This is a genomic window from Cellulosimicrobium arenosum, from assembly GCF_014837295.1.
In the GTDB taxonomy this organism is placed as follows: Bacteria; Actinomycetota; Actinomycetes; order Actinomycetales; family Cellulomonadaceae; genus Cellulosimicrobium; species Cellulosimicrobium arenosum.
This window is the reverse complement of record NZ_JACYHB010000001.1, coordinates 114,760-345,445: the sequence shown is the minus strand read 5'-3', so window position 1 is coordinate 345,445 and position 230,686 is coordinate 114,760. Positions and strand designations below refer to the sequence as shown.

Annotated in this window: 205 protein-coding genes, 2 tRNA genes and 1 pseudogene (2 of these 208 running past the window's edge); 66 read left to right on the top strand and 142 right to left on the bottom strand. The window is 72.4% G+C overall.

Going from position 1 to position 230,686, the window contains the following annotated elements; genetic code table 11:
- Both IF651_RS01565 and IF651_RS01560 read left to right on the top strand, forming a co-directional pair.
- Window positions 1-322, top strand: the 3' end of a protein-coding gene (locus IF651_RS01565; protein ID WP_191827311.1) for a cohesin domain-containing protein. 446 nt of this gene lie to the left of the window's left edge; the window shows 322 of its 768 coding nt (coding positions 447-768); its start codon lies beyond the left edge, outside the window; its stop codon occupies window positions 320-322.
- Between the two features lie 50 nt (window positions 323-372).
- Window positions 373-2,229: an amidase family protein gene (locus IF651_RS01560; protein WP_338403696.1), complete on the top strand. Its 1,857-nt coding sequence runs from the start codon at window positions 373-375 to the stop codon at window positions 2,227-2,229.
- Window positions 2,230-2,243: 14 nt separating this feature from the next.
- Here the strand turns inward: IF651_RS01560 and IF651_RS01555 are convergent, their stop codons facing one another.
- From IF651_RS01555 to IF651_RS01495, 13 genes are all read right to left on the bottom strand, one after another.
- Window positions 2,244-3,602 carry a phosphodiester glycosidase family protein gene (locus tag IF651_RS01555; RefSeq protein WP_191827309.1) on the bottom strand — a complete coding sequence of 453 codons (1,359 nt, stop codon included), beginning with the start codon at window positions 3,600-3,602 and terminating at the stop codon, window positions 2,244-2,246.
- 197 nt (window positions 3,603-3,799) lie between these two features.
- The gene (locus tag IF651_RS01550) at window positions 3,800-4,873 is read right to left on the bottom strand and encodes a hypothetical protein (RefSeq protein WP_191827308.1); all 1,074 of its coding nucleotides are present in this window, start codon (window positions 4,871-4,873) and stop codon (window positions 3,800-3,802) included.
- On the bottom strand, window positions 4,870-6,390 hold the full coding sequence (der, locus tag IF651_RS01545) for a ribosome biogenesis GTPase Der (RefSeq protein WP_191827307.1): 1,521 nt from the start codon (window positions 6,388-6,390) through the stop codon (window positions 4,870-4,872). The genes IF651_RS01550 and der overlap by 4 nt, the downstream gene beginning before the upstream one ends.
- A 49-nt stretch (window positions 6,391-6,439) precedes the next feature.
- Window positions 6,440-6,823 (bottom strand): iron chaperone, encoded by a 384-nt coding sequence (locus tag IF651_RS01540; RefSeq protein WP_191827306.1) that lies wholly within the window; start codon window positions 6,821-6,823, stop codon window positions 6,440-6,442.
- A gap of 112 nt (window positions 6,824-6,935) precedes the next feature.
- Entirely contained in the window at window positions 6,936-7,634 is a 699-nt protein-coding gene (locus IF651_RS01535; protein ID WP_191827305.1) for a 1-acyl-sn-glycerol-3-phosphate acyltransferase, read from the bottom strand.
- Window positions 7,631-8,383, bottom strand: coding sequence for a (d)CMP kinase (cmk, locus tag IF651_RS01530; RefSeq protein WP_338403695.1), 753 nt, complete (start codon window positions 8,381-8,383; stop codon window positions 7,631-7,633). The genes IF651_RS01535 and cmk overlap by 4 nt, the downstream gene beginning before the upstream one ends.
- Complete coding sequence (gene aroH, locus IF651_RS01525; protein WP_191827304.1) at window positions 8,380-8,742, bottom strand: chorismate mutase; 363 nt, start codon at window positions 8,740-8,742, stop codon at window positions 8,380-8,382. The genes cmk and aroH overlap by 4 nt, the downstream gene beginning before the upstream one ends.
- 74 nt (window positions 8,743-8,816) lie before the next feature.
- Window positions 8,817-9,737, bottom strand: a complete 921-nt coding sequence (locus IF651_RS01520) for a pseudouridine synthase (RefSeq protein ID WP_338403694.1) — start codon at window positions 9,735-9,737, stop codon at window positions 8,817-8,819.
- A gap of 2 nt (window positions 9,738-9,739) precedes the next feature.
- Window positions 9,740-10,402: an SMC-Scp complex subunit ScpB gene (gene scpB, locus IF651_RS01515; RefSeq protein WP_191827302.1), complete on the bottom strand. Its 663-nt coding sequence runs from the start codon at window positions 10,400-10,402 to the stop codon at window positions 9,740-9,742.
- A complete protein-coding gene (locus tag IF651_RS01510) occupies window positions 10,399-11,361 on the bottom strand; it encodes a segregation and condensation protein A (RefSeq protein ID WP_191827301.1) in 963 nt (320 codons plus the stop codon). Before IF651_RS01510 ends, scpB begins: the two co-directional genes overlap by 4 nt.
- Entirely contained in the window at window positions 11,345-12,172 is an 828-nt protein-coding gene (locus tag IF651_RS01505; protein ID WP_338403728.1) for a ParA family protein, read from the bottom strand. The genes IF651_RS01510 and IF651_RS01505 overlap by 17 nt, the downstream gene beginning before the upstream one ends.
- A 178-nt stretch (window positions 12,173-12,350) precedes the next feature.
- Window positions 12,351-13,304 carry a site-specific tyrosine recombinase XerD gene (locus tag IF651_RS01500; protein WP_338403693.1) on the bottom strand — a complete coding sequence of 318 codons (954 nt, stop codon included), beginning with the start codon at window positions 13,302-13,304 and terminating at the stop codon, window positions 12,351-12,353.
- A gap of 14 nt (window positions 13,305-13,318) precedes the next feature.
- Complete coding sequence (locus IF651_RS01495) at window positions 13,319-14,326, bottom strand: heme o synthase (RefSeq protein ID WP_422110424.1); 1,008 nt, start codon at window positions 14,324-14,326, stop codon at window positions 13,319-13,321.
- 329 nt (window positions 14,327-14,655) lie between these two features.
- Between IF651_RS01495 and tkt the strand changes: the two genes are divergently transcribed.
- The 5 genes from tkt (at window position 14,656) to pgl (ending at window position 21,514) form a co-directional block, all read left to right on the top strand.
- Window positions 14,656-16,821 carry a transketolase gene (tkt, locus tag IF651_RS01490; protein WP_191827299.1) on the top strand — a complete coding sequence of 722 codons (2,166 nt, stop codon included), beginning with the start codon at window positions 14,656-14,658 and terminating at the stop codon, window positions 16,819-16,821.
- Between the two features lie 132 nt (window positions 16,822-16,953).
- A complete protein-coding gene (gene tal / locus IF651_RS01485) occupies window positions 16,954-18,096 on the top strand; it encodes a transaldolase (protein WP_191827298.1) in 1,143 nt (380 codons plus the stop codon).
- A 112-nt stretch (window positions 18,097-18,208) separates the two neighbouring features.
- A complete protein-coding gene (gene zwf / locus IF651_RS01480; RefSeq protein WP_191827297.1) occupies window positions 18,209-19,750 on the top strand; it encodes a glucose-6-phosphate dehydrogenase in 1,542 nt (513 codons plus the stop codon).
- Between the two features lie 76 nt (window positions 19,751-19,826).
- Window positions 19,827-20,750 (top strand): glucose-6-phosphate dehydrogenase assembly protein OpcA, encoded by a 924-nt coding sequence (locus tag IF651_RS01475; RefSeq protein ID WP_191827296.1) that lies wholly within the window; start codon window positions 19,827-19,829, stop codon window positions 20,748-20,750.
- The gene (gene pgl / locus IF651_RS01470) at window positions 20,747-21,514 is read left to right on the top strand and encodes a 6-phosphogluconolactonase (protein ID WP_191827295.1); all 768 of its coding nucleotides are present in this window, start codon (window positions 20,747-20,749) and stop codon (window positions 21,512-21,514) included. The genes IF651_RS01475 and pgl overlap by 4 nt, the downstream gene beginning before the upstream one ends.
- A gap of 97 nt (window positions 21,515-21,611) precedes the next feature.
- Here pgl and IF651_RS01465 read toward each other — a convergent pair whose 3' ends face one another.
- The 9 genes from IF651_RS01465 to uvrC form a co-directional block, all read right to left on the bottom strand.
- Entirely contained in the window at window positions 21,612-21,959 is a 348-nt protein-coding gene (locus IF651_RS01465; RefSeq protein ID WP_191827294.1) for an RNA polymerase-binding protein RbpA, read from the bottom strand.
- Window positions 21,960-22,050: 91 nt separating this feature from the next.
- On the bottom strand, window positions 22,051-22,293 hold the full coding sequence (gene secG, locus IF651_RS01460) for a preprotein translocase subunit SecG (protein WP_191827293.1): 243 nt from the start codon (window positions 22,291-22,293) through the stop codon (window positions 22,051-22,053).
- 183 nt (window positions 22,294-22,476) lie between these two features.
- On the bottom strand, window positions 22,477-23,271 hold the full coding sequence (gene tpiA, locus IF651_RS01455) for a triose-phosphate isomerase (protein WP_191827292.1): 795 nt from the start codon (window positions 23,269-23,271) through the stop codon (window positions 22,477-22,479).
- A 78-nt stretch (window positions 23,272-23,349) separates the two neighbouring features.
- Window positions 23,350-24,549, bottom strand: a complete 1,200-nt coding sequence (locus tag IF651_RS01450) for a phosphoglycerate kinase (protein ID WP_191827291.1) — start codon at window positions 24,547-24,549, stop codon at window positions 23,350-23,352.
- Between the two features lie 123 nt (window positions 24,550-24,672).
- Window positions 24,673-25,677 (bottom strand): type I glyceraldehyde-3-phosphate dehydrogenase, encoded by a 1,005-nt coding sequence (gap, locus tag IF651_RS01445; RefSeq protein ID WP_191827290.1) that lies wholly within the window; start codon window positions 25,675-25,677, stop codon window positions 24,673-24,675.
- A 309-nt stretch (window positions 25,678-25,986) separates the two neighbouring features.
- Complete coding sequence (gene whiA, locus IF651_RS01440) at window positions 25,987-26,967, bottom strand: DNA-binding protein WhiA (protein ID WP_191827289.1); 981 nt, start codon at window positions 26,965-26,967, stop codon at window positions 25,987-25,989.
- A gap of 61 nt (window positions 26,968-27,028) precedes the next feature.
- Window positions 27,029-27,991, bottom strand: coding sequence for a gluconeogenesis factor YvcK family protein (locus IF651_RS01435; RefSeq protein WP_191827288.1), 963 nt, complete (start codon window positions 27,989-27,991; stop codon window positions 27,029-27,031).
- A gap of 8 nt (window positions 27,992-27,999) precedes the next feature.
- Window positions 28,000-28,938 (bottom strand): RNase adapter RapZ, encoded by a 939-nt coding sequence (gene rapZ, locus IF651_RS01430; RefSeq protein WP_191827287.1) that lies wholly within the window; start codon window positions 28,936-28,938, stop codon window positions 28,000-28,002.
- Window positions 28,935-31,004 carry an excinuclease ABC subunit UvrC gene (gene uvrC / locus IF651_RS01425; RefSeq protein ID WP_191827286.1) on the bottom strand — a complete coding sequence of 690 codons (2,070 nt, stop codon included), beginning with the start codon at window positions 31,002-31,004 and terminating at the stop codon, window positions 28,935-28,937. The genes rapZ and uvrC overlap by 4 nt, the downstream gene beginning before the upstream one ends.
- Before the next feature lie 151 nt (window positions 31,005-31,155).
- Between uvrC and IF651_RS01420 the strand changes: the two genes are divergently transcribed.
- Window positions 31,156-31,641 (top strand): OsmC family protein, encoded by a 486-nt coding sequence (locus tag IF651_RS01420; RefSeq protein WP_191827285.1) that lies wholly within the window; start codon window positions 31,156-31,158, stop codon window positions 31,639-31,641.
- A gap of 14 nt (window positions 31,642-31,655) precedes the next feature.
- On the opposite strand, the gene uvrA is transcribed toward IF651_RS01420, so the two are convergent.
- A complete protein-coding gene (gene uvrA, locus IF651_RS01415; RefSeq protein WP_191827284.1) occupies window positions 31,656-34,634 on the bottom strand; it encodes an excinuclease ABC subunit UvrA in 2,979 nt (992 codons plus the stop codon).
- A gap of 106 nt (window positions 34,635-34,740) precedes the next feature.
- Here uvrA and IF651_RS01410 point away from each other — a divergent pair, with 106 nt between their 5' ends.
- A complete protein-coding gene (locus IF651_RS01410; protein ID WP_191827283.1) occupies window positions 34,741-35,487 on the top strand; it encodes an MBL fold metallo-hydrolase in 747 nt (248 codons plus the stop codon).
- Between the two features lie 103 nt (window positions 35,488-35,590).
- Window positions 35,591-35,890 (top strand): YciI family protein, encoded by a 300-nt coding sequence (locus IF651_RS01405; protein WP_191827282.1) that lies wholly within the window; start codon window positions 35,591-35,593, stop codon window positions 35,888-35,890.
- Between the two features lie 49 nt (window positions 35,891-35,939).
- Here the strand turns inward: IF651_RS01405 and IF651_RS01400 are convergent, their stop codons facing one another.
- From IF651_RS01400 to IF651_RS01375, 6 genes are all read right to left on the bottom strand, one after another.
- Complete coding sequence (locus tag IF651_RS01400) at window positions 35,940-36,968, bottom strand: TerC family protein (protein WP_191827281.1); 1,029 nt, start codon at window positions 36,966-36,968, stop codon at window positions 35,940-35,942.
- The gene (locus IF651_RS01395) at window positions 36,968-37,981 is read right to left on the bottom strand and encodes a TerC family protein (RefSeq protein ID WP_191827280.1); all 1,014 of its coding nucleotides are present in this window, start codon (window positions 37,979-37,981) and stop codon (window positions 36,968-36,970) included. Before IF651_RS01395 ends, IF651_RS01400 begins: the two co-directional genes overlap by 1 nt.
- Before the next feature lie 233 nt (window positions 37,982-38,214).
- A complete protein-coding gene (gene uvrB, locus IF651_RS01390) occupies window positions 38,215-40,323 on the bottom strand; it encodes an excinuclease ABC subunit UvrB (protein ID WP_191827279.1) in 2,109 nt (702 codons plus the stop codon).
- A 74-nt stretch (window positions 40,324-40,397) separates the two neighbouring features.
- A complete protein-coding gene (locus tag IF651_RS01385) occupies window positions 40,398-41,018 on the bottom strand; it encodes a pyroglutamyl-peptidase I (RefSeq protein ID WP_191827278.1) in 621 nt (206 codons plus the stop codon).
- Complete coding sequence (coaE, locus tag IF651_RS01380) at window positions 41,015-41,656, bottom strand: dephospho-CoA kinase (protein WP_191827277.1); 642 nt, start codon at window positions 41,654-41,656, stop codon at window positions 41,015-41,017. The genes IF651_RS01385 and coaE overlap by 4 nt, the downstream gene beginning before the upstream one ends.
- Window positions 41,657-41,715: 59 nt before the next feature.
- On the bottom strand, window positions 41,716-42,171 hold the full coding sequence (locus tag IF651_RS01375) for a MarR family transcriptional regulator (protein WP_191827276.1): 456 nt from the start codon (window positions 42,169-42,171) through the stop codon (window positions 41,716-41,718).
- 142 nt (window positions 42,172-42,313) lie between these two features.
- On the opposite strand from IF651_RS01375, the gene IF651_RS01370 reads away from it, so the two are divergent.
- Window positions 42,314-44,197, top strand: a complete 1,884-nt coding sequence (locus tag IF651_RS01370) for an ABC transporter ATP-binding protein (protein WP_191827571.1) — start codon at window positions 42,314-42,316, stop codon at window positions 44,195-44,197.
- Between the two features lie 168 nt (window positions 44,198-44,365).
- Here the strand turns inward: IF651_RS01370 and rpsA are convergent, their stop codons facing one another.
- Window positions 44,366-45,880 (bottom strand): 30S ribosomal protein S1, encoded by a 1,515-nt coding sequence (gene rpsA, locus IF651_RS01365; RefSeq protein WP_191827275.1) that lies wholly within the window; start codon window positions 45,878-45,880, stop codon window positions 44,366-44,368.
- A 162-nt stretch (window positions 45,881-46,042) separates the two neighbouring features.
- Entirely contained in the window at window positions 46,043-47,068 is a 1,026-nt protein-coding gene (locus tag IF651_RS01360) for a 6-phosphofructokinase (RefSeq protein ID WP_191827274.1), read from the bottom strand.
- 154 nt (window positions 47,069-47,222) lie between these two features.
- Here IF651_RS01360 and IF651_RS01355 point away from each other — a divergent pair, with 154 nt between their 5' ends.
- Complete coding sequence (locus IF651_RS01355) at window positions 47,223-48,074, top strand: class I SAM-dependent methyltransferase (RefSeq protein ID WP_191827273.1); 852 nt, start codon at window positions 47,223-47,225, stop codon at window positions 48,072-48,074.
- 40 nt (window positions 48,075-48,114) lie between these two features.
- Here IF651_RS01355 and polA read toward each other — a convergent pair whose 3' ends face one another.
- A complete protein-coding gene (gene polA / locus IF651_RS01350; RefSeq protein WP_191827272.1) occupies window positions 48,115-50,820 on the bottom strand; it encodes a DNA polymerase I in 2,706 nt (901 codons plus the stop codon).
- On the opposite strand from polA, the gene IF651_RS01345 reads away from it, so the two are divergent.
- Complete coding sequence (locus IF651_RS01345) at window positions 50,819-51,280, top strand: hotdog fold thioesterase (RefSeq protein ID WP_191827271.1); 462 nt, start codon at window positions 50,819-50,821, stop codon at window positions 51,278-51,280. The genes polA and IF651_RS01345 overlap by 2 nt on opposite strands.
- Before the next feature lie 50 nt (window positions 51,281-51,330).
- On the opposite strand, the gene IF651_RS01340 is transcribed toward IF651_RS01345, so the two are convergent.
- Together IF651_RS01340 and IF651_RS01335 are read right to left on the bottom strand one after the other, a co-directional pair.
- Window positions 51,331-51,996 carry a GNAT family N-acetyltransferase gene (locus tag IF651_RS01340; RefSeq protein WP_191827270.1) on the bottom strand — a complete coding sequence of 222 codons (666 nt, stop codon included), beginning with the start codon at window positions 51,994-51,996 and terminating at the stop codon, window positions 51,331-51,333.
- 199 nt (window positions 51,997-52,195) lie between these two features.
- Complete coding sequence (locus IF651_RS01335) at window positions 52,196-52,888, bottom strand: ANTAR domain-containing response regulator (protein WP_191827269.1); 693 nt, start codon at window positions 52,886-52,888, stop codon at window positions 52,196-52,198.
- Between the two features lie 117 nt (window positions 52,889-53,005).
- On the opposite strand from IF651_RS01335, the gene IF651_RS01330 reads away from it, so the two are divergent.
- Window positions 53,006-53,079 (top strand) — tRNA-Leu (locus IF651_RS01330).
- A 45-nt stretch (window positions 53,080-53,124) separates the two neighbouring features.
- Here IF651_RS01330 and IF651_RS01325 read toward each other — a convergent pair.
- The 22 genes from IF651_RS01325 to IF651_RS01220 form a co-directional block, all read right to left on the bottom strand.
- On the bottom strand, window positions 53,125-53,463 hold the full coding sequence (locus IF651_RS01325; protein WP_191827268.1) for a hypothetical protein: 339 nt from the start codon (window positions 53,461-53,463) through the stop codon (window positions 53,125-53,127).
- Window positions 53,460-53,927 (bottom strand): hypothetical protein, encoded by a 468-nt coding sequence (locus IF651_RS01320; RefSeq protein WP_191827267.1) that lies wholly within the window; start codon window positions 53,925-53,927, stop codon window positions 53,460-53,462. The genes IF651_RS01325 and IF651_RS01320 overlap by 4 nt, the downstream gene beginning before the upstream one ends.
- A gap of 2 nt (window positions 53,928-53,929) precedes the next feature.
- Entirely contained in the window at window positions 53,930-54,838 is a 909-nt protein-coding gene (locus IF651_RS01315) for a tail fiber domain-containing protein (protein ID WP_191827266.1), read from the bottom strand.
- 3 nt (window positions 54,839-54,841) lie between these two features.
- On the bottom strand, window positions 54,842-56,071 hold the full coding sequence (locus IF651_RS01310; protein WP_191827265.1) for a hypothetical protein: 1,230 nt from the start codon (window positions 56,069-56,071) through the stop codon (window positions 54,842-54,844).
- Window positions 56,068-56,424 carry a hypothetical protein gene (locus IF651_RS01305; RefSeq protein ID WP_191827264.1) on the bottom strand — a complete coding sequence of 119 codons (357 nt, stop codon included), beginning with the start codon at window positions 56,422-56,424 and terminating at the stop codon, window positions 56,068-56,070. Before IF651_RS01305 ends, IF651_RS01310 begins: the two co-directional genes overlap by 4 nt.
- Before the next feature lie 9 nt (window positions 56,425-56,433).
- Window positions 56,434-57,870, bottom strand: a complete 1,437-nt coding sequence (locus tag IF651_RS01300) for a hypothetical protein (RefSeq protein ID WP_191827263.1) — start codon at window positions 57,868-57,870, stop codon at window positions 56,434-56,436.
- Window position 57,871: 1 nt separating this feature from the next.
- Window positions 57,872-58,378 (bottom strand): hypothetical protein, encoded by a 507-nt coding sequence (locus IF651_RS01295; RefSeq protein WP_191827262.1) that lies wholly within the window; start codon window positions 58,376-58,378, stop codon window positions 57,872-57,874.
- Between the two features lie 3 nt (window positions 58,379-58,381).
- Window positions 58,382-58,798 (bottom strand): hypothetical protein, encoded by a 417-nt coding sequence (locus IF651_RS01290; RefSeq protein WP_191827261.1) that lies wholly within the window; start codon window positions 58,796-58,798, stop codon window positions 58,382-58,384.
- Between the two features lie 4 nt (window positions 58,799-58,802).
- The gene (locus IF651_RS01285; protein ID WP_191827260.1) at window positions 58,803-59,174 is read right to left on the bottom strand and encodes a hypothetical protein; all 372 of its coding nucleotides are present in this window, start codon (window positions 59,172-59,174) and stop codon (window positions 58,803-58,805) included.
- Window positions 59,171-59,521 (bottom strand): hypothetical protein, encoded by a 351-nt coding sequence (locus tag IF651_RS01280; protein ID WP_191827259.1) that lies wholly within the window; start codon window positions 59,519-59,521, stop codon window positions 59,171-59,173. The genes IF651_RS01285 and IF651_RS01280 overlap by 4 nt, the downstream gene beginning before the upstream one ends.
- A 2-nt stretch (window positions 59,522-59,523) precedes the next feature.
- Window positions 59,524-61,005: a phage major capsid protein gene (locus IF651_RS01275; protein WP_191827258.1), complete on the bottom strand. Its 1,482-nt coding sequence runs from the start codon at window positions 61,003-61,005 to the stop codon at window positions 59,524-59,526.
- The gene (locus tag IF651_RS01270) at window positions 61,002-61,160 is read right to left on the bottom strand and encodes a hypothetical protein (protein ID WP_191827257.1); all 159 of its coding nucleotides are present in this window, start codon (window positions 61,158-61,160) and stop codon (window positions 61,002-61,004) included. Before IF651_RS01270 ends, IF651_RS01275 begins: the two co-directional genes overlap by 4 nt.
- Window position 61,161: 1 nt before the next feature.
- Window positions 61,162-62,214, bottom strand: a complete 1,053-nt coding sequence (locus IF651_RS01265; RefSeq protein WP_191827256.1) for a phage portal protein — start codon at window positions 62,212-62,214, stop codon at window positions 61,162-61,164.
- A gap of 143 nt (window positions 62,215-62,357) precedes the next feature.
- Window positions 62,358-63,800, bottom strand: a complete 1,443-nt coding sequence (locus tag IF651_RS01260) for a hypothetical protein (protein WP_191827255.1) — start codon at window positions 63,798-63,800, stop codon at window positions 62,358-62,360.
- 463 nt (window positions 63,801-64,263) lie between these two features.
- Window positions 64,264-64,605 (bottom strand): hypothetical protein, encoded by a 342-nt coding sequence (locus IF651_RS01255; RefSeq protein ID WP_191827254.1) that lies wholly within the window; start codon window positions 64,603-64,605, stop codon window positions 64,264-64,266.
- On the bottom strand, window positions 64,602-65,060 hold the full coding sequence (locus IF651_RS01250; protein ID WP_191827253.1) for a hypothetical protein: 459 nt from the start codon (window positions 65,058-65,060) through the stop codon (window positions 64,602-64,604). Before IF651_RS01250 ends, IF651_RS01255 begins: the two co-directional genes overlap by 4 nt.
- Before the next feature lie 11 nt (window positions 65,061-65,071).
- Window positions 65,072-65,920: a helix-turn-helix domain-containing protein gene (locus tag IF651_RS01245; RefSeq protein WP_191827252.1), complete on the bottom strand. Its 849-nt coding sequence runs from the start codon at window positions 65,918-65,920 to the stop codon at window positions 65,072-65,074.
- The gene (locus IF651_RS01240; RefSeq protein WP_191827251.1) at window positions 65,917-66,072 is read right to left on the bottom strand and encodes a hypothetical protein; all 156 of its coding nucleotides are present in this window, start codon (window positions 66,070-66,072) and stop codon (window positions 65,917-65,919) included. The genes IF651_RS01245 and IF651_RS01240 overlap by 4 nt, the downstream gene beginning before the upstream one ends.
- Window positions 66,069-66,266: a helix-turn-helix domain-containing protein gene (locus IF651_RS01235; protein ID WP_241744014.1), complete on the bottom strand. Its 198-nt coding sequence runs from the start codon at window positions 66,264-66,266 to the stop codon at window positions 66,069-66,071. Before IF651_RS01235 ends, IF651_RS01240 begins: the two co-directional genes overlap by 4 nt.
- Window positions 66,267-66,579: 313 nt before the next feature.
- Complete coding sequence (locus tag IF651_RS01230; RefSeq protein WP_241743962.1) at window positions 66,580-67,698, bottom strand: tyrosine-type recombinase/integrase; 1,119 nt, start codon at window positions 67,696-67,698, stop codon at window positions 66,580-66,582.
- 217 nt (window positions 67,699-67,915) lie between these two features.
- A complete protein-coding gene (locus tag IF651_RS18110) occupies window positions 67,916-69,277 on the bottom strand; it encodes a M1 family aminopeptidase (protein WP_191827248.1) in 1,362 nt (453 codons plus the stop codon).
- A gap of 59 nt (window positions 69,278-69,336) precedes the next feature.
- Window positions 69,337-73,320 carry a Pls/PosA family non-ribosomal peptide synthetase gene (locus IF651_RS01220; protein ID WP_338403692.1) on the bottom strand — a complete coding sequence of 1,328 codons (3,984 nt, stop codon included), beginning with the start codon at window positions 73,318-73,320 and terminating at the stop codon, window positions 69,337-69,339.
- A 240-nt stretch (window positions 73,321-73,560) separates the two neighbouring features.
- Here IF651_RS01220 and IF651_RS01215 point away from each other — a divergent pair, with 240 nt between their 5' ends.
- Window positions 73,561-75,786 carry a glycoside hydrolase domain-containing protein gene (locus IF651_RS01215; RefSeq protein WP_191827246.1) on the top strand — a complete coding sequence of 742 codons (2,226 nt, stop codon included), beginning with the start codon at window positions 73,561-73,563 and terminating at the stop codon, window positions 75,784-75,786.
- Entirely contained in the window at window positions 75,783-77,105 is a 1,323-nt protein-coding gene (locus IF651_RS01210) for a glycosyltransferase (RefSeq protein WP_191827245.1), read from the top strand. Before IF651_RS01215 ends, IF651_RS01210 begins: the two co-directional genes overlap by 4 nt.
- Before the next feature lie 133 nt (window positions 77,106-77,238).
- On the opposite strand, the gene pyk is transcribed toward IF651_RS01210, so the two are convergent.
- From pyk to IF651_RS01080, 26 genes are all read right to left on the bottom strand, one after another.
- Window positions 77,239-78,666, bottom strand: a complete 1,428-nt coding sequence (pyk, locus tag IF651_RS01205) for a pyruvate kinase (RefSeq protein ID WP_191827244.1) — start codon at window positions 78,664-78,666, stop codon at window positions 77,239-77,241.
- Window positions 78,667-78,776: 110 nt separating this feature from the next.
- Entirely contained in the window at window positions 78,777-80,243 is a 1,467-nt protein-coding gene (locus IF651_RS01200) for a glutamate synthase small subunit (RefSeq protein WP_191827243.1), read from the bottom strand.
- Window positions 80,236-84,819, bottom strand: a complete 4,584-nt coding sequence (gene gltB / locus IF651_RS01195) for a glutamate synthase large subunit (protein WP_191827242.1) — start codon at window positions 84,817-84,819, stop codon at window positions 80,236-80,238. The genes IF651_RS01200 and gltB overlap by 8 nt, the downstream gene beginning before the upstream one ends.
- A 139-nt stretch (window positions 84,820-84,958) precedes the next feature.
- On the bottom strand, window positions 84,959-86,026 hold the full coding sequence (lgt, locus tag IF651_RS01190) for a prolipoprotein diacylglyceryl transferase (protein ID WP_338403691.1): 1,068 nt from the start codon (window positions 86,024-86,026) through the stop codon (window positions 84,959-84,961).
- Window positions 86,023-86,892, bottom strand: a complete 870-nt coding sequence (gene trpA / locus IF651_RS01185) for a tryptophan synthase subunit alpha (protein ID WP_422110423.1) — start codon at window positions 86,890-86,892, stop codon at window positions 86,023-86,025. Before trpA ends, lgt begins: the two co-directional genes overlap by 4 nt.
- The gene (gene trpB, locus IF651_RS01180) at window positions 86,889-88,157 is read right to left on the bottom strand and encodes a tryptophan synthase subunit beta (RefSeq protein ID WP_191827568.1); all 1,269 of its coding nucleotides are present in this window, start codon (window positions 88,155-88,157) and stop codon (window positions 86,889-86,891) included. Before trpB ends, trpA begins: the two co-directional genes overlap by 4 nt.
- A gap of 122 nt (window positions 88,158-88,279) precedes the next feature.
- A complete protein-coding gene (gene trpC / locus IF651_RS01175) occupies window positions 88,280-89,092 on the bottom strand; it encodes an indole-3-glycerol phosphate synthase TrpC (RefSeq protein WP_191827567.1) in 813 nt (270 codons plus the stop codon).
- 169 nt (window positions 89,093-89,261) lie between these two features.
- Complete coding sequence (locus IF651_RS17510; protein WP_191827241.1) at window positions 89,262-89,690, bottom strand: DUF2752 domain-containing protein; 429 nt, start codon at window positions 89,688-89,690, stop codon at window positions 89,262-89,264.
- Window positions 89,687-90,166: a DUF4190 domain-containing protein gene (locus IF651_RS01165; RefSeq protein WP_191827240.1), complete on the bottom strand. Its 480-nt coding sequence runs from the start codon at window positions 90,164-90,166 to the stop codon at window positions 89,687-89,689. Before IF651_RS01165 ends, IF651_RS17510 begins: the two co-directional genes overlap by 4 nt.
- Entirely contained in the window at window positions 90,163-90,444 is a 282-nt protein-coding gene (locus IF651_RS01160; protein ID WP_241743959.1) for an HGxxPAAW family protein, read from the bottom strand. Before IF651_RS01160 ends, IF651_RS01165 begins: the two co-directional genes overlap by 4 nt.
- A gap of 61 nt (window positions 90,445-90,505) precedes the next feature.
- Complete coding sequence (locus tag IF651_RS01155; protein ID WP_191827239.1) at window positions 90,506-91,120, bottom strand: Trp biosynthesis-associated membrane protein; 615 nt, start codon at window positions 91,118-91,120, stop codon at window positions 90,506-90,508.
- The gene (locus IF651_RS01150) at window positions 91,117-92,697 is read right to left on the bottom strand and encodes an anthranilate synthase component I (protein ID WP_194719846.1); all 1,581 of its coding nucleotides are present in this window, start codon (window positions 92,695-92,697) and stop codon (window positions 91,117-91,119) included. Before IF651_RS01150 ends, IF651_RS01155 begins: the two co-directional genes overlap by 4 nt.
- On the bottom strand, window positions 92,694-93,143 hold the full coding sequence (gene hisI, locus IF651_RS01145) for a phosphoribosyl-AMP cyclohydrolase (protein ID WP_338403690.1): 450 nt from the start codon (window positions 93,141-93,143) through the stop codon (window positions 92,694-92,696). Before hisI ends, IF651_RS01150 begins: the two co-directional genes overlap by 4 nt.
- 89 nt (window positions 93,144-93,232) lie before the next feature.
- Complete coding sequence (locus IF651_RS01140) at window positions 93,233-95,047, bottom strand: ABC transporter ATP-binding protein (protein WP_191827238.1); 1,815 nt, start codon at window positions 95,045-95,047, stop codon at window positions 93,233-93,235.
- Complete coding sequence (locus tag IF651_RS01135) at window positions 95,044-96,945, bottom strand: ABC transporter ATP-binding protein (RefSeq protein ID WP_191827563.1); 1,902 nt, start codon at window positions 96,943-96,945, stop codon at window positions 95,044-95,046. Before IF651_RS01135 ends, IF651_RS01140 begins: the two co-directional genes overlap by 4 nt.
- A gap of 308 nt (window positions 96,946-97,253) precedes the next feature.
- Window positions 97,254-98,024, bottom strand: coding sequence for an imidazole glycerol phosphate synthase subunit HisF (hisF, locus tag IF651_RS01130; protein ID WP_191827237.1), 771 nt, complete (start codon window positions 98,022-98,024; stop codon window positions 97,254-97,256).
- Window positions 98,021-99,037, bottom strand: a complete 1,017-nt coding sequence (locus IF651_RS01125; protein ID WP_338403689.1) for an FKBP-type peptidyl-prolyl cis-trans isomerase — start codon at window positions 99,035-99,037, stop codon at window positions 98,021-98,023. Before IF651_RS01125 ends, hisF begins: the two co-directional genes overlap by 4 nt.
- Before the next feature lie 15 nt (window positions 99,038-99,052).
- Complete coding sequence (gene pafA, locus IF651_RS01120; protein WP_191827236.1) at window positions 99,053-100,414, bottom strand: Pup--protein ligase; 1,362 nt, start codon at window positions 100,412-100,414, stop codon at window positions 99,053-99,055.
- 3 nt (window positions 100,415-100,417) lie between these two features.
- Window positions 100,418-101,125, bottom strand: a complete 708-nt coding sequence (prcA, locus tag IF651_RS01115; protein WP_191827235.1) for a proteasome subunit alpha — start codon at window positions 101,123-101,125, stop codon at window positions 100,418-100,420.
- Window positions 101,122-102,000 (bottom strand): proteasome subunit beta, encoded by an 879-nt coding sequence (gene prcB, locus IF651_RS01110; protein WP_191827234.1) that lies wholly within the window; start codon window positions 101,998-102,000, stop codon window positions 101,122-101,124. The genes prcA and prcB overlap by 4 nt, the downstream gene beginning before the upstream one ends.
- Window positions 102,001-102,019: 19 nt before the next feature.
- Entirely contained in the window at window positions 102,020-102,220 is a 201-nt protein-coding gene (locus tag IF651_RS01105) for a ubiquitin-like protein Pup (RefSeq protein ID WP_191827233.1), read from the bottom strand.
- Between the two features lie 186 nt (window positions 102,221-102,406).
- Window positions 102,407-104,104: a depupylase/deamidase Dop gene (gene dop / locus IF651_RS01100; protein ID WP_191827561.1), complete on the bottom strand. Its 1,698-nt coding sequence runs from the start codon at window positions 104,102-104,104 to the stop codon at window positions 102,407-102,409.
- Window positions 104,105-104,201: 97 nt separating this feature from the next.
- Entirely contained in the window at window positions 104,202-105,860 is a 1,659-nt protein-coding gene (gene arc / locus IF651_RS01095) for a proteasome ATPase (RefSeq protein ID WP_191827232.1), read from the bottom strand.
- A 104-nt stretch (window positions 105,861-105,964) separates the two neighbouring features.
- Window positions 105,965-107,077, bottom strand: a complete 1,113-nt coding sequence (locus IF651_RS01090) for a tRNA (adenine-N1)-methyltransferase (RefSeq protein WP_191827560.1) — start codon at window positions 107,075-107,077, stop codon at window positions 105,965-105,967.
- 69 nt (window positions 107,078-107,146) lie between these two features.
- Window positions 107,147-108,337, bottom strand: coding sequence for a site-2 protease family protein (locus IF651_RS01085; RefSeq protein WP_338403688.1), 1,191 nt, complete (start codon window positions 108,335-108,337; stop codon window positions 107,147-107,149).
- Window positions 108,338-108,480: 143 nt separating this feature from the next.
- Window positions 108,481-109,200 (bottom strand): HAD family hydrolase, encoded by a 720-nt coding sequence (locus tag IF651_RS01080; RefSeq protein ID WP_277818418.1) that lies wholly within the window; start codon window positions 109,198-109,200, stop codon window positions 108,481-108,483.
- Between the two features lie 180 nt (window positions 109,201-109,380).
- On the opposite strand from IF651_RS01080, the gene IF651_RS01075 reads away from it, so the two are divergent.
- On the top strand, window positions 109,381-110,259 hold the full coding sequence (locus tag IF651_RS01075) for a PAC2 family protein (RefSeq protein WP_191827231.1): 879 nt from the start codon (window positions 109,381-109,383) through the stop codon (window positions 110,257-110,259).
- 21 nt (window positions 110,260-110,280) lie between these two features.
- Here IF651_RS01075 and mshC read toward each other — a convergent pair whose 3' ends face one another.
- Window positions 110,281-111,558 carry a cysteine--1-D-myo-inosityl 2-amino-2-deoxy-alpha-D-glucopyranoside ligase gene (mshC, locus tag IF651_RS01070; protein WP_191827230.1) on the bottom strand — a complete coding sequence of 426 codons (1,278 nt, stop codon included), beginning with the start codon at window positions 111,556-111,558 and terminating at the stop codon, window positions 110,281-110,283.
- A 125-nt stretch (window positions 111,559-111,683) separates the two neighbouring features.
- A complete protein-coding gene (locus tag IF651_RS01065) occupies window positions 111,684-112,562 on the bottom strand; it encodes an undecaprenyl-diphosphate phosphatase (protein WP_191827229.1) in 879 nt (292 codons plus the stop codon).
- Between the two features lie 123 nt (window positions 112,563-112,685).
- Between IF651_RS01065 and IF651_RS01060 the strand changes: the two genes are divergently transcribed.
- Complete coding sequence (locus IF651_RS01060; protein WP_191827228.1) at window positions 112,686-113,654, top strand: aldo/keto reductase; 969 nt, start codon at window positions 112,686-112,688, stop codon at window positions 113,652-113,654.
- A 24-nt stretch (window positions 113,655-113,678) separates the two neighbouring features.
- Here the strand turns inward: IF651_RS01060 and IF651_RS01055 are convergent, their stop codons facing one another.
- Window positions 113,679-113,972, bottom strand: a complete 294-nt coding sequence (locus IF651_RS01055; RefSeq protein WP_191827227.1) for a primosomal protein — start codon at window positions 113,970-113,972, stop codon at window positions 113,679-113,681.
- A gap of 118 nt (window positions 113,973-114,090) precedes the next feature.
- On the opposite strand from IF651_RS01055, the gene IF651_RS01050 reads away from it, so the two are divergent.
- The gene (locus IF651_RS01050) at window positions 114,091-114,321 is read left to right on the top strand and encodes a DUF5703 family protein (RefSeq protein WP_191827226.1); all 231 of its coding nucleotides are present in this window, start codon (window positions 114,091-114,093) and stop codon (window positions 114,319-114,321) included.
- 10 nt (window positions 114,322-114,331) lie between these two features.
- Window positions 114,332-115,129: a fructosamine kinase family protein gene (locus tag IF651_RS01045; RefSeq protein ID WP_191827225.1), complete on the top strand. Its 798-nt coding sequence runs from the start codon at window positions 114,332-114,334 to the stop codon at window positions 115,127-115,129.
- Between the two features lie 12 nt (window positions 115,130-115,141).
- On the opposite strand, the gene IF651_RS01040 is transcribed toward IF651_RS01045, so the two are convergent.
- From IF651_RS01040 to ald, 4 genes are read right to left on the bottom strand one after another with little or no spacing between them, the layout of a single operon-like run.
- Window positions 115,142-116,482, bottom strand: a complete 1,341-nt coding sequence (locus tag IF651_RS01040; protein ID WP_191827224.1) for a M20/M25/M40 family metallo-hydrolase — start codon at window positions 116,480-116,482, stop codon at window positions 115,142-115,144.
- Window positions 116,483-116,529: 47 nt separating this feature from the next.
- Window positions 116,530-118,641, bottom strand: a complete 2,112-nt coding sequence (locus IF651_RS01035; protein ID WP_191827223.1) for a M3 family metallopeptidase — start codon at window positions 118,639-118,641, stop codon at window positions 116,530-116,532.
- 10 nt (window positions 118,642-118,651) lie between these two features.
- On the bottom strand, window positions 118,652-119,305 hold the full coding sequence (locus IF651_RS01030) for a GNAT family N-acetyltransferase (RefSeq protein ID WP_191827222.1): 654 nt from the start codon (window positions 119,303-119,305) through the stop codon (window positions 118,652-118,654).
- Window positions 119,306-119,337: 32 nt separating this feature from the next.
- Window positions 119,338-120,450 carry an alanine dehydrogenase gene (ald, locus tag IF651_RS01025; protein WP_191827221.1) on the bottom strand — a complete coding sequence of 371 codons (1,113 nt, stop codon included), beginning with the start codon at window positions 120,448-120,450 and terminating at the stop codon, window positions 119,338-119,340.
- Between the two features lie 99 nt (window positions 120,451-120,549).
- Here ald and IF651_RS01020 point away from each other — a divergent pair, with 99 nt between their 5' ends.
- Window positions 120,550-120,864: a DUF1905 domain-containing protein gene (locus IF651_RS01020; protein ID WP_191827220.1), complete on the top strand. Its 315-nt coding sequence runs from the start codon at window positions 120,550-120,552 to the stop codon at window positions 120,862-120,864.
- On the opposite strand, the gene IF651_RS01015 is transcribed toward IF651_RS01020, so the two are convergent.
- Window positions 120,841-122,145 (bottom strand): AI-2E family transporter, encoded by a 1,305-nt coding sequence (locus IF651_RS01015; RefSeq protein WP_338403687.1) that lies wholly within the window; start codon window positions 122,143-122,145, stop codon window positions 120,841-120,843. The genes IF651_RS01020 and IF651_RS01015 overlap by 24 nt on opposite strands.
- Window positions 122,146-122,299: 154 nt before the next feature.
- Between IF651_RS01015 and IF651_RS01010 the strand changes: the two genes are divergently transcribed.
- A tRNA-Leu gene (locus tag IF651_RS01010) sits at window positions 122,300-122,384 on the top strand.
- A gap of 114 nt (window positions 122,385-122,498) precedes the next feature.
- On the opposite strand, the gene IF651_RS01005 is transcribed toward IF651_RS01010, so the two are convergent.
- The 3 genes from IF651_RS01005 to IF651_RS00995 form a co-directional block, all read right to left on the bottom strand.
- A complete protein-coding gene (locus tag IF651_RS01005) occupies window positions 122,499-125,321 on the bottom strand; it encodes an ATP-binding protein (RefSeq protein ID WP_191827219.1) in 2,823 nt (940 codons plus the stop codon).
- 50 nt (window positions 125,322-125,371) lie between these two features.
- A complete protein-coding gene (locus tag IF651_RS01000; RefSeq protein ID WP_191827218.1) occupies window positions 125,372-126,112 on the bottom strand; it encodes a sigma-70 family RNA polymerase sigma factor in 741 nt (246 codons plus the stop codon).
- 243 nt (window positions 126,113-126,355) lie between these two features.
- On the bottom strand, window positions 126,356-127,849 hold the full coding sequence (locus IF651_RS00995; protein WP_191827217.1) for a ThuA domain-containing protein: 1,494 nt from the start codon (window positions 127,847-127,849) through the stop codon (window positions 126,356-126,358).
- A 271-nt stretch (window positions 127,850-128,120) separates the two neighbouring features.
- Between IF651_RS00995 and IF651_RS00990 the strand changes: the two genes are divergently transcribed.
- A complete protein-coding gene (locus IF651_RS00990) occupies window positions 128,121-128,894 on the top strand; it encodes a response regulator transcription factor (RefSeq protein WP_191827216.1) in 774 nt (257 codons plus the stop codon).
- Window positions 128,887-130,443: a sensor histidine kinase gene (locus IF651_RS00985; RefSeq protein ID WP_191827215.1), complete on the top strand. Its 1,557-nt coding sequence runs from the start codon at window positions 128,887-128,889 to the stop codon at window positions 130,441-130,443. Before IF651_RS00990 ends, IF651_RS00985 begins: the two co-directional genes overlap by 8 nt.
- Before the next feature lie 59 nt (window positions 130,444-130,502).
- On the opposite strand, the gene IF651_RS00980 is transcribed toward IF651_RS00985, so the two are convergent.
- Complete coding sequence (locus IF651_RS00980; RefSeq protein ID WP_191827214.1) at window positions 130,503-130,904, bottom strand: DoxX family protein; 402 nt, start codon at window positions 130,902-130,904, stop codon at window positions 130,503-130,505.
- A gap of 149 nt (window positions 130,905-131,053) precedes the next feature.
- On the opposite strand from IF651_RS00980, the gene IF651_RS00975 reads away from it, so the two are divergent.
- From IF651_RS00975 to IF651_RS00960, 4 genes are all read left to right on the top strand, one after another.
- Complete coding sequence (locus IF651_RS00975; protein WP_191827213.1) at window positions 131,054-131,926, top strand: alpha/beta hydrolase; 873 nt, start codon at window positions 131,054-131,056, stop codon at window positions 131,924-131,926.
- Window positions 131,927-132,022: 96 nt separating this feature from the next.
- A complete protein-coding gene (locus tag IF651_RS00970) occupies window positions 132,023-132,874 on the top strand; it encodes a metal-dependent hydrolase (RefSeq protein ID WP_191827212.1) in 852 nt (283 codons plus the stop codon).
- A gap of 222 nt (window positions 132,875-133,096) precedes the next feature.
- Window positions 133,097-134,002 carry a serine protein kinase RIO gene (locus IF651_RS00965; protein ID WP_338403686.1) on the top strand — a complete coding sequence of 302 codons (906 nt, stop codon included), beginning with the start codon at window positions 133,097-133,099 and terminating at the stop codon, window positions 134,000-134,002.
- A gap of 25 nt (window positions 134,003-134,027) precedes the next feature.
- Entirely contained in the window at window positions 134,028-134,423 is a 396-nt protein-coding gene (locus tag IF651_RS00960; protein WP_191827211.1) for a DUF6841 family protein, read from the top strand.
- Between the two features lie 7 nt (window positions 134,424-134,430).
- Here the strand turns inward: IF651_RS00960 and IF651_RS00955 are convergent, their stop codons facing one another.
- The 5 genes from IF651_RS00955 to IF651_RS00935 all read right to left on the bottom strand — a co-directional run bounded on the left by IF651_RS00955 (window position 134,431) and on the right by IF651_RS00935 (window position 142,356).
- The gene (locus IF651_RS00955) at window positions 134,431-135,429 is read right to left on the bottom strand and encodes a hypothetical protein (protein WP_191827210.1); all 999 of its coding nucleotides are present in this window, start codon (window positions 135,427-135,429) and stop codon (window positions 134,431-134,433) included.
- Complete coding sequence (locus tag IF651_RS00950) at window positions 135,426-135,968, bottom strand: hypothetical protein (RefSeq protein WP_191827209.1); 543 nt, start codon at window positions 135,966-135,968, stop codon at window positions 135,426-135,428. The genes IF651_RS00955 and IF651_RS00950 overlap by 4 nt, the downstream gene beginning before the upstream one ends.
- 106 nt (window positions 135,969-136,074) lie before the next feature.
- Window positions 136,075-139,764 (bottom strand): error-prone DNA polymerase, encoded by a 3,690-nt coding sequence (locus tag IF651_RS00945; RefSeq protein WP_191827208.1) that lies wholly within the window; start codon window positions 139,762-139,764, stop codon window positions 136,075-136,077.
- Window positions 139,764-141,458 (bottom strand): Y-family DNA polymerase, encoded by a 1,695-nt coding sequence (locus IF651_RS00940; RefSeq protein WP_191827207.1) that lies wholly within the window; start codon window positions 141,456-141,458, stop codon window positions 139,764-139,766. The genes IF651_RS00945 and IF651_RS00940 overlap by 1 nt, the downstream gene beginning before the upstream one ends.
- A gap of 10 nt (window positions 141,459-141,468) precedes the next feature.
- Window positions 141,469-142,356 (bottom strand): hypothetical protein, encoded by an 888-nt coding sequence (locus tag IF651_RS00935; RefSeq protein ID WP_191827206.1) that lies wholly within the window; start codon window positions 142,354-142,356, stop codon window positions 141,469-141,471.
- Between the two features lie 354 nt (window positions 142,357-142,710).
- Between IF651_RS00935 and IF651_RS00930 the strand changes: the two genes are divergently transcribed.
- Complete coding sequence (locus IF651_RS00930; protein ID WP_194719715.1) at window positions 142,711-143,271, top strand: YbhB/YbcL family Raf kinase inhibitor-like protein; 561 nt, start codon at window positions 142,711-142,713, stop codon at window positions 143,269-143,271.
- Window positions 143,272-143,308: 37 nt separating this feature from the next.
- Entirely contained in the window at window positions 143,309-143,878 is a 570-nt protein-coding gene (locus IF651_RS00925; protein ID WP_191827554.1) for a YbaK/EbsC family protein, read from the top strand.
- A gap of 107 nt (window positions 143,879-143,985) precedes the next feature.
- Here the strand turns inward: IF651_RS00925 and IF651_RS00920 are convergent, their stop codons facing one another.
- The 4 genes from IF651_RS00920 to IF651_RS00905 all read right to left on the bottom strand — a co-directional run bounded on the left by IF651_RS00920 (window position 143,986) and on the right by IF651_RS00905 (window position 149,242).
- Complete coding sequence (locus IF651_RS00920) at window positions 143,986-145,026, bottom strand: siderophore-interacting protein (protein WP_191827205.1); 1,041 nt, start codon at window positions 145,024-145,026, stop codon at window positions 143,986-143,988.
- A gap of 80 nt (window positions 145,027-145,106) precedes the next feature.
- Window positions 145,107-147,278 carry an iron ABC transporter permease gene (locus IF651_RS00915; RefSeq protein WP_191827204.1) on the bottom strand — a complete coding sequence of 724 codons (2,172 nt, stop codon included), beginning with the start codon at window positions 147,276-147,278 and terminating at the stop codon, window positions 145,107-145,109.
- A 19-nt stretch (window positions 147,279-147,297) separates the two neighbouring features.
- Window positions 147,298-148,311, bottom strand: coding sequence for an ABC transporter substrate-binding protein (locus IF651_RS00910; protein WP_191827203.1), 1,014 nt, complete (start codon window positions 148,309-148,311; stop codon window positions 147,298-147,300).
- Window positions 148,312-148,390: 79 nt separating this feature from the next.
- Entirely contained in the window at window positions 148,391-149,242 is an 852-nt protein-coding gene (locus IF651_RS00905) for an ATP-binding cassette domain-containing protein (RefSeq protein WP_191827202.1), read from the bottom strand.
- Window positions 149,243-149,399: 157 nt separating this feature from the next.
- On the opposite strand from IF651_RS00905, the gene IF651_RS00900 reads away from it, so the two are divergent.
- Both IF651_RS00900 and IF651_RS00895 read left to right on the top strand, forming a co-directional pair.
- Entirely contained in the window at window positions 149,400-150,152 is a 753-nt protein-coding gene (locus IF651_RS00900) for an esterase/lipase family protein (RefSeq protein WP_241743958.1), read from the top strand.
- A gap of 31 nt (window positions 150,153-150,183) precedes the next feature.
- A complete protein-coding gene (locus IF651_RS00895) occupies window positions 150,184-150,411 on the top strand; it encodes a GNAT family protein (RefSeq protein WP_191827201.1) in 228 nt (75 codons plus the stop codon).
- Here IF651_RS00895 and IF651_RS17350 read toward each other — a convergent pair.
- From IF651_RS17350 to IF651_RS00870, 5 genes and pseudogenes are all read right to left on the bottom strand, one after another.
- The gene (locus IF651_RS17350; protein WP_206715087.1) at window positions 150,384-151,592 is read right to left on the bottom strand and encodes a helicase domain-containing protein; all 1,209 of its coding nucleotides are present in this window, start codon (window positions 151,590-151,592) and stop codon (window positions 150,384-150,386) included. The two genes, IF651_RS00895 and IF651_RS17350, sit on opposite strands and share 28 nt — an antisense overlap.
- 993 nt (window positions 151,593-152,585) lie before the next feature.
- Window positions 152,586-152,972, bottom strand: a pseudogene (locus IF651_RS00885) (TrmH family RNA methyltransferase); the annotation flags it as partial.
- Window positions 152,973-152,984: 12 nt separating this feature from the next.
- Window positions 152,985-154,448: a P-loop ATPase, Sll1717 family gene (locus IF651_RS00880; protein WP_422110432.1), complete on the bottom strand. Its 1,464-nt coding sequence runs from the start codon at window positions 154,446-154,448 to the stop codon at window positions 152,985-152,987.
- A 55-nt stretch (window positions 154,449-154,503) separates the two neighbouring features.
- Window positions 154,504-155,385 (bottom strand): RNA methyltransferase, encoded by an 882-nt coding sequence (locus tag IF651_RS00875; RefSeq protein ID WP_191827199.1) that lies wholly within the window; start codon window positions 155,383-155,385, stop codon window positions 154,504-154,506.
- A gap of 18 nt (window positions 155,386-155,403) precedes the next feature.
- Window positions 155,404-158,727 (bottom strand): hypothetical protein, encoded by a 3,324-nt coding sequence (locus IF651_RS00870; RefSeq protein ID WP_191827198.1) that lies wholly within the window; start codon window positions 158,725-158,727, stop codon window positions 155,404-155,406.
- A gap of 211 nt (window positions 158,728-158,938) precedes the next feature.
- Between IF651_RS00870 and IF651_RS00865 the strand changes: the two genes are divergently transcribed.
- From IF651_RS00865 to IF651_RS00855, 3 genes are all read left to right on the top strand, one after another.
- Entirely contained in the window at window positions 158,939-160,705 is a 1,767-nt protein-coding gene (locus tag IF651_RS00865) for an FAD-dependent oxidoreductase (protein ID WP_191827197.1), read from the top strand.
- Window positions 160,702-161,061, top strand: coding sequence for a rhodanese-like domain-containing protein (locus IF651_RS00860; RefSeq protein ID WP_191827196.1), 360 nt, complete (start codon window positions 160,702-160,704; stop codon window positions 161,059-161,061). Before IF651_RS00865 ends, IF651_RS00860 begins: the two co-directional genes overlap by 4 nt.
- Window positions 161,062-161,344: 283 nt before the next feature.
- Window positions 161,345-161,617 (top strand): metal-sensing transcriptional repressor, encoded by a 273-nt coding sequence (locus IF651_RS00855; RefSeq protein ID WP_191827195.1) that lies wholly within the window; start codon window positions 161,345-161,347, stop codon window positions 161,615-161,617.
- Between the two features lie 73 nt (window positions 161,618-161,690).
- Here the strand turns inward: IF651_RS00855 and IF651_RS00850 are convergent, their stop codons facing one another.
- The 6 genes from IF651_RS00850 to IF651_RS00825 all read right to left on the bottom strand — a co-directional run bounded on the left by IF651_RS00850 (window position 161,691) and on the right by IF651_RS00825 (window position 169,036).
- Window positions 161,691-163,748: an ABC transporter ATP-binding protein gene (locus IF651_RS00850; RefSeq protein ID WP_422110422.1), complete on the bottom strand. Its 2,058-nt coding sequence runs from the start codon at window positions 163,746-163,748 to the stop codon at window positions 161,691-161,693.
- A complete protein-coding gene (locus IF651_RS00845; RefSeq protein WP_191827194.1) occupies window positions 163,745-165,478 on the bottom strand; it encodes an ABC transporter ATP-binding protein in 1,734 nt (577 codons plus the stop codon). The genes IF651_RS00850 and IF651_RS00845 overlap by 4 nt, the downstream gene beginning before the upstream one ends.
- Before the next feature lie 98 nt (window positions 165,479-165,576).
- Complete coding sequence (locus tag IF651_RS00840; protein WP_191827193.1) at window positions 165,577-166,251, bottom strand: TetR family transcriptional regulator; 675 nt, start codon at window positions 166,249-166,251, stop codon at window positions 165,577-165,579.
- A 49-nt stretch (window positions 166,252-166,300) separates the two neighbouring features.
- Window positions 166,301-167,617, bottom strand: a complete 1,317-nt coding sequence (locus IF651_RS00835) for an SPFH domain-containing protein (RefSeq protein WP_191827192.1) — start codon at window positions 167,615-167,617, stop codon at window positions 166,301-166,303.
- A 77-nt stretch (window positions 167,618-167,694) separates the two neighbouring features.
- Window positions 167,695-168,144 (bottom strand): NfeD family protein, encoded by a 450-nt coding sequence (locus IF651_RS00830; protein WP_191827191.1) that lies wholly within the window; start codon window positions 168,142-168,144, stop codon window positions 167,695-167,697.
- A gap of 100 nt (window positions 168,145-168,244) precedes the next feature.
- Entirely contained in the window at window positions 168,245-169,036 is a 792-nt protein-coding gene (locus IF651_RS00825) for an ABC transporter ATP-binding protein (RefSeq protein WP_191827190.1), read from the bottom strand.
- A 27-nt stretch (window positions 169,037-169,063) separates the two neighbouring features.
- Here IF651_RS00825 and IF651_RS00820 point away from each other — a divergent pair, with 27 nt between their 5' ends.
- Complete coding sequence (locus tag IF651_RS00820) at window positions 169,064-169,894, top strand: hypothetical protein (protein ID WP_191827189.1); 831 nt, start codon at window positions 169,064-169,066, stop codon at window positions 169,892-169,894.
- Here IF651_RS00820 and IF651_RS00815 read toward each other — a convergent pair.
- On the bottom strand, window positions 169,880-170,242 hold the full coding sequence (locus IF651_RS00815) for a hypothetical protein (RefSeq protein ID WP_191827188.1): 363 nt from the start codon (window positions 170,240-170,242) through the stop codon (window positions 169,880-169,882). The two genes, IF651_RS00820 and IF651_RS00815, sit on opposite strands and share 15 nt — an antisense overlap.
- A 142-nt stretch (window positions 170,243-170,384) precedes the next feature.
- A complete protein-coding gene (gene glgA / locus IF651_RS00810) occupies window positions 170,385-171,599 on the bottom strand; it encodes a glycogen synthase (RefSeq protein WP_191827187.1) in 1,215 nt (404 codons plus the stop codon).
- 77 nt (window positions 171,600-171,676) lie between these two features.
- Between glgA and glgC the strand changes: the two genes are divergently transcribed.
- Complete coding sequence (glgC, locus tag IF651_RS00805) at window positions 171,677-172,918, top strand: glucose-1-phosphate adenylyltransferase (protein ID WP_191827186.1); 1,242 nt, start codon at window positions 171,677-171,679, stop codon at window positions 172,916-172,918.
- Between the two features lie 47 nt (window positions 172,919-172,965).
- On the top strand, window positions 172,966-173,637 hold the full coding sequence (gene serB, locus IF651_RS00800) for a phosphoserine phosphatase SerB (RefSeq protein WP_191827551.1): 672 nt from the start codon (window positions 172,966-172,968) through the stop codon (window positions 173,635-173,637).
- A gap of 4 nt (window positions 173,638-173,641) precedes the next feature.
- On the opposite strand, the gene IF651_RS00795 is transcribed toward serB, so the two are convergent.
- The 3 genes from IF651_RS00795 to fabG form a co-directional block, all read right to left on the bottom strand.
- The gene (locus IF651_RS00795) at window positions 173,642-174,181 is read right to left on the bottom strand and encodes a SixA phosphatase family protein (RefSeq protein ID WP_191827185.1); all 540 of its coding nucleotides are present in this window, start codon (window positions 174,179-174,181) and stop codon (window positions 173,642-173,644) included.
- Between the two features lie 4 nt (window positions 174,182-174,185).
- Window positions 174,186-174,953, bottom strand: coding sequence for an enoyl-ACP reductase FabI (gene fabI / locus IF651_RS00790; RefSeq protein WP_191827184.1), 768 nt, complete (start codon window positions 174,951-174,953; stop codon window positions 174,186-174,188).
- A gap of 114 nt (window positions 174,954-175,067) precedes the next feature.
- A complete protein-coding gene (gene fabG, locus IF651_RS00785) occupies window positions 175,068-175,778 on the bottom strand; it encodes a 3-oxoacyl-ACP reductase FabG (protein ID WP_191827550.1) in 711 nt (236 codons plus the stop codon).
- Window positions 175,779-175,930: 152 nt separating this feature from the next.
- Here fabG and IF651_RS00780 point away from each other — a divergent pair, with 152 nt between their 5' ends.
- The 3 genes from IF651_RS00780 to IF651_RS00770 are packed head-to-tail and all read left to right on the top strand — an operon-like array spanning window position 175,931 to window position 177,614.
- Entirely contained in the window at window positions 175,931-176,323 is a 393-nt protein-coding gene (locus tag IF651_RS00780; protein ID WP_191827183.1) for a DUF3099 domain-containing protein, read from the top strand.
- Window positions 176,320-176,568 (top strand): hypothetical protein, encoded by a 249-nt coding sequence (locus tag IF651_RS00775; protein WP_191827182.1) that lies wholly within the window; start codon window positions 176,320-176,322, stop codon window positions 176,566-176,568. The genes IF651_RS00780 and IF651_RS00775 overlap by 4 nt, the downstream gene beginning before the upstream one ends.
- Complete coding sequence (locus tag IF651_RS00770) at window positions 176,565-177,614, top strand: SURF1 family cytochrome oxidase biogenesis protein (RefSeq protein WP_338403685.1); 1,050 nt, start codon at window positions 176,565-176,567, stop codon at window positions 177,612-177,614. Before IF651_RS00775 ends, IF651_RS00770 begins: the two co-directional genes overlap by 4 nt.
- On the opposite strand, the gene IF651_RS00765 is transcribed toward IF651_RS00770, so the two are convergent.
- Complete coding sequence (locus IF651_RS00765; RefSeq protein ID WP_191827181.1) at window positions 177,587-179,185, bottom strand: ABC-F family ATP-binding cassette domain-containing protein; 1,599 nt, start codon at window positions 179,183-179,185, stop codon at window positions 177,587-177,589. The two genes, IF651_RS00770 and IF651_RS00765, sit on opposite strands and share 28 nt — an antisense overlap.
- 172 nt (window positions 179,186-179,357) lie before the next feature.
- On the opposite strand from IF651_RS00765, the gene ypfJ reads away from it, so the two are divergent.
- On the top strand, window positions 179,358-180,263 hold the full coding sequence (gene ypfJ / locus IF651_RS00760; RefSeq protein WP_191827180.1) for a KPN_02809 family neutral zinc metallopeptidase: 906 nt from the start codon (window positions 179,358-179,360) through the stop codon (window positions 180,261-180,263).
- Between the two features lie 9 nt (window positions 180,264-180,272).
- On the opposite strand, the gene IF651_RS00755 is transcribed toward ypfJ, so the two are convergent.
- On the bottom strand, window positions 180,273-181,367 hold the full coding sequence (locus IF651_RS00755; protein ID WP_191827179.1) for a GNAT family N-acetyltransferase: 1,095 nt from the start codon (window positions 181,365-181,367) through the stop codon (window positions 180,273-180,275).
- A 148-nt stretch (window positions 181,368-181,515) separates the two neighbouring features.
- Between IF651_RS00755 and metH the strand changes: the two genes are divergently transcribed.
- Window positions 181,516-185,076 (top strand): methionine synthase, encoded by a 3,561-nt coding sequence (metH, locus tag IF651_RS00750; protein WP_191827178.1) that lies wholly within the window; start codon window positions 181,516-181,518, stop codon window positions 185,074-185,076.
- A gap of 122 nt (window positions 185,077-185,198) precedes the next feature.
- Window positions 185,199-185,858 (top strand): dihydrofolate reductase family protein, encoded by a 660-nt coding sequence (locus IF651_RS00745; protein WP_191827177.1) that lies wholly within the window; start codon window positions 185,199-185,201, stop codon window positions 185,856-185,858.
- 114 nt (window positions 185,859-185,972) lie between these two features.
- Here the strand turns inward: IF651_RS00745 and IF651_RS00740 are convergent, their stop codons facing one another.
- From IF651_RS00740 to IF651_RS00730, 3 genes are all read right to left on the bottom strand, one after another.
- The gene (locus IF651_RS00740; protein WP_191827176.1) at window positions 185,973-186,551 is read right to left on the bottom strand and encodes a DUF6580 family putative transport protein; all 579 of its coding nucleotides are present in this window, start codon (window positions 186,549-186,551) and stop codon (window positions 185,973-185,975) included.
- On the bottom strand, window positions 186,530-187,003 hold the full coding sequence (locus IF651_RS18105) for a DUF4430 domain-containing protein (RefSeq protein ID WP_191827175.1): 474 nt from the start codon (window positions 187,001-187,003) through the stop codon (window positions 186,530-186,532). Before IF651_RS18105 ends, IF651_RS00740 begins: the two co-directional genes overlap by 22 nt.
- 79 nt (window positions 187,004-187,082) lie before the next feature.
- Entirely contained in the window at window positions 187,083-189,212 is a 2,130-nt protein-coding gene (locus IF651_RS00730; protein WP_191827174.1) for a DNA gyrase subunit B, read from the bottom strand.
- Window positions 189,213-189,374: 162 nt separating this feature from the next.
- Here IF651_RS00730 and IF651_RS00725 point away from each other — a divergent pair, with 162 nt between their 5' ends.
- Entirely contained in the window at window positions 189,375-189,602 is a 228-nt protein-coding gene (locus tag IF651_RS00725; RefSeq protein ID WP_191827173.1) for a DUF7455 domain-containing protein, read from the top strand.
- A 200-nt stretch (window positions 189,603-189,802) separates the two neighbouring features.
- On the opposite strand, the gene IF651_RS00720 is transcribed toward IF651_RS00725, so the two are convergent.
- From IF651_RS00720 to IF651_RS00710, 3 genes are all read right to left on the bottom strand, one after another.
- Window positions 189,803-191,350: an RNA polymerase sigma factor gene (locus tag IF651_RS00720; RefSeq protein WP_191827172.1), complete on the bottom strand. Its 1,548-nt coding sequence runs from the start codon at window positions 191,348-191,350 to the stop codon at window positions 189,803-189,805.
- Window positions 191,351-191,693: 343 nt separating this feature from the next.
- On the bottom strand, window positions 191,694-192,074 hold the full coding sequence (locus IF651_RS00715) for a universal stress protein (protein ID WP_191827171.1): 381 nt from the start codon (window positions 192,072-192,074) through the stop codon (window positions 191,694-191,696).
- 99 nt (window positions 192,075-192,173) lie between these two features.
- Window positions 192,174-193,295, bottom strand: coding sequence for a DUF4192 domain-containing protein (locus IF651_RS00710; RefSeq protein WP_191827170.1), 1,122 nt, complete (start codon window positions 193,293-193,295; stop codon window positions 192,174-192,176).
- Between the two features lie 150 nt (window positions 193,296-193,445).
- On the opposite strand from IF651_RS00710, the gene IF651_RS00705 reads away from it, so the two are divergent.
- Window positions 193,446-194,006, top strand: a complete 561-nt coding sequence (locus IF651_RS00705) for a hypothetical protein (RefSeq protein ID WP_191827169.1) — start codon at window positions 193,446-193,448, stop codon at window positions 194,004-194,006.
- A 23-nt stretch (window positions 194,007-194,029) separates the two neighbouring features.
- Window positions 194,030-195,172 (top strand): polyprenyl synthetase family protein, encoded by a 1,143-nt coding sequence (locus tag IF651_RS00700; RefSeq protein WP_191827168.1) that lies wholly within the window; start codon window positions 194,030-194,032, stop codon window positions 195,170-195,172.
- Between the two features lie 52 nt (window positions 195,173-195,224).
- Here the strand turns inward: IF651_RS00700 and IF651_RS00695 are convergent, their stop codons facing one another.
- A complete protein-coding gene (locus IF651_RS00695) occupies window positions 195,225-195,668 on the bottom strand; it encodes an Rv2175c family DNA-binding protein (RefSeq protein WP_338403684.1) in 444 nt (147 codons plus the stop codon).
- Window positions 195,669-195,758: 90 nt separating this feature from the next.
- Here IF651_RS00695 and pknB point away from each other — a divergent pair, with 90 nt between their 5' ends.
- Window positions 195,759-197,774 (top strand): Stk1 family PASTA domain-containing Ser/Thr kinase, encoded by a 2,016-nt coding sequence (gene pknB / locus IF651_RS00690; protein WP_191827167.1) that lies wholly within the window; start codon window positions 195,759-195,761, stop codon window positions 197,772-197,774.
- A 63-nt stretch (window positions 197,775-197,837) separates the two neighbouring features.
- Here pknB and IF651_RS00685 read toward each other — a convergent pair whose 3' ends face one another.
- The 3 genes from IF651_RS00685 to IF651_RS00675 form a co-directional block, all read right to left on the bottom strand.
- A complete protein-coding gene (locus IF651_RS00685; protein ID WP_191827166.1) occupies window positions 197,838-199,187 on the bottom strand; it encodes a class II 3-deoxy-7-phosphoheptulonate synthase in 1,350 nt (449 codons plus the stop codon).
- 16 nt (window positions 199,188-199,203) lie between these two features.
- A complete protein-coding gene (locus IF651_RS00680; protein WP_191827165.1) occupies window positions 199,204-200,430 on the bottom strand; it encodes a pyrophosphate--fructose-6-phosphate 1-phosphotransferase in 1,227 nt (408 codons plus the stop codon).
- A gap of 134 nt (window positions 200,431-200,564) precedes the next feature.
- Complete coding sequence (locus tag IF651_RS00675) at window positions 200,565-201,353, bottom strand: lysophospholipid acyltransferase family protein (RefSeq protein ID WP_241743957.1); 789 nt, start codon at window positions 201,351-201,353, stop codon at window positions 200,565-200,567.
- Between the two features lie 56 nt (window positions 201,354-201,409).
- Between IF651_RS00675 and IF651_RS00670 the strand changes: the two genes are divergently transcribed.
- Complete coding sequence (locus tag IF651_RS00670; RefSeq protein WP_191827164.1) at window positions 201,410-202,024, top strand: hypothetical protein; 615 nt, start codon at window positions 201,410-201,412, stop codon at window positions 202,022-202,024.
- Window positions 202,025-202,092: 68 nt separating this feature from the next.
- On the opposite strand, the gene IF651_RS00665 is transcribed toward IF651_RS00670, so the two are convergent.
- Window positions 202,093-203,046, bottom strand: a complete 954-nt coding sequence (locus tag IF651_RS00665; RefSeq protein ID WP_191827163.1) for an ROK family glucokinase — start codon at window positions 203,044-203,046, stop codon at window positions 202,093-202,095.
- A gap of 264 nt (window positions 203,047-203,310) precedes the next feature.
- Here IF651_RS00665 and IF651_RS00660 point away from each other — a divergent pair, with 264 nt between their 5' ends.
- The 3 genes from IF651_RS00660 (at window position 203,311) to IF651_RS00650 (ending at window position 207,339) form a co-directional block, all read left to right on the top strand.
- Window positions 203,311-205,128, top strand: coding sequence for an AMP-dependent synthetase/ligase (locus tag IF651_RS00660; protein ID WP_191827162.1), 1,818 nt, complete (start codon window positions 203,311-203,313; stop codon window positions 205,126-205,128).
- A 67-nt stretch (window positions 205,129-205,195) separates the two neighbouring features.
- On the top strand, window positions 205,196-207,079 hold the full coding sequence (locus tag IF651_RS00655) for a DEDD exonuclease domain-containing protein (protein ID WP_191827161.1): 1,884 nt from the start codon (window positions 205,196-205,198) through the stop codon (window positions 207,077-207,079).
- Window positions 207,058-207,339 (top strand): Lrp/AsnC family transcriptional regulator, encoded by a 282-nt coding sequence (locus IF651_RS00650; protein ID WP_191827160.1) that lies wholly within the window; start codon window positions 207,058-207,060, stop codon window positions 207,337-207,339. Before IF651_RS00655 ends, IF651_RS00650 begins: the two co-directional genes overlap by 22 nt.
- A 34-nt stretch (window positions 207,340-207,373) precedes the next feature.
- Here the strand turns inward: IF651_RS00650 and trpD are convergent, their stop codons facing one another.
- Window positions 207,374-208,468 carry an anthranilate phosphoribosyltransferase gene (gene trpD / locus IF651_RS00645; RefSeq protein WP_338403683.1) on the bottom strand — a complete coding sequence of 365 codons (1,095 nt, stop codon included), beginning with the start codon at window positions 208,466-208,468 and terminating at the stop codon, window positions 207,374-207,376.
- A 26-nt stretch (window positions 208,469-208,494) separates the two neighbouring features.
- On the bottom strand, window positions 208,495-208,944 hold the full coding sequence (locus IF651_RS00640) for a response regulator (RefSeq protein ID WP_422110431.1): 450 nt from the start codon (window positions 208,942-208,944) through the stop codon (window positions 208,495-208,497).
- 315 nt (window positions 208,945-209,259) lie between these two features.
- On the opposite strand from IF651_RS00640, the gene ctaE reads away from it, so the two are divergent.
- From ctaE to istB, 6 genes are all read left to right on the top strand, one after another.
- A complete protein-coding gene (gene ctaE, locus IF651_RS00635) occupies window positions 209,260-209,913 on the top strand; it encodes an aa3-type cytochrome oxidase subunit III (protein WP_191827158.1) in 654 nt (217 codons plus the stop codon).
- A gap of 69 nt (window positions 209,914-209,982) precedes the next feature.
- Window positions 209,983-210,762, top strand: coding sequence for a cytochrome bc1 complex diheme cytochrome c subunit (gene qcrC / locus IF651_RS00630; protein ID WP_191827157.1), 780 nt, complete (start codon window positions 209,983-209,985; stop codon window positions 210,760-210,762).
- Window positions 210,759-211,820, top strand: a complete 1,062-nt coding sequence (gene qcrA, locus IF651_RS00625; protein WP_422110421.1) for a cytochrome bc1 complex Rieske iron-sulfur subunit — start codon at window positions 210,759-210,761, stop codon at window positions 211,818-211,820. The genes qcrC and qcrA overlap by 4 nt, the downstream gene beginning before the upstream one ends.
- Window positions 211,817-213,544 (top strand): cytochrome bc1 complex cytochrome b subunit, encoded by a 1,728-nt coding sequence (gene qcrB / locus IF651_RS00620; protein ID WP_191827156.1) that lies wholly within the window; start codon window positions 211,817-211,819, stop codon window positions 213,542-213,544. The genes qcrA and qcrB overlap by 4 nt, the downstream gene beginning before the upstream one ends.
- A 367-nt stretch (window positions 213,545-213,911) precedes the next feature.
- Window positions 213,912-215,135: an IS21 family transposase gene (gene istA / locus IF651_RS00615; RefSeq protein WP_191827155.1), complete on the top strand. Its 1,224-nt coding sequence runs from the start codon at window positions 213,912-213,914 to the stop codon at window positions 215,133-215,135.
- Entirely contained in the window at window positions 215,135-215,923 is a 789-nt protein-coding gene (istB, locus tag IF651_RS00610; protein WP_191827154.1) for an IS21-like element helper ATPase IstB, read from the top strand. Before istA ends, istB begins: the two co-directional genes overlap by 1 nt.
- 303 nt (window positions 215,924-216,226) lie before the next feature.
- Here istB and IF651_RS00605 read toward each other — a convergent pair whose 3' ends face one another.
- Genes IF651_RS00605 through ctaC form a run of 3 tightly spaced genes read right to left on the bottom strand, consistent with a single transcriptional unit; the run spans window position 216,227 to window position 219,371 of the window.
- A complete protein-coding gene (locus tag IF651_RS00605; protein ID WP_191827153.1) occupies window positions 216,227-216,625 on the bottom strand; it encodes an aa3-type cytochrome oxidase subunit IV in 399 nt (132 codons plus the stop codon).
- Complete coding sequence (ctaD, locus tag IF651_RS00600; RefSeq protein ID WP_191827152.1) at window positions 216,622-218,451, bottom strand: aa3-type cytochrome oxidase subunit I; 1,830 nt, start codon at window positions 218,449-218,451, stop codon at window positions 216,622-216,624. The genes IF651_RS00605 and ctaD overlap by 4 nt, the downstream gene beginning before the upstream one ends.
- Window positions 218,451-219,371, bottom strand: coding sequence for an aa3-type cytochrome oxidase subunit II (ctaC, locus tag IF651_RS00595; RefSeq protein WP_191827151.1), 921 nt, complete (start codon window positions 219,369-219,371; stop codon window positions 218,451-218,453). The genes ctaD and ctaC overlap by 1 nt, the downstream gene beginning before the upstream one ends.
- A 272-nt stretch (window positions 219,372-219,643) precedes the next feature.
- Here ctaC and IF651_RS00590 point away from each other — a divergent pair, with 272 nt between their 5' ends.
- Window positions 219,644-220,789: an aminotransferase class V-fold PLP-dependent enzyme gene (locus tag IF651_RS00590; RefSeq protein WP_191827150.1), complete on the top strand. Its 1,146-nt coding sequence runs from the start codon at window positions 219,644-219,646 to the stop codon at window positions 220,787-220,789.
- A gap of 102 nt (window positions 220,790-220,891) precedes the next feature.
- Here the strand turns inward: IF651_RS00590 and erpA are convergent, their stop codons facing one another.
- Window positions 220,892-221,242: an iron-sulfur cluster insertion protein ErpA gene (gene erpA, locus IF651_RS00585; RefSeq protein ID WP_191827149.1), complete on the bottom strand. Its 351-nt coding sequence runs from the start codon at window positions 221,240-221,242 to the stop codon at window positions 220,892-220,894.
- Between the two features lie 183 nt (window positions 221,243-221,425).
- Here erpA and IF651_RS00580 point away from each other — a divergent pair, with 183 nt between their 5' ends.
- The gene (locus IF651_RS00580) at window positions 221,426-221,854 is read left to right on the top strand and encodes a VOC family protein (protein WP_191827148.1); all 429 of its coding nucleotides are present in this window, start codon (window positions 221,426-221,428) and stop codon (window positions 221,852-221,854) included.
- Window positions 221,855-221,880: 26 nt separating this feature from the next.
- Here IF651_RS00580 and IF651_RS00575 read toward each other — a convergent pair whose 3' ends face one another.
- Window positions 221,881-223,104, bottom strand: a complete 1,224-nt coding sequence (locus tag IF651_RS00575; RefSeq protein ID WP_191827147.1) for a glycerate kinase — start codon at window positions 223,102-223,104, stop codon at window positions 221,881-221,883.
- 73 nt (window positions 223,105-223,177) lie between these two features.
- Here IF651_RS00575 and nadA point away from each other — a divergent pair, with 73 nt between their 5' ends.
- Window positions 223,178-224,404, top strand: a complete 1,227-nt coding sequence (gene nadA / locus IF651_RS00570) for a quinolinate synthase NadA (RefSeq protein ID WP_338403682.1) — start codon at window positions 223,178-223,180, stop codon at window positions 224,402-224,404.
- Window positions 224,405-224,426: 22 nt separating this feature from the next.
- Entirely contained in the window at window positions 224,427-225,026 is a 600-nt protein-coding gene (locus IF651_RS00565; RefSeq protein WP_191827145.1) for a DJ-1/PfpI family protein, read from the top strand.
- Between the two features lie 25 nt (window positions 225,027-225,051).
- Here IF651_RS00565 and IF651_RS17920 read toward each other — a convergent pair whose 3' ends face one another.
- Complete coding sequence (locus tag IF651_RS17920) at window positions 225,052-225,411, bottom strand: DUF3817 domain-containing protein (RefSeq protein ID WP_338403681.1); 360 nt, start codon at window positions 225,409-225,411, stop codon at window positions 225,052-225,054.
- 112 nt (window positions 225,412-225,523) lie between these two features.
- Between IF651_RS17920 and IF651_RS00555 the strand changes: the two genes are divergently transcribed.
- Entirely contained in the window at window positions 225,524-226,057 is a 534-nt protein-coding gene (locus IF651_RS00555; RefSeq protein WP_191827143.1) for a thioesterase family protein, read from the top strand.
- 70 nt (window positions 226,058-226,127) lie between these two features.
- The gene (locus IF651_RS00550) at window positions 226,128-226,913 is read left to right on the top strand and encodes a VOC family protein (protein ID WP_191827142.1); all 786 of its coding nucleotides are present in this window, start codon (window positions 226,128-226,130) and stop codon (window positions 226,911-226,913) included.
- Window positions 226,914-226,954: 41 nt separating this feature from the next.
- On the opposite strand, the gene IF651_RS00545 is transcribed toward IF651_RS00550, so the two are convergent.
- On the bottom strand, window positions 226,955-228,361 hold the full coding sequence (locus IF651_RS00545; protein ID WP_191827141.1) for a M20/M25/M40 family metallo-hydrolase: 1,407 nt from the start codon (window positions 228,359-228,361) through the stop codon (window positions 226,955-226,957).
- A 96-nt stretch (window positions 228,362-228,457) separates the two neighbouring features.
- Between IF651_RS00545 and IF651_RS00540 the strand changes: the two genes are divergently transcribed.
- Together IF651_RS00540 and IF651_RS00535 are read left to right on the top strand one after the other, a co-directional pair.
- Window positions 228,458-229,072 carry a DUF3043 domain-containing protein gene (locus IF651_RS00540; protein ID WP_191827140.1) on the top strand — a complete coding sequence of 205 codons (615 nt, stop codon included), beginning with the start codon at window positions 228,458-228,460 and terminating at the stop codon, window positions 229,070-229,072.
- A 59-nt stretch (window positions 229,073-229,131) separates the two neighbouring features.
- Complete coding sequence (locus IF651_RS00535) at window positions 229,132-230,145, top strand: aldo/keto reductase family protein (protein ID WP_191827139.1); 1,014 nt, start codon at window positions 229,132-229,134, stop codon at window positions 230,143-230,145.
- A 57-nt stretch (window positions 230,146-230,202) separates the two neighbouring features.
- Here the strand turns inward: IF651_RS00535 and yczE are convergent, their stop codons facing one another.
- Window positions 230,203-230,686, bottom strand: the 3' portion of a protein-coding gene (gene yczE / locus IF651_RS00530; RefSeq protein WP_241743955.1) for a membrane protein YczE. It continues 173 nt past the right edge of the window; only the last 484 of its 657 coding nucleotides appear in the window; the start codon falls outside the window, past its right edge — the gene reads right to left on this strand; the stop codon is at window positions 230,203-230,205.

Here is a 230,686-nt window from a genome sequence, read left to right as displayed (position 1 = left end):
GGCGGACGAGGAGACGGACGAGCTGACCGACGCCGCGAGCGCCGTGACCACGATCGCGGCCGAGGTCGTACCGACGGACGACCCGACCGACGACGCGACCGACGAGCCGACCGACCCTGCCGCGGCGGGCGACGACGGCACGGACGACGGTTCGGCCGACCCGACGACGGACCCGACGTCGACCACGACCGCGGGTGCGGGCGGCGGACCGCTCGCCTCGACCGGCGCGAACGCCGCGATGCTCGTCGGCGGTGCCGTCCTGCTGGTCGCGACCGGTGCAGGCATCCTCGCGGCCCGACGCAAGGCGGTGGCGTCCCGATGAGCGCGCGCCGACACCAGACCGCACCCACCCGCTCCCCGAAGGACGGCCCCGTGACCACCACGCACCGCCGCGCGGCCGGGGGCGTCGCCGCGCTGACCCTCACCGGTCTCGTCGCCGCGCTCGCCGCCGCACCGAGCGCCGTCGCCGCACCGGAGCCCGCAGGGTCCGGCGCGCTGCTCGCCCCGTACTACACCGAGCTCGACCTCACGGGCGACCTGCAGGTCACGGCCGACGACCTCGAGGTCGTCGCCGCGGCCCTCGGCCTGACGAGCGAGGACGAGGGCTGGAAGGAGGTCGCGCCGGCGGACGCCGACGGCGACGGCGCGATCACGGTCGCCGACCTCGCCGCCGTCTCGCAGCGCATGCTGTACGACGACGGCCCGTTCGAGCTCGTCGAGGCGTCCGTCGTCGACCTGCAGGGCGCCATGAACGCCGGCACCACGACGTCGGTCGAGATCACTCAGGAGTACCTGGACCGGATCGCGGCCTACGACAACGCGCTCGTCGATACGTCCGAGGGTGGGCGTCCGCTGCACTCGATCGTCACGACGAGCGACGTGGCGCTCGACGCCGCCGCGCAGGCCGACGCGATCCGCGCCGCCGACGGCATGACGAGCATGCTGCTCGGTGTCCCGGTGGCCGTGAAGGACAACTACGACACGAAGGACATGCCCACGACCGGCGGCTGCGGGTGCTGGGACGACAACCAGACCGCGACCGACGCCACGATGGTGGCGGGCCTGCGCGCCGACGGCGCCGTCCTGCTCGCGAAGGCGAGCCTCGACGAGTTCGCGTACGGGTTCGCGTCGGAGTTCTCCTCCTTCCAGGACGCCGGGGAGAGCCTGCTGGTCGCCAGCCCGTACGTCACGAGCCGCACGGCCGGCGGGTCGAGCGGCGGGACGGGGGCGGCGATCGCCGCCAACCTGGCCGGGCTCGGCTTCGGCACGGACACCGGGGGCTCGATCCGGGTGCCGTCGTCGTACAACCAGCTCGTCGGCGTGCGGCCGACGGTCGGGCTCGCGTCGCGCGACGGGATCATCCCGCTGGCCCTCAGCCAGGACACGGGCGGCCCGATGGCGCGCAGCGTCACCGACGCGGCCGTGGCGCTCGACGCCGTGGTGGGCGTCGACCCCGCCGACCCGGTGACGTCGCGTCAGGAGGGCGAGGTCCCGGCGTCCTACACCCAGTTCCTCGACGCGGACGCGCTGGACGGCGCCCGCATCGGGTACGTGCCGTCGATGCTCGGGAGCAACACGACCACGCTGCGGCTGTGGGCGCAGACCCGGGCCGCGCTCGAGGCCCAGGGGGCGACCGTCGTCGAGGTGACCCCGCCGGCCACCTCCACCGAGGTGCTGCCCGACGGTTTCGGGAGCGTCCTGGGCGAGGGCTCGGGCAGCACGCCCGAGTTCCGCCACGACCTCGCCGACTACGTGGACAGCCACCTCGCTCCCGAGGTCGAGGCGCGCACGCTCGAGGGGATCGTCGCGTCCGGGCGGTTCGTGCCGTCGCGCCAGCGCACGTACGAGTCCCGTGCCGCCGTCACCGAGGAGACGTACCAGGAGTGGGCCGGGCCCGAGGGGACCCACACGAAGGTCCTCGCGGAGGGCAAGACGCTCGTCACCGGGATGCTCGACGACCTGGACCTCGACGCGCTCGTCTACCCGAGCGGCAACCCGTACGGGACGCAGAGCACCAACCTGCGCCTGAGCCCCAACACCGGGATGCCCGCGGTGACCGTGCCGATGGGCGTGGCCACCGAGGCGGACGGCACGATCACCGGCGCCGGGGTGAACCTCGAGCTCCTCGGACGGGACTTCGACGAGGGCCCGCTGCTCGGTCTGGCGTTCGCGCTCGAGCAGGCGACGCACGCGCGCACGAGCCCTGCACTCTACGGTCCGCTCGACTGACCGGAGCCCGTCCACTACTGCCCGACGACGGCCGACCCCTCGGCGGGGCGGTCGTCGTCGGCCGTCACGGGCACGGGCTGCTCCTGCGCCCCCACCGTGGGCAGGCTGGCGATGATGTTGCCCACGGGACGCTCGACCTTCTCGCTGGGACGCTGTCCCTTCGCCACCACGCGCACGCCACCCGGTCCGGTGATCCCCATGTAGACCGAGCCGCCACCGTCGAGGTTCAGGGTGGACAGGGGCGGACGGCCCGCGACGTGCCCACCCGCCCCCATCATCGTCATCGTCTGCCACTGCGCCATGGTCACCCCGTCCCCCGGCCGCATCCTCGGGTCCACGACCGTGTGCATGAGCACGTCTCGACCCTGCGTCGAGACGGCGGCGCGGGCGTTCGGGTCGCCGACGTGCGTGAGCGCCCCCGCCTGCCGGTTGCGCGGGTTGTCCAGCACGTCGTCGCCCAGGCGCAGCCGGTACGCGAAGCGGTCGTCGTCGGGGAAGTGCCGGGGCACGCCCTGATGGGTCAGCACGGGCCCGCTGCTGAGCCCGACGCGACCGCCGACATTCACCTGACCGTAGTGCTCGGCGTACTCCGACGGGATGGGCAGCGGGTCGCTCCGGTGGCTGGTCTCTCCGACCGGACGGCCGGTGCTGCCGACCGGACTGAGCTGGTTGCTCTTCTCGTCGGCCTTGACATAGGCGAGGTACTTGGCGACCTCCGGGTCCTCGGTCGTCGCGTCCTGAGTCTGCTCGTCAACCCGTGGGCCGGACCAGTTCTCCTCGCTCAGGATCTTCTCCGTGTGCGCGAAGTACCCGCCGTTGATCACTGCCGTCCCCTGCGGCAGCCCGGTGGCCAGCGCGCCGGCGAGCTTCCCGCCCTCGCCGGTCCCCGGACCGACGACCGCGCCCTGCGTCGCCCCGCCGAGCACCCTCAGCTGGTTGTACTCCGTGTCGTCCCTGAGGTGCTGGCGCACCGCGGCCAACGGGGTCCCGCTGATGTCCCCCAGGGCCCGCGGGTCGCTGTTGCGGACCCGGACGCCGACGATGCCGGGCGCCTCCTGGCGCACGCGAACCTGCGCACGCACTCGACGTGCCCTGACGAGTGCCTGCAGCCTCGTGATCGCCGCGATCTCCTCCGGGCTGTAGTCACGCTGGACCGTGACCCCGTGGTCCCCGGTCACGAGCCCGGCCGTGGCACCGTTGCCGACGACGCGCTGGAGCTGCAGGACGCCCGCAGGAGAGAGCGGGCGGGGTGCGGACCCGACCTGCTGCGCCGCACCTGGACGAGGGGCTCCGGTCGCCCGTCCGCGCGGCCGGTCGCCCGGTACCCGGCCCGCCAGGGTCCGGCGCTGCAGATCTTCTCGCTCCCAGGGCATGGCGACCTCTCCCGTGTGACCGGCAGTACCGCCGGGCTGCCGCGACCGTATCGAGTGACACCGCAGCACACGAGGTCCTGTCGGACAGCCTTTCGGGCAAGCCTCGGCACCTCGTGACCGGCGCCCCTACCGATACTCGTTCGTGCGGGCGACGGCCGGTGAGAAGCGGTCATTCGACGACATGGACGGCTTCCCCGTCACGACGATGCGCTGACGCGACCCCGGGCGCCGCGCCGACGCTCGTCGTCCCGACCGAGCGCGGCGCCCAGCGCGGCCAGCACGACCAGGTCGACGACGAGGCCGGCGACGCCGACCCACTGCAGCGCCCGGAACACGAGGAGCTGGGTGAGCAGGAGCGAGACCAGGACGCCGCGGCGCACCCACACCGCGGCGCTGCGGCGGTCGTCCGCGCCGCCGCCGCGCCCGAGCAGCACACCCACGACGACGCACGCGGTCGTCGCCGCGACCCCCACGACGATGCCGATCCCCACCCACGGCGGCACGTCGACGTCGTGCACGAGCACCCGCACGCCCGCGGCGAGCGACCCGGCGGCGGTCCCCAGGACGGCGGCGACGACCACGACCGCCGTCCAGCGCCGCTCGAGCGCCGCGGTGAACCACGAGGACACGTGCCGCACGAGCGCGCGGACCGGGTCCGGCACGTCGACGTCGTCCCGCGGCACCGCCTCGACGAGCGCCTCGACCTCCGCGGCGCCCGGCTCGTCCCGGCCGAGCGCGACGAGCGACCTGGCCTCCTCGCGGGCCGTGTCCGTGAACCCGCCCGCGACGCCGGCGACGGCGCGGTCCGTCGCCACCGCGAGGTACTCCGCGGCGTGATGCCGCCGGCGCCCGTGCAGCGCCTCGACCACGAGCACGAGGACCACGACCGTGGCGTAGATCAGCGCCGCCGTCGGCTCGTAGAAGTAGTCGTTGTCCGCCGTGACGAACTTGCCGATCTCGTCGACGAACAGCCCGAACCCGATCCCGCCCAGCACCGCGCCGAGCGAGCGCAGCACGGGTCCGACGAACGACAGCAGCACGACGATCCCGAGCGCCATGCCCAGCCCGCCCCACAGGACGTGCGCGACGTGCAGCCCGCCCCCGCCCACCTGCGGGTACCCGGACGCGGCGAGGAAGAACCGCACGAGGAGCACGGTCGCGACCGCGACGACGAGGAACGTCACGAGGTGACGCACCGCGGCGGTGTCGCGCACGACGCCCAGCCGCAGCACGCGACCGCGCGCCGCGGTGCCCGTGCCGCCCCGGCTCACCGCTTGCGCTTCTCCCGCACGCGCACGCTGATCTCGATGGGGGTGCCCTCGAACCCGAACGTCTCGCGCAGGCGACGCTCGATGAAGCGGCGGTACCCCGCCTCGATGAACCCCGTGGCGAACACAACGAACCGCGGCGGGCGCGTGGACGCCTGCGTCGCGAACAGGATGCGTGCTTGCTTGCCGCCCCGCAGCGGGTGCGGGTGCGCGGCGACGAGCTCACCGAGGAACGCGTTGAGCCGTCCCGTCGGGATCCGCTTGTCCCACGAGCCCAGCGCGCGCTCGATCGAGGGCACGAGGCGGTCGGTGTGCCACCCGGTCTGCGCGGACACGTTCACGCGCGGCGCCCACGTGACCTGCACGAGGTCCTTCTCGATCTCGCGCTCGAGGAACGGGCGGCGGTCGGAGTCCATCAGGTCCCACTTGTTGTACGCGATGACGAGCGCACGCCCTGCGTCGACGACCTGCGAGATGACCCGCGTGTCCTGCTCCGTCATCGGCACGGACGCGTCGACCAGCACGACCGCCACCTCCGCCTTCTCGATCGCGGCCTGCGTGCGCAGCGAGGCGTAGAAGTCGGCGCCGCTGGTCTGGTGCACGCGGCGGCGGATCCCCGCGGTGTCGACGAGCCAGTACGGCACACCCTTGATCTCGACGAGCTCGTCGACCGGGTCGCGGGTCGTGCCCGCGACGTCGTGCACGACGACACGCTCGGCGCCCGCGATCTTGTTCAGCAGCGACGACTTGCCCACGTTCGGGCGCCCGACGAGCGCGACACGGCGCGGACCGGACGGCCGCAGCCCGCCGTGCGCGGACTCGGTCGGCAGCGCGGCCATCGCGGCGTCGAGCAGGTCGCCCGTGCTGCGCCCGTGCAGCGCGGAGACGGCGTACGGCTCGCCGAGGCCGAGGCTCCACAGGGAGGCGGCGTCGGCCTCTCCCGCGCGCCCGTCGACCTTGTTGGCGCACAGCACGACCGGCTTGCCGGACGCGCGCAGCAGGCGCACGACGCGCTCGTCCGTGGCCGTCGCGCCCACGGTCGCGTCGACGACGAACAGCACGGCATCGGCCAGCGAGATCGCGACCTCCGCCTGCTCGGCGACCTTGGACTCGATGCCCGCGACGTCGACCTCCCAGCCGCCCGTGTCCACGAGCGTGAACTCCCGCCCGGCCCACTCCGCGGGGTAGCTCACGCGGTCGCGCGTCACACCGGGCTTGTCCTCGACGACCGCCTCACGGCGGCCGAGGATGCGGTTGACGAGGGTCGACTTGCCGACGTTCGGCCGGCCGATGATCGCGAGCACCGGCCGCGGTGCCTCGACGTCGTCCAGCTCGAGGTCCTCCTCGGCGGCGTCGAGCAGCGCGGCGTCGCCCTCGTCGAGCTCGTAGTCCTCGAGCCCCGCGCGCAGCGCCCGCTCGCGCGCCTCGTCGTCGGCCGGCGTCTCGGTGAGCCCGGCATCGCCCAGGGCGTCGGTCTCGTCGGGTGCGACGGGTGGCTGGGCGTGGTCGGGAGTGGTCATGACACCCATTGTCCCAGGCGAAAGCCCTCGCTCCGAACCGGGCTCACGCTCACGACGTGGGCCCGCCCCGCTCGGCCGCGAGCGCCAGCACCGCGTCCCGCACGACGTCGTCGGGCACCGGCTCCGCGAGGGAGAACCGCAGGGTGCCCTTGCCGTCGCGGTAGCGTGCGAGGCGACCGCCCAGGTCGCCCTGGGGATCGTCCGCGGCGGCGGGCACGGGGTAGAGCGAGACGTGGTGCGCCCACCCGGCCAGGTGGACGAGGTTGCGCCCCTCGCGCGTGAACGTCGGGATCCCGTAGCTGATGCGCTCGGCGAGACCGGGCACCGTGTCGTGGATCACGCCACGCAGGTGCCCGACGACGTCCCGGGCGTGCGGGGCGAGCCGTTCCAGGTACGCGTCGACGGTCGTGGGCTTGTCGCCATCGCTCGCCATGTCTCGCCCGCCTCGTCTCCCGGCCGGTGCCCGTGCGAGGTCGTGGCCCCGCGCTACCGTGCGAACGTACCGCGGGCGGCGCGCTCCCGCGTCCGGAGCGCCGACGCCGGGGTCAGGGCCGGGAAGGCGGCCGTTCCCGGTTCGGGTCGTCGAGCGGCAGCGCGACGCCCGAGTCCGCGACGGTGTCGGCCACCAGGACGGCCAGCGCGTGCCGGATCCGTTCGTTCGCGTCCTCGAGCGCCTGCTTCCCGCTCGCACCGGGCGCGCGCTGCACGTCGAGCGGCGGGCCGAACCGCACGACGAGCCGACGCCGCAGGCCGGGTACGTGGTTCACGCCCTCACCCGTGCGGCGCGTGCCCAGGACCGCGACGGGCACGACCCGGGCGCCGCCGTTCAGCGCGAGCCACGCGACCCCGGCCCGCGCGGACGTCGCGTCCCCGCGGCCGCGGTTGCCCTCGGGGAACACCCCGACCGCGTCCCCGCGGCGCAGCACGGCACGTGCTGCCGCGAGCGCGCGCCGGCCACCGTCGCGGTCGACCGGGATCTGCCCGGCCGCGCGCAGCACCCAGCCGACCGGACCGACGAACATCTCCTCCTTGACGAGGACGTGCAAGGGGCGCGGGGCGACGCCGAGCACGATCGGCCCGTCCACGACGCCCGTGTGGTTCGCGGCGAGGACGACCGGGCCGTCGTCGGGCACGTGCTCGGTGCCCTCCACCCGCGTGGCCCACACGACGCGCGCGAGGAACCGCCCGACCCAGCGCGACCAGCGCGGTCCGGCCGCCGACGGGACGTGGCCCGTGGGGCTCACGGCGCCGGGCGCGGGTCCACCGTCCGACCGGTGACCTGCTCGACGACGACGAGCACCGCGTCGATCGTCTGCTCGAGATCGAGGTCGGACGAGTCGACGGTGACCACGCCGTCGGCCGCGACCTGGAACTGCGAGACGGTGGAGTCGTCACGGTCGCGGCGCAGCACCTGGTCCCGCGTCGCCGCCACGGCCGCGGCGTCGGCCGTGCCGTGCACGTCGAGCGAGCGGCGCGCGAGGCGGGCCTCCTCGCTCGCGGTCAGCAGGACCCGGACCTCGGCGTCGGGCGCGACGACGGTCGTGATGTCGCGCCCCTCGGCCACGACCCCGCGTCCGCCCGAGAAGCCCAGGGGCTCGCGCTCGGCATCGACCACCGCGCGCTGGAGGCGCCGGAGCTCGGCCCGCACGTCGAGGTTCGTCGCGACGGCGCTGACGGCGGTGCTGATCTGCGTCGTCCGGATCTGCTCGCCGACGTCGACCCCCTCGACGTGCACGGTCGGGGCCGCAGGGTCCAGGCCCATGACGAGAGGCATGACCCGCACCGCGTGCGCGACGGCCGCGCCGTCGCTCAGCTCCACCCCGCGGTGCAGGCACCACCACGTCGCCGCACGGTACATGGCACCCGTGTCGAGGTAGGCCAGGCCGACGCGCCGCGCGACACCCTTGGCGACGCTCGACTTGCCGGACCCGGACGGTCCGTCGATGGCGACCGTCAGCGGCGCGTCCGTGGACACCTCGTCCCGCGCGCTCACTGGGCGAGGTCCTTGCGCAGCGCGGTGGCCCCGTGCAGGTACACGTGCTGCACGGCGGAACGCTCGACCTCGAGGTCCGCGTGCGCCATGAGGCGCACCACGCGGGGCAGCGCCCCGGGGACCGCGATCTCGGTCGCGCACATCAGCGGGACGTCGCCCAGACCCATCTCGCGCGCGGCCGCGGCCGGGAAGTCGGACACGAGGTCCGGCGTGCACGTGAAGAAGATCGAGACGAGCGTCGACGTGTCGGCGTCGTTCGCGTCGAGGACGGCCTGCACGAGCTCGCGCGTGCGCTCGAAGAGGTGACCGCGCTCGTCGACGTCGAGCTGGGTCGCGCCCCGGATGGCCCGGACCGGCATAGGTGGTGCTCCTTCGTGGTGTGCGGCCCGGTGGGCCTGGTTCGAGCGGTCGAGGCCCGGCCGGAGACCGGTGCTCAGAGCCCGACGGCGGACATGAGCGTGCCGAGCTCGGTGCGGCCGAGGACGCGCGTGGTGCCGGGACGCAGGTTGCCGAGCGCGACGGGTCCGACGCGGGTGCGCACGAGCTGCGTCACCGGGTGCCCGACCTCGTCGAACATCCGGCGCACGACCCGGTTGCGACCCGAGTGCAGGACGATCTCGATCATCGTCTGGTCGGGCAGCCGGTCGACGACGCGGTACGCGTCCGCCTTGGCGACCCCGTCGTCGAGCTCGATCCCGTGCAGGAACTTGTTCTGCAGGTTGCCGCTCACCGTGCCCTGGACCGTGACCAGGTAGGTCTTGGCGACCTCGTGGGCGGGATGGGTGAGGCGGTTGGCGAGCTCCCCGTCGTTGGTGAGCAGGAGCAGGCCCTCGCTGTCCGCGTCGAGCCGCCCGACGTGGAACAGCCGCTCGGTGCGGTCGGCGACGAAGTCCGTGAGCGACGCACGTCCCTCCGGGTCGTGCATCGTCGACACGACGCCGCGCGGCTTGTTCAGCACGAGCGTGACGAGCGACGTGTCCAGCTGCAGCCGCATCCCGTCCACGTGCACGACGGCGGTGGCCGGGTCGACGCGCACGCCGAGCTCACGCACCTGCACGCCGTCGACCTCGACACGCCCCTCCGAGATGAGCTCCTCGCACGCGCGGCGCGAGCCGAGTCCGGCGGTCGCGAGGACCTTCTGCAGCCGGATGCCGTCGGGGTCGTGGACGTCACGAGGCGGCTCGGCCGGTGCCTGGCGGCCGGTGCTGCCGGACGGGCGGCGTGCGCCGCCCTGCTTGCTCTGCGGCCTGCCCTGAGGCTTGCCCTGCGACCTGCCCTGCGCACCCCGGCCCCCGGAGCCTCCCGTGCGCTGGCGCCCGTCGTTCGCGCCGCGGCGCCGGTCTGGTGTGCTCATTCTCATCCTTCGTCCGTGCCAGCGTCCGCCGGTGCGCGTCGCAGGTCGGCGATCCCGTCGATTCCGTCGAGCTCGTCCATGTCCGGCAGGTGCGGTGCGAGCGCGGGCATCTCGTCGATCGACGTGAAGCCCATGCGCTCGAGAAAGTACCCGGTCGTCCCGAACAGGCTCGCACCCCCGAGCGGGTCCTGCCCGACCTCGGCCACGAGACCTCGTGCGACGAGGGTCCGCACCACGCCGTCGACGTTCACTCCGCGCACCGCGGAGACCTGCCCCCGGCTGACCGGTTGACGGTACGCGATCACGGCCAGAGTCTCCAACGCCGCCTGCGTCAGCCGGGCGGTCTGACCCCCCTGGACGAACCGACCGACGAGCTCGGCGTGCACGGGCGCCGAGTAGATCCGCCACCCGCCCCCGAGCTCCCGCAGCTCGAACCCCCGCGGGGGCCCGCCACGCTCGCCGCGGTACTGGGACGCCAGCTCCGCGAGCGCGGCCGTCACCTGGTCCGTCGGCACGCCGATCGCGGCAGCGAGGTCGACGGCGGGGACGGGCTCGTCCACCACGACCAGCACGGCCTCGAGCGCGGCCGGGAGCCCACCCGGTGCCCGGTGCACGTCGACCACGGGCTCGTCGGTGGCGTCGGTGGCGTCGGTCTGTTCGTTCACGCGGGGTCCCCCTCGTCGCTCGTCGCGTCCTGCGGGACGTCGGTCTCCGCGTCGTCGTCGTACTCGTGCCCGATCCGTCCCGGGACCGCGTCGTCCGTCTCCTCGCCGCCGGTCCAGCGGACGGTGAGCTCGCCGAGAGGACTCACCTGGTCGAACCCGACCAGGCCCTCCCGGAACAGCTCGAGCAGCGCCAGGAACCTGGCGACGACCGTCACGGTCTCCGGGGCATCGGCCACGAGCGCGCGGAACGTCGTCGTCCCCCCGCGCCGGACCCGGTCCACGACGAGGTGCGCCTGCTCGCGCACGCTCACGGCCGGGGCGTGCAGGTGGGCCAGGTCGACCCCCGGCGGCGCGGGCCTCGGCGCGAGAGCGCGGGCCGCCATCGCGGCGAGCTGGTCCGGCCCCACGCTCCACACGAGCTCGGGCAGGAGCGCCGCGAGGTGCGGCTCGAGCTGGACGACGCGCGGGAAGCGGCGCCCCTCGTCCGCCAGCCGGGTCGCGACCACCGCGGAGACGTCCTTGTACGCGCGGTACTGCAGGAGCCGCGCGAACAGCAGGTCGCGGGCCTCGAGGAGAGCGAGATCCTCCGCGTCCTCCACCGTGCCGGACGGGAGCAGCCGCGCAGCCTTGAGGTCGAGCAGCGTCGCAGCGACGACCAGGAACTCGCTCGCGGTGCCGAGGTCCCAGCCGGGGTGCTCCTCCCCCGCCGCACGCGCCCGCCGTGCCGCCTCCTCGGCGGTCCGGATGAACGCGATGAAGTCGTCCGTCACCCGCGCGAGCGCGACCTCGGTGATGTCGAGCCGGTGCTTGGTGATGAGCGACAGGAGCAGGTCGAAGGGACCCGTGAAGTTGTCGAGCCGGACCTCGAACGCCCCGGTACCGGCGCCGTGCTCGGGCAGGGCAGCCGTGACGACGGGCGCACCGGGCGGGTCGGTCTGCGTCTCAGGCGGCGTCGCCACGCGCGATCAGCTCTCGCGCGAGCTGCCGGTAGGCCTGGGCACCAGGGTGCGACGGTGCGTAGACGGTGATCGGCTCGGCCGCGACGGACGCGTCCGGGAACTTGACCGTGCGTCCGATCACGGTGTGGAACAGCGTGTCGCCGAACGCCTCGTGCACCCGGGCGACGACCTCGCGCGAGTGCAGGGTGCGCGAGTCGAACATCGTGGCGAGGATGCCGTCGACCTCGAGCCGCGGGTTGAGACGGTCGCGGACCTTCTCGATGGTCTCCACGAGCAGGGCCACACCACGCAGCGCGAAGAACTCGCACTCGAGCGGGATCAGGACGCCGTGCGCAGCCGTCAGGGCGTTGACGGTGAGCAGGCCGAGCGACGGCTGGCAGTCGACGAGGATCACGTCGTAGTCGTCGACCACCGGGCGCAGCACGCGCGACAGCACCGACTCGCGCGCGACCTCGCCCACGAGCTGGACCTCGGCCGCGGACAGGTCGATGTTGGCCGGCAGCAGGTCGAGACCCTCGATGTCCGTACCCACGAGGACCTCGTGGATGTCGGCACCGCGCTCCATGAGCAGGTTGTAGACGGTGCGGTCGAGCTCGTGCGGGTTGACCCCGAGGCCGACCGACGCGGCGCCCTGAGGGTCGAAGTCGACGAGCAGGACCCGACGGCCGTACTCGGCGAGCGTCGCACCCAGGTTGATCGTCGTCGTCGTCTTGCCGACGCCGCCCTTCTGGTTGCACATCGCGATGATGCGCCCGGGTCCGTGGGTGTCGAGCGGTGCGGGAACCGGGAAGTCGGGCACCGGCCGCCCCACGACGTCGACCCGCCGCTCCGTCGGCGTGCGCGTGCCGTCGGTGACGGGGGCGGAGCCGACGCCGCTCGTCGGGTCCTGGGTCTCGGCCTGGCTGCTCACGTCCGCCACGGTATCGCAGGACCTGCCGCCCCTCGCGCGTTCGCACCCGCGCGCCGCATCTCCGTCCTGCCAGGACCCGTCAGCCCAGCGCGCGCGGGTGCGACGCCGTGTAGACCTCGCGCAAGGTGTCCGGGGTCACGAGCGTGTAGATCTGGGTCGTGGTCACCGAGGCGTGGCCCAGGAGCTCCTGCACGACCCGGACGTCCGCGCCACCCGCGAGCAGGTGCGTGGCGAACGAGTGCCGCAGCGTGTGGGGCGAGATCCGCTCGGGGTGGGAGACTCCCCCGCGCTCGGCCGCCGTGCGCAGCACGGCCCACGCGCTCTGGCGCGAGAGCCGCGCCCCCCGCGTGTTGAGGAACACCGCGGGCGTGCCCCGACCGGCCGCGGCGAACGTCGGACGACCGCGTACGAGGTACGCGTCGAGCGCCCGTCGGGCGAACGAGCCGACGGGGACGACCCGCTCCTTGCCGCCCTTGCCGAGCAGGCGCACCGCGCCGGTCCCCAGGTCCAGGTCGTCGACGTCGAGGCTCACCGCCTCGCTGATGCGCGCACCCGTGGAGTACACGAGCTCGAGGAGCGCCTGGTCGCGCACCGGTGCCGGGCCCTCACCCGCTCCCGCGGCCTCGATGATGCGCGCGACCTCGTCGGTCGAGATCGCCTTCGGCAGGCGTCGACCCTGCGCGGGCGGGCGCACGTCCACGGCCGGATCGGTGCCGGACATGCCCTCCGCGGCGCAGAACCGGTGCCACCCGCGGACCGCCGCCACGGAGCGCGCGGTCGAGGACGCGGAGAGCACCGCGCCCCCGTCGGACCCGGTGCGCACGGCGTCGACGTACGCCGCGACGTCGCGCGGGGACACCTCCCCGACGGCGTGGTTGCCACAGGCCGCCAGGTACGCCAGGTAGCGCGCGAGGTCACGCCGGTAGGCCGCGACCGTGTTGGCGGACAGCCCGCGCTCCACCGCGAGGTGCGCCAGGTACTCGCGCGCGGCGCGCTCGAGCCCGTCGGGCACCGCGACCTCGGGACCGCTCACGTCACCGGCTCACGTCACAGGGGCAGGAAGACGTCCACCGCGACCGCGACGAACAGCAGCGTCAGGTAGGTGATCGACGCGTGGAAGACCTTCATGGCGCCGAGCTTCCCGAGCGAGGGGTCCTTGGCGCGGCGCAGCATCGTCACGCACTCGGTCATGAACCACGCCCCGAGGCCGAGGGCCACCACGCCGTAGACCCACGTCATGCCGGCCAGCGGCCACAGGGCGAGCGACGAGGCGACCATCGCGAGCCCGTACAGGATCATCTCGCGCGCGACCTTGCGGTCGTCCGCGACGACCGGGAGCATCGGGACGCCCGCCTCGGCGTAGTCGCTGCGGAACTTGATCGACAGGGGCCAGTAGTGCGGGGGCGTCCAGAAGAAGATGACGAGGAACAGCGCCACCGCGGACCAGCTGAGCGACCCGGTCACCGCCGACCAGCCGATGAAGACCGGCATGCAGCCCGCGATCCCGCCCCACACGATGTTCTGGGGGGTGCGGCGCTTGAGGATCATCGTGTAGCCGACGACGTAGATCGCGATCGCCCCGAACGTCAGCCAGGCCGAGACCACGTTGACCAGCCACGCGAACCAGACGAGCGCGACCACGCCCAGGACCGTCGCGAAGACGAGCGCCGCGCGGGGGGTGACCTCGCCGGTGGCCAGCGGCCGCCGCTTCGTGCGGTTCATGACCTTGTCGATGTCACGGTCGAGATAGCAGTTGTAGACGTTCGCCGAGGCGGCCGCCAGCGTCCCCCCGACCAGCGTCTTGACGACGAGCCACAGGTCCGGCAGCCCGCCGGCGGCGAGGATCATCGTCGGCAGCGTCGTCACGAGCAACAGCTCGATGATGCGCGGCTTCGTCAGCGCGACGAAGGCCCCCACGCGGTCCCGGGCGCTCACCCGTCGCTCGTGCGCCGGGCCCCCGTCACGACCGGCAGACGCTCCCCCGGTCCCCTCGCGCGTCGTGGTGCGCGTCGGGTCGGCGGTGCCGTCGATCGGTGGCTGGCTCGTGGTGTGCACGCGCGTCGAGGTTCCGTTCCGCTGTGAGGTCCGTCCGGGGCGGGCCGCAGGTCGCCCCGATGAGTCCACGTCATCGTACGTCTCCGAGGCCGTCCGGGGCGCCAGGGACATCGACGTGGCGGTGTGAGATCCGCCCGGCTCCGTCCATGATCCAGCACGTGGTCAGCCCTGCCGGGTCGCAGGTACGCGGGTAGGCTGGTGGTTGCAACCGTGCCGCCTGCCGCGCACGAGCGCCCTGCTGCCGCCACGCGGCGGACGATGTCCGACGGTTGCGTCGAGAGTTGTCGCGACGTTCCGGAGCAACGGGCTCCGGACGGGAATGAGGTTCGGTGAACGCGTTGTCCCCTGCCCACACGCCCCTGGACTGGACGGACCTGGACGACCAGGCCGTCAAGACGATCAAGGCGCTCGCCGCCGACGCGGTCGAGAAGGTCGGCAACGGCCACCCGGGGACGGCGATCTCGCTGGCTCCCGCGGCCTACCTGCTGTTCCAGAAGGTCATGCGCCACGACCCGGCCGACGCGCACTGGGCCGGCCGTGACCGGTTCGTGCTCTCCGCGGGGCACTCGTCGCTGACGCTGTACCTCCAGCTGTTCCTCGCCGGCTACGGCCTGGAGATGGAGGACATCGCGGCGCTGCGCACCTGGGGCTCCAAGACGCCCGGCCACCCGGAGTACAAGCACACCAACGGCGTGGAGATCACGACCGGCCCGCTCGGCCAGGGCCTCGCGTCCGCCGTGGGCATGGCGATCGCCGCCCGCCGCGAGCGCGGGCTGCTCGACCCGAACGCCGCTCCCGGCACGTCGCCGTTCGACCACCACGTGTACGTCATCGCGTCCGACGGCGACCTCCAGGAGGGCGTGACCTCGGAGGCGTCCTCGCTCGCCGGTCACCAGCAGCTCGGCAACCTCGTCGTCATCTGGGACGACAACAAGATCTCGATCGAGGACGACACGGACATCGCGTTCACCGAGGACGTCCTCGCCCGTTACGCGGCGTACGGGTGGCACACCCAGCGCGTCGACTGGACCAACGGCGGCACGGGCTACACCGAGGACGTCGAGGCGCTCGCGGCCGCGGTCCAGGCCGCGAAGGACGAGACCGGCAGGCCCTCGATCATCGACCTGCGCACGATCATCGGCTGGCCCTCTCCCACCAAGCAGAACACCGGCGGGATCCACGGCTCCGCGATGGGCGCCGACGAGGTGCGCGGCCTCAAGATCGAGCTCGGGCTCGACCCGGAGGCGACGTTCGCGATCGCCGACGACGTGCTCGCGCACACGCGCGCCGTCGGGGACCGGCAGCGGGACCCCGAGGGCACGTGGGCCACCGCCTACGAGGCCTGGCAGACGGCCAACCCCGAGGGCGTCGCACTGCTCGAGCGGCTCGTGTCGCAGACGCTCCCCGAGGGCTGGACGGACTCGCTCCCCACGTTCGAGACCGGCAAGGCCGTGGCGACGCGCGCGGCGTCGGGCACGGTCCTGACCGCGCTCAAGGACGTCCTGCCCGAGCTCTGGGGCGGGTCGGCCGACCTCGCCGGGTCGAACAACACGACCATGGACGGCGAGCCGTCGTTCGTGCCCGCCGAGCACGCGACCAAGAAGTTCCCCGGCGACAAGTACGGCCGGACGCTGCACTTCGGGATCCGCGAGCACGCCATGGGGTCGATCCTCAACGGGATCGTCCTGCACGGCGGGACGCGCGTCTACGGTGGCACCTTCCTCACGTTCTCCGACTACATGCGCCCGCCCGTTCGCCTGGCCGCGCTCATGCAGATCCCGACGACGTTCGTGTGGACGCACGACTCGATCGGTCTCGGCGAGGACGGGCCCACCCACCAGCCGATCGAGCAGCTCGCCGCGCTGCGCGCGATCCCCGGCCTCGACGTCGTCCGCCCGGCGGACGCCAACGAGACGGCGTGGGCCTGGCGGACCATCCTCGAGACCACGGAGCGGCCTGCCGGCCTGATCCTCACGCGCCAGGGCGTCCCGACGTTCCCGCGCGGCGAGGACGGCTACGCCGACGCTGCCGGCACGGCCAAGGGCGCCTACGTCCTGCTCGACGCGGAGAACGGCACGCCCGACGTCGTGCTCATCGGCACCGGCTCCGAGGTGCAGCTCGCGGTCGAGGCGCGCGAGACGCTCGCCGCCGACGGCATCGCTGCGCGCGTCGTGTCCATGCCCAGCCGTGAGTGGTTCGACGCCCAGGACGAGGCCTACCGGGAGTCGGTCCTGCCCTCCGCCGTGCGCGCGCGGGTGTCCGTCGAGGCCGGCGTGGCCCAGGGCTGGCGCGAGATCGTCGGCGACGCCGGCCGCATCATCGGCATCGAGCACTACGGCGCCTCCGCCGACTACAAGACGCTCTACCGCGAGTACGGCATCACGGCGCAGGCCGTGGCCGACGCCGCGCGCGAGTCGATCGCCGCGGCGCGGGGGGGCGACACCCCGGGCGGCTCGGCGAAGCCGGTCGAGGGCGGCACTGGCGACGTCGCCTGACCGACCATAGATTCCGAGGTGGGGCTCCGTCCCGGCGCCCCACCTCGGAGCACGGCCGTCGTCGACGGCCGACGAACGCCGGGACGGACGTCGACGCACTCGTGACGTCGAAGCACGACGAGAGGACTTCCGATGACGCAGCAGACCACCGTCCCCGCACCGATCGACGAGCTCGTGGACGCCGGGGTGTCCATCTGGCTCGACGACCTCTCCCGCGAGAGGCTGCGCACCGGCAACCTCGCCGACCTCGTCAGCTCCCGCGGCGTCGTCGGTGTCACGACGAATCCCACCATCTTCGCGTCGGCCCTGGCGAAGGGTGACGCGTACGACGCCCAGCTCGCAGAGATCGCCTCCGAGGTCGGCACGGACGACGCCGCCGTCGAGACGGCCGTCGAACGCATCACGACCGACGACGTCCGGGCCGCGGCCGACGTGCTGCGGCCGGTGTACGACGCCACGGACACGGTCGACGGGCGCGTGTCGATCGAGGTGGACCCGCGCATGGCGCGCGACACCGAGGCGACCGTCGCCACGGCGGAGAACCTGTGGCGCATCGTCGACCGGCCGAACGTGTTCATCAAGATCCCCGCCACGGTCGAGGGCCTGGACGCGATCACGCGCACCCTCGCCCAGGGCATCAGCGTCAACGTGACCCTCATCTTCTCGCTCGAACGCTACCGCGCGGTCATGGACGCGTTCGCGACCGGGTTGGAGCGGGCCCGTGACGCCGGGACCGACCTCGCTCCCGTGGCGTCGGTCGCGTCCTTCTTCGTCTCGCGAGTCGACTCGGCGGTCGACGACGCCCTCACGGAGATCGGCACGCCCGAGGCCCTCGAGCTGCGCGGCCGCACGGCGATCGCCAACGCCAGGCTCGCGTTCGAGGCCTACGAGGAGTTCGTCGGCAGTGACCGCTGGCGTGGGCTCGCTGCGGCGGGCGCCCGCCCGCAGCGACCGTTGTGGGCGTCGACCGGCGTGAAGAACCCCGAGTACCCGGACACCATGTACGTCACCGAGCTCGTCACCGAGGGCGTCGTCAACACGATGCCGGAGAAGACGCTCGACGCGTTCGCCGATCACGGCACGCTCGCCGGCGACACGGTGCGTGGCACGGGCGACGACGCCCGCCGCACGCTCGAGGCGGTCGCCGCTCTGGGCATCTCCGTCGACGACGTGACCACGAGCCTCGAGGCCGAGGGCGTGGACAAGTTCGAGAAGAGCTGGACGGAGCTCCTCGAGACGACCGCGACCGGCTTGCGCAAGGTCGCCGGCTCGTGACGCCGCGCGCCTCTCGTCCGACGGTCGGGCATCCGTGTCCTTCCCGGACGACGGCGCCTATGATCCGAATCGCCCCAGAAGTCCCGCTCCTCGACCGAAACGGTGCCATCAGGTGAGACCGGCCACAATCACGGCAGATCACAATCCCCTGCGCGACCCGAGCGACCTGCGCCTTCCCCGCATCGCCGGGCCGTGCGGTCTCGTCATCTTCGGCGTGACGGGTGACCTCGCACGCAAGAAGCTCATGCCGGCGGTCTACGACCTCGCCAACCGCGGCCTGCTGCCGCCCGGCTTCGCACTGACAGGCTTCGCCCGCCGCGACTGGGAGGACGAGGACTTCGCCCAGGTCGTCCACGACGCGGTCCGCGAGCACGCACGCACCCCGTTCCGGGAGGCGACGTGGCGCCAGCTCGCCGAGGGCATCCGCTTCGTCCAGGGCTCCTTCGACGACGACGACGCCTTCGAACGGCTGCGCCAGACGGTCGAGGACCTCGACGCCGAGCGCGGCACCGGCGGCAACCACGCGTTCTACCTCTCGGTCCCCCCGGGTGCGTTCCCGCTCGTGTGCCGCCAGCTCGCACGCTCAGGTCTCTCCCGGTCCGAGGGCGACGCGTGGCGCCGGGTGGTCATCGAGAAGCCGTTCGGCCACGATCTCGAGAGCGCGCGCGAGCTCGACGCCGTCGTGTCCGAGGTCTTCACGCCGGACTCGGTGTTCCGCATCGACCACTACCTCGGCAAGGAGACGGTCCAGAACCTGCTCGCACTGCGCTTCGCGAACCAGATGTTCGAGCCGATCTGGAACGCGAACTTCGTCGACCACGTCCAGATCACGATGGCCGAGGACATCGGCATCAGCGGCCGGGCCGGGTACTACGACGGGATCGGCGCCGCCCGCGACGTCATCCAGAACCACCTCCTGCAGCTGCTGGCGCTCGTCGCGATGGAGGAGCCCGGCTCGTTCGACGCGCCGGCGCTGCGCGCCGAGAAGATCAAGGCGCTCTCGGCGGTCCGGCTGCCGAAGGAGCTGGGCAAGCACACCGCCCGCGGTCAGTACGCGGCCGGCAACCAGGGCGGTGAGGACGTCCGCGGCTTCCTCGACGAGGACGGCATCGCAGCGGACTCCCACACGGAGACCTACGCGGCGATCCGTGTCGACATCGACAACCGCCGCTGGGCGGGTGTGCCGTTCTACCTCCGCACGGGCAAGCGGCTCGGACGACGCGTGACCGAGGTCGCGGTCGTGTTCAAGAAGGCGCCGCACCTGCCGTTCGAGTCGTCCCAGTCGTCCGAGCTCGGCAACAACGCTCTCGTGATCCGGGTCCAGCCCGACGAGGGCGTCACGATGCGCTTCGGCGCCAAGGTGCCGGGGACCGCGATGGAGGTCCGGGACGTCACGATGGACTTCGGCTACGGCCACTCCTTCACCGAGTCCTCCCCCGAGGCCTACGAGCGGCTCATCCTCGACGTGCTGCTCGGCGACCCCCCGCTGTTCCCGACCCGCGAGGAGGTCGAGCTCTCCTGGAAGATCCTCGACCCGATCACGTCCCACTGGGCGGCGACCGGCGCACCCGACGAGTACCGATCCGGCACCTGGGGCCCGGAGTCGGCGGACGACATGCTCGCCCGCGACGGACGCACGTGGCGGCGCCCGTGACCCGGACGTCCCGCCGCACCGCCCGCACGGGCGCGGTGAGCACCTGCACGAGCACGCGACCGGGGAGGAACCCGCGATGATCATCGACCTGCCCGACACGACGACCAACGCCGTCAACAAGCGTCTCGTCAGCCTGCGTGACGAGGGCGGCGCGATCGCGCTCGGTCGCGTCCTGACGCTCGTCGCGATCTGCGAGGAGACCGATGTCGAGTCGTCGATCGAGGCCGCGAACGACGCGAGCCGCGAGCACCCGTGCCGCGTGATCGTCGTCGCACCGTCCCCGGACCGGCCCGTCGGCCGGCTCGACGCCCAGATCCGCGTGGGCGGTGACGCCGGTGCGTCCGAGGTCGTCGTCCTGCGTGCCGCACCGGCACTGACGGATCTCGCCGACACGCTCGTCATGCCTCTGCTCCTGCCGGACGCGCCGATCGTGGTCTGGTGGCCGGGCGAGCCCCCGGCCGCACCGGCGGAGGAGTCGGTCGGCGCGATGGCGCAGCGCCGGATCACCGACTCGATCCAGTCCGACGACCCGCCCCGCGCGCTCGCGACCCTCGCCTCGAACTACGCGGCGGGCGACTCCGACCTGGCCTGGGCGCGGGTCACGCTGTGGCGCGGGCTGATCGCCGCCGCGCTCGACCAGCCCCCGTACGAACCGGTCACCGCCGTCGCGATCGAGGGACGCGGCCAGCACACCTCGTTGAGCCTCCTCGGGGCGTGGCTGGAACGCCGACTGCGCTGCCCCGCCACCATCGTCGACCGCGAGGGCGCCGAGGCGATCACCAAGGTGACGCTCGAGCGCAAGAGCGGACCGATCGTGCTGGACCGGCCCGACGGACGCACGGTCACGATCAGCGAGCCGAGCAAGCCCGACCGCCGTGTCGCGCTCCCGATCCGCCGGCTCAGCGAGGCCCTGATCGAGGAGCTGCGGCGGCTCGACGAGGACGAGGTCTACGGCGACGTGCTGACCAAGGGCCTCTCGAAGGTCGGCGCCGACGCATGAGCGCCGTCGACGGACCGGACCACGCTCACGCCCGCCTGGTCGTCGTGCACCCCGATGCGACGGTGCTCGCCGCCGGGGTCGCCTCCCGGCTGCTCACGCGGCTGCTCGACCTGCAGTCGCTGCGGCGGCCGGTGCACCTCGTCCTGACCGGCGGCACCGTCGGCATCGCGAGCCTCGCCGCCGTCCGGGAGCACCTCGTCAGGGACGCGGTCGACTGGACCGGTGTGCACCTGTGGTGGGGTGACGAGCGGTTCCTCCCCGGCGGCCACCCGGACCGCAACGAGACCCAGGCGCGGGCGGCGCTGCTCGACCATCTCCCGCAGCTCCCGGCGGCCAACGTGCACGCGATGCCGGCCTCGGACGACGCCTCGACGCCCGAGGAGTCCGCGGGCCGGTACGCGGCCCAGCTCGCCGAGCACGCGCACGCCGACGCGGTCGTCCCGGCCTTCGACGTCCTCCTGCTCGGGATGGGCCCGGACGGGCACGTCGCCTCGCTGTTCCCCGGCCACGCCGTTCTCGACGTCGCAGGGGCGTCGACGGCCGGGGTGCACGGATCTCCCAAGCCGCCACCCGAGCGCGTGACCCTGACGTTCGAGTCCCTGCACGCTGCGCGCCAGGCATGGGTCGTCGCGGCAGGCGCCGAGAAGGCCGAGGCCGTCGCCTCCGCCCTCGCCGGAGCGGACGAGCACCTGACACCCGCCGCGGCGGTGCGCGGGACCGAGCGCACGCTGTGGCTCCTGGACGCGGCGGCCGCCGGCCGCTGAGCCGTCGCGGTCCGCATCAGCCGCGTACGCATCACGAGGGGTGCACGTCGTCATCGACGTGCACCCCTCGTCGTGCGATCTCAGATCGACGGCACCGTCATCCGCCGCGCCGGGCTCGCAAGGCTGCGAGCGCCTCGTCGAGGAGTGCGACGCCGTCCGCGTCGGACCGGCGCTCCTTCACGTAGGCGAGGTGTGTCTTGTAGGGCTCGTTGCGCGGCGGTGCCGGCGGGTCGTCCTGGTCCTGTCCGCCGGGAAAACCGCAGCGCGGGCAGTCCCAGGTCTCGGGAATCTCGACCTGCACCTCGGACGAGAAGCTCGGACGTGTCTCGTGACCGTTCGCGCACCAGTAGGACACGCGCACCCGGGGCGCCGCATCGCCGCGTTCCGTCTCACCGAGCGGCCCTGCCCCGACACGCGACCCGCGAATCGCACTTCCACCTGCCACGTGCACTCCCCCGTCGTCGTGCCCTCGTCGGCACTGGATCCGTCACCGGCCGCGGGTTCGCAGACCGGTCCACGCCGCTCGGTGGCGTCTGTCAGCTGACCTTCTGGATGAGCCCCAGGAGCACCACGACGACGGCCCACATGACCGCGAACGTCACCGTGATGCGGTTGAGGTTGCGTTCTGCGACCCCGGAGCTCCCCACGGAGCTCGAGATGCCGCCACCGAACATGTCGGACAGCCCCCCGCCCTTCCCCTTGTGCATGAGCACGAGCAGGATGAGGAACCCGCTGGAGATGACCAGCAGGACCTGGAGGATGATGCGCAGCGCGTCCACGAGTTCGTCCTTGGCGTCGGGGCCGACCGCACGTTGCCGATCGACCGGTTGTCATGAGCAGGCGTGACCTGCCGCACAGGGGTCAAGAGTAGGTGACGGGGGGCGGTCGGGGCCAACCCCGCGTCCGGAGCCCGTGCGGACCACTGTCCAGGAGGTCCGCACGGGCCCGGGATGGTGCAGGTGTCAGGCCGTGGCGTGCGCCTGGTAGCGCACGATCTTGGCGAACTCCTCGGGGTCGAGGCTCGCGCCGCCGACGAGCGCGCCGTCGACGTCCGGCTGCGACATGATCGCCGCGACGTTCGACGACTTCACGGACCCGCCGTAGAGCACCCGGGTCGCGTCGGCGAGCTCGCCGTCGTACAGGTCGCCGAGGGCGCCACGGATCGCACCGCAGACCTCCTGCGCGTCCTCGGGCGTGGCGACCTCGCCGGTACCGATGGCCCACACGGGCTCGTACGCGACGACGAGGTTCTCGAGCTGGGTGGCAGGGATGCCCGCGAGGGCGCCCTGGAGCTGGGCGATCGTGTGCGGGATCTGCTCGCCCGCCTTGCGGACGTCGAGACCCTCCCCGACGCACAGGACGGGCGCGAGGCCCTGCCCGACGGCCGCGAGGATCTTCTCGTTGAGCAGCGCGTCCGTCTCGGCGTGGTACTCGCGGCGCTCCGAGTGCCCGATCGCGACGTACGTGACGCCGAGCTTGGCCAGCATCGTCGCCGAGATCTCGCCCGTGTACGCGCCCTCGAGGTGTGCCGACACGTCCTGCGCGCCGTACTTCACGTCGAGCTTGTCCGCGTCGACGAGAGTCTGCACGGAACGCAGGTCGGTGAACGGCGGCAGCACGGCGACCTCGACGGTCGAGTAGTCGTGCTTGGCGTCCTTGAGGGTCCAGGCCAGCTTCTGCACGGTGTGGGTGGCCTGGTGGTGGTCCAGGTTCATCTTCCAGTTGCCCGCCATGAGCGGGGTACGGGTGTTCGCCACGTCGTCTTCTCTCTTCGTCGGACGGCCGCCCGTGAGCGGCACGTCGTGATGGTTCTGGGCGGGAGGCTGCCCGGCCGGTCAGCTCTCGAGGACCGAGATCCCCGGCAGGTCCTTGCCCTCGAGGAACTCGAGGCTCGCGCCACCGCCGGTGGAGATGTGGCTGAAGCCGGCCTCGTCGAAGCCGAGCGTGCGCACCGCGGCGGCGGAGTCGCCGCCGCCGACGATCGAGAACGCGCCCTGGGCGGTCGCATCGACGAGCGCCTGCGCCACCGCCCGGGTACCGCCGGCGAACGCGTCGAACTCGAACACGCCCATCGGGCCGTTCCACACGACCGTGCGCGCGTCGACGATCTTGCTGGCGAACAGCTCGGCCGACGCGGGGCCGATGTCGAGACCGATCTTGTCCGCAGGGATGGCGTCGGCGGCGACGACCTCGTGCGGCGAGTCCGCCGCGAAGGAGTCCGCGGCGACGATGTCGGTGGGCAGCACGATCTCGACGCCGTTCTTCTCCGCGTCGTCCAGGTAGCCCTTGACCGTGTCGATCTGGTCGGCCTCGAGCAGCGACTTGCCGACCTGGTGCCCCTGTGCGGCAAGGAAGGTGAAGACCATGCCGCCACCGATCAGCAGGCGGTCGGCCTTGGTCAGCAGGTTCGCGATGACGCCGAGCTTGTCGGACACCTTCGAGCCGCCGAGCACGACGGCGTAGGGACGCGCCGGCTCCTCGGTCGCGCGCTTGAGCGAGTCGACCTCCTTGAGGACGAGCTCGCCGACGGCTGCGGGCAGGACCCGGGCGACGTCGTAGACCGACGCCTGCTTGCGGTGCACGACACCGAACCCGTCGGAGACGAACGCGTCGGCGAGCGACGCGAGGTCGGTCGCGAGCGAGGCCCGCTCGTCGTCGACCTTGGACGTCTCGCGGGCGTCGAAGCGGATGTTCTCGAGCAGCGCGACCTCGCCGTCGGCGAGCGACGCGACGGTCTCGCGGGCGGAGTCGCCGACGACGTCCTTCGCGAGGTGGACCGGGACGCCGAGGAGCTCGCCGAGGCGGCCCGCGACGGGCGCGAGGGAGTACTTCGCGTCCGGCTCGCCCTTCGGGCGGCCGAGGTGGGCCGTGACGACGACCCGCGCACCGGCGCCGGTCAGCTTCTTCAGTGTCGGCAGCGCCGCACGGATCCGGCCGTCGTCGGTGATGGTGGTCCCGTCGAGGGGGACGTTGAAGTCCGAGCGGACCAGCACGCGCTTGCCGCGCAGGTCGCCGAGGTCGTCGATGGTCTTCATGAGCACTCCAGGTGGCAGATGGCGTCCGGTGGGGTCAGCGCACGACGACGCCCGCGCCCGCGCCCGCCGGTCTCGGCGGTGCGGACGCGGACGTCGTCGGGTTCACGCGTCGAGGCGTGATCGTCAGAGACGCGCGCCCACGTACTGGGTCAGCGCGACGAGGCTGTTCGAGTAGCCCCACTCGTTGTCGTACCAGGAGACGACCTTGACCTGGTCACCGGTCACCTTGGTCAGCTTCGAGTCGAAGATGCTCTGGTGCGGGTTGGTCACGATGTCGCTCGAGACGATGTCCTCGTCCACGTACTCGAGGATGCCCTTGAGCGGGCCCTCGGACGCAGCCTTGACGGCCGCGTTGACCTCGTCCACCGTGACCTCCTTGGAGGCGGTGAAGGTCAGGTCGGTCGCCGAGCCCGTGATGACCGGCACGCGCAGCGCGTAGCCGTCGAGCTTGCCCTTGAGCTCCGGGAGCACGAGGGCGACGGCCTTGGCGGCACCCGTCGAGGTCGGCACGATGTTCTGCGCGGCCGCACGGGCGCGGCGCAGGTCCTTGTGCGGACCGTCCTGGAGGTTCTGGTCACCCGTGTAGGCGTGGATCGTGGTCATGAGGCCACGCTCGATGCCGATCGAGTCGTTGAGCGCCTTCGCCAGCGGGGCGAGGCAGTTCGTGGTGCACGACGCGTTGGAGATGATGTGGTGCGCGGCGGCGTCGTACTGCTCGTGGTTCACGCCGACGACGAACGTCGCGTCCTCGTTCTTGGCCGGGGCCGAGATGATGACCTTCTTCGCGCCGGCGTCGACGTGCGCCTTCGCCTTGGTCGCGTCCGTGAAGAAGCCGGTCGACTCGATCACGATGTCCGCACCGAGCTCGGCCCAGGGCAGGTTCGCGGGGTCGCGCTCGGCGAGCGCACGGATCTTCTTGCCGTCGACGACGATGTTGTCGTCGTCGAAGTCCACGCTCAGGGGGAAACGACCCAGGACGGTGTCGTACTTCAGCAGGTGCGCGAGCGTCTTGTTGTCCGTGAGGTCGTTGACCCCGACGATCTCGATGTCTGCGCCCGACGCCACGATGGCGCGGTAGAAGTTCCGTCCGATCCGACCGAAGCCGTTGATACCGACGCGGATGGTCACAATGCCCTCCTCAGGGCGCGCCGGTTACCCGACGCACACGGTTGATGCCGAACGATCACGTACGACGGCGTACGCGGGTGGTGATCACGCTCGTGCCCCGCTGACCGTAGAACGGCTCAGCACCTTCCGTGCTCGCGGGACGTCTCGGCGACAGCCGGGACCACTCGCGCACACGAGGGTGTCAGCGAAGGAGCACGTCGTTGTCACCTGACGCTCCCGAGCCTATACCAACCCGTCGCCTGCGTGTGACCTGGGTCCCACCCTTCAAGACCGTCGCGTCCGACGGACCGTCCTCCCGCGAGCCTGCGCTCACAGGTCGAGCAGCTCCGGGCTCAGTCCCGCCTCGGTGTCCGGGATGCCGATCTCCGCAGCACGCTTGTCCGCGGTCGACAGCAGGCGCCTGATACGACCGGCGACGGCGTCCTTCGTCAGGGGCGGGTCCGCCAGCTGACCCAGCTCCTCCAACGAGGACTGCTTGTGGGCGAGACGCAGCTCGCCGGCCTCGCGCAGATGGTCCGGCAGGTCGGGACCGAGGATCTCGAACGCACGCTCGACCCGCGCTCCGGCCGCGACGGCCGCCCGCGCGGAACGCCGCAGGTTCGCGTCGTCGAAGTTCGCGAGCCGGTTCGCCGTACCGCGGACCTCCCGGCGCGTGCGCCGCTCCTCCCAGACGAGGACCGCGTCGTGCGCGCCCAGCCGCACGAGGAGCGCCGAGATCGCGTCCCCGTCCCGGACGACGACACGATCCACGCCCCGGACCTCACGTGCCTTCGCCGGCACGCCCAGGCGACGAGCGGCCCCGACGAGCGCGAGCGCCGCCTCCGGTCCGGGACACGTCACCTCGAGGGCCGAGGACCGGCCCGGCTCGGTGAGCGAGCCGTGCGCCAGGAAGGCACCTCGCCACGCGGCCTCCGCCTCGTCGACCCCGCCCGAGACCACCTGGGGCGGCAGGCCCCGGACCGGCCGGCCACGCTGGTCCAGCAGGCCCGTCTGGCGGGCGAGCGACTCGCCGTCGCGCACCACCCGCACGACGTAGCGGCTGGACTTGCGCAGCCCGCCCGCGGACACGACGATCAGGTCGCTGGTGTGCCCGTAGACGTCGGAGATCGTCTCGCGCAGCCGGCGGGCCGCGATCGCGGTGTCGAGCTCGGCCTCGATGACGATCCGCCCGGAGATGAGGTGCAGCCCGCCGGAGAACCGCAGCATGGACGACACCTCGGCCCGTCGGCACGACGTCTTGTCCACCCGCACCCGTGCGAGCTCGTCCTTCACCTGTGCCGTGAGCGCCATGGCGCCATCCTGCCATCGATGACCGGGACGAGCCCTGCCGACCGTCTGCTGACCGCCGTGCTCAGCCCGTCCGGTCGTCCACGTCGCCGAGGACGTCGTCGAACACGTCCCGGTACGCGGCCGCGAGGCGCAGCGCGTCGTGACGCGCCGTGCCGTCGCCTCGGCTCACCTGGCGCAGCAGGAGCCGGGCACCCGTGCGACGCGCGGTCCGCGCGAGCTGGTCGGTGTCCTCGACGGCGGACGGGTCGGCGACGACGGCGTCGACCCGCAGCTCGGGCGCGTGCTTGTGCAGGACGTCCAGGTGGTCCGCCGCGGAGAACCCGGCGGTCTCGCCCGTCTCGGCCTCCAGGTTGAGGGTGACGCACAGCCGCGCGCGCGTGGTGTGCAGTGCCCGGGCCAGCTCGGGCACGAGCAGGTGCGGCATGACGGAGGAGAACCACGAGCCGGGGCCGAGCACGACCCAGTCGGCCGCCTCGATCGCCTGGACCGCCTCGGGGCAGGCCGGCGGGTCCGGAGGGACGAGACGTACCTGCTCGATGCCCGGAGTGACCGCGACGTGGCTCTGCCCCACCACCGTCGTCAGCCGGTCACCGACGCGCGCGTCGGCCTCGATACCGAGCGGGACCGACGCCATCGGCAGCACACGTCCCCGCGCCCCGAGCAGCCGACCCACCCAGTCCAGCCCGCTCACCGGGTCGTCGAGGATCTCCCAGAGCGCCACGATCAGCAGGTTGCCCACCGCGTGGTTGTCGAGATCTCCCTCGGACGTGAACCGGTGCTGGAGCAACGCGCTCCAGGTACGCCCCCACTCGGAGTCGTCGCAGAGCGCCGCGAGCGCCATCCGCAGATCTCCCGGCGGCAGGACGCCCAGCTCCGAGCGCAACCGCCCGGACGAGCCGCCGTCGTCCGCGACCGTCACGATCGCCGTCAGCCGGTCGGACATGAGCCGCAGCGCCGACAGCGAGGCGGACAGGCCGTGGCCACCGCCGAGGGCGACGACTGCGGGCGAACGCCCCGTGACCATGGCCGCGTTCACTCCTTGCCGAGGTCGCGCGCGGTCACCGTGACGCGGTGGCCCTGTGCGCGCAGCCGGGCGGCGATGGCCTCGCTGACGGCCACCGACCGGTGCTTGCCCCCGGTGCAGCCGACCGCGATCGTCACGTAGCGCTTCTCCTCGTCGAGATATCCCGCGAGGACCGGCTCGAGGGCGTGCACGTACCGGTCGATGAAGTCGCTGGCACCCGGGCGGCCCAGCACGTAGTCCCGGACCGGCGCGTCGCGTCCCGTGAGGTGGCGCAGCTCGGTGATCCAGTAGGGGTTGGCGAGGAACCGCATGTCCACGACGTGGTCGGCATCGAGCGGGATCCCGTACTTGAAACCGAAGGAGAGCACGTTGATCCGCAACGCGTCCGGCGTCCCGTCGGCGACCGCCGCACGCACCTCGCGCGCGAGGTCGTGGACGGTGAGCTCGGACGTGTCGATGACGACGTCCGCGCGCTCCTGGAGGCTCGCCAGGAGACGGCGCTCCTCCCCCAGACCGTCCAGGATCCGACCCTCACCCTGGAGGGGGTGCGGGCGGCGCACCTGCTCGTAGCGGCGCACGAGCACCTCGTCCGAGGCGTCGAGGAACAGGATGCGGTAGGACGCCCCGCTCTGGCGCAGGTGGTCCAGCACCTCGACGAGGTCGCGGAAGAACTCGCGCCCGCGCACGTCCACGACGGCGGCGATGCGCTCCAGGCTCGAGCCGGCCCGGGTCATGAGGTCGACGAGGGGGATGATCATGCGAGGCGGCAGGTTGTCGACGACGTACCAGTCGAGGTCCTCCAGCACCGCTGCCGCCCGCGAGCGCCCCGCGCCGGACATGCCGGTGATGATGAGCACCTCGGACTCCTGGCGCTCCGGCGAGTGGGTCGCCGCCTCGATCGCCGGGATGCCGCTCGGGACGGTGTTCGGCGCAGGTTCGCTGCTCATGGCTCCAGCATGCCAGCAGGACCCGTCGTCACGGCACTCCCCGGGTCGTGCGGAGTGTCAGCGCCCGACGGTGCGTCACCACCCAGGGCCGCGACCACCGTCGCCGCTGTCCGCGCGCCCATGCCGGGAACCGCGGCGATCTCGTCCGTGCTCGCCGCCCGCAATCGCTTGACCGAGCCGAAGTGCTTGAGCAGCGCCGCCTGGCGCGCCGGACCGAGACCGGGCACGCCGTCGAGCGCCGAGGCCGTCATGCCCTTGCTGCGCTTCTTGCGGTGGAAGGTGATGGCGAACCGGTGCGCCTCGTCGCGCACCCGCTGCAGCAGGTAGAGACCTTGCGAGGCGCGCTGCAGGATCACGGGGTAGTCCTCCCCCGGCACCCAGACCTCCTCGAGCCGCTTCGCGAGACCGCAGAGCGCGACGTCGTCGATCCCCAGGTCGGCGAGCGCCTGAGCGGCCGCGGCGACCTGGGGCGGGCCGCCGTCGACCACGACGAGGTTGGGCGGGTACGCGAACCGTCCCGCACGCTCGACCGGCGCGTCCGGCGGGACCTCGCCGCTGCGTGGGGCGGGGACCGGGCCGGCGTCGACCTCCGGCTCGCCCGACCGGGAGCGGTCGGCGAGGTAGCGCGAGAAGCGACGGGAGATCACCTCGTACATCGCGGCGGTGTCGTCGCGGGCACCCTCGCCGTCCGGCCCGCGCACCGTGAAGTGCCGGTACTCGCTCTTGCGCGCGAGCCCGTCCTCGAGCACGACCATCGACGCGACCTGGAACGTGCCCTGGTTGTGCGAGACGTCGTAGCACTCGATCCGCAGCGGCGCGGTGTCCAGGTCGAGCGCCTCCTGGATCTCGCGCAGCGCCTGGCTGCGCGTCGTCAGGTCGCCCGCGCGGCGCGTGCGGTGCAGGGCGAGCGCGTGCTCGGCGTTCGCCCGCACGGTCGCCGCGAGCTCCTTCTTGTCGCCGCGCTGCGGGACCCGGACGTCCACCTTCGCGCCGCGCAGGCCGGTGAGCCACGTCGCCACCTGGTCGAGGTCGGTGGGCAGCGTCGGCACGAGCACCTCGCGCGGCACGACGTCGCGCGCTCCCCCGCGGGCGCCCGCTCCCGTGCGCGCGTCGACCGCGGCAGCCTCCTCGGCGGCGCCGTAGACCTGCTGCAGCAGGTGCTCGACCAGCTCGGCGTCGGTCACGTCCTCGACCTTCTCGACGATCCAGCCCCGCTGACCGCGGATGCGTCCGCCCCGGACGTGGAACACCTGGACCGCGGCCTCGAGCTCGTCGCCCGCGAGGGCGAACACGTCCGCGTCCGTCCCGTCGCCGAGCACGACGGCGTTCTTCTCCGTGGCGCGCTGGAGCGCGGTGATGTCGTCGCGCAGCCGAGCAGCCGCCTCGTACTCCATCGCGCCCGCCGCCTCGTTCATCTTGCGCTCGAGCCGGCGCACGAACCGCTGGGTGTCGCCCGCCATGAAGTCGCAGAAGTCCTCGGCCAGCGCCCGGTGGTCCTCGCGCGTGATCCGGCCGACGCACGGGGCGGAGCACTTGTCGATGTAGCCGAGCAGGCACGGCCTGCCGGTCTGGTGCGCGCGCTTGAACACTCCCGCCGAGCAGGTGCGGACCGGGAAGACGCGCAGCAGCAGGTCGAGCGTCTCGCGGATCGCCCACGCATGGCCGTACGGGCCGAAGTAGCGCGTCCCCGGCCGCTTCGCCCCGCGCATGACCTGTGCCCGCGGGACCTCCTCCCCCATCGTCACGGCGAGGTAGGGGTACGACTTGTCGTCGCGGTACTTGACGTTGAAGCGCGGGTCGAACTCCTTGATCCACGAGTACTCGAGCGCGAGGGCCTCGACCTCGGTGCCCACCACGGTCCACTCGACCGACGCGGCGGTGGTGACCATCGTCTGCGTGCGGTGGTGCAGGTTCGCGACGTCCTGGAAGTAGCTCGACAGGCGTGCGCGCAGGTTCTTCGCCTTGCCGACGTAGATCACCCGGCCGTGCTCGTCACGGAACCTGTAGACGCCCGGCGAGGTGGGGATCTCCCCCGGCGCAGGTCGGTACGTCGCGGGGTCGGCCATGCGTCCAGCCTAGGTCAGCCCGCCCACACCCCGCCGACCTCCCAGCGCCACGGTGCCCGGGCAGAGGCGCGGGTGTGGTGCACGCCACACCTGGCTAGGGTGTGCCCATGGAGACGACCCCGGGGACCACCCCGCTGACGAGGACGGCCTCGTGAGCGCTCAGCACGGATACTCCGCGACGGTGCGCTGGACCGGTGCCGGGCACACGGGGACGAGGTCGTACACCGCCTACGCACGCGACCACGACGTGCTCCTCGACGGCCGGCCGCCCCTGGCGGGCTCCGCGGATCCCGCCTTCCGGGGCGACCCGCGACGCTACAGCCCCGAGGAGCTGTTCGTCGCGAGCCTGTCCCAGTGCCACATGCTCTGGTTCCTCCACCTCGCGGCGGCTTCCGGCGTCGTCGTGCGCGAGTACGTCGACGACGTGACGGGGAGCATGCGTGTCGAGTCGGGCGGGGAGGGCCAGTTCACGGACGTCACGATGCACCCGCGCGTCGTGGTCGACGACGCCGCAGGGGCCGACGACGCGGCCCTCGCCGCGCTGCACCGTCGCGCGCACGACCACTGCTTCCTCGCACGCTCGGTGAACTTCCGCGTCCTCGTGGAGCCGGCACCGGCCAGGCGCACGACCGAGTAGGTCCCGCTGCAGGCTCAGGCGGCGGACGCCTTGCCGCGCTTGCCCGACCTGGCCGCAGCGGCCGCCCCGCGCGAGCGCGACCCCTTGGCCGACCGCGAGGCGGGCGCGCTCGGCTCGCCCACCGCGACCAGCTCCCCTACCGGGACCGGGGTGTGCTGGTCGAGGAGCTCGCCCAGGAAGTGACCGGTGTGGCTCGCCGCGACGCGCGCGACCTCCTCGGGCGTTCCCTCCGCGACGACCGTCCCACCGCCGGAGCCACCCTCGGGACCCATGTCGACGACCCAGTCGGCGCTCTTGATCACGTCGAGGTTGTGCTCGATGACGAGGACCGTGTTGCCCTTGTCGACCAAGGACTGCAGGACGGCGAGCAGCTTGCGGATGTCCTCGAAGTGCAGCCCCGTCGTGGGCTCGTCCAGCACGTAGACGGTGCGGCCGGTGGACCGCTTCTGGAGCTCGCTGGCGAGCTTGACGCGCTGGGCCTCGCCGCCGGAGAGCGTGGGCGCGGGCTGGCCGAGCCGCACGTAGCCCAGCCCGACCTCGACGAGCGTCCGCAGGTGCCGTGCGATCGCCGGCACGGCGGCGAAGAAGTCCGCCGCCTCCTCGATCGGCATGTCCAGCACGTCCGCGACCGTCTTGCCCTTGAAGTGCACCTCGAGCGTCTCGCGGTTGTAGCGCGCGCCGTGGCACACCTCGCACGGGACGTAGACGTCCGGGAGGAAGTTCATCTCGATCTTCAGCGTCCCGTCACCCGAGCACGCCTCGCACCGCCCACCCTTGACGTTGAACGAGAACCGGCCCGGCGTGTACCCACGGACCTTTGCCTCGGTCGTCTCGGCGAAGAGCTTGCGCACGTGGTCCCACACGCCGGTATAGGTCGCGGGGTTCGACCGCGGGGTGCGACCGATCGGCCCCTGGTCGACGTGGACGACCTTGTCGAGCTGGTCGAGTCCCGTCACCCGGGTGTGCCGCCCGGGGACCTGGCGCGCTCCGTTGAGCTCGTTCGCCAGGACGGTGTAGAGGATGGAGTTGACGAGCGTCGACTTGCCCGACCCGGAGACCCCCGTCACAGCCGTGAGCGTCCCCAGCGGAAAGCTCACGTCGATCCCCGTGAGGTTGTGCTCGCGGGCTCCGACGACCGTGACCTGACGGTTCGGGTCGACCGCGCGCCGCTGAGCGGGCAACGGGATGCTGCGACGACCCGCGAGATAGGCGCCGGTCACGGACTCCGGGGCGGCGAGCAGCCCCGCGTAGTCGCCGGAGTGCACCACGCGCCCGCCGTGCTCGCCGGCACCCGGGCCGATGTCGACGATCCAGTCCGCGGTCCGGATCGTGTCCTCGTCGTGCTCGACGACGATGAGCGTGTTCCCGAGGTCGCGCAGCCGCGTCAGGGTCTCGATGAGCCGACGGTTGTCCCGCTGGTGGAGGCCGATGCTCGGCTCGTCGAGGACGTACAGCACCCCGACGAGCCCGGCCCCGATCTGGGTCGCGAGACGGATCCGCTGCGCCTCGCCTCCGGACAGGGTCGCGGCCGGACGCTCGAGCGAGAGGTAGTCGAGCCCCACGTCGAGGAGGAACCCGAGCCGCGCGTCGATCTCCTTGAGGACCTCCGCGGCGATGGCGCGCTCGCGCTGGCCGAGCTCGAGCGCACCGAAGAACTGCGCCGCCTCACGCAGCGGCAGACGGCACACGTCCCAGATGGACCGGCCCCCGACCTTGACCGCGAGCACCTCCGGCTTGAGCCGCGCGCCCTTGCACACCGGGCACGGGACCTCGCGCATGAACGCCTCGTACCGCTCCTTCGACCAGTCCGAGTCGGTCTCCGAGTGACGGCGCTCGAGGAACGTCATGACCCCCTCGAAGCCGGTCGAGTACTGCCGTTCGCGGCCCCAGCGATTCTTGTACCGGACGTGCACCTGGTGGTTCTGCCCGTGCAGCACCGCCTTCTTCGCCCGCTCGGGCAGCGCGCGCCACGGCGTGTCCATCGAGAACCCGAGGTCGTCCGCGAGCGCCGTGAGCACACGCTCGAAGTACTCCGAGGAGACCTGCGCCCACGGCGCCACCGCGCCGTCGCGGAGCGACCTCTCCTCGTCCGGGATCACGAGGTCCGGGTCCACCTCGAGGCGGAAGCCGATCCCCGTGCACTCGGGGCACGCACCGTAGGGCGCGTTGAAGGAGAACGTCCGTGGCTCGATCTCGTCGAGCGCGAGCTCGTGGTCGTTGGGGCACGCGCGCTTCTCCGAGAACCTGCGCTCACGGCCCGGGTGGTCGGCCTCGGCGTCCACGAGCTCGACGAGGACCAGCCCTCCGGCGAGGCCGAGCGCGGTCTCGACGGAGTCGGTGAGGCGACGCTGCACCCCGTCGCGCGCGACGAGGCGGTCGATCACGACCTCGATGTCGTGCTTGAGCTTCTTCTCCAGGGTCGGGGGGTCCGTGAGCGAGTGCACCTCGCCGTCGACGCGCGCGCGCGCGAAGCCCTTGGCCTGCAGCTCGGCGAACATCTCCGAGTACTCACCCTTGCGCCCGCGCACGACCGGTGCGAGCACCTGGTAGCGCGTGCCCTCAGGGAGCTCGAGGAGGCGGTCGACGATCTGCTGCGGCGTCTGCGCGGTCACGCGCTCGCCGCACACGGGGCAGTGCTGCGTCCCCGCGCGGGAGAACAGCAGGCGCAGGTAGTCGTACACCTCGGTGATGGTGCCCACGGTCGACCGCGGGTTGCGGTTGGTCGACTTCTGGTCGATCGAGACCGCGGGCGAGAGCCCTTCGATGAAGTCGACGTCGGGCTTGTCCATCTGCCCGAGGAACTGGCGGGCGTACGCGGACAACGACTCGACGTAGCGGCGCTGGCCCTCGGCGAAGATCGTGTCGAACGCGAGCGAGGACTTCCCGGAGCCCGACAGGCCGGTGAAGACGATGAGGCTGTCACGAGGAAGGTCGAGCTCGACGTCCCGCAAGTTGTGCTCACGGGCGCCGGAGATCACGAGGCGATTGGTCACCGGAGCATCGTACGTCCCACCACCCACGCTCGCACACGTGTTCGACCCCCCGCGGCTCGTCCTGCCGAGACGGGCACGGGCAGGGGCGGACGCCACAATGAACACCATGACCGACCAGGACGCGAACCGCACGGGGACGGCCGACACCCGCTACACCGGCACGGTCGTCGTGGGCGGGCCCCCGGACGTGCGCCGCCTCGACGAGGTCGAGATCCGCAAGCTCGCCGTCGGGCCCCTGTCCAACAACGCCTACGTCCTGACCTGCCGGCGCAGCGGCGACCGTCTGCTGGTGGACGCCGCGGCCGAACCGGACCGCCTGCTCGACCTCGAGCGGCACGCACCGGGCGACGGGGCGCTCACGGTCGTCGTCACGACCCATGCGCACCGCGACCACGTCGGGGCGCTGGCGGACGTGGTCGCGAGGACGGGTGCGCAGGCGGCTGTCGGTGTGCAGGACGCTCCGGCCGTCGAAGCCGCGACCGGGGTCCGGGCCGACCGGAACCTGCGCCACGGCGACGTCGTGCACGTCGGTGCGGTGGTGCTCGAGGTGATCGCGCTGCGCGGTCACACCCCCGGTTCGGTGGCGCTCGCGTACCGCGAGCCCGGGACGGCGACCGGTCCGTACGCGGTCGCCGACCGGGTGCACCTGTTCACCGGCGACTCGTTGTTCCCCGGCGGCGTGGGCAACACCGACCGGGACCCGGTCCGCTTCGCTCGGCTCCTCGACGACGTGGTCGACAGGGTCTTCCGCCGCTTCGGCGACGACACCTGGGTGTACCCGGGGCACGGTGACGACACGACGCTCGGCGCCGAGCGCCCGCACGTCGACGCGTGGCGCGCACGGGGCTGGTGACCGATTCCGGTCAGCCCGCCGGCGACGACGAGGCGTCCGGCAGCCCGGCGGCCGGCACGTCCGCACGTCGCCACGGGTGCCCCGCCGCTGGTTCAATGGCGCCATGCCGATCCACGCCGTGACCTACCTCTACGTCGACGACCCCGCGGCCCTCGACGCACGCCGCCCCGAGCACCGCGAGTTCCTGCGGACGCTGCACGGGCAGCGGTCCCTCCTCGCGTCGGGCCCCCTGCCCGCCCACGAGGACACCGGTGCGGGGGCCCTCCTCGTCCTCGAGGGGCCGTCGGCCACCGCAGTCGCCGAGATCCTCGACGCCGACCCGTTCGTCCGCGCCGGTCTCGTCGCCGAGCGCCGGGTCCGCCCGTGGTCGCCCGTCATCGGGGACTGGGCGGACCGGGTCTGAAGGGGGCCCGACGCCGGGCCGACAGCCCCGCTGGCGCGCGGCCCGGCGCTCAGCCGCGCTCGTCCGGCGTGCTCGCCCGCTCGCCCGCGGGTGCGTCCTCGCCCGTGCGACTGCCGCGAGTCCGCAGCAGGCTCGCGACGGTCGTCACGGCGAGCGTCCCGATGATGACCGCGAGCGAGAGCCAGATCGGCACGGTGGGAACGGCCTCGACGGCTTCCCCCCCGTTGATGAACGGCACCGTGTTGTCGTGCAGGGCCTCGAGGATCAGCTTGACACCGATGAACCCGAGGATGACGGCCAGACCGATCGGGAGGTAGACGAGCCGCTCGAGGAGCCCGCCGAGCAGGAAGTACAGCTGGCGCAGCCCCATGAGCGCGAAGACGTTCGTCGTGAACACGATGAACGGGTCCTGCGTCAGGCCGAAGATCGCAGGGATCGAGTCGAACGCGAACAGCAGATCGGTGCTGCCGATGGCGAAGAACACCACGACCAGCGGTGTGAGGACGCGACGTCCGTCCTCCTCGGAACGCAGCCGACCGCCGTCGTACCGCGTCCCGATGGGCAGCACCCGCCGGAGCAGCCGCACGGCGCGGTTCTCGTGATACTCCTCGGCCTCGTCGCCCCCGGTGACGAGCTTGACCGCGCTGTACACGAGGAACGCGCCGAAGAAGTAGAACACCCACAGGAACTGCTCGATGATGGCCGCACCAGCGAGGATGAACCCGCCGCGCAGCACGAGCGCGACGATGATCCCGACCATGAGCACCCGCTGCTGCTGGTCCCGCGGCACCGCGAACCGGGACATGATGATGACGAAGACGAAGAGGTTGTCGACGCTGAGGCTGTACTCGGTGAGCCAACCCGCGTAGAACTCGCCCGCCGGAGCGGCCCCGCCCACGACCGCGACCAGTCCCCCGAACGCCAGCGCGAGCGCGACGTAGAACCCGACCCACAGCGCGCTCTCGCGCATCGACGGGACGTGCGGGCGTCGCCCGACGACGAAGAGGTCCACCAGGAGCAGCACGGCGAGCGCCGAGAGCGACGCCCACTCGAACCACAGGGGGAGCTCGTGGACCATCAGTGCGCGTCCTTCCGATCGGTCCCGTCGGTGACGGTCCGGCGGCGGTCGGACCGGTCCTTGAGCAGGCTGGCCACCGTCGTGATCGCGAGGACAACGACGATGAAGCCGAGGGAGACGGGGGTCGAGATCTCCGGGATCGCGGTGATGTGCTCACCTCCGTTGATGAACGACACCTCGTTGGTGTGCATCGCGTGGATCACCAGCTTGACCCCGATGAACCCGAGGATCGCCGCAAGGCCGTACGCGAGGTACACGAGACGGTCGAGCAGCCCGTCGATGAGGAAGTAGAGCTGGCGCAGGCCGAGCAGCGAGAACGCGTTCGCCGCGAAGACGAGGTACGTCTCCTGCGTGAGCCCGAAGATCGCGGGGATGGAGTCGACGGCGAACAGCAGATCCGCGGACCCGATCGCGATCATGACGATGAGCATCGGGGTGATGTAGCGCTTCCCGTCGATGCGGGTCGTCATCCGGTCCTCGACGTAGTCGTCCGTCGTCGGGAACAGGCGGCGCGTGAGCCGCAGCACGGCGTTCTCCGAGAACTCCTCGTCGTGCTGCTGACCGCTGCGCACCTGCGCCCACGCCGTGTAGAGCAGGAACGCGCCGAAGACGTAGAAGATCCAGCTGAGGTTCTCGATGAGCGCGGCGCCGACGAAGATGAAGATCGTCCGCAGCACGAGCGCGATGGTGATCCCGATGAGCAGGACCTTCTGCTGGTAGAGCCGAGGCACGCGGAAGCTCGTCATGATCAGCACGAAGACGAAGAGGTTGTCGACGGACAGGCTCTTCTCGGTGATGTACCCGGCGAAGTACTCGCCGCCGTACGTCCCGCCCCACACGGCCCAGACGAGGAACCCGAAGGCCACCGCGACCGCGACGTAGCCGAGCGACCACCAGGTGGCTTCGCGCAGGCTCGGGGCGTGGGGGGTGCGCACGTGGCCGACGTAGTCGACCGCGAGCATCGCGACGATCACCCCCACGGTGACGAGCCAGACCCAGACGGGAACGTCCATGCGTAGACCTCCGGTACGAGTAGCACTGAGTACCGAAGGTCTCTTCCGCCTCGCAGCACCGGTGAGCATCCACGCGGATGCGGTTCGGATGGCTGCGGGGCCGGTGACACCGGGCCGACGACTGCGCCGACCGTGATGACGACATCACCGCGGAGGAATACTCCCCTTCAACGAACAGCCAGCATAGGCCATCCGGACCGGTACGCCCCGCGACTCGACCGCACGTCCCCGTGTCAGGCGGTCGCCGCCTGCATCTGCCGGAGCTCCTTCTTGAGCCCGCCGATCTCGTCCCGCAGACGGGCGGCGAGCTCGAACTGCAGCTCGCCGGCGGCGGCGTGCATCTGGTCGCTGAGCTCCTGGATGAGCTGGGCCAGGTCGCTGGCCGCCCCGACCGCGAGCCGATTGCCGGAGGTGGCGCCCTCCTTGAGGCCGCCGGCGACCGATCCCTTGCTCTTGGCGCCCTTCCCGGGCTGCCGGTAGCCGCCGGCGAGCAGCTCGGCGGTGTCGACGTCCTCGCGGGCCAGCATGTCGGTGACGTCGGAGATCTTCTTGCGCAGCGGCATCGGGTCGACGCCGTTCTCGAGGTTGTAGGCGACCTGCTTCTCGCGCCGCCGGTCCGTCTCCTCGATCGCCGCGGCCATCGCCACCGTGATCTTGTCGGCGTACATGTGCACCTGCCCCGAGACGTTGCGCGCCGCGCGGCCGATCGTCTGGATCAGCGACGTGGGCGAGCGCAGGAAGCCCTCCTTGTCGGCGTCGAGGATCGCGACGAGCGACACCTCGGGCAGGTCGAGGCCCTCGCGGAGCAGGTTGATGCCCACCAGCACGTCGTACTCGCCGAGCCGGAGCTCGCGCAGCAGCTCGACGCGGCGCAGGGTGTCGACCTCCGAGTGGAGGTAGCGCACGCGCACATCCTTCTCCAGGAGGTAGTCCGTGAGGTCCTCGGCCATCTTCTTGGTCAGGGTCGTCACCAGGACCCGCTCGTTGCGCTCGGCCCGCTCACGGATCTCGTGGAGGAGGTCGTCGATCTGGCCGGTCGTGGGCTTGACCACGACCTCGGGGTCCACGAGCCCCGTGGGGCGGATGATCTGCTCCACCACGCCGTCGGACATCGACAGCTCGTACTTGCCGGGCGTCGCGGAGAGGTAGACCGTCTGCCCGATGCGCTCGACGAACTCCTCCCAGCGCAGCGGGCGGTTGTCCATCGCGCTCGGCAGCCGGAACCCGTGGTCCACGAGCGAGCGCTTGCGAGACATGTCGCCCTCGAACATCGCGCCGATCTGCGGCACGGTCACGTGCGACTCGTCGATGACGAGGAGGAAGTCCTCCGGGAAGTAGTCCAGCAGCGTGTTCGGTGCGGTCCCGGGCTCGCGCCCGTCGATGTGCCGGGAGTAGTTCTCGATGCCCGAGCACGAGCCGATCTGGCGCATCATCTCGATGTCGTAGGTGGTGCGCATGCGCAGCCGCTGCGCCTCGAGCAGCTTGTTCTGGTTCTCTAGCTCCTCCAGTCGCCCGGTGAGCTCCGTCTCGATCGACGAGATCGCGCGCTCCATCCGCTCGGGCCCGGCGACGTAGTGCGTCGCGGGGAACACGTGCATGCTCTGCTCGGACCGGACGACGTCTCCCGTCAGAGGGTGCAGCGTCTGGATCGACTCGATCTCGTCGCCGAAGAACTCGATCCGGATGGCCAGCTCCTCGTAGACCGGGATGATCTCCACGGTGTCCCCGCGGACGCGGAACGTACCCCGGGTGAACGCCAGGTCGTTGCGGGAGTACTGCATGGTGACGAACTGGCGCAGCAGGTCGTCGCGCTCCACCTGCATGCCCACGTCGAGGCGCACCATGCGGTCGACGTACTCCTGGGGGGTGCCGAGCCCGTAGATGCACGACACCGAGGCCACGACGATGACGTCGCGCCGCGTGAGCAGGGACGACGTCGCGGAGTGGCGCAGCCGCTCGACCTCGTCGTTGATGGACGAGTCCTTCTCGATGTAGGTGTCCGTCTGCGCGATGTACGCCTCGGGCTGGTAGTAGTCGTAGTACGAGACGAAGTACTCGACGGCGTTGTGGGGCAGCAGCTCGCGGAACTCCGTCGCGAGCTGGGCGGCGAGCGTCTTGTTGGGCGCCATCACGAGGGTGGGTCGCTGCAGCTGCTCGATCATCCAGGCCGTCGTCGCCGACTTCCCGGTCCCCGTCGCACCCAGCAGCGTCACGTCCTTCTCCCCGGCCCGGATGCGCCGGGAGAGGTCGTCGATCGCCGTGGGCTGGTCGCCCGACGGCGTGTACTCCGAGACCACCTCGAAGGGCGCGACGGTTCGCTGCAGGTCGGTCACTGGGCGCATACCACCACGCTACGCCGCACCACCGACATCATGTCGTGTGCCGGGGCGGCGGGCTGCGGTGGCCGGCGCCGGTCTCAGCTCTCGGCGCCGGCCGCGAGCACGGGTTCGGCTGCGCCCGTGCGCGCGAGCCGCGCGACCTGGGCGACGGCCCGCACCTGGTCCTCGAGCGCGAGGTCCGTCGCGCGCGGCACGTGGACGAACCCGGCGCGCGACGAGAGCCCGGCCGTGGCGACGTGGTGCATGAGCGCGTAGAAGGTCGCGTTGCACACGTAGGTCCCGGCCGTCGCGGACACGGTCGCGGGCACCTCGAGCTCTCGCAGCGCGACGAGAGCGGCCTTGAGCGGAAGGCCCGACCAGTAGGCGACCGGACCGCCGTCGACGACCGGCGCGTCGACGGGGGCGGCGCCGTCGTTGTCCGGTCTGCGCGCATCGGCGACGTTGATCGCCACCCGCTCGAGACGCACCTGCGTGCTCCCGGCCGCGAGGCCGAGAGCGAGGACGACGTCCGGCGCGTGCGCGCGCACCGCCGCGCACAGGATCGGCCAGGCGCCGGCGAAGGTGACGGGCAGGCGCACGGCGACGACGTCGGTGCCGACGAGCTCGGGACCTCGCTCGCCCAGGAGCCGTGCGACGTCCCACGAGGGGTTGGTCGCGTCGTCCCCGAACGGGTCGAACCCGCTCACGAGGACGCTCATCCCTCGTGCTCCTCCGCCTCGGCGACCGCCTCCGCGTCGACCTCGGCGCGCAGCCGTGCCCACAGCTCGTCGACCTGGTCACGGAGGGCGGGCACGGGGCCGCCGCCGTCGAGCACGACGTCTGCGACGGCCGCTCTCGCTGCTGCGTCGGCCTGGGCCGCGATCCGAGCGCGAGCCTCGTCCTCCGTCAGCCCGCGCCCCAGCGTCAGCCGCTCGAGGCGAACCGGCTCCGGCGCCTCCACGACCACCACCAGGTGGAACCGGGCCGGGTCCGCGGTCTCCACGAGCAGGGGGACGTCGTGCACGACGACGGCCCGCGGGTCGGCCACGGCGGCCGCGGCCTCGCGCTCGGCGGCGAGCCGTCGCACCTCGGGATGGACCACCGCGTTGAGAGCAGCGCGTGCCGCGTCGTCGGCGAACACCGTCCGGCCCAGCGATGCGCGGTCCAGCGTCCCGTCGGCGGTCAGGACGTCGGTGCCGAACAGCTGGACCACCTCGTCGAGCCCCACGGTGCCCGGCGCCACCGCCTCACGGGCGAGGACGTCGTAGTCGATCGCCACCGCCCCCAGCTCGCCGAGTCGTTCGAGCGCGACGGACTTGCCGGCCGCGATCCCTCCGGTCAGACCGATGCGGAACATGGTCCCATCCTGCCAGTCCCGCGCGTGGCGTGCCGCGGGCGACGGTCCGCCGTTCCCGGTCAGGAACGGCGGGACGACGCGAGGACCAGACGCAGGAGACGCAGGAGCTCCGCTCGGTCACCGGCCCCGAGGTGGTCCAGGAGCGCGTCTGCCCCCGAGGACCGTGCCGTCGACACCCGCGCGACGAGGTCCCTGCCGGCAGCGGTGAGCTCGACGAGCGTCGCCCTGCGGTCGAGCGGGTCGGGCAGCCGGCGGACCAGTCCGTCGGCCTCCGCGTCGTCGACCTTCGTCGTCACCGAACGGGGGGTGACGTCCAGCGCACCGGCGACGGCACCGAGCCGGCACGGGCCGTCGCAGTGCGCGAGATGGCGCAGCAGGCGAAACTGACCCGGCGTGGTCCCCTCGGGCTCGAGTCGTTCGCCCGCCTCGCGCCGCACCGCGTGCAGCGCGGCGTGGAGCAGGGACAGGAACTCCGTCGCGTCGTCAGGCGCTCCCGACGTCGTGTCGATCGTCACGCCCTGAGCGTACCGGCGATCGAAGAGTGCCGGACGACCACCATAGTGAGCTAGGCTCACTATGCTCTCTCACGCCCCGCGCGCACCCGAAGCGACGACGCCGCACCCCACGGAGGTACTCGTGACGTTCACCTCGCACTCGATGGCGGGAGGCGGCCCCGGGCTGCGCTCCTACCGCCAGGACTCTTCCGTGACACGGCGACGGCTGGCCCGCGGCACGCTGCGCCGCGTCCTGGAGTTCGCACGCCCGTACCGCGCCCAGCTCGCCGTGTTCCTCGGGCTCATCTCGCTCGACGCCGCGGCCGGCGCTCTCACCCCGTTGCTGTTCCAGCGCATCATCGACGACGGGATCTCCGTGGGCAGGTCCGACGTCGTGATCTCCCTCTCGCTCGTGGTCGCGGGCCTCGCCGTCCTGTCGGGTGGCCTCGGGGTGGCACAGCGATGGTTCTCCACCCGGATCGGCGAGGGCCTGATCGTCGACCTGCGGACCGCGGTCTTCGACCACGTCCAGCGCATGCCGCTCGCCTTCTTCGCACGCACACGCACGGGCGCGCTCGTCCAGCGGTTGAACGGCGACGTGCTCGGTGCGCAGCAGGCGTTCACCTCGACGCTCTCGAACCTCTTCTCGAACCTGCTCACGGTCGTGTTCGTCCTCGCGGCGATGCTGTCGATGTCGTGGCAGCTGACGCTCCTGGCGCTGACGCTGCTGCCCGTGTTCGTCCTGCCGGCACGCCACGTGGGCAAGAAGCTCTCCGCGATCACGCGTGAGAGCTACGAGCTCAACGCCGACGCGGCACAGACGATGAACGAGCGGTTCAACGTCGCGGGCGCCCACCTCGTGAAGATCTTCGGCGAGCCGTCGCGCGAGTCGGAGCACTTCGCGGCGCAGGCACGGCGCGTCCGCGACATCGGCGTCCGCCAGGCGATGTACGGCACCGTGTTCCGCGTCGGGCTGACCGTCGTCGCCTCCGTCGCGGTGGCGATCGTCTACGGCCTGGGTGGCGTCATGGCGATCGCGGGGACGCTGACGGTGGGTACGGTCGTCGCCCTCACGGCGTACCTCACGCGCCTGTACGGCCCGCTCGCGGCCATGTCGAACGTCCAGGTGGACGTGATGACGGCCCTCGTGAGCTTTGAGCGCGTGCTCGAGGTGCTCGACCTCGAGCCGTCGGTGTCCGACTCCTCGGACGCAGACGACCTGGGCACGGACATCGCACGCGCGGGCGCCGGGCTCGAGCTGGACCACGTCCACTTCCGCTACCCCACGGCCGCCGAGGTCTCCCTGGCATCGCTCGAGTCGGTCGCCGCCCCGACGTCGGGCAGCACGACGAGCACGTTGCACGACGTGTCGTTCGCAGTCCCCGCCGGCGCGACCGTCGCGCTCGTCGGCGCGTCCGGTGCCGGCAAGACGACGGTCTCCCAGCTCGTCACCCGGATGTACGACCCCACCGGCGGCAGCGTCCGGATCGCCGGCCGCGACCTGCGGGACGTGACCCAGGCGAGCCTGCGCGACGCCGTCGGCGTCGTCTCGCAGGAGGCGCACCTCTTCCACGACACCATCGCCGAGAACTTGCGCTACGCCCGCCCTGACGCGTCCGACGACGACGTCGAGGCCGCGTTGCGACGGGCCCACGTGTGGGACGTCGTCGCCGCGCTGCCCTCCGGCGTGGACACGGTCGTCGGAGACCGCGGCTACCGGCTCTCCGGCGGGGAGCGCCAACGCCTCGCGATCGCACGCGTCTTCCTCAAGGCACCCGCCGTCGTCGTGCTCGACGAGGCGACCGCGCACCTGGACTCGACCTCCGAGACCGCGGTGCAGGCCGCGCTCGACGAGGCGCTGCGCGGCCGGACGTCCCTGGTCATCGCCCACCGTCTGTCGACGGTGCGCGGCGCGGACCTCGTCGTGGTGCTCGACGAAGGGCGCGTGGTCGAGACCGGCACGCACCTCGAGCTGCTGGCCCGCGGAGGCCGCTACGCGGAGCTCTACAACACCCAGTTCACAGAAGCCCCCCTCCCCACCCCCTGACCACACCTCAGCTCACCTCGACCATGCGCCTCACCCCCGCCGAGCATGTCCTTGTCGCCCGACGCGAGCTCCTGACGGGCTGCAGGCGCATGCTCGACAGGGTGTGGGTCTGGGGACGGCGAAGGCCCGCCACCCGGAGGGTGGCGGGCCTTCGTCAGGACCGGTCGGTCAGTTGCCGGTGAGCTTCTCGCGGAGCGCGGCAAGAGCTTCGTCCGACGCGAGCGTGCCGGCGGCCTCGGCCGGCGGGGCCGAGGAGTACGACGTGCCGCTGCTGCTGCTCGACGACGAGGACGACGACGAGCTGGACGACGAGGAGGACGACGAGCCCGAGTCGCCCGACGCCGCGTCCAGGTCCGCCTTCACGGCGTCCGAGACCTGGCGGCGGTGCGCCTCCCAGCGCTCGTGCGCCTTGGCGTACTCGGCCTCCCACGCCTCGCGCTGGGTCTCGAAGCCCTCGAGCCACTCGTTGGTCTCGGGGTCGAAGCCCTCGGGGTACTTGTAGTTCCCCTGCTCGTCGTAGTCCGCCGCCATGCCGTACAGCGCGGGGTCGAAGTCCTCGGACTCCGGGTCCATGCCCTCGTTGGCCTGCTTGAGCGACAGCGAGATGCGGCGACGCTCGAGGTCGATGTCGATGACCTTGACGAAGACCTCGTCACCGACGTTGACGACCTGCTCGGGCAGCTCGACGTGACGGACAGCGAGCTCGGAGATGTGCACGAGGCCCTCGATGCCGTCCTCGACGCGCACGAACGCACCGAACGGGACGAGCTTGGTGACCTTGCCCGGCACGACCTGACCGATCGCGTGGGTCCGAGCGAACGTCTGCCACGGGTCCTCCTGCGTCGCCTTGAGCGACAGCGAGACGCGCTCGCGGTCGAAGTCGACGTCCAGGACCTCGACCGTGACCTCCTGGCCGACCTCGACGACCTCGGAGGGGTGGTCGATGTGCTTCCAGGACAGCTCGGAGACGTGCACGAGACCGTCGACCCCGCCGAGGTCCACGAACGCACCGAAGTTGACGATCGAGGAGACGACGCCCGGGCGCACCTGGCCCTTCTGCAGCGTCTGCAGGAAGGTGGAGCGGACCTCGGACTGCGTCTGCTCGAGCCACGCACGACGCGAGAGCACCACGTTGTTGCGGTTCTTGTCGAGCTCGATGATCTTGGCCTCGATCTCCTTGCCGACGTACGGCTGGAGGTCGCGGACACGACGCATCTCCACGAGCGAGGCGGGCAGGAAGCCGCGCAGGCCGATGTCGAGGATGAGACCGCCCTTGACGACCTCGATGACGGTGCCGGTGACGACGCCGTCCTCTTCCTTGATCTTCTCGATCGTGCCCCAGGCGCGCTCGTACTGCGCGCGCTTCTTGGACAGGATCAGACGGCCTTCCTTGTCCTCCTTCTGGAGGACGAGGGCCTCGACGGCGTCACCGACGTTGACGACCTCACCGGGGTCCACGTCGTGCTTGATGGACAGCTCGCGGGAGGGGATGACGCCCTCGGTCTTGTAGCCGATGTCGAGAAGGACCTCGTCGCGGTCCACCTTGACGATCGTGCCTTCGACGATGTCGCCGTCGTTGAAGTACTTGATCGTCGCGTCGACTGCGGCGAGGAAGTCTTCCTCGGTGCCGATGTCGTTGACGGCGACCTGAGGTGCGGACTTCGCGGGGGTAGAGATGGTCATTGAGTTCGATGCTCCGATGCGGACAGGGAAGTCGGGGGACAAGGGATGTGTGGGCGCAAGGCACCGCCGTCCATCGTACGCGTGCAACCGCGCGACGGCAACGCCGTGCGCGCGCGACCGCGGGCCGGCCGGCGGCACGCCCCGAGAGGCCCGACGGGAAGGTCAGGCGAGCGCCTTCGCGACGCGCAACATCTCGTCCGGGACCCGCTTCGGCCGACCCGCGACGTCGGCGAGGGGCACCAGCTCGATCCGCTCCGCCCTCAGCGCGGTCATCACCCCGGTCGTCCCCGCGCCCACCGCGTCGACGGCCGCCACGCCGAACCTGCTGCCGAGGATCCGGTCGGTCGGCGTCGGCTCGCCGCCACGCTGGACATGACCCAGCACGGTCAGCCGCGTGTCGAAGCCGGTGCGCTCCGCGATCTCCGCGCTCACGCGGTCCCCGACGGAGCCCGCCACGATCTCGCCGAACCTCCCGAGCTGCTGGGTGAAGCTCATCGAGGACCCCGCGCGCGGCACGGCGCCCTCGGCGACGACCACGATGGAGAAGTTCGCGTGCGCCCGGTGCCGGTGCCGCAGGAACTTCACCACCTGCTCGATGTCGAACGGCTCCTCGGGCGCGAGCACCACCTCCGCGCCGCCCGCGATCCCCGCGTTGACCGCGATCCACCCGGCGTGGCGACCCATCACCTCGACGACCATCACGCGGTTGTGGCTCTCCGCCGTGGTGTGGACGCGGTCGATCGCCTCCGTCGCGATGTTGACCGCGGTGTGGAACCCGATCGACAGGTCCGTGCCCTCGACGTCGTTGTCTATCGTCTTGGGGATCGCGACGATCGGAACGCCCGCCTCGCCGACCTGGCTCGCCGCGTGCAGCGTGCCGTCGCCGCCGATGCAGATCAGCGCGTCGAGACGCTCGGCCTCGAACGTCGTCAGGACGGCGTCCATGCTGCCGTCCTCCGTGCTCGGGTGGAAGCGGGCCGTGCCGAGGAGCGTTCCCCCGACGGGCAGCACGTTGCGGATGTCCTGGCGCCCGAGCGGGTGCACGTCCCCGTCGACGACGCCGCGCCACCCGTTGCGGAACCCGATGACGGTGTGCCCGTACTCCCCCGTCGCCTGCTTGACCACGGCGCGGATCGCCGCGTTGAGCCCGGGGCAGTCCCCGCCGCCCGTGAGAAGTCCGATGCGCATCTGGTCCTCCGTGTCGTCGCCCGCGCAGCTCCGGCACGACGGGAGGCGCTGCCCCCGCGGCGCCGCGTTCGGCACCAACCCTAGTCAGACAGGACGCCCCGGTCGCGCACCGTCCTGCCATCCGGTCGTCGACGGCGTGGCACACAATGTCCGGATGACCTCCTCGCTCCCGTCGGACGGCTCCGGACCTCCCCCGAGTGCGCTGGGGCGGACGGCGCACGCGGGCTACCACGACGTGCCCGACGCCGAGGGAGGCCGTGCGGGGCGGTCGTGGTGGGACGCGAACGCCGAGGAGTACACCGGGGAGCACGGCGACTTCCTCGGCGCCGCCGACTTCTGCTGGTGCCCCGAGGGCCTGCGCGAGAAGGACGCGCGCCTGCTCGGAGAGGTCACCGGGCGCAGGGTCCTCGAGGTCGGCGCCGGCGGGGCGCAGTGCTCACGGTGGCTGGTGGGGCAGGGCGCGCACGTCGTGGCGACCGACGTGTCGGCAGGCATGCTCGACGTGGCGGCGGCGCTCGACCGCAAGACGGGTGCGCGCGTCCCGCTCGTCCAGGCCGACGCCCGGAGCCTTCCGTTCGCCGACGGCACGTTCGACGCCGCGTTCACGTCGTTCGGCGCGATCCCCTTCGTGCCGGACGCCGCGCGCATCCATCGCGAGGTCGCGCGCGTGCTGCGCCCCGGCGGGACGTGGACCTTCTCGGTGACGCACCCGGTGCGGTGGTCGTTCCCCGACGACCCGAGCCTGCGCGGCCTCACCGCCGACAGGTCCTACTTCGACCGTCGGCCCTACGTGGAGACCGACGCCGCCGGGCACGTCGTGTACGCGGAGTACCACCGCACGCTCGGGGACCACGTGCGCGACGTCGTGGCCGCGGGACTCGCGCTGACCGGAGTCGTCGAGCCGGCGTGGCCCGCCGACAACGCGCAGGTGTGGGGCGGTTGGGGGCCCGTGCGGGGCGCCTACCTACCGGGCACCGCCATCTTCCGCACCTACCGGCCGGACTGAGTCGCGCCGTCGGCCGAGATCCGCCGCGGTTCCGAGCGGCTCAGTGACCGGCATCGTGCCAGGTCGCGCCCACGCCCACCGACACGTCCAGCGGCACGTCGAGCTGCGCCGCCGCACCCATCTCGGCGCGCAGCAGCTCCTCGACGGTGTCTCGCTCCCCCGGCGCGACCTCGACCACGAGCTCGTCGTGCACCTGGAGCAGGAGCCGGGAGCGCAGTGCACGCTCGTCCAGGACGTGCTGGACGCGGAGCATCGCGACCTTGACGAGGTCCGCCGCGCTCCCCTGGATCGGCGCGTTGAGCGCCATGCGCTCGGCCATCTGGCGCCGCTGGCGGTTGTCGCTCGTGAGGTCGGGCAGGTAACGGCGGCGACCGAGGATGGTCGCGGTGTACCCGGTGGCCCGCGCCTCGTCCACCACGCCGGTCAGGTAGTCGCGCACGCCGCCGAAACGCTCGAAGTAGTCGTCCATGAGCTTCTGCGCCTCGCCGACCTCGATCGTCAGCTGCTGCGACAGCCCGAACGCCGAGAGCCCGTACGCGAGCCCGTAGGACATGGCCTTGATCTTCGAGCGCATCGCCGCGGTGACCTCGGTGGCCGGGACCTCGAACACGCGCGACCCGACGTAGCTGTGCAGGTCCTCGCCGGAGCGGAACGCCTCGATGAGCCCCTCGTCGCCGGACAGGTGCGCCATGATCCGCATCTCGATCTGGCTGTAGTCCGCCGTCAGGAGGGTCTCGTAGCCCTCCCCCACGACGAACGCCCGGCGGATCCGCCGACCCGCCTCGGTGCGGATCGGGATGTTCTGCAGGTTCGGGTCCGTCGAGCTCAGCCGGCCCGTCGCGGCGATCGTCTGCTGGAAGGTGGTGTGGATGCGACCGTCCTCCGCCACCGACTTGAGGAGCCCCTCGACGGTCTGGCGCAGCCGCGACGCGTCGCGGTGCGCGAGGAGGTGCTCGAGGAAGGGGTGCTGCGTCTTGACGAAGAGATCAGCGAGGGACGCGGCGTCCGTCGTGTACCCCGTCTTGATCTTCTTCGTCTTCGGCATGCCGAGCTGGTCGAACAGCACCTCCTGCAGCTGCTTCGGCGACCCGAGGTTCACCTCACGACCGATCACGGAGTACGCCTCGGACGCAGCCGTGGCGACCAGGTCGCCGAAGTGCTGCTCGAGCTCGCGCAGGTACTCGACGTCGGCGGCGATCCCGCGCTGCTCCATCCGCGCGAGAACGCCCGCGAGCGGTAGCTCGAGATCGCCGAGCAGCCCCGTGGCGCCCCGGTCCGCGAGCTCTCCCGCGAGCACGTCGGCCAGCTGCGCCACCGCGAGCGCGCGCACGGCCTCCCGCTCCCGCTCGCCACCACCGTCGAGGGAGAGGTCGAGCGCTCCCTGCGCGTCGCCGCCCGCCTCGGTGTCCGCGCGCAGCTCACGGTGCAGGTGACGCACCACGAGGTCGCCCAGGTCGTAGCCGCGCTGATCGGGATGGCACAGGTAGGCCGCGAGCTCGGTGTCGAACGCGACGCCCGCCAGGGTGTAGCCCCGCGCGGTGAGCTCGTGCCACGCGGCCTTGGCACCGTGCACGATCTTCGGCCGGCTGGCGTCCGACAGCCAGGCGGCGAGCGCCTCGTCGTCGGCCGAGCCGAGGTCGGCGAGCTCGAACGCGACGGCGGAACCCGCGTCGTCGGACACAGCCAGGGCCCAGGCGTCGCCGCCTCCCGGGACGGCCTTGCCTGAGACCTCCACGCCCAGACGCCGCTCGCCGTGCGCCGCGAGCCAGGTCCCCAGCCCGCCGGGCAGGACGTCGGCGAGCTCGACCTCGAAGCCCGCCTCGGTCTCGACCTCGCCCTCGGGGGCGATCGCGAAGAGCCGTTCGCGCAGGGCCCGGAACTCGAGCGCGTCGAACACGCGGTGCACCGCCTCGCGGTCCCACGGCTGGGCGATCAGGTCGTCCGGCCCCAGCGGGAGCTCCAGGTCACGCAGCAACGCGTTGAGCTGCCGGTTGGTACGGACCTGCTCGAGGTGCGCGCGCAGGTTCTCGCCGGCCTTCCCCTTGACCTCGTCCGCGCGCTCGAGCAGCGACTCCAGCCCGTCGTAGGCGGTGATCCACTTGGCCGCCGTCTTGGGACCGACGCCCGGGATGCCGGGAAGGTTGTCGGACGTCTCGCCGACGAGCGCGGCGAGCTCCGGGTACCGCTCGGGCGGGACGCCGTACTTCCCGAGCACCGCGTCCGGGTCCATGCGCGCGAGCTCCGAGACGCCCTTCTTCGGGTAGAGCACGGTGACGTCCGGGCCGACGAGCTGGAAGGAGTCGCGGTCCCCCGAGCAGACGAGGACCTCCATCCCGGCCGCCGCACCCTGCGTCGCGAGGGTCGCGAAGATGTCGTCGGCCTCGTAGCCCTCACGCTCGAGCGTCGGGATCCGCAGGGTCTCGAGGATCTCCTTGATCAGGGGCACCTGGCCGCGGAAGGGCTCGGGCGTCGACTCGCGCGTGCCCTTGTAGCTCGGCAGGATCTCGGTGCGGAACGACCGGCGCCCGACGTCGAACGCGACGGCGACGTGCGTCGGCTCCTCGTCCCGCAGGAGGTTGATGAGCATCGACGTGAACCCGTAGACGGCGTTCGTGTGCTGACCCGTCGTCGTCGAGAAGTTCTCGGCCGGGAGCGCGAAGAACGCGCGGTAGGCCATCGAGTGGCCGTCGATGAGCAGCAGTCGAGGTCGCGCGGAGGTCGTCACGGATGCCAACCTATCGCCCATGACCGACACGCACGGAGCCGACGACGCCCGCACCCCGCCTCCCGCCACCGGCTCCCCGGACCGGGCCGCCGACGCGCTGCCGCTCGACCTCGACGGCACCCTGCTGGAGCGGATGGGCATCGAGCTCGGCGAGCTCACGGCGGCTCGAGCCACCGGGCGCATGCCCGTCGCGGGCAACACCCAGCCTGCCGGTCTGCTCCACGGCGGTGCTTCGGTGGTGCTCGCCGAGACGCTCGGGTCGATCGCCGCGCAGCTGCACGGTGGCCGGACGCGCGCGGCGGTGGGGATCGAGATCAACGCGACGCACCACCGCGCGGTACGTCAGGGCTGGGTCCACGGCGAGGCACGCGCGCTCCACACCGGGCGCACCACGGTGAGCTACGAGATCGTCGTGTCCGACGACGACGGGCGGCGCGTGTGCACCGCTCGCCTGACGTGCATGCTCCTCGACGTGCCCTGAGGCCGCGTGCGCCCTCGGTCGGGGCGCCCGAGTCGAGCGCCCGAGGGGTGTCAGCCCGGCAGGCTCTCCGGTTGGGGGTCGGCGGGTGCGGCGGCGGCGCGACGCCCGAGCTCCGCCTGGAACTCCCGCAGGTCGACCGGGCCGCTGAGCCCCTCGGTGCGTGCGCGGCGACGTCGCGCGATGAGGTCCTCCAGGGAGCGAGCACCCTTGCGCGAGGGCACCAGGTCCGCAGCGAGACGACGTTGCAGGACCGCGGTCGACACGACGCGATGGCCCGCGACCGGGGCGAAACCGAGCCGAGCCAGGAAGCGCTGCACACCGCGCGAGCCCGGGATCGGGACGGAGTAGACCTGCGTGGCACCGGCGTCGGCAGCGACGTCGGCGGTCGCGCTCAGCAGCGCGTGCCCCACGCCTCGGCGGCGCGCGTCCTGCCCGACGTACACGGCCTCGACGTAGAGGCTCGGCTCGTCGGCGAACAGATGGGGCTCGAGGACCCGCGCGAGGACGAACCCGACCGGCCGGCCCTCGACGAGGGCGACGAGGACGTTGCCGCCGGGCAGGGCGAGAAGGACGGAGAGATGACGCACGAGCCGGTCGGACTCCGGCGCGCACAGCTGGGCGCCGGTCGCCGACTCGAGACGAGCCTCCGAGCACAACGACGCGATCGCGACGAGGTCGTCGCCGACCGCGGGCCGGACTTCCACTACGTGGCGCATCGACATCCTCCTCAACAGTTCGCGCTGAACGCGTCGCACCGACGCGGCACACCCACCCGCGCCGTCGTGCGTTGTCCTGCCCGGCGAGCTGATCGCTGCACGGAGCCCACCGGAGAATCTGGACGCTGGTCCAAGACCATAGCGCCCCGCAAATGCTCCTGACAAAGGTCCAGTTCAGCGCACCGGACGAGGACGCCGGTCAGGCTCCGCCGACCTGCTCGATCACGGCGTCCGCGACCTCGCGCATCGTGAGGCGGCGGTCCATCGAGGTCTTCTGGATCCAGCGGAACGACTCGGGCTCGCTCAGACCCATCTTGGTCATGAGCAGGCCCTTTGCCCGGTCGACGCGCTTGCGCGTCTCGAACCGCTCCGCGAGGTCCGCGACCTCGGACTCGAGCGCACTGATCTGCGAGTACCGGGAGATCGCGATCTCGAGGGCGGGGAGCAGGTCGGCCGGCGTGAACGGCTTGACCACGTAGGCCATGGCGCCGGCGTCGCGGGCCCGCTCGACGAGCTCGGCCTGGGAGAAGGCCGTGAGGAGGACGACCGGCGCCGCGTGGGCCTTGCCGATGCGCTCGGCCGCCGAGATGCCGTCGAGCTCGGGCATCTTGACGTCCATGACCACCACGTCGGGCTTGAGCTCGAGCGCGAGCCGGACAGCGGTCTCGCCGTCCCCGGCCTCACCGACGACGTCGAAGCCCGACTCCCGGAGCGTCTCGACGACGTCGAGGCGGATCAGTGCCTCGTCCTCGGCGACCACCGCCGTGCGCCGGGGTCGGCCGCCGGGCGCCACGGGCTCCTTCTTCGCCTCGGGCTCCGGCTCGATCATCGGTGGCAGCTCGAGCGGCTGCTTGTCCTCGGGCTGCGCTGTCTCGTCACTCACGTCACTCATCGTAGTGGGCCCGGGTCGGTGTCGCCCCCGCGTTTCGACACGACGTGGTGTGATTCTCGTTCCACCGTCGCATGTGGTTCGATGGAGCTCGCGCGTCGCGAGCTCGTCGGCGCGCCGGCCCCGGTAGCCCAACCGGCAGAGGCGTTCGGCTCAAACCCGATCCAGTGTGGGTTCGAATCCCACCCGGGGCACCCCTGTGACCTGCGAGAACATCACGGCGTGGAACCTACGTGGAACTAGCGCCTACGGAAGATCCCCCGAGGCTTGGCCTCCAGGGCCTCCAGACGGCGGTCCAACTCCACGTCCCGCTCCTCCGCGTACTTGACGTGCTCCCCGAGCGTCGACTGGATCTCCTGCACCGCTGCCTCCGTCCGGTTCGTCGAGTCCCTCATGGACTTGCCTGAGTTCGGGTTCACCTCGTGCCGCACGTCCTCGATCAACGCCTTCGTGGAACGCGAGTTGATCCACGCCAGGACACCCGGCCAGACGAGGACGCACAGGATGATGACGACGGCCACGAGCGCCTGGGGCCAGGTGAGGACCTGCGTGGGGTCCGGGAGGTCTGCGGGAGTCACGACGTCACCGTGTAGATGATGGAGAACTGAGCGCTGGCCGCCGACGCCCCAGGAGGGTTGACGAGCCCCACGGAGCCCTCAGCGCGCACGAGCGCAGACCCGGTCAGGTTCCCCGCGAGGTAGGCCGTACCCCACCGGGCGGTCCCCGTCGGCCGGAGCGCCTCGGGGACGCCTTCCGTGTCGACGATGTAGGTGTTGGTGTTCGCAGGGAAGGGGCCGCTCACGTAGCCCGTGATCTCCACGACGTCCCCGACGCGCCGCGCGTTCAGTTCACTGACCACCGTGATCCCGTCCGAGGGCGTGAGGTCGAACCTGCCGGTGTCCGGGGTGAGCCCGTCCACGCGCACGTTGACGTCCGATACCGCGTCAGAGGTCGAGGTGGCCAGGAGGTTCAGGAGGTCCGAGGCGGTCGCCTCCGCGTCCGTCTCCTCGTACTGCCAGATGCCGTTGGAGTCGATGGGCATGGTTAGACCTCCTCGGTCTCGGTGGGGTTCTCCAGGGCGTCCAGGCGCGCGCTGAGTGCCTTGATCTGCGCGGCCTGCGCCTTCACGACCGACAGGAGCGCGACTCCGAGTTGGTCGTAGCGGATGCCGTCGATCTTGTCGGCGTACCACGTCACGATCTCCGGGAGGCCCGCGTCGTGGACGTCCTCCGCGATGAGGCCGAACTCCCGCACGCCCTGAGGGTCGTTCTGGTGCTGGTACGTGACGGGCTGGAGCGACAAGACCACCTCGGGGTCGATGTCGTGCGCCTCGATCTCCGACTTGTAGCGACGCGAGGACGTGGCGCGACCGATGAGGCGGTCCCCGTCCATCCACATCGCGTAGCGCGACCCGCCTGCCTGCCGCGAGTAGGCGCCACTGGTCACCCGGTCGGCCTCGTCGAAGTCCACCGAAGAGTCGATCTTGTCGGCGGTCACGGCCCCATCCACGAGTTGCCCCGTGTTCACGGTCTCGTAGGCCAACTTCCCGGGCTCGATGCCGCCGTTGGGGATGAGCCCGCCGTAGATCGCTCCCAGGCCGATCTGGTCGGTGCCGATGGCGCGCCCGTCGATGTGGTTGGTGTCGACAGAGTTGGAGGCGAGTTCGGACGAGCCGACCGCGTTAGCCGCGATGTTCCCCGCCGTGATCGTGTTGGACGCGATCTTGGCACCCGTCACGGCGTCGTTCACGAGTTGCGCGGTGTCCACGCTCCCGGTCGCGGCCGGGTACGTGGCGGGCTTGTCGCTGATCTTGGACCACGGGTGCCCGCCGTTGGTCATGTGGTTGCCGAGTTCGTCGCCCCGGATGTTGTCGTTGTCGTATCCCTGCCGCGCGTCCTGCGTGCTCGCGAAGACCGCGAGACCTGCCGCCGATGCGGCGTCTCCGTTGGCCAAGGCTCAGCCCTCCTCTTCCTCGTTGGTCCACTCAAGTTCGTCCCACGACATGCCCTCAGGGATGTCCTCCCACGCCCAGCCCAGGGGCATGAGCACCCAGGCGGACTCTGGAGTGTCTGTGAGGTCGCGCGACCGGACCCGCATCTCGTCGGCCCCGAAGTTCCACGAGACGTTCGTGGTGATGCCGGTCTGAATCGGGGCGTCGTCGAGGTTCACCGTGAGCGCCTGCCCCGGTGTCGCCTCGGGGTTCGCCACCGACAAGATCGACTCGATACGCCCTCGGCCCCGTGCGCGGTCGAGGATCGACCGTGCACCCCCAGGGCCTGGGTAGCGGCGGTCGTACGTGAGGGACTTGACCCGCGTCGCCTCGCCGTCCTGCGCCGTGTCGTACCGGACCTGCTCATCCCCTGCCGAGTTGGTCCACCGGTACGTGACCACGACCGCGTCGAACCACTGCTCATCACGGGAGATGTCGTCCTGGAGGAACTTGGCGTTGGAGCCGCTGAACGTGAGCGCCTGCCCCGTCGGGTACAGGGGCTTGGTGAGGTGCCAGTCCCGGCCCTCGTCGCAGTACAGGCGCATCCCTGCGGCGTCCACAAGGGGCTTCACGTAGTCCCATGCCACCTGGCCGGGCTCCCACCCTGCCGAGTCCGCCTCCAGGGCGGCGTCCGGCACCTCCAAGGCGGCGGTGGCGCCGATGGCGGACAGGACGAGCGCCACGGCCCCGTAGACGGTCGACGTGACGGGGAAGGCCGTTGTGGTGTCGACGCGGGCGAGGTCGAGGAGGAGCGCCTCGTCAGAGGCGAGGTCGATGTCCACCGTGCCCCGCTCGTAGTTCACGGACCGTGCCCGCACCCCGAGGTCGAGGCGGCGGGTGCGCGACGCACGCGAGCCCGTGGAGTTGAAGGGCGAGGAGTAGCGACCCGTCCACTCCGACAGGGGTGCACCGTTGAGGTCGGCCGTCCACGCGGCGGTCGACGAGCCGGACCCTGCCGTGAGGTCCGCGATGGTGAACGCGGACCCGAAGCGCTGGGACATGGTGATGCGCACCCGAGCCCCGAGGCGGGGGTCCAGGGCGTCGAGGATCGCCGGGTCGCTCGGCAGAGGGATCGTGACCCCCGCCTGCGCGTAGGGGGTCCAGGACTCGTCGAGGGTGACCATGCCCTCCTCGGGCGAGACCCGGTAGTCCGTGCCGACGATCTCGACCGTGTAGACGAGGCGGGAGACGGTCACGGGAGCACCTCCGCGTAGTCGACCGTTACGGTCCAGCGGTTGTGCTCGGGGTCCCAGGACGAGCCGATACGCCCTGTCGCCACGTAGAACATGTCCGCCGTGGGCTCCTCGTCGGAGGTGAGGGTGAGGAGGCCGAACGTGCGGTGGATGTCCTCGACGTCGACCGCGAGCGCGCGCGTGAGGCAGAACATCGTCAGGGTGCCGGTCCTCAGGCCCACAGGGCGGAGCGTGATGTCCGGGTCCGAGCGGTCCAGGACGGTGTGGACGATGGTCCGGGCCTCGCGCTCGTAGGAGTAGTCGAGGACGAGAGTTGGTATGACGACGGTCGTACCGTCCGTGATGGTCGTGGACACGTCCGCCTCCTAGATCGCGTACTGGCCGTAGCGCTTGTACTCGACCGCGATGGTCGTGGAGCGTCGGCGGGTGAGTTCGTTGAGCCGTGCCCAGGCGGAGGCGTCGTCAAGGTAGACCTTGACTGGCACGTCCTTGCCGTCGATGTCCTCAATCTTCTTCTGGGTGTCCTTGGCGCTGCCCTCGTCCGTGACCTCGACCACCTTGCCGTCCGGCATGACCTCGATGTTCTTGGTCACGCCGTCGATGGTCACGGCTAGCTTCTGCGTCTCGCCGGTCTCCAGTGCCCGCGCCTTGGCGATCCGGATGGACTCCTCGGCCGCGAGGTTGTCGGTCTCGATCTTCCCCTGCGCCGCGATGTCGGCGGCGTCGATCGCGTCCGCGTTGTTCTTGTACGAGTCGCTGACGTAGCCCAGGCCGTCGTTCACTTCCCCCAGGGCCACGTTGGTCTCGTCCTGGAGTTCGTTGAAGTGCTCGGTCGTGAGGCTGCCCTTCAACATCGACTCACGGGCCGTCTCCAGGGTGCTGTTCAGCCCCTCGACCTTCCTGGCCCCTGCCTCCTGCACCGCGTTCAGCGCCTCCTGATCCCCGGCCAGCGCGCGCACGACGAGGGCCTGGGATACGCCGATCTCGGTAGCCTTCTCGGCCGAGGCGTTCCGCTTCTCCGTGTCCTTCCAGATCTCATCTGTGTTCGCCTGGATCGTGAGTTCCCGGCCCATCTCCGACCCGGCCTCCACGATGTTGTCGAAGGCGGTAGTGAGCGTCTCCTCGAACTGCTCGGCGGTCTCCTGCGCGTCCTCGATGAACGGCCCCGCGAACGCCTGGACCACGGCGGCCCCCGCGACACCGGCAGCGGCCCCTACAGGCCCCCCCAGCGTGCCCACGCTGACCATCGTGTCCGTGAGGCCGTCCAGGATCGTCTCGGCGTCCTCGGAGTCGAACCCGTCCTTGAAGCCTCGCGCGACCTCCGCGCCCGCCTCGGCCATGTTGGAGACCAACTCGGCCTTGAGGTCGGCCTTGAACACGTCGTCCGCCGTGATGGCGTTGTCCTCGAAGGCGTCCCCAACGCTCTTGGCAGCCTTCTCGCTGGAGGTCTTGACCGTGTCCTCGACCTTGGTGAGGGCGTCGCGGAACTTGCCCTCCAGGTCGCCCGCGCTCTTGCCGGCCTCGTCGGTGCCGTCCGTGAGGTCGCGCTTGATCGCCTCCCCCGCGTCGGTGGCGTCGTCCTCGATCTTGTCGAAGGCGTCCCCGGCAGCCTTGGCCGCGTCGTCGGCAGCGTCCTCGTACGTGCCCCACGCGGCGGCGGTGTCGTCGATGCTCTTGGACCCGTCGCGCTCCATGTCCGCGAGTGCGGAGGACAGGTCGTCGACCGCCTCGGCGGCCTCGTCGGTGCCCTTCTTGAACCCGGAGGTGTCGGCACCGATCTCGAAGTTGAACCCGGAGGCCATGTCAGTCCCCCTTCAGGGCCTTGAACGTGAGGTAGACGGCGGTCTGGGACCACAGGGACGCGACACGAGGCAGCACCTCGTCCACGGCGGGGTACAGGACGCGGCCCTTGGCGTTGCGCGAGGGCACCTGCTTGCGGGTGCGACGGAGCACGATGTGGGAGCCCCCGTTGCGCGAGCGGCGGCGGTAGCGGGTCTTCACGCCCTTGGCCTTGGTACCGAACTCCCACGACTTCCAGTCGTAGGCGGGCACGAGGCCCCCGCTGAACGCCCGCTTGGACGAGGCCGCGACAAGCCGGGGCTTGGCCCCTGTGGCGACGCGGGTGCCCTTGGCGAGGATGCGCGTGTCCTGCCCTGTGCGGGCGTGAGCCTCGACGGCTCCCTTCCACACGGGGTTGACGACGGTGCGGGTCTGCGCGTTGATCTCGCGCCGCAGGTCCCGGTCAACGTTCCGGAGTGCGGTGGCGGCTAGACGCGCCTCCCGCACTCCGGAGACGTTGACTCGACCCATCGGTCAGGCTGCCGGGACGAGGACGGGCTTGTCGGACCCGAGCGTCACGGAGGTGGTCGCGTAGGTGTTGACGGTGCCGCCGATGGCGCCGGGCGTGATGGCCACGTTGGCGGTGAACGAGGGGCCGGAGCCGCTGCGGGGTGCGAACTCCATCTCCACGGTCTCGCCCTCGTGCTCGAACAGGTACCGGGAGAGGCTGTCCGTCGTCTCCCAGTCCTGCACGTAGTTCAGGACGGCGGTCCACGTCGCGATGGCGGCGTCCGTGTGCGTGTTCAGTCCCAGGCCGGTCCACGTGATCGTGGACGAGGACGGGGTGAACGTGACCGCGTCGACGTGCTTGCGGTAGTCGTCGCCCGTCTCCCCACCGATGATGAGGATCACGTCCTTGAGGACGAGGGGCTGGACCTCGATGACTGCCATGTTGCTACTCCTCCGAGTCGTCGCTCTTGGCGAGCGGGTACGTGATGTTCACCTGGTAGGCGTGGTGCTTCTCAGCGATGACCACGCGCTCGGCACCGAGGCCGATGTTGGGGATGCCGTCCAGCACCCCGAGGGTGACGAGGAGGCCGTCCTCCAGGAAGTCCTCCGCTGCCTCGTAGTCCTGGAAGGGGGCCACGAGCGTGATCGTGCACGTGGCGCTCCAGAGGCCCTGGGACGGCCCCTGGTCGACCCGCGACATCTCGACCGAGACGGTGGGCTTGGTGAGGTTCCCGAGGTCGCGGGCGAACGGCAGGACCGTCCACTCGGCGGGGAGGGCCTCGGTCAGGAAGGCGACGATCTGAGTACGTGCACTCACGAGACCACCGGGACCCCTCGCTCGGGCCGCAGGAGGGCCTTCACGGTCCAGTCCATCGGGAACACGGTGACGGTGTAGCCGTCCGGCCCCTGCGTGTCCTGGTCACCCGACGTGAGGGATCGCCACACGGCACGGGCCTGCATGACCTGCGCCTGGACGAGCCGCGCCGGGATGACGGTGCCGACGACGGCCGGAGCGAACTCCACGCACTGCTCGTAGGCCGTCTGGAGGTAGCCCGTGAGTTCGTCGTCCGGCATCGCCTGGGCGTCGGACCACTGTGAGCGGGCGTCCTCCAGGGAGGCCCAGCCGTCGTACGGCTGGACCTCCCAGGCGGTGGGCTCGCTCATGCTCAGCCCTCGTCGGGCGTCACGAGGGCGAGACCCTCGGCGTCGTGGATGTTCGTGGCGTAGTACCCGAAGAGCCCCGCGTCGATGCCGCCGTTGGCGACGTCCACGGCCTCGACCCGGATGGGCGAGCCGGAGAGTTCGTGCACGGTCGCGGCGGACTTGGTGCCGACGAGCACGGCGTCCGTGACGACGGTGGACGGCTGGATGCGGAAGCCTCCCGTGGAGCCCTCCTCGAACCCGAGCGCGGAGTTGAGGTACTCCAGGGTCTTGTCCCGGGGGGTGAGGAGCATCCCCTTCCAGAGGTTGAGCGGCACGAGCGCGAACGTCGGCATGGTGTCCGTCGCGGCGAGGACGGCGAGCGCCCCGTCCACGATGTACGACAGGCCCGTGGGGACGTCCGTGGGCACGGCGTCGGCCGTGACGTCCGTGGCGACCGCGAGGATGTCGGCTGCGACCGAGGTGTCCGAGACGCGGGCGTAGGACTCGGTCATCGCAGCGAAGTACGCGGCGAAGAACTCGGCGTCGTTGAAGTCGCGGAACTTGCGGTCGATGTCGTGCGCCCCGGCGATGCGCTCGGCGGAGATGGAGACCTGCTCGGTCTCGACCGCGTTGGACGGCACGGCGGTCTTGTTGCCCGCGTAAGCCGCGACGGCGGGGCGGGTCACCCAGCGCCAGCCCTGCACGTTGTAGGACGTGAGGTTGGCGTGGTTGAACAGCGGCACGATCTTGCGCTCGTACGCCTTGCCGTCCCAGAGTTCGCCGACGTACTGCGGCTGCTCCTGACCGAGGATGTCGCCCGGCACGATGTCCGACAGCGCGGCGGTCAGGCCCTTGGTGCCACCGGTCTTGTGGGCGTTCGCCATGAGGCGGAACAGGTCGTTGGGGGTCTTCGGCCCGGTGTTCTCGTTGCGGCGCGCGGCCAGGCTCCCAGCGGGGACGGTGGCCGTCGTGTTCTCGGTCTCGGTAGGCACGTCGGCCTCCTCCTCTGTGTTGTTCGCCTCGGGCTCGGTGCCCTCGGTGTCGTGCTGGTCCTCGGTCTCGTCCTCGATCTCGCCCGCGTCGGACGCGACGAGGAGGGCGGACGGGAAGGCGGGCGTGGTGACGAACCCGGCCCCGGTGAGCGCCCCCGAGAGGAGGCGTCCTGCGCGGATGACGGGGTTGTCGATCTCGACGGAGATGCCGGTGCGCAGGCCCTCGGCTGCCTCCACGAGGAGGTCGTTGCCTGCGGTGGTCTCCGCGACATGGAACCCGGCACGGAGGCCGTCGTCCTCCTCGCGGAGGTACGCGGACTTGGCGACGGGCCGGGTGCCGTCGTGCTCCATGTTCGCCACGATCTCGTCCGGCACGTCGAGGGTGCCTGCGGACGCGGTGACGCGGCCTGCGGAGGTGCGCCCCTCTTCCCCGTAGGGCAGGAGGAGGTACTCCAGGACACGGTCTGCGGCGTTCGCCTTGAGGAGGCGACCCTGTGCCTTGATGGTGCTCATGCGGTGGCCTCCTGCTCGGGGGTCGGCTCGGGCTTGGGTGCGCGCGCCTTGCGCGCCTTCTCGACGGTCCGCGTGACGTGGCCGGTCTCGTCCTGCCGGTAGACGGCCTGGACTCCTCCGGGGCGGTCCACGCGGTGGATGATCTTGGAAGCCATGTCAGTCCTCGGTGGGCGTCGGGCCGCTGGGCTGCGGCGTGCGGGTGAAGTACGAGAGATCGAAGGCCACGCGCTGGCCGCGAGGGACGGCGTCGTCCATCGAGAGGCGGGCCTCGATGGCGGAGGCCCAGTACGTGAGCGTGTAGTCCAGGAGTTCGTTCCGTGCGCCCTCCTGTGTCGAGTACGTGAGCGACGCGGTGGCGGTGGAGCCCTCCAGGAGCGATGCCGGGACGGACATGTAGTTCGCGAAGTCCAGGCGGGAGGCGTTGCGCCCCTGGATGTAGAGGTCGGTGGCGACTTCTCCGTGAGTCCGGACGTCGATCTCGGCGGGCGTGATGGCGGTTCCGCCACCGTTCTCCCGCGCGTCGTTCCAGGACGCGAGGAGGTTGTCGGACTCCTCCTGGGAGAGTTGCTTGTTGGCGTCGTTGATGTGGAGTTCCACCATCGGCACGGGGGCCTTCACCCGAGAGGACCACGCCTTGGTCGTGTCGCGCGCTGCGCGGATGTCCTCGGAGGCGATGTCCAGGAGGCCGTCCTGTGGTCCCTCGAAGTACAGGACCTCGTCCCGGTTCACGGGCTTGCCGTACACGAGGATGCGGCCGTCCGGGTCGATCTCCCACCACTCGGGCGGGACACGGAGGGCGTCCGTGATCTGGCCCTGCGCCCCGCGCTCCACGGTCCACAGGGACGTCCCACCGAACAGGAGGTCGTCCAGGGTCCAGAGCATCCGCACGTACGGGGACTCGGCCGTGTTCGTCCGGTACAGCCACGCGGGCTGGGCGGAGAGCCGCTCGGCGTTCTTGTACGCCACGAGGGGCTGACGGGAGAGCGTGCCGCAGATGAGGCCGCGACCCTTGGCGATGGCGGGGACGCGCATGGCCTCGGCGCGGGTGACGCGAGAGTAGGACCCGCCGAAGACGTCGCTCCAGACGATGGACTGGAGGGAGCCGGTGCTCCACGGGGAGGCGATGGCCTCGGGGGTGGACTGAGGACGGCCGTTCGCGCCTCCGTACTCCAGGAGGCTGCTCACGCGCTTGAACGGGTTCCATGCCACGTACTGATTCTGACAGATGAGACCTGATCTGTCAGGTAGATGCTGACGTCGATGCGCTCGTGTGTCAGATACCTAGCCGGCCTCGGGGCACAGGAAGGCCCCCGCACCCTTGGGATGCGGGGGCCACTTCTCCTGGTAGGAGCCTACGACGAGCGTGCGACAGCGATCCGGAGCCGTCCCGACTCGGCAGGCAGGGCGTCGTACTGCGCGAGCGCCAGGGAGGCCGCGACGAGAGGCGAGGCGTCGGCGGTGGACCTGCGGCGACCGAAGAGCCGTCCACCCTCCGAGGAGCGCCACGAGGCCCCCTCCGCCGCACCCGTGAGGCTGCCCTGGGAGTAGTGCCGCAGGCGTCCGTCCGTCAGGTGCGAGACGACGCCCTGAGCGGCTGCCTGGACGTCGTGCATCCCGAGCCGCACGAGGTTCACTCCCCTCTTGCGCTCGATCTCCTGGGCGGGTCCGTGGTTCGCGCCGATGCCGTCGTACGCGACCGGGAGCCGGTACTTGGTCGCGATGGCGTGGACGACGTCCGCGAGCCAGGAGACGCCCGCGCGGTGCTCGATGACCCCGAGGTGCGCCACCCCGTCCTCGTCCCTCCACGCTGCGCACAGGGCAGCGGAGGAGCCGTCTGGCGCGACGTCGAACGCGAGGCCGAACCTCTTGATGTCCTCCAGGCTCGGCAGCGGCGTCAGGGCGGAGGCTGCCCAGGCGTCGAGGTCGATGGCGGAGGTCGAGGCGTCCGGAGGCCACTGGCCCGCGTACTCGGCCGCGAAGTCGAGGACGGACATGCCCTCGAACCGCTCCTCCATGATGTCCAGGTCCGTGAGGCCGGAGCGCAGGCCCGGGTGCACCTCCTGGAGGAGGTCGAGGTCCAGGGAGCCGTCCTCGTGCGTGATGGAGCGCGAGTCCCCGATGGTGAAGTCCACGAGGCCCCACCGCGCCCTGCCTGCGTGACCCTTCACGAGGCCGTCCCACAGGAGACCCGCACGAGTCGGCCCCGGCGTGCCGATGATCCACACCTGTCCCTGCGGTCGGGTGTCCATCGTCGGGAAGGCACCCGCGCGGAGTTCGGCCGCGAGTTCGGGAGCGATGTGACCCGACTCCTCGAAGATGAGGAGGTCAGCGGCCTGCGAACGGTACGACAGCGGGGACGGCGTGACAGGGCGCCAGGTAGAGCCGTTCTCCCACGTCAGCACCTCCGAGCCGTTCGCGATGCGCGCCTTGTACGGGCGGGAGCCCTCGTCCACGGAGGCGTAGTGCGCGTCCAGGAGTTGCACCACCTCACGCCACATCCGACGCGCGATGTCGCCCGTCTGCGCGGTGGACATCACCCGGTAGCCCGGTGTCGCGACCATGCGACCGAGCGCAACGCACGAGGTGCTCGTGGTCTTGGCCGATCGACGCGGCACCTGGATCGGGACGTACCGGTACAGGGGACGATCCTCCTCGTTCCTCGCCTCCACCACGCCCGCGATGACGTAGCCCTGGGGAGTCGTGTCGAACCCGAGGAGTTCAGACCCCACCTCGTACGCCGTCACGTCCGGCATCACCGGGAAGTCCGAGACCGCCAGGCACTCCCACTTGGTCACCCCGTTCAGAGAGGGAAAGAAAGGGGAAAGCGGGTCGGGTTCTGAGGTCTGACTCAAAACGTCGGTGTTGATGGTCTCGGTCACCATGTGAGTCCTTCTCCTTCCTGCATGAGGCTGACTGAGTCGGCGCTGGATGGTGCGCTGGACTTGGTGGTTCCTCGCCTAGCTTGGTTGCGCTGGGCCTTGACCTTCCCGCCACTCGCGTCGCTGCATGAGCGGTGCGAGACCCACTGATTCGAGAGGTCGCGCTCGTTCCCTCCGAGGGCTCGGGGCACGATGTGTTCGACCACCCAGCGCTGGGCTGGCAGGACGGGGCGTCGGCACTGCCAGCACGCCAGGGGCAGGCGGGCCTTCCATCGCGCTCGTGCCTCTGTGACGGTCCATCCTGACCATCCGGGGGTCGATGCCCCGGAACGGGGCCTACGCCTGCGAGAGGCCCCGTTCCGTGCGCCTCGTGGGGTGCTCACGATGGGTCGCCGTAGCACTCGACCGTGTAGGTGGCGTCGAGGATGCCAAGGTCGTCCTGTGTGCGGTCGGAGAACCGGACGACGGCGTAGGCGCTGATGCCGTCATGGAACGCGCACTCCTGGACCTGCGTGTCCCAGCCTCCCCACTCGGGGTGTAGCGCGAGGGGGATCGCGGCGGACGTGGCCGTGGTGGTCGGCTCGGTGCTCGTGGTGGGCTCGGGCTCGGCCAGCGGCTCGGGTGCGGGTCGACCGAGGAGCGCGAAGACGAGCGCGATGGACAGGGCGATGACGAGGACGTAGGCGATGGCCTCGGGCGTGGTGACTCGGCGGGTGCTCATGCGGCCACCTTCTCGCGTCGGTCGAGTTCGATGTGGTGCGCTCGGCAGAGCGGTGCGTACTCCGAGGGGCAGACGCGAGGGCAGCGGGTGCCGATGCCTCCGGGGCCTGCCACCTCCTCGTCGCATCCGAGGTATGCCCAGTCGTGCGCGTCGTTCGGGCACTCGTTGTCGTCGCCTGCGCAGAGGTACGTGGACGCGCTGCCCATCCGCTCACGGAGCGCGGCGTGGGCGACGTAGTACCCGGCGTAGGTCCCGTCCGTGCGGCGGGTGTACGGGTGCGCCTTGTGGTCTCCGCACCCTGCCGTGGTGCCGTCTCGGAGGTACGAGCCGCGCACGATGACGGATGCCCCGCAGGTGCACGTGCAGAGGTAGTACGCCTTGCGGTGACGGTTGTCGGTTCGCGCCTGGACGGTGAGGGTGCCGAACTTCTTACCCGTGATGTCGATGGTCTGCATGGTCTTGATCCTTACTTCTCGTACCAGGGGGTGGGCTTGTACTCGTGGACGTGGTTCTCGACGTAGGAGCGCCAGAACCCGTGGACGCGGCGGTGGTCGCGTGATGTGCGGTCGGTTGCCGCGAGGGCGAAGTCTGGGGGCCTTGGGAGGTCCGCGAGCGTGTCCAGCGCTTCACGGGTGAGCCGCTTCACTCCGGGCTTGTCCACCTTGCCCAGGTCGGGGAAGTCGACCAGGGCGTCCTCGAACTCCCGGGTGGTGGGCCTCCAGTCGTCGGCTGCGAGTCTCGGCCTCTCATACCCCGCGACGGCCTGCGTGGTGTCGAAGAGCGGGGCCGTGACGGATGTGGGCGGCTCGGGCTTCTCATCCGTCACGGCCTCCTCCTCCCTAGACCTAGTACCTACTGGAGGAGATGAGATGGAAGAGGAGATGGAAGAGGTACTGGTTGTGTCCGCCTCCCGGACAGGGTCCTGTCCGCCTCCCGGACCACCCCCTGTCCGCCTCCCGGACCGGTCCGCCTCCCGGACAGGGGGGCTGTCCGCCTCCCGGACAGGGTCGGGGATGACGAGCCGGTATCTGGTCCGCTCGTGCGACTTCATCGCGGCCTCGGTCGATGGGCGGTCGCGCACGACCCAGCCCTTGGCCTCCAGGGTGTTCAGGTGATCCGCCACGGAGGTCTTGCCCAACCCGGCGTCCCTCGCGAGACGCCCCAGGGACGGGCTGAACTCGGCAGGGATCGTGAGGTCCGGGTCAACCCTCGTCGCGAGGACGAGGCCCACGAGCCGGGCGGTGCTCGGGATCGTCGGCTTGTCGGCCGCGAGGAGTGCGCGCTCCCACTCGAAGCGGCGCGTCTCCGCGTTCACTCGCCCGGTCCGTCCTTGCGCAGGATCTGGGCGACGAGGGCGACGGAGACGACGATGCCCAGGACTCCCGCAGGCGCCCAGCCGATGGCGAGGAAGGCACCTCCGAGGCTGGCTGGCAGCACGGTCACCGCGACCACTGCGAGGCGCATCATCGGGTCACCTCGCCACGGCGGAGGAAGTCCTCGACGGAGGCGGTCTCGATGCGGATGATCTGCGTGCCCAACTTGGTCGCGTGGAGGTAGCCACGGCCGATGTAGCGGTCCACGGTCCGGGGCGTGACCCCGAGGAGGTCGGCGGTCTCGCGTCGAGACATCCACTTGGGGGTGGCGGGGGCGGTAGCGTTCATCACAGGGGCCTCCTTGTGGCCTCTAGGCCCGGTCCGTGCTCACCTGCCAGGGAGTCGCACGGGCCGGGCTGTTTCTGCTTATCACCGGCTGTCTACCGGCATGAATGAAACGTAGACCCAAGGAATCCGTACACGGAAATAGCAATATCGAAGTGCGTATCACATTGATCTGCATTTAGGTCCGCGTGCGCGTCAATATCAGAGGGAAGTTTGCCCCGGCATCTTGCGCCTTTCTGGAAGGGCTCGGGAATGACGAAGCCCCAAGGTCACAGTTTGGTAACGGCGACCTTGGGGCTCGGAGGGGATGTCGTGCCTACCCCTGTGCGAGGACCGACAGGGCATCTGCGAGCGCCCGGTCCCGCTCCGAGGCGGCGTGCTGGTAGCGCAGGGCCATGTGAGGCGTCGAGTGCCCAGCCCTCGCCTGCAACTCCGCGACCGTCGCGCCCGTCTGCGCGGCCAGCGTCAGGCCCGTGTGGCGGAGGTGGTGGAACCGGAACGAGGCAGGCAGGCTCGTGCGCTTCACGGCCTCCTTGACGAAGTACCCGAACGTCGAGAGGTGGAGGTGTTGCCGCTCCCCCGGGTGCGCCGGGAAGAGGAGTGCCTCGGCGTCGTCGTTCACCCAGCGGTCCAGGTGCGCCTCGATGGCCTCCGAGACGTGCGGAGGCACCGCGACCGTCCGGACGCCCGCGCCGGTCTTGGGCTCCCCCACAACGGCCCTCCCGTGGACGAACGTGACCCCGCGCTCGATCCGGACCGTCTGGCCCGTCACGTCCTTCCTGCGCAACTCCAGGACCTCACCCGAGCGGGTCTGACACCACGCCCCCAGGAGGATCGACAGAGACAGGTGCTCAGGCATGGCCGCGACGAGTTCGGACACCTGCGCGACGGTCGCGGTCTGGACCTTCACCTTGGCCGTGGTCTGCGATCCCCCACGGATCGTGCACGGCTGGGCGGGCATGAGGTCGTCCTCCACGGCGGACGCGCACACCGACTTCAAGAACGCGTAGGTGCGGGCCTTCACGGTCGGCCGGTCGTTGTCCATCCCGGCGTACCACGCGCGCACCCGGTCACGGGTGACCTCTGGCAGCGCCAGGGACCCCAGGACGGGCTCTATGTGCTTGGTCAGGTAGATGCGGTAGGTCCGAGCGGTAGAGGCCCTCAGGGGGCCGCCTCGTGCGCTCCTGCGGTTCGTGATCCACTCCTCCGCGTAGTCGGCCAGGGTGACCCTCGACGCGACGGTCTGAGGGCGCACCACGCCGTCCTCGATGTCGACGCGCTGCCGTGCGAGCCACGAGTCAGCGGAGCGCTTCGTGGTGAACGTCTGGGGTGCCTTCACCCAGACCTTGGGTGCGCTGCCGGGGACGGCGTACCGGGCTCGGAACCTCCCGCTGGGCAACTTCTCGACCGACCCGAAACCCGACCTGCGCGGCATGTAACCCAGCCCTCTCGTGGAACCTACGTGGAACAACGAGAGTACCCGCGTGTCTGCCTGTGTCTACTCAGTGGGGGCGTTACCCCAGGTCAACCCAGGTTTAAGGGGGGCCACTGTCTACCAGTGACCCCCCTAGATAGTCGGTTCGAATCCCACCCGGGGCACCCTCCTGACCTGCGGCGATACCGACCGCACCCGTAGCGGCCCGGACCTTGGCCTACGCCGGGTCCGCTGGGTCCGGCAGGTCCGGCAGGTCCGGCTCGCACAGCCAGGCGTCGAGCAACCCGTCGAGGTCGTCGCGGCGCGACCGGACGGCCGCACGGAAGTCGTCGGTGGTCACCGACCCGTACCGGTTCGACTCGGTCCAACCGCGCAGCAGGCCGAAGAAGTCGTCATCGCCCAGCGACCGGCGCACGGCGTGCAGGGTGAGGGCGCCGCGCTTGTAGATCCGGTCGTCGAACATGAGCTCCGGGCCGGGGTCGGCGACGACCAGGTCCTGTGCGAGATCGGACAGGCGTGCGTGGGCCGCTCGCGCGTGGACCTCGGCGCCGTCGCCGCCGGCCTCCTCGGACCACAGCCACTCCGCGTAGCAGGCGAAGCCCTCGTTCAGCCAGATGTCCCGCCACCGCCCGACCGACACGCTGTTGCCGAACCACTGGTGCGCGAGCTCGTGGGCGATCAGTCGGTCCCAGGTCCCGTCGCCGTCGAGGTGGTTGGCTCCGAAGATCGACAGCCCCTGCGCCTCGAGCGGTATCTCCAGCTCGTCCTCCGTCACGACGACGCGGTAGCCCTCGGCGAAGGGGTACGGGCCGAACATCCGCTCGAACGCGCGCACGAGCTCGCCGTGACGCCCGAGGTCGTGACGGACGGCCGGCCGCTGCGACGCGTGCGCGAACGCGCTCTGGTCGACCGTGGCCGCGCGGCGACGGAGAGCGGCAACCTGCCGGTGCCCGAGCGCGATCTCGTCGAAGCGCCCGACCACGACCGTCGCGAGGTACGTGCACATGGGCGCCGTCGGCCCGAACGCCCAGGTCCGGGTCGAGGCCCGGCGCGAGACCTCGAGCAGCGGCCCGTTGGCGACGACCGTGTATGCGGCGTCGGTCGTCATCGTGATCTCGAACGTGGCCTTGTCACCGGGATGGTCGTTGCACGGGAACCACGTCGGTCCCCCGTCCGGCTGTCCCGCTACGAGCGAGCCCTCCGTGGTCTCCTCCCAGCCCACGTCGCCCCACGGTCCGATCGACGGGCGAGGACGCCCGCCGTAGGTGATCTGCAGACGCAGCGCGGTGCCGCGTACCGCGGTCCTCCCGAGCTTGACCCGCAGCCTGCCACCACCGTGCGTGAACCCCGCCCGCGCTCCGTCCACCGCGACCCGCGTCGCCTTGAGGTGCACCAGGTCGAGCTCGACGACGTCCACGTCACGGTCCAGCACGACGTCGAGCGTCGCGACACCGTCGAGTCGGTTCGTGCGCACCCGGTAGGCGAGATCGAGCCCGTACCGGTTCACGTGGAGCGCACGCGTCCCACGGTGGGGCGCGTAGGGGTCGGGGGCGTCGGCGGAGCGGTGACGATGGGCCACGGTGGGAACGTTCCTCCAGCTGTCGACGGTTGCCGCATCGTACGTGACACCCGGTCAGCTCACCGCTGCGCGGGACGGATACCTCCGGACGCCCAGGGGACGATCGGGTTGCCGTGCCAGCGGGTGCCGGCCGGCACCCGCTCTCCCCGCATCACGAGCGAGGCCGGGCCCACGCGCGCACCGGTCGCGATCTCCGAGGCGGGCAGGATCACCCCGTGCGGGCCGAGCGAGGCCCCGGCTCCCACCACGACCGTGTCGAGGCTCATCACCCGGTCGTGGAACAGGTGGGTCTGCAGGACACAGCCACGGCCGACGCCGGCACCGTCCCCGAGACGCACCAGGTCCGCCTCGGGCAGCCAGTACGTCTCGCACCACACCCCGCGACCGACCTGCGCGCCGAGGGTGCGCAACCAGGCGTTCAGGAGCGGGGTCCCGTCGACGTGGTCGGCGAACCACGGTGCCGCCACGGTCTCCACGAAGGTGTCCTGCAGCTCGTTGCGCCACACGAACGAGCTCCACAGCGGGTGGTCGCCCGATCGGAACCGACCGACGAGCGCCCACTTCATGCCCGTCGTCACGAGTGCCGCGACCGCACCGGCGACCTGCAGCACCACGCCGGAGAGCAGCGCCGCGACGAGGAGTCCCCAGGCCGTGACCATGCCCTGGAGCGCGACGAGGACGGCGACCGCGAGGTACGCGGAGCAGACCGGCCCGGCCCAGCGCAGGACCTCGAAGGTGCCACGGGCCACGAGCAGGCGGGTCGGCGGGTCGAACGTGCGGGTCTCGTCCGCATCGCCCTGCGAGACCCTCCGCAGGCGCGTCGGCGGGTTGCCGAGCCAGGACGAGCCGGCCTTCGCCTTGGCCGGCGCCGCGGAGAGCACGGCGACCAGACCGTTCTTCGGGACCGACCGGCCCGGTGCGGTGATCCCGGAGTTGCCGAGGAACGCCCGCTTGCCCACGCGCGCCCGCGCGACGCGCACCCACCCGCCGCCGAGCGCGTAGGGCGCGACCATCGTGTCGTCCGCCAGGAAGGCGCCGCGCGCGACGTCCATCATCGACGGCAGACCGACCACGGTCGACGCCTCGACGTCCTTGCCCACGCGCGCCCCGAGCAGGCGCAGCCAGGTGGGCGTGAACACGCTCGAGTAGAGCGGGAAGAGCGGCGTACGTGCCGAGTCCATGAGCCGCTGCGTGACCCAAGCCTGCCAGGCCTGGCGGCTGTGGGCGGCGTGATAGCCCTCCCGCAGCCCCAGCGCGAGGAGGCGCACGCACCCGAGCACGAGGAGGAGGTACGTCGTCGCGGCGGCGAGCGTGGCGACGGGCACCCAGAGCGCGAGCGCGCCGAGCAGCGCCGCAGTGCCGCGGTCCGCGCCGAGCACGTCCGTCCCCGCGACCAGGACGAGCAGACCCACGACGACCGCGGCCACCGGGAACAGGCTGAGGACGAGACCGCTCAGCCCGTAGGCCGCCACCCACCCCGTGCGCTCGGCGGGCCGCTCGTCCGGCCACGGATGCTTGACCTCGGTGCGCACGCGCACCGCCGGTGACCCGGCCCAGTACTCGTTCGCACCGACCCGACCGCTGACGCACGAGCCGGCAGCGACGTCGGCCCCCTTGCCCACGCGCGCACCCGGCAGCAGCGTCGACCGTGCCCCGACAGTGGCCCCCGCACCGACGCGGACGCGTCCCACGTGGAGCGTGTCGCCGTCGAGCCAGTGCCCGGACAGGTCGACCTCCGGCTCGATCGAGCTGCCCTTGCCGAGCCGGAGCATGCCCGTGACGGGCGGGAGCGAGTGCAGCTCGACGCCGCGCCCGACCTGGGCGCCGAGCAGCCGCGCGTACAGGCCCACCAGGGGCGCGCCTGCGACCGTCACACCTCCGCTCGCACCGACGAGCGCCTCGGCCGCCCAGAGCCGCAGGTGGACGCTCCCGCCCCGCGGGTACCGTCCGGGCCGAACCCCCCGCAGCAGCAGGCGTGCGCCGAGCGCCGAGACGAGGAGCCGACCGGGTGGGCTGACCAGGACGAGCCAGCCGAGCAGGACCCACCACCACGAGACGGGGCGCACGAACGGCAGCGTGGTCGTCGCGGCGAGCACGTTGCCGAGCGCGGCGACCGCGGTGAGCCAGCGCAACCCGACGAGGGTGCGCAGCGGGACCAGTGCGAGCAGCTGCACGAGCTGGGCAGGGCGCGGCACCGGCACCGCCGGCGCAGAGCCTGCGCCGGCGGCGTCAGCGGTGCCCGTACCGGGCCGCCCTGCCACCCTGCCTGCCGCCGTGCCCGATCCGCTCGGCGCGCGGTCGACGAACGCTGCGAGCTCCCCGACGGACGGGTTGTCGTACAGGTCGGCGACCGTGATGGTGGGCACGCGCTCCCGCAGCGCCGACACCACCTGTGCCGCCGTCAGGCTTCCTCCACCCAGCTCGAAGAAGTCGTCGTCGGCGACCTGCGGAGTGGCACCGAGGACCCGCTGCCACACCCCGGCCAGCCACTCCTCGGTCGGGGTCAGGGGCGGGCCGTCGTCGGTCGCCCGCGACTCTGCCACGAGGAGCGCGCCGTCGGGCAGCGGCCAGGGCAGGGCGTCCCGGTCCACCTTGCCCGACGTCCGCGTCGGGATCTCGGCGACCACGGCCAGCAACGGCACCATGGCCGCGGGCAGGGTGCTGCGGAGCAGGTCCACGCACGTGCGCGCGTCGAGTGCGTCCGGGCGCCCTGCCTCCGGGACGAGATAGCCGACGAGGACCTGGTTCCCCGCCTCCGAGCGGCGGACGGCGGACGCCGCGGCCGAGACCCCGTCCAGTCCGAGCAGGGCCGCGTCGATCTCACCCAGCTCGATGCGCCGTCCGCCCACCTTCACCTGGTCGTCGGCGCGGCCCACGAACAGCAGGCCCGCGTCGTCGCGCACGACGAGGTCGCCGCTGCGGTAGGCACGGTCCCAGCCGAGACCGGGGTGCGGCGCGTACTTCTCGGCGTCCTTGGCGGGATCGAGATAGCGGGCGAGCCCCACCCCGCCGATCACCAGCTCGCCCGTGGCCCCCGCCGCGACCGGCGACCCGTCGGGCCCGACGACGGCGAGGTCCCACCCGTCGAGCGGCAGCCCGATGCGGACCGGGCCCTCGCCCCCGAGCGGTGCCGCGCACGCCACGACCGTGGCCTCGGTCGGGCCGTACGTGTTCCACACCTCCCGGCCGGGGACGGCGAGCCGGTCCGCGAGCTCCGACGGGCACGCCTCTCCCCCGAAGATCAGCAGGCGCACGGACGCGAGCGTCTCGGGAGGCAGCAGCCCGGCGAGCGTCGGGACCGTGGACACGACCGTGATGCCGTGCTCGGCGATCCACGGGCCGAGGTCCGCACCGGTACGCACGAGCGCGCGCGGTGCGGGGACCAGGCACGCGCCGTACCGCCACGCGAGCCACATCTCCTCGCACGACGCGTCGAACGCCACGGAGAGCCCCGCCAGCACCCGGTCGCCCGGCCCGAGCGGCGCGTCCTGCAGGAAGAGGCGCGCCTCGGCGTCGACGAACGCCGCCGCGCTGCGGTGCGAGACGGCCACGCCCTTGGGCGTGCCGGTCGAGCCGGAGGTGAAGATCACCCATGCGTCGTCCGCCGGCGACGGACGAGCACCCGCGCGCAGGTTCGGCTCGAGGTCCGGCGGTACCGCGAGGTGGGCGTCGTCGCCCACCACCGCGCGTACCCGCGCCTGGGTGAACACGAGCTCGGCGCGCTCGTCCGGGTCGTCCTTGTCCACCGGCACGTAGGCGGCACCGGCTCGCAGGACGGCGAGGATCGACAGGTAGAGGTCCGCACGACCCGACGTCGCCCGGACACCGACCCGGTCGCCCGGGCCGACGCCCAGGGCCACGAGTCCAGCGGCGCGCGCGGTGACCTCCCGCAGCAGCCCGGCGTACGTCAGCGCGGTGCCGTCGTCGATCGCGGGCGCGTCGGGATGCGCGGCCGCCGTGTCGTCGAGGACGTCGAGCAACGACCTCGGTGCCGGCGCGCGGACGGCCGCGAGCAGCGGGTCGGGCGGTGACGGCGGGGGCACTCTGCTCCGGGTTCTCGGGGACGGTCCGACCGGATGGTAACCGGCCGAGGTGGACGGCACGCGAACGTGAGGTGACCGGGCGGGCGCGTGTCCCGGGACGGCCGACGACACCCGCTCCCGGCGCGGACCTCGTCCCGGACTCGACACGCGGCCGAAACCGAGCGGACACAACCGGCTCGTAGCGTCCGGAGCACGGGACGGACCTCCGCCGGCCCGCCGGACGCACGGAGAGGGGCCGTCGTGCTCGACCACGTCGATCCGTTCATCGGCACCGCAGCCACCGCGCTGCCGGCGCCGACCGGCCTCGCCGCGACGTGGTGGGCGCCCAAGCCCCAGGTCGGCAACACCCACCCCGGGGCGTGCCACCCGCTCGGCATGGTCTCGGCCTGCGCGTACTCGGGCGCGTACCCGACGGGCTACGGCCGCTACGACATCAGCACCGAGGGAGTGCCGACGCTGCTGGTGGAGGACCAGGTCGCGTCGGGGATCACCCATTTCCAGCAGTCGGGCACGGGTGCCATCCGCAAGTACTACAACTACGCGCGCGTCACGCCGATGCTCGAGCCCCTCGACGCGCTCGGCCGCACGTGGGAGCTGCTCGACGAGGTCGCCTCGCCCGGGTACTACGCCGCGACCCTGGGCAACGGGATCCGGTGCGAGACGACGGTCGGCCCCAAGAGCGCCGTCCACCGGTTCACCTTTCCCGAGCACCACGACGCGCGCATCGTCGTGGACCTGTCGTTCGGAGGGCTGGCGATCCCCCACGGCGCGACCGTCCCCCTGCGTGCGCACCTCGCGACGAACGGCCCCGGCGCGGCCTACGGAGAGATCGTCGTCGAGGGGGCACCGCTCGCTCTCCACCTCGAGTGCGACGCGGGTCGTTGGCGCCAGATGCTCTGGTACGACCGCCGCCTCATGCCAGGGGGCACGCGCCTCGACCTCGGAGACATCCGCCCGACGACCCTGCGGCCCTTCGGGCTCATGTGGGCCGGTCCGACCACCGAGGGCCAGGTCGTGGAGCTTCACGTCGGCTTCTCGCTGCGGGGTACCGAGCAGGCCCGCGAGAACCTCGCGACCGACCGTGGCACCGGCCCTGCGGCGTTCGAGGAGAGGCGCGCGCTCACCGCGTCGGCATGGCAGGACGACCTCGGCCGCATCGAGGTCGACTGTCCGGACGAGGCACGCCGGACCGTCTTCGCGACCGCCCTGTACCACTCGTTGCTCAAGCCGTGCCTCGCTCCGGACGAGAGCCCCTTCTGGCCGACGGGTGGACCGTTCGCGTTCGACATCTCCACGATGTGGGACATCTACCGCACCCAGCTCCCTCTGCTCACGACCTTCTGGCCCGAGCGGGCCGCAGACCTGGCGACGTCGCTGCTGCGGATCTGCGAGGAGGAGGGCAACTTCCCCATCGGGTACCGCATGGCCCGAGGAGCGGACCGCTTCTCGCGGCAGGCCAGCGCGCTCGCCCAGGTGTTCCTCGCCGACCTGTGCGCGCTCGAGTGCGGGCTCGACTGGGACTGGGCGCTCGTGCACATGCACAACGACCTGCGACGCACGTACGGCGAGGACTACCTGCTCACCGGCGTCGCGCACCCCATCAGCCACACGCTGGACCTCGCCTACGGCTACTGGTGCACCGAGCGGGTCGCACGACGCGTCGGCGACGCCGACCTCGCCGACGAGCTCGCCGTGCTCGCCACCGGCTGGAGGAACGCGTTCGACCCGCAGACAGGGCTGCTGCTCGACTCGACGTACTACGAGGGCGGCCGGTGGAACTACTCTTTCCGCCTCGTGCACGACATGTCGGGCCGGATCGCTCTCGCCGGTGGCGACGACGCGTTCGTCGCGCTCCTGGACCGGTTCTTCGGGTACGGGGCGGACGCGGTGGTGCAGCCCGCGCAACGTCCCGGCGTCGAGGAGATGACCGCCGGGTACGCGCTGGGCCGGTTCGAGGGTCTGAACAACGAGCCCGACATGGAGGCTCCCTGGGCCTACCACTACGCGGGCCGGCCGGATCGCACGGCCGAGGTCGTCCACGCCGCGGTGCACCAGCGCTTCGGCACCGGTCCTGGCGGGCTCCCCGGGAACGACGACTCCGGCGGTCTGAGCTCGTGGTACGTCTGGGCCAGCCTCGGGCTCTTCCCCGTCGCCGGGCAGTCGCTGTTCCTCGTCAACGCACCGTCGTTCGTCGAGTCACGGCTGCACGTGCCCGGCGGCATCCTCACGATCGAGACCACCGGCTTCGTCGAACCGGGCCCGGGATCGCCTCCCCAGCACGTCCAGGCCGCCTGGCTCGACGGTCGTCCGCTCGACCGGACGTGGCTCCCGGCGTCGCGGGTCCGCGAGGGAGGGCGCCTGCTGATCGAGCTGGGACCCGCACCGAGCGGCTGGGGCACCGCACCTGCCGACCGACCGCCGTCCTACCCCCCGCAGCACGACCCGACGACCAGGGAGACGCCATGAACCAGAGCAGCAGCCGGCACGACCGGCGCCTCGTCGTCGTGGTGCGCGCGGACCCCGTGATCTGCGGGCACTCCGGAGAGGCCCGCAACCTCGCCGAGGCCGCGCTCCACCGTGGGTTCACCGACGTACGGATCCTGACCTGGCCCCTGGAGAGGCTGCGCGAGGCCGGCCTCCCCCTCAAGCCGCTCGACACGGTGCTGCCGTACAGCCCCGGGATCTGCGTCGAACGTCCCGAGCCCGTCGGGGACTACAAGGTGCCCGACGGGCGCTACGTCGCCGGCCTCACGGGGCGTCTCGTCGAGCTGTTCACCGACGGGGTGCCGACCGTCTGCCTGTCGCTCTACCTCAGCCCGCACACCGGTGCCGTCACGGAGGCGCTGCGCGTCGCCCGCAGCACCGGGCTGCCGGTCGAGGTCACGACCGTCGCCGAGGCGGTCGGCTCGGACGTGACGAACGTGGTCCGCTCGTGCGTCGAGGAGGAGCGGTTCGGCGCGGCCGCGCACGTCCTGTCGGACTACCTCGCGAGCGACCTGTGCGTCGCCGTCTCGCGGTACACGCGCGACCTCATCGTCGAGTGCGCCCAGGAGATCGACGACCGGCACGGCACGTTCTTCGCCGAGCAGTGCCGAGAGCGGGTCCAGATCTCCTACCCCGCGATCGACACGAGCGCGTACACCGGCCTCGACTCCGCGGAGACCACGTCCGTCCTCGCCGCGCGCGGCCTCGTCCCGGGCGGCTACGTGCTCTACCTCTCGAGGCTCGCCGCAGCGAAGGGCGTCGACGACCTGATCGAAGGCTTCACGCTGTCGGCGGCAAGGTCTCGGTCGCGACTCGTGATCGCCGGCCGAGGACCGGAGGAGGCGGAGCTCCGGGCGCAGGCCGCGGCGTCTCCCGCGGCGCCGCGCATCACCTTCCTCGACGACGTCGACGACGCGGAGAAGCCGCACCTCATGGCGGGAAGCGCCGCCTACGTCTTGCCGAGCAAGCCGCGACCCGAGTTCGTCGAGACGTTCGGCATCGCACTCGTCGAGTCGTTGCTCGCGGGAGGCGGGCCCGTCGTCACGACCGACACCGGCGGGATCGGCGAGGCGGTCGGACCGTACGCGACCGTCGTCCCGGCAGGCTCCCCGGAGGAGATCGCGCGCGCCCTCGACGCCGTGCTCGCCCTGGACCCGCGAGCCCGCGAGACCACGGCCCGCGAAGCCCGGGCGCACGCCCTGCAGTTCGACCGCGCGGTCGTGCTCGACGCACTGCTCGACAAGCTCGCCCGAGCGACGCGACGCGACCCCGTCGGCCCGCGGTCCCCGGCCCGCGTGTGATCACCCGGTAGGACGCATCGCCCGGCGACGTCGGCACGACGACGTCGGCGCACGACGACGCCCGGGTCCCGTGCTGCGAGGCACGTTCACCCGGGCGTCGTCGTCAGGTCCGGCCCGTCACCGGGCGCACCCGTCAGAGCGAGTCGGTCCGGTCACCGATCTTGTGCACGAGGATCGAGTTGGTCGTCCCGGCCTGACCCACGGGCGCTCCGGAGACCACCACGACGAGGTCGCCGACCTCGGCGAGGCCGTTGGCCTGCAGCGTCGTGTCGCACTGACCGACCATCGCGTCGGTGTTGTCCACCCGCGGCACCTGGTAGGACTGCGTGCCCCACGTCAGGGACAGCACGTTGCGGACGTGCTCCTGCGGGGTGAACGCCAGCAGCGGGATGGACGAGCGCAGGCGCGACATGCGCCGAGCCGAGTCGCCGGACTGGGTGAAGGTCACGAGGTACTTCACGCCCAGGATCTCGCCGATCTCCGCAGCAGCGCGCGTGATGGCGCCACCGCGAGTGTGCGGCGTCGACCCGAGGGGCGCGATCCGCTCCCGCCCGGCCTCCTCGGTCGCCGTGATGATCCGCGCCATCGTCTCCACCGTGACGATGGGGTACTCACCGACGCTGGTCTCGCCGGACAGCATGACCGCGTCCGCACCGTCGAGCACCGCGTTGGCGCAGTCGGACGCCTCGGCGCGCGTGGGGCGCGGGTTGTTCGTCATGGACTCGAGGACCTGTGTGGCGACGATGACCGGCTTGGCGTTGCGGCGCGCGAGCTCGACGATCCGCTTCTGGACGAGCGGCACCTGCTCGAGCGGCAGCTCGACCGCCAGGTCGCCGCGGGCCACCATCACACCGTCGAACGCGTCGACGATCTCGGCGAGGTTGTCGACCGCCTGCGGCTTCTCGATCTTGGCGACCACGGGCACGACGCGCCCCTCGTCGTCCATGATCTGCTTGACGTCGTCGAAGTCGGCGGCCGAGCGGACGAACGACAGCGCGATGATGTCGGCGCCGAGCCGCAGGGCCCAGCGCAGGTCGTCGCGGTCCTTCTCCGACAGCGCGGGGACGGAGACGGCGACGCCGGGCAGGTTGATGCCCTTGTTGTTCGACACCGGGCCGGCCACCTCGACCTGCGTGACGACGCGCGGGCCGTCGACCGCGGTGACGCGCACGAGGACCTTGCCGTCGTCGATGAGGAGCGGGTCACCGACCCGGGCGTCGCCCGGCAGTCCCTTGTGGGTCGTGGACACGAGCTCCTTCGTGCCCACCACGTCCTCGGTCGTGATGGTGAACGTGTCGCCCTCGTTCAGCCAGTGCTTCTCGTCGCCGGCGAACCGCCCCAGGCGGATCTTCGGCCCCTGGAGGTCGACGAGCACGGCCACCGAACGTCCCGACGCCTTCGCGGCCTCGCGCACGCCGTGGTAGACGGCCTCGTGCTCCTCGGCGCTGCCGTGGCTGCGGTTGATCCGGGCCACGTCCATGCCTGCGTCGACGAGCGCACGGAGCTGCTCCTTCGACTCGGTCGCAGGTCCGATGGTGCAGACGATCTTTGCTCTGCGCATATCTCCAGCCTCTAGTTCTCGCCCGACCGCCGGCCGGACGTCGCGGGTGCCCCTCCCTAGGATGCCCCGCTCGTCGACCCGGCGCAGGACACCCGGCGCCGGGGTGCACGTCACGCGCGCAAGGACACCGTGCTCGCGCGCACAGGCGCGGGCAGCTCGGTCCCTCCTTGCAGGTAGGTGTCGACCGACGCCGCCGCAGCGCGGCCCTCCGCGATCGCCCACACGATGAGGGACTGCCCACGGCCGGCATCACCGGCGACGTAGACGCCGGGAAGGTTCGACGCGTAGTCGTCGTCCCGTTCGACCAGGCCGCGTGCCGTGAGCGCCACGGCACCCTGCGCGGTGATCGTGTCCGTCTCGGGCCCGGTGAAGCCCATCGCGACCAGCACGAGGTCTGCCGGGATCTCCCGTTCGGTCCCCTCCTTGGGGACGCGGCGGCCGTCGGGAAGGTACTCGGTCTCGGCGACGCGCAGCGTGCGCACCCGGCCGTCCTCGTCCCCCACGAACTCCACGGTCGACGCCAGGTAGGCGCGCTCCCCCCCTTCCTCGTGCGACGAGGAGACCTCGAAGAGGATCGGGTCGGTGGGCCACGGCTGTCCGGCAGCGCGCTCGTGCGGCGGCTGCTTGCCGATGGCCAGCGTCGTGACGCTCGCGGCGTCCTGGCGCAGCGACGTCCCGAGGCAGTCCGAACCGGTGTCCCCGCCGCCGATGATGATCACGTGCTTGCCGGTCGCCGTGATCTGTCCGGGTACCTCGCCGCCGCCCGCGACCGTGTTCGCCTGGTGCAGGAACTCCATGGCGAAGTGGATGCCCGCCAGGTCGCGCCCGGGGACCGTCAGGTCGCGCGGCACCGTGGCGCCGGTCGTGACCACGACGGCGTCGTACCGTGCCCGCAGGTCGTCCCAGGTCACGTCCACGCCGACCTCAACGCCCGGCCGGAACCGCGTGCCCTCGGCCGCCATCTGCGCGATGCGCCGGTCGATGTGGTGCTTCTCGAGCTTGAAGTCGGGGATGCCGTAGCGCAGCAGGCCGCCGATCGCGTCGTCCCGCTCGTACACGGCGACCGTGTGCCCCGCGCGGGTGAGCTGCTGGGCGGCGGCCAGACCGGCAGGACCGGAGCCGACGACGGCGACCGTCGATCCCGTGAGCCGCTGCGGCACCTGCGGGGTGACGAGGCCGCGCGCGAACGCCTCGTCGATGATGGAGACCTCGACGTTCTTGATCGTCACGGCCGGCTGGTTGATCCCGAGCACACAGCTCGACTCGCACGGCGCCGGGCACACCCGCCCGGTGAACTCCGGGAAGTTGTTGGTCTCGTGCAGCCGGTCGATCGCGTCGGCCCACTGCTCGCGGTAGACCAGGTCGTTCCACTCAGGGATGAGGTTCCCGAGCGGGCAGCCCTGGTGGCAGAACGGGATGCCGCAGTCCATGCAGCGTCCTGCCTGCTCCTTGAGGAAGACCTGGCCCTCGTCGAGATGGGCGTGGACGTCCTTCCAGTCCCGCAGGCGCACGGGAACGGGACGGTTCGGCGGGAGCTCGCGCTCGCGCACCTTCAGAAAGCCGCGGGGGTCAGCCACGGGCCACCTCCAAGATCTGGTCCCACACGCCCGGCGCCGCCGGGTCGAGACCGGATGCCTCGGCCTTGTCGAGCGCCGAGCGCATCCGTGCGAAGTCGGTCGGCAGGATGCGCGTGAAGCGCGCAGCGGCCGCCGTGAAGTCGGCGAGGAGCTCGGCGGCCAGGGGCGAGCCGGTCTCCTCGTGGTGCCTGCGGACGATCCCCTCGAGGAGAGTGGTCTCGTCGTCCTCGAGCGGGCTCAGGCCGAGCTCCCCCGTCGCGAGCGCGCTCGTGTTCAGTGCACCCTCGCGCAGGTCGAGAACGTACGCGGTCCCGCCCGACATGCCGGCCCCGAAGTTGCGTCCCGTCGGCCCGAGCACGACGACCGTACCGCCCGTCATGTACTCGCAACCGTGGTCGCCCACGCCTTCCACGACGAGCGTCGCACCCGAGTTGCGGACGCCGAAGCGCTCGCCGACGCGGCCCCGCAGGAAGATCTCTCCCGTGGTCGCGCCGTAGCCGATGACGTTGCCCGCCACGACGTTGCTCGATCCGGTCAGGACGGCGTTGCGGTCGGGCCGGACGATGATCCGGCCGCCCGAGAGGCCCTTGCCGACGTAGTCGTTCGCGTCTCCGAACAGGCGCAGGGTGATGCCACGGGGGACGAAGGCCCCGAACGACTGTCCTGCCGACCCCGTGAGGGTCACGTCGATCGTGTCGTCGGGCAGGCCCTCGCCGCGATAGCGCTTCGTCACCTCGTGACCGAGCATCGTGCCGACCGTGCGGTTCACGTTGCGGACCGGCAGATCGATGCGCACCGGCTCACGCCGTTCCAGGGCGTCGCGGGCGAGCGACACGAGCTGGTTGTCGAGCGCCCTGTCGAGACCGTGGTCCTGCGTCGTCGTGTTGCGCAACGACGACCCCTCGACCGGGCGCGGCTGCTCGAGGACCGGGCGCAGGTCGAGACCCTGCGCCTTCCAGTGGTCCACGGCCTTGCGGGCGTCGATGGTCTCGACACGACCCACGGCCTCCTCGATGCTGCGAAAGCCCAGGCGCGCGAGGTACTCGCGCACCTCCTCGGCGATGAACTCGAAGAAGTTCACGACGAACTCGGGCTTGCCCGTGAACCGCGAGCGGAGCTCGGGGTTCTGCGTCGCGACCCCGACGGGACAGGTGTCGAGGTGGCACACGCGCATCATGACGCAGCCCGACACGACCATCGGTGCGGTCGCGAAGCCGAACTCCTCGGCCCCCAGCAACGCAGCCACGACGACGTCCCGACCGGTCTTCATCTGACCGTCGACCTGGACGACGATCCGGTCGCGGAGGTTGTTCAGCACGAGCGTCTGCTGGGTCTCCGCGAGGCCGATCTCCCAGGGTGTGCCCGCGTGCTTGAGGGACGTGAGCGGGCTGGCGCCCGTCCCGCCGTCGTGCCCGGAGATCAGGACCACGTCCGCGTGCGCCTTGGACACGCCCGTCGCCACCGTGCCGACGCCGAACTCGGAGACGAGCTTGACGTGGATCCGTGCGGACGGGTTCGCGTTCTTGGCGTCGTGGATGAGCTGCGCGAGGTCCTCGATCGAGTAGATGTCGTGGTGCGGAGGGGGCGAGATCAGGCCGACGCCAGGCGTCGAGTGCCGGGTCTTGGCGACCCACGGGTACACCTTGTGCCCCGGGAGCTGCCCGCCCTCGCCGGGCTTGGCACCCTGCGCCAGCTTGATCTGGATGTCGTCGGCGTTCGTGAGGTACTCGCTCGTCACGCCGAACCGGCCCGAGGCGATCTGCTTGACCCGCGAGCGACGCTCGGGGTCGTACAGGCGCTCGGAGTCCTCGCCGCCCTCCCCCGTGTTCGACCGGCCGCCGAGGCGGTTCATCGCGACGGCGAGCGTCTCGTGGGCCTCGGCGGAGATCGAGCCGTACGACATCGCGCCGGTGTTGAACCGCTTGACGATCTCGCTCACCGGCTCGACCTCGTCGAGCGGGACGGCGGGCCGGTCGCCCTCGCGCAGCTCGAGCAGACCGCGCAGGGTCATGAGCCGCGTCGACTGCTCGTCGACGCGCTGCGTGTACTGGCGGAAGATGTCGAAGCGTCGCGTCCGGGTGGAGTGCTGCAGGCGGAAGACCGTGTCCGGGTCGAAGAGGTGGTCCTCCCCGTCCCGGCGCCACTGGTACTCGCCGCCCGTGGTCAGCCGCACGTGGGCCTGGTGGTTGCCCGACGCGGGGTACGCCTCGGCGTGGCGCGCAGCCACCTCGGCGGCGACGACGTCCAGACCGATGCCCCCGAGACGCGACGTCGTGCCGGCGAAGTAGTCGTGCACGAGGTCGTGCGAGAGCCCGACGGCCTCGAAGACCTGCGCGCCGCGGAACGAGGAGATGGTCGAGATGCCCATCTTGCTCATCACCTTGAGCACACCCTTGCCGAGCGCCTTGATGAGGTTGGCCACCGCCTTCTCGGGGTTCGCCGCGAGATACCCGCGGCGGGCGAGGTCCTCGACGGTCTCCATCGCGAGGTAGGGGTTGACCGCAGCGGCTCCGTACCCGATGAGCAGCGCGACGTGGTGCGTCTCACGCACGTCCCCCGCCTCGACGACGAGCGAGACCTGGGTCCGCGTGTGCCGGCGCAGCAGGTGGTGGTGGACCGCGCTCGAGAGCAGGAGCGACGGGATGGGCGCGCGCTCGGAGTCGGAGTCGCGATCCGAGAGGACGATGAAGCTCGCACCGGCGGCGACGTGGGCGTCGACCTCGGCGAAGATCTCCTCGAGCCTCGCGAGGAGCGACTCTCCTCCTCCGGCGACCTTGTAGAGCCCCTTCACGGTGACCGAGCGGAACACGCCGGCCAGCCGTGGGTCCTTGTCGACCCGGATGATCTTGGCGAGCTGGTCGTTGTCGAGCACGGGGAACGGGAGCACGAGCTTGCGTGCGTGCGCGGGCGTGTCGACGAGCAGGTTCGGCTCGGGGCCGATCGCGCCGCCGATGGACGTCACGAGCTCCTCGCGGATCGCGTCGAGCGGCGGGTTGGTCACCTGCGCGAACATCTGGGTGAAGTAGTCGAACAGGAGCCGCGGGCGCTGCGAGAGCACCGCGATCGGGGTGTCCGTCCCCATGGCCCCGAGCGGCTCGGCACCGGTGTCGCCCATCGGCGTGAGGATGACCTTGAGCTCCTCCTCCGTGTAGCCGAACGCGCGCTGACGACGTTGCACGGATGCCGGGCTGTGCGCGATGTGCTCGCGCTCCGGGAGCTGGTCGAGATAGACGGAGTTCTCCGCCACCCACGTGCCGTACGGGTGCTTGGCGGCCAGCTGGGACTTGATCTCCTCGTCCTCGATGATCCGGCCCTGGCCCGTGTCCACGAGGAACATGCGCCCCGGCTCGAGCCGACCCTTGCGGACGATCGTCGCGGGGTCGAGGTCGAGCACGCCGGCCTCGCTCGCGAGGACGACGAGCCCGTCCTCGGTCACCCAGTACCTCCCGGGGCGCAGCCCGTTGCGGTCGAGCACCGCACCGATGAGCGTGCCGTCGGTGAAGTTGAGGCACGCCGGACCGTCCCACGGCTCCATCAGCGTCGCGTGGTACTCGTAGAACGCCCGGAGATCGGGGTCCATGTCGACGTTGTTCTCCCACGCCTCCGGGATCATCATCAGGACGGCGTGCGGGAGCGAGCGACCCGACAGGTGCAGGAGCTCGAGGACCTCGTCGAAGCTCGCCGAGTCGCTGGAACCGTCGGAGCACACCGGCAGCAGCGGGGCGAGGTCGCCGACGGCCTCGCTGCCGAGGGTCCCCTCGCGCGCCGCCATCCAGTTGCGGTTGCCACGGACCGTGTTGATCTCGCCGTTGTGGGCGATCATCCGGAAGGGCTGGGCCAGGGGCCACGACGGGAACGTGTTCGTCGAGAAGCGCGAGTGCACGAGGGCCAGCTCGCTCGCGTAGCGCGGGTCGGACAGGTCGGGGAAGAAGGGCTCGAGCTGGGCCGTCGTGAGCATGCCCTTGTACGTGAGGGTCCGCGCCGAGAGCGAGGCGAAGAACAGGCTCAGCTCGTTCTCCGCGCGCTTGCGCAGCCGGTACGTCCGCCGGTCCAGGTCGAGGCCGGACAGCTCGCGCGCGGGGTCGACGACGACGACCTGGCGGAACGTCGGCATCGAGGCGCGTGCCGACGGGCCGACCAGGTCGGCGGTCACCGGGACGTCGCGCCACGCGATGACCTCGAGCTTCTCCTCCGCGGCGATCGACTCGAAGCTGCGCACGACCGACGCGCACTCGTCGACGTCCTGCGGGAGGAACGCCATCCCGATGGCGTACGACCCTGCGGGCGGGAGCTCGGCGTCCACCACGTCCCGCACGAACGCGTCCGGGATCTGCGTGAGGATCCCCGCGCCGTCGCCGCTGTTCTCCTCCGCACCGACCGCTCCGCGGTGATCGAGGTTGAGCAGCGCCGTCAGGCCGGCATCCACGATGTCGCGACCGGGCGTGCCCCGCAGGGTCGCCACGAAGGCCACGCCGCACGCGTCGTGCTCGGCGGCAGGGTCGTACAGGCCGTGCGCCGTCGGCGGGGTGGCCAGGGCGGGGGTCCGGTACGCCTCTCGATACTGCGGCGTGCTCATCAACACCGTCCTCACAGGCGTCCGGCGCACGGCCGGACTCGTCGTTCTTGCTTGGGGGCGGGACATCATCGGCCCTGCGGACACGGCGGAAGAAGCCTGGCTGTCGCCCGGCTCCCTCGACCCTGGGGGTGACGGGTGCTCAGCGACCGGGGTCTGGTCGCGCGGCACCTGCCTGCTCGGACTCGTCGGGGCCGTTCGGCTCCTCGTCCTCGTCCGGTTCGTCGGGCGACGATCCGGACACGTCGTCCGGCTCGTCGTGGGACGTGCCGGAATCCTTCGCCGAGTCGTCGGCCGACTCCTCGGTCGTGCTGTGGGGGCGCTCCTCGAGGAAGACCGACTCCTCGCGACCGGGGTGGCGGCGCCCGACAACGATGAACGCTATCAAGGCACCCAGACCGACCACGATCGACGTGAAGACGTTCAAGCGGATGTCCACGCCGAGAACCCCGAAGGTCTCGGCCTCGTCGATACGCAACATCTCGATCCACACCCGACCGAGCGTGTAGACGAGAACGTAGAGCCAGAATACCCGACCATGACCGAGTCGGAACCGACGGTCCAGAAAGATCAGGAGCAGGGCAGCACCGATGTTCCAGACCATCTCGTACAGGAACGTCGGGTGGAACAGGGTGCCCGGCGGATATCCCGCTGCGGCCGCGACCGAGTCGTCGACCCGCAGACCCCACGGCAACGTCGTCGGAGAGCCGAACAGCTCCTGGTTGAACCAGTTGCCGAGACGACCGACCGCCTGCGCGAGCAGCAGCCCCGGCGCGAGCGCGTCCGCGAACGCGGCGAAACGGACCTTCTGGCGACGACACCCGATGTAGGCACCGACGGCGCCGAGCGCGACCGCGCCCCAGATGCCGAGCCCGCCCTCCCAGACGTACAGCGCGCGGACAGGGTCGCCGCCGGCGCCCCAGTAGGGCTCGGGGGTGGAGAAGACGTGGTAGATCCGGCCGCCCACGATGCCGAACGGCACGGCCCAGAACGCGATCTCGAGGACGTCGTCCGGATCGCCCCCGCGCTGCGCCCAGCGACGGCGCGTGAGCCACAGCGCGACGCCGATGCCGGCGAGGATCGCGAGCGCGTAGGCACGCACGGGTAGCGGTCCCAGGTACCAGGTGTGCTCCGAGGGGCTCGGGATCGCGGCGGGAAGCACAGCCGCGCCCACCTGCGCGACCTGCCCGACGACGTCCGCGGCGATCACGCGTCGACCTCCTCGGTGCGGGCCGTGCGAACGCCTGCGGCGATCGACGACGCGGTGGCGCGCAGCGACGTGAGCCGTTCCTCCCAGGGAGCGTCTCCGAGGAGGGTGCGCACGAACGCCGACCCGACGATGACGCCGTCGGCGTACCTCGCGACCTGCGCCCCGTGCTCTGCCGTGGAGACGCCGAGCCCGACGCACACGAACGGCGCGCCGGCCGCACGGGTGTCCGCCACGAGCTGCTCGGCCCGTGATCCCACCTCGGTGCGCACCCCGGTCACCCCCATGGTCGACGCGGCGTAGACGAACCCGCGCGACGCACCGGCGGTCCGGCGCAGCCGCTCGGGCGTCGAGCTGGGCGCGACGAGGAACACCTTGTCGAGCCCGTACGAGTCCGCGGCGCGGACCCACTCTCCGGCCTCGTCCGGGATGAGGTCGGGGGTGATGAGGCCTGCGCCTCCCGCGGCGGCCAGGTCACGCGCGAACTCGTCCACGCCGTACCGCAGGACCAGGTTCCAGTAGGTCATGACCAGGACCGGCACGGTGCCGCCGGTGTGCTCGGTCACGGCCCGCACGACGCGGAAGACGTCGGAGACCCTGGTCCCGGCGTCCAGGGCGCCCTGGGCCGCCTCCTGGACCACGGGACCGTCCATCACCGGGTCGGTGTACGGGATACCCAGCTCGAGGACGTCGACGCCCGAGTCGACGAGCGCGAGCACCGCCTCGACCGAGCGTTCGACGGTCGGGAACCCGACGGGCAGGTAGCCCACCAGTGCGGCACGGTTCTCGGCCCGCAGCTCGGCGAGCCGGTCGCCGGTGCGCGAGCGCACCTCGACCGAGGTGCGGTTCTCCTCCTGCACGCCGTTCACAGCTGTCCCTCCGTGCCCGTCGCCGTCTCGGCGATCGCGTCGTCGTCCACGAGGTCGAACCACCGGGCGGCGGTCGCGACGTCCTTGTCCCCGCGGCCGGACAGGTTCACGAGGATCACGTGATCCGTGCGCCCGGCGGCCGCAGCCTCCTGGCCGACCCGCAGCGCGCCCGCGAGAGCGTGCGCGGACTCGATGGCCGGGATGATCCCCTCGGTACGGCACAGGAGCCGGAACGCGTCCATGGCCTCGGCGTCCGTCACGGGCTGGTACGTCGCGCGCCCCAGGTCGTGCAGCCAGGAGTGCGCGGGACCGACGCTCGGGTAGTCCAGCCCGGCGGAGACCGAGTGGCTCGGCAGGGTCTGGCCGTCGTCGTCCTGCAGCAGGTACGAGCGCGCGCCGTGCAGCACGCCGGGAGCGCCGCCGCTGAAGCGGGCCGCGTGCCGCCCTGTCTCGATCCCCTCGCCGCCGGCCTCGAACCCGTAGAGCTCGACGTCGGCGTCGTCGAGGAAGGCGTTGAAGATGCCGAGCGCGTTCGACCCGCCACCCACGCACGCGGCGATCGCGTCCGGGAGCCGGCCGACCCGGTCCAGGATCTGCGTGCGCGCCTCCTCGCCGATGATGCGGTGGAACTCCCGGACCATCTGCGGGAACGGGTGCGGACCGGTCACGGTGCCCAGCAGGTAGTGGGTGTCCTCGACGTGCGCGACCCAGTCACGCAGCGCCTCGTTGATGGCGTCCTTCAGGGTCCGCTGCCCGATGGTCACGGGGACGACCTCGGCTCCGAGCAGTCGCATCCTCGCGACGTTCAGGGCCTGACGACGGGTGTCCTCCTCGCCCATGTAGACGACGCACTCGAGATCGAGGAGCGCCGCGGCGGTCGCTGCGGCGACGCCGTGCTGACCGGCGCCGGTCTCCGCGATGATCCGGGACTTGCCCATGCGCTTGACGAGCAGCGCCTGCCCGAGCACGTTGTTGATCTTGTGGGACCCGGTGTGGTTGAGGTCCTCGCGCTTGAGGAAGACCCTCGACCCGCCGGCGTGCTCGGCGAACCGCGTGACCTCGGTCAGCGGGCTGGGCCTGCCCGTGTACTCCCGGTGCAACCGGGCGAGCTCGCCCGTGAACGCCGGGTCGTCCAACGCCTTGCGGTACTCGGTCTCGAGCTCGTCGAGCGCGGCGATGAGCGCCTCGGGCACGTAGCGCCCGCCGAACTCACCGAAGTAGGGGCCGTCCGCGTCCGCGAGCGACTGCGTGAGCTCGGCGCGCACCGACGGGCTCCGGGGGGCGGGGTGGGTGGGTGTCGAGTCGGGCACGGGGCCGGACCTCCTGCGTGATGGGGTGGGCTGGGACCGGGGCGCGGCGCCCGAGGGGACCCTGGCGGGTCGTGACCTCAGGGCCGCACGGACCACAGCGACGGGTGCGCACCGGCCGCCACGAGGTCGGCGACGGACGCTCGCGGTGCGTCGTCCGTCACCAGCGCCTCGCCCACGAGCACGGCGTGAGCTCCGGAGCGGGCGTAGTCCATGACGTCGTGCGGACCACGCACCCCGGACTCGGCGACGCGGACGACGTCGTCGGGGATGGCGGGAGCGAGGCGTGCGAACGTCGAGCGGTCCACGTCGAGGGTCTTGAGGTCCCGCGAGTTGACGCCCACGACACGCGCGCCGGCGTCGAGCGCCCGGCCGACCTCGTCGAGGGTGTGCACCTCGACGAGCGCCGTCATCCCGAGCGAGTGCACGCGCTCCACGAGCGAGGTGAGCACGGTCTGCTCGAGCGCCGCGACGATGAGGAGCACGATGTCGGCCCCGTGCGCCCTCGCCTCCCAGATCTGGTAGGGCGTGACGATGAAGTCCTTGCGGAGCACCGGGACGTCGACCGTTCCGCGGACGGCGTCCAGGTCGGCCAGGCTGCCGCGGAACCGACGCTGCTCGGTCAGGACCGAGATCGCGGACGCGCCACCCTTCTCGTACTCCCCCGCGAGCTCCGCGGGGTCGGAGATCGTGGCCAGCTCACCCTTGCTCGGGCTGGAGCGCTTGACCTCCGCGATGATCGCGATCGCGTCGTCCGCCTTGAGGCGGCTGACGCACTCCAGCGCGCCGGGCGCGCGGGAGGCACGTTCCTTGAGGTCGTCCAGCGAGGTCGTCGCCTGTCGCGCCGCGAGGTCCTCGCGCACGCCCGCGACGATGTCGTCGAGAACCGTCATCGTCCCATCACTCCCGTGCTCGTCCTGGTCCTGCGTCGTCGTCTTCCCGGCGCGACCCGTCGCTGCCACGCCCGTGCCGACGAGATACCAGCCATCGTAGGGCCGCAGGCGAGGAGGGGCGGACACGGCTCATCTCACGAGACGGTCGCCCGGACGGCGGCCGCGCCGTTCACGCCGCCGGACCGAGCCAGCCGGAGAGCGCGGGGACGTTGCGCAGCACGCCGAAGACCACGAGGACGCCGAGTCCCACCCAGGCCACCGGCACCGGCAGCGGCCGGACGGGACGACCGGTCCAGGCCCGCGCCATCCACCAGCCCCACATCAGGACGAGCGTCGGGGCGAGCACCACCCACAACGGGTTCATGGACCACGCCCCGGCCAGGTCCAGGTGAGCGAGGTCGTGCGTCGCACGCAGCGCACCGCAGCCAGGGCACTCGAGGCCCGTGAGCAGCAGCAACGGGCACGTCAGGTAGTGGCCGGGGCTGTTGGGGTCGACCAGCGCGACGTAGGCGGTGGCCCCCGCGACGATCGCGCCGAGGACGGCGGGCGCCGCCACGTCGCGACGCGTGCGCTCCCGCGTCCGGGCCTCGGCGGTCACGGCTGGTCGGGGATCGTCGAGCCGACGGTGTAGAGGAACGCGGGGACGAACAGGACGAGGAGGACGACGGCCGCGACCGAGAGGCCGATCGCCACCCAGCCGAGGATGATCCCCGCCGTCGCCATGCCGCCGTTGTTCGCCTCGCCGGCCTGCACCGCGCCGCGGGCCTTGTACCCGACGATGACCGCCGGGATACCGGTGAAGAGTCCGCAGCTCAGCACGTACGAGGCGATGCCCAGCACGAGCGACCAGACGGCGAGGTCGTTGCGCGGGTACGGCGTCGGCGCGTACCCGTACCCGGGCGGGGCCGCCGCGTACGGCGGGACACCGGCCGCGTCGGACGCCGGGTACCCCTGCGGGTACGCCTGGCCGTGGGGTGGCTGGTCCTGTGGTGGCTGACCCTGTGGTGGCTGGTCCTCGGCCCGGTGCGGGCCGGGGCGCTCCGGAGAACCGTCAGGTCCCGGAGGCTGGGTCATCTGGTGACCTTCTTCTGCCCGTACCCCATGTTGCGCAGGACGACGCCGACGAGCAGTGCGAGGACGATGATGCCGATGCCCACCCAGAACAGCCACACGGCGGCGACGACGAAGGCGATCGCCCCGACGAGTGCACCGATCATCACACCGGTCATCGCGGTCCACGCCGCGACGGTGTCGCCGTGGTTCGTGGGCGGCGCTGCCGGGGGCAGGTAGGAGACCTCGGTCGGCTGCGTGTTCTCGGCCATGTCATGCATGCGGGTGATGCCTTTCGTCATGAAGTGCGTCCAGGATATCGGACCGCTCCCCGACCGCTCGTCGTCGCGCGCGGGAGGTGGATCAGCGTCCGGCGGGAGCCGCCGTCCCGTCGGTGTCGTTCGGGTCGTCGGTGTCGGTCGGGTCGGCGCCCCGGGTCAGGGCGTCCCAGGTGTCGTGGTCCGTCGTCTCAGGGGCGGGGGCGCGGTTCGTCGGCCGTTCGTGGCGGGTCGACGCTCCTGCCCAGGCACGGGAACCGGCCGCCGCCCACAGCGCGACGAGCACGGTCGCGACGCCGAGGGTGACGGCGACCCAGGGTGCCGCGCTCACGACGACCTCGGACGTCGGCTCGGTGACGTTCGTCGCCTCGGCGACCGCGGACCGCGCGGCCGGGACCGGGTCGAGCACCACGCCGAGCGCGGTCGCGACGACCACCACGCCGCTGACCGCCGCGACGGCGAGCACGACCCAGCGCCCGACCCGGCCCACGAGACCGAGCGCGAGCGCCGCCGCGACGAGGACGAGGGCCGCGGCGCCGACCCCGGGTGCCGCCGTCGTCCCCGAGACGGCGACGTCCACCACCGGCTCGAGCACGGTCGACCCGGTCGTGCTGATCCAGGTCGGTGCAGCCGCCGCGAGGGTCGCCCCGCCGAGCAGCAGCAACGTCCAGATCGCCGTCCGCCGGCTCGGACCGGTCATCCGAGGCTCCGCAGCCGGGCCGCGACCTGGACCGCGCGCACGGCGGCCGCCGCCTTGTTGCGCGACTCCGCGTACTCCAGGGCCGGCACCGAGTCGGCGACGATCCCGCCGCCCGCCTGCACGCTCGCACGACCGTCCCGGACGAGGGCGGTGCGGATCGCGATCGCCATGTCCATGTTCCCCGCGAAGTCGAAGTACCCCGCCGTGCCCCCGTAGATGCCCCGTGACGCCGGTTCGAGCTCGTCGATGAGAGCGATCGCGCGCGGCTTGGGCGCGCCCGACAGCGTGCCCGCGGGGAAGGTCGCGCGGAACGCGTCCAGGGCCGACGCGTCACGGCGCAGCGTGCCCACGACCGTCGAGCACAGGTGCATGATGTGGCTGAACCGCTTGGTCACCATGAACTCGACGACCTCGACGGACGTGGGCTCGCACACCTTGACCAGGTCGTTGCGCGACAGGTCGACGAGCATGATGTGCTCGGCCCGCTCCTTCGGGTCCGCCAGCAACTCCTCGCCGAACGCGACGTCCTCCTCCGGTGTCGCGCCGCGCGGGCGCGAGCCCGCGATCGGGAAGGTCACGACCCGTTCGTCGGTCACCTTGACCAGCGTCTCCGGGCTCGACCCGACCACGGCGAAGTCGTGCCCGTCCGCGTCCACGAGCTGGAAGTAGTACATGTACGGGCTCGGGTTGATCGTGCGCAGCGCCCGGTAGACGTCCAGGGGCGGCGCCGGGCAGTCCAGGTCGAGGCGCTGCGACAGCACCACCTGGAAGACCTCCCCGTCCCGGATCGCTTCCTTGCCCGCGACGACCGACGCCTCGAACTCCTCGCGCGTCGAGCGGAACTCGAGCTCCGGTTCGGGCGCCGCGCCCACGGCCGAGACGACGTGCGTGGGCTCGCGCACCAGCCGAGCCTGCATCGCGTCGAGACGGGCGACGGCGTCCGCGTACGCCTCGTCGACGCGCTCGTCGGTGTCGTCGAAGTTGATCGCGTTCGCGACGAGCCACACGCAGCCCTCGCTGTGGTCGACGACGGCGAGGTCCGTCGCGAGGCACAGCGTGAGCTCCGGCACGCCGAGCTCGTCCGGTGCCCGCGACGGCAGCGTCGGCTCCCAGTGCCGGATCACGTCCCACCCGATCGCTCCCGCGAGCCCGCCGGTGAGCGGCGGGAGCCCGTCGATCGGCGGCGTGCGCAGCGCGGCGAGGGTCGCGTCGAGCACCTCGACGACGTCGCCCTCGGTCGGGATCCCGACCGGTACGTCGCCGGACCACACCGCGCGACCGTCCCGGGCGGTGAGCGTGGCCCGCGACGTCACCCCGACGAACGACCAGCGACCCCAGGTACCGTCGGACTCGGCCGACTCGAGCACGAACGTGCCCGCCCGCCCGTCCGCGAGGGTCCGGTACAGCCCGACGGGCGTGACGTCGTCGGCCAGGAGGCGCCGGACGACCGGCACGACGCGGCGCGACGGCGCGAGCGCACGGAACCCGTCGCGCGCGGGCCACGTCTCGCCCCACGCGGGGCCGCCGGGCGGCACGGTGACGGGTGCGGCGGGCACGGACGGGTCGGTCGGGTTCACTGGTCCTCCTCCGGGGACGGCGTCGCCGACGGTGCGGTGCCGTCGGCCGTCGGCTGCTCCCCCACCACGGCACCGAGGTCGCCGCCGGCCTCGAAGCACGTACGGGTCCCCGTGTGGCACGCGGCACCCACCTGGTGCACGCGCACGAGCAGCGCGTCGCCGTCGCAGTCGAGCTCGACGGACCGCACGTGCTGCGCGTGGCCCGACGTGTCCCCCTTGCGCCAGTACTCCTTGCGCGACCTGCTCCAGAACGTCACCCGGCCGCTGGTGAGCGTGCGGTGCAGCGCCTCGTCGTCCATCCAGCCGAGCATCAGGACCTCGCCGGAGTCGTGCTGCTGGACGATCGCGGCGACCAGGCCGGCGTCGTCCCACTTGAGCCGGGCGGCGACGTCGGGGCGCAGCCCGGCGGTCGGGGCGGGCGGGGTGTCGGGGGTCGAGTCGGGCACCCGAGAATCCTGCCAGACGACGGCCCGTGCCGCCGTCACGTCTCGCGCGTCGGCGGCGGGAACGGTCCGTCGCGGACGACCGGCACCTGTCATCGGGTCTGGGAGACCCACGCCGCGTGCATGTGCGCGTACACGCCGTCCGCCTCGACGAGCTCGGCGTGCGAGCCGACCTCGACGACGTGCCCGGCATCGACCACGACGACGAGGTCGGCCGCCTCGGCCGTCGAGAGCCGGTGGGCGATCGTGAGCGTCGAACGGCCCGCCGTGAGGGTCGCGAGGGCACGGGCGATCCGCACCTCGGCCGCCGGGTCGACCGCGGACGTCGCCTCGTCGAGCACCAAGAGGTCCGCCTCGGCCAGGTAGGCGCGCAGCAGCGCGACCAGCTGGCGCTCCCCCGCCGACAAGGACTCACCGCGCTGCCCGACCTGGGTGCCCGCGCCGTCGGGCAGGTCCGCCACCCAGTCGGTGAGCCCGAGCCGTGCGACGGCCGCCGCCACCCGGGCGCGACGCTCGTCGTCGGACGCGGACCCGTCCCGCAGCCCGTACGCGGCGTTCTCCTCGACCGTGCCCTCGAACAGGAAGCCCTCCTGCGGCACCAGGACCACGCGCTCGCGCAGGCTCGAGCCCCGGACCTCGCGCAGATCGACGCCGTCGAGCAGGACCCGGCCGCCCGTGGGGTCCATGAGCCGCGTGACGAGCTTGGCGATCGTCGTCTTGCCCGACCCGGTCGCCCCCACGACCGCGACCGACGTACGGGCCGGCAGGTCGAGGTCCACGCCGTGCAGGACCTCGGGCCCGTCCGGGTAGGCGAACCGCACCCGCTCCAGGCGCACGTGCGCGGGTCCGCGCGGGCTCACCACCCCGTCGGCCCCGGGATCGACCACGTCGAGCGGGGTCTCGAGCACCGCGAGGACGCGCCTCCACCCCGCGACCGCGTTCTGCAGCTCGTTGAGGATCTCGGTGGCCATCTGCACCGGCCCGGTGAACAGCTGGACGAGGAAGAGGAACGCGAGCAGCTGCCCGACGCTGATGTCGCCCGCCACGCCCAGGTAGGAACCGAGCACCACGACGACGGCGAGCACGAGGTTCGCCACCAGGACGCCGGACGAGAACACGACGGCGACGAGCTTCTGAGCCCGGACCATGGCGCCGCGGGTCGCGTCGACCGCGGCGTCGATGCGCCGCGCCGTGCGGGCCCCGACACCGTAGGCGCGGATGGTCTCGGCGCCGACGACCGACTCCGAGATCGCGCCGAGCATCGCGCCGACCCGCGCGCGCACGTCGGTGTAGGCCTGGTTCACGTGGCGCTGGGCGGGCCGCAGGACCAGGAACAGCGGGACGAAGCACGCCCACACGACGATCGTGAGCTGCCACGAGTAGATCGCCATGAGCACCGTCGCCACCCCGATCTGCAGGACGGAGACGAGCAGCATGATGCCGCCCCACTGGACGAACAACGAGATCGTGTCGACGTCGCTCGTCACGCGCGAGACCAGCGCACCGCGCCGCTCGGTGCCCTGGGTGAGCGTCGACAGGTCGTGGACGTGCCGGAACGCGCGCACCCGCAGCGACGCGAGCCCGGCCTCCGTGGAGCGGAACAGCCGCACGTTGACCAGCGCCGAGCACAGCCCGGCGCCCACGAGCAGCACCGCGGCCACGCTCACGAGGACCGCCACGCGGGTGGCGTCCGGGCCGCTCTCGGCCCCGATCCCGGTGTCGATCGTCTGCTGGACGGCGATCGGCACGACGACACGCCCCAGGGCGGCGGCGACGGCCAGGGCGAGCGTGACCCAGAGCCCGTCGAGGATCTCCGGCGAGACCTGCACGCCGCGGCGCAGCGTCGCGAGGACCCCCAAGGAGCTCGCGGAGGCGATCCGCGCCCCTGCCTGCGTCGTCGTGCTCATTCCTCCAGCGCCCCCGCCTCTGCGCGCCGCGCAGCCTCCGTCGCCTCACGGTCCTCCTGCACGGCGAGGTCCCCGGCCTCGTCGTCGGTCTCGGCCGGCAGCACGCCGGGGTGCACGTCGTCGCCCGGGACCTCGTCCTCCTCGTCCCGCGCGCGGCGCTCCGCCTCGCGCGCGTAGGCGGTCGCGAGCTCGCGGTAGCCGGGGTCGCGGGCGACCAGCTCGGCATGGGTCCCGACGTCCACGACCTGCCCGGACGCGACGTGCACGACGACGTCGGCGAGCGCGACGCTCGACATGCGGTACGCGACCATGACGACCGTCGGCCGGGCGGCACCCTCGCGCCGCAGCCCGGCGAGGATCTCCTGCTCGACGCGAGGGTCGACGGCGGAGGTGGCGTCGTCGAGCACGAGCAGGCGCGGGCGCCGCACGAGAGCGCGCGCGATGGCGAGGCGCTGCCGCTGACCCCCCGACAGGTTCGCGCCGCGCTCCCCCAGCGGGGAGTCGAGCCCGTCGGGAAGGCGCGCCACGACGTCGTCGACGCGGGCGAGCCGCAGCGCCTCCCACACCTGCGCGTCGTCCGGTCCCTGCCCGACGTCCGACAGCGAGACGTTCGCGCGCACCGTGTCCTCGAACACGAACGCGTGCTGCGCGACGAGCGCGACCGCGGAGATCAGGTCCTGCTCGCGCACGTCGCGCACGTCGCGGCCGTCGAGCAGCACGCGTCCGCGCGTCGGGTCCGAGAGCCGGGCCAGGAGCGAGACCACGGTCGTCTTGCCCGCCCCCGTCGGGCCGACGATCGCGACCGTCGCGCCGGAGGGCACGTCGAGCTCGATGTCGTCGAGCAGGGTCACGGACCGCCCGCCCGCGCGCACGTCGACCCCGACGCCGTCGAGGTGCACCGCGAGACCGTGCTGCCCCGCGGGCAACGCGTCCGTGCCCGCCCGCAGGACGCCACCGGCGTCGACCACGCGGCTGATGCGCTCGTACCCGACGAGGGCGCGCGGCAGCTCGCCCAGCACCCAGCCGAACGCGCGCACGGGCACCGCCATGACCGTGAGCAGGTAGGCCGCGGAGACGATGTCGCCCGGTTCCACGGCCCCGCTCGCGAGACGTACCGTGCCGACGCCCAGCACGAGGAGCGTGCCGAGCGCGGGCAGCATCTCGATCACCGGGTCGAAGTACGCGCGGACCTGGCCGACGCGCACGTTCGCGGCCCGCAGCGTGTCCGTCCGCCCGGCGAAGCGCGCCTCCTCGCGGTCCTGCGTGCCGAGGGACGAGACCAGCAGCGCTGCCTCGAAGCTCTCGTGCGCGACGTCGGCGACCTCGGCCCGCAGCTGCTGCGCGCGCGTGATCGCGGGCGACATGTAGCGCTGGAAGACGACGTTGGCCGCGATGGCGAGCGGGATGACCACGAGCGCGGCGCACGCCAGCCAGACGTCCGCGCGGAACAGCATGACCGCCGCGACCCCGATCATGACGACGACGCCCAGCGCGAAGGGCAACGGGTTGAACACCCCGGTCGACGCCTCGACGTCCGCACTGGCGTTCGACAGCAGCTGTCCTGCCGGGTGCGCGCGGTGCCACGACATGGGCAGACGCAGGTACTGGCGCGTGACGACCGTGCGGTGCCGCGCCTGCAGGGCCGCGAAGCCGTTGCCCGCGAAGATCCGGCGCGCGGCCACGCTCAGCGCGAGGGAGACGGCGATCCCGGCGAGCGCGAGCCCGGCGACCCAGATCCGGTCGCGCGCCGCCTCGTCGCCCGCGAGAGCCGGGACGACCACCTCGTCCGTCGCGGTGCCGACGGCGCTGCTCACGGCGACAGTGAGGGCGCCGAACAGCGCCGACGCGCCGACCCCGAGCGCGTAGGTGCGCCACTCGTCGCGCAGGCCGCGCCACATCAGGGTGAGCGAGCGTCGCAGGCGCGAGCCGGTCAGGCCGTGCGGGCGGCGGACGGGGAACGGGTCGGGCAGGGAGTCGGTGGGAGCGGTGCGGGCGGGGCGGGCGTCGGCTCTGGTGGAGCGCGTCGTGCGGGCAGGCACGGACGGACCTCGTCTTTCGTTCGGGGTGCGACGATTCTCGCACGGTCGGGGGCGACGGACTCCTGGACATCGCCCCGGGTGAACCCCCCGTGCCGTTCTCGGTCCGGCCCCGTGCCGACGGAGGCCCGACGGAGGCCCGACGGAGGGCCGAGGACGACGACGAGCGATCAGCGCACCGTGACGCCGTCGGCCCGCATGCGGTCCTTCACGGCACCCACGGTCATGGCCCCGAAGTGGAACACGCTCGCGGCGAGGACCGCGTCCGCCCCGGCACGGGCCGCCGCGGTGAAGTGCTCGACGGCGCCGGCTCCCCCGCTCGCGATCAGCGGGACCCGGACCACGGACCGCACGTCGGCCAGCATCGCGAGGTCGAACCCGTTCGTCGTCCCGTCCGCGTCCATGGAGTTCAGGAGGATCTCGCCCGCGCCGAGCTCCGCGGCCCGCTCGGCCCACGCCACCGCGTCGATGCCCGTTCCACGTCGGCCCCCGTGCGTCGTGACCTCGTAGCCGGAGTCCGTGCGCGTCTCGCCCGTCGTCCGGCGGGCGTCGACGGACAGGACCAGGACCTGGCTCCCGAACCGGTCGGCGATCTCCGCGATCAGCCCGGGACGGGCGATCGCCGCGGTGTTCACCCCGACCTTGTCCGCGCCCGCGCGCAGGAGCCGGTCGACGTCGTCCGTGGAGCGCACGCCACCGCCGACCGTGAGCGGGACGAACACCTGCTCGGCGGTGCGGCGCACCACGTCGTACATGGTCTCGCGCTCGCCCGACGACGCGGAGACGTCGAGGAACGTGATCTCGTCGGCGCCCTCGGTGTCGTAGCGCGCCGCGAGCTCGACCGGGTCGCCGGCGTCGCGCAGGTTCTCGAAGTTCACGCCCTTGACGACTCGCCCGGCGTCGACGTCGAGGCACGGGATCACGCGGGTCGCGACGGTCATGGGTCTGCTCCTTCGTCGGGGGGTCGTTCGTCCGCCCGGGCGGACTCCTCGGTCGTCGGGTAGTGCGCGTCGAGGATGTCCACGACGTACACCAGCGTCTCGTCGGCGAGCGGGCTCGACGTGTCGGCGTACCCCAGACCGGGCGGGACGACGAGCATCACTCGGCTGCCGACCGACTGCTCGAGCAGGCCCTGCTCCCAGCCCTCGACGACCTCACCGATGCCGATCATGACCGACGTCGGCGCACCCCCGTCGGTCCACGTGCTGTCGAACACCGTGCCGTCGGACCAGCGCACACCGGTGTAACGCGCGGTCACCACCTGGCCCGCCTCGACCTGCGCGCCGGTTCCGCGCACGAGGGGGACGACGGCGAGGTCGCCCGGCGGGTCGGTGCCCGGGGGTATCGTCACCACCGGTTCGCCGTCCGGACCGTCCGTCACCGTGGGCGCACCGTCGACCGGGTCCACCGGTTCGCCCGTCGGTCCCGTGGGGAGCACGTCGACGACCATCACGACCGGCACCTGGGTGCCCTCGCTCTCGTCGGACTCGACGAGCAGGAGGCGTGCTCCCACGCGCTGCCCGTCCAGCGCGTCGGCGAGCTCGCTGCCCACCGACCCGTCGCTCATCGTGTACCACTGGGGCGCGTCCGCGAACGTGCTCTGGATCACCGACCCGTCGCGGCCGTCCTGCGCGTAGATGTTCAGCAGCAGCGGGTCGCCGTCGGCGAGCTCAGGTCCCGTCCCCGGCCACACGACCTCGGACCGCGTCTCCGGCACGTCCAGCGGCGCGGTGAACGAGACCTCCGGGGTCACGCCCGCCCGGCCCGAGACCTCCACCGCCGTGTTGAGCGGCGTCGCACGCACGTCCTCCGGCTCCTGGCACGCCGCGAGCACGAGTGCCGTCGCGAGCGCGAGCGCCGCGGCACGGGTCGACGCCCGGTAGCGGCGGGCGCGGCGGCGGTGCGGCCGCGCGGCACCCAGAGGTCCGTCGGCCGTGGGGAGCACGGTCGTCACATCAGTCCCTGCACGTCACATCGACTCGATGAGTCGTTCCACCCGCTCGTCGACGTTGCGGAACGGGTCCTTGCACAGCACGGTGCGCTGCGCCTGGTCGTTGAGCTTGAGGTGCACCCAGTCCACCGTGTAGTCCCGCCGGGCCTCCTGTGCGGCGCGCACGAAGTCGCCGCGCAGCTTGGCGCGCGTCGTGGGCGGCGGGACGGCCGTCGACTCGAACACCTCGAGGTCGGTCGTCACGCGCTCCACCATGCCACGGGCCGCGAGAAGGTTGTAGAGCCCCTCGGTGCGCGAGATGTCGTGGTACGCCAGGTCGAGACGCGCGACGCGCGGGTCGTCGAGCTCGAGCCCGTGCTTGGCGCGGTAGCGCTCGATGAGCCGGTACTTGATGACCCAGTCGAGCTCGCGGTCCACGAGCGACAGGTCGTCGGTCTCGAGGGCGCGCAGCCCGCGTTCCCACAGGTCGAGGACCTGCTTGACGACCGGGGTCTGCGACGCCTCGTGCTCGACGAACTCCTTGACCCGCTGCAGGTACTCGCCCTGCAGGTCGACCGCGGTGACGGTCCGCCCGCTCGCGAGCTGGACCGGGTGCTTGCCCGTCATGTCGTGGCTGATCTCGCGGATGGACCGGATCGGGTTCTCCAGCGCGAGGTCGCGCATGGGCACCCCCGCCTCGATCATCCGCAGCAGCAGGTCGGTCGAGCCGACCTTGAGCATGGTGGTCGTCTCCGCCATGGACGAGTCGCCCACGATGATGTGCAGGCGGCGATAGCTCTCCGCGTCGGCGTGCGGCTCGTCGCGCGTGTTGATGATCGGCCGCGACCGCGTGGTCGCGCTCGAGACGGCCTCCCAGATGTGGTCGGCGCGCTGCGACAGGCAGTACACCGCACCGCGCGGCGTCGAGAGGACCTTCCCGGCCCCGGTCAGCACCTGACGCGTGATGAGGAACGGGACCAGCACGTCGGACAACCGGGCGAAGTCGCCCTGGCGCCGCACGAGGTAGTTCTCGTGGCACCCGTAGGAGTTGCCCGCAGAGTCCGTGTTGTTCTTGAACAGGTGGATGCGGCCCGGCAGGCCCTCGTGCTCCAGGCGTTGCTGGGCGTCGGCGACGAGGCCCTCGAGGATGCGTTCGCCGCCGCGGTCGTACGCGACGAGCTGGCGCACGTCGTCGCACTCGGCCGTGGCGTACTCGGGGTGGGAGCCGACGTCGAGGTACAGCCGCGAGCCGTTGCGCAGGAACACGTTCGAGGAGCGGCCCCACGCCACGACCTTGCGGAACAGGTACCGGGCGACCTCGTCCGCCGACAGCCCGCGGCCGTCGTCGGCGGCGCACGTGACGCCGTACTCGGTCTCGAGCCCGAAGATCCTGCGGTCCATGACCTACTCCCCGTCCGGCTCGAGCACGGACTCCAGGACGCCGCCCGTCAGCCGCCGGAACGCGCGCCGCGGACGCGTCCGGTCCAGGACGGCTACCTCGAGCTGCGACGCGTCGATGTCCTCGGGCTCCGCCTCGGGGTCCTCGCTCGCGCCGAGCGCCCGGACCGCGAGCCGCAGCGCGGCCGGCAGCGACATGCCGGGTTCCCAGGCCTCGGCGACGACCTGCCCGCGTCGCTCGGACTGGCCGCCCATGACGACGAAGCCCTGCTCGTCGGCGACCGAGCCGTCGTAGGAGATCCGGTAGACCTGGTCCCGCGCAGGCGTCGGACCCACCTCGGCGACGACCAGCTCGACCTCGAGGGGCTTGGACTCGGTGGTGAACACCGTTCCCAGGGTCTGGGCGTAGGCGTTCGCGAGACCACGAGCGTTGACGTCCGAGCGGTCGTAGGAGTACCCGCGCAGGTCGGCGTACCGGACACCGGCCACGCGCAGGTTCTCGAACTCGTTGTACTTGCCGACGGCGGCGAACGCGATCCGGTCGTAGATCTCCGAGATCTTGTGCAGCGCACGCGACGGGTTCTGGGTCGCGAACGCGATCCCGTCGTCGTAGGCGAGCACGACGACGGACCGGCCGCGCGCGATCCCCTTGCGGGCGAAGTCCGCCCGGTCCTTCATGAGCTGCTCGGGCGAGACGTAGAACGGCATGTTCATGACCGTGCACCCCCGTCCGCTCCGCCGGCGGCGGCGTGGCGCTCCGCGACGATCTCGTCCACGACGGGCCCGAGCTCCGCGTCCGGCACGCGCACGTAGCCGGCCCCGTCCACGACGCAGACCACGGGCCAGATCCGGCGCACCGTGTCGGGCCCGCCCGTCGCCGAGTCGTCGTCCGCGGCGTCGTACAGCGCCTCGACGGCGACCCGCACGACCTCGTCGCGGCGCAGGCCCGGTCGCCAGAGCTTCTTCAGGGCACCGCGGGCGAACACGGACCCGGACCCCACGCTGTGGTGGTCGCGCTCCTCGTAGCGCCCGCCGGTGACGTCGTAGGAGAAGATCCGGCCCCGGCCCTGGTCGAGGTCGAACCCGCAGAAGAGCGGGACGACCGCGAGACCCTGCAGCGCGAGCCCGAGGTTCTGACGGATCATCGTCGACAACCGGTTGGCCTTGCCGTCGAGGGAGAGCAGGGCGCCCTCGATCTTCTCGTAGTGCTCGAGCTCGAGCTGGAAGAGCCGCACGAGCTCGACGGCGATGCCCGCGGTGCCCGCGATGCCGACCGCCGAGAACTCGTCCGCGGGGAAGACCTTCTCGATCTCCCGGTGCGCGATCATCGAGCCCATCGTCGCGCGCCGGTCCCCGGCCATGACCACGCCACCTGCGGCGTCGGCACCGATCGTGCACGCCACGATCGTCGTCGCGTGCGGCGCGAGCGACGCACCGCGCGGGTCCGTGCCGGCGGCCGAGCCCGTGGCGCCCGTCGCGCGGTGCGAGGGCAGGAGCTCCGGTGCATGACCGTGGAGGAAGTCGAGGAACGACGACGACCCGGGGGTCGTGAACGCGTCGGGCAGCCGCCCGGGGAGGTCCGTGCTCATCAGGACTGGGCCACCCTTCTCACTCGCCGCCCTTCTGGACGAACCCGCGGACGAACGACTCGGCGTTCGTCTCGAGCACCTCGTCGATCTCCTCGAGGAGCGAGTCCACCTCGGCGTCGCGCGCCTGGCTCTGCGGCGCGGCCGGGGCGGCCGGGGCGTCCGGCTCGTCGTCAGGACGCCGGTCCTCGTGCGACGCGTGGGTGCGTTCCGTTCCCGCCATCACTGCCTCCTCGCCCACCGGCCGCGCTGCGTCCCGTGGATCTGCCGACTCTGCCGTCACTGCTGTTGCTGCCGCTACTTGCCGCTACGTGGCCCGCCACCAGGGCGGACACGGTACTGCTCGCACGCGACGCCCGGTCCGCGAGGGAACCCGGCGCCGTCGTACCTCCAGCCTAGTTGCTGCGCGTCAACTCGGGGACGCGAGACCCGCCAGCAGGGTCGCCGCGTCGTCGGACGCGTCGAGGAGCGACCCGATGTGGGCGCGCGTGCCGCGCAGCGGGTCCATCATCGGGACGCGCTGCAGCGACGGGGCTCCCGGGACGTCGAAGATGACCGAGTCCCAGCTCGCGGCCGAGACCTGGTCGCCGTAGCGCGCCATGACCTCGCCGCGGAAGAACGCCCGCGTGTCCTCCGGAGCGTGGTGCACCGCCGCCCCGACCTCACGTTCCGTGACGATCCGGTCGACCGCGCCCGCGGCGAGCAGTCGGTGGTAGATCCCGCGCTCGGGCCGCACGTCGGACCACTGCAGGTCCAGGGTCGCGAGCCGCGCATGACCCCAGTCGAGGCCGTCGCGCTCGCGCAGCCGGTCCAGCAGCCGCAGCTTCGCTACCCACTCGACGTCCCGGGCGCACGCGTCGCGGTCGGAGGCGAGCCGCGTGAGCACCGACTCCCAGCGGTCGAGCACGTCGCGCGTCGGCGCGTCGACGCCCGCCGAGCCGGCCGCGGGACCGCCCGCCGCGTCCGCGGCGACCGCGAGGTACTCGCGCTGGATCTCGAGGGCGGTGAGCGAGCGACCGTCGGCGAGCCGCAGAGGTCGCGTGAGGTCGAGGTCGCGGCTCACCCGCTGGACGTCCGCGACCGGGTCCGCGAGCCGCAGCGACGCCAGGCGTGCCCGGACGCCCGGACCGAGCTCGTCGAGGTGCTCGATGACGAACAGCACGAGCGAGGTCGTGCCCGTCTTGAGATAGGTCGCGGTCTCGAACAGGTTCGCGTCGCCGATGATCAGGTGGAGACGGCGCCACCGCAGACGGTCCGCGTGCGGTTCGTCGCGCGTGTTGACGATCGGACGGCGCAGGGTCGTCTCGAGGCCGACCTCGGCCTCGACGTAGTCGGCGCGCTGGGAGATCTGGTAGCCGTCGGCCTCGCCCGTGGGACCGAGACCGACGCGTCCCGAGCCGGAGAAGACCTGCCGGGTCACGAGGAACGGCGTGAGCATCTCCACCAGCACGCCGAACGGCACATCACGGTCGACGAGGTAGTTCTCGTGGGTGCCGTAGCTCGCGCCCTTGCCGTCGACGTTGTTCTTGTACAGCACCACCGGGGCCGCGCCGGGGGCGTTCGCGAGCTCGCGCGACGCCGCGAGCATCACCCTCTCCCCCGCGACGTCCCAGCACACCGCGTCGTGCGGCACGGTGACCTCGGGGGACGAGTACTCGGGATGGGCATGGTCGACGTAGAGCCGCGCGCCGTTGGTGAGGATGACGTTCGCCGCGCTCGGGTCGTCGTACTCCTCGGCCGTCGGACGCGCGACCTCCTGGAGCGTGCCCGCCGGCCGGCCCGCGGTCCCGGCGCCCTCGGCCCCCGCACCGGCCACGGCACCCCCAGCACCCCCAGCACCGGCCGACGCCGCGACCGGGCCCGACGGCGCCGGCGCCGTCGGGTCGTCCGTGAGCAGCGACGGGTGGGCGGAGGCGCGCTGGAGATGGAACCCGCGCGCGTCCTGGAGCGGGTCCTCGTCGTCGTAGTCCCACCGGGCCCTGCCCCGCGCACCGTCGCTGCGCGCCGCGAGCGCCCGGTAGGTCGTGACGACCTGGCTGGACATGAGCATCGGGTTCGCCATGGGCTGCCCCGGCTGCAGCACGCCGTACTCGGTCTCGATGCCCATGACCCGTCGAACGCTCACACGGCCACCCTATGCCGGACCCGCGAGGGCGCGGCGACACCGTCCACGGACGGTGCGGACGGTGCGGCGGGTGCAGGTCTCAGAGGTACTGGCCGGTGTTCGTGACGGTGTCGATCGTGCGCGGCGAGCCGCCCTCGCCCTTCTTCTGGACGATCGTGCGGATGAAGACGATGCGCTCGCCCTTCTTGCCGCTGATGCGTGCCCAGTCGTCGGGGTTGGTCGTGTTCGGCAGGTCCTCGTTCTCCTTGAACTCGTCGACGCACGCGGACAGCAGGTGCTCGACCCGGATGCCGCGCCGCCCGGTGGCGAGGAGGTCCTTGATCGCGGACTTCTTGGCGCGGTCGACGACGTTCTGGATCATCGCACCGGAGTTGAAGTCCTTGAAGTACAGGATCTCCTTGTCCCCGCTGGCGTAGGTGACCTCGAGGAACTGGTTCTCGTCCTCCTCGGAGTACATCCGCTCCACGACGGACCGGATCATCGCGTCGAGCGCAGCACGCGTGTTGCCCCCGTTCTCGGCGAGGTCGTCCGCGTGGATCGGCAGGTCGTCGGTGAGGTACTTCGCGAAGATCTCCTTGGCCCCCTCGGCGTCGGGCCGCTCGATCTTGATCTTCACGTCGAGGCGGCCGGGCCGCAGGATCGCGGGATCGATCATGTCCTCACGGTTCGACGCCCCGATGACGATGACGTTGTCGAGGCGCTCGACACCGTCGATCTCCGCGAGCAGCTGCGGGACGATCGTCGTCTCGACGTCGGACGACAGTCCCGTGCCGCGCGTGCGGAACAGGGACTCCATCTCGTCGAAGAACACGACGACCGGGGTCCCCTGGGACGCCTTCTCGCGGGCTCGGGCGAAGATGAGCCGGATGTGCCGCTCGGTCTCTCCGACGTACTTGTTGAGCAGCTCGGGGCCCTTGACGTTGAGGAAGAAGCTCTTCGCGGCGGTTCCCGGCGCCAGCTCCTCGCCGCGTGCCCGCGCGACGGTGTGCGCGAGCGAGTTGGCGACGGCCTTCGCGATGAGCGTCTTGCCGCACCCGGGCGGACCGTAGAGCAGCACGCCCTTGGGCGGGCGCAACCCGTGCTCGCGGAACAGGTCCGGGTGCGTGAACGGCAGCTCGACGGCGTCGCGGATCTGCTCGATCTGCGGTCCCAGCCCGCCGATGTCGGCGTAGTCGATGTCCGGGACCTCCTCGAGCACGAGCTCCTCGACCTCGGACTTCGGCACGACCTCGAACACGAAGCCGCTGCGGGTGTCGACCGTGAGCGAGTCCCCCACGCGCAGCGTGTCCGGCGGCACCGAGCCGGCCAGCCGCACGACACGCTCCTCGTCCGCGCGCCCGACGACCAGGACGCGCTCTGCGTCGAGGACCTCCTTGACGGTGACGATCTCCCCCGTGCGCTCGTACGCGCCCGCTCCCACGACGGTCATCGCCTCGTTGAGCTTGACCTCCTGGCCGGGCAGCAGCCGCGCGACGTCGATCGAGGGGCTCGCCCCGACGTGCATCTTGCGGCCCGACGCGGACACGTCGACGCTGCCGTCCTCGTGGGCGCCGAGGAAGACGGCGTACGTGCCCGGGGGCTTGGCCAGGTCGTCGATCTGGCGCTTGAGGTCCACGATCTGGTCGCGTGCGGCGCGCAGCGCCTCGGCGAGGCGCTCGTTCTTCGCGGACAGGAGCGCGACCTCGCGCGACGCACCTCCTGCGCCCAGGTCGTCGCTACGGCCGAATGTCTCGCTCATCGGGTCTCCCCTCTCGCCGGGTGTCGACCTTAGGCACAATTCTTCGCCACGGGCATCGATGACACCCGTGCTGAGACGTGGAGGAGCGGATCGTTACGTGACCGTCACGCGTCGGACACGGGCGCGTCGGGCTCGGGGCCACGGTCGGCGTGCTCGGACGGCTCGGCGTGCTCGGACTGCTCGGCCTGCCCGGAGGTCCGCGCGGGAGCCTGCCCGCCCGGCTGCTCGGGTGCCTGGCCGACGTCGCGCCGGACGCGACGGATCTTCTTCGGCGACACGGGCCGCTCACCAAGCTCCTCGGGCGACCACTGCTCCTCGCCCGTGGGGTAGGAGCCCTTGGCAGGACGGCGCTTGCGCTCGGGCGGTGCGACGCCGTCCGCGAGCCGGCGTGCGCTGATGAGGAACCCCGTGTGCCCGATCATGCGGTGCTGCGGGCGCACCGCGAGGCCCTCGAGGTGCCAGCCGCGGACCATCGTCTCCCACGCGGTGGGCTCGGCGTACCGGCCGTCGGCGCGCAGCCCCTCGGCGACGCGCGAGAGCTGGGTGGTGGTGGCGACGTAGCACACGAGCACGCCGCCGGGCACGAGCGCGCGCGCCACGGCGTCGAGGTTCTCCCACGGCGCGAGCATGTCGAGCACGACGCGGTCCACGGTGCCGTCCGGGGCGACGGTCGGCAGGACGTCCGCGAGGTCGCCGACCGACAGCTCCCACGCCGGGTGCGGCCCGCCGAAGAACTTCTCGACGTTGCCGGTCGCGATCGCGGCGAAGTCCTCGCGCCGCTCGATCGAGTGGAGCGAGCCCGAGTCGCCGACCGCGCGCAGGAGCGACAGCGTCAGCGCGCCCGATCCCACGCCCGCCTCGACGACGCGCGCGCCCGGGTAGATGTCGGCCATCGCGACGATCTGCCCCGCGTCCTTCGGGTAGACGACGGCTGCGCCGCGCGGCATCGACAGCACGTAGTCCGAGAGCAGCGGCCGCAGGGCGAGGTACTCGATCTCGGCGGTGTTGCGCACCACCGTGCCCTCGGGCCGGCCGATCAGGTCGTCGTGGCGCAGGTAGCCCTTGTGCGTGTGGAACGTCGCCCCGGGCGCGAGCGTGATCGTGTGCAGGCGCCCTCGCGGGTCGGTGAGCTGCACCTTGTCGCCCACGCGCAGCGGCCCGCGGCGGAGGTCTGCTCCCGTCGCACCCGGCCGTGCCGCTCCGGGGTCGGTGGGCAGCTGGGGCACGGGTGCAGAGCTCTCGTCGGTCACGGGCGACCATCCTACGGGCCGGGCCCGCACCCGTCCTCAGCCCTGCCGGGCGGTGCGCAACGCCGCGACGACCGTGCTCACCTCGAGCACCCCGACGAGACGTCCGGCGTCGGTCACGGCGACGACGGACGCCTGGCGCCCGACCTGGGCGAGGGCGGCCAGCAGGTCGGGGCCGACGAGACCGGCGTCGACGCTCGCGCCGGCGGGCAGCGGGACGACGACGGCGGCGACGGGCGTCGTCTCCGCCGCGTCCGGCGGGACGGCGGCGGCGGCGCCGGGATCGACGTACCCGAGGGCGCGGCCCGCGGCGTCGACCACGACGGCGACGACGTGCGGGCCGCCCGCGCGGGCGACCTCGCGCCCGACGGCCGCGACCGACGCGTCGGACGCGACGGGGACCGCCGGCCTCGCGAGCCCTCGTACCGACAGCCCCGACACGGCCTCGCGCGACCGCCCGGCGCGGATCGCCTGCCCGGCACCGGACCACAGGAACGCGCCGATCAACGCCGCCCAGGCGACGGTCCACAGGTCGGGCCGCACCCCCACGGTCAGCGGCCACAGCAGCGCCCAGGCGACGACGCCCACCGCGACGACTCGGCCCACCCAGCCCGCGGCGACCGTGCCCCGGGTGCGCGAGCCCGTCACGGCCCACACGGCGGACTCGAGGATCTGACCGCCGTCGAGCGGGAGCCCGGGAAGCAGGTTGAAGAACCCGACGAACGCGTTGGAGAACGCGCCGGCGTAGAGCAGCAGCGCAGGCACGGTGAACGTGGGCTGGGCCTGGAAGCTGAACCAGAAGACCACGGCGAGGGCCAGGTTCGTCAGCGGGCCCACGACCGAGATGAGGAAGCCGTCGAGGGGTCGCGCGGACGACCCCGAGTAGGCGGTGTGCCCGCCCCACAGGGTCACCGCGAGCTCGGTCACGTGCTGACCGCGCGCCCGCGCGACGAGCGCGTGCGCGACCTCGTGCAGGAACACCGACGCGAAGAGCAGCAGCACGAACGCGAAGGAGACGAGGTAGATCTCCCGTCCGAGCCGCGGCGCGAGGTTCTGGACCGTCGGCGCGAACAGGACGGTGAGGATCACGGCCGCGACGAACCACGACGGCGTCAGGATCACCGGCGCACCTGCGACGCGACCGATCACCCAGCCCTTGGTCTGCCCGGGGCGCGCGGGCTGCTGCTGTCGGCCAGAGGCGCGGGGCGCCGAGGGCTGGGATCCGTCCACCCGGCGAGCCTATGCGCTCGCGTGCGCGTGCCGGTGACGTCCGCGCTCACGGCGGTGCTCTCGGTCCACGCTCGGCAGCAGGTGGCGGGCTCGACCCGGCGCCGGACGGGTGCCGCGGGTCGTCCGACGGCGCCGCGGCGCCGCTAGCGCGGGCTGAGCTCGGACGGCGCCAGCAGGTCGACCGGATCGCCGGCGACGATGCGCGCGAGCGTCGCGAGGTCCACGCGCTCCAGCGACGGCGCGCGGCTGAGGCCGGGTGCGGCCTCGACCGGGACGACCGCCTCGACCCCGAGGGTCGCCGCGCCGGAGGCCAGCGCCGAAGCGATGCCCGACGGCGAGTCCTCGATCGCGACGCAACGGGTGACGTCGACCCCGAGCCGCTCGGCGGCCAGGAGGTACGGCTGCGGGTCCGGCTTGCCGCGCTCCACCTCGTCACCGCACACGATCACGTCGAACGCGCCCGTGCGGTCCGCCACCGGCTGCGCGAGCTCGCGGTAGGACATCGTCACGAGCGCGCACGGCACGCCCGCGTCTCCGAGCGCGGCGAGCAGCTCGCGCGCACCCGGCTGCCACGGCACGCGCTCGCGCACCTGCTCGACCACGCGGCCCAGCAGGAACCGCACGATGTCCTCGACGGGCAGCCGCACTCCTCCGCGCTCGCGCAGGATCTGCGCCGAGACGGTGAGCGGGTTGCCGACGAGCATCAGCGCGTCCTCGTGCGACCACGACTCCCCGTGCGCCGCGACGAGCTCGTGCTCCGCCGCCATCCAGTACGGCTCGGTGTCGACGAGCGTGCCGTCCATGTCCCACAGGACGGCCTGGGGCAGCACGGGGGACGAGTTCTCAGGGCGTACGGACGTCAAGAAGTGCTCCAGCGACGGTGGGGTCGGGTGAGGTGAGGGTGCGGGCGACAGCACACCCTCGCACCTCCAGGGTACGGGTGGAGCGCCCCGGGACCGGACGGGCCAGGACCCGGCGGCCCGGGGTACGCCGTCCGCGAACCTGGCCCGCCGCCGTCGGGCACGGCCGCATAGGCTGGGGCGATGAGCGAGAACCCGCAGGACGCAGCCCGTCAGACCGTGATGATCGCGGCGTTCGAGGGCTGGAACGACGCGGGCAGCGCCGCGACCTCGGCGGTGGAGCACCTGCACGAGGTCTGGGGCGCGCAGGACGTCGACGAGCTCGACCCGGAGGAGTTCCACGACTTCCAGGTCAGCCGGCCGATCCTCACGACCGACGACGAGGGCCGGCGCGAGATCGAGTGGCCCACGACGACCGTCGCGACCGCGACCCTGGCGCCGAGCGGCCGCCGGGTCGTGCTCGTGCAGGGCATCGAGCCCTCGATGCGGTGGCGGCGGTTCTGCCGGGAGCTCCTCGACATCGCTCGTGCGCACGACGTGCGCACGGTCGTGACGCTCGGCGCGCTCCTGGCCGACGTCCCGCACACCCGGCCGATCCCCATGACCGCGACGTCGGAGAGCGTCGGGTTGCAGGCGGTGCTCGACGTCGAGCCCACCGCCTACGAGGGGCCGACCGGGATCGTCGGGGTGCTGCAGCACGCCGCGGCCGAGCGTGGGCTGCAGTCCGTCTCGCTGTGGGCCGCGGTGCCGCACTACGTCGCGCACCCGCCGTCGCCGAAGGCGACGCTCGCGATCCTGGCGCGCGTCGAGGAGCTGCTGTCGGAGCCGATCCCCCTGGGCGAGCTCGCGGAGGACGCCGAGGCGTGGCAGCACGGCGTCGACGAGCTCGCGTCCGAGGACCCGGAGATCGCCGAGTACGTCCAGCAGCTCGAGGAGGCCAAGGACACCGCCGAGCTGCCCGAGGCGAGCGGAGAGGCCATCGCGCGCGAGTTCGAGCGCTACCTGCGCCGGCGCGACCCGGGCACGCCCGGAGAGGGCAAGGGTGGCGGTCCCAGGCTCTGACCGCCGCGGGGTGCGTGGTTCCTAGAGCCGCACCCCGAGCAGGGCGTTGACGGATCGCGCCACCACGCCGGGCGCCCCCTCGACGTCACCGGACACGTCCCGACCGGGGCGCAGCGACTCCGCAGCCCACGCGTCCACCGCGGCGAGCGCCGCCGGCGCGTCGAGGTCGTCCGCGAGCGCGGCGCGGACCGCGTCGAGCATCGAGCCGGCGTCCGGTCCCCCGTTGCCGGACACGGCGTCACGCCACGTCTCGAGGCGCCGCACGGCGGTCGGCAGGTCGTCGTCCGTCCACTCCCACTCGCCCCGGTAGTGGTGCGCGAGCAGCGCGAGGCGGATCGCCATCGGGTCGGCCCCGGCGGCTCGCAGGTTCGACACGAGGACGAGGTTGCCGAGCGACTTGCTCATCTTCTCGCCCTGGAACGCCACGAGGCCCGCGTGCACGTGGACGCGCGGCGCTGCGCCGTCGGACAGCATGCGGTCGTGCGAGGAGGACATCTCGTGGTGCGGGAACAGCAGGTCCGCTCCCCCGCCCTGCACGTCGAACGGCAGGCCGATCCCGTCGCGCGCGATGACCGCGCACTCGACGTGCCACCCGGGCCGGCCCGTCCCGAGCACGCCCCCGTCCCACGCGGGCTCGCCGGGGCGCTCGCGCCGCCACAGCAACGGGTCCAGCGCGTCCTTCTTGCCGTCGCGACCGGGGTCGCCTCCGCGCTGGGCGAACAGGTGCTCCATGACGTCGCGCGAGAACCCGGACACCGACCCGAACGCCCGATCGCCCGAGAGGTCGGCGTACACGTCCCCGAGCCCGGGGTCCTCGCCGCCGGCACCAGGCTCGACGGGGACGCGGTAGGCGAGGCCGGCGTCGAGGAGCTGGGTCACCGCGTCCACGACGGCCGGGATCTTCTCGACGGCCCCGTCGTACACGTCGGGCGGCACGACGCCGAGCGCCGTCATGTCCTCGGCGAACAGCGCGGTCTGCTCGACGGCGATCTGGCGCCAGTCCTTGCCCGTCGCGGCAGCCCGCTCGAGCAGCGGGTCGTCGACGTCGGTCACGTTGGACGCGTAGCGCACCTCGTGGCCGGCGTCGCGCCACGCGCGCACGAGCAGGTCGAACGCGACGTACGTCGCGGCGTGGCCGATGTGCGTCGCGTCGTAGGGCGTGATGCCGCACACGTAGAGCGAGGCACGGTCCGTGGCCGACGCCGCGACGACCTGCTCGCCGGTCGTGGAGTCGTGCACCCGGACGGGGTGGCCGCGGCCGGGGAGCTCGGGGATCTGCGGGGCGGGCCAGCTGTGCACCCGTTCACCCTAGCGGCCCGCGGCAGTGCGGCCTCGCGTCCCGCGGTCCGTCCTGCGCCCGGGCGTGGCACCGACCTGCACGTGAGGCCGCGGAGGTGACCAACCCCACACCGTCCGGACGCACGTCACGGGGTCGGGGCCGTCGTACCGCCCGGCTCGAGCACACCCGTCAGCAGGAGCAGCACGACGACCACCGCGAGCGCGAGCCGGTAGACCACGAACGGTGTGTAGGTGAACGTGGAGACGATCTTGAGGAACGCGATGATGACGAAGTACCCGACGACGAAAGCGACGACCGTCGCGATCAGCGTCGCGCCCGCACCGGGCGTCCCCGGGGCGGCGGGCTCGCCCGCCGACTTGAAGAGCTGGTAGAACCCGGACCCGAGCACCGCCGGGATCGCGAGCAGGAACGAGTACCGGGCCGCCGCCTCACGGGTGAAGCCCAGGAGCAGCCCCGCCGTGATCGTCCCGCCCGAGCGGGACACTCCGGGTATCAGCGCGAGCGCCTGGGCGAACCCGAACGCGACCGCCTGGCGTGGGTTCAGCTCGCCCAGCGTGCGGCGCTTGGCGCCGACGCGGTCCGCCCATCCGAGCAGCAGGCCGAAGACCGCGAGCATCAGGGCGGTGAGGTACAGGTTGCGGAACGTGTTCTCGATCGCGTCCTGGAACAGCAGCCCCAGCACGACGATCGGGATCGACCCGAGCGCGATGAACCACGCCATCGCGGCGTCGTGGTCGGCCCGGCCCAGCCGCGAGCGCCAGTCCGTCCCGTGGTCCCCCCGCAGCGAGCGCCACCACGCGACGCAGATGCGCACGATGTCGCGCCGGAAGTACAGCAGCACGGCGGTCTCGGTCCCGATCTGCGTGATCGCGGTGAATGCCGCACCGGGGTCCTGGGACCCGATCAGCTCGCCCACGATGCGCAGGTGCGCGCTCGACGAGATCGGGAGGAACTCGGTCAGTCCCTGGACGAGGCCGAGCAGGACGGCTTCCCACGCATTCACGAGCGGTCACGATACAGCGCGATCCACCCGATCCGGGCACCGTGGGTGAAGTGCCCGCACCCCGCGTCCCAGGCCGTCCCTTCGACCGACGCCACGGCGCGCGCGCCGGTACTCTCGGCTCCCATGGAACTCCGCCAGCTGGGCCGCACCGGTCTGCGCGTCTCCGCGCTCGGCCTGGGCACCATGACGTGGGCCCGGGACACCGACGAGCTCGACGCCGCCGAGCAGCTCACGGACTTCGTCGACGCCGGCGGCACGCTCGTGGACACCGCGGCGTCCTACGCCGGCGGCGACGCCGAGTCGCTGCTCGGCACGCTCCTCGGCTCCAGGGTCGACCGTCGCGACCTGCACCTGTGCACCAAGGCGGGAGTGCGCCACACGTCGTCCGGGCCGATGGTCGACGCATCGCGCGGCGCGCTGCTCGACTCGCTCGACGAGTCGCTGGCCCGGCTCGGCACCGACCATGTCGACCTCTTCCTCGTCCACGCGCCCGACGCCGGTACCCCGTTCACCGAGACCGTGTCCGCGCTGCGGCAGGCGGTCACGTCGGGACGCACGCGCTACGTCGGGCTGTCCAACCACCCGGCGTGGGCGACCGCCCAGGCCGCGACGTTGCTCGCCGGGACCGACGACGTCGGTCTCGCGGCCGTCGAGCTCGAGTACTCGCTGCTGCAGCGGGGCGTCGATCGCGAGGTGGTGCCCGCGGCGCAGGCCCTCGGGCTCGGTCTGCTCGCGTGGTCCCCGCTCGGGCGCGGCGTGCTGACCGGCAAGTACCGCCGGGCGCTGCCCGCCGACTCGCGCGGTGCCTCGCCCCACCTGGCCGGGTTCGTCGAGCCCTACCTCGACCATGCGTCGTCCGGGATCGTGGAGGCGGTCGTCACGGCCGCGGAGGGACTGGGGCGTGCGCCGCTCGACGTCGCGCTCGCGTGGCTCCTGGGGCGTCCCACGGTCGCCAGCGCCATCGTGGGTGCACGGACCCCTGCCCAGCTGCGGGCCTCGCTCGACGCGGCGGAGCTCGTGCTGCCGGAGGCGGTCCGGACCGCGCTGGACGACGTCAGCGACGTCGAGACCGGCTACCCGGAGCGCTGGTGACAGGTCACGGGTGACGAGCCGGGTTCAGCGGGCGGGGTCGCCCGCGAGCTGGTCGTCGTCCACGACGTCGTAACGGTCGTCGTCGTCCAGGCCGTCGTCGTCGTCCTCGTCCTCGTCGTCGTCCGCGAGGTCGAACGGCGTCGCCTCCCCGTAGACCTCGCCGAGCGAGTCGTCGTAGACCTCGAAGGCGTCGGCGAGCACGTCGTAGGCGTCGTCCACCGCAGGGTCGTCGTCCTTGCGCCGTGCGACGACGGCGTTGTAGTGGGCCTCGAGGGCCGCGACGAAGCGGTCGAGCGCGGCGCGCGGATCAGCGGTCATACCCTGACCGTAGCCCCGAGCGGTGCACAATGGGCAGTCGAAACAGGTGGCGACCGACCCTCCCCTCCCCGTGGGGCGATCGGCCGCCACCGACCGGTCGGTGGAAGGGCGGTGGCGCGTGCACAGCAGGTCGACGTCGAGCAGTCGCTCCGGGTGGGCGGACAACGGGCAGTACGAGTACCGGGTCGTGACGATCGGTCGGACGACGAGTCGTTCGGACGCACGACGGCTCCTGACCGACGAGGCGGAGTACGGGCGCTGGGAGCTGGCCCGCACCCTGCTGTACGTGGGCGGCGAGCGCCGCGTGTGGCTGCGGCGCAAGATCATCCGCGTGCGGTCGACCCTCTGAGCGCGCGTCGGTGAGCGGCGACCACACGAAGGCGCGTCCGGACGCACCGGACGGATTCTTCGCGTGCGAGGCGGCCGGTCTCGCGTGGCTGTCGGTCGCGGGCGGTCCGCGCGTGGTCGAGGTGCGCGACGTCGGCGCCGGCCACCTCACGCTCGAGCGCGTCGCGAGCACCCCGCCCACGCCCGCTGCGGCGCGCGAGCTGGGCCGACGGCTCGCCGTCCTGCACGACACCGGCGCGCCCGGCTGGGGGGTGGCCCCGCCGGAGTGGGACGGCGACGCCTTCTTTGGGCCGCTGGAGGACCCGTTGCCGATGGTGACGGGTGCCTGGCCGGACTGGCCGACGTTCTACGCCGAGGCCCGGCTCCTGCCCGTCGCGGAGCAGGGGCTCGCCCGTGGCTCGCTCACGCGTGACGACGCCGACCTCCTACGAGACCTGGGAGACCGCCTCGACGTGCTGGCGCGTCCGATGCTCGACGACGCGCCGGCCCGGCTGCACGGCGACCTGTGGTCGGGCAACGTCATGTGGTCCTCGCTCGACGGCGCGCCGGGAGTGGAGGCCGTGCTGATCGACCCCGCCGCCCACGGCGGCCACCGGGAGTCCGACCTCGCGATGCTCGCGCTGTTCGGCGCGCCGCACCTGGAGCAGACGCTCGCGGGATACGCCGAGGTGCACCCGCTCGCTCGCGGCTGGCGTCACCGGGTGGCGCTGCACCAGGTCTACCCCGTGGCCGTGCACGCGGTGCTGTTCGGCGGCGGCTACGTCCGCCAGCTGCGCTCGTCGGTCGCGGGCCTGCTCACCCACGGGTGACGACCACGGCCGTCAGCAGGCGCGCAGGAGGCGGTCCAGGACGCGGACGCCGAAGCGCAGGGCGTCGACCGGTACGCGCTCGTCGACGCCGTGGAACATGCCCGCGAAGTCGAGGTCTGCCGGCAGCCGCAGGGGCGCGAAGCCGTAGCCCGTGATGCCGAGGCGGTGCAGCGACTTGTTGTCCGTCCCGCCGGACAGCGTGTACGGCAGCACGGCCGCGCCCGGGTCCTCGGCGAGCAGCGAGTCGACCATGACGTCGACGAGGTCGCCGGCGAACGGGACCTCGAGCGCGGTGTCGCGGTGGATCTCCTCGACGCGCACGTGCTCGCCCGCCAGCAGGTGCAGGGCGGCGATCCCCTCGTCCTCGTGGCCGGGCAGCAGCCGCACGTCGACGGTGGCCTCGGCCCGGCCCGGGATGACGTTGGCCTTGTAGCCGGCGTCGAGGCGGGTGGGGTTGGAGCTGTGCCGCACCGTCGCCCCGACGAAGCGCGACGCAGGACCGAGCGCGGCGACGAGCGCGTCGATGCACTCCGGGTCCTGGGCGTCGAACGGCAGGCCGGTGAGGTCCGCGACACCGCGCAAGAGCTTGTCGACCGTCGGGGTCAGCGTGTAGGGCCACGGGTGGCTCCCGATGCGTGCGACGGCCTCCGCCAGCCGCGTCACCGCGTTGTCGTCGTTGACCTGGGACCCGTGCCCCGCACGGCCGTCCGCGACGAGCCGCAGCCACGCGAGCCCCTTCTCCGCGGTCTGCACCAGGTAGGCGCGGCGACCGTCGACGTCGACGGAGAAGCCGCCGACCTCGCTGATCGCCTCGGTCGCACCCTCGAACAGCTCGGGCCGGTGGTCCACCGCCCAGCGGGCACCCTTGACGCCGCCCGCCTCCTCGTCCGCGAAGAACGCGACCACGACGTCGCGCGCAGGCTTGCGCCCCTCGCGCACCAGCTGTCGAACGACCGCCAGGATCATCGCGTCCATGTCCTTCATGTCGACCGCGCCGCGCCCCCACAGGAGGCCGTCGCGCTCCTCGCCCGCGAACGGGTCCACCGACCAGTCCGCCGCCTGCGCGGGCACGACGTCGAGGTGGCCGTGCAGGACGAGCGCAGGGCGCGTGCGGTCCCGGCCCTCGAGGCGCACGACGACGCTCGCCCGGCCCGGCTCGGACTCGAAGATCTCGGGGTCCAGCCCGACGTCGTGCAGCAGGCCCATGACGTACTCGGCGGCGGCACGCTCGCCCGGACCGGACCCGTCACCGTAGTTCGACGTGTCGAGACGCAGGAGGTCCTGGCAGATGCCGACCACCTCGTCCTGCGCGGTGGGTACGGGGGCAGCGGTGTCGGGCCGGGCGGAGGTCATGGCTGAACGCTACTGGCTCGCGGTGCCGGTGCGCTGCCTCGCACGGGTCAGACGTCCAGGCCGCGGCGTGCCAGCAGCGGCGCGATGTCCGCATCGCGGCCGCGCAGGTCGCGGAAGGAGACGAGCGGGTCCTGCGAGCCGCCGCGCGCGAGCAGGGCGCGACGGAATCGCTCGCCGTTCTCGCGCGTCAGGCCGCCGTTCTCGCCGTACCAGTCGACCGTGTCCGCATCGAGGACCTGCGACCAGATGTAGGAGTAGTACCCGGCCGAGTAGCCGCCGCCGAACACGTGGTTGTAGTACGTCGTGCGGTAGCGGGGCGGCACGGGTCCGAAGGCGACACCCGCCCGTCCCAGTGCGGCCTCCTCGAAGGGCACGACCTCGTCGACCGACGCCGGGACGTCGTCCGGGCCCAGCTGGTGCCACGCCTGGTCGAGCAGGGCCGCGGCGAGGTACTCGGTCGTGGCGAATCCCTCGTTGAACCGGCGCGAGGCGAGCATCGTGGCGACCCACTGCGCCGGGACCGGTTCGCCCGTCACGTGGTGGACCGCGTACGAGCGCAGGACCTCGGGCTCCCAGGCCCACATCTCGTTGACCTGCGACGGGTACTCGACGAAGTCGCGCGGGACCTCGGTACCCGACTGCGACGGGAACCGGACGTCGGAGAACAGCCCGTGCAGCGCGTGGCCGAACTCGTGGAACAGCGTGATCACCTCGTCCCACCCGAGCAGCGTCGGCTGCCCGGCCGGCGGCTTGACGATGTTGAGGTTGTTCACCACGACCGGACGCTGCCCGAGCAGGTGGTTCTGGTCGACCATGTTGTTCATCCACGCGCCGCCGCGCTTGGCCTCGCGCGTGTACCAGTCGGCGAGGAACAGGCCCATGCCCTCGTCGCGCTCCCCCGGGGTCGGCGCGTCGAACACCTCGAACACGCGCACGTCGGGGTGGTAGCCGACGAGGTCGGTCCGTTCGGCGAACGAGATCCCGTACAGCAGGTGCGCGGCCCGGAGCACGCCGTCGTGCACCACGCGCTCGAGCTCGAGGTACGGACGCAGCAGCGCGTCGTCGAGCGCGTAGCGGTCCTTGCGGACGCGCTCGGCGTAGAACGACCAGTCCGACGCCCGCAGGGTGGCGCCGGCCTCGTCGGACCGCAGCGCGGCCTCGATGTCCGTGGCCTCACGTCGCGCGTTCGCGACGGCGGCCGGGGCGAGCCGCGAGAGCATCGCGTTCACGGCAGGCGTGGTCTTCGCGGTCGCGTCCTCGGCGACATAGGCGGCATGGTGCTCGTACCCGAGCAGCCGCGCGCGCTCGGCGCGCAGCCGTACGGTCTCGAGCACGATCTCGCGGGTGTCGTGCTCGTCGCCCGTAGCACCCCGCGCCTCGGACGCACGCTGCACGCGTTCGCGCACGTCGCGGCGGGTCAACGACGCGAGCACACCCTGCTGGGTGGGCAGCTGCATCTCGAGCAGCCACGCGCCGTCGTGCCCGCGCGACGCCGCGGCAGCCGCGGCGTTGGCGACCGCGTCGTCGGCGAGCCCCTCGAGATCGGCCGGGTCGGTCACCAGGACGCTGGCCGCGTTCGCACCCGCCAGCAGCCTGCGACCGAACGACGCCTCGAGGCTCGTGAGCCGGCCGTTGATCTCGCGCACCCGCTCCTGCTCGGGGCCGTCGAGCTCGACGCCCGAGCGGCGGAAGTCCGTCAGGAGGGTCTGCAGCAGCCAGGCCGCGTCGGCCTCGAGCACGACCTCGCCCGAGCGGGCGGCCTCGTCCAGCCCGCGCAGGCGCGCGTGCACGCGTGCGTCCATGTAGATCGCGTCGTGGTGCGCCGCGTACTCGGGCGCCAGCTCCTCCTCGATGTCCTCCAGGCCGGGCGTCGCGTCGGCGCCGAGCTGGTTGTAGAACGCGTGCGCGACCCGCGACAGCGCACGCCCCGAGCGCTCGAGCGCCTCGAGCGTGCCGGCGACCGTCGGCGCGTCCGTGCTCGTGGCGATCGCCTCGACCGCCGTGCGCTGTGCCGCCATGGCGGCACGCAGCGCGGGCGCGTAGTGCTCCTCGCGGATCGCGGCGTAGTCCGGGAGCTCGTACGGGAGGCCCGACGGCGCAGCGAACGGGTTGGTGGGATCGAGGTCGAGGTCGGTGTGCGCAGGGTGCGAAGACGTCATGCCCCCATCCTCACCCGGCCGACGCGGTGGTGTCCGCCGGCAGGCCGGCCGGCACGTCGGCCGGCCATGCTTCGACGGGCTCGCGCGGGTCGCCCGCGAGCAGCGTGGCGACCCAGGCGTCACGGCGCACGCCGCGCTGCACCGAGTGGCCGCGCACCGTGCCCTCGACGCGGAAGCCGAGCCGCCACGCCAACCGCCGCGAGGGCCAGTTCCCGACGTAGGCCTCCCACGACAGCCGGGCGAGGTCGCCGCCCTCGGGGTCGAACGCCCAGTCCACGACGAGCCGTCCGGCGGCGGTCGCGAGGCCACGCCCGCGACCGGCGGGTGTCATCCAGTAGCCGAGCTCCGCCGAGCGCTGGCCGGCCGGGGCGTCGTCCGCACCGAGGCCGAACATGCCGAGGAGCGGGCGCGGTCCCTCGGGGCCCGGGATCCCGGAGGGACCCGCCGACTCGCGGACCGCCCACGTGAAGACGCGGCCCTCCTCCCAGCCCGTCGCCACGTACCCCTGGACGAACCCGACGGCGTCCTCGCGCGTGTAGGGAGACGGGACGACGGTCCACGCCGCGACGTCCGGGTCCTGGCACGCGGCGGTGATGGCCTCGACGTCGTCGAGGGTGGGTGTCGCCAGGTGGACGGCACCGTCGTCGAGCGTGAAGGGCTGCATGGGCACACGGTGCCACGCGGCGCCCCGCCCCGTCAGCCCAATACGTCGCCGACCGCGGAGCTCTCGAGCCCGTGCGCCGCGGCGACGGCCCGGTTGAGCAGCACGCCGTGAGACGTCGAGGCGCCGGACCGCAGGACCGGGACGTCGCGCACCGCCGTCGTCCCGCCGTCCGCGAGCGCCGTCAGGTACCCGAGCGTCGCGCTCGTCAGGGCGTGGGTGCTCGTGACGGGCACGGCACCGGGCATGTTCGCGACGCAGTAGAAGGTCGTGCCGTGCACCGCGAACGTGGGGTCGTCGTGCGTCGTCGGCCGGGACGACTCGAAGCACCCGCCCTGGTCGACGGCGACGTCCACGAGCACCGCTCCCCGGCGCATGCGGGCGACCAGGTCGTCGCCCACGAGCCGAGGCGCGCGTGCTCCCGGGACGAGGACCGCGCCGATCACGAGGTCTGCCGACTCCAGCTCCTGCTCGATCGCGTACGCGCTCGACGCCACGGTGCGCACGTGGCCGGAGAACTCCTCGTCCACCTCCCGCAGCGCGGGCAACGACAGGTCGACGACGCTCACCTCGGCCCGCATCCCCACGGCGATCCGTGCCGCGTTGCGCCCGACGGTCCCGCCCCCGAGGACGACGACGCGACCGGCCTGCGTCCCCGGCACGCCGCCGAGCAGGACACCTCGTCCGCCGGCGGGCCGCTCCAGCAGCGCCGCGCCGACCTGCGTCGCCATGCGGCCCGCGACCTCGCTCATCGGCGCCAGCAGCGGCAGGGAGCCGTCGGGCGCCTGGGCGGTCTCGTACGCGACCGCCGTCGTGCCGGCGTCGAGCAGCGCTCGCGTGCCGGCGCGATCCGCGGCGAGATGGAGGTAGGCGAAGAGGACCAGGTCCTCGCGCAGGTGCCGGTACTCGCTCGCGACGGGTTCCTTGACCTTGCAGACCAGGTCGGCGCCGCCCCAGGCCTCGTCCGCCGTGGCCACGACACGGGCACCCGCGCGTTCGTACTGTTCGTCCGCGAGGTGCGACCCGACGCCGGCGCCCGACTGCACGAGCACCTCGTGCCCTGCCCGCGCCAGGTGGTGGGCGCCGGCAGGGGTGAGCGCGACGCGGTCCTCGTGGTTCTTGACCTCGGTGGGTATGCCGATCCTCATGGTCCAGTGTCGCCACGGAGCCCGGCAGCGCGCACGACGGCGGTGTGCCGGCCGCTGGGGCATTCCCCTCGTGGGGCCGGTCCGCTACCGTCGGTTGACATGCCCACGTGGACCGATCCCGGCGCCGTGGAGTTCGACGCCGTGGTGACCGCCGCCGGCACGCGCACGGGGGCCTTCGTCGAGCTGCCGTTCGACGCCGACCTGCTCTTCGGCACGCGAGGGCGGGTCCCCGTCGTGGCACAGCTCGACGACGTCACCTACCGCGCGTCGCTCGTGCCCTACGGCGGACCGCACCTGCTCGCGGTGCTGCGGGCCGTGCGGCGCCGGACCGGCAAGGACGTGGGCGACGTCGTGCACGTACGGCTGCACCTCGATGCGGACGTCGGCGCGTCAGTCGTCCCGCCCCTGACGTGAGGCGAGCGCGATCTCCTTCGCGGTGGGGACGTCGTCGTCCATCGGTGGGTCCTTGTGCCGCAGCCTGGTGAAGATCGACCAGGCGACCGCGACCAGCGGGACGGAGACGACCGCGCCGAGGATCCCCGCGAGCAGCGTGCCCGCCGTGACCGAGATCGCGACGACCACCGGGTGGAGCGAGACCTGGGACCCCATGACCAGCGGCTGCAGCACGTGGCCCTCGAACTGGCCGATGAGGGCGATGCCGACCGTGACGATCAGTGCCGTGACGAAACCGTCGGCGGCGAGCGCCACCACGGCCGCGATGATCATCGCGAGCGGCGCACCGATGATCGGGATGAACGCCCCGATGAAGACCAGGACGGCGAGCGGCGCCGCGAGCGGGACGCCGAGGATCGCGAGGAAGATGCCCGCGAGGATGCCGTCGGTGAGGGCGATGATGACGGTCCCGCGCGCATAGCCCGAGAAGGTGAACCAGCCGGCCCCGCCGGCGACCTTCCAGCTCTCGCGCGAGCGGGCGGGGAGCTGGTTGAGGAACCAGGTCCACATGTCCTTCCCCCGGGCGAGGAAGAAGACCGTGCAGAAGATCGCGAGCGCGATCGCCGCGAAGCCCTCGAACACCGATCCCGCGCTCGCCGCGGCCTGGCTCGCGATGTCGCCACCGTGCTCGGAGAGCCATTCCTGGCCGTTCGCGATCCACCCGTCCACGTCGTCCGCGGTGATCGACACGGGCAGCGGCCCGTTCTCGAGGAAGTCGAGGATCTGGTCGATGCCGTCGGTGAACTCGCCGGCGAGCTTCTCCCACTGCCCTGCGACGGAGGAGATGACATAGGTGAGCAGCCCGGCGAAGAACAGGAGCGCGGTCAGGAGCGCGAGCCCGGTCGCGAGCCCGCGCGGCATGACGCGCGCGTAGAAGTCGGTCACGGGACGCAGCACGGACGAGATGACCAGCGCGAGGAAGACCGCGATGAACACGAGCTGGACCTGCGCGGTGGCGTAGAAGACGAGCGCGACCGCCGCCACGACCATGAGCAGGCGCCACGACCAGCCCGCAGTGGTCCGCAGCCAGGCAGGGACCGTCTCGTCGTACCCCACGACGGACGGGTTGCGCCGGGCCCCGGCCACCTTCCGGGCCGCGGTGGACGCACCCGCGAGGTGGCGCAGCGACGCCGCGGGCCGGTCGGTGCTGCCGCCCGCTCGCGAGGCCCCCGCGGACGCCGGCGCCGCTCGACGCTCTGCGTCCTGGGCGCCGGTCTCGTCGCCCTCCGGCTCGTCGCTCACGCGGGCTCCCGCCTCGTACCTGTCACCATTCGCCCAGTGTGCCCCAGTCGCCGTCGCCCCGCCCCGCACCACGACCGCGATTCCGGATCGAGGGCCCGGGCATGCTATGTTTTTCCCCGCACCGGAACGGCGGGAACGCCGGAACGGTCCACTCGTCCGGGTGGCGGAATGGCAGACGCGCTAGCTTGAGGTGCTAGTGCCCTTTATCGGGCGTGGGGGTTCAAGTCCCCCTCCGGACACTCGTTGAGACAGCGACGACGCAGCGGGTCCAGGGATACCTGGGCCCGCTTCGTCGTTGTCCGGGCCGATCAGAGGGTTCGTCCTCTCCTCGCACCCGGCCCGTTCTCCCGTGCTCAGTCGGCCTCGGGCAGCGCGGTCCTCAGCTCCGTTCGCGACCTGATCCCGAGCTTGACGAACACCTTGCGCAGGTGCCACTCGACGGTGTGCGCGCTGAGGAAGAGCCGCGCGCCGATCTCCCGGTTCGTGAGTCCGTCGCGCGCGAGCCGGGCGACGTTGCCCTCCTGGTCGGTGAGGTCGTCGGACCGGTCCGACGAGCGCGCGTGCACGGTCTCACCCGTCGCCCTGAGCTCCCGGGCGGCGCGGTCGGCGAAGCCTTCCATGCCGCACGACGACAGCACCGCGTACGCCGCGCGCAGCTGCACGCGAGCATCCACCCGTCGGTTCTGGCGGCGCAGCATCTCGCCGTACACCAGCTGGGCGCGGCCCTTGAGCATCGGCACCCGCACGCGGTCGAAGCCGTCGATCGCCTCTCGGTAGAGAGACTCCGCCTCGTCACCGTCGCGCAGCTGGGCCTCGGCGAGAGCGACGAACGCCCGCGCCCACTCGCTGTCGCCGACCGGCTCCGTCACGCTCACCAACCGTTCGAACGCCTCCTCCGCGACGGCGCGCTCGCCGGTCCGGGCAGCCGCCTCGACCACCTCGAGCAGGGTGCGCATGGCGTGACCCAGCTCGTGGGAGTAGGGCAGCTCCTCCCGTGCCGCGACCAGCGCCTCGCGATAGCGCCCCGCACCGTTGTAGACGAGTGCTTCCGCGAGGTTGGCGACGGTCAGGGCGTAGCCCTCGCCTCGCGCGTACGCGTCCGCCCGCAGGCGTGCCGCACCGCGCTCGACCTCCTCGACCTGCCCGCGGTACGCGGCGACGAAGACCCGGCCGTACTGCGGCAGGGGCTGGCCGGTGACGGACAGGATGGTGTCGATGTCGTCGCAGATCGCCTCGGCCTCGTCGAGGTGGCCGTCGAAGGTCCGCGCGACCATCAGCAGGCTGAGGGCCATGGGCAGCACGGTCAGGACGCCTCCCGCCCGGGCGAGCCGCACCTGCCGCTCCGCGAGCGTGCGCAGCGCCTCGGCGTCCCAGATGTCCTGGGCGGCCCTGCCGCCGAACCACATCCAGTGCAGCTCCAGCGCATCCGGCGGGTGCCCCAGGAACGCACGCACCGCTCGTCGGACGATGGGGAGCGCGGACTCCTGCCCCCGGGTGGACAGCAGCGCCTGACCTCGCAGGATGAGGTCCTGCGCGCGCTCGGACCGGTCGTCGGCGGTCGCCGCCAGGATCGCGTCCGCGACCTGCTCGACGGCACCGGGCTCGCCGAGCCGCCCGGCGTACACGGCGGCCGACAGCGCCTCCATGTAGGTGTCGCGGGCGAGCGCACGGTCGTGCGGCTCGAGCGCCTGCGCGGCCCGCAGCAGCTGCAGCGGAGCGCTCCGGTCACGGCGCAGCGCATAGCCCGCGCGTGCGCGCAGCCGGCCCACCAGCGCCTCCTGCAACGGGGTCAGCGGCAGGTCGCGCGCGCTGTCGAGCAGCCGCAGGGCCGTGTCGGGCGCGCCCGCGTCGTGCTTGGCCCCGGCCGCCGCGATCAGCCGGTCCGCGCGCGACCCCGGCTCGGGCGAGAGCTCGGCGGACCGCTCGAGGAAAGCGGCTGCAGCGGCGACGCCCCCGCGTGCCCGCGCGCGACCGGCGGACTGCTCGAGGTCCCGGGCCACGCCCTCCTCCGGCCGCAGGGTCGCCGCGGCGCGGTGCCACGCGCGTCGGTCCGGGTCGCGGTCGGCGTACGTCACGTCGGCCAGCGCCGCATGGACGGATCGCCGGTCCTCGGGCGTCGCCGCCCGGTAGACCGCCGACCGGATGAGCGGGTGCCGGAACGTGACCCGCGCGCCGACGACGAGCGCGTCCGCCTGCTGCGCGGCGTCGAGGTCCTCCGGGTCCAGGCCGAGGACGGCTCCTGCCCGCCAGAGCAGGCCGGTGTCGCCGGTCGGGTCCGCGGCGGCGAGCAGCAGCAGCGTCCGGGTGGACGCGGGCAGCGACTCGAGCCGCGCGAGCAGGCTCAGCTCGATGCGGCTCTCCAGCGGCAGGGAGCTCGCCAGGGCGAACCCGCCCGCCAACTCGGCCGGGCTCAGCGTGCCCGGCAGCTCCCGCAGCGCGAGCGGGTTGCCGCCGGACTCCGTGATGAGCTGGTCGCGCACGCGCCGGTCGAGGACGCCCGGCAGACCGAGGCGCAGGACCTCCCGTGCGTCCGCGTACCCCAGCCCCTGCAGAGCGAGCTGCGGGAGGTCCGCGAACTGCTCGTCGACCGTACGCATCGACACCACGACGGCGATCCCCTCCGAGCCCAGGCGGCGAGCCACGGACGCCACCGCGCGGGCCGAGACGTCGTCCAGCCACTGTGCGTCGTCCACGACGCACAGCAGTGCGCGGTCGGCCGCTGCACGGGTGAGGAGACCTCGCACACCCAGCCCCACGACCAAGGGGTTCAGTGCGCTCGCCCCGCGCAGCCCGAACGCCGTCTCCAGCGCCTCGCGCTGCGGTCCCGGGAGGTGGTCGACCTCGCTCATCAGGTGTCCGCACAGGAGCTGCAGACCGGCGTAGGGCAGCTCCATCTCGCTCTCCGAGGCCACCATCCGCTCGACGCGCACCCCTGACCCTGCCAGGTCGACGACGCGGTCCAGCAGCGCGGTCTTGCCGACCCCGGCACCACCGCTGACGACGAGCGCGCCGCTACCACCCTCGCGGGCCCGGTCCACGAGCGTCAGCAGCCTCGTCAGCTCGCGGTCGCGCCCCAGCAGCGAGCCGGCGCTGCGGCCCGCCGGGGGCCCTGAGACTCGTTGCGCATCCACGTCCGCGTCCAGGTGCTCCCGCGCGTCCTTCCATGGCCGTTCCATGGCACTGGGGCGAGCGTACTCACGCCCCTCGCCCAGGGCCACCGCGCTGATCACGCGGCGCGGGCCGGCACCTGCCGGCCGGGCCGAGGTGACGCCGGACCCGTCGACGCGAGCGTGCGTACCGGGGCGAGCCGGATCCGCGGGACCAGGACCTGCTCCAGCGCTTCGAGGTCACCCGTGGCCGCCGCGGTGGAGAACGCGTGCACGAGGAGCCGGTGGGCCGCGGGATCGACCGCGCTCGGACGGTCGCCCCGGATCTTGACCTGCGCGCGCCGGACCAGCTGCCGCACGTTCGCCGCGCTCGTCCCCAGCAGGACGGCGACGTCGAGGCAGGGGTACTCGAAGCCCTTGCGCAGCAGGTAGGCGGCGAGCTCGCGCGGCGAGAGCCGTGCCATCAGGTGCGCCAGGCCCCGCGACACGGACTCCTCCCGCTCGGCCCGGAGCGTGGGGTCCTGTGCCGGGTCGGCGGGCTCGGAGGACGGCGCCGCGCCCGGCGCCTCGTGCCGGTGACGCGCGGAGCGGACCACGTTGATCGCCATGCGGGTGGTGGTCGTGGTCAGGAAGGCCGCGGGATTCTCGATCGCGCTGCGGTCGGTGCGCTGCCAGCGGAGCCATACCTCCTGCACCACGTCCTCCGCGCCCGTCGCGTCGCCGAGGATGCGGCAGGCGATCCGACCCAGCAGGGCGCGTTGCGACAGGAAGATCTCCAGGCCTGCGTCCGGACCGACCCTCCCGCACCGGACGCCTGTCGTCGCGGCGGGGGACATCATCTCTACCGTGGGAACGGACATCAGGGACTCCTTCTCGCGAGCCACCGTCGGGTCGATGGCGATGGATCCACCGTCCGGCCCCGCTGCGGCCGATCGCGCCCTGGACGTCCGTGGTCGGACCCGTGGTGCGACCACGTCGCAGCCGGCGGTCGCACGCGAACGCCGGCCCTGCCTCATGGCAGGACCGGCGTTCGCGGTGTTGCTCCGAGCTGCTCCCGGCTGCTCCCGGCTGCTCAGAGCTGCTCCGGTGCGATCGTCTCGCTGTCAGTCGGTGCCCTCGTACGGGACGAGCGCCTCCTCGACGACCTCGTCACCGTCACGTTCGGCGCTCACCGTCACGGTGACGTCGCCCGCGGGAACCCCGGCCTGACGTGTCGAGAACGACTGGTAGGCGTTCGCCCCGGGCGCGACGTCCTCGAACGTCCGCTCCCCGTACGGCGTGGTGACGGTCACGTCGACCGGCGTGTCCTCCTCGTTCGCGACGCGCACGGCGAGGTAGTCCCTCCCGGCCAGGTCGCGCACCTGCGCCTGCGCGGTGAACGCGAGGTCCACCTCGCTGCCGCCCTCGTCGAGCGCGCTCTGCCAGTCCGTGAGGTCGGCGAGCTTGGTGACGAGCAGAGCGGTGTCACCGGCCTCGTCCGAGAGATCGGCGACGAGCGCCTGGGCGGCCGCGATCGCCGTGAGCGCGGCGGCGTGGTCGCCGGCGTCCGCGGCGGCCTCCGCGTCGTCGAGGTGACCGGTGATGCCTGCGACGGCCTCGGCGTCACCGTGGGTCGTCGTGTCGAGCTCGGCGACGACACCGTCGACCTCGCCGAACGTTACGCAGTTTCCGCCGCCCTCGACGACCCCCGCGGTCCACTCGACGCCACCGAGCACGTGCTGCCGGAAGGCGGGGTCGGTCCACGACGCGTCGGTGTGACCGGCGCCCTCGTACCAGGAGCGTCCGCCCTCGAAGTTGTGGCACCACGCCAGCGGGTGGTCCGCACCCATCGCGTTGCCTCCCGGGGAGTACGTCGACTCGTCGAGCGTGATGAGGACGTGGACGTCCTCGCGGGGGTTCTGCGTGTAGTTGTACCACTCGTCGAACCGGTCCCAGGCGGCCGGGAGGTGCTCGGTCGAGGGGTGCGCCGGGCTCTCGACGCGCATCGTGGCCTGCTGCTGCGCGGGGTGGCTGGCGAACCGTGCCCCGCCTCCCGTGAGCTCGCTGTACCAGGGGACGGTGTGCATCGTGTCGGTCGCGGCGTGCAGTCCGACGAACCCGCCGCCGCCGCGGATGTACCCCTGGAAGGCGGCGAGCTCCGTGTCGTCCAGCAGACGTGGCTTGTCCGGGTTCATGTCGTTCGTGTTGTCGACGGGTGAGACGAACACGATCGTCGCGTACTGCGCGAGGTCTTCGGCGCTGGTGAACGGCGTGCTGTCCATCGTCAGGTCAGGCTGACCGGGAGAACCGGCGCCCCACCAACCCGACGAGTCGTTCGGCGGGTCCCACACGTCCACCGTGAAGCCGTTCTCAGCGCCCAGCTCGATGAGGGTGTTGGTCGTGTTGTCGATGTGCGAGTGCCGGAAGCCGAGCGTCTTGCCGACCACGAGGATCTTGTAGTCCTCGGCGAGGACGCTGGCCGACGGTACCGACAGCGACGTCGGTGCCGGGGAGGACGCGGCGGGCGCTGCCGCGGCTACGCCGAGGCCGGTTGCCAGGAGAGGGAACGCTGCGAACGCTGCCAACCCTCGATTGATCTTGCGATTGAACTTTTTCATGCCTGCGTCTCCTTCTCGGATCGAGCACGAGAGCCGGGTGTCCTGCAGGTCGCGGCACTGAGGTCCGGGTGCACCGCGGTGTGCAAAGACGTTCGGACGATCGGCACGACCATCGTGCCGATCTGGCGAGTTTTGATGACAGCGCGCCATAAGTCAAGGACACCGCCGCAGTCTTCGGCGGGTGAAAGACTCTCATCCGGACGCTCGACCGCACAGGCCCGGCACAGGTTCACCACAGGCAGCACGGCAGCACGCAAGCCATGCTGGCGCCATGACGACAGCGCCGCACACCTCCGGCCGCCCGGCGGACCCGCCTCGGCTCACCCGCCCGGACGGATCGCCGGTCCGCGTCCTGGTCGTGGACGACGAGCCCAACCTGGCCGAGCTCCTCACCGCCGCGCTGCGCTACGAGGGCTGGGACGTGTCGACCGCGCTCGACGGGCACACCGCGGTGCGCACCGCACGCGAGAACGGGCCGGACGTCGTCGTGCTCGACATCATGCTGCCCGACATGGACGGCCTCACCGTCCTGCGCCGGATCCGAGAGCGGGACGCGGACGTGCCCGTCCTGTTCCTCACCGCGCGCGACGCGGTCGAGGACCGGGTCGCGGGTCTCACCGCGGGCGGCGACGACTACGTGACCAAGCCGTTCAGCCTCGAGGAGGTCGTCGCCCGGTTGCGCGGCCTCCTGCGCCGCGGCGGCGCCTCGACGGCGCGAGACGACGCCGTGCTCGTCGTCGGAGACCTGGAGCTCGACGAGGACTCCCACGAGGTGCGACGCGCGGGCGAGGAGATCACGCTCACCGCGACCGAGTTCGAGCTGCTGCGCTACCTCATGCGCAATCCCCGCCGTGCGCTGTCCAAGGCGCAGATCCTCGACCGCGTGTGGAACTACGACTTCGGCGGGCAGGCCAACATCGTCGAGCTCTACGTGTCCTACCTGCGCCGCAAGATCGACAAGGGGCGCGAGCCCATGATCCACACGCTGCGCGGGGTGGGGTACGTCCTCAAGCCTGCCGCCGGACCGGGCGGCCCGCATGGCTGAGCCGGCCGCCGCGCGGCAGGCAGCCCGTCGACGCCCGACGGCGCTGCGCCGTCGGCTCGTCGTCGTGCTCGTCGGCGTGCTGCTGCTCTTCACCGTCGTGCTCGCCACCACGTCGACGCTCGCGCTGCGGGGTCAGCTCGTCGACGAGCTCGACCACGAGCTCGTCGAGACGAGCCAACGCGTCTCCGAACCACCGGGCGGGGACCACACCCCGGGGGTCGACGACCCGGCCGAGCCGACGGACCCGGCCGAGCCCGGCGATCGACCGGACGGGACGGACGACCCGTCGAGGTTCCCGTTCGGGATCGGCCCGGGCACCGTCGTCGTGCGCTACGACGGGGACGACGTCGCCATCGCGGGTTTCGCCAACCAGGCCGGTGGGTTCACGTCGCTCGACGACGAGCAGCTGGCGGCGCTCGGCGACGTCCCGGTCGACGGCCTCCCGCACGACGTCGAGCTGCCGGGCCTCGGGGGCTACCGGGCCGTCGCCGCCACGACGCGCGACGGCTCGCTCATCGTCGTCGCGCAGAGCACCGCCGACGTCGACGCGACGGTGCAGCAGTACGTGCTCGTCGAGGTCGCGATCGGCCTCGTGGGTCTCGTCGCCGCCGGAGCGATCGGCACCTGGCTCGTGCGCCGCTCGCTGCGACCGCTCGACGAGGTCGCCACGGCCGCCGGCCGCGTGTCGGAGCTCGATCTCGCGCAGGGCGAGATCGGTGCGATCCCCCGCGTCCCGGACGATCTCACCGACGAGCGCACCGAGGTCGGGCAGGTCGGCGCCGCGCTCAACCGCATGCTCGAGAACGTCGAGTCCTCGCTCGTCGCGCGGCACGAGTCCGAGACCCAGGTGCGCCGGTTCGTCGCCGATGCGAGCCACGAGCTGCGCACCCCGCTCGCCTCCATCCGCGGGTACGCCGAGCTCGTGCGCCGGTCCCCCGACGTCGTCCCGCCGGACACCGCACGCTCGCTCGACCGCATCGAGTCGGAGGCCGTGCGCATGACCGGGCTGGTCGAGGACCTGCTGCTCCTGGCCCGGCTGGACGCGGGACGCCCGCTCGACCGTGCACCGGTCGACCTGGCCGTCCTCGCCGTCGACGCGGTCACCGACGCCCACGCGGCCGGACCGGACCACGACTGGGGCCTCCTCCTGCCCGGCGAGGAGGACACGGACGTCGACCTCGAGGTCACGGGCGACGAGGCGAGCCTGCGCCAGGTGCTCGCCAACCTGCTCGCCAACGCGCGCACGCACACCCCGCCGGGGACCCGTGTCGACGTGCGGGTGCGCGACGAGTCGGACGAGGTCGTCGTCGAGGTGTCCGACGCGGGGCCGGGCATCGGTCCCGCGCTGCGTCCCGTGCTGTTCCGGCGCTTCGCGCGCGGCGACGACGCGCGGAACCGGACGGGTGGGTCGACGGGCCTCGGCCTCGCGATCGTCGACGCGATCGTCGCCGCGCACGGCGGGAGGATCGACGTCACCTCCGCCACCGCGGACGAACCGGGCCCGACGGGCACGACGTTCACCGTGCGCCTGCCACGACACGGGTCGTGAGAACGCGGCCGCCCGCGGTCTGGACGCCGGGCGGAAGCACGGCTGGTCGCAGGTGCTGCTCACGCCGGGCGCGTCGTCGTCCCGCTCGTCGCGTGGCGGGCCACCGCGAGCGCCCACGCGACGAGCGGCACCTGGAGCGGGAGGCGCCCCCACGCGATCGCGGGCCGTCGCGCCCACGCGCGTGCGCCGGGGTGCGAGTCGAGGGCCATCTTCACGTTGCCGGGGAACACCCCGACGAACAGAGCGGCGCCGGCGACCGCTCCGAGGCGGCGCGTCGCCGGCACGGCCACGGCCGCCCCGCACGCGATCTCGGCGATCCCGCTGCCCACGACCCAGGCTCGGGGCGAGCCCAGCGCGTCGGGGATCAGCGGCTCGAAGACCTGCGGTCGGACGACGTGGAGGACTCCGGCTCCTGCGAGCAGACCGGTGAGAGCGGCGGCAGAGACGACATGGCGGTCCATGGGCCGAGCGTACGTGGCCGGCCGCAGGAGACCCGGCCGACGGTGGCATGGCGCGCAGCGCCGCTCGGCGGGAGGATAGGACGTCACGGGCCGAACGCAGAGCCGTGCGGCATCCGCGCACCGTGGACGCCATCACCGAGGAGGGGGCCATGGCACAGCCGCCGAGCACCAGCACCACGTTGACCACGGCTGAGCTCGAGGAGATCGCCCGAGCGAACGACAGCGGCAGGACGCCGGTCGTGTTCGTGCACGGGTTGTGGCTCCTGTCCAGCAGCTGGGACCGGTGGCGCCGGCTCTTCGAGGAGAACGGCTACAGCACCGTCGCACCCGGCTGGCCGGACGACCCCGACACGGTCGCCGCGGCCCGCGAGCACCCCGAGCTGTTCGCCCGCAAGATGGTCCAGGCGGTCACCGACCACTACCTCGCAGCCATCGAGAAGCTCGGCACCGAGCCCGCGGTCGTCGGCCACTCGTTCGGCGGGCTGATCGCCCAGAAGATCGCCGGCGACGGCGTCGCCGCCGTGACCGTGGCGATCGACCCGGCACCCGGGCGCGGAGTCCTGCCACTGCCCGCGTCGGCGCTCAAGTCCGGCTCCCCCGTGCTCGGCAACCCGGCGAACGCCCGCAGATCGGTGACCCTGACCTTCGAGGAGTTCACGTACGGCTGGGCCAACACCCTCGACGAGGTCGAGGCCCGGCAGCTGTACGAGGACTTCCACGTCGCAGCATCGGGCGTCCCGATCTTCCAGGCCGCCGTGGCGAACCTGAACCCCTTCAGCGAGACCAGGGTCGACTTCACGGCCGCGGACCGCGGCCCGCTCCTGATCGTCTCCGGCGAGAAGGACCACACCGTGCCGCACGCCATCTCGCACGCCGCGTACACGAAGCACGCCAAGAACACCGCGGTCACGGAGTTCGTCGAGATCCCCGACCGCGGCCACTCCCTGGTCATCGACCACGGCTGGGGCGAGGTCGCCCAGACCGCACTGGACTTCATCCAGACGCACGGACCGTCCGTCTGAAGGACGGCGGAACACGAGGTGGTGCCTCGGCATGTCGGACGCGCCCGCTAAGGTTTCGGACGTTCCGGACAGACCTCACGAGGAGAACGTCTCGTCATGATGGGTGCCAACCACGCCGCGACAGGTGCCGCAGCCTGGATCGCCGTGACCTCGACCGCTCCCTTCGCGCTCGGCCTGCACCCCGTCTCGTCCGTCGGCGTCATGACGGGCGCCGTCGTGTGCGCCGGTGCCGCCGTCCTGCCCGACGCCGACCACCACAACGGCACGTTCGCGCACTCGCTGCCGCCCGTCAGCGAGTGGGTGTCCGACGCCGTGGAGGCCGTCTCGGGCGGGCACCGGAACGGGACCCACTCGTTCCTCGGCATCGCCGTCTTCACCGCGCTCGCATGGGCAGCGGGCCTCCTCACGATCCAGACGGAGTCCTTCGGCACGGTCTACGTGGGCGGCGGCGTGCTCGCCGTCCTGCTCATCGCGCTCGCCCTCAAGGCGCTCAGGCTCACCCGGCGAGGACGGCTCGCGCCCTGGCTCACGTCGCTCACCGTGGCCGCCCTCGTCGCCCTGTTCGCGCCGGAGGAGTGGAACTGGCTCCCCGTCGCGGTCGGCCTCGGCGTGACCGTGCACGTCCTCGGCGACGTCCTGACGACGAACGGCGCTCCCCTGCTGTGGCCCGTCAGGTTCCGCGCGCCGCGCCGGGTGCGGCGCTCTCTCGTCCTGGACGACGTGTGGCGCCCCGGCGGCAGCTTCGCCGTTCCCCTCCTGGGCAGCACCGGGTCGGTGCGGGAGTGGCTGCTCGCCACCGCCGTCGGTCTGTACGCCACCGTGGGGTTCACGTGGTCGGCGCTCGACCAGATGGGCTTCGACACCTTCGGGACGTACACGAGGCTCTCGACGACGGTGCACGACGCCGCGGCCAACCTGTCGGCCACGTTCGCCCTGGCCGGCTGGTGACCGTCGGAAATTCCCTTGCCCGCGACAGGACGCCGGTGCCAGGCTGAGCCCAGTGCCGCCCGCGCCGTCGGGCATCCGAGGAGGGAGGAACACCATGAGCTGGACGACCTACTCCTGCGTGTCCACCACCCCCCGGAGCGCCACCGGCCGCTGAGCCGGCCGTCGCCTGCCCGCACCCCGCGGTGCACGGCGACCTGCGCGCTCCCCTCCCGAGGAGCCGCCGTGCCCGAGCACGACCTGTCCGACCCGTACGTCTCCCTCCCCATGACTCCCGCGCGCGCCCCAGATGTCCCGGACGACCCCCTGCCCCACGTCGTCCTCGGCGCGCTGGACGCGACGATCGGCGACGACCAGCGGTGGTCGACCTGGTCGTCCGTCCAGAAGGGACAGCGCGGCCCCGAGCCCCGACCCGACTGGGTCGTCACCGCCTACGCCGCCGTCGACACCGAGCTCGGCGTCCTCAAGACGGGCAAGGAGGCCGACGTGCTCGTCGTGGAACGCGCCGTCCCCGACGACCCGGCACAGCGGTCGGTGCTCGCTGCCAAACGCTACCGGGGCCTCGACCACCGCTCGTTCCGGCGCGACACGCTCTACACCGAGGACCGCCGCGTGCGCCGCACGCGGGACCGCCGCGCGCTGGACCGCAAGTCCGCCTACGGTCGTGAGGTCGCCGCCGGCCAGTGGGCGGCAGCCGAGTTCGCCGCGCTCGGCGAGCTCTGGTCCGCAGGGGTCCCGGTCCCCTACCCGGTGCAGATCGACGGGACCGAGATCCTCATGGAGTTCGTCGGCACGAGCGACGAGGGCGTGCACGAGGCCGCGCCACGGCTCGCGCGCACCCGGCCGGATCCTGACCTCCTCGCGTCGTGGTGGGACCAGCTCCGCGACGCCATGGCCGTCCTGGCACGACTCGGCTACGCGCACGGCGACCTGTCCCCGTACAACGTGCTCGCCGACGACGACCGGCTCGTGATCATCGACCTGCCGCAGGTCGTCGACCTCGTCGCGAACCCGTTCGGCACCGAGCTCCTGCTGCGTGACTGCCGCACGATGGCCGCGTGGTTCACCGGCCGTGGCCTCGACGCCGACGCCGACGAGCTGTTCGCCGCGCTCCTCGCCCAGGCGTGGTGAGGCCGCGCGGGGTAGAACGGTGGGCATGGAGTCCTACGACAGCGACGACGTCCAGGCTTTCCTCACCTCGTTCGCGGTCGCGACCTCCACGGGCGACCTCGACGCCATCGCCGAGAGCTACGCGTTCCCGGCGCTGGTCGTCTCGGGGTCGGGCTCCGAGGCCGTCGGTGAGCCGGAGACCGTCCGGGACGCCGCACAGACGGCGGCCCGTGGCATGCGCGAGCGAGGGCTCGTCGCCGCCGCGGCCCTGGTCGAGGACGTCGCCGAGGTGGGTGACTCGCTCGTGTGGGCGCGCGTGCGCTGGAGCTACCGCGACGAGAACGCGAACGAGCGCGAGTCCGGCACCGCGCGCTACCTGCTGCGCCGGGCACGCTCCACGTTCGAGGTGTGCGTCGAGGTGCGCGCCGACGACGACCGCTGACGCCGCGTCAGCACTCCCCGCAGTCGTGGGCGACGGGACCACGGCGTGGTGCTGATCCCGCCGGGTCGGGCGGGAGATAGTCGAGCCGGACGTCGTCGGTCACCGGGACGGCGAGGACCGCGGAGTCCTTCGCCGTGCGGGTCCAGTCCCGCGGGACGAGGAAGTACGTGCCTCCCGCCTGCTGCATCAGGACCAGACCGTCGTACCGGTACCGGAACGCCGAACCCTCCGGTGCGCAGACGTGCGGCTCGACCCCCGGCGCGACGAGCTGCAGGTCCGTCGTGCTGCGCACGACCACACCGGGGTACGTCGCCAGCTCCGCCTCGAACTGCCGTCCCCGCCGCTCGCCGACCTCCGCCGAGTAGTTCGCGACGGCCCAGAACAGGGCGACGGCGACGAGCACGAAGACCGCCGCCCACTCGGTGAGCCGCGCGGCGACGCTCGGCGGCCTCCACCCGGGGGTCGAGCGGTGCATCTCGGCGCGCCAGGCCCGCACGACGGCCGCCGTCGTCAGGACGCCGAGCGCGAGGCAGACCGGGGCGAGCCAGGTCGGGACGCCGTCGGCCAGGCCTCGACCGGGCCACACCGCCTGGAACATCCCGAAGACCACGAGGATCGCGCCCGTGAGCCCCACGAGCAGCAGCCCGCGCCGACCCAGGCGCCGACCTCCGGTCACGCGGGTCGTCGCGCCACGCACCCAGAGCCCGATCAGGACGCCGACGGCCACGACCGCCAGCGGCAGGAGGAAGCCGTCCTGCGCCTGGACGAGATAGTCGGCCTGGGTGAGCTGCAGCGACGTGACGTCGACGCCGAAGTAGTAGAAGAAGAACGTCACCCGCTGGCGGCCGAAGAAGTACAGCAGCGCGGTGAGGAGCGCGGCGGGTGCGAGCACCTGCGTCGCGATCCGTGCGAGCCGCGGGACGTCCGTGCCCACCGAGCCGAGGTCCGCGTCACGCGTGGCCCCCGACTCGTCCCCGGGACCCCTCGGCCGGTCGATCTCGCTCACGGTGCAGTTCCCGAGTCCTCCTCGGACGTCGTCCCGCCGCCTTCGTCGTCCATGGGTTCCTCTCCGGTCTCGGGGTCGGGATCGCCGTCGCAGTCCGCGATCAGCACGACGACGGACTCCCGCTCCACGAGCAGGCCCTCGCTCCAGGGGGGATCGGACCCGGCGTACGTGCACGTGTCGCCCGGCTCGCTCGGCGAGCTCACGACCGTCACGCAGAGGGTTCCCCCGCAGGCCTGCGTCATCTCGGCGACGAACAGGGCGCGCACCTCGAGGAAGTTGTTCCCGTCCTGCTGTGCCGCCGTGCTCAGGACGACCGGCGAACCACCACCGGCCCCGCCTCCGCCGCCGCTGCCGCCCGTGGTCGTCTCGTCCGTGGACTCCGATCCGGCCGTGCCCGACATCGTGCCGCTCGGTGCGGGGTCGTCCCCACCCCAGCTGCACGCCGAGACAGCGCACACGAGGGCGGTCCCGAACGCCACCGCGACAGCCCCGTGGCCGAGGTGTCCTCCTCGCCCGCGCCGTCCCGTCCTGTGCGCCATGGCTCCGTCCTCCTCGCACCCGTCACAAGGAGGGAGAGACCAGCACGGCAGACTGATGCGGCGGGGACCTGCGGCGGCGGTCGTCGCGCGACCGCACGCCGCAGGTTCAGCGAAAGTCGCGCGACGTCGTCGTGACCTGCAGGGAGAGCGGGGCGAGGTGCTCCGCGACGAGGTTCGTCGCGCCGTCGGCCCGTTCGAGCCGTCCCCGCACGACCATCGCTGCGGCCGAGCGCGCGACCTTGCGGCACCGCCGCCAGAGCCCGGGCGAGCACACGACGTTGAGGATCCCGGTCTCGTCCTCGAGGGACAGGAACGTCACGCCCCCGGCCGTCCCGGGACGCTGTCGGTGCGTGACGACCCCGCCGACGCCGACGCGCGATCCCGGCCGGTCCCCCACCGGCTGCCCCGCGCGCTCGGCGAGGTCCGCCCGCTCGATCTCCGCGGCGACGCGCACCGCCCCTGCGACGGTGAGCACGCCCGCGGCGGTGAGACCGTCGCGCACGTACCGGGTCGGGTAGGAGCCGGTGGACACGCCGGTCGCCCACACGTCCGCGGCCGCTGTCTCGACGTCGCTCATGCCGGGCAGCGTCGGCGCCCGGACCCCGACGCTGACGCCGGGCAGGGTGTCCGGCCCTTCCTGGGACAGGGCGCCGGCGGCCCACAGCGCCTCGCGCCGCGACACCCCGAGCGAGTCGGTCGCCCCCGCGGTCGCGAGCCCCTCGAGCTGGGCGGTCGTCAGGTCGACGCGCCGCACGAGGTCGCGCAGGTCCCGGAACGGTCGAGGCCCGTCGGCATGCGTGTCCCCACCACCCCCGTCCCGCGCCGCGACGATCCGCTCGGCAGCCGACGCCCCGAGCCCGCGCACGCCGGAGAGCCCGAGCCGCACCCCCAGCGCCAGATCGGGCTGCGCCCCGAACGCGGTATCGACCACCACCCCTGCGTCGAACATGCTGTCGTCTCCTGTCCCGGCCCCGGCACGGGATCTGACCACATGCTCGGCGGAGGTATCCACATGCTCGACCGTTGCTTCCACGCCCGACGTGTTGACGTCCGGGCGGAGCACCGTGATCCCGTGGCGGCGGGCGTCCGCGACCAGCGACTGCGGCGAGTAGAAACCCATCGGCTGCGCCGCGAGCAGGCCCGCGTAGAACGCTGCGGGGTGGTGCACCTTGAGCCACGAGCTCGCGTACACGAGGAAGGCGAACGAGTACGCGTGGGACTCGGGGAAGCCGAAGTCGGCGAACGCCTTGAGCTTGTCGTAGATCTGCTCGGCCACGTCGGGTGCGACACCGTTCGCCGCCATCCCGGCCAGGAGCCGCCCGTGCAGCGCCTCCATGCGCTCGACCGACCGCTTGGACCCCATCGCACGCCGCAGCTGGTCGGACTCCGCCGCGGAGAAGCCCGCGACATCGATCGCCATCTGCATGAGCTGCTCCTGGAACAGCGGCACGCCCTTGGTCTTGGCGAGCGACTTCTCGAGCAGCGGGTGCAGGTACGTCACCGGCTCCCGCCCGCGCGCCCGCTCGATGTACGGGTGCACGGACCCACCCTGGATGGGACCGGGCCGGATGAGCGCGACCTCGATGACGATGTCGTAGAAGCAGCGCGGCCGCAGTCGCGGCAGCGTCGCCATCTGGGCGCGCGACTCCACCTGGAACACGCCCACGGTGTCCGCGGCGCACAGCAGGTCGTACACCGCCGGGTCGTCCTCGGGCAACGTGTGCAGCTCCAGCCGGGCACCCTCGTGCTCGGCGACGAACCCGAACGCGATCCGCAGCGCCGTGAGCATCCCGAGCCCCAGCAGGTCGAACTTCACGAGCCCCGCGTCCGCACAGTCCTCCTTGTCCCACTGCAGGACCGTGCGCCCCTCCATGCGCGCCCACTCGACGGGGCACACCTCGATCACAGGGCGGTCGCACATGACCATGCCGCCCGAGTGGATCCCGAGGTGCCTGGGCAGTCTCAGCATGCGGTCCGCGAGGTCCAGCACGTGCTCCGGGATCTCCCCGTCCTGCGCGGCCGACGGCGGCCGGTGCGTGGGCACGACGTCGTGCGTGTCGTCCGCTCGCAGCCGCTCACCGGCGTCCTGGGCGAGCGGGTCGACGACGCGCGGCTTCGCCGCCCGACCGCCCAGGTCGGGCGACCACGTGTCCCGGTGCCCGGTGTGCGCACGGTCAGGGCGCGGCCCCCACAACGCCGTGACCTGAGCGTCCTTCTCGGCGGTCTTGCTCGCGATCGCACTCTCCCTGGCCTTGCGGTCCGCGGCCGGCGACGACGGGTCGGGGCCGCGCAACGATCCCCAGCGCTCGATGGACTTGCTCCACGCGTCCCCCTGCCCGACGTCGTACCCGAGCGCCCGGGCCGCGTCCCGCACGGCGGACTTCGGACGGTAGGAGATGACGTTCGCGACCTGGGCGGCGTGCGTGCGGCCGAACGTCGCGTAGACGTGCTGGATGACCTCCTCGCGGCGCGCGGACTCGATGTCGACGTCGATGTCCGGCGGGCCGTCCCGCTCGGGCGCGAGGAAGCGCTCGAACAGCAACCCGTGCTTGACGGCGTCGACCGCGGTGATGCCGAGCGCGTAGCAGACCGCGGAGTTGGCGGCCGAGCCGCGCCCCTGCGCGAGGATCCCGTGCACGCGGCAGAACTCCACGAGGTCGTAGACGACGAGGAAGTACCCGGGGAAGTGGAGGTCCTCGATGACCCGCAGCTCGTGGTCGATCTGCTTCCAGGCGCCCGGGACGCGCTCGCTCCCACGCGGGCCGTAGCGGTCCTCGCCGCCGCGGCGCACGAGCTCGCGCAGCCACGTCGCCTCGGTGTGTCCCGTCGGCACGGGGTAGGGCGGGAGGTCCGGCGCGACGAGGCGCAGGTCGAACGCGCACTCGTCGCCCAGCGCGGCGGCGGTCGCCACGGCCTGCGGGTACCGCTGGTGGCGCGCGAGCATCTCCGTGGCCGAGCGCAGGTGCGCGGTCGGAGCGCCGGGCAGCCAGCCGTCCATGTCGTCGAGCGACGACCGGGCGCGCACGGCCGCGAGCGCCCCCGCGAGGTCGGCGTCGCGGGGACCGGCGTAGTGGGCGGCCGTGGTCGCGACGAGCGGGAGCCGCGCGTCGGCCGCGAGGTCGGCGAGGGCGGCGTGCAGGTCGGCGGTGCGCGGGTCGTCGGTGGCGGTGATCTCGACCGCGACGTTCCCGGCGCCGAACGTGGCGACGAGCCGGTCGAGCTCGCGCCGCGCGGAGGCCCGCCCCTCGGTGACGAGCGCACGACGCACCGCGCCCTTGCGGCACCCGGTGAGCACGAGCCACTGGCCGTCCGCCTGCTCCCCCAGCCGGTCGAGCCGGAAGTCCGCGGCGCCCTTGGTCCCGGTCGCGAGGTGCGCGGTCGCGATCGCGCTCGACAGGTTGCGGTAGCCCTGCGGTCCGCGCGCGAGGACGAGCAGGTGGGTGGCGCGCGGGTCGGGCACGCCCGTCGGCGGGTCGAGCACCGGGACGCCCGACGACACCCGCCCCCCGCGTGCGACCGGCCTGCCGGGCCCGGCGACTCCGGCGCCACCCGCCGAGGGGACGGGCAGGTGCAGCTCGGCGCCGAAGACCGTCGGCAGCGACACCTTCGCGGCGGCCTGGGCGAAGCGCACGACACCGTACAGCCCGTCGTGGTCGGTGATCGCGAGCGCGGACAGACCGAGGCGCGCGCCCTCGGCGGCGAGCTCCTCGGGGTGAGACGCACCGTCGAGGAAGCTGAACGCGGAGTGGGTGTGCAGCTCGGCGTACCGGGGCCGCGGGGGCGGGTGGGCGGGCATCAGTCGTACACCCCCTCCACGGTCCAGCGGCCCCGGGTGCTCGCGAGGAGCAGCCCGCGGCCGTCGTCGAGCACGACCTGCAGGTGGACCCGCCGCCGGGGGGTGGTCGTCCACCAGCGTTCGGCCAGCGGCCACGGCCCGGCCCAGCCGCCGACCGTCCCGGCTCCCCCGGTCCCGGCACCTCTCCTCCCGGCATCACCGTCGCCTGCGTCGCCCGCCCACCGCACGGTCGCGGGGTCGCCGCTCATCGCGAGCCGCGCGTCGACCACGACGGGCCGCCCCGCGGCGTCGAGCACGACGGCGTCCGGCGGCGGGTCGAGCACGACGGCGGGCGCCGGGCTGGGCAGCGACCCGGGCCACGGCTGGGCGGGGTCGCGGGGACGGACGACGTCCTCGCCGAAGGGGACGAGGTGCACGCGGTCGGTCACGTCGCGTCCGCCCTGGGTCGCCACCTGCAGGACGGCGTCACCGCCGAGCAGGCCCTGGACGCGGCTGAGCGCGCGGTGCGCGCGCTGGTCCTCCCCGCTGGACGCCCCCCACAGCCGCGGCTGCTGCGCCCCGGCGGCGACGACCTCCTCGGCGGTCAGCGCCAGGTGGGCCAGCGGCGCGACGCCGGGCACCTCGGCCGTGCCCCCGGGCGAGACCCCGCCCACCGCGCGACGCCGGCCCGTGCGCCCGCGGGCAGCACGAGCGGCCTGCACGGACGACGTCGTGAGCCAGCCCTCGAGCTGCCAGCGCACCCGGTCGGTGATGCGGGCGGGGCTCAGCCCGCCGGCAGGACCGTCGAGACGCCACGTGCGCTCGAGGTCGTCGCCCTCGACGGTCCGGGCGGTGATCCGCAGGCGCCCGGCGACGAGCGAGCGCGTGACGAGCTGGTCGTGCAGGTCCTCCGCGAGGCGCCGGGCGGCGAACGTCGCGACGTCGACGCGCTCGGCCGGCGGGTCGAGATCGGCCTGGACGGCCACGTCCTGCTCGACGCGGCGCCGGGCGGGCGGGCGCAGGTCCTCGCCGCGGGCGAGCCGGTGCGCCCACGCCCCGAGCGCGCCGAACCGGCCCTCGACGGTCGCGGGCGGCAGCGCGGCGAGCGCCCCCAGCGTCCGCACGCCCAGCCGGTCGAGGAGGCCGACGAGGGCGTCGAGCGCGGTCACGACGTCCGGGCGAGCGGCGACGTGGACGAGGTCGCGCGCAGGGCGCGGGCCGAGGAACGCGGCGGAGCCCTCGCGGGCGACGACGACGGACTCGCGCGCGGCCAGCACCGCGGCGAGGATCCCGTCGGCGACGCCGACCTGGCACTCGTGCCCGGTGCGCTCGACCACGCGGGTCACGAGAGCGCGGGCGAGCGCCTCGTCCGAGCCGTGGTAGCGGCTCGCGCCGACGGCGGGCAGGAGCAGCAGGCCGGGCCGGGTGATCTCGAGGCCGGCGACGACGGTCTCCGCCGCGAGCGCGACGGGCTCGAACTCGCGGGCGTCGCGCGCGTCGTCGACGTCGAGGAGCTCGAGGTCGGGGCAGCACTCGCGGGCCCGACGCCGGCGCATCCCCCGGCGCACCCCGTGCGCGCGGGCGGTGGCGGAGACCGCGACGACGCGGCGCCCGTCGTGCGTGGCAGCGGGCACGTGCGCGGGGATGTCGCGCACCGCCATCGCGGCGAGGACCGGCCAGTCGGGCACCCAGAGGGCGGCGGTGCGCGTGGTCATCGGACGCACCTCATCCCACGAGCCTCAGCTGCGGCGCCGCGGCGGAGGGCAGCTCTGTCCGCCCGACCGCGTCTGCCCCTGGCGCTCCGGCACCCGGCGCCTCCTGCTCGCGCAGGTAGGCCGGCCAGTCGGAGCGGTCGAGCGGCAGCTCGACCTCCACGCGCACCGGACGGGCGGCACCGGACCGTCCGGCGCGCTCGACCGTGAGGGTCCGACGCCGCAGCCAGCCCGCGCCGTGGTCCACCCCCGTCCACGACCCGCCCGTCACGGTCAGCGCGACGTGCGCCCCTGACCACGGCGTCGCCGCGACGAGCGTCGCGCCACGCTCCCGGGCGCGTCCGGCGAGGCGCCGCCGGTCCGCGTCGCCGAGCGCTGTCTGCGGCCCGACGACCACGACGTCCATGCCGTCGACGAGCGCCGCGACCGCAGCCGCGGCGTCGGGCCCGGGACGAGGGACGAGCGCGAGGCGGCCGAGGTCGATCCCGGCGTCCGCCGCGGCGAGCAGCCCGACGCCGGGGAACCCGACCATCGTCGTCCACGCACCCGTGGCCGAGGCGCGCGCGAGCAGGGCGAGCAGGAGGCTCGTCGACCCCTGCACCGCCAGGACCGTCCCGCGCCGGATCGCACCGGACGGCAGGAGGGGAGCAAGCGCGCCGTGCACGGGCCAGGACCGCTCGTCGGGCTCGCGGGGCACGTCGAGCGGGGTGGGTGTCGGGGTGCCGTGCTGGACGGTGAGCGGTGCGGCGGTCGCGGATGCGGTCCGCGCCCGGGAGGCCCGCAGGCCCGCGCGCTCCTCGGCACGCCGCAGCAGGGAGCGAGCGTGCTCCGCCCGGGCGGCGCGCCCGGCAGGATCGGCAGCATCGGCAGGGTCGACGGGACGTGCGACGAGAACCGTCATCTCGCCTCCCGGTCCACGCCCTCGCCGTCCGCGCCGCCCGGTGGATCAGACGTCGCACGTTCGAACACATGTTCGACTCTCTCCAGTGTTCGACCGCACGGCAGGGGTGTCAACTCCGCCCCGGTCGACCCGCCACATTCGCCCGAGATGCCCACCCCAACCCTCGACCACTGCCAGAGGGTCGCCCGAACCCTCACCCTCCACCTGAGCCTCAGCTTGCCTGACCCCTACCCCGGTGAACATGCGGCTGAGGCCCGTCAGCGCGCCATCATGGGCAGCAGAGCCATGGTCGCCCGGGCGCAGGCGCATGGTCGACGAGATGCTTGTGGACGCGCGGTTGGGCACGATGGGGCCATGGCTGACGTGAACCTCGACTCCCGTCCGACCGCCCCCGACCCGTACGCGAGCCTCCCGCCCGTACCCACCTTCACCATCACGAGCACCGACCTCACCGACGGTGAGCCGATGCCCACCACGCACGCCGCCGAGGGTGACGACGTCTCCCCCGCCCTCGGCTGGTCCGGCTTCCCGGAGGCCACACGGTCGTTCGTCGTGAGCTGCTTCGACCCCGACGCCCCGACGCCCGCAGGTTTCTGGCACTGGACCGTCGCCGATCTGCCCGCGTCCGTGACGTCCCTGCCCCGGGGCGCGGGTGCGCCCGACGGGACCGAGCTGCCCGACGGCGCGTTCCACGTCCGGCACGACGGCGGAGCCCCGGGATGGACGGGCGCCGCGCCTCCGCCCGGGGACCGCACGCACCGGTACGTGCTCGCGGTGCACGCGCTCGACGTCGACTCGCTCGCCGAGACCGCGAGCCTCAACCCGGACGCGACGCCCACGGCCGTCGCGTTCAACGCCTTGTTCCACACGCTCGCGCGTGCAACGCTCACCACGACCTATCGGATCGCGGAATGAGCACGGAGTGACCGAGGACGTGGACGTGGACCTGCCCATGCTGGGCTCCCTCACATGGGAGCCTGCGCTCGACCACCTCGATCTCGTCGCTCCGGTGACGGCCGACGTCCTGCGCCGCTGGGCGGCCGAGTACCCGGCCGTCGCGGCGCAGGTCGCCGTGACCGAGATCGACCCCGAACTCGCGGACACCGCGGCGCTCAACGAGGCGTTCGCGCTCCCGGTCGCGGCGTCGGCGAACTGCGTCGTCGTCGGCGGGTCGCGTGCGGGCGACGAACGGATCGCGGCCGCGGTGGTGCGCGCCCACACGCGCGCGGACGTCAACACGCGCATCCGCAAGCTTCTCGACGTGCGCAAGGCGTCGTTCCTGCCGACGGACCGCGCGACGAGCGAGTCCGGCATGGAGTACGGCGGCATCACGCCGATCGGCCTACCGCCCGGATGGCGCGTGCTCGTCGACTCGCGTGTGGTGAGCGACGGCGAGCCCGCCCTGGTCGGCAGCGGCGTACGGCGCTCGAAGCTGCTGCTCCCGGGCGCCCTGCTCGGCCGCCTGCCGGGCGTCGAGGTCGTCGAGGAGCTTGCGCTCGCGACACCCGGAGCCCCCCGCTGACCGCACCGCGAACCCGGTGACGTCCGACGACACGGACCACCGGCCCGCTGAGCTGCGGCGGACCGGGTTCCCCGGCGCCGTGCGGCCGTGCGACCAGCCGCGGGCGATCAGCTCTCCGCGCGACCCACGCGCCAGTAGCCCATGAACGCCACCGCACGACGGTCCACGCCCAGCTCGGCGACGAGGTGACGACGCAGCGTCTTGATCGCCCCGGCCTCGCCCGCGAGCCAGGCGTACAGGACGGTCTCCTCCTCGAGCAAGCCGGGGACCTCCCACAGGATCGACGTGTCGACGTCGACGTCCTCGAGGCCCGCTGCGGTGCGGCACTGCACGGGCGGGTCGGCGCCCAGGACGCCCGCGTCGAGGATCCGCTCGGCCGCCGCCTTGACCGCGGGCACGAGGAGCGTGCCGTGCGCGGCGCCGTGGCCACCCTCGTGCGGGTCGCCGTGCTGGCCGGTCCCGGCCGCTCCGGCCGGCATTCCGTCCCGCGCGAGGAACGTCACCTGCACGCCCGGTGGCGCGACGAGCTCCCGCGCGTCGTCGGCGTGCGGGACCTCGACGTGGACCTCGCCCCACGCGTCCGCGGGCAGGTCCTCGCAGATCGCCGCGATGGCGGGCAGAGCGGTCTCGTCGCCGGCCAGCAGGAGCGCGTGCGCGCGTGCCGGGGGCCGGAACTCGAGACCACCGACAGGCCCGTCGAACGTCGCGTCCGGGCCGAGCAGCACGAGCGGCGTGCCGACCTGGGCCGTGAGCGCCCACCGCGAGGCCGGGCCGGCGTCGCCGTGGAGCACGACGTCGACGTCGACCTCGCGCAGCTCGGGGCGCACCGCGACGGTCGTGTAGGTGCGCAGCGGGTTGCGCCGCTCCTCCGGCTGCGCGCGCCAGGCGGCGTACCAGTCGTCGGGATCGCGCACGAGGTGGGCGTACCCGCCGTCGGGAGCCGGCAGGACGAACTTGATCCGCACGTCGAGGCCAGGGTCCGCGAAGCGGTCGAGCTCGGGGCCGGTGAACGTGAAGCGCACGAAGCTCGGCGTAAGCTGTTCGACCCGGACCACCGTGACGTCGAAGAACCGCCAGGGCTTCCTCGCGGCGGCGCGCGCGACGCCGGGACGGGACGAGGTCCGAGGGGTGGTGACGGTGCTACTCACACAGGTGAGGCTAACCTAGCCCCCGCGGTCCGGGTCAACCTCCAGGACCGGGCATACCGCACCGAGTCCCGTGATCCGCGTCACGCCGCGCGAGCGCGCCCGCGCCAGAGCAGGTAGACGAAGTACGGCGCACCGAGCAGCGCCGTGCCGATGCCGGCGGGGATCTGTGCCGGCGCGATGAGGAAGCGCCCGAGCGTGTCCGCCACCGAGACGGGCAGCGCCCCCAGGAGCATGGCGACGGGCACGACGCGCGAGTGCCGCGCCCCGACGAGCGCGCGCGCCATGTGCGGCGCGACGAGCCCGACGAACGCGAGCGCGCCCGCGGCGCACGCGGCGGCCGCCGTGAGGAGCGCCGCGGAGCCCAGCAGCAGCAGCCGGGTGCGGTCGAGGGGGACGCCGAGGACGCGCGGTGTGTCCTCGTCGAGCGACAGCACGTCGAGCTCGCGCCGGTAGACCGCGGCGAGCGGCACGACCAGCAGCAGCGCACCCGTCACCGGGAGCAGCTGGTCGAGCGTGCGTCCGTAGGTCGACCCGGAGAGCCACGTGAGCGCGAGGTTCACGTCCCACGGCGCGACGACCACCACGACGAGCGTGATGAGCGCCATGACGCCCGCCTGGGCACCGATGCCGATGAGCACGAGCCGGTCCGAGCCGAGCCCGCCCTTGTACGCGAGCCCGTACACGAGCCCGAACACCGCGAACGCCCCGACGGCGGCGGCACCCGCGACGGGCCAGATGCCGATCCCGGGCACGAGCAGGCTCACGAGGATCGCGCCCAGGCCGGCGCCGGGGGTGACGCCGAGCAGCCCTGGCTCGGCGAGCGGGTTGCGGCAGACCGCCTGGACGATCGATCCCGCGAGCGCGAGCGCCGCGCCCGCCAGGACCGCGGCGAGGACACGGGGCACGCGTTGGCTCAGCACGAAGTCGACCTGCCGCCCGGCGACCCCCTCCCACCAGTTCGCGACGTCACCGAGCAGCACGACGCGGTCGCCGAGCAGCAGACCTGTCACCACGGCCGCGACGAGCAGGACCGCGAGCGCGGCCACCACCACGACGACGGTCCGCTGCGACCGGGGGCGGCCGAGCGCCCCGCGCGCGGCCTGGGCAGCGGGGCCGGAGTCGCGCAGCCGGCGGGCGAGCCACATGAGCAGCCCGGCCCCGAGGACGGTCGTGACGACACCGGTCGGGACCGCGATCGAGAGCGTCCCGGGGAAGCAGATGCGCAGCAGGACGTCGGCCCCGAGCACGACCACGACCCCGGTGAGCCCGGCGAACGGCAGGAGGAGCGCGTGGCGACCGAGACCGGGGACGCGTCGCCCGACGAGCCGTGCCAGGACGGGCGCGGCGAGGCCGACGAACCCGACCGGCCCGGCCACGGTGACCGCGATCGCGGCGAGGAGCACGGCGACCACGACCGACACGGCACGCGTGCTGCGGACGTCGATCCCGAGGACGGTCGCGGCGTCGTCCCCGAGCCCGAGGAGGTCGAGGCGGCGGGCGAGCAGCAGCGCGGCGAGGACCCCGACCACGACGACGGGCGCGGCGAACGCGACGGTGCGCGTGCCGGACTGCACGATCGACCCGCTCCCCCACGCGAACAGGCCGGTCGTCTCCTGCTCGAACAGCGTGAGCAGGAGCATCGTGACCGAGTGCAGCGCGAGCATGATCGCGGATCCCGCGAGCACGAGTCGGGTCGGGCCGTCCGACCCGCCGCGCGCCACGACGAGGACGAGGCCGGTGGCGGCGAGCCCGCCGAGGAACGCCAGACCGCTCTGCAGGTAGAACGGGACGGACACGCCGAAGGCGGCGACCGCCACGACGGTGACGTAGGCACCGGCGTTGACGGCGAGGGTGTCGGGCGAGGCCAGCGGGTTGCGCGCGACGGACTGCAGGACGGCGCCCGCGACGCCGAGCGCCACACCGACGAGCACGCCCGCGAGCAGTCGCGGGACGCGCGAGGCCACGAGGACGGCGGCCGTCTGGTCGGCGCCGTCCCCCGTGACGAGGCGCAGGAGGTCGAGCGGCCCGACGGCGGCGGTGCCCTGCGTGAGGTGCACCGCGGCCAGGACCAGGGCGAGGACCGAGATGCCGACGAACGCCACGCCGACGCCGAGGCGCGACGTGCGCCCGGTGCCACCGCGCTCCGTCTGCGGCGCGACGGCCGCCACGTCGTCGGACGGGTCGTGGACGCCGACCGGCTCGTCCACCAGGAGGAGGACGTCCGGATCCGTCGCCGTGCGCTCGTGGTTCATCGGGTCCCCGCCCGCCTCGTCACGCGGTCAGGGTGTCGACCAGCGCGTCGACGTACGCGGCGCCGGACAGCGGTCCGCCGAACATCCAGATGCCGTCGGGCACGCGGTGGACGTCGCCGGCCTCGACGAACGGCAGCTGCTCCCAGACCGCGTTGTCCTCGAGACCGTCGACGAACGGGTCGCCGCCGTCGGTGTCGTTGGCGATGTAGACGAACTGGACGTCACCGAGCTGGGTGAGGCCCTCGACGTCGGTCTGCGCGAGCCCGTAGTCGGGGTCGCCGCCCTCGGTCCACGCGTTCGTCAGCCCGATCTCCTCGCCGACGGCGCCGAAGAAGGACCCGGGCGTGTACATGCGGATCGAGACGGTGCCGTTGGTGACCCAGCCGTCGGCCATGGTGAACTCGGCCCCGTCGAGGCCGGCATCCTCGAGCGCGGCGGTGCCCTCGGCGACCTTCGCGTCGAAGTCCTCGAGCGCGGCCGCGGCGTCGTCCTGCCTGCCGGTGACCTCGCCGAGCGCCTCGACCGTCGATCGCATGTAGCCCAGCGGGTCCTCGCCGTCGGAGCCGCGCAGCGTCAGGACGGGCGAGATCTCCTCGATCTGGGCGATGACGTTCTCGGGGAGGTCGGTCGTCGTCACGACGAGGTCGGGCTCGAGCGCCGAGATGGCGTCGAGGCTCGGCTCGCCGCGCGTCCCGACGTCGGGCGTGGCGGAGTCGATCGGCGCGACCGTGTTCCACGCGTTGTAGCCCTCGACGTCGGCCTGGCCGGCGACGTCGGCGCCGATCGCGACGAGGTTCTCGGTCAGGCCCCACTCGAGCGAGACGATGCTCGTCGCGGGTGCGTCGAGCGTGTGCTCGCCCCGCTCGTCGGTGTAGGTGACGGGTCCCGACGCCGCGGCGTCGGTGGTCTCGTCGGGGGTCGACCCGGAGGCCGGGTCCTCGGTCGTGCCGCACGCGGCGAGCGCGAACGTGGCCACGAGCGCGACGAGCGCGCCCCCTGCGGTGGCGAGCGGACGGGGACGGGAGGAGCGCATGGGTGTCCTTCGATCGTGGTGTCGGGTCCGCCGGGCGGACGGGCAAGGTGTGGTCAGAGAAGCACCGGTGGGCCGGCGGTCACGCGTGCAGTGCGGCGTGCGCCTGCGCGGTGTGCCGCCCGCGGGGCTCGCAGCACGTGCGACCCGTGAGCGGGTGGGCGTAGACGTCGACGTGGATCCCGTACACGTCGCTGAGCAGCTCGGTCGTGAGCACGTCGTCCGCGGGGCCCGTCGCACGGACGGACCCCTGGGAGAGCAGCACGACCTGGTCGGCGACGGACGCGGCCTGGTTCAGGTCGTGCAGCACGACCCCGACGGCGACACCGTGCTCGGTCGCGAGGTCGCGCACCAGGTCCAGGAGCTCGACCTGGTAGCGCAGGTCGAGGTAGGTGGTGGGCTCGTCGAGCAGGAGCACGCCCGTGTCCTGCGCGAGGCACGTCGCGAGCCACACGCGCTGCAGCTCGCCGCCGGACAGCTCGTCGACACCGCGCGCGGCCATCGTGGTGATGCCCGTGACGTCCATCGCGCGGGCGACGGCACGGGTGCCGTCCGGGTCGTTCGCGCGGAACCTCCCGCGGTAGGGGTGGCGTCCGTAGGCGACGACGTCGCGCACGGCCACGCCCGACGGCGTGGGCCGGCTCTGCGACAGCAGCGTGACGCGCCGCGCGAAGTCCTTGGGGTGCAGGGCCAGGGCGTCCGTACCGTCGTCGAGCACGACGTTCCCGGTATCGGGGCGGTGCAGCCGCGCGAGCGAGCGGAGCAACGTCGACTTGCCGGACCCGTTGGGGCCGATGAGTGCGGTGACCGCGCCGGGGGTGAGCTCGAGTGCCGCGCCGTGCACGACGGTGCGGGAGTCGTAGGACAGGTGCAGGTCGTGACCCGCGAGCGCGGTGGGTACCGCGTAACCTGTCGGGGCTGAGGGTGCACTCACATAGGTGAGGCTAATCTACGCTCGCCAATGCCCACCACCCCCGACCGCTGCGACGGAGGTCACCCGATCACGTCTCCGGCCGCTCGCGGGCCGGACCGATCGCGGGCCGGACCGATCGCGACGTGCCGGCCGCCGCCTGGTGGTGTAGACCCGGGGCATGGTGGACGACAGGCCGGCCCGGCGCGCGGCACCCTCGGTGAGCGCCGGCCTGACCGCTCGGGCCCGGCGGCTGCGCGCCCGGGCCGCCGACTACGCCTACGCGGGAGCGCAACAGGTCGAGCACGGGCTCCACCACGGACGACCGGTGCCGACGGGCACGGGCGACCGCGCGCCCGTCGTGCTCCTGCCCGGCGTCTACGAGACCTGGCAGTTCCTACGGCCGGTGGCCGGGCCGCTCGCCGCCGCGGGGCACCCGGTGCACGCCGTGCCCGGTCTCGGCTACAACCGCCGCCCCGTCGCCGAGGCCGCGAACCTCGTCGCGACGTATCTCGAGCGGACCGACCTGCGCGGTGTGGTCTTCGTCGCGCACAGCAAGGGCGGCCTGATCGGGAAGAAGGTCATGCTCTCCGAGGCCGGTGGCCGCGTCGCGGGGATGGTCGCGGTCGCGACGCCGTTCCTCGGGTCCCGCTGGGCGCGCTACCTCGTGGGCCGCACGCTGCGCGCGTTCTCCCCCACCGACGCCGAGCTGCTCGCCCTCGTCGCGGAGCGCGCCGTCGACGTGCGGATCACCGCGGTCTACCCGCGGTTCGACCCGCACATCCCGGAGTCGGGCGCGCTCCCGGGTGCGACGAACATCGAGCTCCCGCTCGCGGGCCACTTCAAGCCGCTGGGCGACCCACGCCTCGTCGGCGTCGTGCTGCGCGAGGTCGAGCGCCGAGCGGAGACTGCCGCGCCGCGACCCGAGCCGTAGGACACGGCAGGGCGCGAGATACGGTCGGGGCGTGCACCTGCGTGACTTCGCCGCGCCCGACGCCGTCGCGACCCTGACCGTCTTCCGTCGTGCCGTGCACGGGGCCGCGAGCCGGGACTACACGCCCGAGCAGCTCGCCGCGTGGACCCCGGCCGAGGTGGACGAGACGGCATGGGGTGCGGGGCCAGCGGCGAGCCGGACCCGCGTGGCGTGCGACGCCGAGACGGTCAACTACCTCATGCGGTGCCCGCTCGGCTGACTCACCCGGCGCGGCCAACATGCACGCGCACGAGCTCCTGCGTGCACCGTGTCATCGCGACGTACAGGCCGTTCCAGCCCCGCGGCGACCTGTGCGGCAGCCGCCGCACCGAGACGCTCGGCGAGATCCGACGCGGCGGCGAGCACGACGACGTCGCGCGGCTCGACCCCGGCGTCGCGCACGGCACGCGGTGGCGCGTTGCGGCTGCCCGCGACGCGCAGCACGGGTCCGACGAGCGCCATCACCTCGCGCGGCGTGCGGTAACAGATCGTCAGGTCGGCGCCATGCCAGCGCTCGCCGAAGACCGGCCCGACAGCGTCCGCCCAGTCGGTGTGGCGGTGCGGCGCTTCGGTCTGGTCGACGTCCCCGACGGTCGTCACGGACCGCGTCGGGCACCGGCGCGCCACCATGTGCCACTGCATGGGAGAGAGCTCCTGCGCCTCGTCGACCACGACGTGCCCGTAGACACAGTCGCGCCGCGTCGCCGCGCGCAGCGCGAGGAAGTCGCCCTGGTCGCCCGGCCCGACCTGCTCGTCCCGCGTCCCCAGCGCGTCGGCGAGGGCGTCGAGGAGCGGGACGTCGCTCGGGGCGAGTGTGGCCGGCTCGGCCGCGACCCGTGCGATCTCGGAGGGCATGAGCCCGGGCGCGAGCAGCGTGAGCAGCGCGACGTCGGACAGCAGGGCGGTGAGCGCCGTGCGCGGCTCCACAACCGGCCACCACGCGTCGAGCACGGCCGCGACCGCGGCGTCGCGTGCGAGGTCGCCACGCAGGCGCTCGAGGTCGTCCTCCGTGAGCTCGCCGTCGACGTAACCGCCACGCGCGCCGGTCGTCGGCGCGTGGTCGTCGCTCGCGGCGAGCCTGGCGTCGAGCTGACCCAGCACGTCCTCGAAGCCCTCCTCCACACGCTCGAGCCGCTCCGCGTGGCGTGCCGCGACCTCGTCCACGAGAGCGTCGAGCAGCAGATCGATTGCCCGACGGCGCGCGGCGAGCACGCTGCGGCCCCCGGCCCGGGCGGCGCGCAGGACGCGAGCGACCCGGTCGGCGTCGAGCGTGCGCGGCTCGCCGTCGACCCCGCCCGGCGAGCGCTCGCGCGGCCGGGACCAGGGAGTCGGAGTACTGGTCGACGACGTCCTGCCACACCGCTCGACCCTTGATCTCGGCCACGTCCCGCGCCTCGTCACGCTCGGGCACCACGGCCGGGACGAGCGTGTCGCACGTCGCCGACACGACCCGCGTCTCGCCGAGGGCGGGCAGCACCTGGGCGACGTACTCGAGGAAGCGCGACGACGGGCCGAGCAGCAGGACGCCGCGCGCCGCGAGGTGCGGGTGGGTGAAGAGCCGGTAGGCGACGCGGTGCAGCGCGACGACCGTCTTCCCCGTCCCCGGGCCGCCCTGTACGACGAGCACCTGGTCGGCCGGGGCGCGGATGATCCCGTCCTGCTCCGCCTGGAGCGTGGCGACCGCGGTGCCCATGCACCCCGTGCGCCGCTCCGACAGCGCGGCGAGCAGCGCGCCCTCGCCGACGAGCTCGTCCTCGCCGTCGTCCCAGGTCGCCGCGCCGTCGAGCGGCTCGTCGTCCACGCCGGTGACCCGGTCGCCAGCGGTGCGCACGTGACGGCGGCGCGCGAGTCCCTGCGGCTCGCGTGCGGTCGCGGTGTAGAAGGTTCGCGCCCCGGGCGCGCGCAAGTCGAGCACGAGGGGGTCCGCGCCGTCGTCCGGGGCGCCAATCCCGACGCGGCCGACATGCCGCGTCGTGCCGTCGAGCGTGTCGACCCGGCCGAAGACGAGCCAGCTCTCGGCCAGCGCGAGCTCGGACCGACGGCGGCGCAGCCCGGCCCGACAGGAGCGGTCGACGACGTCCTCGCTCCCGGCCCGGGCCGTGCCCGCCTCTGCGGGTGCGGCGAGCTGCGCGTCCAGCTCGTCGATGAGCTCGACCCTGCGCGCGAGCGCGGCGTCGAGGTGCCGCTCCTCGGCCGCGACGGCGTGCGCCGCGGCGTCGTGCGGGGTCGCAGTCTGATGAGTGGTTGGCTGCGAGGGGGTAGCAAGAACGGGGAGGACTGGACCGGCACGGGACCTCTTCTCGTACGACGTACGGACACGTGCCCAAACGCGCGGACGCGCCCGGTCGTTCCCGACTGCTCACTCGCGCTCGCGGGGACACGGCGATCCGCGGGTCAGGACACGCGCGTCGCCCAGAACGCGACCGCCGACCCCGCGGCGACGTTGAGCGAGTCCACTCCCCCGGCCATCGGGGTCTCCACGACCCGTTCCGCTGCCTCGAACACACACCGCGGGAGCCAATGGCCCTCGGTGCCGAGGACGAGCGTGAGACGCTCGGGCGGGTCGGCGACGACGTCGTCGAGGCGCACGGCGTCGTCGGCGAACGCGAGCGCGAGCGCGACGACCGTGAAACCGTCCGCGCGCAGTGCGTCGAGACCGTCCGGCCACGTCTCGAACCGCGTCCACGGCACCTGGAACACCGTGCCCATGCTCACGCGCACCGAGCGCCGGTAGAGCGGGTCGGCGCAGCGCGGGAACACAGCGCCGACGTTCTTCCCGTCCGACCTACGGCCCTACCTGGTCAGACCGAGCGCTTCCTTTAGGCCTGGATGGACTCGAAAGGCGACCACCGTGGAGTCAAACCGGGCACGAGGGTCTTTGTACCGCCAGACATACTCGGAACCACCGCCGCGCCCTCCTGGCTTGAGATACGAAATCACCGAAAACTCAAACAAATCTCCAAGAGCCGCGATAGGGGCCACTTCTCCTACATCGTGCCTCAACTTGAGCGAGGCGGCAAACTCCTCGAGACTAAACTTCTCCGAGCCCACCGACTTTAGAACCTCGAGAAGACCGCGGTACTTTGGGACATGTTTTGCCATTTCGTCGTCAAGTTCGTTCAACAGATAGTCCGAATAGGCGTCTCGGGCCGCATGGACTGATTCGTTGTCAAATTTGGATGACGCCGATTGATGAGTGCGGAGAACTTCATTGCAGAACTTAATGACATCGCGCGGTCGCAAGAAGGTGCGATCACAGATGTGTCGATACTTGCTTTGGCGGCCTGGCATCTCCCTTGACTCATCGAATACATCTTCCCAGGGAACCTTGCGCACTCCCTCGCCAAGGGTTTCGTTGAACCGACTCTCCATCAGCCCGCGAAGAGTCAAGCCGCTTCCGGATTCACTCCAAAGGACTCGCGAGGAAAAGTTCTCAGTTACCTTATTCTTGTCTTCGAACTGCAGGTCTTGGTAGATGTCGTCACGCAGCAGAACGACTGGATTGAGTTTCTTACCTTGTCGACGTGCGCTAACAAAGAGATCCCTTGCGGCAATAATTAGGCCCGTTAGGCGCTGGGAGTACTGAGAATCTTGGACCGAGAATCCTAGGTCGAGCTGATCAAAGCAAACTAGATACTTGTTCGCAGGATTAAGCGCCGTAAGCACGGCCTCCTGCATTGCCCGATTCACCGACTGGATATGTATCGGAAGTTCACGAACCTTGAGCTTTTCGACATCCAACTTGAAAGCCTTGAAGTTCAGTCCGCCCTTAAAGTGCAGTTCCTCTTCAGGGCTGAAGAGTTGGCTAAAGTCAGGATTGCGAGATCCGTAGGAATCGACAACAAACGCTTCGAGTGCCGACATTGCTTCTTGAGACTCGTCGGACCATGGCTGACTCTGATCGTCATTCAGGAGCACTTTGGCGAGTCCAAGTAGGATCAGGTATCGCCAACTGTGGATGTACCGTCGCTCCTCGGGAACGCCATTCTCCGCCTGCAAGTCATGATGGGCCCACGGGTAATCATCAAATGAGTAGCCGACGGGAAACGTGCTCGAGTCCGCTCCGTCGACAAGTCGCTTATAGATCGCGGTCTTTCCCGAGCCCTTCCTGCCAACAATGAGGAAACTCCTCATATCTCGCACTGAGAGATAAGCATCGTGATCCTGGAAGCAGGCATCTAGCAACTCGTCGGCATCCGCATCGATCGCTCCGAAGGAGTCGATGTCCGATAGAGCCCTCGACGGCACACTTGTCATCTCTTGCACGCACTATTCTTACCACGTACTGCGGCGCGAGCGCGCTGAGGCAGAGTCATTTCACCCGTGTGGCCCAGAATGCAACCGCCGAGGCAGCCGCCACGTTCAAGGAGTCCACTCCCCCGGCCATCGGGATCTTCACGACGCGGTCGGCGGCCTCCACCGCACTGCGCGAGAGACCGTGGCCCTCGGTGCCGAGGACGAGCGCGAGCCGCTCGGGCGGTTCCGCGACGACGTCGTCCAGACTCACGGCGTCGTCCGCGAGCGCGAGCGCGGCGACCGTGAAGCCGTCCGCGCGCAGCGTGTCCAGCCCACCCGGCCACGTCGCGAACCGCGTCCACGGCACCTGGAACACCGTGCCCATGCTCACGCGCACGGACCGTCGGTAGAGCGGGTCCGAGCAGCGCGGGGACACGAGCACCGCATCGACGCCGAGCGCGGCCGCGGAACGGAACACGGCGCCCACGTTCGTGTGGTCGACGAGGTCCTCGAGCACCGCGACACGTCGGGCGCCGGTCCCCCCGCGCGCGCCCGAGAGAAGCTCGTGGACGGTCGGCAGCGGCGGGCGATGCATGGCCGCGAGCGCCCCGCGGTGCAGGTGGAACCCGGTGATCGCCTCGAGGACGTCTGGCTCGGCCACGAACACGGCGACGGGCTCGCCCGTGCCGCCGGGCGCGTCGTCCACCGGGTAGCGGGCGGTGAGGTCGGCGATGTCGTCGGTGAGGTCGGCGAGCCAGCGCTCGGCCATGAGGAACGAGCGCGGGCGGTGGCCCGCGGCGAGCGCGCGCCGGATCACGGTCGAGCTCTCGGCGATGTACAGACCCTTCTCGGGCTCGTGCTTGGCGCGCAGGGCGACGTCGGTCAGGCGGACGTAGTCCGCGAGCCGTTCGTCCTGCGGGTCGGTGACGTGGACGACGGACCAGGGCTCGGGACTCACGGCACCGATTCTCCCCGATCAGCCGGCCCCCGCTCCCACCCGACGGACGGGTTGGGCAGCGGCGCCGGGTGTCGGGGTGTCGAGCCGATCGAGGACGGAGTCGAAGGCCCGGTGGTACGCCCAGGCCCGGAAGTAGGTGCTGTGGGAGGCGACGGTGAACAGGTAGGCGCCGCGGTCGACCTCGTCCGCCCCGCGGTCCACGGGGTTGACGGAGTAGGAGACGACGGGGAAGCCGAGGTAGTCGGTGCGCCGCCAGAGGTTGACCCAGGCGGGCTGGCGTCCGCCGCGCCGCAGGAGCCGGACCAGCGTCGGGGCCGCAGGGTCCAACGGGCCGCTGCCGGCGCCTCGCCAGGCGAGGGACCAGGCGGCGTCGGCCTCGAGACGTTCCGTCGTCGGGTCCCCGGACCTGCTCGTGGCGCGGTACGCGCGCTCGGCCGTCTCCGCCTTGTCCACGAGCCCGTGCCGTCCCGACAGGACGGCGCGCGTCACGGCGTCCTCGGCCGCATCGAGCGGCACCTGCGCGGCCTCGAGCTCCGTCCTCGCGGTGACGACGTCGACGCGGAGCTCGTCGAGCCGGGACGCGGGGAGCCCGCGCGCGATCGCGGACCGCAGTCGGCTCCTGGCCCGTCGTGCGTCGGCGTCGCGCGCGACCGCCGCCCTGCGCAGGGCCTCGTGGGCGCGCAGTGCGCCGCCCGCCGGGGTGGCGGGCCGCGTGCGGCGCGGCGCGCGGCGCGCCGCCTCGAGCAGGGCGACCCGCGGGTCGGCGGTCTGCGACCGCCACGGGTCGCCACGCCACGCCGGGCCGGCGCACGGGGGCGTGCCGAGCACCTGCGGACCGAGCAGCGACGGGAAGAACCGGCCGAAGTAGGGCCGCAGCTGGACCCCGTACGTCAGGAGTCCGAGCCGCCCGTCACCGTCCGCGTCCAGCGGGGGGACGTGGGTGCCGGTGCGTGGCGCAGGGTTTCCGGCGCGGCCGAGGACGACCGCTACCGCGATGACGGCGCCGAGCGAGTGCGCGGAGAGGACGACGCGGCGCCGCGGGGACGCCGTCGGGCGCTGGGCGGGCGGCAGGTCCTCCCCGTCGAGCCAGGCCTCCACGCGCGCAGCCACCTCCGGGACGGTCCGCTCGGCGTAGCACGGCGGTCCGAACGGGTGGGCGCTGCGCGGCAGGAAGCACATGAGGTCCCACAGCAGGCCCCACGGGCGCGTGACGCCCTCCGACCCGGCCGCGACGAAGCTCGCGACGAGCGCGAGGGCGAGCGCGCCGACAGCCGGGACGGCGATGCCGGCGAGCTCGTCCCAGCCGACGGCCCACACGCCCGCGACGGACTCACCCGTCCGGCCGAGCAAGATCGTCACGACGAGCGTGGTCCAGGACGCGAGCGCGAGGACCCCGATCGCGATCTCGGCACGGTGGGTGACCGCGGCGACCTGCCGGGCGCGGACGGCACGTCGCGGCGCGACGGGGATGTCGGCGACGCGCTGCCGCGTCCCCTCGGTGCGGTCACGCTCGGCGGCCTCGATGCTCGACACCGCCCACGCGGTCGGTCCCGTCGTGTCGGCCTCCGTCCCGGAGGCGCGGCCGATCCAGGTCGTCCACGGCCGGACGAGGTCTCGCAGGCCCGGTCCGGCGAGCGCCAGCAGGCCGACGACGGCGGTGAGGCACAGCACGACCGCGCTGATACCGAACTCGGTGTACGCCGACGGCACCGGTAGGTCCTCCACGCCCGGCACGGTCCGCACGATCGCTACGCTCAGCTTCCCCTCGGCGTCGGGGCGCGCGTCCCGTCCCCCGCTCAGGTACACCTGGACGCCGAGCACGAGCAGGCTCGTGAGCACCGCTGCCGTCGCGGTCGCAACGAGGAGGAGCACACCGGGCCCGGCCCCGGACCAGCCCGCCCAGCGTTCGGGTCCGCGGCAACGGACCGGGGAGAGGGTCGGGACGAGCGCGACGGCGAGCGGCACCGCGAGCGCGACGACCGCGGTCCAGACGAAGACCGCCGTCGTCGCGTCGCCGTACGCGGCGACCGCACCGGCGCCGTCGACCACGCGCGCGACCGCGACGACCGCGAGGCACGCCGTCACGACCACCGGCACCGCGATCCACGCGAAGGTCGGGGCACGCCCGCGCCAGACGAGTCCCGACGCCGCGATCCCCGTGAGGGCGGCGCCGAGCACCGTGGGCGCGACGTCGATCCCCACGTACGACGGCATCGCCGACCCGGGTGCGCGTCCCGCGCTCAGCAGCGCGGCGGCGACCCACGCGGCCACCGCGAGGACGAGGGCGCCGACGGCGAGCCCGCCCTTCCAGCGCGGCGGTGTCACCTGGGTCCCGTCGTCGTCGATGCGCAGCGCGACGACGACGACCGACAGCCCGAGCACCACGGCACCGGCCACCAAGAGGACCGTTGCGGCCCCGGACCGGTCGTCCGTCCAGACGAGCAGGACGGCGACGAGACCGATGGCGCCGGCGAGGTGCGCCAGGAGTGCCGACGGGCCCGCGACTCGCCGGCTCCAGAATCCCGCCCGGTACAGCAGCGGCCCGGTCCCCGCCCCGACCCGCACCTGGCCCGCGCGCGCGACGGAGACGCGGTCGTCGAACCGGACCTGGCCCGCCCGCGCGACGACGACGAGGAGCAGGACGACCGCGACCGCCACGAGCGAGAGCAGGACGACCCGGTCGCCGTGGTCGACGCGGGCGAGCCCGTCGAGCAGGGACGGGACACGCGAGCAGACCTCGACCGTCGTCGCCCCGGGCGCCACGACGCCCATGCACCGGGTCCCGACGACGAGCACGGCGACGGTCGTCACCGCGGCGGTGAGCAGGAGCGTGAGCGCGAGCCCGAAGATCCGGACGGCCGCCGCCGTCGCTTCGGGTCGTGCCCGCTCCACGGTCTCGTCCTCGCACCGGGCCGGGGCGCGACGCACGTCGCCGTCCTCCGCCCCGGGCACGCGACGCGCCCAGTACGCGACGTTCGCGAGCCCGAACGGCACGTTGAGCGCCCACAGCGCTCGCGTGACGCCGCGCGCCGCCGCGCCGAGCAGCCCCGACAGCGGGAACGCGCCGAGGCGAGCCATGGCGCCCCACGAGTATGCCTCGCGGCGCACGTCGGCGCGGATCGCGTGCAGGTCCCCCGGACTGCCCCCTCCCGACCCGCCGGCGGTCACGCGGTCTCTCGCGTCGGCGGTCGGCGTCGGCACCCAGAAGCTGCCGAGACCGTCCCCGTCGCACTGCTCGACCTCGCCGGGCGGCAGGTCGAGCATGCCGTGCGGAGGCGTGTTCGCCACGCCGTGGATCCGCAGCTCGAGGACCATCTGCTCGTTCGCGCGTCCGTCCGGCACCGTGCTCACCTCTCACGTCCCGGTCGCACGCACCCCGGATCTGTCGTGCGACAACGTCTACGACCTAGGGAGGTTCGCGCGGCGAGAACGTGCCGGGCGAGCCTGTTCGTCCGCAGTGAGCAGCCGCACCCGCCTGCCACGTCGTCCCGTGATGGACCTCTCAGCCCACAGCCTGGTGACAACCAATACCCCCCGGGGTATTATTGCCGGCATGATCTCCTCGACACCCGGCTCGACGACCCGACCGCCCGACACCGACGGCGCGCGCCGTGTCGTCGTCGTCGGCGGGGTGGCGGGCGGCATGAGCGCCGCCGCGCGCGCCCGCCGCCTCGACGAGCGCGCGTCGATCGTCGTGCTCGAGCAGTCCGACCACGTCTCGTTCGCTGGCTGCGGGCTCCCGTACCAGGTGTCCGGCGAGATCCCCGACCGCAGCGCCCTCCTGCTGCACGACCCGGCGTCGCTGCGCGCGAGCCTCGACCTCGACGTCCGGACCCGGCACCGCGCCGCCGCGATCGACCGGGTCGGGCAGACGGTCACCGTCGCTGCCGACGGCGGGACCTACGAGCTCGCCTACGACGCGCTCCTGCTCGCGCCGGGAGCGACCACCGTGCTCCCCCCGATCGAGGGCCTCGGCCACCCGGCGGTGCACACGCTACGGACGATCGCAGACCTCTACGCGCTCACCACACGGCTCGCGGGTCTCGAGGCGGAGATCGCTGCGGGGCGTACCACGCCGACGCGGGCCGTCGTGGTCGGCGCGGGGTTCATCGGGCTGGAGGCGGTGGAAGCCCTCGTCGCTCGCGGGCTCACGGTCGACGTCGTCGAGCGCGCGGACCAGGTCCTGCCGCCGCTCGAGCCCGATCTCGCACCACTGCTCGCGGGGGAGCTGCGCGACCACGGCGTCGGGCTGCATCTCGGGATCTCCGCCACCGCCGTGGTGACGCAGCCGGCGGGCGCGGACCACGCCGTCGTGCTCGAGCTCGCGGACGGCACGGCGCTCGACGCGGACGTCGTGCTCGTGAGCGTCGGCGTGCGGCCGGCGAGCGACCTCGCCGAGGCCGCCGGGCTCGCGCTCGGCGAGCGCGGGACGATCCGGGTCGACGCGGACCAGCGCACGTCCGACCCGCACGTGTGGGCGGTGGGCGACGCCGCGGAGGTCGTGCACGCCGTCACCGGAACGACCGGTCCCGTCCCGCTCGCAGGTCCGGCCAATCGGCAAGGGCGACGAGCCGCGGACGCGATGCTCGGCCACCCCACCACGCCGCAGGCACCCGTGCTCGGCACCGCGATCGTGCGTGTGTTCGGCCTCACCGCCGCGGTGACCGGGCCGAACCACACGACCCTCGCCACTGCCGGTGTCGCGCACGAGCAGGTCCGCGTCCACGCGTCGCACCACGCGGGATGGTTCCCCGGAGCCGAGCCCGTGCACGTCACGGCGAGCTTCGCTCCCGACGGTCGCCTGCTCGGTGCCCAGGCCGTGGGGCGCGCGGGCGTGGACAAGCGCATCGACGTCCTCGCGACGGCACTGCGCGCGGGGTTCGGCGCGGACGACCTCGCCGAGCTCGAGCTCGCGTACGCCCCGCCCTACGGCGCGGCGAAGGACGTCGTGAACATGGTCGGGTTCGTCGCGCAGAACGTGCTCGACGGCACGATGCCGCAGTGGCACGCAGCAGATCTCGACGAGGTCGGCGCGACGTCGCTCGTGCTCGACGTCCGGTCGCACGCCGAGCACGCCGCCGGTCACCTCGACGGCGCCCTCAACGTCCCGCACACCGAGCTGCGCGACCGGATCGACGAGGTGCGCGAGGCCGCGGCCGGGCGTCCCGTCGCCGTGCACTGCGCGACCGGCGTGCGCTCCTACCTCGCCACCCGTGTCCTGCTGGCCGCCGGGCTCGACGCGCGCAACCTCTCCGGCGGCTGGCTCACCCTCATCACCACGCCGCGCGCCGCGCGCGAACCCGAAGGAGCTCCCGCATGATCGACCGCCTCCGCCGCCTCTTCACCCGCGCCACCGACGACCGCGGCGTCCGCCCCACCGTCGATGCCGCGACCGGCGTGCAGCTCGTCCGGGACGGCGCGACGCTCCTCGACGTGCGCGAGCGCGACGAGTGGCGCGCCGGGCACGCGCCCCAGGCCGTGCACGTGCCGCTCGCCGACGTCCCGACGGTCGGGCCGCAGCGCCTGGAGGACGGCGCGACCGTCGTCGTCGTGTGCGCGTCCGGCATGCGCTCACGCACCGCGGCCCGCCAGCTCCGCGCCCTCGGGTACGCCGCGACGAGCCTGTCCGGCGGCCTCGGTGCATGGCAGGCCGCGGGCGGCTCCGTGCGACCCTGAGCCTGCACGAGGACGTCGATCGGGCGGCCGCCACGCGCCACGGCCCACCGACCACCGGCACCGAGACCCCGAGACCCCCAGGAGAGACACCGTGTGCAGTCCCGCCCTGTGCCGCGCGTGCGGCAAGATCACCTGGACCGGCTGCGGCATGCACGCCGACGAGGTCATGGCCGAGGTGCCGCCCGAGCGGCGTTGCATCTGTGGCTGACACCGGCCGCCGACGGCCCGACGCCCAGGCAGCAGCGCACTGCCTCCACTCCGAGACGAACGCAGGAGAACACCCGTGGAGCTCGACCGCACCGACATGGACAAGGTCGTCAACCGGCTCAAGCGCGCACAGGGCCAGCTCGCCGCCGTCGTGCGCATGATCGACGAGGGCCGGGACTGCGAGGACGTCGTCACGCAGCTCTCGGCCGTGTCGCGCGCGCTCGACCGCGCAGGCTTCGCGATCATCGCGTCCGGCATGCGGCAGTGCCTCACCGAGCCGACCGCGGACGGCGAGGACCCGATGCTCGACGTGGAGAAGCTCGAGAAGCTCTTCCTCTCGCTCGCCTGAGCGCCGGCCCCGCGGTCGTCCCGCACCCGCGCACGCCGGTCCACACCCGGTGGACGGCGCGCGCGGGTCCGTGTCAGCCGCCTGCCTGCCGGCCCGCCGGGTCCGCAGCGGAGTCCACCGAGTCGACCGCCTCGGCACCGACGGGCGCCGCGAACTGGCTCTCGTAGAGCCGTGCATAGGCGCCGCCGGCCGCCAGCAGCTCGTCGTGCGAGCCCTGCTCCACGATGTCGCCGTGCTCCATGACGAGGATCACGTCCGCGTCGCGGATCGTGGACAGCCGGTGAGCGATCACGAACGACGTCCGCCCGGACCGCAGGGCGTTCATCGCCTGCTGGACCAGGACCTCGGTGCGCGTGTCGACGGAGCTCGTCGCCTCGTCGAGGACCAGGATCGCCGGGTCCGCGAGGAACGCGCGCGCGATGGTCAGCAGCTGCTTCTCCCCTGCCGAGACGCTGCCGCCCTCGTCGTCGATCACCGTGTCGTACCCGTCGGGCAGGCTGCGCACGAACTGGTCGACGTGCGTGGCCCGCGTCGCAGCGAGGAACGTGTCCTCGTCCACCTCGACGCCGTCGCGCACGCCGTAGCGCAAGTTCTCCTCGATCGTGCCCGTGAACAACCAGGTGTCCTGCAGGACCATCCCGATGCTCGAACGCAGTGCGTCACGGGTCATCTCCCGCGTGTCGACGCCGTCGAGCGTGATCCGTCCGGAGCTCACGTCGTAGAAGCGCATGAGCAGGTTGACCAGGGTGGTCTTCCCGGCTCCCGTCGGGCCGACGATCGCGATCGTCTGCCCGGGCTCCACCGCGAGGTCGAGGTGCTCGATCAGCGGGACCTCCGGGACGTAGGAGAACGAGACGTCCTCGAACGCGACCCGCCCCCGCACCGTCCCGACCGACGTCGACGGCGACGGGTCGGGCGTCTGCTCGTCGGCGTCGAGCAGGTCGTAGACCCGCTCCGCTGAGGCCACGCCCGACTGGAACAGGTTCATCATCGACGCGATCTGCGAGATCGGCTGCGTGAACTGGCGCGAGTACTGGATGAACGCCTGGACGTCGCCGAGCGTCATGGTCCCCGAGGCCACCCGCAGCCCGCCCACGACGGCGACCACCACGTAGTTCAGGTTGGCGAGGAAGCCCATGGCCGGCTGGATCGTCCCGGAGATGAACTGCGCCTTGAAGCTCGCCTGGTAGAGCTCGTCGTTCTCCCGGTCGAAGTCCTCGATCGCGGCCTGCTGGTGGCCGTAGACCTTCACCAGCGTGTGACCGGTGTACATCTCCTCCACGTGCGCGTTGAGACGGCCGGTGGCCGCCCACTGCTGGATGAACTGCGGCTGCGAGCGCTTGGCGATCTGCGTCGTCACGATCACGGACAGCGGCACGGTCACGAGCGCGACGACGGCGAGCAGCGGGGAGATCCAGAACATCATCGCGAGCACGCCGACGACCGTGAGCACCGCCGTGACGAGCTGCGACAGCGTCTGCGTGAGCGTCTGCGAGATGTTGTCGATGTCGTTGGTGACACGCGAGAGGATCTCGCCGCGCGCGTTGCGGTCGAAGTAGGACAGCGGCAGCCGCCCGAGCTTGGACTCCACCTCGCCGCGCAGCCGGTAGACGGAGCGCTGGACGACGATCGCGGTGATCCGGCCCTGGAGCCAGCCGAACAGGAACGATCCGACGTACACCGCGAGCACCCACGCGAGCACGCTGGCGAGCCGGGTGAAGTCGATGCCCTCGCCGGGCACGAGGCCCACCATTCCCGACACGAGGTCGGCGACCTGGTCCTGGCCCTGCTCCCGCAGCCCCTGCACGGCCTGCTCCTGCGAGATCCCTGCGGGCAGCTGGGAGCCGACGACGCCGGCGAAGATCACGTTCGTCGCGTTGCCGAGCAGCTTGGGACCGGCGACGGCGCCCGCCACCGACGCGACACCGAGCACGAAGACGGCAGCGATGCTCACCCGTTCCGGGCGCAGGCCGCCCGCGAAGCGGCGCAGCGTGCTGCGGAAGTCGAGAGCCTTCTCGCCGGGCATGCCCATCGCGCCGCCGGGCCCGCCCGGCCCGCCGCCCTGCGGGCGGCTCTTCAGCCGGGTGGAGGAGGCGTCCTTGGTGCCGCTGTCCTGGCTCGTGCCGCTCATGCTGCCTCCTCGACCGAGAGCTGGGAGTAGACGATCTCCTGGTAGGTCTCGTTCGACTCGAGGAGCTGGGTGTGAGTCCCCCGGCCGACGATGCGGCCGTTGTCGAGCACGAGGATCTGGTCCGCGTCGCGGATCGTCGCGACCCGCTGCGCGACGACGAGGACCGTCGAGCGGCGCGTGCGCGGGGCGAGCGCGGCGCGCAGCCGCGCGTCGGTCGCGTAGTCGAGCGCGGAGAACGAGTCGTCGAACAGGTAGACGACGGGGTCCCGCACCACCGCTCGCGCGATGGCGAGCCGTTGTCGCTGTCCGCCGGAGAAGTTCGTCCCACCCTGCGCGACCGGCGTCGACAGCCCGTCGTCGAGGGACTCGACGAAGTCACGCGCCTGGGCGACGTCGAGCGCGGCCCACAGCTGCTCGTCGGTCGCGTCGGGCCGGCCGTAGCGCAGGTTGTCCGCGACCGTCCCGGAGAACAGGTAGGCCTTCTGCGGGACGAGCCCGATGAGCGAGCCGAGGTCGGCGCCCGTGAGGTCCCGGACGTCCGTCCCGTCGATCCGGACCGACCCCGCGGTGGCGTCGAACAGCCTCGGGACGAGGTTGAGGAGCGTCGACTTGCCCGCCCCGGTCGACCCGATGATGGCGGTGGTCCGGCCGGGCTCGGCCGTGAACGACACGCCGTGCAGCACGGGCTGCTCCGCGCCGGGGTAGCGGAACTCGACGTCGTCGAACGCGATCACCCCTGCCCGGGCGCCCAGCGCGACGGGCCGCGCCGGCTCGACGACGGACGCCTGCGTGTCGAGCACCTCGGTGATGCGCTCGGCAGACACGGCCGCCCGCGGCACCATGACGAACATCATCGTCGACATCATCACGGCCATGAGGATGTACATGAGGTACGACAGGAAGGCCGTGAGCGCACCGACCTCCATCTGGCCCGCGTCGATCTGGCGCCCGCCGAACCACAGCACGGCGACGCTCGAGGCGTTCATCACGAGCATCACGGTCGGGAACATGAGCGCCATGAGCTTGCCGGCCCGCAGCGACGTGTCGAACAGGGCGTCGTTGGCGACGTCGAACCGCTGCTCCTCGTGGCGCTCGCGCACGAACGCGCGGATGACGCGGATGCCGGTGATCTGCTCGCGCATCACGGCGTTGATCGCGTCGATGCGCTTCTGCATGGTGCGGAAGTAGGGGACCATCCGCGCGACGATCAGGCCGACGCTCACGCCCAGCACGGGGACGATGACGAGCAGCAGCCCGGACAGCTGGACGTTCTCCTGCAGCGCCATCACGACACCGCCGACGAGCATGATGGGTGCCATCACCATGATGGTGAACGACAGGAGCACGACCATCTGCGTCTGCTGCACGTCGTTGGTCGTGCGCGTGATCAGCGACGGCGCGCCGATCTGGCCCATCTCCTGGGCGGAGAAGCGCTGGACGTTCGTGAAGAGGCCGGCGCGCACGTCACGGCCGAACGACATCGCGACACGGGCACCGAAGTACACCGCGACGACGGCGCACACGACCTGCGCGAGGCTGACCAGCAGCATGACGCCACCGGTGCGCAGGATGTAGTCCGTGTCGCCCTGGGTCACACCCTGGTCGATGATGTCGGCGTTGAGGCTCGGCAGGTAGAGCGTCGCGATGGTCTGGGCGAGCTGGAGGACCAGGACGACGACGATCGGCGTCGCGTACGGACGCAGGTAGGTCCTCAGGAGTCTGATCAGCATGGGGGTCCTGTCGACGACGGGCGCAGTGGTGCTCGGCGCAGTGGTGCTCGGAGAGGTGGCGGGTGTCCAGCGGCAGTGGGGTGCTGGTGCTGCCGCCGTCAGGGGGACGGGTCGGTGCCCGTGGGCTCGGAGATGCCGTGCAGGAGGAGGTCGGCGACCTGGTCGGGTTCCAGACCTGCCCCGCCGGTGAGGTGCGGGACCGCGGTGCCGAACACCAGCGAGGAGACGACGGCGGCCGCAACCGGAGGGGGCACGCGCAGCTCGCTCTCGTGGGGCGAGAGCCGGGCCTCGAGCGCCACGACGACGGCGCGGTTCGCGCGCTGGCGCTCGTCCACACCGTGCCGCGAGACACGCAGCCGTTCGACCTTCGCGCGCGAGCCCGCTCCCGGCGCGGCGGCACGGGCGCCCAGCACCTGGTGCGCGACCGAGAAGACGCGCATCCCGACCCGCTGCGCCTCGGCGAGCAGGTGCGCCAGACCGCGCACGAGCTCGCGCAGGTCCGCGCCCGGCACGTCGGCGATCGCGTCGACCAGCGGCTGCGGATCGAGGGCGAGGACCACTGCGGCGCGCAACAGCTCGTCCTTGTCCTCGAACGCACGGAACAACGTGCCTTCCGCGACACCCGCCGCTTCCGCGATCTGCCGCGTGGTGACCGCGGTGCCGTGCTCGACGAGCAGGGGCATGGTCGCAGCGGCGATCGCGTCCCTGCGCTCCGCACGGGACAGCGGGCGCGCCCGCTCGGTCCGCGCTCCGGTGCTCGTCGTCTCGGTCACCCGGACAGACTAAGTGAGTGAGTGCTCACTCGCAAGCGTGGCCCGCAGGCTACCGACGGGGATCGAACGACGGCGGCTGCTCGGTCGGCGGCTCGTCGTCGGGCGGGTCCGTCACCGGCTCGTCGTCCGGAGGGGGCGGCGGGGGCGCGTACGACGACTGCCCGCCCAGCGGCCGCGGCGTCGCGGACCCGGGCTCGGGCCGACCCGCCTGGTGCTCTCCGGCCGGGTACTGTCCGCGCGCGGAGCCCGGGTCGAACGGCAACCCGGACCGCGTGCCGGCGCTCGTCGCGTCGGCGGTGGCCGCCTCGGCGAGGCGGCGCGCCTCGGCGAGCGCCTCCGACGGGTCGGTGAGCGACGGTGTGGCGAACCGCACGCGGTCGCGCTCGCGCTCGCGGCGGTACTCCGCCCTCTCCTCCGCCGCCTCGGCGTCCTGCTCAGGGGCCGCTCCCCCGGGCACCCCACCACCGCTGATGCCCGGCACCCCGCCGAAACCCTTGGCGATCGAGCCCAGCGCGGCGGTGAACTCCGTGGGCACGACCCACAGCTTGCTCGCGGTGCCGTTGGCGATCTCCGGCAGCATCTGCAGGTACTGGTACGCGAGGAGCTTGGGGTCGGCGTCGCCCTCGTGGATCGCGTCGAACACCTGGAGGATCGCGCGGGCCTCGCCCTCCGCGGTGAGGATCTTCGACTGCGCGTCGCCCTCGGCGCGCAGGATCGCGGACTGCTTCTCGCCCTCCGCGGTGAGGATCTGGGACTGCTTGACGCCCTCGGCCGTGAGGATCGCCGCGCGGCGGTCCCGCTCGGCGCGCATCTGCTGCTCCATCGACCCCTGCACGCTCGCCGGCGGGTCGATCGACTTGAGCTCGACGCGGTTGACGCGGATGCCCCACCGCCCGGTCGCCTCGTCCAGCACCCCGCGCAGCTGGCCGTTGATCTGGTCGCGGCTCGTCAGCGTCTGCTCGAGGTCCATCGACCCGATGACGTTGCGCAGCGTCGTGACGGTGAGCTGTTCGATCGCGGTGATGTAGTTCGCGATCTCGTAGACCGCGGACTTGGGGTCCGTGACCTGGAAGTAGATGACGGTGTCGATGCTCACGACGAGGTTGTCGGACGTGATCACCGGCTGGGGCGGGAACGAGACGACCTGCTCGCGCAGGTCCACCGAGGCACGCACGCGGTCGACGAACGGCACCAGCAGGTGCAGGCCCGGCTCGAGCGTGCGCGAGTACCGGCCGAGCCGTTCGACGATCAGCGCCACCGCCTGCGGAACGATGCGCACCGCCTTGACGAGCGCCACGATCACGAAGATCAGGACGAGGACGAGGACGATGATTCCGAGGATCGTTGCGGGGCTGGTGTCGTCCATCGACATCCTCCTGTGGCGGTGACTGGTGGCGGCTGCTGGTGACGTCCCGCTGTGCGCGGGCGCCCGGTGATCGGTCGCTAGACGGTCGGGTGCTGTGCGGGCAGGGCGGTCACGACGGCGGTCGCGCCGTCGATGCGCACGACCCGGACGTCGGCCCCCGCGGGGATCGGTGGCGCGTCCTGCTCGGTGCGCGCGGTCCACACCTCGCCGACCAGCTTGACGCGACCGCCGAGCTCCGTCACCCGGTCGACCGCGAGCGCGGTGCGACCCACGTGGGCGGCGACGTTGGTCTCGGCGAGCGGCGTGCGCGATCGCAGCGAGCGCAGCAGGTACGGCCGCAGCGCGACGAGCAGCAAGATGCTGACGACGGCGAACACCAGGATCTGCAGCCACAGCGGCGCGCCGGCGGCGTTCGCACCGGCGGCGGCGAGCGCCCCGCCGGCGAACATGATCAGGACGAGGTCGAGCGAGATGATCTCGATGAGGGCGAAGAGGAGCGAAGCCCCGACCCACCACAACCAGTCCATGGCGAGACCTCCGTCCTCTGAGTGCGACTTTACACGGACTTTACCGACGATCTGCGCGCGACGCACGCCTTCGGCGCCGCGTACCGCCAGGGCGTGGAGCTCAGCGGCGACGCACCGAGCGCGCCATCCAGCGACCTCCGCCGTGGGCCACCACGAGAGGCATGCCGAAGACCTCGGTCAGGTTCTCGGCCGTCAGCACCTCGGCGACCGGCCCCGCCCGGTGGATCGTGCCGTCCTTGACGAGCGCGAGGTGGGTGAACCCCGGCGGGATCTCCTCGACGTGGTGCGTGACCAGGACGAGCACCGGCGAGCGCGGGTCGGACGCGAGCTCCGCGAGCGCGCCGACGAGCTCCTCGCGTCCGCCGAGGTCGAGGCCCGCCGCCGGCTCGTCGAGCAGGAGCAGCTCGGGGTCGGTCATGAGCGCGCGGGCGATCTGCGTGCGCTTGCGCTCGCCCTCCGAGAGCGTGCCGAAGGTCCGCTCGGCGAGGTGCGACACCCCGAACGCCGCGAGCAGGTCGTCGGCACGCCCGGTGTCGAGGTCGTCGTAGCGCTCGCGCCAGCGACCGGTGACGCCGTACGCCGCGGTCAGCACGACGTCGCGGACCGTCTCGTCGCCCGGGATGCGCTCGGCGAGGGACGCGGAGGCGAGCCCGATGCGCGGGCGCAGCTCGAACACGTCGACCTTGCCCAGGCGCTCGCCCAGCAGCTCGGCGGAGCCGGACGTCGGGTGCATGCGCCCCGAGGCGATCTGCAGGAGCGTGGTCTTGCCCGCCCCGTTGGGGCCGAGGACGACCCAGCGCTCACCGTCGTTCACCTGCCAGTCCACCGCGTCGAGGATGGTGGTGGTGCCCCGTCGGACGGTGACACCCTTCAGGTCGAGAACGGCGCTCATGGTCACCGACCCTATAGGTTGGCCGTCGTGGACACCCATTCCTCCCCGGGGCCGGGCGAGGGTTCCGCGACGGACCCCGGCGCGCTCCCCCGCAGCGCCCTGCTGGCCCTGTGGCTCCGTGCGGCGGACCGCCTCGCGCCCGACGACGGGGCGACGCGGCTGCTGCGTGCCGTGCAGCGCGACGACGAACCTCACGTCGTGACGGGCGCTCTGGGCGACCTGCGGCTCGCCGACCTCGTGCACGCCTGGTCCGGCGAGGTCCGCGAGGTCGTCGCGCTCGCGCCGGTCCCGGGTGACGTGAACGGGGTCCCGCTGCCCGTGGCGCCCGCCGCGGCAGACGTCGGCGAGTGCGTCCTGGTGACGACGCCCGCCGGGTCGTGGGCCCTGGTCCCCGGCGTCACCGCGTTCGGCAGCGAGCTCGAACCCGGCCACCTGGTGACCTGGGAGGTCGAGCGGGTCGACGCGTGGTCGACGCGCGTCCAGGGCGCCGTCGGCTCTCTCGCGGACTCCGAGCGCGAGCTGCGGACCGCGCTGCTGGTCGCGACCCGCGCCCTCGACTCGCTGGACGTCGCCCGCTGGCGGGAGGACGCAGCGGGAGCGATCGCCGGGCTGCGCTCGGCCGCGGCCCCGGTGTGGCAGCTGCCCGACGGCGCCGAGCCGCGCGCCGTCGGCGTCCTGGCCCAGGCCGTGCGGCTGCGCGCGATCGTCGACCTCGCCGCGGCCGACGACGGGGGCGCCGTCAACCTGTGGCAGGCCGACCAGCGCTCGACCGCGCTCCGCGAGGTCGACCACGCGGCCCGCCGGGCGATCGGTGCCGCGACGCTGTGGACGGGCGGACCCTCCCTACGTCGTCCGTGAGCCGAGCGCTCGTGAGCTCCCCGCCGTCGCGGGGCTCACCGTCAACGCGACCGGGCATGCTCCCAGCGACGCCGCGGCGTCCGCGGCCGCCGACGACGCGTCGTCGTCCGCAGCGCCCAGCACCCGGGCGGACCTGGCGGTGCTGTCGGCCAGCTCCACGAGCTCCCAGTCCGTGCTCGACCACGACGCCTCGAACCACTCCCGCAGCTGCGTGATCGAAGACTCCACCTCCGGTGCCAGGCACTCCCCGACGTCGGCCCACGAGGTCCGCACCACCAGGCCCGAGTAGGACCAGAACGAGTCGGCGTGCCACGCCACCGCGTCCGGATCGATCGAGTACCCGTTCAATCCCGCCCCCGCTCCTCGTGCTCCCCGGCGATGTCGCCGGGAACGGTCCGCACGCTAGCAGCGCCGGCCGGCGCGAACGGGAGCTCGTCCACAGGCCCTCGCGGACCTGTCGGACGATCGTGCGCGCATCGGACGCCGAGCGTCAGGACCGCTCGAGCACCGCGCGGTAGACCTCGAGCGTGCGCTCGCCGATCGCGTCCCAGGCGAAGTGCTCCTCGACCCGGCGGCGCGCGGCGCGGCCCATCTCGGCGGCGCGCGCCCCGTCGGACACGGCGGCCGTCAGCGCGGCGGCGAGGTCGGCGACGAACCGGTCCGGGTCGAGAGGGGTGCCCGTGCCGTCGTCGGACTGCTCGATGGGGACCAGGGTTCCGGTCACACCGTCGTCCACCACCTCCGGGATGCCGCCGGTCGCGGTCCCGACCACGGGCAGACCCACGGCCATCGCCTCGAGGTTGACGATCCCGAGCGGCTCGTAGACCGACGGGCAGACGAACACGGTCGAGGCGGCGAGCACGGCCACGAGCTCGGGCCGCGGCAGCATCTGCTCGATCCACACGACGCCGCTGCGCTCGGACTGCAGCGCCGCCACCGCGCCGCTCACCTCGGCCGCGATCTCCGGGGTGTCGGGCGCGCCGGCGCACAGCACGAGCTGGACCTCGGGCGGCAGCGCCCGCGCGGCCCGCAGCAGATAGGGCAGACCCTTCTGGCGCGTGATCCGCCCGACGAACACGACGGCCGGGCGCTCGGGGTCGATCCCGAGGTCCCGCACCACGCGGTCGGCCGCGGCGACGTCGTGCTCGCTGTCCGGGCGTCGCCACCCGGCCAGGTCGATCCCGTTGTGCACGACGTGGACCTTCTCCGGGTCGACGCGCGGGTAGACGCGCAGGATGTCCTCGCGCATCCCCGCGGACACGGCGATCACCCCGGCGGCACCCTCGTACGCGGTGCGCTCGGCCCACGACGACAGCGCGTAGCCGCCGCCGAGCTGCTCGGCCTTCCACGGCCGCAGCGGCTCGAGCGAGTGCGCGGACAGCACGTGCGGCACCCCGTGCAGCAGGCCCGCGAGGTGACCACCGAGGTTGGCGTACCAGGTGTGGGAGTGCACGAGGTCGGCACCGGCGACGTCGGCGGCCATCTCGAGGTCGACGCCGAACGTACCCAGGGCCGCGTTCGCCCCGCCGAGCACGGCCGGGACGGAGTAGCCCGTCACCCCGGCGGCCTCCGCGCGGGGACCGTCGAAGCAGCGAACGCGCACGTCCACGTGCTCGCGCAGGACCGCGGACAGCTCGGCGACGTGGACCCCCGCACCCCCGTAGACGTGGGGCGGGTACTCACGGGTCAGCAGGTCGACTCTCACCGTGCACACGCTAGCGGAACAGCCCATGATGCGGGTCGTGCTGCGCGCCCCCGCTCCCAGGGTCTACGGTTCGGGACATGGTCGCCGCACCCCGAGTCCTCGCCATCGTCCTCGCCGGGGGCGAGGGCAAGCGCCTCATGCCCCTGACCGCCTCGCGGGCCAAGCCCGCGGTGCCGTTCGGAGGCAACTACCGCCTGGTCGACTTCGCGCTGTCCAACCTCGTGAACTCGAGGTACCTGCAGATCGTCGTGCTCACGCAGTACAAGTCGCACAGCCTGGACCGGCACATCACCAAGACGTGGCGCATGTCCCCGCTGCTCGGCAACTACGTGGCCCCGGTCCCGGCGCAGCAGCGCGTCGGCAAGCACTGGTACCTCGGCAGCGCCGACGCGATCTACCAGTGCCTCAACGTCATCGACGACGAGCGTCCCGACATCGTCGTCGTCGTCGGCGCCGACCACGTCTACCGCATGGACTTCTCGCAGATGGTCGACGCCCACGTCGAGTCCGGTGCGGAGCTGACCGTCGCGGGGATCCGCCAGCCGATCTCGCTGGCCGACCAGTTCGGCGTCATCGAGACCGACGCGAAGGACCCGACGAAGATCGCGGCCTTCCGCGAGAAGCCGGCGGACCCGGTCGGTCTCGCCGACTCCCCGCAGGAGATCCTCGCGTCGATGGGCAACTACGTGATGAACGCGGACGCGCTCGTCGCCGCGGTCACGGCCGACGCGACGAACGCGGACTCTCGCCACGACATGGGCGGCGACATCGTCCCTGCCTTCGTGGAGAAGGGCACCGCCGGGGTCTACGACTTCATCCGCAACGACGTCCCGGGATCGACGGACCGCGACCGCGACTACTGGCGGGACGTCGGGACGATCGACTCCTACTACGACGCCAACAAGGACCTCATCGCGGTCACGCCGGTGTTCAACCTCTACAACGGGGAGTGGCCGCTGCACACCGGCTACACCGGTCTGCCGCCGGCAAAGTTCGTGCACGCCGGGCGTGGGCGGCTCGGGCACGCGGCGGACTCCATCGTCTCCCCGGGCGTCATCATCTCCGGCGCGACGGCGGTCGGCTCGGTCCTGTCGCCCGGCACGTACCTGCACTCGTGGGCCTCGGTGTCCGACTCCGTGCTCATGGACGGTGTGCAGGTGCACCGGCACGCCCAGGTCCACCGCGCGATCATCGACAAGAACGTCGTCGTCGGCGAGCAGGCCCGCATCGGGCTCGACCCGGAGCAGGACCGCGCGCGCGGCTTCACCGTCACGGAGTCCGGCATCACCGTCGTGCCCAAGGGCACGGTCGTCGAGTGACCCCTGCACCCGCCCACAGCCCCGCTGCCGAGGACGTCTGCGACCCGATGCCAGGACCCGACCCGACCCGACCCGTCCGCCTGCTCGTCATGGACGTCGACTCGACCCTCATCTCGCAGGAGGTGATCGAGCTCATCGCCGACCACGCCGGCACCCGCGACGAGGTCGCCGCGGTCACCGAGCGTGCGATGCGCGGCGAGCTGGACTTCGCGGCGTCGCTGCGCGAGCGCGTCGCGACCCTCGCCGGCGTCCCGATCGACGCCCTCGACGACGTGCGCCGGCGCGCGACGTTCACGCCGGGCGCGCGCGAGCTCGTCGCCGAGGCCCGACGACGCCGCTGGGAGGTCGCGCTCGTCTCCGGTGGTTTCGCCGAGGTCGTCGGCCCGCTCGCGGCGGAGCTCGGCATCACCTGGTTCCGCGCGAACCGTCTCGAGGTCGCGGACGGCAGGCTCACGGGCCGCACGAGCGGTCCGGTCGTCGACCGTGCAGCCAAGGCCAGCGCGCTGCGCGAGCGCGCCGCCGAGCTCGGGCTGGACGTGCGCGACACCGTCGCGGTGGGCGACGGCGCGAACGACCTCGACATGATCGGCGCCGCCGGGATCGGCATCGCGTTCGCCGCGAAGCCGCTGGTGCGTGCGCAGGCCCCCTACGCGGTGGACGGGCCCCGGCTCGACGCCGTGCTCGACGTGGTCGACCGCGCGGACGCCGCTCGCGCGTGATCGCTCAGGACGGTCGGCCCACGTAGGTCAGGAGCGACCCGCGCTTGTCCCACTCCTGCCAGGGTGCCGCGGACTCCAGCACGCTGTAGGTCGCGGTCGGGACCCCGACGCGCACCTGGGCGAGCGCGCCGTCGTCCGAGGCCGGGTCCGCGAGGTAGGTGGCCGTGGCCGCCATCGTCGGCTCGTGCCCGACGACGAGGAGGGTGCGCACCCGCGGGTCCGTCGCGCGTACGAGGTCCAGGACGTCGCCCACCTCCGCGGCGTACAGCACGTCGCTGGTCAGCACGTCGGGCTCGACGTCGCCCAGGTGTGCCGCGAGCAGCTCCCAGGTCTGGCGGGTGCGCAGCGCGGACGAGCAGAGCACGCTCTCGGGGACGAGGCCCGACGAGCGCAGCGCCTCGCCGACCCGCGGTGCCTGCCGTCGTCCGCTGAGCGCGAGCGGCCGCAGGACGTCGTCGACGCTCCCCGCCGGCTCCGCCTTGGCGTGACGCAGCAGGACGAGTCGTCGGGCGCCACCCTCCGCGTGAGCACTGGTCGCGATCATGCGGTCACTGGCCCATCGCGTGGAAGCCGCCGTCGACGTGCACGATCTCGCCGGTCGTGGCCGGGAACCAGTCGGAGAGCAGCGCGACGACGGCGCGGGCCGCCGGCTCGGCGGTGGTCTGGTCCCATCCGAGCGGCGCCCGACGGGGCCAGCCGTCCTCCATCTGCTCGAAGCCGGGGATCGACTTCGCCGCCGTCGTGCGGATCGGCCCGGCGGACACGAGGTTGGCCCGGATGCCCTCCGGCCCGAGGTCGCGCGCGAGGTAGCGGTTCGCGGACTCGAGGCCGGCCTTCGCCACGCCCATCCAGTCGTAGACGGGCCAGGCGAACTGCGCGTCGAACGTCAGTCCCACGACCGCTCCCCCGCCCGTCATGAGCGGCTTCGCCGCCGTGGCCAGCGACTTGTAGGAGAACGTGGAGACCTGCAGCGCGGTCGCCACGTCGGCCCACTCCGCGGCCAGGAAGTTGCCGCCCATGACCGACTGCGGCGCGAAGCCGATGGAGTGCACGACGCCGTCGAGGACGTCCACGTGCTCGGCGACCCGGCCCGCGAGCTCGGCGAGGTCCTGGTCGTCGGTCACGTCGAGCTGGACCACCGGCGCCGGCGCAGGCAGTCGCTTCGCGAACGCCTGGGTGAGCTTCATCTGGCGGCCGAACGAGGACAGCACGACCTCGGCACCCTCCTCCTGCGCGAGCCGAGCCGCGTGGAACGCGATCGAGGAGTCGGTGAGCACTCCGGTGATCAGGAGCTTCTTGCCGTCGAGCAGACCCATCGGGTTCCTTCCGTCCTGCGCCCGGTCGGCGGGCGCGCTGGGGTGAGCGTACTGAAAGAGAGCGGTGCGGGCGCTCCCGAGGACACGCCTCGGGAGGTTCGAGCGGTCTGTGCGTCAGTGGCCCATGCCGAGACCGCCGTCGACGGGGATCACGGCTCCGGAGACGTAGGCCGCGTCGTCGGACGCGAGGAACTGCACGACGCCCGCTACCTCGTCGGGGTCGGCGAAGCGACCTGCCGGGATCTGCGCCTTGTAGGTCTCCTGACGCTCGGCGGGCAGCTCGGCGGTCATCGCGGTGTCGATGAACCCCGGCGCGACGACGTTCGCGGTGATCCCGCGCGAGCCGAGCTCGCGGGTGACGGAACGGGCCATCCCGACCAGCGCTGCCTTGGACGAGGCGTAGTTGACCTGGCCCGCCCCGCCGTACAGGCCGATCACGGAGGACACGAGCACGATGCGCCCGCGTCGCATCCGGATCATGCCCTTCGTCACACGTCGCACGCAGCGGAAGGTGCCGGTCAGGTTGACGTCGATGACGGACTCGAAGTCCTCGTCGCTCATCCGCAGCAGCAGCGTGTCGCGTGTCACGCCCGCGTTCGCGACCAGCACCTCGACCGGTCCGAGCTCGGCCTCGATCGCGGAGAAGGCGGCGTCGACCGCGGCCGTGTCGGTGATGTCCCCGACGGCGCCGAACACGCCGTCGGGCAGGTCACCGCCGCGGTACACCGTGGCGACGCGGTCCCCGTTGGCGACGAAACGCTCCGCGATGGCGCGACCGATACCCCGGGCGGCCCCGGTGACGACGACGGTGCGCCCGGCGGGCATGGCGGGCGCGGTGGATTCGGGCACGGACGACTCCTCGATCGCTGGTGACGGTCTCACCGACGCTACCGTGCGCGCGCCGCGGGGTGCGCGCACGGACCGTCACGAACACGCCCGGGCGATTGTCGGGTCCCCACAAAACGTAGACTGGGTGCGTGAGGACACGAGGCACGCAGCGCCCGGGCGACCAGCCGGTCCCGAGCATCTCGAACGTGCAGCCGCCCCTGGGGCAGGACCAGGCACGGCGCACCCGCCGCTACCTGATCCAGATGGGGATCCGGCTCCTGTGCTTCCTCGGCGCGATCGCGGTCGGCCCGGTCTGGCTGAAGTTCGTGCTCATCGCCGCCGCGGTGGTGCTGCCGTACATCGCGGTCCTGGGCGCCAACGCGGGACGCGACCAGTCGCACTACGACTCGTCCCCGATGGAGCACCGGGCGCTGCCCTCCGCCGCCACGGGTCCGGACCGGACGATCATGCCGGACGCCGACCGCCCGCCCGCCGACGACCGCCGGCCTCCCGACGACGCGTCACCAGGAGGCCGCGCATGATCGACGTCCTCGGTGTCGCCGACACCGTCCCCGACGACGAGCTCGTGTGCAGCGCCAAGGGCTGCCGCGAGGCCGCCGCGTGGGGCCTGCTGTGGAACAACCCGAAGATCCACACGCCGGAGCGCCGCAAGGTGTGGCTCGCGTGCGACGCGCACCGCGAGCACCTGGAGACCTTCCTCGGCGCCCGCTCGTTCTGGCGCAGCACCGTCGGGGTCGAGGAGCTCGAACGACGGGAACCGTCGTGACCCGTGACGCCCCGCCCGGAGCGCAACCGCCCCCGGCCGGGCCGCTCCCGGTCATGCCGGGTCCGGTGCCGCGTCGGGCCGAGAGCCCGTACGAGCCCCGGACCCGCCGGGAGTGGGTCACGCTCGCCGTCGGCGTGGTCGTCCTCATCGCGCTGTGCCTGCTCGCGGGCCGCTGGCAGTGGAACAGGTACGAGTCGCGCGAGGCGCAGATCTCGCAGATCGAGGAGAACTACTCCGCTGCCGCGGTGCCCGTCTCCGACCTGCTGGCCGCGCCGGGCGAGGGCCTCGACCCCGACGACCAGTGGCGCCCCGTCACGCTCGAGGGTTCCTACCAGCCGCAGGACACGGTGCTGCTGCGCAACCGCCCCGTGAACGGATCGCCCGGCTTCCACGTGCTCGTGCCGTTCGTCACGCAGCCGACGTCGTCCGCACCGCAGGGACTCGTGGTCGTGGTCGACCGCGGGTTCGTCCCGCTCGGGGTCGACGCCGTCACACCGGGAGCCCTGCCGGCTCCTCCCCCGGGCGAGGTCGAGGCCACGGTCACGCTGCGGCCCGACGAGCCCGCGTCGGGCCGGGACGCACCTGGCGGTCAGGTGCAGGCGATCAGCACCGACCAGGTGCTCGCCGCAGGGCCCGACGGCGGCGCGTGGGCAGACGGACGGACCGTCGGCGCCTACGGGCAGCTGCGCACCGAGGATCCCGCACCCGAGCAACGGCTCGAGGCGCTGCCGAAGCCGGACACCGACCCCGGTTCACACCTGTCGTACGCGTTCCAGTGGTGCGTGTTCGCGCTGGGCGCGCTGATCGGGTTCTGGCTGCTCGTGCGCCGCGACCGGCGCGACGCCCGCGGCGAGGACGCCGCACTGACCGCGGGCGACCTCATCGCAGCGCACGACCCGGAGGCGGCTCGCGGCCGCAGGGTCCCGCGCGACCGACGTCCGACCGCCGAGGAGGAGGAGGACGCGCTCGTCGACGCGCAGATCGGCGCGGTGCCCGCCGACGAGCCTGGCCGGGTGCGTCAGGCGAGCGAGACGAGCTCGGCGTAGCCGTCGTTCCAGAGGTCCTCGTCGCCGTCGGGCAGCAGCAGGACGCGCTCGGGCTCGAGCGCCTCGACCGCGCCGTCGTCGTGCGTGACCATGACGACGGCGCCCTCGTACGTCTTGAGCGCACCGAGGATCTCGGCACGCGAGGCGGGGTCGAGGTTGTTGGTCGGCTCGTCGAGCAGCAGCACGTTCGCGGCGGACACGACGAGCGTCGCGAGCGCGAGCCGCGTCTTCTCCCCGCCGGACAGCACGTTCGTCGGCTTGTCCGCGTCGTCGCCGGAGAACAGGAACGACCCGAGGGTCGAGCGGACCTGGGTGTCGGTGAGGTCGGGGGCGGCGTGGCGCAGGTTCTCCACGACCGTCACGTCCATGTCGAGCGTGTCGTGCTCCTGGGCGTAGTAGCCGATCTTCAGACCGTGGCCCGGGAGGACCTCGCCCGTGTCCGGCTTCTCGACACCGCCCAGGATCCGCAGGAGCGTCGTCTTGCCCGCGCCGTTGAGCCCGAGCACCACGACGCGGCTCCCCCGGTCGATCGCGAGGTCGACCCCCGCGAAGACCTCCTGCGACCCGTACGCCTTGGACAGCCCGGCCGCGGTCAGGGGCGTACGACCGCACGGGGCCGGCTTCGGGAACCGCAGCTTGGCGACCTTGTCGGTCTGCCGTTCGCCCTCGATGCCGGCCATGAGCTTCTCGGCCCGGCGCATCATGTTCTGCGCCGCGACGGCCTTGCTGGCCTTCGCGCGCATCTTCTCGCCCTGGGCCTGCAGCACGCCGGCCTTCTTCTCGGCGTTCTGCCGCTCGCGGCGACGGCGGCGCTCGTCCGTCTCGCGCTGGTTGAGGTACGCGTCCCAGCCGAGGTTGTACTGGTCGAGCTCGCCCCGGTTCGCGTCGAGGTGGAAGACCTTGTTCACGGTCGCGCGCAGGAGGTCGTTGTCGTGGGAGATCACGACGAACCCGCCGCTGTACGCCTTGAGGTAGTCGCGCAGCCAGATGATCGAGTCGGCGTCGAGGTGGTTCGTCGGCTCGTCGAGGAGCAGCGTCTGGACGCCGGAGAACAGGATGCGCGCGAGCTCGATGCGGCGGCGCTGGCCGCCCGAGAGCGTGCCGAGCTGCTGGGCGAGGACGCGGTCGTCCAGGCCGAGGTTGCTCGTGATGCGGTGCGCCTCGCTCTCCGCCGCGTACCCGCCCGCGGCCTGGAACCGTTCCTCGAGCCGCGGGTAACGCTCCATCGCGGCCTCGTGCGTCTCGGTGTCCATGCTCGCCATCGCACCCTCGGTCTCGCGCATCTGCCGCACGATCTTGTCGAGGTCGCGCGCCGAGAGCACCCGGTCCATCGCGACGACGTCGAGGTCGCCGGTGCGCGGGTCCTGCGGGAGGTAGCCGATGTCGCCGCCTCGCGTGATCTTCCCCGCCGTCGTCAGGGTCTCCCCCGCGAGCGTCTTGGTCAGCGTCGTCTTGCCGGCACCGTTACGACCGACGAGGCCGATCCGGTCGCCCGAGGCGATCTGGAACGTGGCCTCGTGCAGCAGGACGCGGGCGCCGAAGCGCAGCTCGACGCCGTGGGCGGTGATCAACAGGGGGTCCTCTCGGGGGGTTCGGGGAGGCCCGACGGCGGCCGGTCGCCTCGGCGCTCGGGGCGCACGGGCAGGACCGGCCCGCGGTGGGCCGACCCCGAGTCTACGGGTCGGGGCGACCGCGCCGCTCGGACCGGGGGCCGGTGCGGGTGCACGGGGTTAGGTTGTGCCGGTGACGTTCCAGGAAGGTGGCTCGTTCGAGGGCGGGCGCGTGCGCAAGGGCGGTGGCCGGCGCAAGGGTCCGATGATCGCGGGCGGCGGGATCGGTGCGGTGCTCGTGACCCTCGCGCTCGTGCTCCTCAGCGGTCAGACCGGGATCGACCTCACCGGCCTGAGCGACGGCGCAGGGAGCGGCTCCGAGGCGCTCGGACCGGGCCAGGAGCAGGTCGTCGGGGACTGCACGGCGCAGGAGGCGAACACGGACCGCGAGTGCGAGCTCAGCGCGACGGCCCAGTCGCTCGACGCCTTCTGGGCGTCAGCCCTGCCGGAGCAGGCCGGCGTCGAGTACGTCCTGCCCGAGGTCGTGAGCTTTACCGGCCAGGTCTCCACCGGCTGCGGCGCGGCGACGAGCGCCGTCGGGCCGTTCTACTGCCCACCCGACCAGACCGTGTACCTCGACCTCGACTTCTACGACGAGCTCACCTCGCGCTTCGGCGCGAACGACGGCGGCCTCGCCCGCATGTACGTCGTGGCGCACGAGTTCGGGCACCACATCGAACAGCAGACGGGCGCGATGGATACCGCCGAGCGCGGCGGGACCGGACCGGAGTCCGACTCGGTGCGGATCGAGCTCATGGCCGACTGCCTGGCCGGCATGTGGGCCGGGCACGCCGCGACGACGGTCGACCCCGACACGGGCGTGACGTTCCTCGAGCCCATCACCGACCAGCAGGTCGCCGACGCGCTGTCCGCGGCGTCCGCCGTCGGCGACGACCGCATCCAGGAGTCCGCGACGGGCAGCGTGGACCCCGAGGCCTGGACGCACGGGTCGAGCGAGCAGCGTCAGCGCTGGTTCACGATCGGGTACGAGGGCGGCACGCTGCAGGACTGCGACGCGCTGAGCGCGTCGTCCCTGTGACGACGCGCGTCACAGCTCGATCGAGTACATCCGCGACCCGGAGACCTTCTCGTACCCCAGGCTCGCGTACAGCCCGTGCGCACCCGACGGGTTCTCGGTGTCGACGTCGAGCACCGCGTACTGCATGCCGTCCGCGGCGAACGCGCGCATGCCCGCGGCGAGCGCCGCGACCGCGACCTTGCGTCCTCGGTACGCGCGGCGTACGCCCAGCAGCTCCGTGTAGCCGAACGTGTAGCCGCGGACGCCGAAGTCCTCGTCGTAGCGGCTGGCCATCTCGTAGCCGACGACGAGCGGACCGCCCGCGCGCAGCGCCGCGGCGGTGTGCGGATCGGTGTGCTCGTCGGCCAGGAGCGCCTCGACGTCGGGAGCGTCGTCGACCACGAGATACGACCAGTGCGGGGCGAACTCGCTGCGGCCGTGCGCCCACGACTGCGCGTCGCGCGGCTCGCTGCCCCAGTGGTCGCGGAACGCGTCGTTGTGCGCGAGCCGTGTCGCCTCGTCGAGCTCCTCGCTCCACGGCACCACGCGCAGCGCGCCGTCGAGCGCGACGTCCGGAACGGGGCCGGCGAGGTCGCGGCGCAGGTCGGAGTAGAACCGGCGGGCCGTGAAGCCGTACCGCTCGTAGAGGCGGAGCTTGGCCGGCGGGTCGGTGTCCTCGGCGTAGACCGCGATGCGCCCAGGGATCTCCTTGCCGCTCGCCGCCAGGAGCTGGCGTCCGCGCGCGACCTCCCAGCCGAACAGCTCGCGGCCGACCCCCATGCCGCGGTGCGTCGGGTGGACCCCGCCGTTCAGGAACGCCCGCACGGTCGTCACGTCGCCCGGCGCCGTGTCGACGAACGCCCACGCCCTGAGCGACCCCGCGCGGTCGACGCCGACGAGCGAGTCGCGCTCCACGTCACGCCAGGCACCGGTGAACAGGTCCTCGACCTCGGCGATCGTCTCGCGGTACGGCTCGTCGTCGGCGGCCGCGATCTCGTTCTTGAGCGTGAGCAGGGCCGCTGCGTCGGCGCGCGCGGCGGGACGCCACCCGAGCCCGCCGGCGGTCACGGGCGGGAGGTCTGTGGGCGCCGCGGCGCGCTGCGCGATCGGCGCGAGGAAGGACATGCGCCCACGCTAGGCCAGCTCGCGCCGTCAGGCACGCGCATTGCGCGCCACCCGGTCTCCCTCCCGGACGTCGGGCCGCGCACCCGTGTGCTCCCCGACGGGTGGGACGGCCCGTCCCGGCGGGGGCCGCGCCGACTACCCTGCGGGTATGTCTGATGCTCTTGCCGACGCCCGCTCCCAGGCCTTCGCCGACGCGCTGCGCACCCGCGTCGTCGTGGCCGACGGCGCGATGGGCACCATGATCCAGGACCGCAACCCGTCCATGGAGGACTACCGAGGTCTCGAAGGGTGCAACGAGATCCTCAACGTCTCGCGCCCGGACATCATCGCCGAGGTGCACGACGAGTACCTCGAGGTCGGCGTGGACGCGATCGAGACGAACACGTTCGGCGCGAACTGGTCCAACCTGTCGGACTACGACATCGACGACCGCATCCGCGAGCTCGCGGCGGCCGGCGCCCGTATCGCGCGCGAGCGCGCCGACGCGTACTCCACCCCCGACCACCCACGCTGGGTCCTGGGCTCGATGGGACCCGGCACCAAGCTGCCGAGCCTCGGGCACACGACGTACGCGCACCTGCGCGACACGTTCGCGCTCCAGGCGGCAGGGCTGCTCGACGGCGGGGCGGACGCGATCCTCGTCGAGACGAGCCAGGACCTGCTCCAGACGAAGGCCGCGGTCAACGGGTCGCGCGCGGCGATGCGCGAGGTCGGTCGCTCGGTGCCGGTGATCGCCTCGGTGACGGTCGAGACCACCGGCACCATGCTCATGGGGTCGGAGATCGGCGCGGCGCTGACGACGCTGCAGGCGTTGAAGGTCGACGCGATCGGCCTGAACTGCGCGACCGGCCCCGCGGAGATGAGCGAGCACCTGCGCCACCTGTCCCGGCACGCGGAGGTGCCGGTGACCTGCATGCCCAACGCCGGGCTCCCGGTGCTCGGCAAGGACGGGGCGTCCTACCCCCTGACGCCGCCGGAGCTCGCCGCCGCGCACACGCAGTTCGTGGACGAGTTCGGCCTGGGCCTGGTCGGTGGGTGCTGCGGGACGACGCCGGAGCACCTGCGCCTCGTGGTCGAGGCCGTGCGCGGGCGACGCGTGGCCGAGCGCCACCCCGAGCGGGAGAACGGCGTCGCGAGCCTGTACTCGCACACCGACCTGCACCAGGACGCGTCGTTCCTGGCGATCGGCGAGCGGACCAACGCCAACGGCTCGAAGGCGTTCCGCGAGGCGATGCTCGCCGAGAACTGGGACGAGTGCGTCGACATCGCGCGCGCCCAGACGCGGGACGGCGCGCACCTGCTCGACGTGTGCGTCGACTACGTGGGGCGCGACGGCGTCGCGGACGTACGGAGCGTCGTGTCGCGGCTCGCGAGCGCGTCCACGCTGCCGCTCGTCATCGACTCGACCGAGCCGGAGGTGATCGCAGCCGGGCTCGAGCTCGTGGGCGGTCGCGCCGTCGTGAACTCGGTGAACTTCGAGGACGGCGACGGCCCGACGTCCCGCTTCGCACGGGTCATGCCGGCGGTCGTCGAGCACGGCGCCGCGGTGGTCGCGCTGACGATCGACGAGGAAGGCCAGGCCCGGACGGCCGACCACAAGGTGGCGATCGCGTCGCGGCTCGTGGACACCCTGGTGTCCGAGTGGGGCATGCGGGTGGACGACATCATCGTCGACGCCCTGACCTTCCCCATCGCGACCGGGCAGGAGGAGACGCGCCGCGACGCGATCGAGACGATCGAGGCGATCCGCGAGATCACGCGTCGCTACCCCGGCATCCACACGACGCTCGGCGTGTCCAACGTGTCGTTCGGCCTCAACCCCGCGGCACGCACCGTGCTCAACTCGGTGTTCCTGCACGAGGCGGTCGAGGCCGGCCTGGACTCCGCGATCGTGCACGCCGCGAAGATCCTCCCGCTCGCGCAGATCCCGGACACCCAGCGCGAGGCCGCGCTCGACCTCGTGTGGGACCGGCGCGTGTACGACGACGAGGGCAACCTCACGCACGACCCGCTGTCCCGACTGCTCGAGCTGTTCGAGGGCGTCGACTCGGCGGCGCTCAAGGACGCCCGCGCGGCCGAGCTCGAGGCGCTGCCGCTGGGCGACCGGCTCGAGCGCCGCATCGTGGACGGCGCCCGCAAGGGCCTCGAGGCCGACCTCGACACCGCGCTCGCCGAGGGCATGAAGGCGCTCGACATCGTCAACGACCACCTGCTCGAGGGCATGAAGGTCGTCGGGGATCTCTTCGGTCGTGGCGAGATGCAGCTCCCGTTCGTGCTGCAGTCGGCCGAGGTGATGAAGACGGCGGTCGCGCACCTCGAGCCGCACATGGAGCGCGTCGAGGGCCAGAGCGGGAGCAAGGGCACGATCGTGCTCGCGACCGTGCGCGGAGACGTGCACGACATCGGCAAGAACCTCGTCGACATCATCCTGACGAACAACGGCTTCACGGTCGTGAACATCGGGATCAAGCAGCCGATCTCCGCGATGATCGAGGCCGCCGAGGAGCACGACGCCGACGTGATCGGCATGTCCGGCCTGCTCGTGAAGTCGACCGTGGTCATGAAGGAGAACCTCGCCGAGCTGACCTCGCGCGGCTACGCCGAGCGCTGGCCCGTGCTGCTGGGCGGCGCCGCGCTCACCAGGACGTACGTCGAGGACGACCTCGCCGGCCAGTTCCCGGGCGTGGTCCGCTATGCGCGCGACGCGTTCGAGGGCCTGCGGCTCATGGAACCGCTCGTGCGTGTCGCGCGTGGCGCCGACCGCGACGAGGTGGGCCTGCCGGCGCTCAAGAAGCGCCGCCACGCCACCGTGACCGTGACCGAGACCCCGGACGAGGACCTGCCCGCGCGGTCCGACGTCGCCGAGCACAACCCGGTCCCCTACCCGCCGTTCTGGGGCACTCGCCTGGTCAAGGGCGTCCAGCTCGCCGACTACGCGACGTTCCTCGACGAGCGCGCGACGTTCATGGGCCAGTGGGGTCTCAAGCCGGGGCGTGGCGAGGACGGGGCGAGCTACGAGGAGCTCGTCGAGACCGAGGGCCGCCCGCGCCTGGCCGAGTGGTTCGAGCGCATCCGCACCGAGGGGGTCGTCGACCCGTCGGTCGTCTACGGTTACTTCCCCGTGTGGTCCGAGGGCGACGACGTCGTCGTCGCGCACCACGAAGGGCCCGACGGCGGCTCCGGCGGTCCGGTGGGCACCGAGCGGCTGCGCTTCACCTTCCCCCGGCAGCGCCGCGACCGGTTCCTGTGCCTCGCGGACTTCGTGAAGCCGCGCTCGTGGGTCGAGGAGACCGGCCGGTTCGACGTGCTGCCCGTCCAGCTCGTGACCATGGGGACGAGCGTCGAGGCCGCGACGGCGAAGCTGTTCGGCGAGAACAGGTACCGCGAGTACATGGAGCTGCACGGGCTGTCGGTGCAGCTCACCGAGGCCCTGGCCGAGATGTGGCACGCGCGCGTGCGCTCCGAGCTCGGGTTCGCCGACGAGGACCCTGACGACGCGGAGGGGATGTTCAAGCTCGAGTACCGCGGGGCGAGGTTCTCGCTGGGGTATCCCGCCTGCCCGGACATGGAGGACCGTCGCAAGGTCGTGGAGCTGCTGCGCCCCGAGCGCCTCGGTGTCGTGCTGTCCGACGAGCTCCAGCTGCATCCGGAGCAGTCGACGGACGCATTTATCTTGCATCATCCCGAAGCCAAGTATTACAGCGTCTGAGATCAGGACGACGGTAGCTGCGCTCAGCCCACGCGGAAACGGACGAAGCTCACGGGCGATGAGTTCTCGAGTCCTCCCAGGTCTGCCCCGTGACCGTGATGACGGACGCATCGGAGCAGACCATGGGATCGATCGAGATCGAGCTGTTCACCACTCTCGACCTCGTCGGGCAGGCGCCCGGCGGGCCGGAGGAGGATCCTGAGAACGGGTTCCCGTTCGGTGGCTGGCAGGCGCCGTTGCTCGACGACGTCGCCGGGGCGCAGATCGACGCAGCCTACGAGGGCACGGACGCCCTCCTGCTCGGACGCCGCACCTACGACATCTTCGCCGCGTACTGGCCCCGCCAGGAGGGCGGTCAGGACGACGACTTCGCCGCGCTGTTCAACCGCATCCCCAAGTACGTCGCCTCGCGCGGAACACCCGACCTGTCCTGGGCCGGGAGCACACATCTCGGCCCAGACCTGGCCGTCGCGGCCCGCGAGGTCCGCGACCGGCACGAGCACGTGAAGGTCGTCGGCAGCCTGAACCTGGTGCAGTCCTTGCTGCGCGACAAGCTCTTCGACCGGCTCGACCTCTGGATCCACCCGATCGTGCTCGGGGTCGGCAAGACCGTGTTCGACGGCGGCGCGGTGCCCACCAACCTCGCCCTCCTCGAACCACCGGCGGCAAGCCCCACGGGCACGGTTCTCCTGCGCTACGGGCTCGCAGCCGGCATGCCCGGGACGGGCGACATGGGCGCACCCGACCGCGGCGTCGAGCACGACCACGAGGAAGCACCGTGACGATCCGGCGGACGGACGGCGGCCGAGGGCCTCGGTCACGCCCCGTTCATGAGGTCGACTGCGGACCGTCGGGGCCCGCGACGGGATCCTGAACCCGGCGGCTCAGGTCAGGCGTCAGGCTGTGCGGGCAGGCAGCGCGGCGAGGCCGTGCGAAGCCTCGAGCCGCTCCACGAGGAGCGTGCCCACCGCGGCGAGCGGGACGAGGACGAGGTTGCCGACCAGCATCGTGCGCAGGAACGGCAGGCCCGCCACATAGCTCGCCATCAGCCCGTCCCAGCCGGCCGGGTAGAACGTGCCACGGCCCTGGAACCAGACGCCCAGGTTCGTCCAGACGAAGAACCACAGCGAGCCGCCGACGCCGAACGCCGCGCCTGCACCGATGCGCCCCCAGCCGTGGGTGTCGCGCACCAGGTACGAGGCGAGCCCGATGACGAGCCACGCGCTCCACGTGAACAGCGCGATCGACGTGTTGCCGAGCACGAGGTCGGAGACCACCGTCACGGCGAGCGGCACGACGAAGGCCCAGCGGGTGCGCAGCAGCACCGTCGCGACGAACGTGGCGGACGTGATCAGCTCGAGGTTCGGCGGGCCGCCCAGGTCCTGACGGACGAGCCGCCACACGACCGCGAGCGCGGCGAGGGCGACGACGATCGCCGGCCGCCACCAGCGGGTCAGTAGGTCTCGAGCTTCCATTCGATCTCGTCTCCCGTCGTGGTGTCGAGGACTCCGGCGCCGACCTGCGCCATCTCACCGTTCAAGTACAGCGCCCAGAACTCGTTCTTCGCCTCGTCGGCCGAGTGTCCACCGATCCCGACGACGTACGCCTCCTCGCCCTCGCCGACGACCTCGGCGGTGGGGTCGGCCTCCAGGAGGAGCTCGAGCGCGGTCCGCCCGTCCTCGCCGGGGTAGCCGAGCCCCTCGGACGCGTCGCCCGTCGAGGTCGCGTCGTCGTCGACGGGTGCGGGCGACTCGTCCTGTGCGTCCGAGGACGTCTCGTCCTGCTGGTCCTGCGTCGTCTCGGTCGAGGCCGACGCGCCCGGCTCGGTGCTGTCGGAGCAGCCGGCGAGCAGGCCCGCGGCGAGCAGGGTGGCGGTGAGCAGGGCGGCGGCGCGCGGACGTGCGTCGCGATGGGTACGGGGGATCACGACGGCAAGTCTAGGTGGGCACGACCGGACGGGCCCGTCTGCCCGCCTGCCGGACGATCGAGCCCCGGAGGGCGTGGCCTCAGGTGTCGATGCGCGCCGTGTCCAGCCCGGCCGCGCCGGCCACGATGAACTCCTTGCGGGGAGCCACGTCGCTGCCCATGAGGAGGTGGAAGACGTGCTCGGCGGCCTCGGCGTGCTCGGCCGTCACACGGCGCAACGTGCGGTGGCGCGGATCCATCGTGGTCTCCGCGAGCTGGTCGGCGTCCATCTCGCCGAGGCCCTTGTACCGCTGGATCTCGTCCTTGTAGCGCCGCCCGGACCTGTCGAGCTTGCGCAGCGTCGCCGCGAGCTCGGCCTCGGAGTAGGTGTAGATGTACTCGTTCTTGCGCCGGCCGGCGCCGATCACCTCGATGCGATGCAGGGGCGGCACCGCGGCGAACACCCGACCGGCCTCCACGAGCGGCTTCATGTACCGGTAGAAGAGGGTCAGCAGCAAGGTACGGATGTGCGCACCGTCGACGTCGGCATCGGTCATCAGGACGATCTTGCCGTAGCGCGCGGCGTCGAGGTCGAACGAGCGTCCCGACCCGGCGCCCAGCACCTGGATGATCGCGGTGCACTCCGCGTTGCGCAGCATGTCGCTCACGGACGCCTTCTGGACGTTGAGGATCTTGCCGCGGATGGGCAGCAGCGCCTGGAAGTCGGAGCTGCGCGCGAGGCGCGCGGTGCCGAGCGCACTGTCGCCCTCGACGATGAACAGCTCGCTGCGGTCGACGTCGTCGCTGCGGCAGTCCACCAGCTTGGCAGGCAGGGAGGACGTCTCGAGCGCGTTCTTGCGTCGCGAGATCTCCTTCTGCTTGCGCGCCGTGATGCGGGCGCGCATCTCGGCGACGATCTTGTCCAGGAGCATCGCTGCCTGGGTCTTCTCGTCCCGCTTGGTCGAGGTGAGCAGCGAGGTGAGCTCCGTCTCGATGACGCGAGAGACGATGGCGCGCACCGGTGCCGTCCCGAGGACCTCCTTGGTCTGTCCCTCGAACTGCGGCTCCGCGAGCCGGACCGTGACGACCGCCGTGAGCCCGGCCAGCACGTCGTCCTTCTCGATGCGCTCCGCGGAGTCCTTCGTGGAGACCTTGAGGCGACGCGCGTTGGTCTCGACCTGCTTGCGCACCACCTTGAGCAGTCCCTGCTCGAACCCCGCCAGGTGAGACCCGCCCTTCGGTGTGGCGATGATGTTGACGAACGTGCGGAGCTCGGTCTCGTAGCCAGCACCCCATCGCATCGCGACGTCGACCTCGCACTCGCGGGTGACGGCCTGCGGCGACATGTGACCACGGTCGTCCAGGACGGGCACGGTCTCCGTGAAGGAGCCGCTGCCCGTGAGGTGCCACGTCGCTGTCACCGGGGTGTCCGGCGCGAGGAAGTCGACGAAGTCGACCGAGCCGCCGTCATGGACGAACGTCTCCTCGTGCGGCCCGCCCTCCCCCGGGGTCCCGGCCACACCGCGCTCGTCGCGCACCGTGACCCGTAGGCCGGGGACGAGGAACGTCGTCTGACGGACACGGGTGACCAGCTCGTCGTACGAGAACACGGCGTTCTTGGGGAAGACCTGCCGGTCCGCCCAGTAGCGCACGCGCGTCCCGGTCACACCGCGCCGCACCTTGCCCACCACGGCGAGCTCCGACCTGCTCACGAAGGGGACGAACGGCGACTCGGGTCCAGGGCCGGCCTTCGGGTCCGTGAACTCACCCGGTTCACCACGGTGGAACGTCATGCGGTGCGTCTTGCCGCCCCTGTCGACCTCGACGTCGAGGCGTGCGGACAGCGCGTTCACCACGGACGCGCCCACACCGTGCAACCCACCGGACGCGGTGTAGGAGCCGCCGCCGAACTTTCCGCCGGCGTGGAGCTTGGTGAAGACCACCTCGACTCCGGACAGCCCCGTCTTGGGCTCGATGTCGACCGGGATGCCCCGCCCGTCGTCCTCGACCGTCACCGACGAGTCGGCGTGCAGCACGATACGGATCTGCGAGCAGTTCCCGGCCAGGGCCTCGTCCACCGAGTTGTCGATGATCTCCCACAGGCAGTGCATGAGGCCCCGGGAGTCGGTCGAGCCGATGTACATGCCCGGGCGCTTGCGCACCGCCTCGAGGCCCTCGAGCACGGACAGGTGCCGAGCGGTGTAGCTGGACTCAGCGGAGGTCGTCGTCACGCCGCACAGCCTAGACGAGGCCGCCCACTCTCCTGTCTCACCATGCCGACGTGACGCCACGCCGTTGCGTCCGGCGTATTCCCGGCTCGCGCGCGCTACGCGGGTAGCGAACCACCCCCTGTTCGGCACCGAGGACCGCGTGCGGGATGGTTTCATGGTTCTGTGACTGCTACGACGACCACCACCGAACCGCTGACCGCGGCCGACCGCTGCGACCGCTGCGGTGCCCAGGCGTACGTCCGTGTCGTCCTGCCGACCGGCGAGCTGCTGTTCTGCGGCCACCACGCACGGGCGCACGCCGATGCCTACACCGACGTCGCGACCCACGTCCAGGACGAGACCGACAAGCTGCACGCCGAGCACGGCGCGGGCACCGGCGCCGATCGCTGAGCGCACCCTTCGACGACCTCACGAGGCCCGGGCCGAATCGGCCCGGGCCTCGTTCTGTGTGGATACGGGACGTGAGCTCCGGAGCCACCGAGCACGAACGCGAGCCCCCGCAGACCTGCAGACCTGCAGACGACGAACGCCCCGTCCGGCCGTGGTGGCCGTCCGGGGCGTTCGTCGTGCTGCGGGCAGTTCCTGCCGGCTCAGTCCAGGTAGTCGCGCAGCACCTGCGAGCGGCTCGGGTGCCGCAGCTTCGACATCGTCTTGGACTCGATCTGGCGGATGCGCTCGCGCGTCACGCCGTAGACCTTGCCGATCTCGTCGAGCGTCTTGGGCTGTCCGTCGGACAGGCCGAACCGCATGGACACCACGCCGGCCTCGCGCTCGCTGAGGGTGTCGAGCACCTGGTGCAGCTGCTCCTGCAGGAGCGTGAAGCTCACCGCGTCGGCCGGGACGATGGCCTCGGAGTCCTCGATGAGGTCGCCGAACTCGGAGTCGCCGTCCTCGCCGAGGGGCGTGTGGAGCGAGATGGGCTCGCGGCCGTACTTCTGGACCTCGACGACCTTCTCCGGGGTCATGTCGAGCTCCTTGGCGAGCTCCTCGGGCGTCGGCTCGCGGCCCAGGTCCTGCAGCATCTGCCGCTGCACGCGGGCGAGCTTGTTGATGACCTCGACCATGTGCACCGGGATACGGATGGTGCGCGCCTGGTCGGCCATCGCGCGCGTGATCGCCTGACGGATCCACCACGTCGCGTACGTCGAGAACTTGTAGCCCTTGGTGTAGTCGAACTTCTCGACCGCACGGATCAGACCGAGGTTGCCCTCCTGGATCAGGTCCAGGAACAGCATCCCGCGGCCCGTGTACCGCTTGGCGAGCGAGACGACGAGGCGCAGGTTCGCCTCGAGCAGGTGGTTCTTCGCGCGCTTGCCGTCGTGCGCGATCCACTGCAGCTCGCGCTTGAGCTTGCGCTCGAGGTCGTCGCCCTCCTTCGCGAGCCGGTCCTCGGCGAACAGGCCGGCCTCGATCCGCTTGGCGAGCTCGACCTCCTGCTCGGCGTTCAGGAGCGCGACCTTGCCGATCTGCTTCAGGTAGTCCTTGACCGGGTCCGCCGTCGCACCGGCCGTCACGACCTGCTGGGCAGGAGCGTCGTCGTCGTCCGCGTCGGACACGACGAAGCCACGACGCTCGTCGGAGCCCTCGGGGCCGGGGTTCATGACCTGGGGGCCGGTGGGTGCTTCGTCCTCGGGCTCGTCCACGACGACGCCGTCGGGCACGACCTCGGGGGTGGTCGACGCCTTCTTGGCCCGGGCACCGGTCTTGGCCGCGGCCGCGCGCGGCGCGGCCTTCGTGCGGGCCTTGCGCACCGGAGCGGGCGCGGCGGCTGTCGCCTCGCCCTCCTCGGTGGCGGGCGCGTCGCCGCCGGTGTCGCTCGTGGCGGCCTTCGTCGTGCGGGCGTTCGCCCGCGACGTGGACGCTGGCTTGACCGCGGCACGGGCCGTCGTGCCGGAACGGGACGCGGCGGCGGCTGCTACCGGCGTGCTCGTGGGGATGTCGACGTCGACACCAGCCCCGGCGAGCGCGCGGAAGACGGCCTTGAGGCGCTTGGCGTCGCTCACCGATGCCTCTTCGCACGCGGTGCGGAAGTTCTCGGCGTCGACCCGGCCGTTCGCGCTGCCCTGCCGCAGGAGGTCCTGCAGGGCGGGGTGCTCGAACTCGCGCGGGAGTGCGGGGATCTGCGTGGAGGGCGCCACAAACCGACCTTTCGGCAATCTTGGGGGCGGTGGTACCACCGGAGCGGAGCGATGAGCTGAGGACGGGGACGGACCTGGGTCGAACACGGTCCGGACCGACGTGCGACTCACGGGCTCGGGGTGGACACCTCTATTGTACCGACGATCCCGGCAGCGGACGCCGCGACACGACTCATGACCCGACGACACGCCGTCGAGCGCGTCGCGGGGCCGGTGCGACGATGCGCTGCAGGCTCCCGGTGAGTGTCAGTCGATCCAACGCGTCGTCCGGCCGGGCTATTCCCCTCGCGAGCCCTCACCCGCGGGGGCCCGTTGCGGGGTGCGGGGTGACGGGCGTACGGGGTCAGGGGCGCTCGGGCTTGACCGCGAGCACGGGGCAGGGTGCGTCGAGGAGGATGCGCTGCGCGTTCGTCCCGAGGATCAGCTTGCCGACCGGACTGCGACGACGCAGCCCGATCACGATGAGCTCTGCCCCGGTGCTCTCGGCGACGGCGACCAGGTCCTCCGCCAGGTCGCCCGTCGCCGGGTGGCGGACCAGGGTCGTGCCGCCGTCGGCCACCCGAGCCGTGACCTCGTCGAGGCCGTCCGCGTCGGCGTCGCTCGGGTCCTGCGTGTCGGCCACGACGACGGCGAGGTCGACGTGCCTGCGCACCGCCTCGGCCGCCGCGGTGGACAGCGCCTCGCGCCCCTCGGGGGTGCTCAGCTGGGCGACGACGACGGTCATGGCAGTCCTCCGCGGGAGAGAGCGTCGGTGGCGAGCGGCCGGACGGTACCGGTCGCGTACCCGCCGACCGTACCCGAACCACGCCCGCCCCAGCATCGGTCATCCACCGGACCGCACCCAGCCCGGCGGCAGGCCCGCGTCGACGGCGCTCGCGAGGAGGAGCGCGAGCCGGTACCGAGGATCCTGCGCCAGTGCCTCGCGAAGCCGCTGCGACGCCCGACCGCCGTCCCCCTCCCACCACGCCACGAACGCCAGGAGAGTCAGCGCGGGTGCGGCCCGACCACGGACGGCGTGCCCCGCCGCGGTCTCCAGCACCCTGCGGGCGGTCTCGACGACGTGCTGGTCGGGTCGTGCACCCAGCACCGGGTCGACGACCCGCGCGATCGCGTCGGCCGTCCCGTCGTCGACGTCGCCGCCCCGCACCGTCTCGTCCGCCAGCTCCCCGGTCGCCTCGACCAGCGAGACGAGCACGGCGTCGCGCACGGGGACGCACTCGAGCCCCGCCAGGACGCGTCCGACGAGCGCCCCCGGGAGGTCGGTGGGTCCTGGCGTCGCGCCCACCTGGGTGACGGCAGCGCGCCATGCGCCGAGCGAGCTCTCGCGCCAGGCACGGCGTTCGTCCTCCGTGCGCGCCCGTTCCCTCCGTTCCCGCGCCGCGCCGGCCGCCCGACCCGCACGGCGGCGAGCCGTCGGCGTCGCGCGCGGGATGCGCATCGCGTCCTCCCGGGAGTCCGCGACGCCCGCGCCCGCGAGGACCATGTGGGCACTGACCTCGGACGACTCCAGGTCCTGCAGCGCGCGGCCGGCGGGCGGGCAACACGACGCGTCCGTGCAGTCGAGGTTCGCCCACCCCGTCGGCGAGACCGCCCACGCCTCCGTGGGGCCGAGCAGGGACTCGCACGCCTCGCGCGCGTGCTCGACCGCCGCGCGTTCGCGGACGGCGGTCGCCGCGGGCCCGCGCAGCGGCACCTCCGAGTAGACGGCGAGCACCACGCGCTCGGCCCCGTCCGCGACGAGGTGCCCGACGACGGAACGCGCCACCTGCGGCCCGTCGTGCAGGTCGGCCAGGTCGCCGACGTCGACCCGCACCACGAGGCCCACGCGGCCGCGCGGGGCGCGCAGCCCGACGAGGACGACGGAGTCCTGCGGGCGGTAGCCGAGTCGGAAGGGGACGTAGGCGAGGAGCTCGCGGGGGCCCTTGGCCCGGATCAGTGTCGTCATGGGAACCATCTCAGCCTGCACGAGACGTCGCTCGCGAGGGCCGCCGGCGGCCTGTGGACGGACGCACCCGGTCCGCGCACGGGCGCCGGGTCTGTGGTCTTCGCTGCACGCTGCTGGTTCAACGGTCCAGCGGTGGCTACCGTGTGCGACGTGCCGACCCGCCAGGACACTCCGCCTCGCCCTGCCGCGCGTCGGCGCGTCTCGCGAGCGGTCACGCTCGTCGCGGTGTGCGCCCTGGCGGGCGGCCTGGGCGCGTGCTCGCCCTCGGCGGCCGACGATCCCACCCCCGACGCAGCGACGTCCCGAACCGACGAGAACCGGTCCCGGACGGAGGGCACCCCCTTGCCGGAGTACGACGCCACGTCACGCGTGGGTGACCTCGCGGACGGCTTCCCGGCCGACGTCGTCCCCGTGCCCCCGGGCGCGGAGGTGCTGGCGAGCTCGGCAGCGCCCGGCGACGGCGTCGTGCAGATCACCCTCAACCTGCGCACGCCGGACGAGGTCGACGAGGTCACGGACTACTACGCGGCGGCCCTGGACGAGGCCGGGTTCACCGTCTCGCCCAGCAAGGAGGCCAGCGCGCTCACCGCGCTCACGACGTTCCTCGGCCCCCAGGAGGACGACGCAGCGGCCCAGTCGGTCGCCGTCGGGGTGTTCGACGACGGCGACGAGCGCCTCGTGACCATCAGCGGCCAGGTCGCGTCGGACTGACGCACGTCGCCTAGGCTGCGGGTGTGCCGACGCCCAACCCGCCGACCTTCGACCCCTCCGGAGGTCGCGCCGCCCTCCTCGACCGCGAAGGCGTGCGCGCCGGGGTCGACGACGCCCTGTCCCGGTGCGTCGGTGAGCTGGCCGCCGAGCTCGCGGCGACCCACCCGGACTGCGCGCCCCTCGTCGACGCGACGAGCGAGCTGCTGAGCGGTGGGAAGAGGCTGCGCGCGGCCTTCTGCTACTGGTCCTGGCGCGCGTACGGCGGCGACCGGCAGGACGACGGCATGCGCGAGGTCGCGCTGCGAGCGGGCGCGGCGCTCGAGCTCTTCCAGGCCGCAGCGCTCTTCCACGACGACGTCATGGACGCCTCGGACACGCGTCGCGGTCGCCCGACGGCGCACCGCGCGTTCACCGCGCTGCACCGCGACCGCGGTTGGACAGGGGACGGGGACCGCTACGGGCAGAGCACGGCCATCCTGCTCGGGGACCTCGCGCTCATCGCGAGCCATCGCGAGCTCGGGGACGCGACGGCCGGGCTGCCCGGCACGATCAGAGCGGGCGCGCGCGGCGTGTTCGGGCGGATGCAGACCGAGGTGACCGCAGGGCAGTACCTCGACATGCATGCGCAGGTCCTGCCCTGGGACGCCGGCACCGCCGAGCTCGAGCAGCGCGCACGGGCCGTGATCCGCGCCAAGTCCGCGCGCTACAGCGTCGAGAATCCTCTCGCGCTGGGCGCCGCCCTCGCCGGGGCGGACGAGGTCGCGATCCGCGCGGTCCGCGAGTTCGGGCTGCCGCTCGGCGAGGCCTTCCAGCTGCGCGACGACGTGCTGGGGGTGTTCGGCGACTCGCGGGTGACAGGAAAGCCTGCCGGTGACGACCTGCGCGAGGGCAAACGGACCGTGCTGGTCCTGCGAGCGCTCGATCGCGCGGACCCCTCCGGTCGCGAGCTCCTGCGCACCCACCTCGGAGACCCGCACCTGGACGCCGTCACCGTCGAGCGGATCCGCGAGGTCATCGTCACCACGGGCGCGCTCGACGAGGTCGAGGCCCTGATCGACGACCTCACCCGGCAGGCGGAGGACGCGCTCGACGCGGCGGCCCTCGGGCAGCCCGGGGCGGGCGTCCTGCGCGAGCTCGCGGACGCCGCGGTGCGGCGCAGGGCGTAGGGCGGCCGGCGGCCGGGTCCCCCGGCGTCCCCGCCGTCCCCGCCGTCCCCGATCAGGCGAGCGTCTGGGCCACGCGTCGCACGTGGGACTTGCGGCCCGCGATCAGGGCGTCGAGCGGGGACTCCCCCAGCTCGGCGTCGGGGGTGAAGAGCCACTCGATGATCGCGGCGTCGTCGAACCCGGCGTCCGCGAGCAGGACGATCGTGCCCTGCAGGCTCGCGAGCACGCCCAGCCGGCCGTCGTCGTCGGGACGGCGTGCGTGGGAGGGGTCGATCAGGTGGAACGGGACCAGGAACCTGGCGGGCACCTGGAAGGTCGGGCGCTCGCCGCGGCGCACACCGACGATGCGACGGTCCTGGACGATGCTGCGGGCCCGCGTGACGTCGGTCCCCAGGGCCTGGGCCACGTCCGGGAGCGACAGCCACTCGCCCACGAGCTCGTCGAGGTCGGCACGGTCGGGGCCCGCGACTGCTGCGTTCGTCTGAGGATCGTCCACGGCGCTAGCCTACGTGCGTCCCGCGGCGCCCTGGCGACACCCGCGCCCGGGTTCGCCACCGAAACGCGGTGCGCCGCCTAGAATCGGGCCGTGACCACCGTGACGACCGACCCGCTCGTAGGCCGCCTGGTCGACGGGCGCTACGAGGTCGTGTCGCGGATCGCCCGTGGCGGCATGGCGACGGTTTACCTCGCGAACGACCGGCGGCTCGACCGCCGGGTCGCGGTGAAGATCATGCACCCGCACCTCGCCGAGGGTACGAGCGGCGCGGACTTCGTCGCGCGGTTCCGGCGCGAGGCCCGCGCGGCCGCGCGTCTGACGCACCCGGGCCTGGTCGCGGTCTACGACCAGGGTCTCGACGGCGACACCAGCTACCTGACGATGGAGTACGTCGCCGGCTCCAACCTGCGGCGCGTGCTGCTCACCGAAGGGACCCTGCCGCTCGGACAGGCCCTCGACCTCCTCGCGGACATGCTCGACGCCCTGGCCGCCGCGCACCGTGCCGGGCTCGTCCACCGCGACGTCAAGCCCGAGAACGTCCTCATCGACACCGACGGGCGGGTCAAGCTCACCGACTTCGGCCTGGCCCGGGCTGTGAACGAGGTCACGTCCACGACGACCGGGACGCTCCTCGGCACGGTGGCCTACCTGTCCCCGGAGCTCATCAGCACCGGGACCTGCGACGCACGCAGCGACGTGTACAGCCTCGGTGTCCTGGCCTACGAGATGCTCCTCGGGACCGTCCCGCACGTCGGCTCCGCCCCGATCCAGGTCGCGTTCCAGCACGTGAACAACGACGTTCCTGCACCGTCGCAGTCCGCGCCGTGGATCCCGGCCGAGATCGACGACCTGGTGTGCGCACTCACCGCGCGTGACCCCGCCGACCGGCCCGTCGACGCGGGCGCGGCGCTCTCGCTCGTGCGCAGGGCACGAGCAGGGCTCTCCCCCGCGGACCTCGGTCGGCGGGCGACGCCACCTGCGGCCGACGGGCGCGTCATCGCGACGGCGGGGACGGCGTCCGGCTCCGACGGCCTCGTGCCGACGGCGTCCCTGACCGCCCTGAGTGCCCAGGACCGCGAGGCGGCAGGGCTGACGGAGCCGCTCTCCGTCGGACATCTCACCCCGCCGACGACCCGCCCCGGCCCGGCACCTCGGCCGAGGCCCGTCCCGGCCCGACGACGGCGCGGGACGCGAGCGGTGGTCTGGACCCTGGTCGTGCTCGCGGTCCTGGCGGCCGGCGGGGGTGGCGCCGCGTGGTGGTTCACGTCCGGTCCCGGGGCCTTCACGACCGTGCCGCCCGATCTGACCGGCGTACCCCAGGCCGAGGCGGAGTCCGACCTCGAGGCGATCGAGCTCGGTCACTCGGTCGAGGGACGCTACGACGACGACGTCCCGGCAGGAGAGGTGGTCGCGACGGTCCCCGCGGCCGGCGAGGCGGTGCGCAAGGACGGCGACGTCCGCCTCGTGGTCTCGCAGGGCGTGCGGATGCTCACCGTGCCGGGCGACCTCGTGGGGTCGACCCAGGTCGTGGCGACCACCGCGCTCGAGGGCGCGGACATCGTGGTCGCCGAGCCCCGTGCCACGGCGGACGACGCCGTCCCGGCGGGCGAGGTGATGGCGGTCAGCGACGGCGACGGTGAGTCGCTCGAGGCCGGTGCCGAGATCCCGCACGACACGGCGGTCGTGCTGACCGTCTCCTCCGGCCCGGCACCCGTCGTGGTCCCCCAGGTCACCGGGTCGGAGAAGGGCGACGCCGTCGCCGCGCTCGAGGACGAGGGTCTCGTGGTCGACGTGACGGAGGAGCACTCCGAGGACGTCGCGGCAGGCCGGGTCATCAGCCAGGATCCCGGCCAGGGAACCGACGCGCACCGCACCGACCCCGTGACGATCGTCATCTCGCTCGGGCCACCGCTCGTCGAGGTGCCGGACACGTACGGGCAGAACGTGAGGTCGGCGGAGAAGGCGTTGAAGGACGCCGGGTTCGAGGTCGAGGTCCGGCACCCGCAGGGCATCAGCCCGCTCAACATCGTCTACGCCCAGGACCCGCCGGGCGGGGACGACGAGACGGCGCCGAAGGGCTCGACGATCGTCATCAACGTGTTCTGACGGGTCATCGTGCACAGACGTCAGGACGCGTTCGCGGCCTGCCCGTCGCCCGGCCGGGCTCGCTCAGCGCCGCAGCATCTCCGCGACCTGGAAGGCCATCTCGAGAGACTGCTGGTGGTTGAGCCGGGGGTCGACGAGCGTCTCGTACCGCAGGGCGAGGCCCGCGTCGTCGATCTCCTCGCTCCCGCCCAGGACCTCGGTGACGTCATCACCGGTGAGCTCGACGTGCAGCCCCCCGGGAACGGTGCCCGCGGCACGGTGCACCTCGAAGAATCCGCGGACCTCGTCGAGCACGTCGTCGAAGCGTCGAGTCTTGTACCCGCTGTCCGAGGTGATCGTGTTGCCGTGCATCGGGTCCGTCACCCAGGTCACGGTGATGCCCTCGCGCGCGACGGCCTCCACCAGCGGAGGCAGCGCCTCGCGGATGCGACCCGCACCCATGCGTGTGATGAACGTCAGCCGGCCCGGCTCGTCGTCGGGGTTGAGCCGCCGCGCCAGTGCGAGCGCGTCGTCGGGGCTCGTGGTCGGACCGAGCTTGACCCCGATGGGATTGGCGATCCGGGAGAGGAAGTCGACGTGCGCCCCGTCGAGCTGACGCGTGCGCTCTCCGATCCACAGGAAGTGCCCCGAGGTGTCGTACGGGTCGCCCGTGCGCGAGTCGAACCGGGTCAGCGCGCGCTCGTAGTCGAGCACGAGCGCCTCGTGGCTCACGAAGAACTCGACCGTGCGCAGCGCGTCGAAGTCCGCCCCGCACGCGTCCATGAAGCGGATCGCGCGATCGATCTCCGACGCCGTGCGCTCGTACCGCGCGTACGCCGGGTTGCGCATGAACCCGCGGTTCCACTCGTGGACCTGCCGCAGGTCCGCGAAGCCGCCGGTCGTGAACGCGCGCACGACGTTCCACGTCGCGGCCGAGATCCGGTAGGCGTCGACGAGCCGCTGCGGGTCCGGGACCCGCGACCCGGGCGTGAAGGCGTGCCCGTTGATCATGTCGCCCCGGTAGGCGGGCAGGGTGACGCCGTCGCGCGTCTCGTCGTCCGAGCTGCGCGGCTTCGCGTACTGCCCCGCCATCCGGCCCATCTTGACGACCGGCATGCTCGCGCCGTGCGTGAGGATGACGGCCATCTGGAGAATGGTGCGGATCTTGTTGCGGATCCGGTCGGCGTTCGCCTCGGCGAAGGTCTCGGCGCAGTCCCCGCCCTGGAGCAGGAACGCCTCGCCGCGCGAGGCGGCTGCGAGGCGGGAGCGCAGCGTGTCCGACGCCGCGGGCACCACGAGCGGCGCGGAGGCAGCGAGCTGCTCGCGTGCCGCGACCAGGGCGCTCGCGTCCGGCCAGGTGGGCTGCTGGAGCGCGACCAGGGACCGGAAGTTGTCCAGCCCGGGGTCGACCTCCGGCTCGCTCGTGGTGGTCATCGGAGCGCTCTCGCCGTCAGTGTGCTGCCGGTGCCGCGGGCACCAGCGGCTGGCCGATGCCCTCGAGCAGCGAGCCGAACCAGGGCTGGGAGACGTCGAAGGCCTTGCCGCCCGCGATGCGCGGGAACTCGATGGCGCGCAGGCGGTCGCCGTCCTCCTCGTCGTGGCCGATGACACCGGACTCGCCGCGCAGCGCGCACTCCACCGCGAGGTCCGTCATGGACTTGATGAGACGCAGGTCCTCGGCGTTCGCGGCGGCGGCACGCGAGTAGTAGCCGGACTTCTGCACCATGACCTTCTCGGCACCCAGCTTCTCGGCGAACTGCTTCGCGAACCACTGGCCGGGATTGATCGTGTCGAGCTTGACGTGCCCGAACGGGTCCCGCTCCACGGTCTCGCCGGCCGCCTCGAGCTGCGCGACGATCTCGTGCATGCCCGCACCCTCGGACAGGAAGATGTTGACGTTGCCCTGCGTGTCCATGATGCCCTTGAGCCGCGCTGCCTCTCCCTCGAGGTCGAGTGCGAGCTCGGGCACGAAGACGGCGTGCACGTCCCAGCGCTCGCGCGACAGGCCGAGGCTCGGGACCCACTCCTGCGCGTCGAGCCACTTGCGGTACTCGGCCGCCGAGGCTGCCGTGAGCCACCCGCAGTGGCGTCCCATGACCTCGTGGACGATGAGCATCCGCGGCCCGGAACGGTGCTCGCCGATGACGTTCGCGGCGAAGCCGGCGGCCTCCTCGGCCGCGGTCCACGCACCGAGCGACTGCTTGATCGGCACGACGTCGTTGTCGATCGTCTTGGGCAGGCCGACGACCGTGAGCTCGTAGCCGTTGTCGTGCAGGTAGGCCGCGAGGTCCGCGGCGGTCGTGTTCGTGTCGTCGCCGCCGATGGTGTGCAGGACGTCGACGCCGTCGGTCTTGAGCCGCTCGGCCGCGACCTGGAGCGGGTCCTCGCCCTCGGCGACCAGTCCACGCCTGACGCAGTCCTTCGCGTTGGTGAGCTTCACGCGCGAGTTGCCGATCGGAGAGCCGCCGAAGCGGTGCAGGATGCCGGCCTTCGCGCGGCCCTCGGCGTCGACGACGATCTTGGTCCCGGTCAGCAGACCGTGGTAGCCGTGCTGGTAGGCGATGATCTCGATCTCGGGGTCGAGCTCCGTGTACCGCTCGATCAGGCCACCGACGGCGGAGGACAGGCACGGGGCGAAGCCGCCCGCGGTGAGGAGGGCGACGCGACGAACCGACATGTGAACTCAGGACCTCTCGTAGGACGGGATGCGCTGGCGCCCGGGACCGGACCGCCGAGCACGGTGTGGCCTCGGCGACCACCTGTGAGCTCCTGCGACCACGGGGCCATCAGGTCAGGACCGGCGCGCCGGGCTCAGTCTACTGATGTCGCAGACGGCGGCTGCGGGGGTTCCGGAACCTGGACGTCCGGGGCGGGGCGCCCGCCCGGGGCGACGCCGGACGGGCCGGCCGGCCCGCCGTGACCGGCCGCGATGCGGGCCTTCGCCGTGGCGGCGTACACGTCGACGTACTCCTGGCCCGAGAGCCCCATGATCGCGTACTGGATCTCGTCGGCGACGGAACGCAGGATGAAGCGGTCGCTCTCCATCCCGCGGTACCGCGAGAAGTCGAGGGGCTCGCCGATGACGATGCCGATGCGCATCGGGGTCGGGATCACCTTCCCGATGGGCTGGGCGATGTCCGTCCCGACCATGGCGACGGGGACCACCGGCGCGCCCGACTCCAGCGCGAGGCGCGCCACCCCGGTCTTGCCGCGGTACAGCCGGCCGTCCGGGCTGCGGGTCCCCTCGGGATAGATCCCGAAGAGCTCGCCCTCACGCAGCACGCGCAGTCCCGTGTCGAGGGCGGCCTCGCTCGCCTTGCCGCCGGAGCGGTCGACCGGGATCGTCCCGACGCCGCGCATGAAGCCTGCCGTCAGACGGCCCTTGACCCCGGTCCCCGTGAAGTAGTCGGACTTGCCGAGGAACTGCACCTTGCGCCCGAGCACGAGCGGGAGGATGAACGAGTCGATGACCGCGAGGTGGTTGCTCGCGAGGATCGCACCGCCCTCGTCGGGCACGTTCTCCACGCCGCGCGTCCAGGGACGGTACAGCAGCCGCAGGAGCGGGCCGACCATCACCTGCTTCATGAACCAGTAGAACAACGTTCCTCCTCGTGGTCCGCAGCGCGGGACCTGCGACCGACTCTAGAGTGAATGTCATGGCCGCACCGAATGCCGACCACGGCACTGGACGAGACGACGACGTCCCCGAGCGCCCGGACGACCCGACCGGACCCCGTCCGCCACGGGACGACGACACCTCGGACCCGACGCCCTCGTCCGGCCCCCCCGACGACGACCCCGCGCTCGACGTCGACCGGCAGTGGGCAGGCATCGTCGCGGAGCTGTCGGACCTGTCCGGTCTCGACGGCCCGGCGCGCTCGCCAGAGGGCGAGGGCCGCGGCCCGACGGCGCCCGGGACGCGCGCCCCGGGCGATCCGCTCGGCTCGATCCCCAGGGCACCCTGGGTGCGGGCGAGCGGCCCGCGCGACTCGCCGACGACGCCGGAGATCGAGGACCTGGAGGAGGCCGAGAGCCACTTCGTGCCGCCGGACCCGCCGCTCGTCCTGGGCCGCGACCCGCTGCTGACGATGGCGTGGACGGTCGTCGCCGGCGTCCCGCTCGTGCTGCTCGTGCTGCTCGTCGTCGCCCGGCCGTTCCCCGTGATCGCGGCCCAGGTCGGGATCGGGCTGTTCCTCGCCGGCCTCGCCGTCCTGCTGTGGCGCATGCCGCACCACCGCGACGACGACCGCGGTCCGGGCGCGGTCGTCTGACGGACCGGCCCGGCGGCGCGGCGACGCGCCGGGAGACGAGCGGGCGGCGACGCCGACGGGCGGTCCCGTCAGCGGCGCGCGAGGTCGGCCGCGCCGACCATGCCCGCCTCGTTGCCGTGCTCCGCGAGCTCGATCTGCGCCTCGGGTCGGTGCCCGCGGGCCGAGAGCTGGTCGGCGAAGGCCTTGCGCACCGGCTGCAGCAGGAGGTCGCCGGCGGCGCCGACGCCGCCGCCGATGACGATGAGCTCCGGATCGAGCAGCGCGGTCACGGACGCAGCCCCCTCCCCGATCCACCGGCCGAGCGTGGCGAGCAGCTCGACGGCGAGCCCGTCGCCCTCCTGCGCGGCCTGGGTGATCTGCGGCCCGGTGAGCTTGTGCTCGTCGCCCCCGCACAGCTCGAGAAGTCGCGCGGCCCGGCCCGGCTGGGAGATCACGGCGCTCTGCCCGTCGCGCACGAGCGCCGTGCCCGACGCGTACTGCTCCCAGCACCCCTCGTGCCCGCACCCGCAGTAGTGCCCCTCGGGGACCACCCGCATGTGCCCGACCTCGGCAGCGGCACCCCACTTGCCGCGCACCAGCTCGCGCTCCGAGATGATCGCGCCGCCGAGCCCGGTCCCGACGGTCAGCATGAGCATGTCGGTGGCGTCGCGCCCGACGCCGAAGCGGAACTCGGCCCAGCCCGCCGCGTTCGCGTCGTTCTCGACGACGATCTGCACGTCACCGCCGCCGTCCGGGAGGAGCTCGCGGACCCGCTGCGCGAGCGGGTACTCGCGCCACGCGATGTTGGGTGCGAAGAGGACGGACGTCCGGTCCGGGCTGACGAACCCGGCGGCGGCGAGCCCCATGGCCCCGACCTCGTGGTCCGCGGACAGCTCCTGGTAGACCTCGGCGATCGCCTGGTCGATGCTCGCGACGTCGTCGGGGGCGGTGTCGCGGCGCGTGGAGGCGAGGATCCGCCCCTCGTCGTCGACGACCCCCGCCGCGATCTTCGTCCCGCCGATGTCCACACCGATCGCGTGCATGTCCCGTCCTCACTCGCTAGGTATCGCTGGCCCAAGGTCTTCGCCGACGCCGGGGTCCTCAGTGGCGACCAGCGCGGCTGACCGGCGACCGCGGCGGGCCGGTGCAGTCGCCCGCGGGACGACCTCGGACGGAACTTCTCGCGCAGGTGAAACGTTGCGCAAGCAGCGCACAGCAGGTGAAGCCTACCGACTCGGGCAGGTCCCGGGCACACCCGTCCCATGGGTAGGGTTCTCCCACCGTCGACTACTGCCACTGGAGCCAGCATGGACGAGATCTCCGCCCCTCGGATCGTCGAGCTCGACCCCGCGTCGAACCTCAACGACCTGTTCGCGACCCGCGTCGCGGCCGACCCCTCCGCCACGATGGTCGAGGTGCGCGACGCCTCAGGAGACGGCTGGCGGCCCATCGCGGCGCGCGAGCTCGACGCCGAGGTCGTCGCGACCGCGAAGGGGCTGGTCGCGCGCGGCGTCGGGCCGGGCGACCGCGTCGGCATCATGTCGCGCACGCGCTACGAGTGGACGCTGCTGGACTGGGCCGTGTGGGCCGCCGGCGCGGTCTCGGTGCCCGTCTACGAGACATCGAGCGCAGAGCAGGTGCAGTGGATCCTCACGGACGCCGACGTGCGGCTGCTGGTGGTCGAGACACCCGATCACCAGGCGACCGTGGCCCAGGTCCGCGACCAGGCACCGTCGCTCACCGACGTCCTCGTCATCGACGACGGCGCGATCGCCACGCTACGAGCGGAGGGCGAGCAGGTCGGTGCCGACGAGATCACCCGTCGGCGCGCGCTCGCGAACCTCGACGACGTCGCGACGATCATCTACACCTCGGGCACGACCGGTCGACCCAAGGGCGCGGAGCTGACCCACGAGAACTTCTGCTCGCTCACGGTCAACGCGGTGGAGGCGGTCCCGGAGGTCTTCAAGCACGACGGCGCGCGCACCCTGCTGTTCATGCCGCTCGCGCACGTCTTCGCACGCTTCATCGGGGTGCTGGTCGTCGCCGGCGGGACGGTGCTCGGGCACACGCCGGACACGAAGGACCTGCTGGACGATCTCGGTACGTTCAGGCCGACGTACCTGCTGTCCGTGCCGCGCGTGTTCGAGAAGGTCTACAACTCGTCCGAGCAGAAGGCCGCGGCGGGCGGAAAGCTGAAGATCTTCCACTGGGCCGCCGCGACGGCGATCGCGTACTCCCGGGCGCTGGACGACCCGAGCGGGCCGGGGCTCGGGCTCCGGCTGCGGCACAAGGTCGCGGACGTGCTCGTGTTCGGCAAGCTTCGCCACGCGCTCGGGGGTCAGGCGCGCTACGCCGTCTCCGGCGGAGCGCCCCTGGGCGAACGGCTCGGGCACTTCTACCGTGGGATCGGCGTCCGCATCCTCGAGGGCTACGGCCTGACCGAGACCACGGCCCCCACGAGCGTGAACCGGCCGTCGAGCACCCGCATCGGCTCCGTCGGCACCCAGCTGCCCGGCTGCGCGGTCAGGATCGCCGAGGACGGCGAGATCCTGCTCCAGGGCGACCACGTGTTCCGCGGCTACCACGGGAACGAGGAGGCCACGCGCGAGGCGTTCGTCGACGGCTGGTTCCGCACCGGCGACCTGGGCTCGCTCGACGACGACGGGTTCCTGCGCATCACCGGTCGCAAGAAGGAGATCATCGTCACCGCGGGCGGCAAGAACGTCGCACCCGCCATGCTCGAGGACCGGATCCGGGCCCACCCGCTCGTCTCGCAGTGCGTGGTCGTGGGCGACCAGCGGCCCTTCATCGGTGCGCTCGTGACGCTCGATCCCGAGGGGTTGCCGGGCTGGGCGGCGATGCACGGCAAGGGCGACCTGTCGGTCGAGGACGCCGCGACGGACGCTGACGTGCTCGCCGCGCTCGACGCGGCGGTCACGCGCGCGAACCAAGCGGTCTCGCGCGCCGAGTCGATCCGCAAGTTCAGCGTGCTCGCCACCGACTTCACGGTGGAGAACGGGTACCTCACCCCGTCCTTGAAGGTGAAGCGGTCCGAGGTGCTCAAGGACTTCACGGCCGACGTCGAGTCGATCTACGCGGACGGCCCGGCGGCGACGTCCTGACGTCACCGACGGTGCCCGGCGCGGGCCGCGTGCTCCGGTGTCGGTGGCGACCGCTACGGTCGCCGCCATGTCACTCGGACCGCTGCTCGCGCCCGGAACGGCACGGGTTCCCGGCACCCCGGCGGCGGCCGTCGCCGGCATCCCGGTACAGCCGACGCTCGACGACCTCGGGACGCCGCTGCAGGACGTGACGTTCGTCGTCGTCGACCTCGAGACCACCGGTGGCTCCTCCGCGGACTGCGGCATCACCGAGATCGGGGCGGTCAAGGTCCGCGGCGGCGAGGTGCTCGGTGAGTTCCAGACGCTCGTCGACCCCGGTCACCTGGTCCCGGCGTTCGTCGCGCGGCTGACCGGGATCACGTCCTCGATGGTGTCCACCGCTCCGCGCATCGAGGCGGTGCTGCCCTCGTTCCTCGAGTTCGTGCATGGCGCGGTGCTCGTCGCGCACAACGCACCGTTCGACGTGTCGTTCCTCAAGGCGGCGTGCCGGACGGCGGGGTACGACTGGCCGGGCAACCAGGTGCTCGACACGGTGCCGCTCGCGCGGCGCGTCGTCACGCGCGACGAGGCGCCGAACCACAAGCTCTCGACGCTCGCGGCACTCTTCCGGGCGACCGTGACGCCCGAGCACAGGGCCCTGGCCGACGCGCGCGCCACCGTCGACGTCCTGCACGCGCTGCTCGCCCGGCTCGGGCCCCTCGGGGTCACGCACCTCGAGGACCTGGCCGGGGCCACCGACCCGGTGCCGCAGGACGTGCGGCGCAAGCGCCACCTCGCGGACGGACTGCCGGACTCCCCCGGCGTCTACCTGTTCCGCGGGCCGGGCGACGAGGTGCTGTACGTCGGTACCTCGACCTCGATCCGCCGTCGCGTCCGGTCCTACTTCACCAGGTCCGAGAAGCGGGGCCGCATCACGGAGATGGTGCGCGTCGCGCACGCCGTGACACCCGTGGTGTGCGCGACGCCGTTCGAGGCGCAGGTGCGCGAGCTGCGACTCATCGCCGAGCACTCGCCGCGGTACAACCGCCGCTCGCGCAACCCCGAGCGCATGCCGTGGGTGCGGCTGACCCGCGAGCCGTACCCTCGGCTGTCGGTCGTCCGTGACGTGCAGGCCGCCGCCACGCACATCGGACCGTTCGCGTCTCGGCAGCAGGCGCTGGCCGCCGTCGACGCCCTGCACGACGCGTTTCCCGTCCGCCAGTGCACCCGCCGGCTCCCGCTCGTCGCAGGTGTCGGGTCCAGCGCCTGCGTGCTGCACGAGATGGGAAGGTGCAGCGCCCCGTGCACGGCCCCGGTCGTGGACGTCGACTACTCCGTCGTCGTCGAGGCGCTGCGCGCCGCGCTCGAGGCCGACCCCGCTCCTGTCGTCAGCGCCCTCGGCGAGCGGATCGCCGAGCTCGCACGCGACGAGCGCTTCGAGCAGGCCGGTGAGGTGACCCACCGGCTCCGCGCGTTCCTCGCCGGCGCCGCACGAGCGCAACGAACCGGTGCCCTGGCGGCGTGCCGAGAAGTGGTTGCGGCACGTGCGACCCGGTCCGGCGGGTGGGAGATCGTCGTGGTCCGCCACGCCCGCCTCGCCGCGACGGGGGTGAGCCCGCCCGGTGCGGACCCGCTCCCCCTCGTCGCGGCACTCGTCGCGACCGCCGAGGCCGTCGAGCCACCCGTCCCACCGTCCCCGGCCTGCCATCCCCACGAGGCGGAGCTGGTCCTGTCCTGGCTGGAGTCCCCGGGCGTGCGCCTCGTCGAGCTCGACGGGACCTGGGCCTGCCCCGTGCGCTCGGCACGCTCCCACGTCGACCTCGCGGCGGCCGTCGGACCGGTCGTGCGGTCGGTCGCGAGCACTGCAGTCCACGGCGCCCGGTACGGGTCCGACGCGCAGGACGTCGTCGTAGAGTGGTCGCCTGACGACGACCCCCGCCCGGAGGAACCATGCTCACCGCCATCGTCCTGATCGACACCGACCCCGCCCGCATCCCCGAGGTCGCGTCCGACGTGGCGGACCTCACCGGGGTCAGCGAGGTCTACTCGGTGACCGGCAAGGCCGATCTCGTGGCGATCGTCCGCGTCGACGAGCACGACCAGCTCGCCGACGTCATCGCGGACCGGATCAGCAAGGTCCAGGGAGTGGCCCGGACCGAGACGTTCATCGCCTTCCGGGCCTACTCGAAGATCGACCTCGAGCAGGCGTTCGCGCTCGGCCTCGACGACTGAGCACGACCGCGCGAGCCTCCGGGACCCGGCCCGGTCAGTCGCGCGCTGCTGCGGCGACCCAACGGTCGAGCACGTCACGGGCGGCACCCGTGTCGATGCTCCGTGCAGCGAGCCCGTACCCGGCGCGCAGCCGCTCGACCAGCGGGCCGTCGCCCGTGCCCGGAAGGCGACCGTCGGCCACGAGCCCGGCGGCTGCGTTGAGCAGCACCGTCTCGCGCACCGGCCCGGTCTGCCCCGCGAGGACCCGGTGCACCACCTCGGCGTTGTGGGCCGCGTCGGCGCCTCGCAGATCGGTCACCGTGATGGGCGCGAGCCCCAGGTCCTGCACCGGGTCGAGATGGTGCTCGGCCACGACGCCTGCCCGCACCTCCCAGATCGTCGCGCTGCTGGTCGCGGCGAGCTCGTCGAGCCCGTCGTCGCCCCGGAAGACGAGCGCGGAGACGCCCCGGCGGGCGAGGACGCCGGCGATGAGGGGTGCCATCCGGGCGTCGGCGACGCCGATCGCGCTCGCGGGCGGCTGCGCGGGGTTCGTCAGCGGCCCGAGCACGTTGAACGCCGTGGGGATCCCCAGCTCCTTGCGTGCAGCACCCGCGTGGCGCATCGACGGGTGGAAGACCATCGCGGGGCAGAACGTGATGCCCACCTCGTCGGCGATCTGCGCGACGCGGCCCGCACCGTGGTCGAGACGCAGGCCCAGCGCCTCGAGCACGTCGGCAGAACCGGAGGACGACGTCGCGGCGCGGTTCCCGTGCTTGACGACGAGGGTCCCGGTCCCGGCGACGACGACGGCCGCCATCGTGGACACGTTCACCGTGTGCGCGCGGTCGCCACCCGTCCCGACGATGTCGACCGCCGGACCGTCGACCGTGAAGCGGCTCGCGTGCGCGAGCATGGAGTCGGCGAGGCCGGTCAGCTCGTCGACCGTCTCACCCTTCGCCCGCAGCGCCACGAGAAAGCTGGCGAGCCGGACGGGCGACACCTCGCCGGACATCACCTGGTCCATCGCCCACGACGTGGTCGCCGAGTCCAGGTCGTTGCCTGCGACGAGCGAGGTCAGCAGGTCCGGCCAGGTGAACGCCTCGCCTGTCGCGCTGTCGGGGACGGCTCCGGCGTGGGGCGTGGTGGTCACGAGGTCGAAACCTTTCGTTCGGGCTGTCAGCGGGCGCCGACGGCGTCCAGCAGGTCTCGCACCGAGCGCTGCAGCTCCATCGCGTCGAAGGGTCGCGGCACCGCGTCGTCGGCGAGAGACCACGATGCTAGCCAACCGTCCTGCGGCCTGCCGGTGAGTACCAGGACGGGCGGGCAACGGTAGATCTCGTTCTTGAGCTGGCGGCACAGGCCCATGCCGCCGGCCTTGTCCGCCTCGCCGTCGAGCACCAGGAGGTCCCAGCCACCGGCGTCGGCTGCCGTCAGGACAGCCGCAGGTGTGGCGACCTCGAGCCACTCGATGTCGGGACCACCCCCGCGCAGGCGCCGACCGACCGCCAGCCGCACCTGCTCGCGCACCGTGCTGTCGTCGCTGTACAGCAGGACGCGCGGCGAGGGCTCCGTCTCGACCTCGCCGTGCTCCGTCGTGGCCGTCACGGACGTCGACATCGTCGTCATCGTCATCCTTCGCTCGTCAGGGCTGGCCGGACGACCCCGGTCGAGGTGTCCGACGGCTGCCGTCGGCCGCCGTTGGCATCTTGGCACGGCACCGCGTCCGCCGACACCCCCGGGTCTCGCGGGCGTGGCGGACTGCGTGGCGGAGCATGGACGGACGAACGCTCCCGAGCGACCGCAGCAGGGTCCAGTTTCACGGCACTTCGTACCGATCCGTCACCAAGTGCAGGTCTCGGTGGGAGGATCTGGAGACATTGTGAGATTCACCGCGCCGTCCACCGACTCTCGGTTCCACGAACCGGGCCGTCGTCGGCCATAATGGCAACTGTGTCGACCGCAACGGCTGCCCCCCACGCCCATCAGCACGTGAGCGTCAACCGACCGAACCCCGTGTCGGTCGGGACGATCGTGTGGCTGGCCAGCGAGCTCATGTTCTTCGCAGGCCTGTTCGCGATGTACTTCACGGTCCGCTCGACGATGCCCGCGGAGGAGTGGATCGCGCAGGCGGACCATCTCAACCTCGGGTACGCCGCCATCAACACGACCGTCCTGGTGCTGTCGTCGGTGACGTGCCAGATGGGCGTGTGGAAGGCAGAGCGGTTCCAGCCGGTGCGCACGGGGTCGGTGTTCCAGGTGAACCTGTGGGGCATGAACGAGTGGATGACGCTCACGTTCCTCATGGGTGCGTTCTTCATCGGCGGTCAGGTCTTCGAGTACGCCGAGCTCGTCGAGCACGGCGTGACCATCTCCTCGTCCGCCTACGGTTCGGTGTTCTACCTGACGACCGGCTTCCACGGTCTGCACGTCGTCGGGGGTCTGCTCGCCTTCCTGTTCCTGCTCGGCCGGTCGTTCTCGGCCAAGAACTTCGGGCACCACGAGGCCACGACCGGCATCGTGACGTCCTACTACTGGCACTTCGTCGACGTCGTGTGGATCGCCCTGTTCGGTGTGATCTACCTGCTGCCGTACTGACCTGCTGACCGCGGGCCGCGCCCGCCTCCCGCCCCTGCTCCCCCAACCTTGCGAGACGAGGATCATTCCGTGAAGGCACTCGCCGCCCGCAGGCACCACCGGTTCGCACCGGTCGTGCTGCTGCTGCTGGCGCTGCTGGTCACCGGCGGCGTGTACGCCGCGTTCGCGCCGACACCGGCGAACGCCGAGACCGCCAGCACCGAGGACATCGAGACCGGCCAGAAGCTGTTCCAGGCCAACTGCGCCACGTGCCACGGCCCCAACGCCGAGGGCTCGTCGACGGCGCCCTCGCTCGTGGGCGTCGGCGCCGCCGCGGTCGACTTCCAGGTGTCCACGGGCCGGATGCCCATGCAGATGAACGGCCCGCAGGCGATCGCGAAGCCGCCGCAGTTCGACGAGGAGCAGACCGGGCAGCTCGCCGCGTACGTCGCCTCGCTCGGAGCCGGACCGGCCATCCCGACGGACGAGCAGGTCGACGCGGAGCTCGGCGACCCGTCCAGCGGTGCCTCGCTGTTCCGGACCAACTGCGCGATGTGCCACAACGCCGTCGGCGCCGGTGGCGCCCTCTCGGAGGGCAAGTTCGCCCCCCCGCTGTGGGACACCTCCGAGCGCAACATCTACCAGGCGATGCTCACGGGTCCGCAGTCGATGCCCGTGTTCAACGACGCGACGGTGACGCCTGAGGAGAAGCGCGACATCATCGCCTACCTGGACGAGCAGCGTGACGGTTCCGCGGGCGGGCTCACGCTCGGATCGCTCGGCCCCGTCAGCGAAGGCCTGTGGGCGTGGATCGTGGGCATGGGCCTGCTGATCGGCGCCGCTGTGTGGATCGGAGCGAAGTCCTCGTGAGCGACTACAAGAACCCGCGTTCCCCGGAGTCCTCGCACCGTGAGGTGGGGCACCGCGAGGAGCACGGCACCCTGGAGCGGTTCCCTGATCCCGGCATGCCCGAGCACCAGAGCCGCATGTCCGACCGTGACCCGAAGGCGGCCAAGCGCGCGGAGCGCCAGGTCGTGCTCCTCTTCATGGTCTCGATCCTCGGCACGATCGCCTCGCTGATCTTCTACTTCGCGTTCCGGCCGGACGGCACCACCGCCGGCGTGCGGACGTCGACACTCAGCCTCGGGCTCGCCATGGCATTCGCACTGCTCGGCATCGGCCTCGGCGCGGTGCACTGGGCGAAGGCACTGATGTCGGACCACGAGAAGGTCGACGAGCGCCACGCGATCGCCAGCGACGCCGAGACGCGCCAGGGCGCGATCGCGGAGCTGACGGCAGGTGCTGACGACGCGAACATCGGTCGTCGCGGAGTGCTCAAGGGCGCGATGATCTCTGCGCTCGCGCTGTTCCCGCTGACGATCGCCGTGCCGCTGGTGAGCAGCGTCGGCGGTGACTGGAACGTCTCGAAGCTCAAGCACACGATGTGGGAGCCCGGGACCAGGCTCGCGATCGACCCGTCGGGCCGCCCGATCAAGGCCGCCGACGTGACGATCGGGTCCGTCGTCCACATCATCCCGGACGTCGAGGCGGCAGAGCGCGAGACGCACGAGTGGATCACCGAGAAGTCGAAGGCGATCGTCCTGCTCGTCCGCCTCGACCCGCGCGACCTGAAGGCCGACCAGTCGCCCGCGGGCGAGACATGGTCCTACGACGGTATCGTGGCCTTCTCGAAGGTCTGTACTCATGTCGGCTGTCCCGTGGCTCTCTACGAGCAGCAGACGCACCACCTGCTGTGCCCCTGCCACCAGTCGACGTTCGACGTGGCGGACGGTGCGAAGGTGGTCTTCGGTCCTGCGAAGCGACCGCTGCCGCAGCTGCCGATCACCGTTGACGACGAGGGCTACCTGGTCGCACAGAGCGACTTCCACGAGCCCATCGGCCCGAGCTTTTGGGAGCGACTCAAGTGAGCAGCAACGGCAACGCACCCACTACCCGTGCGGGCAAGGCGGCCGACTACCTCGACCAGAGGACGAGCGTCGGATCCGCGGTCAAGGAGTTCGCGCGCAAGGTCTTCCCCGACCACTGGTCGTTCCTCCTCGGTGAGATCGCCCTCTACTCGTTCATCATCCTGATCATCACCGGCGTCTTCCTCACGATGTTCTTCGTGCCCAGCATGGCGCTGGTCGAGTACCACGGACCGCCCGCCACGATGGACGGGCAGCTCATGTCCGACGCCTTCGCCTCCACGCTGCACACCTCCTTCGAGGTCCGCGGCGGGCTGCTCATGCGCCAGATCCACCACTGGGCCGCGCTGATCTTCATGGCAGCGATCGTGACGCACATGATGCGCGTCTTCTTCACCGGAGCATTCCGCAAGCCGCGCGAGCTGAACTGGCTCGTGGGCACGCTGCTCATGATCCTCGGGCTCCTCGCGGGCTTCTCGGGCTACTCGCTCCCGGACGACGTCCTCTCCGGCAACGGTCTGCGCATCACGGACGGCGTGGTCAAGTCGATCCCGCTCATCGGCTCGTACCTGTCGTACTTCATCTTCGGCGGCGAGTTCCCGGGCGACGACATCATCCCGCGCCTGTTCACGGTGCACATCTTCCTGATCCCGGGGCTGATCCTCGCCCTGGTGGCGCTCCACCTGTTCTTCGTGGTGCTCCACAAGCACACGCAGTACCCGGGCGGCGGCCGGACCGACAAGAACGTCGTCGGCTACCCCCTCTTCCCGGTGTACACGGCGAAGGCCGGCGGCTTCTTCTTCATCGTGTTCGGCATCCTCGCGCTGATGGGTGCGACGATGGCGATCAACAACGTCTGGAGCTACGGCCCGTTCGACCCGTCGCCGGTCTCGGCCGGCGCACAACCCGACTGGTACATGCTCTTCCTCGAAGGCTCGCTCAGACTCATGCCCGGGGGCGCAGAGTTCGTGATGTGGGGCGACTGGACGGTCTCTCTGAACGTCCTCATCCCTGCCGTGGTCGTCCCGGGGATCCTGTTCACGTTCCTCTTCGTCTATCCGTTCCTCGAGGCCGCCGTCACGAAGGACAAGCGCGAGCACCACGTGCTCGACCGTCCGCGCAACGTCCCGGTGCGCACCGGGCTCGGCGTGGCGTTCCTGACCGCCTTCATCATCCTGGCGCTCGCCGGGTCGAACGACCTCATCGCGACCCACTTCCACATGTCGATCAACACGATCACGTGGGTGTTCCGCGTGCTGATCTTCGTGGGCCCGTGGTTCGGGTTCTGGATCACGAAGCGCATCTGCCTCGGGCTGCAGCGCAAGGACCGCGAGCTGGTCCTGCACGGGCACGAGACCGGTCGCATCGTGCGGTTCGCCAACGGCGAGTACATCGAGGTCCACCGCCCTCTCGACGAGCAGGAGCGTTGGCTCCGTGTGAACTACTCGGCACACACCCCGCTCGAGGTCGAACCTGCGACGGACTCGCGCGGGGTGCGCCGCAAGGGCTATGCGCAGGACAAGCGCATGCAGCGTCTCTCCCGGTTCTTCTACGAGGACCGGATCGAGCCCGTGACACCGGCCGAGCTCGCGGCAGCGCACTCCCACGGCGAGCACGACGCCATCGCGGGTGGTGAGCACGTCGAGATCACGTCGGGCGCCGCCGTGGGCGGCGGACGCGACCTGGTCGAGCCCGACGCCGAGAACGACGGGCCGCCGCGCCACTGACGCACGGCCGCTGACGCACGACGGCCCGCGACCGCACGCCCCAGCTGCCTGGGTGCGGCGGACGCGGGCCGTCGTCGTTGTCGGACGCCATCACGCGCGCCGAACAGGGACTCGGTAGCAACATCCGGGAGGACCGGCTCGACTCTGCTGCGCGGAGCCGTCCCCCCGACGCTGACAGGTCGAGTGCTGCAGCGGCCATCCTGGATCCGACCGGGCCAGCGGATTGCCAGGGTGCAGCGGCGACGACCGCGGAGAACAGATCCGCCGAGGTCGCGCCAGCGGATCCGGGCCACGGTGTCGACGACGCGTGAAGACTGACCCCTGAGCGACGGCTGAAAATGGACCCCCTTCGGCCAGGCTGAGGAGGGTGATGACCGTGGAGGACTGGGCGGAGATCCGGCGGCTGAACCGGGTCGAGGGGATGGCGATCAAGGCGATCGTGCGTCGGCTGGGTGTCTCGAGGAACTCGGTGCGGCGCGCGTTGGCCAGGGACGCGCCGCCGAAGTACGTGCGGGCGGCCAAGGGGTCGCTGGTCGACGAGGTCGAACCAGTCATCCGCGGGTTACTGGTCACGTGCCCGACGATGCCGGCGACGGTGATCGCGCAGCGGATCGGCTGGACGCACTCGTTGACGGTCCTGAAGGACCGGGTGCGGGCGCTGCGCCCGTACTACCTGCCGCCGGACCCGGCTTCGCGCACGAGCTATGAGCCGGGGCACCGGTTGCAGTGCGACCTGTGGTTTCCGCCGGTAGACGTCCCGCTCGGGGCGGGGCAGGTCGGCTCCCCGCCGGTGCTGGTGATGGTCGCGGGCTACTCGCGGATGATGTTCGCCACGATGCTGCCCTCGCGGCAGGCCGCGGACCTGATCGCCGGGCACTGGCGGCTGCTGCTGGAGATGGACGCGGTTGCCCGCGAACTGGTCTGGGACAACGAGTCCGCGGTCGGGTCCTGGCGGGCTGGCAAGCCGAAGCTCACTGAGGATTTCGAAGCGTTCCGCGGGGTCCTGGGGGTCGGGGTCCATCAATGCCGACCGCGCGACCCCGAAGCCAAAGGGCTGGTCGAACGCGCGAACGGGTACCTGGAGACCTCGTTCCTGCCCGGGCGGACGTTCACCGGGCCCGACGACTTCAACGCCCAGCTGGCCGACTGGCTGCCGGTCGCGAACGCCCGTCAGCACCGGGCGCTGGGCTGTCGACCGGCCGACCGGTGGACGGCCGACCGTGAGTCGATGCTCACGCTGCCGCCGGTGGCTCCGGCGCTGGGTTGGCGCACGCGAGTCCGGTTGCCTCGTGACCACTACGTGCGCCTGGGCTCGAACGACTACTCGGTGGACCCCGTCGCGGTCGGCCGGTTCGTCGAGGTCGTCGCCGACCTTGAGCGCGTCACGGTCCGTCTCGGGACCAAGACCGTCGCTGAGCATGCCCGGTGCTGGGCACGCTGGCAGACGATCACCGACCCAGCCCACAAGACCGCCGCCCTGGCAATGTCGACCGCCGCGGCGCACCGTCCGCCGGCCCCGCCCACCGACGAAGTCGAGCAGCGCGACCTTGCCGCCTACGACGCCGCGTTCGGCCTGACGGACGTGGCCTGATGCCCGCCACCAAGACCGCGGCCCGTGACATGACCAGCGAGCTCGCGTTCTTGACCCGCGCGATGAAAGCACCGACGTTGCGCGACGCGGTCGGGCGGCTGGCCGAACGGGCGCGGGCCGAGTCCTGGACCCACGAGGAGTTCCTCGCGGCCTGCCTGCAACGCGAGGTCGCTGCCCGCGAGGCCCACGGCGGGGAGGGACGCATCCGCGCCGCGAGGTTCCCGGGCCGCAAGTCGTTGGAGGACTTCGACTTCGAGCACGCCCGCGGACTGGCCCGCGACCAGATCGCCCACCTCGGAACCCTGGACTTCGTGGCGGCCCGCGAGAACGTGGTGTTCCTCGGACCACCCGGCACCGGCAAGACCCACCTGGCGACCGGCATCGCGGTCCGCGCCTGCCAAGCGGGCCACCGCGTCCAGTTCGCGACCGCCTCACAGTGGGTCGACCGGCTCGCGACCGCGCACCACGACGGACGGCTCCAAGACGAGCTACGCCGCCTGGGCCGCTACCCGCTGCTCGTCATCGACGAGGTCGGCTACATCCCCTTCGAACCCGAAGCCGCGAACCTGTTCTTCCAGCTCGTCTCGTCCCGCTACGAACGAGCGTCCCTGATCGTGACCTCCAACAAACCCTTCGGGCGCTGGGGCGAGGTCTTCGGCGACGACACCGTCGCCGCCGCGATGATCGACCGCCTCGTCCACCACGCCGACGTCATCGCCCTCAAGGGCGAGTCCTACCGGCTCAAGAACCGCGACCTCGGGCGCCCGCCCGCGGCCACAACCGACTGAACAACCAACGAGAGGGGTCCACTTTCAGACGTCGCCAGGGGGTTCATTTTCAGCCGTCGTTGACACACGACTGTCGATCCGCAGCCGAGCACCAGCGCCCGGTCTCCTGCGGTGCGTCCCGCCCCTGTCGCGCAGCCCTCCCGCCCTGTCGCGCAGCCCTGCGGTCGAGACGCTGGACCCGTCGGAGCCCGGTCGCGCGATCGTGGACTGCACAGGAGCCCCACCTGCACGTCGGGCCCGGCACCTGTGAGAGGTGCCGGGCCCGACGATGAAGCTCTTGCCCGATGATCGGGCGGGTGTGACTCAGTGCGCGTGCTGCCCGCGGGAGAACTCGAAGACCCAGCCGACGAGCGCCACCGCACCGATCGCGACCCCGACGTAGACGAGCCACCAGCCGACCGCGAGGCCGAGGAAGGTCACGGCAGCGGCGGACCCGATAGCCAGCGGCCACCAGCTCCACGGTGCGTAGACACCCTGGTCTCCGGCGCCCTGCTCGACGAGTCCGTCCGGGTCGTCCTCAGGTCGCGGATCGATCCGCTTGGCCGTCAGCCAGAGGTAGCCACCGATCATGCCGACCAGGGCGGACGTGAGGATGAGGCCGACGGAACCCACCGGCTCCCACCCGCTCCACAGCCCGTAGATCAGGGCGACGACGGCGAAGAACGGCGTCACCAGGAGGAAGAACTTGAACTCGACCTTCACTTCGACTCACCCTCGCTCTCGTCCTGCGAGCCCGGACGCGGCTCGTCGATGATCACCGTCGTCGTGGAGCCGCTCGACTCCTCGGCACCGCTCAGCCGGTCCAGTGCGATGTTCTTCTCGCCCCGACGGTCGGCCTCCCCGTACACCCGCTCGAGCACCGTCGGGCTGGGCTCGGCGTGATCCATGGCGGCCACCTCGGGGTGGTGCAGGTCGAACGCCGGCGACTCGGAACGGATGCGCGGGAGCGACGTGAAGTTGTGGCGTGGCGGCGGACAGCTCGTCGCCCACTCGAGCGAGCGACCGTAGCCCCAGGGGTCGTCGACCTCGACCTTCGGCGCGTTGCGCCAGGTCGTGTAGACGTTCCACAGGAACGGGAGCGTCGAGGCCGCGAGGAGGAACGCCCCGACCGTCGACACCTGGTTCTCCCAGGTGAAACCGTCCGACGGCCCGTAGTCCGCGTAGCGGCGGGGCATGCCCTCGACGCCGAGCCAGTGCTGGATGAGGAAGGTCATGTGGAAACCGACGAACAGCATCCAGAAGTGGACCTTGCCGAGCCGCTCGTTGAGCATGCGCCCGGTGAACTTGGGCCACCAGAAGTAGAAGCCCGCGAACATGGCGAACACGACGGTGCCGAACACCACGTAGTGGAAGTGCGCGACGACGAAGTACGAGTCGGACACGTGGAAGTCCAGCGCGGGGCTCGACAGGATGATGCCCGTCAGCCCGCCGAAGAGGAACGTGACGAGGAAGCCGATCGACCAGAGCATCGGGGTCTCGAACGTGAGCTTTCCTCGCCACAGGGTGCCGATCCAGTTGAAGAACTTCACACCCGTCGGTACGGCGATGAGCATCGTCATGAGCGCGAAGAACGGGAGCAGGACCGCGCCCGTGACGTACATGTGGTGCGCCCAGACCGTCACGGACAGCGCGGCGATCGCGATCGTCGCATAGACGAGCCCCTTGTAGCCGAAGATCGGCTTGCGGCTGAAGACGGGGAAGATCTCGGTCACGATGCCGAAGAACGGCAGCGCGATGATGTAGACCTCCGGGTGGCCGAAGAACCAGAACAGGTGCTGCCACAGGATGGCGCCGCCGTTCTCCGGGTTGAAGACCTGCGCCCCGAGCCGCCGGTCGGCACCGAGCGCGAACAGCGCGGCGGCCAGGGGCGGGAACGCCATGAGCACGAGCAGGCTGGTGACGAGGATGTTCCAGCTGAAGATCGGCATGCGGAACATCGTCATGCCCGGCGCTCGCATGGTGATGACGGTGGTGATGAAGTTGACCGCACCCAGGATGGTCCCGAACCCTGCGAGTGCCAGACCGAACACCCAGAGGTCTCCCCCGAGGCCCGGACTGAAGGTCGTGTTCGACAGCGGCGCGTAGGCGAACCACCCGAACGAGGCCGCACCCTGCGGCGTGAAGAAGCCGGCGGAGGCGATCAGCCCACCGAAGAGGTAGAGCCAGTACGCGAACATGTTGAGCCGCGGGAACGCGACGTCGGGTGCGCCGATCTGCAGGGGCATGATGACGTTCGCGAAGCCGGCGAAGAGCGGGGTCGCGAACAGCAGCAGCATGATCGTGCCGTGCATCGTGAAGAGCTGGTTGTACTGCTCCTTGCTCTGCACGATCTGGATGCCCGGCTCGAAGAGCTCGGCGCGGATCACCAGGGCCATGAGGCCGCCGATGCAGAAGAAGATGAACGACGTGATCAGGTACATGTACCCGATCGTCTTGTGGTCGGTGGACGTCACCCACTTGATGACGGTCCGCCCCAGGGTCTGACGCTGCGGCGCCAGGCCGGGGATCTGCTCAACCTGCGCGACCATCAGTTCTCACCCTCCGTGGTTGCCGCGGTGGACTGCGGGTCCTGGAGGCGGCTGTAGCCCTCGACCGGGAGCTGCCCCTCCTGGCCCTTGTCCCGCAGCTCGTCCATCGCCGCGTCGAACTCCGCGCGGTCGACGACCTTGACGTTGAACAGCATCCCCGAGTGGTACTCACCGCAGAGCTCGGCGCACTTGCCGGCGTAGACCCCCTCACGCGTCGGGGTGACGACGAACGAGTTCTCGCGGTAGGGGATCATGTCCTGCTTGTAGAGGAACGCGGGGATCCAGAACGAGTGGATGACGTCGCGCGAGCGGAGCTCGAACTTCACGGTCTCGTCGACCGGGAGGTACAGCGTGGGCATCTCCTCGGACGTGCCCGGGACTCCGTCGATCTCAGCGTCCTCGGTCAGCGTCCCGGCGACGTCGGTGACCTGCTCACCGGACTCGTAGACGTCCTCGTCGACGTAGTTGAAGTCCCAGCTCCACTGCTTGCCGATGACCTCGATCGTGATGTCGGACTCGGCGTCCGGGTCCTGGATCGCGTTGATGTCGCGGTCGGTGAACACGAACAGCACGAGGATCATCAGGATCGGCACGGCCGTGTACATGATCTCGAGCGGCAGGTGGTACCGCGTCTGGACGGGCAGGACGTGGTCGTCCTTGCGCTTCCGGTAGGCAGCGATGCACCACAGCATCAGGCCCCACGTGATGACGCCGACGACGAGCGCGGCGATCCAGGAGCCGGTCCACAACGAGGTGATCCGGGCAGTCTGGTCGGTCACCTCCCCGTCGTCGTATCCGGGGAGGTACCCACGCTGGACCGTGTCGCTGGCACAGCCGGACGCCACCGCCGCGACGGCGACGGCAAGTGCCGTCGCCCGCAGGATGGTGCGCCGTGTGCGGCTAGGTGATTGCGAGTGCAAGGGGGGCCTTTCACGTCACGTCCCGCACCGTCCCGTCTCCACGGACCCAGCACAGGACCTTCGTCCTCGACACACGAAGCCTAGCGCGCGATCCGGGCCTTGGTGCGCCAGGACGCGCACCTCCGGCGGATGCGGACGCCCCTCACCGGGACCGCACCGGCACGTTCGCCACAGCCTGCCGAGGTCTGTCAGATCCTTCCCACTTTCGTCGGCTCCGGCGCCGTCCGCAGGGCCCGGCGGTAGCGTTCGGGGCAGTTCCGACGGGAGGCCCTGTGACGCACACCACCCCACCGCACCGGCTGTACCTGGACAACGCCGGTCGCGCGCCCTGGCACCCGCTGGCCCGCGAGGCGTTCCTCCAGGCGCTCGACGACGGGTGGGCCGACCCGCGTCGTCTGCACGCCGAGGGACGTCGCGCCAGGGCGCTGCTCGACGGCGCGCGCGAGGCCCTGGCGGCGTCCCTCGGATGCCGGACGGAGGAGATCGTGCTCACCGGCTCGCACACCGCGTCCCTGCACACCGCGGTCCTCGCCCTCGCGGGCGGGCGCCGTCGTGCCGGGCACCGGGTCGTCGTGGGCTCCGTCGAGCGCGCCGCGGTCCTCGCCGCGGCGGAGCACGACGGCCTCGAGCGCGTCGTCGTCCCCGTCGACCGCCTCGGTCGCGTCGCCCCGGAGCAGGTGATCGGGGCTGCCGCGGGTCCCGATGTCGCGCTCGCCGCGCTCCAGCTCGCGAACGGCGAGGTCGGCACGCGGCAGCCGGTCGAGGCCGTCCACGCCGGGCTCCGCCGCACCGGGGCACCCCTGCTCGTGGACGCCGGCGCGGGCATCGGGCACGTCGTGGTCCCCCCGGCGTGGGACGCGCTCGCCGCCGACCCGGGCGACTGGGGTGCTGCCCCCGGCGTCGGGGTGCTCGCGATCCGTTCGCGCGTGCGCCGCCGCAGCCCCTGGCCGGAGGACCCCGACCCGCTCGCGCCCGGCGGCGTGAGCGTCCCGGCGGCCTTCGCGGCCGCGGTCGGCCTGCAGGCCGTGCTGGGCGACCTGGTGGAGCAGGACGTGCGTCGTCGGGCGCTCGTGGACCGGATCCGCGAGCGGGTCGCGACGATCCCTGGCGTCGAGGTCGTCGGCGACCCCACGGACCGGCTCCCGCACGTCGTGACATTCTCGTTCCTCTACGTCGACGGCGAGGCGCTGCTCACCGAGCTCGACCGGGAGGGGATCGCCGTGGGCTCGGGCTCGGCCTGCACGTCGAGCACGCTGGAGCCGTCCCACGTCCTCGCAGCGATGGGCGTGCTCACGCACGGCAACGTCCGGGTGGCCCTGGACCGCTCCACGACCGGGGACGACGTCGACCGCCTCCTCGCGGCGCTGCCGGGCGCCGTCGGCCGCGTGCGGGCGATGCTCGGCGTGCACGACCTGTGACGCCCCCCTGCCCCGGCCCGCCCCCATGACCGATCGCCTCCGGCCGCAGGGACGACGAGAGCCCGGCCCCACGAGGGGACCGGGCTCTCGAGGAGCGTGGGCTCAGCCGAAGGAACCGCCGCACGCGCAGGAGCTGCCCGCGTTCGGGTTGTCGATCGTGAAGCCCTGCTTCTCGATCGTGTCGGCGAAGTCGATCGTCGCGCCCTCGAGGTAGGGGACGCTCATCTTGTCGACGACGACCTCGACCCCGTCGTAGTCGCGGAGGGCGTCGCCCTCGAGGACGCGCTCGTCGAAGTACAGCTGGTAGATCAGGCCCGAGCAGCCGCCCGGCTGCACCGCGACACGCAGGCGCAGGTCGTCGCGCCCCTCCTGCTCGAGAAGGGTGCGGACCTTGTCCGCGGCAAAGTCGGTCAGGTTGACGCCGTGGGTGGCGATCTCGGTGGTCTCGCTCATGTCGTCTCCGCGCTGTCGGGGGGAGCAGTGCCCCGGTGGTGACCGGCTCTGTCCGTGGACCGCTGGTCGTCTGTCACTCGTCAGCCGTCCCAACACTTCGCGGGCCGGACCTGTTCCCGAGTGTACGCCCGCACCCTCTCGTACCCTGGCTGCTCGACGCAGCGGTGGACGAGAGAGGTCGGCATGGGACAGGACGTGCACTTCATCACGGTGGCGGCACCCGACCTGGACGCGGCGCGTCGCTTCTACGACGCGCTCGGCTGGCGGGCGACGCTGGACGTCCCGGCGGAGATCGTCTTCTACCGGAGCGCACCCGGGCAGCTGCTCGGGTTCTTCCAGGCCGAGAAGTTCGCGCGCGACCAGGGTGCCAGGGCGGAGCACCTGAGCGTGTCCGGGCTGACCCTGTCGCAGAACCTCTCCTCGCGCGCCGAGGTGATCGCGCTGGTCGACCGGATGGTCGCGGCCGGCGGCACCGTCCGCAAGGCCCCGCAGCAAGGAGAGTTCGGGGGCGTCTTCCATGCGCACGTCGCCGATCCGAACGGGCTGGTCTGGGAGGTCGCGCACAACCCCGCGTGGTCCGTCGGACCGGACGGATCGGTCGCCCTCGGGTAGATCCGACCGGAGCGGCGGACCGTCGCCTACCCGCGCGCCCAGGTCCGCGCCACCCGGTCGACGAGGGCGTGGGGATCGTCGCCGCCCCATGCGTACGTGCCGCTCAGGCCGGCGGCGGCCTGCTCCCGCCGGCCCGCGACGACCGTCCGCGCCAGGGCGATCACGGGGACGGCGTGCTGCGCCGCCCGCGCCGCCACCTCGCGGACCGCGCCCTCACCGAGCTCGTGCGCTCCGACCTCCGCGGTCACCACGACCGCCAGGTCGGCGTCGGCCAGGAGCGCGTCCAGCCCGACGTCGTGCGCGAGGACGTGCAGCGCGGGTGTCAGCTGGCCGCCGAGCGCCGCGACGGCGAACCCGAGCCCTCCCCCGCTGCCCGCGCCCGGGAGCCCGGCGAGCCTCGCGTCCGCGCGTGCGAGGAGGTCGCGCCCGACGACGGAGCCCGCGCCGCCGGGGGCGATCCCGTCCACCGCCGCCGCCGTGCGGGCCGCCACGGCTCCGAGCTCGCGCTCGAGGTCCTGCGCCACGGCGCCGTCGACGCCGTGGTCGGCGAGCGTCGCGCTCGCTCCGTGCAGGCCGAGCAGCGGGACGTCGGTCGCGACGGCGGCGACGAGGCGTGCTCCTCCCAGCGCGTCTCGCGCGGCCCGCAGCTCGTGAGCCGCGTCCGCCCGACCCGCCCCGACCCCGCCGCCGTCGGCCACCTCGCCGGCGAGCACCCGCACCATGCCCGCCCCCGCGTCGTGGCTCCTCGCCCCGCCTGTCGCGAGGACGACCCGGCCCGGGCGTCCGTCCGACGCCCTGGCGGCGTCGACGGCGAGCGCGACGAGCCGGCCCACCGCGCCCGACGACCGCGGCGCGTCCCGCCAGGACGCGCCGCGCGCATCCGTGCCCGCCTCGCGCGCCGCGCCGCGCTCCGCCGGCAGCTGGGACGCGTCGGCGTAGACGGTCCCCGTGACGCGGGACCGGCGCAGGGCCACGGGCACGTCCGCGCCGTCGGGAACCTCCACGACGCCCGCGAGCGCCTCGGGTGCGACGCGGGAGACCGCGTCCAGGAACGGCTGCCCGACGGCGGCGAGCGTGATCGCCTCCGTGCCCGCGCCCGAGCTCTGCCTCCAGCTCCGCGCGACGTCCTGCGAGGACGGGACGTCGCCTGCGACGCCCCACCGCGACCGGGGGCCGCGCGGCCCGGGGACGGGGAGCCACGCGGCGTCGGGCAGGGTGGGGCCGGGCGAGCCGACGACGAGGACGCGCATGCGGGGATTGTGCCAGCCCCCGGGGGTGTGGACCGTCTGCCGGCCAGGGGTGGCCGTGTGGGAACATGGACCGGTGAGCACTGGTAGCACCTTGCTGGACGCCGCCCGCGGCGGTTTCGTCGAGCCGAGCTCCTCGGCCCTGCTCCTGCTCGGGCAGGGACGCGACCTCGCGTCCGAGCGCGGCGTGGAGTGCGTCGGCGACCTGCCCGCCCCGAGCGACCCGGACCTCGTGGAGCGGGCGCGGGCCGCGCGCGCTGCGCTGGGCGAGCGCGCGTTCGTCCTCGGCCACCACTACCAGCGGGACGAGGTCATCGACTTCGCCGACGTGACGGGCGACTCGTTCAAGCTCGCGCGCGAGGCGGCCGCGCGGCCCGAGGCGGAGTTCATCCTCTTCTGCGGGGTGCACTTCATGGCCGAGAGCGCGGACATCCTCACGTCCGACGCGCAGCAGGTCGTGCTGCCGGACCTGGCCGCGGGCTGCTCGATGGCGGACATGGCGGCGATCGACCAGGTCGAGGACGCGTGGGACGTGCTGGAGGAGGTCGGGATCGCGGACTCGACGATCCCCGTGACGTACATGAACTCGTCGGCGGCGATCAAGGCGTTCACCGGTCGCCACGGCGGGACGGTGTGCACGTCGTCCAACGCGGAGGTCGCGCTGCGCTGGGCGTTCGGCAGAGCACGCTCTGCGGGCGGGGGTCCTGACACCGGCAAGGTCCTGTTCCTCCCCGACCAGCACCTGGGCCGCAACACCGCGGTGCTCAAGCTCGCGATGTCGACGGGCGACTGCGTCGTGTTCGACCCGCGCAGGCCGAACGGCGGTCTGACCGACGCGGAGCTGCGCGACGCACGCATGATCCTGTGGCGCGGGCACTGCTCGGTGCACGGGCGGTTCTCTGCGAAGAACGTGAGCGACGTCCGCGCCGCCGTGCCCGACGTGAACGTGCTCGTGCACCCGGAGTGCAAGTACGAGGTCGTCACGGCGGCCGACCTCGTGGGGTCGACGGAGTTCATCATCCAGACGCTCGACGCCGCGGAGCCCGGCTCCTCGTGGGCCATCGGGACCGAGCTCAACCTCGTGCGCCGCGTGGCGCGCGCGCACCCGGACAAGCAGGTGCACTACCTCGACTCGACGGTGTGCTTCTGCTCGACGATGAACCGGATCGACCTGCCGCACCTCGTGTGGGCGATGGAGTCGCTCGTCGCGGGCCGCGTGGTCAACCGGATCGTCGTCGACGCGGACGACGCGCACTGGGCGCGCGTCGCGCTCGACCAGATGCTCGCCCTGCCGGGGATCTGACCGGAGCAGGACGGAGTGCGGCATGGGTACCGGCAACGGGATGAACGTCGGCGTCCTCGTGTTCGACGGGGCCGAGGAGCTCGACGTCGTCGGGCCGTACGAGGTGCTGGCGCACTGGGCTCGGCACTCGGAGCTCAAGCCGCACGTGTCGACGTTCTCGCCCGACGGCGCGGGTGTGCGTCTCGCCAAGGGGCTGTGCCTGGTCCCGGACCGGTCGGCGGCCGACGTCGGGCCGTTGCACCTGCTCGTCTACCCGGGCGGGCGAGGCACTCGCCGACTGCTCGCCGACAGCGAGCACCTGGAGTGGCTGCGCGCGACGCGCGCTCGCACGCCGCTCGTCGCGAGCGTGTGCACGGGATCGCTCGTGCTCGCCGCGGCCGGCCTGCTCGCGGGCCGGCCGGCGACGACCCACCGCGACCACTACGACGAGCTCGCACGGATCGACCCGACGGTCGTCCTCGACACCGAGGCGCGGTTCGTCGACGACGGAGACGTCGTCACGTCGGCGGGCGTGTCCGCAGGGATCGACATGGCGTTGCACCTCGTCGCGCGTCTCGAGAGCGACGACGCCGCGCGTGCGGTGCGGCGGGGCATCCAGTACGACCCGGACCCGCCGGTCTAGATGCTCTGACCACCGCCTCGCACGGTCACGGACGGCGCGGGACGTAGCGTCCCGTGCGGTGCGCCCAGACGTCGAGCACCACCGTGCAGAACGGCGGCACGGTCGCCGCGAGTGCGAGCAGCGTGGTCCACGGCGACCACCGCATCCGCACCGCGACGAGCACGGCGAGCGCGACGTAGGCGACGACGAGACTGCCGTGCACCGGGCCGAAGATCTCGACGCCGCGCTCGGTCGTGCCCGCGACCCACTTGAGGTACATCCCCACGAGCAGGCCCGCCCACGAGAAGGCCTCGGCGACCGCGACGGCGCGGAACGCGCGGACGGACCACGGGTGCCGGGTCGTGTCGGGGGCTGCGGTCGGGCGAGGTGCGGTGCTCGTCGTCACGGGCCGCATCTTCGCACACGAGCCTGGGCAGCGCCTCGGGCGTCGCACAGCCTCGATGGCGACCGCGCGGGCGGTACCTGATACCGCTGGTCCGAGGTAGTAATCTGCGACGGTGACCCGCCAGCTCCAGCTCCTCCTCGCCACCACGATGCCGCGCAAGGCCGTCCCCGGCCGGGGCGTGCTCGACCCGTCGGTGACGCGCCTGCGCGTCCACCCGGGCGACCTCGACCTCTACCTCCACGTCAACAACGGTGTCTACCTGCAGATGATGGACGTGGCGCGCAGCAACTTCATCGCCGACCTCGGTGGGTTCGGGCCGCTCAAGGAAGCGGGCTGGTTCCCCGTCGTCGCTGCGTCGACCGTGAAGTACCGGCGCTCGCTCCAGCTCTGGGACCGGTTCGAGATCACCACGCGGGTGCTCGGCTGGGACGAGCGCGTCGTCTACCTCGAGCAGGTCTTCACGCGCCAGGGGGACCTGTGCGCGCGGGGGCTCCTCGCGGGCAGGTTCCTCGCACGAGGCTCGGGCGAGCGCGTGCCGGCCCCCGACGTCGTCGCCCTGCTCGGTCGCGACGTGGTTCCGCCGGAGCTGCCGGACGACGTCGCGGCCTGGTCCCGGGCGGTCGACGTCGCGCACCGCACCGTCTGACCGTTCGCCGCGGCGGGGGGAGGTGCGGCGACGACGTCCCGGTGCGGCGCAGGCATGGTTCGATGGCCCGGTGGGTACGGACCCGTTCGGCGCGACGATGGTGCCGGCGCTCCCCTGCCCCGACGTGGACGCGATGCGCGACTTCTGGGTGGACCTCGGACTCGAGGTCACCTACCGCCAGCTGCGTCCCAACCCCTACCTGGCAGTCCAGCGCGGCGGTTTCGCGATCCACTACTTCGGGATGGCCGGCGTCCCGCCCGAGGACAGCTACAGCACGTGCCTCGCGGTCGTCGACGACACCGCGCCGGTGTTCGAGCGTTTCGCCGCCGGCCTGCGCGCGCGGTACGGGCGGCTGCCGCTGACCGGGGTACCGCGCATCACACGCCCGCGCCGGCGGGCCAACGCGGGTGGCACGGCCGGGTTCAGTCTTGTCGACCCTGCCGGGAACTGGGTGCGGGTCATGCGTCGACCGCCCGCCGGTGCACGCGACGAGGCAGGAGGCGACGACGACGGCTCGGCCCGCACGGCGTACGCGGCCCGACCCGAGGGCGCCGTCGCGCGGGCGGTGGACGACGCCGTCGTGCAGGCCGACTCGCACGGCGACCCCGTGCAGGCGCGCAAGATCCTCGCGGGCGCGCTGCGTCGCTCCGGCGACGACGCACCGCCCGTCGAGCGCGTGCGCGCGCTCGCCTACCTCGCCGAGCTCGACGTCAGGACGGGCGACCAGGCCACGGCGCACGAGCACCTGGACGCGCTCGCCGCGATCGTGGCGACGCTCGACGACGCCGCACGCGCCGACCTCGGGTCGGTGCTCGACGAGGCCGCCGAGCTGAGATCGGGCCTCACCGACGGCTGAGCTCCGGTCCGACCGACGGCTGAGGTCGACGTCCGGCGGGGTCAGTCGGAGACGCGTCCCCCGAGCCGGGCGAGCAGCAGAGCCTCCGCGAGCACGACCCTCTCGAGCTCGCCGAGGTGCACCGACTCGTTCGCGCCGTGCGCTCGCGAGTCGGGGTCCTCGACCCCGGTGACGAGGATCGACGCACCGGGGAAGACCTCGAGCAGGTCCGCGATGAACGGGATCGAGCCGCCGATGCCGATGTCGACCGGCTCGGTCCCCCACGACGTCGCGAACGCCCAGCGCGCCGCCTGCATCGCGGCCGAGTCCGCGGGGGCGAGGAAGGGCTTGCCCTGCTCGCCGTCGCGCACGGTGACGCGGGCGCTGGACGGGGCGCGCGTCTCCAGGTGGGTACGCAGCGCCGCCATCGCGGTCGCGGGGTCCTGCCCGGGAGCGATGCGGACCGAGATCTTGGCCGTCGCACGCGGGGCGAGCGTGTTCGACGCGTGGGCGACGCTCGGTGCGTCGAGCCCGATGACCGAGATCGCCGGCTTGGTCCACAGCCGCCCGGCGATGGAGCCCGAGCCCGCGAGGGTCACGTCCTCGAGCAGCGACGAGTCCGCCCGGAAGTCCGCCTCCGTGTAGTCGACCGCGGGCTCCGCGCCGGAGCCGAGGCCCGCGACGGCGACGTTCCCCGCGTCGTCGTGCAGCGTGGCGACGAGCCGGGCGAGCTGCGTCACCGCGTCGAGCACCGGTCCCCCGAACATGCCGGAGTGCACGGCGTGGTCGAGCACGGCGACCTCGACCTCGCAGTCCACGAGGCCGCGCAGGGACGTCGTGAGCGCGGGGACGCCGACCTTCCAGTTCGCGGAGTCGGCGACGACGATGACGTCGGCGGCGAGCAGGTCGCGGTGCTCGGCGAGGAACGGCCCGAACGTCGGCGAACCGACCTCCTCCTCGCCCTCCACGAACACGGTCACGCCCACGGGCAGGTCCGCGCCGAGTGCCGTGAGCGCCCGCAGCGCGCCGAGGTGCGCGACGATCCCCGCCTTGTCGTCCGCGGCGCCGCGACCGTAGAGCCGCCCGTCCCGCTCGGTCGGGTCGAACGGGTCCGTGTCCCACGTCGAGGCGTCTCCCGGTGGCTGCACGTCGTGGTGGGCGTAGAGCAGGACCGTGGGAGCGCCGGCGGGGGCCGGACGCCTGGCGACGACCGCCGGCGCGCCCTGGCGGCCGTCCTGCGTCATCGCCCGCAGGACCTGGACCTCGGGCAGGCCCGCGTCGCGCAGGAGCGCCGCGACGGCGTCGGCGCTCGCCGCGACGTGCGTGGGCTCGAACGCGGAGTTCGAGACGCTGGGGATGCGCACGAGGTTCTCCAGGTCGGCGCGCAGGGCGGAGAACTGGTCGGCGACGACGGCGCGCAGCCTGGTCGCGACGTCCGTTCCGTCGGTGGGCTCGGGTGAGTTCGTCACGCACAGCACGGTACGTCACGGCGAGTGCCCGCGACCGGCGGCCCGTCGCCCGGCACGACGTCGCGGACCGTCGCCCGTCTGGACTACCCTGGGGTGGTGTTCTCCCGCAGCAAGTCCGACGCGTCCGCGACGTCGGGCACCTCCACCCCCGTCGACGCCGCCGCCGAGATCGAGCAGACGGGCGACGTGGCCGCGGGCAAGGGCCGTCCCACTCCTCGGCGCAAGCAGTCCCAGGCGGCGAACAAGCGCCCGCTCGTGCCGGACGACCGCCGCGCTGCCGCGAAGGCGGCCCGGGAGCAGCAGCGCCAGGCCCGCGACCGCCAGTACCGCGCGATGCAGACCGGTGACGAACGGCACATGCCGGTGCGCGACAAGGGACCGGTCAAGCGCTTCACGCGCGACTTCGTCGACGCCCGCTGGAACCTGGGCGAGTTCTTCCTGCCCATCGCGCTCGTCTTCATCGTCGTGACGATGTTCACGGCCCAGATGGCCGAGCTCGCGTTCCTGTCCGTGATCCTGCTGTACGGGATCGTGCTGCTCACGATCGTCGACACGTTCCTCATGTGGCGCAGCCTGCGCAAGCAGCTGCGGGCGAAGTTCGGCGACGTCCCCAAGGGCACGGTGATGTACGCCGTGATGCGCGCGATGCAGCTGCGCCGGGCGCGCATGCCGAAGCCGATGCACAAGAAGCACGGCGTCTACCCGCAGTAGCCGCAGCCCACCCGTCGCCTCCGAGCGACGGGTGCTCCGGGCATCGTAGGGTGGGAGGCATGCCCAACTACCGATACCTCGGCAACTCCGGTCTCAAGATCTCCGAGATCACCTACGGCAACTGGCTCACCCACGGCTCCCAGGTCGAGAACGACGTCGCCACCTCGTGCGTCCACGCGGCCCTGGACGCCGGCATCACCTCCTTCGACACCGCGGACGTCTACGCGAACACGAAGGCCGAGCAGGTCCTCGGCGACGCCCTCAAGGGCCAGCGCCGCGAGTCGCTCGAGATCTTCACCAAGGTCTACTGGCCCACCGGCCCCGCAGGGCCCAACGACTCGGGGCTGTCCCGCAAGCACGTCATGGAGTCGATCAACGGCTCGCTGAAGCGCCTCGGCACCGACTACGTCGACCTGTACCAGGCGCACCGGTTCGACACCGAGACGCCGCTCGAGGAGACGATGCAGGCGTTCGCCGACGTCGTGCGCCAGGGCAAGGCCCTGTACATCGGGGTATCCGAGTGGACCGCGGACCAGATCCGCGCCGGCCACGCCCTCGCGAAGGACCTCGGCTTCCAGCTCGTCTCGTCCCAGCCGCAGTACTCGATGCTGTGGCGTGTCATCGAGGACGAGGTCGTGCCGACCTCGCGCGAGCTGGGTCTGTCCCAGATCGTCTGGTCCCCCATGGCTCAGGGCGTGCTCTCCGGCAAGTACGTCCCCGGGCAGCCGCTGCCCGAGGGCTCGCGCGCCACCGACGACAAGGGCGGCTCGCGGATGATCCAGCGGTTCATGACCGACGACGTCCTCACCCGCGTCCAGGAACTCAAGCCCGTCGCCGACGAGCTCGACCTGTCCATGGCCCAGCTCGCGATCGCCTGGGTGCTGCAGAACGAGAACGTCGCGGCGGCGCTCGTCGGCGCGTCGCGTCCCGAGCAGGTCGCGGAGAACGTCAAGGCGGCCGGGGTCACGATCCCGGCCGAGCTCATGACGCGCATCGACGAGGCCCTCGGGGACGTCGTCGAGCGCGACGCGGGCAAGACCGCCGAGGGCGCTCCGCAGAAGCGACCCTCCTGACCGTCGACGCACCGGACCTGCGCGGGGCCCTCGACCGGGTGCCCCGCGCAGGTTCTCTCACCGCGCGGGCTCCGGGCACGCCTCCCCGGCCCGGCCCGGGGACCGCACCGGCGCCGCGGTGACGAGACCGCCCGGAGCGAACCAGCGCGCGGTGACCTGGACGACCGCGCCGACACCGAGCGCATAGCAGAGCGTCGCCCATCCGAAGGTCCCGCCGAGCGCCCACCCCGCCGTGACGACCACGATCTCGATGAGGGTCCGCACGAGGCGCACGGACCCTCGGGTGCGGGCCACCAGGCCCGTCATCAGGCCGTCGCGCGGTCCCGGCCCGAGCCGCACGCCCAGGTAGGCCGCCGTCGCCATCCCGTTGAGCACGATGCCCCCGACCGCGAGCGCCGCGCCCGCCAGCGGCCCCGGCAGCGGGACGAGCCGGTCCAGGAGCGCGAGCATCGGGTCGATCGAGATCCCGATGACGACGACGTTCGCGACCGTCCCGATCCCCGGGCGCTGACGCAGCGGGATCCACGCGAGGAGCGCGAAC

Bases quoted from the DNA above. Each gene is read 5' to 3' on its own strand.
- IF651_RS01555 (WP_191827309.1), bottom strand. From the start codon at position 3,602: ATGCCCTGGGAGCGAGAAGATCTGCAGCGCCGGACCCTGGCGGGCCGG.
- der (WP_191827307.1), bottom strand. From the start codon at position 6,390: ATGACCACTCCCGACCACGCCCAGCCACCCGTCGCACCCGACGAGACC.
- IF651_RS01540 (WP_191827306.1), bottom strand. From the start codon at position 6,823: ATGGCGAGCGATGGCGACAAGCCCACGACCGTCGACGCGTACCTGGAA.
- aroH (WP_191827304.1), bottom strand. From the start codon at position 8,742: ATGCCGGTCCGGGCCATCCGGGGCGCGACCCAGCTCGACGTCGACGAG.
- IF651_RS01520 (WP_338403694.1), bottom strand. From the start codon at position 9,737: ATGAGCACACCAGACCGGCGCCGCGGCGCGAACGACGGGCGCCAGCGC.
- tal (WP_191827298.1), top strand. From the start codon at position 16,954: ATGACGCAGCAGACCACCGTCCCCGCACCGATCGACGAGCTCGTGGAC.
- IF651_RS01475 (WP_191827296.1), top strand. From the start codon at position 19,827: ATGATCATCGACCTGCCCGACACGACGACCAACGCCGTCAACAAGCGT.
- pgl (WP_191827295.1), top strand. From the start codon at position 20,747: ATGAGCGCCGTCGACGGACCGGACCACGCTCACGCCCGCCTGGTCGTC.
- IF651_RS01450 (WP_191827291.1), bottom strand. From the start codon at position 24,549: ATGAAGACCATCGACGACCTCGGCGACCTGCGCGGCAAGCGCGTGCTG.
- whiA (WP_191827289.1), bottom strand. From the start codon at position 26,967: ATGGCGCTCACGGCACAGGTGAAGGACGAGCTCGCACGGGTGCGGGTG.
- IF651_RS01435 (WP_191827288.1), bottom strand. From the start codon at position 27,991: ATGGTCACGGGGCGTTCGCCCGCAGTCGTCGCCCTCGGCGGTGGCCAC.
- rapZ (WP_191827287.1), bottom strand. From the start codon at position 28,938: ATGAGCAGCGAACCTGCGCCGAACACCGTCCCGAGCGGCATCCCGGCG.
- uvrC (WP_191827286.1), bottom strand. From the start codon at position 31,004: ATGGCCGACCCCGCGACGTACCGACCTGCGCCGGGGGAGATCCCCACC.
- IF651_RS01410 (WP_191827283.1), top strand. From the start codon at position 34,741: ATGACCGACCAGGACGCGAACCGCACGGGGACGGCCGACACCCGCTAC.
- IF651_RS01405 (WP_191827282.1), top strand. From the start codon at position 35,591: ATGCCGATCCACGCCGTGACCTACCTCTACGTCGACGACCCCGCGGCC.
- IF651_RS01400 (WP_191827281.1), bottom strand. From the start codon at position 36,968: ATGGTCCACGAGCTCCCCCTGTGGTTCGAGTGGGCGTCGCTCTCGGCG.
- IF651_RS01395 (WP_191827280.1), bottom strand. From the start codon at position 37,981: ATGGACGTTCCCGTCTGGGTCTGGCTCGTCACCGTGGGGGTGATCGTC.
- uvrB (WP_191827279.1), bottom strand. From the start codon at position 40,323: ATGCGCCCAGTGACCGACCTGCAGCGAACCGTCGCGCCCTTCGAGGTG.
- IF651_RS01385 (WP_191827278.1), bottom strand. From the start codon at position 41,018: ATGAGCGTCCTCGTGAGCGGGTTCGACCCGTTCGGGGACGACGCGACC.
- coaE (WP_191827277.1), bottom strand. From the start codon at position 41,656: ATGTTCCGCATCGGTCTGACCGGAGGGATCGCGGCCGGCAAGTCCGTC.
- IF651_RS01370 (WP_191827571.1), top strand. From the start codon at position 42,314: ATGGCGGGAGGCGGCCCCGGGCTGCGCTCCTACCGCCAGGACTCTTCC.
- rpsA (WP_191827275.1), bottom strand. From the start codon at position 45,880: ATGACCATCTCTACCCCCGCGAAGTCCGCACCTCAGGTCGCCGTCAAC.
- IF651_RS01360 (WP_191827274.1), bottom strand. From the start codon at position 47,068: ATGCGCATCGGACTTCTCACGGGCGGCGGGGACTGCCCCGGGCTCAAC.
- IF651_RS01355 (WP_191827273.1), top strand. From the start codon at position 47,223: ATGACCTCCTCGCTCCCGTCGGACGGCTCCGGACCTCCCCCGAGTGCG.
- IF651_RS01345 (WP_191827271.1), top strand. From the start codon at position 50,819: ATGACCGACACGCACGGAGCCGACGACGCCCGCACCCCGCCTCCCGCC.
- polA (WP_191827272.1), bottom strand. From the start codon at position 50,820: ATGGGCGATAGGTTGGCATCCGTGACGACCTCCGCGCGACCTCGACTG.
- IF651_RS01340 (WP_191827270.1), bottom strand. From the start codon at position 51,996: ATGCGCCACGTAGTGGAAGTCCGGCCCGCGGTCGGCGACGACCTCGTC.
- IF651_RS01335 (WP_191827269.1), bottom strand. From the start codon at position 52,888: ATGAGTGACGTGAGTGACGAGACAGCGCAGCCCGAGGACAAGCAGCCG.
- IF651_RS01320 (WP_191827267.1), bottom strand. From the start codon at position 53,927: ATGCCCATCGACTCCAACGGCATCTGGCAGTACGAGGAGACGGACGCG.
- IF651_RS01300 (WP_191827263.1), bottom strand. From the start codon at position 57,870: ATGGCCTCCGGGTTCAACTTCGAGATCGGTGCCGACACCTCCGGGTTC.
- IF651_RS01295 (WP_191827262.1), bottom strand. From the start codon at position 58,378: ATGGGTCGAGTCAACGTCTCCGGAGTGCGGGAGGCGCGTCTAGCCGCC.
- IF651_RS01290 (WP_191827261.1), bottom strand. From the start codon at position 58,798: ATGGCAGTCATCGAGGTCCAGCCCCTCGTCCTCAAGGACGTGATCCTC.
- IF651_RS01280 (WP_191827259.1), bottom strand. From the start codon at position 59,521: ATGAGCGAGCCCACCGCCTGGGAGGTCCAGCCGTACGACGGCTGGGCC.
- IF651_RS01275 (WP_191827258.1), bottom strand. From the start codon at position 61,005: ATGAGCACCATCAAGGCACAGGGTCGCCTCCTCAAGGCGAACGCCGCA.
- IF651_RS01270 (WP_191827257.1), bottom strand. From the start codon at position 61,160: ATGGCTTCCAAGATCATCCACCGCGTGGACCGCCCCGGAGGAGTCCAG.
- IF651_RS01255 (WP_191827254.1), bottom strand. From the start codon at position 64,605: ATGAGCACCCGCCGAGTCACCACGCCCGAGGCCATCGCCTACGTCCTC.
- IF651_RS01250 (WP_191827253.1), bottom strand. From the start codon at position 65,060: ATGCAGACCATCGACATCACGGGTAAGAAGTTCGGCACCCTCACCGTC.
- IF651_RS01240 (WP_191827251.1), bottom strand. From the start codon at position 66,072: ATGATGCGCCTCGCAGTGGTCGCGGTGACCGTGCTGCCAGCCAGCCTC.
- IF651_RS01235 (WP_241744014.1), bottom strand. From the start codon at position 66,266: ATGAACGCTACCGCCCCCGCCACCCCCAAGTGGATGTCTCGACGCGAG.
- IF651_RS01230 (WP_241743962.1), bottom strand. From the start codon at position 67,698: ATGCCGCGCAGGTCGGGTTTCGGGTCGGTCGAGAAGTTGCCCAGCGGG.
- IF651_RS01210 (WP_191827245.1), top strand. From the start codon at position 75,783: ATGAACCAGAGCAGCAGCCGGCACGACCGGCGCCTCGTCGTCGTGGTG.
- pyk (WP_191827244.1), bottom strand. From the start codon at position 78,666: ATGCGCAGAGCAAAGATCGTCTGCACCATCGGACCTGCGACCGAGTCG.
- gltB (WP_191827242.1), bottom strand. From the start codon at position 84,819: ATGAGCACGCCGCAGTATCGAGAGGCGTACCGGACCCCCGCCCTGGCC.
- trpC (WP_191827567.1), bottom strand. From the start codon at position 89,092: ATGACGGTTCTCGACGACATCGTCGCGGGCGTGCGCGAGGACCTCGCG.
- IF651_RS01165 (WP_191827240.1), bottom strand. From the start codon at position 90,166: ATGACCCAGCCTCCGGGACCTGACGGTTCTCCGGAGCGCCCCGGCCCG.
- IF651_RS01160 (WP_241743959.1), bottom strand. From the start codon at position 90,444: ATGACGAAAGGCATCACCCGCATGCATGACATGGCCGAGAACACGCAG.
- IF651_RS01155 (WP_191827239.1), bottom strand. From the start codon at position 91,120: ATGACCGGTCCGAGCCGGCGGACGGCGATCTGGACGTTGCTGCTGCTC.
- IF651_RS01140 (WP_191827238.1), bottom strand. From the start codon at position 95,047: ATGAGCACGACGACGCAGGCAGGGGCGCGGATCGCCTCCGCGAGCTCC.
- IF651_RS01135 (WP_191827563.1), bottom strand. From the start codon at position 96,945: ATGTGGCGCGGCCTGCGCGACGAGTGGCGCACCTACGCGCTCGGGGTC.
- hisF (WP_191827237.1), bottom strand. From the start codon at position 98,024: ATGACCGTCGCGACCCGCGTGATCCCGTGCCTCGACGTCGACGCCGGG.
- pafA (WP_191827236.1), bottom strand. From the start codon at position 100,414: ATGGACCGCAGGATCTTCGGGCTCGAGACCGAGTACGGCGTCACGTGC.
- prcA (WP_191827235.1), bottom strand. From the start codon at position 101,125: ATGAACATGCCGTTCTACGTCTCGCCCGAGCAGCTCATGAAGGACCGG.
- prcB (WP_191827234.1), bottom strand. From the start codon at position 102,000: ATGAGCACGGACCTCCCCGGGCGGCTGCCCGACGCGTTCACGACCCCC.
- IF651_RS01105 (WP_191827233.1), bottom strand. From the start codon at position 102,220: ATGGCGGGAACGGAACGCACCCACGCGTCGCACGAGGACCGGCGTCCT.
- dop (WP_191827561.1), bottom strand. From the start codon at position 104,104: ATGGGCATCGAGACCGAGTACGGCGTGCTGCAGCCGGGGCAGCCCATG.
- arc (WP_191827232.1), bottom strand. From the start codon at position 105,860: ATGAGCGAGACATTCGGCCGTAGCGACGACCTGGGCGCAGGAGGTGCG.
- IF651_RS01075 (WP_191827231.1), top strand. From the start codon at position 109,381: ATGAGCGAGAACCCGCAGGACGCAGCCCGTCAGACCGTGATGATCGCG.
- IF651_RS01060 (WP_191827228.1), top strand. From the start codon at position 112,686: ATGGAACTCCGCCAGCTGGGCCGCACCGGTCTGCGCGTCTCCGCGCTC.
- IF651_RS01055 (WP_191827227.1), bottom strand. From the start codon at position 113,972: ATGACCGCTGATCCGCGCGCCGCGCTCGACCGCTTCGTCGCGGCCCTC.
- IF651_RS01040 (WP_191827224.1), bottom strand. From the start codon at position 116,482: ATGACCTCCGCCCGGCCCGACACCGCTGCCCCCGTACCCACCGCGCAG.
- IF651_RS01035 (WP_191827223.1), bottom strand. From the start codon at position 118,641: ATGACGTCTTCGCACCCTGCGCACACCGACCTCGACCTCGATCCCACC.
- IF651_RS01030 (WP_191827222.1), bottom strand. From the start codon at position 119,305: ATGCAGCCCTTCACGCTCGACGACGGTGCCGTCCACCTGGCGACACCC.
- ald (WP_191827221.1), bottom strand. From the start codon at position 120,450: ATGAGGATCGGCATACCCACCGAGGTCAAGAACCACGAGGACCGCGTC.
- IF651_RS01020 (WP_191827220.1), top strand. From the start codon at position 120,550: ATGCCCACGTGGACCGATCCCGGCGCCGTGGAGTTCGACGCCGTGGTG.
- IF651_RS01005 (WP_191827219.1), bottom strand. From the start codon at position 125,321: ATGGAACGGCCATGGAAGGACGCGCGGGAGCACCTGGACGCGGACGTG.
- IF651_RS01000 (WP_191827218.1), bottom strand. From the start codon at position 126,112: ATGTCCGTTCCCACGGTAGAGATGATGTCCCCCGCCGCGACGACAGGC.
- IF651_RS00995 (WP_191827217.1), bottom strand. From the start codon at position 127,849: ATGAAAAAGTTCAATCGCAAGATCAATCGAGGGTTGGCAGCGTTCGCA.
- IF651_RS00990 (WP_191827216.1), top strand. From the start codon at position 128,121: ATGACGACAGCGCCGCACACCTCCGGCCGCCCGGCGGACCCGCCTCGG.
- IF651_RS00985 (WP_191827215.1), top strand. From the start codon at position 128,887: ATGGCTGAGCCGGCCGCCGCGCGGCAGGCAGCCCGTCGACGCCCGACG.
- IF651_RS00980 (WP_191827214.1), bottom strand. From the start codon at position 130,904: ATGGACCGCCATGTCGTCTCTGCCGCCGCTCTCACCGGTCTGCTCGCA.
- IF651_RS00975 (WP_191827213.1), top strand. From the start codon at position 131,054: ATGGCACAGCCGCCGAGCACCAGCACCACGTTGACCACGGCTGAGCTC.
- IF651_RS00970 (WP_191827212.1), top strand. From the start codon at position 132,023: ATGATGGGTGCCAACCACGCCGCGACAGGTGCCGCAGCCTGGATCGCC.
- IF651_RS00960 (WP_191827211.1), top strand. From the start codon at position 134,028: ATGGAGTCCTACGACAGCGACGACGTCCAGGCTTTCCTCACCTCGTTC.
- IF651_RS00950 (WP_191827209.1), bottom strand. From the start codon at position 135,968: ATGGCGCACAGGACGGGACGGCGCGGGCGAGGAGGACACCTCGGCCAC.
- IF651_RS00945 (WP_191827208.1), bottom strand. From the start codon at position 139,764: ATGCCCGCCCACCCGCCCCCGCGGCCCCGGTACGCCGAGCTGCACACC.
- IF651_RS00940 (WP_191827207.1), bottom strand. From the start codon at position 141,458: ATGACCACGCGCACCGCCGCCCTCTGGGTGCCCGACTGGCCGGTCCTC.
- IF651_RS00935 (WP_191827206.1), bottom strand. From the start codon at position 142,356: ATGACGGTTCTCGTCGCACGTCCCGTCGACCCTGCCGATGCTGCCGAT.
- IF651_RS00930 (WP_194719715.1), top strand. From the start codon at position 142,711: ATGGCTGACGTGAACCTCGACTCCCGTCCGACCGCCCCCGACCCGTAC.
- IF651_RS00925 (WP_191827554.1), top strand. From the start codon at position 143,309: ATGCTGGGCTCCCTCACATGGGAGCCTGCGCTCGACCACCTCGATCTC.
- IF651_RS00915 (WP_191827204.1), bottom strand. From the start codon at position 147,278: ATGAACCACGAGCGCACGGCGACGGATCCGGACGTCCTCCTCCTGGTG.
- IF651_RS00910 (WP_191827203.1), bottom strand. From the start codon at position 148,311: ATGCGCTCCTCCCGTCCCCGTCCGCTCGCCACCGCAGGGGGCGCGCTC.
- IF651_RS00900 (WP_241743958.1), top strand. From the start codon at position 149,400: ATGGTGGACGACAGGCCGGCCCGGCGCGCGGCACCCTCGGTGAGCGCC.
- IF651_RS00880 (WP_422110432.1), bottom strand. From the start codon at position 154,448: ATGACAAGTGTGCCGTCGAGGGCTCTATCGGACATCGACTCCTTCGGA.
- IF651_RS00865 (WP_191827197.1), top strand. From the start codon at position 158,939: ATGATCTCCTCGACACCCGGCTCGACGACCCGACCGCCCGACACCGAC.
- IF651_RS00860 (WP_191827196.1), top strand. From the start codon at position 160,702: ATGATCGACCGCCTCCGCCGCCTCTTCACCCGCGCCACCGACGACCGC.
- IF651_RS00850 (WP_422110422.1), bottom strand. From the start codon at position 163,748: ATGAGCGGCACGAGCCAGGACAGCGGCACCAAGGACGCCTCCTCCACC.
- IF651_RS00845 (WP_191827194.1), bottom strand. From the start codon at position 165,478: ATGCTGATCAGACTCCTGAGGACCTACCTGCGTCCGTACGCGACGCCG.
- IF651_RS00835 (WP_191827192.1), bottom strand. From the start codon at position 167,617: ATGGACGACACCAGCCCCGCAACGATCCTCGGAATCATCGTCCTCGTC.
- IF651_RS00830 (WP_191827191.1), bottom strand. From the start codon at position 168,144: ATGGACTGGTTGTGGTGGGTCGGGGCTTCGCTCCTCTTCGCCCTCATC.
- IF651_RS00825 (WP_191827190.1), bottom strand. From the start codon at position 169,036: ATGAGCGCCGTTCTCGACCTGAAGGGTGTCACCGTCCGACGGGGCACC.
- glgC (WP_191827186.1), top strand. From the start codon at position 171,677: ATGGTCGCCGCACCCCGAGTCCTCGCCATCGTCCTCGCCGGGGGCGAG.
- serB (WP_191827551.1), top strand. From the start codon at position 172,966: ATGCCAGGACCCGACCCGACCCGACCCGTCCGCCTGCTCGTCATGGAC.
- IF651_RS00795 (WP_191827185.1), bottom strand. From the start codon at position 174,181: ATGATCGCGACCAGTGCTCACGCGGAGGGTGGCGCCCGACGACTCGTC.
- fabI (WP_191827184.1), bottom strand. From the start codon at position 174,953: ATGGGTCTGCTCGACGGCAAGAAGCTCCTGATCACCGGAGTGCTCACC.
- fabG (WP_191827550.1), bottom strand. From the start codon at position 175,778: ATGCCCGCCGGGCGCACCGTCGTCGTCACCGGGGCCGCCCGGGGTATC.
- IF651_RS00775 (WP_191827182.1), top strand. From the start codon at position 176,320: ATGATCGACGTCCTCGGTGTCGCCGACACCGTCCCCGACGACGAGCTC.
- IF651_RS00755 (WP_191827179.1), bottom strand. From the start codon at position 181,367: ATGTCCTTCCTCGCGCCGATCGCGCAGCGCGCCGCGGCGCCCACAGAC.
- metH (WP_191827178.1), top strand. From the start codon at position 181,516: ATGTCTGATGCTCTTGCCGACGCCCGCTCCCAGGCCTTCGCCGACGCG.
- IF651_RS00745 (WP_191827177.1), top strand. From the start codon at position 185,199: ATGGGATCGATCGAGATCGAGCTGTTCACCACTCTCGACCTCGTCGGG.
- IF651_RS00740 (WP_191827176.1), bottom strand. From the start codon at position 186,551: ATGGAAGCTCGAGACCTACTGACCCGCTGGTGGCGGCCGGCGATCGTC.
- IF651_RS00715 (WP_191827171.1), bottom strand. From the start codon at position 192,074: ATGACCGTCGTCGTCGCCCAGCTGAGCACCCCCGAGGGGCGCGAGGCG.
- IF651_RS00710 (WP_191827170.1), bottom strand. From the start codon at position 193,295: ATGACGACACTGATCCGGGCCAAGGGCCCCCGCGAGCTCCTCGCCTAC.
- IF651_RS00685 (WP_191827166.1), bottom strand. From the start codon at position 199,187: ATGACCACCACGAGCGAGCCGGAGGTCGACCCCGGGCTGGACAACTTC.
- IF651_RS00680 (WP_191827165.1), bottom strand. From the start codon at position 200,430: ATGTCGGTTCGTCGCGTCGCCCTCCTCACCGCGGGCGGCTTCGCCCCG.
- IF651_RS00670 (WP_191827164.1), top strand. From the start codon at position 201,410: ATGGCCGCACCGAATGCCGACCACGGCACTGGACGAGACGACGACGTC.
- IF651_RS00665 (WP_191827163.1), bottom strand. From the start codon at position 203,046: ATGCACGCGATCGGTGTGGACATCGGCGGGACGAAGATCGCGGCGGGG.
- IF651_RS00660 (WP_191827162.1), top strand. From the start codon at position 203,311: ATGGACGAGATCTCCGCCCCTCGGATCGTCGAGCTCGACCCCGCGTCG.
- IF651_RS00655 (WP_191827161.1), top strand. From the start codon at position 205,196: ATGTCACTCGGACCGCTGCTCGCGCCCGGAACGGCACGGGTTCCCGGC.
- IF651_RS00650 (WP_191827160.1), top strand. From the start codon at position 207,058: ATGCTCACCGCCATCGTCCTGATCGACACCGACCCCGCCCGCATCCCC.
- IF651_RS00640 (WP_422110431.1), bottom strand. From the start codon at position 208,944: ATGACGACGATGTCGACGTCCGTGACGGCCACGACGGAGCACGGCGAG.
- ctaE (WP_191827158.1), top strand. From the start codon at position 209,260: ATGGCAACTGTGTCGACCGCAACGGCTGCCCCCCACGCCCATCAGCAC.
- istB (WP_191827154.1), top strand. From the start codon at position 215,135: ATGCCCGCCACCAAGACCGCGGCCCGTGACATGACCAGCGAGCTCGCG.
- ctaD (WP_191827152.1), bottom strand. From the start codon at position 218,451: ATGGTCGCGCAGGTTGAGCAGATCCCCGGCCTGGCGCCGCAGCGTCAG.
- erpA (WP_191827149.1), bottom strand. From the start codon at position 221,242: ATGAGCGAGACCACCGAGATCGCCACCCACGGCGTCAACCTGACCGAC.
- IF651_RS00580 (WP_191827148.1), top strand. From the start codon at position 221,426: ATGGGACAGGACGTGCACTTCATCACGGTGGCGGCACCCGACCTGGAC.
- IF651_RS00575 (WP_191827147.1), bottom strand. From the start codon at position 223,104: ATGCGCGTCCTCGTCGTCGGCTCGCCCGGCCCCACCCTGCCCGACGCC.
- IF651_RS00565 (WP_191827145.1), top strand. From the start codon at position 224,427: ATGGGTACCGGCAACGGGATGAACGTCGGCGTCCTCGTGTTCGACGGG.
- IF651_RS00535 (WP_191827139.1), top strand. From the start codon at position 229,132: ATGCCCAACTACCGATACCTCGGCAACTCCGGTCTCAAGATCTCCGAG.